We start from the raw sequence: 230686 nt of genomic DNA, 5'->3' as shown, positions 1-230686 counted from the left end.
TATCCGCTGCGGCCCGGGCAGGACTACGTGAACATTGGGTTCTGGGGAAGCGTGCCGATCGCCGGGGGTGCCGCCGACGGCGACATGAACCGGGTGATCGAACGCAGGGTGTCGGAGCTGGGCGGGCACAAGTCGCTCTACTCCGACGCGTACTACGACCGGGAGGTGTTTGACCGGCTTTACGGCGGCGACACCTGGCGGGCGGTCAAGGACCGCTACGACCCGGCCCACCGGCTAACCGGACTGTACGAGAAGGCGGTAGCACGAGCATGAGTCTGATTGATCGACAGCAGGAGTCGGCGGGCGTCTCCGCGGCCGCGCCGAAGACGGCCGGCATTCGGGGGCGAACCCTGGCCGACGTCATTCGAGCCCTGACCACCGAGCCCCTGCCAGTACGGATCACCGGGTACGACGGCAGTTCCGTCGGCCCGGCCGACGCCGGCATCACCCTCGCCATCCGTTCCCCGCGTGGCCTGTCCTACCTGTTGACCGCCCCGGGCGACCTGGGGATGGCGCGGGCGTACGTCAGCGGCGACCTCGGCCTGTCCGGGGTGCATCCGGGTGATCCGTACGAGGCGCTGCGGGTCCTCAAGGACGAGGTGCGGTTGCGGATCCCGCCGGTGCCCGAGGCCCTGGCCCTGGTCCGGGGCCTGGGCTGGGAGCGGCTGCTGCCGCCGCCACCGCCACCGCAGGAGGCGGTGCCCCGGTGGAAGCGGGTGTTGGGCGGGCTGCGCCACTCCCGGATCCGGGACAGCAGCGCCATCTCACACCACTACGACGTGTCGAACGCCTTCTACGAGAAGGTGCTCGGGGAGTCGATGACGTACACCTGCGCGTTGTTCCGCTCGCCGCAGGACTCGTTGGAGACAGCGCAGGCGGCCAAGTACGACCTGGTGGCGCAGAAGCTCGCGGTCAAATCCGGGATGCGGCTGCTGGATGTGGGCTGCGGGTGGGGCGGCATGGTCCGGCACGTGGCCCGCGAGTACGGCGTCCAGGCGCTCGGGGTGACCCTCTCCAGCGCGCAGGCCGAGTGGGCGCAGGCCGCGATCGAGCGGGAGGGGCTGACCGGGCTGGCCGAGGTGCGGTACCTCGACTACCGGGACACGCCACCGGAGCAGTTCGACGTGGTCTCCTCGATCGGATTGACCGAACATATCGGGGTACGCAACTATCCGGAATACTTCGGCTCGCTCCGGGACCGGCTGCGGCCCGACGGCCGGCTGCTCAACCACTGCATCACCCGCGCCGACAACCGTGCGCCGCACCGCTCCGGCGCGTTCATCGACCGGTACGTCTTTCCGGACGGCGAGTTGGCCGGGCCGGGCCGGGTGCTCTCCGAGATCCACGATGTGGGCTTGGAGGTGCAGCACGAGGAGAACCTGCGCCGCCACTACGCGCTGACGCTCGCGGCCTGGTGCCGCAACCTCGTGGCAAACTGGGACTTCTGCGTCGGCGAGGTGGGCACGGGAACTGCTCGGGTGTGGGGTCTGTACATGGCCGGATCCCGATTGTCGTTCGAGCGCAACGGCATCCAGCTCCACCAGGTGCTGGCGACGCGGACCAGCGCCGCGGGGGTGACGAGCTACCCGCTGCGGCCGGACTGGCTGCCCTGACTCCGGTGCTGCCGGCGGTCGCCGAAAGGTGACCGCCGGCAGCCTCCCCGTACCCGTCCGGCGCGCTACCGGGCCTGATGGCTGCCTGGACCGCGGCACTAGCCTGGAGCAGCTCGAACGGAACGGGGGAGTTGTGCAGAACCGACGCGTCGTGGTGCTGGTCGCCGTCCTGGTGTCAACCTTCGCGCTGCCGCTATCGCTGACCGGTGCCGCGGTGGCGCTGCCGGAGATCGGACGGGATCTCGACGCCGACCTGGCTGGGGTGCAGTGGGTGGTCAACGGCTACAACGCCACCTTCGCCAGCTTCATGCTCGCCACGGGGGCCCTGGCCGACCTGTTCGGTCGGCGGCGGGTCTTCACCATCGGGCTTGGGGTCTTCGCCGGGGCGGGGTTGCTGGCGAGCGTCGCCGGCGACGTCCTCCTCCTGAATGTGCTGCGCGGGCTCGCCGGTGTTGGTGCGGCTGCCGCCGCGACCAGCGCGGGGGCGTTGCTGGCCAACACCTTCGTGGGGCGGGCCCGAACGCGCGCGTTCAGCGTCTTCGGGATGGCCATCGGCGCTGGCCTCGCCTTCGGCCCGACGATCGCGGGACTGCTGATCGACTTTCTGGGGTGGCGGGCGGTGTTCGCCGTACCCGCGTTGGTGGCGGTGGCGGTGCTGCTGCTGGTTCCGTGGCTGCCGGAGTCGCGTCAACCGCACGCGGGCCGGCTCGACTGGGGCGGGACCATCTCCTTCACCGCCGCGCTGCTGCTGTTGATCTTTGGCTTCGTGCAGGGGCCGGCGTACGGCTGGGGAGACCCGCGGATCGTGGCCGCCTTCGCGGCGGCGGTGGCGCTGCTCGTGGTCTTCGTCCGGGTGGAGCGGTCCCACCCTGAGCCGATGTTCGACCTGACCCTCTTGGCCAGTCCGCGCTTCGTCGGCATCTGCCTGGCGGCGGCCACCGTCGTCGCGGTCCTGGTGCCGCTGCTGGTGTATCTGCCGTCGTACCTCACCACGGTGGTCGGGCTGACGCCCAGCTCCGCCGGCCTGACCCTGGTGCTGCTCACCGCGCCGACGGTGGTGTTGCCGCTGCTCGCCGGCGCGCTGACCCGCTGGGTGCCGGCGTCGGCGGTTATCGTCGCCGCTGTCCTGACGGTCGCGTCGGGGGCGGCGTGGGCGACGGTGATCACCCCGACCAGCGGCGCGGCCGACCTGGCCGGCCCACTGCTCGCTATCGGTACCGGCATCGGGTTGTCCGTCGGGCTGCTCGACGCGCTCGCCATCGGTAGCGTCCCGCCGCAACGGGCCGGCACCGGCGCCGGGATGATCAACACTGCTCGGCTGGCGAGCGAGACCGTTGCCATCGCGGTCGTCGGGGCGGTGCTGGCGACCACCACTGCGGGCCAACTCGCTGATCCCGGCTTCACCAGCGGGCTGCGGACCGTGCTCTGGGTGATGGCCGGGTTGGCGGCGCTTGCCGCGCTGACCGTCGCGGTGCTGGTCCGCCGCGACTCGCGTCAACGCGGTCAGCCGGGCTTGGGCGAGGAGGCGGGGCGCGGGCTCCGACAGTCGTAGGCTGGGCTGGTGGGATTCTCGCCAGCCCAGGACCGTCGAGGACCGGCGGGTGGGATCTCACCAGTGGATCACGAGTGCGGGAGGTCCGGCAGGTGCTCATCGTCGCCGGAAGCATGTACGTCGACCCGGAGGATCGAGAGAGCTACCTCGCCGGGTGCCTTGAGGTCGTGACGGCTGCCCGGGCGGCGTCCGGCTGTCTCGACTTCACGATCAGCGGGGACCTGGTCGAGCCCGGCCGGGTCAACGTCTACGAGCGTTGGGAGACCGAGGAGCAGCTGCTGACCTTTCGCGGTGCCGGCCCGACCGAGGAACAGCAGGTGGCGATTCGGGACGCGAAGGTCTTCCGATACGAGATCTCTGGCGTCGAGACGCCCTGACGTGGCAGGTCCGCCTATCGTCTGAATCACTCCGTCGATCGGACATATTGCTCGCCGTAAGCCGTCCCCCACTGGGTTACCCCAGAGTTGTGCCGGGTGACACCCCCGATTGGTGGCCTACGCGGCGGAGGGGTCGGCGTGGCGATGACTGGCTCGACGGGTTCGACGTGGCGGTACCGGTGGGCGTACCGGCAGAACGAACGGCGACAGCGGGTGTTCCGCGAGGCCGACGGGGCGTGGCGGCGGCGGGACGAGGAGCTGCGGCGCCTGCGGACCCTCGCCGAGGAGTTCGGTGGCTCGGCCGAAGCGGGTTCCGGTCTTCCGATCGAGCTCGACCCGGGAGAGACGGTCTGCTGGGTGCTGCCGGCCGCCCAGTTGGTCGAGGTCCGGCGGGCAGCGGTGCTCCCCGCGCCCGAGCTCACGGTTGCCCTGCGACCCCGTCCGCTACGCCGGCGGCGTCCGGATGGCATCCGGATCACCGACACCGGCATCGCCGTGATCACCAACCGTCGACTGGTCCTGCTCGGTGGACGCGGCCGGCGCGACTGGGCCTACGGCAAGATGATCGGTCTGGCCCACGACCTCCGCGCGCCGGTGACGCTGATCCAGGTACTTGATCGGCGGCGCGCCTCCGGCCTGCTACTGCCGGCGGAGGCGGTCGCCGACTTCCGGTTCAAGCTGAGCGTGGCCTTCGCGGACGCGATCGAGCAGCGGGAGGCGGTGCTCGCCCAACTCGATGAGGCCCTCGCCGAGCACGCCCGGCGCAAGCCGCTTCGCCCCGCCGTCCGCACGCCCGCGCAGGCGCGGCTCACCGGGTTCGTCCGCGGTGGTGCGCGGGCGGTGGCGGTCGCCGCCGGGATCACCCTGCTGGTCCCGGCGGCGTTGATCCTCGCTGCCCCGTCTGCCCCGCCCGATTCGATTCGGACGGAGGTGGCGGCGGCCACCGCGGCCACCTCCGCGACCTCTGCCGCGGCCACCAGGGCGGCGGCCGCCATGGCGGGGTCGCCAGCACCGACGCCGATCGCGGCACCGAGCCTGTGCGGCGCCCCGACCAACCCGCTGGGGTACGGCTTCTGCGCTGGGGACCCGGTCCGGCAGCCAGCCGCCGAGGTGTGTGACTGGTTCGACTGCGTGCCCGGATTCTGGGCCGGCAGCGGGTATCTGGTGCAGTGTGGGAACAGCTCCGTCAGTCTCGCTGGCGGCAGCCCGCGCGCCTGTGGCCAGCACGGCGGAGTCCAGCGCGCCTTCCGTGCACCGGGCCCGCAGCCAGGGTGAGCGCGCTTTGAGGCCTGATCGGTTACCTGCCGAGGTGGTCTTGCCGTCCAGTAGGGAAGGCCGTATCCAACCAGGATGTGAAACGTTGTTCTGTGCGTGACGGCGACCTCAACCCGCCACGTGCGTGGGCCCCGACCGTCCTGGCGTTCCCGCTGGGCCGACCAGGAGAACGACCGCCGACGGCGTTTTCACGCTACCGAGGCTGATGCCTGGCGTCGCCGCGCCGACGAGCTGAGCCGGCTGCGGGTCGAGGTCGGCCTGCTTGGATCGGGCCCGCCGAGGGAGGCGCCGATGCAACTGGTTCCCGGTGAGGTGGTCCACCGCGTGTTCCCGGTCGTGGAGCTGGTCGAGGCCGTTACCGGGAACGTCGGCCGACTACCCGTGCCCGGGCTGGCGATGGAGCTGGCCGGCACCGACGAGCTACCGCGTCCGCTGCCGCCGGGGATCCGGGCGGTGGAGGTTGGCACCGGCGTGGTGACCGACCGGCGGGTGGTCTTCCTCGGCCGGCACCGACAACGGGACTGGTGGTTTGCGGAGCTGGTCGCGCCGGCCCACCATCGCCGGTCGCCGCTGACCCTGCTGCCCACCGTCAACGGGTCCTCGGTGGCCGGACTGCTGGTGTCGCGTCCGGTGACCCTGACCTTCCGGTTTTACCTCACCCTCGCCTTCGCCGACGGCCTCGGCAACCGGGACGCGGTCGCTGCCTGCCTGGATGAGCTGGTCGCCAGGCACCAGCGCGCCCGGCCAACGGCGCCCCCGGTCGCCCGGCCGGAGCAGGCCCCGGTGCGGGCCCGGCTGAATAATCGTCAGTGCGTCGGCGCCGTTGCGGCGGTCGCCGCCTCGGTGGTGGCTGCTATCGTCGTCACCGCTGGCGTGACGTTGCCGCCGGCCGCGCCGACGGCGGGGCTTGACCGGTCCCATCCCAGCGACGCGTCCGGCCCAACCAGCCCCGCACCGAGCAGCCGCCCGGTGCCCCCCGCGTCGCCGCAGCCCGATCCACCCACTGTGGTGCCGCCGCCCGCGGGGGTGGTCCCGACCGCCGTCGAGGCGTTGTCCGCGCCGAACTCCGTTGATCCACCGGCCCCGGCACCGGACCGCTCCGCGCCGCAGCACCGCGCTGAGCGGCAGCACCGCTCCGAGCCGCAGCACCGCGCTGAGCGGCCGCACCGCGCTGGGGACGGGCGGGACGCCAGCTGCGGGTGGCACTGCGGCCCGAAACGCTCGCACGGCCGGTCTTCGTCGGCCGGTCCGGACGGTCGTTCCAGCCGGTGGGAGCCCGGTCGCACCGGGTGGAACGCGACGGGAGACCGGGGCGACGGACGCCCGGACCGGGCGAAGAATCTGTCGTAGCCCGCTGGCAGGGTCCGAGCATGCTGTTGACTTCGCTGGCCGAAACTGATCGGGCTTCCCTGGCCGAATCCGACCGCCCCACACTGGCCGAGTTCGACCCGGCGTTGCTGACTGACATCGACCGGGCGTTCCGGGCCTCCTGGTCGGCCGAGACCTGCGACCCGGTTGATCTGCCCTGGGCGGCGACGAACCCGGCCCGTGGGCAGTGCGGCGTGACGGCGCTCGTGCTGCATGAGCTGATCGGCGGCGAGTTGCTGTGCGCGGTGGTGCTGCGGCGGGATGGGTCCCAGCAGGGCATGCACCTGTGGAATCGTCTCCCCGGCGGGGTGGAGGTCGACCTGACCCGGGAGCAGTTCACGGTGGACGAGATCGTGCAGGAGCCGGCCGTGCTGCCGCTGGGGCCACTACGCCGCTGCGTCCAGCAGTACGCGCTACTCCGGCACCGGGTGCGCGGCATGCTCGGCCTACCAACCGACGGGGTGGGTTACCCCTGACCCGGCGGTTGGTAGGTGACCGGCGTCTGCGCCGCTTCGTCGATCTCCTCTGGCGTGATCATCGGGATGACCTCGGCTCGCACTCCCCCCGTCGCCTGGGCGGCGATGCCGAGCGCGGCGGTGGTCATGTTGTCCGGCACCTCGCAGGAGACGAAGAGGTCGTGTTTGCCGATCGCGAAGTACAACGCCTCCACCCGTCCGCCAGCGTTCTCGATCAGCGCCCGGACCACCTCTGCCCGCGCCGTTCCACCCTGCTCACGTAGCCCCGCCATTCCCTGGGCGGTATAGGTCGCCTGGAAGAGATATTTCGCCACGCCCGTACCACCTTCCCGGGCACCCGTGGCCCGGGAAGGTGGTACCCGCTCGCCACCCGGATACGCCTCGGCCAGCTGGCTGTTCGCGGACCGGGTGGCGGAGGGCCGCGGAACTCACGGCCGGGTCCGCGGTCCCGGGCAACCATGGGTGCGAGTCGTCGTACGCCGGGTGGGTCACCGCTGTGCGGATGGCTGCTGTACGCCGTATCGGAGTAGGACGGTGTCGAAGTTGTCGAAGGTGCGTACGCCGAGGCGTCGGAGCGAGACCGGGTGTTCGAACAGCGGGGTGCCGCCGGCGAGGGCGGCTGGGCCGAGGAGTACGTGGACTTCGTCGATCAGGCCGTGCTGTAGGAGTCCGTTCCAGGTGGTCCGGCTGCCCCAGGTGACGATCTCCCTGCCGTCCTGTTCCTTGAGCTTGGCGATCTCGGTGGGGGCGTCGGCGCGGCTGATGATGCGGGTGTTGTCGGCCCAGGGGTGGTCGGCCGGCGGCGGGGAGGCGTGGTCGGAGACGACCACCTTGTCGACCACGTTGTAGATCTTGGAGAATTCGCGGTCGGCCTCGAAGGCGGAGTTGTCGTCGGCAACACCGGGCCAGTAGCTGGAGAAAATCGTGTAGGAGTTCGCACCGAGCAGTACGGTGTCGGCCGCCTGGAGCCGTTCGAGGTTGTAGGTGCCGAAACAGTTCTCCATCGGCACTGTCACGCCGTTTCCGGGGCCGTCGTAGAAGCCGTCCATCGACGCGGCACTGACCACGATGAGTTTTCGCATTCCGTTTCCTCTCGGTGCTCGTTCTGCGGTGGCCGGGAGGGAGGAGCGCAGCTGGGCCCTCACCCTCCGCTCGGTCGTCCTGGTTTCGTGGGTGGGACGGAGCGGGGGCGGCGATTTCGACATCGCCACCCGGGGCGGCCACGCCGTGACGAGGAACACCTTCCGGCGGGCTTCGGGGAGCGTCAAATTCGACGGCGGGCTGTCGGTGGGGAGGTCTAGTCTTCCTGCGGTTCCGTTCCTTCCTGCGGTTCCGCTTTTTCCTGGCCACCCGCTGCCGATGGCGGGCGCCGTGGCGTGCCTGCACCGCCTTCCTTCGGTCAATCCGACATTAGGAGAATTCGTGACACAACAATCGGTCGCGTCCCCTCAGCCGGGCGCGACATCGGACAAGCTTGACGCCGCGGTGCTCAAGGTGGCGGGCGTGGTCGTGCTCGGCGCGATCATGGCGATCCTCGACGTGACGGTGGTCAGCGTCGCGCTACCGACCTTCCAGAGTGAGTTTGACGCGTCCTACGCCCGGGTCGCGTGGACGATGACCGGCTATACCCTCGCCCTGGCCACGGTGATTCCGCTGAGCGGGTGGGCGGCCAACCGGTTCGGCACCAAACGCCTCTACATGATCGCCCTGGCCCTGTTCACCATCGGATCCGGTCTCTGCGCCACCGCCGACACGATCAGCGAGCTGATCGCGTACCGGGTGCTGCAGGGCCTCGGCGGCGGCATGCTGATGCCGATCGGCATGACGATCATGACCCGGGCGGCGGGACCGCACCGAATCGGCCGGTTGATGGCCGTCCTGGGTATCCCGATGCTGCTCGGTCCGATCGGTGGGCCGATCCTCGGCGGTTGGCTGATCGACGTGGCCAGCTGGCACTGGATCTTCCTGATCAACCTGCCGATCGGGCTACTCGCCCTGGTCTACGCGCAGCTGGCCCTGCCGAAGGACGCTCCGGAGCCGTCCGAGTCGTTCGACTTCCTCGGCATGCTGATGCTCTCCCCGGGGCTGGCGCTCTTCCTCTATGGCGTCTCCACGCTGCCCGAGGTGGGCACCTTCGCCGACTCCGAGGTGTGGGTGCCGATGTTGATCGGCGCCGCGTTGGTGGTCTCCTTCGTCTGCTACTCGTTCAAGCCCCGGCACCCGCTCCTCGACCTGCGGCTGTTCCGGAACCGTCGGCTGGCTGTGGCGTCGGTGACGATGTTCGTGTTCATTGTCGCGTTCATGGGCGCCGGTCTGCTCTTCCCGAGCTACTTCCTGCAGGTTCGCGGGGAGTCGACCCTGCACGCTGGCCTCCTCATCGCGCCGCAGGGCATCGGTGCGATGGTGACGATGCCGATCGCCGGGACGCTCGCCGACCGTGTGCCGGTGGGGCGAACGGTGCCGTTCGCGCTGGTGCTGATCGCCGCCGGGTTCTTCACCTTCACGCAGGTTGGCCCAGAGACCTCGTACCTGTTGATCTGTGGCTCGTTGTTCGTCATGGGCCTGGGCATGGGCGGCACGATGATGCCGATCATGACCTCCGCGCTGCGGACGCTGACCGGGCCGGAGGTAGCCCGCGGCTCCACCCTGTTGAACATCATCCAGCAGATCGGTGGTTCGGTCGGCGCGGCGGTGATGTCGGTGATCCTCACCAACGAGCTGAACGGATCCCGGCCGATCCCCGGTCTGGCCGGTCCGAACGGTGAGCCGGTCACCGAGGCGGGCCTGGCGATCGCCGCCCAGCGGCAGCCGGAACTGGCCCAGCAGGTCCCCGACCCGACGCTCATCGAGCGTGGCCTCGCCTTCGCCGCCGACTCCTTCGCCACCACGTTCTGGGTGGCCTTCGTGCTGGTGCTGCTCACCTTCGTCCCGGCCGCGTTCCTGCCTCGGAGGCGGGAACGGTCGCGGTCCCACGACGACCAGCCGGGCAGCCAGTCGGGCGAGCCGAGCACGCCGGTGGTTGTCCACTGAACTCCGGTGTCGGGGTCGCCGCGGCGACCCCGACACCAGGGCATCGCCCGGGTCCACCCGGCGCCTGGGGCCCGGGACCGCCCGCGAGAGCCACGGCCCCGCGCGCCACACCAGGCGGTGCTAACCGGCCCACCCGCCGGCCAGCCGGTAACGTCGGCGCCGCCGACGAGGGAGGTGCCAGGTGGCGCGCGGTGGCGTCTTCTGTGTCGAGGGCCAGTGGCACCGTGACCTCAACGAGCGCGGTTCCGTCCTACCCACCCTGGAACTGCTGGAGCGACTGAGTCGGATCCGGTTCATCCACAAGGACGCGGCGACCCGGGATGAACTGTTCTACTTCGTCGACCGGTGGCTGCTCAAGCAGTACGCCGACTACCGGGTCGGCTTCTTCGCCACCCATGGCGAGCCCAGCCGGCTGCGCCTGACCGACTGGGAGTCGGTGGCCCTCGCCGACGTGGCCGAGCTGATGGCTGGTCGCTGCGAGGGGCGGCGCCTCTACTTCGGCAGCTGCTCGGTGCTGCGCGCCAACGACGCGGTGCTGCGAGCCTTCCTGGAGTCCACCGGTGCGGCCCTGATCTGCGGCTTCACCCGGGAGGTCGACTGGGTGGAGTCCGCCGCCTTCGAGACCGTCCTGCTCGACGTGCTCGCCAACGGGCAGCGGCACAACGCGGCCGAGCTGCGGATGGGCTCGGCGCACTGGGCGCCGCTCGCCTCGTACCTCGGCTTCCGGGTGATCTACGCCAACGGCCGTGCCTGGCGCCCGCCGGTCCGCCCCCGGGTGCCCGTTCAACCCGCCCGGCCGCCGCACCCCCCGAACACCAGGCCGGCGGTACCGGGTCAGTAGGCGGCGGTGAAGCGGGTGTTCTCGTGCCGTGGGTTCTCGATCTCGTCAACGATCGCGACGGCCATGTCCTGGTAGCTGAGGACCGACCGGCCCTCGTGATCGGTAACCGGGTGGTCTCCGCCGGTGCGGTAGTGCCCGGTCCGGGCGCCGGGGTGGAACTCCAGCGGCGGAGGCGACACGTACGTCCAGCGCACCCCGTCGGCGGCGGAGCGGTAGTACGCCAGGGCGTCGGCCTGGCCCAGCGCCGCGTCCCGGTACTCCTGGGGAAAGTCGGGCTGGTCCAGGAACCGGTCGCCTCGTGGGGTGCAGAGCGTGGCGCCGCCACCCAGGTGGATGATCCGGGGCGGGTTCGGTGTCTCGCGCAGTGCGGTGACCAGCGTCCGCGCCGCGTCGAGCCAGAGGCCGCGTTCCCCGCCGCCGATCGCCACCACCAGCGCGTCGGCCTCCGGGGCCAACTCCCGTACGCTCCGCTCGCTGGTCGCGTCCCCGGTCACCACCTGCACCCCTGCCGGTAGGGACGAGGCGGTGGCCTCGGGCCGGCGTACCGCAGCGGTGACCCGGTGCCCGCGGTGGAACGCCTCCTGGGCGATCTGGGAGCCCGCGGTTCCGCCGGCCCCGAAGATGACGATGTTGCCCACGGACTCAGGCTAGGGATGCCGGCCGGCCCGCCGCCGGGAAATGCCTATCCCGGCCCGGCCGCCGCACCGACGCCAAGCGTTGCCGGCGCCGCCTCCTCGTTCGCTGTTGTCGCCGTCGCCGTCGCCGTCGCCGTCGCCGTCGCCGTCGTCGCTGTGCCGGTTCGGTTGGCGTTGTTGTCGGTGCCGGTCAGTAGCCTGGCGCGATGCCGGATCAGCACGATGGGCTAACCCTCCGCGACGAGGACTGGTATGGCGAGGAGATCGCCGACCGGCACTACATCGGCTGCCACTTCGAGCGGGTCGATCTGACTGAGGCGAACATCCAGGGAACGCTCTTCACCGGGTGCACGTTCGGCAACGTCAGCTTCAACGCCTCCCGACACGTGAACACCGCCTTCACGCGCTGCGTCTTTCGCCGCTGCAACTTCTTCGCCGCCGAGTTCACCGGCTGCAAGCTGGTCGGTAGCACCTTCGACCAGTGTGACCTGCGACCGTTGACGATCGTCGGCGGCGACTGGTCATTCGTCGCGCTCCCGGGTGCGGATCTGCGTGGTGCGCGCATCGTTGACGTCCGGATGCGCGAGGCCGACCTGATCCGAGCGGATCTGCGCGGTGCGACGGTCACCGGAGTCGACCTGTCCGGGGCGCAGCTGCGGCAGGCGAAGTTGTCCCGTGCCGACCTGCGCGGCAGCGACCTCACCGACCTTGATCCGATCGAGGTCGAGCGGGCCGGGGCGATCGTCAGCGCTGAGCAGGCGGTGGTGCTGGCCCAGGCGCTCGGCTTTCAGATCGGCTGACCCGGTCCTCCCGGCACCGCACCGCGCCGCCGCGACCGGAGCCGCCCGGGTGGTCGTGCGGTGCCGACCGGAGCTTGCTGGCTGCCGCTGCGTGGAGCGGGCGAACCGGTCGGGTGGCCGTGGGACGAGATAGCGTGATAGCGATAGATCGATCACAGAGGATGGGAGTCGCTGATGGCCGAGCAGGTGCAGGACAGTTCCACGGATTGGGTGGCCGACCACATCGCTCGGTACGAACGCACCGACGGCGCGGACGGGCACGAATTTCGGCCCGGCGTGTTCACGTTGCTGCTGACCACCCGGGGGCGACGGAGCGGTTCGCTGCGGCGTACCGCGCTGATCTACGGCCGCGACGGCGAGGGGTACCTGCTGGTCGCCTCTCAGGGGGGCGCGCCGAAGCATCCTGCCTGGTACCTCAATCTGCGCGACGATCCGCAGGTCCAGGTGCAGGTCGGTGCGGAGCGGTTCACCGCCCGGGCGCGGGTTGCGAGCCCGGCGGAGAAGCCGCGACTGTGGGCCACGATGGCGGGGATCTGGCCGGATTACGACGCGTACCAGGCCCGGACCGACCGGGAGATCCCGGTGGTGGTCCTCGAGCGGAGCTGACCGGCAGCTTGCCGCCGACCCCGGAGCGCGGGGCATCGTCGGGCCCGAGTAGCCCGGCGTCCGCCCCGCGTTAGCACGGTGGGTGGGGCCAGCGGGCCGGAGCACTGGTTTTCACCCGATCAGGTACGGGCTGGCGGCCCGGGATGACGCCGGCCTCGCCAGGGGGCACCGTTGGCGTGCGGGACCCGTCGCGGTCCCGCGCCACGGCGGTGATCGCCGCCGTTCCCCGGCCCCATCTGCGGCCGGTGGCGAATCCCAGGACCACGAGGAGCTCCGCCATGCTGACCATGACCGACAACGCCGTGTTGGTGATCCGTGACCTCGCCAATCAGCAGGACGTCGCGAATGACGGCGGGGTCCGGATCGCCGCCGATCCGGAGGAGGGCTCGCTCACGGTGCAACTGGTCGAGGGCCCCCTCGCCGGTGACCAGGTGGTGGACAACCAGGGCGCCCGGATCTTCCTCGACTCGGACGCGGCCGAGTTGCTCGGGGACGCCGCCGTGGACGTGACCGTTGACGAGGAGGGCATTGTGCAGTTCGGCTTCACCGAGCAGCCGTGACCCGAGCTCTCCTCGGTGCGCGCCCGTCCGGGCTGGCGCAGCTGGCAGCCGGTCTCCCACCCGAGCGCCCCACCGCTGCGCAGGCGGCGGTGGGGCAACGAGCGCACGGCGCCGTCCGACCCTGATCGGTACGTTGCCGCGCTTGGCCGTCTCCCACCAGCGCAGCCGTACGGCGGTACACCAGCGGGGACTTGGCGAGACCGGATCGATGCGGCCGGGCTGGAAGGCCGAAGGGCCGGTCGGCAGACTCTTCCCGCCCAGCCTGGGAGCAAACGGCGGGACAGCGGCGAATCGCCGGGCAGCTTCGAGCCGGTCTGACCGGGCGGGTTCGGGGTATCCGCGGTGGGTGGACCAGCCGGCGATCTCCGACTACGGGTTTCTGTCCGACTGTCGCTCCGGCGCGCTGGTCGGCCGGAACGGCTCCATCGACTGGTGGTGCCCGGACCGGTTCGACTCGCCCGCGGTCTTCGGACGGCTCCTCGATCCCGCGGCGGGCCACTGGCAGCTGGCTCCGGTCGGGGCGGACGCTCCGGGGTGTCGCGTGGAACGCGTGTACCGGCCGGAGACCCTGGTGCTGCGTACCGTCCACCACACGCCGCAGGGCAGCGTCGCGGTCACCGACGCGCTCGCCGCCGAACGTGGGGCGCGGGGGCACCAGCTTGGCCTGAACTCGCCCGCGGTGTTGCTGCGGTGCGTCGAAGGGCTCTCCGGGCGGGTACGGCTGGCGTCGGACTTCGTGCCCCGTCCGGACCACGGACTGCTCACCCCGTACCTGCACGACCAACCAGGCGGGACGGTGCTGGCCGTGGCCGGAGCGACGGTGGTGGAGCTCTGCTCGGACTCGCTGACGCTGTGCGCCGGTACGGACCGGGTGCACAGCGAGTTCGAGGTCGCCGCCGGCGAGACGGTCAGCTTCGCGGCTGGCTACCGGGCGGCGTACGGTGCGCCGTCGGTGCGGCTGGACCCGTCGGCCATGCTGGCCGAGACGGTGCAGGCGTGGGAGGCCTTCCGGGAGACCCACCGGTACCAGGGCTGTTACCCGGAGCTGGTCCGGCACAGCGCGGTCGTGCTCACCGGGCTCACCTATGCCCGCAGTGGGGCGGTCGCCGCGGCGCTCACCAGCTCCCTGCCGGAGCAGCTCGGCGGAGACCGCAACTACGACTACCGGTACGCCTGGCTGCGTGACTTCTCGATGACGCTCCGCGCCCTCTGGGTGGCGGCCTGCCCGGCGGAGGCGTCCCGGCTGTTCACCTGGGCGGCGCATTCGATCGGCCAGGTCGGTGCCGAGCCGGTGCCGGTGCTGTTTGGGCTGGCGGGGGAGCGGGACATCTCCGAGCGCGTCGCGGAGCACCTGCGCGGGTACGCGGAGAGCCGCCCGGTGCGGTTCGGCAACGACGCCTGGCGGCAGCGGCAGCTCGACGTACCTGGTGAGGTGGTGGCGGCGGTGTGGCGCCTGCAGCACCTGCTCGGCGACCCGCTCGACCACGAGGTGCGCGAGATGGTGTGCGGGCTGACCGAGCAGGTCGCCGAGACCTGGCGGTTGCCGGACCGGGGCATGTGGGAGACCCGGGACGTCGATCGGCACTACCTGTCGTCGAAGGTGCTCTGCTGGGTGGCGTTGGACCGGGCGGTGGCGTTGGCGCCCCGGCTCGGCGAGCGCGCGGACCCCCGTCGTTGGGCGACGATCCGGGACGAGATCCGGGGCACCGTGCTGCGGTCGGGGTGGAGTGCGCGGGCCGGCGCGTACACCGGGGCGTTCGGCTCCGACGAGCTGGACGCCTCCGTGTTGTTCCTGCCGGTGGTGGGTTTCCTTCCGGCCACCGATCCGCGGATGCGGGCCACGATCGACGCGGTGGAGCGGGTCCTGGGCGCCGGGGGTGGGCTGATCCGGCGGTGGGAGACCGACCCGGCCGGTTTCCTGCTCTGCAGCTTCCTCCTGGTCGAGTGTCTGGTGCTGGCCGGGGAGCGGGAGCGGGCTGCGGCGCTGTTCGAGCGGGTGGCCGGGTACGCCAACGATGTCGGGCTGCTCAGTGAGCAGATCGACCCGGATACCGGCGCGCAGCTCGGCAACACCCCGCAGGCCCTGTCCCACATCGGTTTGATCAATGCCGCCTGGCGGCTGACCGACCCGACCACTGACTAGGGCGGGCCCGGCGAGTTGCCGGGGTTCCACCGCGTGCCCGGCGGCGACAGCCGAACTCTGGTGCGGGTCGATCGCCCCAAGTAATGTCTTGCCTCCAACGCGTGCCCCCCGACCCCTCCCGGAGGCGTACACCATCATGGGTGGCTTCCCCCTGCGCATTCTCGTCGTCGGTGCGGGTCTCGCCGGTCTTGCGGTGGCCCGGGCGCTGCGGATGGCGGGCTTTCGACCGGATCTGATCGACAAGCTCACCCCCAACGACCTGGTGGACAGCGGCCTGTTCCTGCCGGGCAACGCGGATCGGGCGCTGCGCCAGCTTGACCTGGACGGCCCGCTCCGCCCGCTTGGCCAGGTGATCCACCGGCAGTACTACCGCGACGCCACCAACGCGCCGCTCTGCGAGGTCGACCTCGACGCGCTCTGGTCCGGAGTCGGCCCGTGCCGGGCGTTGCTCCGCAGCGAACTGCATCGCGTCCTGCTCAGCGCCGCCGGCGGAGCCGTGCGGTACGGAGTTGGGCTCGACGCCGTTGACCTCTTTCCGACGACGGTCGGCATCACCTTTGCCGACGGTGTCATCGCCGAGTACGACCTGGTGGTCGGCGCCGACGGTCCGCGGTCCGAGGTCCGGGCCCTCGCCGCGCTGGGCGGCCCGCCCCGCCCCACCGGTCAGGTGGTCTACCGGGCCGTGGTGCGCGACGGACCACCGGTGGCGGAGTGGACCGCGTTGCTCGGCCATCGAGCCGGCTTCCTGCTCGTTCCGGTCGGCCCCGGTCGGCTGTACTGCTACGCCGACGAGACCGGCGCCGTCACGCCGGCTGACCCGGTGGCCCGGCTCGATGAGTTGTTCTGCGACTACGGTGGACCGATTCCCGAGGTGCTGGACTGTCTGGACCAGGTGCACGTCACCGTGACCGAGGAGGTCGAGCTGGGCCGTTGGCACCGGGGCCGGGTGCTGCTGGTCGGGGACGCCGCGCATGCCACCGCGCCGACCCTGTCGCAGGGCGCCGCGATGGCGCTCGAGGACGCCGTCGTGCTCGCCGAGTCGCTGCAGAAGTCGACCGGTGACATCGACGCGGCCCTGACGGCGTACGAGAGCCGTCGCCGCCCGCGGACCCGTTGGGTGCGGGACCGGACCCGGGACCGCAACCGGACCCGGGACGTCGCACCGGCGTTGCGGGACCCGCTGTTGCGTGGGCGGGGTGGGCGTATCTTCGGCGAGCACTACCGACTGCTCCTGGGACCACTGTGAGTCCATTCGGGGTGCCCTCCCCGAGGCGGAGAGCGGACATGCGACCCGGGTCCGGGCAGAGTACCCGGCCACCCCACGCAGCCGGGCCACCTGTCGGGGACTATCCTCCTTGCGGATGACGGCCGCTTACCGCACAGCGCGCCGAGCGGGACAACCGAGAACCGGAGGCCACTCGTGACCACCGTCGCACCCAAGCCGGTCGAGACCCGGCCCTGGCCGGTCCGAGAGCCGGTTCAGGGGTCGGCCCTCGCGCGGCTGCTGCGCACCACGGACGCGAAGCAGATCGGGATCATGTATATGGTCACCGCGTTCGCGTTCTTCATGATCGGCGGGCTGATGGCCCTGATCATGCGGGCCGAGCTGGCGCGGCCGGGGCTGCAGTTCCTGTCGCCCGAGCAGTTCAACCAGCTGTTCACGATGCATGGCACGATCATGCTGTTGTTCTTCGCGACGCCGATCGTCTTCGCCTTCGGCAACTACCTGGTGCCGATCCAGATCGGCGCCCCGGATGTCTCCTTTCCGCGGCTGAACAGCTTCGCCTACTGGCTCTTCCTCTTTGGCGGCACCCTGACCACCGCTGGCTTCATCACGCCGGGTGGCGCCGCTGACTTCGGCTGGTTCGCCTACACCCCGCTGAGTAGCGTGGAGCACTCGCCGGGCGTGGGCGCCAACATGTGGGTCGTCGGTCTGGCGATCTCCGGTCTGGGCACGATTCTCGGCTCGGTCAACATGATCACCACGATCCTGACCCTTCGCGCGCCCGGCATGACCATGTTCCGGATGCCGATCTTCACCTGGAACATGCTGGTCACCAGCCTGCTGGCGCTGCTGATCTTCCCGCTGCTGGCCGCCGCGCTCTTCGCGCTCGCCGCCGACCGCATCCTCGGTGCCCACGTGTACGACCCGGCGACCGGCGGGCCGCTGCTGTGGCAGCACCTCTTCTGGTTCTTCGGGCACCCCGAGGTGTACATCATCGCGCTGCCGTTCTTCGGCATCGTCTCCGAGATCATTCCGGTCTTCTCCCGCAAGCCGATCTTCGGCTACAAGGGCCTGGTCGCCGCGACCGTCGCCATCGCCGCCCTGTCGATGAGCGTCTGGGCGCACCACATGTTCGCCACCGGCCAGGTGCTGCTGCCCTTCTTCAGCTTCCTGAGCTTCCTCATCGCCGTCCCCACCGGCATGAAGTTCTTCAACTGGATCGGCACCATGTGGCGGGGGCAGATCAGCTTCGAGTCACCGATGCTCTTCTCGGTCGGCTTCCTGGTCACCTTCCTCTTCGGTGGGCTCACCGGGGTGCTGCTGGCCAGCCCGCCGCTGGACTTCCACGTCTCCGACTCGTACTTCGTGGTGGCCCACTTCCACTACGTGCTCTTCGGCACGATCGTCTTCGCCGTCTTCGCCGGCATCTACTTCTGGTTCCCGAAGATGTTCGGCCGGATGCTCGACGAGCGGCTGGCCCGGGTGCACTTCTGGCTGACCATGGTTGGCTTCCACACCACCTTCCTGGTGCAGCACTGGCTCGGTAACGAGGGTTTCCCCCGGCGGTACGCCGACTACCAGGCCATCGACGGCTTCACGACGCTGAACATGATCTCCACGATCGGCGCGTTCATCACCGGCATCTCGACGTTGCCGTTCATCTACAACTGCTGGAAGTCGTACAAGTCCGGTCCGGTGGTCGAGGTCGAGGACCCGTGGGGGCACGGTAACTCGTTGGAGTGGGCGACCAGCTCGCCGCCGCCGTTGCGGAACTTCGACCGGATGCCGCGAATCCGCTCCGAGCGGCCCGCGTTCGACCACAAGTTCCCCGAGCTGGCCACCGGGCAGACCCTGACGGCCGGCCCGGCGGAGGGCGGGGTCAAGCTACTGACCAGGGAAGCCGACGGTGGCGCCAGCTACCAGGAGGACGTGGCGAGCGACCAGGACCGCCGCTGACGCCTCGCCGTACGCACCGACGACGGGCGCCGCTCCGGGGAACACCCGGGCCGGCGCCCGTCGTCGGTCTTGGACCGGGCGGCAGGCCCGGTAGAACCACACCCCCGGTAGAACCACACCCCCCCAGCGCCGGGACCACCCGCCACCAATCGGTGGCTGCCAGGTCGTCACCAGCGGGTGCCGGGGTTACCGCAGCGGTGGAGTTCCGTCCCGGTGACCGCTGCCGAGCCGCCCCCGGTAGCCCCACCGGTGCGGCAACAGCTCACGCAGCGTGGGTCAGCTCGGGCGTGGGAACGGGGGCCGGTGCCTCGGCTTCCCGGCGGCGGCGCAGCTGCACCGGGAGCACCGCCAGCGCGACCAGCGCACCAACCGCGCCGGTCACGGCGAAGCCCCAGGCCGGCGCGGACGCGTCGATGACGGCTCCGGCCAGCGGGGCGCCGACCGCGACACCGACGGTGATGGCGGAGCCGTGTAGCCCCATCGCCTCACCGCGGGCGTCCGCGGGCGCCAGCCGACTGGCCGCGTCCGAGGTGGCGGCGATGGTGGGGGCGCAGAGCAGGCCGGCGGGGATCAGCACCAGGCTGAGCAGCCACCAGTTCGCTCCGGCCAGCCCGACCGGGATCGTGGCGACGCCCAGCGCCGCCAGCAACACCAGCGGCGACGGGGACCGGGTGATCGCCCCGTACGCGAAGCCGCCGATCAGCGAGGCGAGCGCCCAGATGCCCAGTACGACGCCGGTGAAGCCCACATCGCCGTTGTCGCGCAGGACCGCGATCACGGCCACGTCCGTGCCGCCCAGCACCACGGTGGCGGCGGCGCTGACCGCCAGCACGGCGACCATCCGGGCGGTGAGCCACTCCCGCCGCGGCACCCTACGGCGCGGGCCGGCCGCCTCGCTGGCGCCCCGGACTGGCGGGTTGAGCAGGAAGAGCCCAATGCCGGCGGTGACGATGGCGGCGCCCACCAGATACAGCGTGGTCCGGGCGGAGATGGTGGTGACCGCCAGGGTGGCCAGGGCCGGCCCGATCATGAAGGCCAACTCCACCGAGACCGAGTCCAGCGCGTACGCGGGCCGGCGCTCCTCCGCCGGCACGATGGCCGCGATGGACTGGCGCACCACCGCGAAGATCGGCAGCGCCAGCGAACCGGCGAGGAAGGCAGCGGGCAGCAGCAGCGCGTACGGCAGCAGCGGCGCGGTGGACCAGAACACCGCCTCGGCGACGGCGGTCAACACCAGGACCGGCCGCAGGCCGCGCCGGTCGATCAGGCGACCCAGCAGTGGGCCGCCGAGGGCTGCGCCGACGGTGATCGCGGCGCCGGCCAGCCCGGCGGCGGCGTACCCCCGGTCGAGGTCTTGGACGACGTAGAACGTCAGGGTCAGACCGATCGTGGTGAGCGGGATCCGGGCGAGCACCGCCACGATCAGTAGGGCCCGGAGACCGGGCAGGGCGAGTGCCGCCCGGTAAGGCTTCAGGTTCACGTCGGTCCGTACCTCCGGGGACATCCTTGCCCGTGGGTCCGGCGGTCACCAACGTGTTATTGGCTCATGCGGCCCTGATCACAGGCGTTCCCTCGGTGTTGATCCCGGCGTCGGCGAAGGCCCGTAGTGCCGCGTCGGCCGTTTCGGGCCCGATGGCGGCTGTCAGGTCCAGTTGGACGGTGGTCCGGAACCCCTCGGCGGCCGCGTCCAGGGCGGTGGCCCGGACACAGAAGTCGGTGGCGAGCCCGACGATCTCCACCTGGTCGACCCCGTGCCGCCGGAGCCAGTCGGCCAGGCACTCGCCCTGGTCGGTGTGCCCCTCGAAACCGGAGTACGCCGCGGCGTGCTCGCCCTTGTGGAAGATCACCTCGATGCGGTCGGTGACCAGGTCGGGGTGGAATTCCGAGCCGGGCGTGCCCACCACGCAGTGCGGGGGCCACGAGTCGACGAAGTCCGGCGGATCGCCGAAGTGCGCCCCGGGATCGATGTGGTAGTCCTTCGTCGCCACCACGTGGTCCCAACGGTCCGGCGCGGTGGCGAGGAGCCGGCTGACCCCGGCCGCGACGCTGGCGCCGCCGCCGACCGCGAGCGAGCCGCCCTCGCAGAAGTCGTTCTGCACATCCACGATGATCAGTGCGTTGCCCATGTGCTGCTCCTTCAGTCGGCCGGTAGGACCGTGACCGGAATGGCCGGATCACCGGCGGAGAGTTTCAACCCTTCCCAGGGGATCGAGATCAGGCACTGCCGCAGGTGCTCCCGCGACTCGTCCAGCGTCGGCTGCGTGGCCACCGCACCCCCCGCCAGGTAGGTGCGTTGCAGCAGCCGGTCGTTGGGCTGCCGCTCCGGTACGCCCTGCGGCACGATCACCTCCTCGGTGGCGGTGCCGGTCGGCTTGTGCCGGCGGACCGCCACCTTGCGGCCGCCGATGGTGGCCTTCCGCTCGGAGCGCTTGACCACCGGGCGCCCCTCGACCTCGACGAGCTTGTACACCAGGCTGGCGGTCGGTGCGCCGGAGCCGGTGACGACGGCGGTACCCGCGCCGTACATGTCCACTGGTTCGGCGGCCAGCGCGGCGATGGCGTACTCGTCGAGATCGCCGGAGACGATGATCTTCGTTTCGGTGGCGCCGAGCGAGTCGAGCAGGTCCCGGGACTGCTGCGCCATGACCGCCAGGTCGCCGGAGTCGATCCGGATCGCCCGCAGGTCCGGCCCGGCCACCGCGATGGCGTTGCGGATGCCCTGGCTGATGTCGTACGTGTCGACCAGCAGGGTGGTGTCCTTGCCCAGCGTTGCCACCTGAGAGGCGAACGCCGTCCGCTCATCCTCGTGTAGCAGGGTGAACGCGTGCGCGGCGGTGCCGGCGGTGGGGATGCCGTAGCGCTCGCCGGCGGCCAGGTTGGAGGTGAACCGGAAGCCGGCCAGGTAGGCCGCGCGGGCCGTCGCTACCGCCGCCTCCTCGTGGGTGCGTCGGGAGCCCATCTCGATCAGGGTGCGTCCGCGGGCGGCGGTGACCATCCGGGTGGCTGCGGCCGCGGTGGCGCAGTCGTGGTTGAGCACCGACAACACCAGTGTCTCCAGCACGACGCATTCGGCGAACGTGCCCGAGACGGTGAGGATCGGCGATCCGGGGAAGAAGAGCTCCCCCTCGGCGTAACCGTCGATGTCGCCGGTGAAACGGTAGGCGGTGAGCCACTGCGCGGTGGCGTCGTCGACCACCCCGGTGCGCCGGAGGAAGTCCACCTCGTCCGCGTCGAAGCGGAAATTTCGGATCAGCTCCACCAGTCGGCCGGTACCCGCCACCACACCGTAGCGGCGACCGGTCGGTAGCCGTCGGCTGAACACCTCGAACACGCAGCGGCGGTCGGCGGTGCCGTCCCGCAGCGCGGCGCGGACCATGGTCAGCTCGTAGTGGTCGGTCAGCAGCGCAGGACCCAGGGTGCTCACCCGGCTCAGCCTAGAGTTCCCGCGCGGTCCACGCCGTCCTGGTCCAGGAACATTGGCAGTGCCGGCCGTCACCCTCTCACGGGCCGGGGCGCCCGCGGTGGCGTCGCCCGGTGACCGGTCAGGGTTCCGGTTCCTCGATTCGGCGGATCCGGTGGCACGATGGGGGCATGGCGGCTCCACAGGTTGCACCACTCGAGACGCCGGACACCGACCAGGTGCCGGCGCCCGACCGACCGTGGGTGACGATCGTTTGGGATGACCCGGTCAACCTGATGGCGTACGTGACCTGGGTCTTTCAGAAGTTGTTCGGCTACAGCCGAGGGCGGGCCGAGCAGCTCATGCTGGACGTTCACCACAAGGGCAAGGCGGTCGTCTCCAGCGGCACCCGGGAACGGATGGAGCACGACGCGTCGCAGCTGCACGCGTACGGGCTGTGGGCGACGGTGGATCGGGCGTGAGTATGTTCCAGCGCTGCAGTGGTCACTACGTGGCCACCTTCGCGGTAGACGAGGTCCGGGTTCTGCGCAAGGTCGCCACCGAGGTGGTCGGCCTGCTCACCGACGCGTTCGACCACGCCGACCCGGTGGTCGTGCGGCTCTTCCCAGAGGTCTACCCGGACGACGCGGCGGACGCCGCCGAGTTTCGCCAGTACACCGAGGGCGACCTGAAGACGGCAAAGATCGACCAGGCTGGCGCGATCCTCGCGGCGCTCCCCGACGACGCCGGTGGCGAGGTCCGGCTCGACAGCGAGGCGGCCGAGGCGTGGCTGCGGGCGCTCAACGACGCCCGGCTGGCGATGGGTGTCCGGCTGGAGATTCGGGACAGCACCGATCTCGGCGCGGAGCTCGATGACGCGGTCGCCATGGACCCGGGGTCCAGCCGGATGTTCCAACTGTCGGTATACGCGTACCTGGGCTATTTGCAGGAGTCCCTGCTGAGCGCATTGATCGACTGATCCGTGACCGCCGCCACCTCGCCGGCCAGCACCGGCAGACGCTACGCTGGTTGGCGTGCTGAGCATTGACCGGGCGATCGTGGACGCGATCGTCGCCCATGCCCGCCGGGACCACCCGGACGAGGCGTGTGGCGTGGTCGCCGGTCCCGCCGGTAGCAACCTTGCCACTCGGCACATCCCGATGGAGAACGCCGCCCGTTCCATGACGTTCTACGAGTTCGACTCGATGGAGCAGCTGCGGGTGTGGCGGGAGATGGACGACCGGGACGAGGCGCCCGTCGTCATCTACCACTCGCACACCGCGACCGAGGCGTACCCATCGCGCACCGACGTCTCCTTCGCCGGTGAGCCCGACGCGCACTACCTCCTCGTCTCCACCCGTGAGCCCGACTCTGAGGAGATTCGTTCCTTCCGGATCGTGGCTGGCGTGGTGACTGAGGAGAAGGTCCGCATCCTGGACGCCGGGGTGGACCCGCACGCCGTGCAGTCCTACATGTTCGGGCAGAGCCCGGCGACGGTCGACTACGAGTGTTCCGGCCGCTGATCCCAGCGCGGTAACACCCACCCCATCACGTCCCGTCACCATTTCGGCATTTCCCGACTGAGGAGCACTGCATCATGGCCATCGAAGTTCGTATCCCCACCATCCTGCGCAGCCACACCAGCGGTGCGAAGATCGTCGAGGGGGCCGGCGACACGCTGGGCGACCTCTTCGCCGACCTGGACAGCCGGCACGACGGGCTGAAGGGCCGCCTGATCACCGACACCGGCGGGCTGCACCGGTTCGTGAACGTCTACATCAACGACGAGGATGTCCGCTTCCTGGGCGCGCTGGAGGCCAAACTCAGCGACGGCGACAGCGTGACCATCCTGCCGGCCGTCGCGGGTGGGGCCCTCGGCTTCGCCGCGGTGGCCGTTCCCCGCGGCCTGCGCGTCGGGTCGCCAGCCGCCCGCTGAGGGCGCGGCCCCGTGGCGCGCTACGACAGTCTGCTGGACGCCGGTGGCGGAACGCCCCTGGTCGGGCTGCCCCGGCTCGCGCCGGCGGTGCCGGCGGGGGCGCCGCCGGTGCGGCTCTGGGCGAAGCTGGAGGACCGCAACCCGACCGGCAGCGTGAAGGACCGGGCCGCGCTGTTCATGGTCCGCGCGGCCGAGGAGGCGGGCCGGCTCCGGCCGGGTGCCACGATCTTCGAGCCCACCAGTGGGAACACCGGTATCGCACTGGCCATGGTGGCGAAGCTGCGCGGGTACCGGCTGGTGTGTGTACTGCCGGAGAACGTCTCCACCGAACGGGTGCAGCTGCTGCGCATGTACGGGGCGGAAATCATCTTTTCGCCCGCGGCGGGTGGCTCGAACCAGGCCGTCGCCACCGCCAAGCAGATCGCTGCCGAGCACCCCGACTGGGTCCTGCTGTACCAGTACGGAAACGAGGCCAACGCGAAGGCCCACTACCTGACCACCGGTCCGGAACTGCTTCAGGACCTACCCACGATCACCCACTTCGTGGCTGGGCTCGGCACCACGGGCACGCTGATGGGCACCGGCCGCTACCTGCGCGAAAAGGTGGCGGGGGTCCAGGTGGTGGCCGCCGAGCCGCGCTACGGCGAGCTGGTGTACGGGTTGCGCAATATCGACGAGGGGTACGTGCCGGAGCTGTACGACGCCTCGGTGCTCACCCGGCGCTTCTCGGTCGGTACCCGGGACGCCGTGCTGCGGACCCGACAGCTGGTCGAGGTGGAGGGGCTCTTCGCCGGGCTCTCCACCGGTGCGATCCTGCACGCGGCGCTGGCGGTGGCGCACGAGGCGGTTCGGGAGGGGCGCCGCGCCGACGTGGCCTTCGTGGTCGCCGACGCCGGCTGGAAGTACCTCTCGACCGGAGCCTACGACGGCACTCTGGCCGAGGCTGAGAAGGCGCTGGAGGGGCAGCTCTGGGCCTGACCCACCATCTGGGACGGTGTCACGTTCGTGACACCTTTCCGGGGATGATTCATGCGTTCGGGTGGCCGAGCGTAGGCTGCGCAGCGTGGCGTACACGGCGGTTGGGAGAATGCTCCGCGGAGAGGCAACCGGCCCGGACACTGCAGAATGTGACAGTGAGACGACTCAATGCGACTGACAGTGTTGGGTTGCGCCGGGACCTTCCCCGGCCCGGACTCCCCCTGCTCGGCCTACCTGGTCGAGGCCGCGGGCTTCCGGCTCCTGGTCGACTTCGGTTCCGGGTCGCTGTCGACCCTCCAGCGTTACGTGGGGCTCCACGCTCCCGACGCCGTCCTCCTCACCCACCTGCACGGTGACCACTTCCTCGACGCCGCGCTCTACGTGGTGGTTCGCCGGTACGCCCCGGACGGCCCCTATCCGCCGCTGCCGGTCTACGGCCCGGCGGGCACACCGGAGCGGCTCGCCGCCCTCAGCGGAGTGCAGGACAGCACCGTCGAGGATGTGTACCAGTTCGCCGCCCTGACCCCGGGGACGTTCCCGATCGGCCCGCTGACCGTCACCGTCGACCGGGTCAACCATCCGATCGAGACGTACGGGGTCCGGCTGGAACACAACGGTCGGGTGCTCTGCTACTCCTCCGACACCGCCCCCTGCGAGGCGCTGCTGCAGCTGGCCCAGGGAGCCGACGTGTTCCTCTGCGAGGCGAGCTACCTCGACGGGGTGGATAACCCGCCGGATCTGCACCTGACCGGCGGGGAGGCCGGCGAGGTCGCCACCAAGGCCGGCGTCGGGCGGCTGCTGCTGACCCACCTCGTGGCGGCTTGGGGCAGCGAGGCGCAGACCGTCACGTCCGCCGCCACCGCCTACGCCGGCCCGCTCGAGGTGGTTCGACCGGGCGCGCGTTACGAGGTCTGACCGGCGCGGACCGGCCCGGACCTCGGCGGGTCGAGCCGACCGGGGGCACCCCGGGGCGGGCCGCCCTCGCCACCACATAGGGTGCAGACATGGCGCGACCTGACGGGCGGCTGCCCGACCACCTCCGACCGGTGACCCTGACCCGCGGCTGGAGCACCCATCCCGAGGGCTCGGTGCTGGTCGAGTTCGGCGCCACCCGGGTGCTCTGCACCGCCAGCGTCACTGAGGGGGTGCCCCGCTGGCGCAAGGGCTCCGGGCTCGGCTGGGTCACCGCCGAGTACGCCATGCTGCCCCGCGCCACCAACACCCGCTCCGACCGGGAAAGTATCAAGGGGCGGGTCGGTGGGCGTACCCACGAGATCTCCCGGTTGATCGGCCGTAGCCTGCGCGCGTCGATCGACCTGAAGGCGCTGGGCGAGAACTCCATCGTGCTCGACTGCGACGTGCTCCAGGCCGACGGCGGCACCCGTACCGCCGCGATCACCGGCGGGTACGTGGCGCTGCACGACGCGGTGACCTGGCTCGCCACCCGCCGTTCCCTCGTCGGTCGGCCGGAGACGGTGATGCATCGCTCGGTGGCGGCGGTCAGCGTCGGCGTCATCGCCGGTGAGCCGCGGTTGGACCTCGACTACGCCGAGGACGCAACCGCCGAGGTCGACCTGAACGTGGTCTGCACCGGCGCCGGTGACTTCGTTGAGGTGCAGGGCACCGGTGAGGCGGGCGTCTTCAGCCGTGGACAGCTCGACGCCCTGCTCGACCTGGCCGTCGCCGGCTGTGTGGAGTTGGCCGAAGCCCAGCGGAAGGCGCTCTCGTGAGGATGGCTCCGCTGCTGGCTTCCGTGGTCGTGAACGAAGGTGACTCAGCATGAACAAGGTCCTGCTCGCCACCCGGAACCGGAAGAAGCTCATCGAGCTGCAACGCATCCTCGATGGGGCCCTGGGCGCGCACCGGATCGCCCTGATCGGCCTCGACGACGTCGAGGCCTACCCGGAGCTGCCGGAGACCGGCCTCACGTTCGGTGAGAACGCGCTGATCAAGGCCCGGGAGGGGTGTCGGCGCACCGGGTTGCCCACCATCGCCGACGACTCCGGCCTGGCGGTGGAGGCGCTCAACGGCATGCCCGGTGTCTTCAGTGCCCGCTGGGCCGGCCAGCACGGTGATGACCACGCCAACCTTCAGCTGGTGCTGAACCAGATCGCCGACGTGCCGGACGAGCATCGGGGCGCGTCCTTCGTCTGCACGGTGGCCCTGGCGCTGCCCGGCGGCAAGGAGCACCTGGTGGACGGCCGGCAGGCCGGTCGCCTGCTGCGGGAGCCGCACGGCGACGGTGGCTTCGGCTACGACCCGATCTTTCGCGGCGACGGGCAGGACCGGACGAACGCCGAGCTGACGCCGGCGGAGAAGGACGCGATCAGCCACCGCGGCAAGGCGCTGCGCGAACTGGCGAAGCTGGTCGCCAGGGTGTTGCCGCCGGCCTGACCTGCCGTACTCGGGCAGCGGCCACCGACTCGGCAGCCGCTGCCCGGGCACGCCGAGCAGGAGGGTCAGGCCAGCGTCCCGACCTCACGTTCGATCGCCGCCCGAAGCTCCGGGCCGGCAATCACCGTACGGGCGGTTTCCAGCACCGGCGCGAGGAAGATGTCCGGGCCGGGCTCACCGGCGGCCCCGGCCAACGCGGCGATGGCGGCCCGTCCGGCCGGTGACGGTTGTAGCGGCGCCCGGAGCTGGAGCCCGCGGACCGCGGCGAGAAGCTCGACCGCGAGCAGACTGGTCAGGTTGTCCAGGACGGTCCGCAGCTTCTTGGTCGCCGCCCAGCCCATCGACACGTGGTCTTCCTGCATCCCGCTGGTGGGCAGGGAGTCCACCGAGGCGGGGGCGGCGAGTCGGCGGTTCTCCGCGACGATGCCGGCCGCCGTGTACTGGGCGATCATCAGCCCGGAGTTGACCCCGGCGTCGGGGGAGAGGAACGCCGGCAGGTCCCGGGAGCGGGTCACGTCGAGCAGCCGGTCCACCCGTCGCTCGGCGATCGCGCCGACCTCGGCGGCGGCGACGGCGAGGAAGTCCGCGGCGAAACCGAGCGGCGCGCCGTGGAAGTTCCCGGTGGACTCGACCCGGCCGTCCGGCAGGACCACCGGGTTGTCCACCACCGAGACGAGTTCCCGGCCCGCCACCTGTCGGGCGAAGTCCAGGGTGTCCCGGGCCGCGCCGGCGACCTGCGGCGCGCACCGCATCGAGTACGCGTCCTGCACCGCGTGCACCACGTCGTCGCGGTGTGACGCCATCACCGCCGAGTCCTGGAGCAGGCGGTGGATGTTCGCCGCCGAGGTGGCCTGACCGGGGTGCGGCCGGATGGCGTGTAGCTCGGGCTGGAACGGTCGGTCCGTGCCGAGCATCGCCTCGATGGCCAGGGCGGCCGTCACGTCGGCCAGGGTGAACAGGTGCGCGGCGTCGTGGTTGGCCATCAGCAGCATGCCGAGCATGCCGTCGGTGCCGTTGATCAGTGCCAGCCCCTCCTTGGCGGCCAGCTCGATCGGCGTGATACCGACCCGGCGCAGCGCCTCGCCGGCCGGGATCCGGTCACCGGCCGCGCCCAGCACCCAGCCCTCGCCGAGTAGCGCCAGCGCGCAGTGCGCCAGCGGCGCCAGATCCCCGGAGGCCCCCAGTGACCCGTGCTCGGGCACCCACGGGGTGACATCGTGGTTGAGTAGGTCCACCAGCGCGGTGGCGACCAGCGGCCGGACCCCGGAGCGGCCGAACGCGAGGGAACGGACGCGCAGCAGCATCATCGCCCGCACCACCTCGCGGGGCATGGCGGTCCCGACCCCGGCGGCGTGTGAACGGATCAGCGCGTGCTGTAGCTCGGCCCGCCGCTGTGGGGCGACGAAGGTGTTGGCGAGCGCCCCGAAGCCGGTGCTCACGCCATACACCGGCTGGCCGGCGGCCTCGATCCCGTCCACGACGGACCGGCTGTTGGCCATCGCGTCGATCGCCGTCGGGTCGAGGACGACCTTGGCGTTGCCGCGGGCGACGGCGAGCACGTCGGCGGGGGTGATCCCGGTTGGCTGGATGACTACGGTCGACATTGCGGTTCTCCGTTGTGCAGGACCTGGCGGATCAGTGGCACCCCCGGCCGGTAGGCCAGGTGCAGGTGGGACGGGGCGTCGAGGATCATCAGGTCGGCCCGGGCGCCGGGCGCCAGCCGACCCACATCGGTACGGCGCAGCGCCGCGGCGCCGCCGGCGGTCGCCGCCCAGACCGCCTCGGAGGGGCTCATCCGCATCTCCCGGACGGCCAGCGCGATGCAGAACGGCACCGACGAGGTGTACGACGACCCGGGGTTGCAGTCGGTGGCCAGCGCCACGGTCACGCCCGCGTCGAGCAGCCGCCGGGCGTCCGGGTAGGGCGAGCGGGTCGAGAACTCCGCCCCCGGCAACAGGGTGGCCACGGTCGTTCCGTCGGCCCCGACGAGCGCGTCGACGTCGGCATCGGTGAGGTGGGTGCAGTGGTCGACGCTGGCCACCCCCAGCTCCACCCCGAGCTGGACCCCCGGGCCCGGACCAAGCTGGTTGGCGTGCAGCCGGGTGTCCAGCCCGGCGGCCTGCCCACGGGTCAGGATCGCGCGGGTGTGGTCGGCGTCGAAGGCGCCCCGCTCACAGAAGACATCCACCCAGCGGGCGTACGGCGCGGCGGCGGCGAGCATCGGGCCGCAGACCAGGTCGACGTAGTCATCCGGCCGGTCGGCGTACTCGGCGGGGACAAGGTGCGCCCCGAGGAAGGTGGTCTCCGAGCTCACCTCGGCGGCGATCCGCAGCGAGCGGGCCTCGTCGGCGACGGTGAGGCCGTACCCGCTCTTGATCTCGATGGTGGTGGTGCCCTGCCGCAGCGCCTCCGCGTGTAGCCGGCGGGCCGTGGCGCGTAGCTCGTCGTCGGTGGCGGCCCGGGTCGCGCCGACCGTGGTGCGGATGCCGCCGCCGGTGTACGGCTCGCCGGCCATCCGGGCGGCGAACTCGACCGCCCGATCCCCGGCGAAGACCAGGTGGGCGTGGCTGTCCACGAAGCCGGGCAGCACGGCCCCCGACTCGGCGTCGAGGCGTTGATCGGCGGCGGGTGCGTCCCCGCTCGGCCCGACCCAGGCCACCACGCCGTCCTCGACGAGCACGGCGGCGTCGCGGCGGATGCCCAGCGGCCCCTCCCCGGCGGCTGTGTTGGTGACCAGCTCTCCGATGTTGTCCAGCAGCAGGCTACTCATGCGCTCCGGTCACCTCCCCGATCGACGTGGCCAGCTCGGTGGGGACGTCAACGGTGCGGTGCCGTCCGTCCCGCACCACCACCTGGCCATCCACCACCACCTGGTGAACATCCCCCGCGGTGGCGGCGAAGAAGGCGCCGGCCGCCGGTACCCCCGCGGTCCGCGGGCTGTCCAGCCGGAGGGTGACCAGGTCGGCCCGGTCGCCCACGGCGAGCCGGCCGGCGTCGCCCCAGCCGAGGGCGGCGTGCCCGGCGGAGGTGGCCGCGGTGACCAGCTCGCCGACGGTGAAGTGGCCGCGCCGTCGGGTACGCAGGCGCTCGTCCAGTTCCACCGCGCGCGCCTCCTCGAAGAGGTCCACCACCGCGTGGCTGTCGCTGCCGAGACTCAACGGGCTGCCGGCGTTGGCCAGCCGGCGGGCCGGTCCCATCCCGTCGGCGAGGTCCCGCTCGGTGGTCGGGCAGAGGCAGACCCCGGTGCGGCTCTCCCCGAGCAGGGCCACGTCCGAGCTGGTGGGGTGGGTGGCGTGCACGGCGGTGGTGTGCTGGTCGAGGACTCCCCGGTCGGCCAGCAACCGGGTGGGGGTGCAGCCGTGCGCGGCCCGGCAGGCATCGTTCTCGGCCGGCTGCTCGGAGAGGTGCAGGTGCAGCGGGATGCCCCGCTCCCGTGCCGCGCCGGCCACCGTCGCCAGTTGGTCGGCGGGCACGGCCCGCACCGAGTGGATCGCCGCGCCCGCCCGGACGTGCGCGTCGGTGGGGGTGAACGCCGCTGCCCGCTCCGCCCAGCGCACCGCGTCCCCGTCGCCGAAGCGTCGCTGCGGCCCGGCCAGTGGCTCACCCGCCACGCCGGCGGTCAGGTAGCAGGCATCCAGCAGGGTCAGCCGGATCCCGGCGTGCGCCGCCGCCTCGACCAGGGCGGCCCCCATCGCGTTCGGGTCCGCGTACGGGGTGCCGTCCGGGCCGTGGTGCAGGTAGTGGAACTCGCCGACGCAGGTGATTCCGGCCAGCGCCATCTCCGCGTAGCCGGCGCGGGCGAGTGCGAGGTAGTTCTCCGGGTCCAGCCGGGCGGCCACCTCGTACATCCGGTCCCGCCAGGTCCAGAAGTCGCCGCGACCGCCGTGGGTGCGGCCGCGCAGCGCGCGGTGGAAGGCGTGCGAGTGGGCGTTGGCCAGCCCCGGCAGGGTCAGCCCAGGCAGGCGGACCGCGTCGGCGAGGACCTCGACCCCGGTGGTCGGCCGGCCCTCGGTGCTCAGCGGGGTGACCGCGGTGATCCGGCCGGCAGCGGACTCGATCAGCACGTCCGGGGTCGGCTCGGGCTGCTCGGGTAGCCACGCGTACTCGGCCAGCCAGCGGGTCATGTCAGCTCCTCCAGCGCGGCGGTGAGGGCTTGTACCCCGGCCGCGCAGTCGTCGTCGTTCGCCGACTCCGCGGGGGAGTGCGACACCCCGGTGGGGTTGCGGACGAAGAGCATCGCGGTGGGCAGGTGTCCGGCCAGCACGCCGGCGTCGTGCCCGGCCCCGGTCGGCAGCACCGGCGCGTCGAGCAGTCGGGCGAGCCGGTCGGCCAACCCACCGTCGAAGGCGACGAGGGGCGTGGCCGACTCCTCGGTCAGCCGCAACCCGGTGCCGTCGCGTCGGGCCCGCTCGGCGGCCCGGTCGTGGACCGCCTCGACCAGCCCGGCGAGGGTCTCCGGCTCGGCCGCGCGGGCGTCCAGCCAGCCGGTCACCGCAGCCGGGATGGCGTTGGTGGCGTTCGGCTCCACCCGTACCCGGCCGACCGTGGCGTGGGCACCGAGCCGCCGGGCCTCCTTGTTGGCGGCGAGCACCGTGAACGCGTACGTGAGCATCGGGTCGCGGCGATCCATCATCCGGGTCGTACCCGCGTGGTTTCCCTCACCGGTGAAGTCGAAACGCCACCGGCCGTGCGGCCAGATCGCGCTGGCGACGGCGACCGGAGCGGCCTGCTCGACCAGGGCCCGGCCCTGCTCGACGTGGAGCTCGACGAAGGCGGCGAAGCGGCCGAGCAGCTCCGGCCGGGCGCCGGCCGGCGGGCCGCCCAGCGCCTCGGCGAAGCTCACCCCGGCCGGGTCGCGCAGCTCGGCCGCCTGCTCGACCGGCAGCGCCCCGGTGAGCAGCCGAGACCCCAGACACGGTACGCCGAACCGGGCGCCCTCCTCCTCCACGAAGGCGGCGACCGCGATCGGCCGGGTGGGGGTGGTGCCGGCGGCGCGTAGCTCGTCCACGGCGAGGAAGGCGCTGACGATGCCGAGCGGCCCGTCGTACGCCCCGCCGTGCGGTACCGAGTCGAAGTGGCTGCCGGTGAGCACCGCGTTCCCCGCCTCCGGGGCGCCCCACCAGGCGAAGAGGTTCCCGTTGCCGTCCTCGGTCACCGGCATGTCACGCTGGTCGGCCTGGGCCCGGAACCACTCCCGCAGCCGCAGCTCCGGGTCGGTCAGCGCGTACCGCAGGTACCCGCCGCTACGGTCATCCCGGCCGATCGGCGCGATCTCGTCCCAGAGCCGCCGGAACCTGCGCGGAAGGGAGCCCTCCACCACCGGATGCGTCAACACGGAGCTCTCCTTACGCCGTCGCCATCGGGATCTGCAGGCCGGTCCGCTCGGCGACCTGCCGGGCGTCGTCGTAGCCGGCGTCAACATGCCGTACGACGCCCATCGCCGGGTCGTTGGTGAGGACTCGTTCGATCTTCTGCCCGGCGAGGGCGCTGCCGTCGGCGACGCAGACCTGGCCGGCGTGGATGGAGCGGCCGATCCCGACCCCGCCACCGTGGTGGAGGGAGACCCAGGAGGCCCCGCTGGCGGTGTTTACCAGGGCGTTGAGCAGTGGCCAGTCAGCGATCGCGTCGGAGCCGTCGGCCATCGCCTCGGTCTCCCGGTACGGGCTGGCGACGCTACCGCAGTCGAGGTGGTCCCGGCCGATGACCACCGGCGCGGAGAGCTCTCCGGCGGCGACCATGTCGTTGAACCGTACCCCGGCCCGGTCCCGTTCGCCGTAGCCGAGCCAGCAGATCCGGGCCGGCAGCCCCTGGAACGCCACCCGGTCGCCGGCCATCCGGATCCAGCGGGCCAGCTGCTCGTTCTCTGGGAAGAGTTCGAGGATGGCCCGGTCGGTGGCGGCGATGTCGGCCGGGTCGCCGGAGAGCGCCGCCCACCGGAACGGGCCCTTGCCCGCACAGAACAGCGGCCGGATGTAGGCGGGCACGAAACCCGGGAAGTCGAAGGCGCGGGGGTAGCCACCGAGCTGCGCCTCGCCGCGGATCGAGTTGCCGTAGTCGAAGACCTCGGCACCCGCGTCGAGGAAGCCCACCATCGCCTCGACGTGTCGGGCCATCGACGCGCGGGCGCGGTCGGTGAACTCGGCCGGATTGGCCGCCGCGTAGTCGCGGGCGTCGGCCAGCTCAACCCCCTCCGGCAGGTACGACAGCGGGTCGTGCGCGCTGGTCTGGTCGGTGACCACGTCCACCGGGACGCCGCGGCGCAGCAGCTCGGGGAAGACGGTGGCCGCGTTGCCGACCACGCCGATGCTGCGCGCCCGCCGGTCGTTGCGGGCGGCGGTCGCCCGCTGCACCGCGTCGTCGAGCGAGTCGGCGACCTCGTCCAGGTAACGCTCGCGTACCCGGCGTTCGAGGCGGGAGCGGTCGACGTCGACGATCAGACAGGCACCGTCGTTCATGGTCACGGCGAGCGGTTGGGCCCCACCCATCCCACCGCAGCCGGCGGTCAGCGTCAGCGTGCCGGCCAGCGACCCGCTGAACCGCTTCGCGGCGACGGCCGCGAACGTCTCGTAGGTGCCCTGGAGGATGCCCTGGGTGCCGATGTAGATCCACGATCCGGCGGTCATCTGCCCGTACATGGTCAGGCCGAGCTGCTCCAGCCGGCGGAACTCCGGCCAGGTGGCCCAGTCGCCGACCAGGTTGGAGTTGGCCAGCAGCACCCGCGGTGCCCACTCGTGGGTCCGCATCACCGCGACCGGCCGGCCGGACTGCACCAGCATCGTCTCGTCGTCGCGCAGGTCGGTGAGGGTGTCCAACAGTGCGCGGTACGACGGCCAGTCCCGCGCGGCCTTCCCGGTCCCGCCGTATACGACCAGGTCTTCGGGGCGTTCGGCCACCTCCGGGTCGAGGTTGTTCATCAGCATCCGCCGTGCGGCTTCCTGGGGCCAGCCCCGGGCGGTGCGGGTGGCGCCGCGCGCGGCGCGGATCGGCTGGGTCATGAGGAACCTCCTAACCGAGGAACAACTGACGACGGGCGGCGGAGGCTTCGAACGCCTCCAACCGCCGTTGGGTTTGTACGGGTGCGGCGTCGCAGATCGCCTGGAGCAGCACCATGGCCAGGGTCATCGGTGCGGTGTGTAGGTCGAACACGAGCTGTGCGCCGACGGCGGCGGGAAGCACCACGTCGGCGTGCTCGCGGGCCGGGCTGACCGGTGAGTCGGTGATGGCGACGACGGTCAGGCCCGCCGTCCGGGCCTCCCGTAGGGCGTCGAGGGCCTCTCGGGGGTAGCGGGGCAACACGAGGGCGAGCAGGGCGGTCGCACCGGCCTCGGTGGCCTGTTCGATCCGGTCGGTGAGCAGGCTGCCGCCGTCGTCGAGGACCCGTACGTCCGGGAGCACCTTGGCGGCGAAGTAGGCGAAGTAGGCGGCCAGTGGCGCGGCGGCGCGGAGGCCGAGCACCGGCAGCGGGTGGCTGGCGGCGAGGAGCCGGCCGGCGGCGGCGACGCGGTCCCGGTCGGCGAACTGGTCGGCGAGCCGGTCCAGGTTCTCGATCTCGGAACGCACCGCCTGCTGGAGTTCGTTGTCCGTGTTCGGTCGTTCGCCGCGGGGTGTCGTGGTCAGCTCCCGGAGGTGGCGGCGCAGGGCGGGGTAGCCGTCGTGGCCGAGGGCCATCGCGAAGCGGGTGACCGAGGGTTGACTCACCCCGGCCAACTCGGCGACCTCCGCCGCCGACAGGTACGCCACCGCCGGGCCCTGCTGGATGAGGCAGTGCGCGATCCGTCGCTGGGTCGGGGTGAGCCGAACTCCGCGGAACAGGTCCAGCACCCGGTCACCCGGGGGGACGACGGATCCCTCATTCATGTTTTGACCATATGCATAGAAACTTTCATAGGCAACCGGGCCGCTGCGGCCGGTGCGAGGCGGGGTGCGGGTGGCAAGGTGAGCCGATGTGGCTGAGCGCTGTGCACACCTACCCCGTCAAAGGGGGCCGGCGGCGGGACCACGATGCCGCCCCGGTGCTGCCCTGGGGCCTGGCCGGCGACCGGCGCTGGATGCTCGTGGACGCGGCGGGCATCGGCATCACCCAACGCGAGGTCAGCAGCCTCGTCGCGCTGCACGCGGTGACCCGGGTCGGCGGCCTCACCCTGCGCGCCGCCGGCCACCCCGACCTCGATGTCGCGGAACCGGTGGACGGTGCCCCGATCGCCGTGCGCACCTTCCGCAGCCGCAAGCTGGACGTGTGGGCGCACGCCGCCGGTCCGGCCGCCGAAACCTGGGTCAGTCGATTCCTCGGCCGCCCGGCCCGCCTGGTGTGGCTGGCCCGGCCGGCCCGCCACATCCCCGCCGCCGACCGTGAGCATGACCCAGGTGACCAGGTCACCTTCGCCGACGAGGCCCCGATCCTGCTGGCCAGCACCGCCTCGCTCGCCGCGCTCAACGGGTGGCTGGCCGAGGCCGGCGAGCCACCGGTGCCGATGACCCGTTTCCGCCCGAACCTCGTGGTCACCGGAGCGCCGGCCTGGGCGGAGGACGACTGGGCCGGCCGCCCGGTACGCATCGGTGGTGTCACCTTCCGCGCCGCCGGCCCGGCTGGTCGCTGCGTGGTCACCACCACCGACCAGGAGACCGGGATCCGGGGGAAGGAGCCGCTGGTCACCCTCGGCCGCTACCGCAACGTGCGGCAGAAACTCCGCTTCGGGCTGCACCTGGTGCCCGTGGGGACCGGCTGGGTCGCCGTCGACGACGAGGTCGTGCCCGCCGCCTGACCGCAGGCGGGTTCGGCCGGGTCACCGCTCACCCCGGGCGCCGTTGACCATCCGAGCCGCAGCTCACCCCCGGGGCCTTCGCTCATCCCCCGGGCCGGTCGGCGCTCAGGTCGAGCCACATGAGGAACTCGTCCCGATCATCTCCCGCCGCCACTCGCAGCGCCCCCGGCAACCGCCCCACCTCGCGGTAGCCGAGATGCCGGTAGAAGCGGTCCAGCCCCAACCCGTCCCGGGCGGTGACCTGGAGCGCGGCGAGTCCCCACCGGCGGCCGATCCGCTCCGCCGCGCGCATCAGCTCCAGGCCGTGGCCCTCGCCCTGACAGCCTGGGTGGACCATGACCCGGGTCAGGACCCGATAGTGGGTCTTCAGGTGAAACCGGTTGTCGGTGAAGATCGCCATCGCGGCGAGCCGGTCGCCGGCGTAGCCGAGGAGCAGCCGGTCCGGGCCGTCGGCGATCGCCGCGAGGGTCGGGTCGGCGATGGTCCGCACCTCGGCGGCGGTGACCGGCGCGACGAAGCCCACCGCGCCACCGGCGTTGGTGACATCAACCCAGAGCGCGACGATCTCCGCGCGGAGCGCGGGCGTCAGGTCGGGGTCGAGCACGAACCGGAGGGCCATGCCGCTCATCCTGACCGCTCGGGTAGGGCCATCGCCCGAGAAAGTGAGGAGCCTTACACGTCGCGCCTCGGTAGGGTCCCCGCATGATCGCAGACCTGCCACCGTTCGAGTTCGCCTTCCCCGGTCCGTTGCGGGACCAGCTGGTCGCCCTGGTGCTCGCGGGGACCAAGACCACCACGACCGGCCTGCGCCAGGACTACGAGATCGAGGGGGAAGAGCTACCGGTCGTGGGTGCCCGGGCGGCGGTGATCGACTCTGCTGGTCGCCGGGTGGCCGTGATCGAGCTGACCGAGGTGCGGGTCACCCGGCTCGGCGACGTGGACCTGGACCACGTCCGGGACGAGGGCGAGGGGGACGACTCGGTCGCCGCCTGGCGAGCTGGCCACGAGAGGTACTGGCACGGGGCCGACTACCGAGGGTGGATCGGCGATCCGGACTTCACCGTGGACGACGACACGCTGGCCGTGCTGGAGCGGTTTCGACTGGTGGAGACCCGCTGAGTGGTGCGGGAGGGGGGACTCGAACCCCCACGTCCTCTCGGACACAGGCTCCTAAGACCTGCGCGGCTGCCAATTACGCCACTCCCGCTTGCGGGAAGAGTCTAGAGCCTCCGGTGGCGGGCCCGCGCCCCGCCCGGTGGTCAGCTCGGCGCGCCGGCGGATCACCCGCCGGGGCGTGGGGGCGCGGCCCGGCGGGTGTCGTCAGTCCAGGCCGAGATCGCGACGGAGCTTGGCGACGTGGCCGGTCGCCCGGACGTTGTAGAACGCCCGCTCGATGCGTCCGTCGGCGTCGATGACGAACGTCGAGCGGATGACCCCGGTGACCGTCCTACCGTACGACTGCTTCTCGCCGTACGCCCCGTACGCGGCGAGCACCGCCCGGTCGGTGTCGGAGACGAGCGGGAACGTGATGGCGTCCCGCTCGCGGAATTTGGCGAGCTTCTCCGGCTTGTCCGGGGAGATGCCGACGACCTCGTAGCCGGCGGCCTGGAGCCCGGCGAGGGAGTCGCGGAAGTCGCAGGCCTGCTTGGTGCAGCCGGGGGTCATCGCGGCCGGGTAGGCGTAGAGCAGCACCTTGCGACCGCGGAGGTCGGCCAGCGCGAGCTGGTCGCCGCTGTCGGTGGGGAGGGTGAAGTCGGGGGCGGTGTCGCCGGGGGAGAGGCGGGCAGGCGCGGTCATGGCTGCGACCCTACCGCCGTGCCAGCTCCCGGTCCGCTTCGGTGGCGTGGCGTTCGGTGAGGGTGGCGTTCGGTGGCGTGGCGCTCGGTCGGCGCACCTCGGTTGCCCACGCCGCGCGACCACGTGACCGATGTCATCTGTTGTTGCCAAGGATTGGCAACAGCGCAGTTCTCCTAATAGCCTGTTGCGGTGGCGTGGACAGACCCGCCGGACACGTGGGGAGGTCGCGTGGAGCACCTGGCGATGCATATCTCCAACGGGATCATCAATGGTCCCGTCGCCGCGATCTTCGCGGTGATCGCACTGGCGGCGATGGCGCTCTGCGTCCAGCGCGGCCGGCAACACCTGGACGATCGGCTGGCGCCGATGGCCGGCCTGGTCGCCGCCTTCATCTTCGCCGTGCAGATGATCAACTTTCCGATCTTCACCGCCGGGGTCAGCGGCCACCTGCTCGGTGGTGCGCTCGCCGCGCTGCTGGTGGGGCCGTGGGTCGGCGCGCTCTGCGTGGCCGTCGTGCTGACCGTGCAGGCGCTGGTCTTCGGCGACGGCGGCGTGGCGATGCTCGGTCTCAACATCACCAACCTGGCGATCATCGGCACCGCCGCCGCGTACCTGCTGATCGTCGCGCTGCTGCGGGTGCTGCCGCGTACGCCGGCCGGGCTCGCCGTGACGGCGTTCGTCTCGGCGCTGGTCAGCGTCGTGGTGGCGGCGCTGGGCTTCGTTGTGCAGTACAAGCTCGGTGGCGCCGTCGATCTCGGCGACAACATCGCCGGCCTGGCCGGCACGATCGCCGGCACGCACCTGCTGATCGGCGTCGGCGAGGGCCTGATCACCGCGATGACGGTGCTGACCGTCGCGAAGACCCGACCCGATCTCGTGTACGCGCTGCGCGCCCGCGGGCCGATCGCGTCGTCCCCCGTCCCGGCTGTTGGAGGTGCCCGGTGAGGAAACGGACCTGGGGCTTCATCGCCAGCGGGCTGCTGGTCTCCCTGCTGCTGGCCGGGGTGGTGAGCAGCTTCGCGTCGGCGGACCCGGACGGGCTGGAGTCCGCGCTGCGGGAGGGCTGCACCGTTGACGCGGAGGGCACTGTTACCGGCGGTGACTGTCCCGCGCAGCGGGAAGAGGAGCACGAGATCGGCGGTCCGCTGGCCGACTACGGCGTCACCGGCATCACCGACGACGCCCTCGCCACCGGGCTCTCCGGCGTCGTCGGCGTACTGCTGACCTTCGCCCTGGCCGGAGGCGGGTTCTGGCTGGTCCGGCGCCGGACCGGGCAGCAACCCACCGGGGATGGGGACGCGGCGCAGCCGACCTCCACCGCCGGAGTGGGCTGAGGAGCGGGCCGTGGGCGCCGGGCACAGCCAGCTGCTCTACCACTGCTCCGACTCGCCGGTGCACCGGCTGCCCCCCGAGGTGAAGATCGCGGCGATGGTGGCCTTCACCCTCGCCGTGGTCGCCACCCCCCGGGAGGCGCTCTGGGCCTTCGGCGGCTACGCCGTGCTGGTGGTGGCGGTCGCGGCGGTGGCCCGGGTCCGGCCCGGCTGGCTGCTGCGCCGGTCACTGATCGAGCTGCCGTTCGTGCTGTTCGCGTTCGCCCTGCCGTTCCTCGGCGTGGGCGAGCGGACCGAACTCCTCGGCCTGTCGGTCTCCGTGGACGGGCTGTACGGGGCGTGGAACATCCTCGCCAAGGGCACCCTGGGCGTCCTGGCGTCACTGCTGCTGGCCGCGACCACCACCACCCGGGACCTGATCATCGGCCTGGACCGGCTGCGCTGCCCCCAGCTGCTCATCCAGATCGCCACCTTCATGCTGCGCTACCTGGAAGTGCTGGTCGGCGAGGCCCGGCGAATGCGGGTGGCCCGGCTGTCCCGGGGAGACGATCCCCGCTTCGGGTGGCAGCTGCGGGGCTTCGCGACCGGGGTCGGGGCGCTGTTCCTGCGCGCCTACGAGCGGGGGGAGCGGGTGTACCTGGCGATGCTGTCCCGCGGCTACACCGGGCGGATGCCCCAGGTGTGGCAGGGCGCGGAGGCGGCGACCCCCGGGCAGTGGCTGGTCGCCTCGACCGTCCCCGCCGTGGCGGCCGGCGTCGCCGCCACCGCCCTGGTCCTGACATGATCGGAGCGTGCAGCCGATGACGCCCCCTAGCCTCGACGTGCGCGACGTGCGCTACGCCTACCCGGACGGGCACGAGGCGTTGCGCGGCGTGGAGTTGACCGTGCCCCGGGGCGACCGGGTGGCGCTGCTCGGGCCGAACGGCGCCGGGAAGACCACCCTGGTGCTGCACCTCAACGGCATCCTCACCCCCACCGCGGGGAGTGTGACCGTCGGTGGGCTCACCGTCCGCCCGGACCGGTCGACCCTGGCCGAGATACGCCGGCGGGTGGGCATCGTCTTTCAGGACCCGGACGACCAGCTCTTCCTGCCCACCGTCGCCGAGGATGTGGCGTTCGGCCCGGCCAACCTGGGGCTGCGCGGCGCCGAGCTGACGACCCGGGTGGACGAGGCGCTCGCCGCGGTCGGGATGAGCGAGCACCGGGACCGGGCCCCGCACCACCTGTCGTTCGGGCAGCGTCGCCGGGTCGCGGTGGCGACGGTGCTCGCCATGCACCCGGAGATCCTGGTGCTGGACGAGCCGTCGTCCAACCTCGACCCGGCCGCCCGGCGCGAACTGGCCGAGATCCTGCGGGCCCTGCCGGTGACCCTGCTGATGGTCACCCACGACCTGCCGTACGCGTTGGAGCTCTGCGAACGCTCGGTCATCCTGGACGCCGGCCGGCTCGTCGCCGACGGCCCCACCGGGGAGATCCTGGCAGACGAGGCGCTGCTCGCCCGGCACCGCCTCGAACTGCCCTACGGATTCACGCCCCGTCCGACGCCCCGCTGATCCCGGTGGATCAGCTGGCGGCCTCCACCGCGGCCCGGATGTTCTCCGGCGACGTCCAGTCGGCGACCGGCTCCCCGTTGACCAGGACCGTCGGCGTGCCGGAGACGTTCGCCCGGCTGGACTCCTCGGTCACGTGCTTGGTCCAGGACAGATAGGTGCCGTCCTTGACGCAGGAGCCGAAGCTGTCCCGGTCCAGCCCGACGCCGACTCCGATGTCGATCAGCTCGTCGTTGTTGAACTGGGCGCCGTCCTCGCCCGGCTGCTGGACGAAGAGCGCCTCGCTGAACTCGCGGAACTTCCCGCCGGCCGAGGCGCAGCCCGCGGCGGCGGAGGAGCGGGTCGAGTACTGGGTGGTGGAGCGATTGTCCAGGATCGCCACCGGGTGGAAGACCACCTGCGCCTTACCCTCGTCCGCGAGCTGGTCCACGGTCTCGCCGCTGACCTCCTGGAACTGCTTGCAGGCCGGGCAGAGGTAGTCCTCGTACAGGTCGATGGTGACCGGCCCGGAGCCGTACACGATGCCGGTGCCGGCCTCGTTGGCGCCCGGCGGCGGGGTGAACTCGCCGGCGCGCTGCTCGGAGTAGACGGCCCAGCCGACGAAGCCGGCGATCACCAGCACGAAGACGGCGGTCACCGACACCCACAGCGTCCGCTTGCGCCGCCGCTCCTGGGCCAGCTGCTCCCGGACCACCCGGGCGGCCTCCTTGCGGCCCTTCCGACTACTCATCCTTGTCCTCCACTGCGCGGTCGCCCAGCAACCAGCCGTCCACCGAGAACGGGGTGCGGGGCCAGATCAACAGGAACCCGGCCAACGCCAGGAATCCCAGGTCCCGGAGGATCTCCGGGAGGTAGCTCGGGGCCTGCCCCGGGGCCAGCTCGCCGCCGACGCCGAAACAGCCGCAGTCGATGTTCAACCCGCGGGTCCAGGCCGAGACGATGCCGGCGATGAAGACCAGCAGCAGCGCCACGGAGACCCCGGCGGTCAGCCGGGTCGCCAACCCGAGCAGGACGAGTACGCCGAGGGCCAGCTCGAGGAAGGGCAGCGCGGCGCCGATCACGGCCGCCAGGTCGTACGGGAAGATCTGGTACGCGTTCACCGCTCGGCCGGAGGCGGCGAGGTCCCCGACCTTGGCGGCGCCGGCCAGGAGCCAGACCGCGGCCAGGCCGAGCCGGGCGGCGAGGCCGATCCAGGGGCGGAGGGTCGGCCAGCGGGCGACAGGGCTGCTCGATGTGGTCACGTTCATGTGGTCGCTCCTCGCCGCCGGCAAGTTCCCGCCCTCAGCCGATCCACGTCAGACCGACAGCGGATGCGGTGTCGCGCGGGGCCGGGATCATGACAATCCAGGCTACGCGGCGCTAGATGTGGCGGTAGGGACCTTTGCCCCTAGATGGGCTCCGCCACGTCGGGAACTTTTCGCCGGCGAGATCCGACCACCCATTCACGGGCTGGGGAGGCGCGGCCCGGTCCTGGGGCCCCGCCGGCCCGGGTCCGGTTGGGCATCAGGGAGCGTTCTGGGTGAGCATGACCGGCATGACTGTCGTCCTCCGCCGCTGGAGCGCCCGGCTCACCGCCGCTGGTGGCCTCCTGATCACCCTCGTCGCCCTGCTGCTCGCCCCGGCCGGCCCGGTCAGCGCCCACGCGGTGTTGGTGAGTAGCAGCCCGGCCTCGTCGGCGGTGGTGCCGGACGCACCCACCGAGGTGGTCCTCACCTTCAGCGAGTCGGTCCGTAAGGTGCCCGGCAAAACCCGGGTGATCGCCCCGGACGGGTCGCGGGCTGATCGGGGCGAGCCCAACTTCGACGGCGCGGTCGTCGTGATCCCGGTCGACCCGAACTCCGGTCGCGGCACCTACCTGGTCAGCTTTCGGGTGATCTCGGCCGACAGCCACCCGGTCTCCGGTGCGTTCACCTACTCCGTCGGTGCCCCGTCGACACCCCCGGTCGACACCGGCAGTGACAGCCGTGCCGACCCGGTGGTGAGCGCGGGCATCAAGGTCGGCAAGTATCTCGGCTATGTCGGCCTGCTGCTCCTGGTCGGCCCGGTGCTGGTCCTCGCCCTGCTCTGGCCCCGCCGGCTGCCCCGTCGCGGCCCGGCCCGGCTGGCGTGGACCGGCCTGGGCCTGCTGGCGTTCGCCACCCTGGCGACCGGCTGGCTCCAGATCCCCTACACCAACGGCGGCGGCGTCTTCGACGTCACCGGTGCGGGCCTGAGCACGGTGCTGGGTAGCGCCTTCGGCGCGGCGCATCTGGTCCGGCTGGGCCTGCTCGCGGCGGCGGCGTTCGTGCTCCGGCCGGTGCTGGCCGCCCCGGTCGGCCGGACCGATCTGGTGATCCTGGGTGTCCTCGGCGGTGCGGCCCTGCTGACCTGGCCCCTGTCCGGTCATCCGGCGGTCTCTCCGGCCCCGGTGGTCTCGGTCGTGCTCGACGCGGTGCACCTGGGCGGGATGGCGGTCTGGCTCGGCGGGCTGGTGATGCTTGTCGGCTTCCTGCTGCGCCGGGCCGACGCGGGGGAGTTGGCCGCGATCCTGCCGATCTGGTCCCGCTGGGCGGCGCTCTCCGTCTCCGCGCTGCTCGTCGCCGGGGTCGTACAGGCGCTGATCGAGGTCGCCTCCTTCGCGGCTCTCGTCGACACCCCGTACGGTCGGCTGCTGCTTGGCAAGATCGGGCTCTTCGCTCTGGTGGTCGCGGTGGCCGCGTACTCCCGGACCCTGGTGCGTCGGCGCGCGGCGGCGGCGCGGCCCGCGCCGGTGCGGCGGGCGATAACGGTCGAGCTGGCGATCACCGCCGTGCTACTCGGCCTGGCGGCGGCGCTGGTCCAGACCACCCCGGCGCGGACCGCGGTCGCGGACACCGCCCAGTCCAACAGCGGCTACTTCTCGACGACCCTGACCAGTTCGTTGTACTCATTACAGGTCGAGGTGGACCCGGCCCGGCGCGGCAACAACTCGGTCCACTTCTACGCCTATACCCCGGACAACCGACCCCAGCCGGTGGCGGAGTGGCGGGCCACCGTCGCGTTGCCGGCGGCGGGAATCGAACCGATCGAGGTGCCGTTGCTGCCACTGACCGACAACCACGCGACCGGTGAGATCAACCTGCCGGCGTCCGGGGATTGGCAGCTGCGGGTGACCGTCCGCACGTCTGAGATCGACCAGGCCACGGTGGCGACCACCGTGGCCGTCAAATAGGAAAGGGTTCCACTTCATGATCCGTCTCCGGCGCACCTCAGCCACCGCCCTGCTCGCGCTCGGCGCGGTCATCGCTGCCGTTTTCGGCTCCGCCGGGGCGGCCTCGGCACACATCACGGTCGACCCGAAGGAGGCGGCCCAGGGCGGGTACGGCCGGTTCGCCTTCCGGGTGCCGAACGAGAGCGACACCGAGTCCACCACCAAGGTGGAGATCTTCCTGCCGGAGAATGCCCCGCTCGGGTCGGTCTCGACGATGCTGGTCCCGGGCTGGACGGCGGAGGTGGAGAAGCGCACGCTCGACCAGCCGGTGGAGGTACACGGCAGCCAGCTCACCGAGGCGGTAGCGAAGATCACCTGGACGGCGCAGCCCGAGGCCGGGATCGGGCCGGGCACGTTCCAGGAGTTCCCGGTCTCGGTGGGGCCGCTGCCCACGGTTGACACGATGGTTTTCAAGGCGCTGCAGACGTACTCGGATGGTGCGGTCGTGCGGTGGATCGACGAGCCGACCGCCGACGGCGTGGAGCCGGAGGCGCCGGCGCCGGTGCTGGCGCTGGCGCCCGCCGAGGACGCCGATGCGGCGGCCGCCCAGGACGGGACGCCGCCCGCGGCGGATGACACGGCGGCGGGGGACGCGGCGGCGGGGGACGGGCTGGCCGTCGGTCTCGGCGTCGCCGGCCTGGTCGCCGGCTTGGGCGGTCTGGTGCTGGGTGGGTTGGCCTTCACCCGGTCCCGGCGCGAGCCGGCGCCGAAGGCCTGACCCGCAGCGTCTTTCCGCGCCGAGGGCTGTGGATATCCCCTGATCCGTCGCTTGGGATCGGTAAGGTCAGCCGGGTGTTCGGCTACGGAGAGGGGTTGGGTCGGTGCGTTTCGTGCGGGTGATCACCGGGGTGTTGTTGTTGGTCACCGGGATCCCGGTGCTGCTCGGTGGGGCCGCACTCGGCGCTGATCTGACCCTGGACCTCCGTGCTGAGCTGCGGGAGAGCTGGGTCGCGCCGGTGACCGCCGGTCTTCTGGCTGGTGGGATGCTGCTGGTGTCGGGGGCCCTGGCGCTGCTGCTGCGACCGGTTCGCCCCCGGGAGGTGGTCTTCGTGGTCGAGCCGGACCAGGTGCCGCTGCTGGCCGGCCAGCTGGGGGTGACCTCGCTCAGCGGGCTCGGTGCACCCGCTGCCCGAGCGGGAGATCACCCCGTCGTCGCGCGAGCCGGAAGCCAGCTCGTCCGGCCGGCCCGGCAACTCGTGTCGGTCGGCGCCGCCGGTGAGCGAACCCACTCGATGCCCCGCCCGTCCGGGGAGCGCACCATCGGCCCGGTGGGGCATCGGCGAGCCGCGGAGGCCGGCCCGGCCTGGCGGCTCAACGAGCCGACGGAGGCCGACGTGCCGGCTGATTCCGTGCGGCGGCTGCGGCCGTCCGCTCCGTTCGACTCGCCGCGGTAGCGATTCGAGGGTCCCGAACCGAGTCCAACCTCCCTTGGCGCGATGCCGATCAGACCGGGCGGGGTGTCGGTAGCGGAGGCACACGAGGACGGCCCTCCGTGCTGCCGACACGGAGGGCCGTCCCGCACCGGGGGATCGGTGCTACTGAAACGTCACTTACTTTCCCTGAAGTCAGGTTAGCGCCCTGTGGGCATCTCGTGAAGAGTGTCCGGTTGAATCGCTTTGCTACGGATCGGTAGGGCCGCCAGCAGCGCCAGCCCCAGCAGCACGTAGACGTTGCGTTCCACGAAATCCGCGACCGTGTCGGTGGGCACCGGGGCGGTGCCCCAATCCTGAAACGTCACCACGCCGTACACGGTGATGACGGCGACGCCGGCGGCGAGCAGCCACAGCCAGCAGCGCCGGCCGCCCGTCCTCGCGGCGAGTGCCGCGTCCACCAGCACCACGGCGGCCGGCACGAACCAGTAGATGTGATGGGGCCAGGTGATCGGGCTGATCAGCGCACCAACCAGGCCGGTGAGGGTGAGGCCGGCCAACGCGTCGCCGGCCCGGGCCGCCCGGGCCGCCCGCCACAGCCCGTACCCGGCGACCACCGCGACCAGGGCGAGCCACAGAAGCTGGTCGGGTTCCTGCGGCACCGTGAGGCGATGGATCAGACCGAGCAGTGACTGGTTGCCGGTGTAGTCGGTGCGGCCGACCCGGTCGGTCGCCCACAGCTCGTGTGTCCAGTAGCGCCACGATTCGAGCGGCAGGAGCGCCCCGGCGAGCAGCGTTGCGCCCGCCGCCGTCGCGCTCGCCACCGCCGCCGCCCGCCACTGCCGGCCGGCCAGCAGATAGACGATGAAGATGCCCGGGTACAACTTGAGCGCCGTCGCCAGCCCCACCCCCACGCCGGCCCAGCGCCGGTCCTGCGGTACGGCGAACAGCAGATCCGCCAGAATCAGCACCACCAGCAGCATGTTGATCTGCCCGAAGGAGATGGTCTCGCGGGTGCTCTCCATGGCGAGTACGAGCAGCGCCGCCACGGTGAGGGTGAAGATCCGGGGCAGGTGGTGTCGGGCGATCACCGGGTCAACCAGCCACCGGGTGGTCACCACCACCGCCAGCACGGTCAACACCGTGAAGATCATCGCAGTGACGCCCAGTTGGAGCAGCGCGAACGGCGACAGCAGCAGCGCGCCGAACGGGGGGTAGGTGAAGCGCAGCTCGCCCTGCAACTGGTCCGGCTGGGCATAGTCGTAGAGTGGATTGCCCGTGACCCACCAGTCCATCGTCGCCATGTAGATCTTCAGGTCGAAGAAGTCGTGCCATCCCTTCTGGTAGAGCGCGGGCAGCACAGCGGCGATGGCCAACACCGCGACGATCCGACGCGCCGTCCGCCCGCTGGTGTCGTCTTGAACCACGACGGGAGGGGAGACGGGTTCGGCTGGCACGAGAGAACCCTAACCGTCGCAGCACCGACAGACGCGCGGCGCGCGGGCCGCTGGGCTGCGCGTAGGCTGGGCCGGTGGCAGATCTACTCGTCTGGATCGACTGTGAAATGACCGGCCTGGACCTCGGCGGCGACAAGCTGATCGAAGTCGCCGCGCTCGTCACCGACCCAGATCTCAACGTGCTCGGTGAGGGCGTCGACGTGGTGATCCACACCGACGAGGCGGCGCTGGACAAAATGCCCGAGATCGTGGCGACCATGCACGCCAAGTCCGGGCTCACCGAGGAGGTCCGCCGCTCCACGATCGGGCTCGCCGAGGCGGAGGACCTGGTCCTCGACTACATCACCAGTCACGTGAAGGACCCGCGTAGCGCCCCGCTCTGTGGCAACTCGATCGCCACCGACCGGGGTTTCATCGCCCGGGACATGCCCCGGCTGGACAACCACCTGCACTACCGGATGATCGACGTCTCCTCGATCAAGGAGCTCTGCCGACGCTGGTATCCCCGGGTGTACTTCAGCCAGCCGAAGAAGGGCCTGGCGCACCGGGCACTGGCCGATGTGCGCGAGAGCATCCGGGAGCTCGAGTACTACCGACGGACGCTCTTCGTGCCGCTGCCGGGGCCGGACGTGGAGAGCGCCAAGGCGATCGCCGCGAAGCTGTAGCCCGTAGGGCCGAACCCACTGGACGCGGCGGTGCCGGTTGCGGCTATCATTGGTCGCGCCGCCAGGGCGTTCCCTGGTGCGGCGGATGGTGGCTGTAGCTCAGTTGGCAGAGCACCGGGTTGTGGTCCCGGTTGTCGTGGGTTCAATTCCCATCAGTCACCCCAGAGGTGGATCTACTCCACCGCAGCTCAGGCCCCCTCCGCGGAGGGGGCCTGAGTCGTTGTGGGGGCGGCGTCGGGCCCTAGGACGGGTCCGTTGGTGCCGGCGGCGTCGTCGGGGGTCGCGGCGGTGCGCCAGCTATCCGCAGCACCAGCACGTCCATGTTTGGGACCGATCTGGGTCTGATCTGCCCGTACTGTCGCCAGCCCATCCGTTCGTACAGCCGGCGTGCCGGCACGAGCAGCTTCTCCGCCGCCCGCAGGAGCGCGGGTGGCTCGTCCGCGTTCGGCTCGATCCAATCGCCGCCGGGCATGGTGTAGCCGTAGCTAACGCCTAGCAGCCAGCCACCGTCGGTAGCGTAGGCGAAGGCAAAGCCAGGTCGCCGGAGGTGATCCGACCACCAGCGGCGGAACTGCCGCACATGCACCGGCCCCTCGTGGTAGGGGGGCCTCGGCATAGACGGCGGCGTACAGGTTCCGCACGTCCTCGGTGAGCTGGCGGGCGGCAGCCGAGTCGGTGATCGTGTACGTCAACCCGTCCACGTGCGACAGCCTAGCCCGATGGCAGCTCGCCGAGCCGTAGCGCGCTGGCAGGTGACGGTGTGGCCGGTGGGCTGGGCGTATCGTCGATATCGGCGGCTCGCCGGGTAACGGCCGGGCGGCCCGCCGCCCAGTCCGCTACCTGGGAAGGCAGCGCTGGCGGAGTCTTCAACGCGGGCCAGATGGTAGCGCGGCGCACGAAGATCACCGACAACCACGCTCTGCTGGGTGGCGGGATCTTCAATACCGGCATCGGCACGCTCGCTCTCGACGCGACCAAGGTCGTCAAGAACATCGCCGTCACCGACGGCGGGGGCATCTTCAACGACGGTACGGTCGAGTGGAACACCGCCACCGGCACCATCGTGGTCAAGAACCGACCCAACAACTGCGTCAACGTTCCCGGCTGCTCGGGCTGACTCCGGCTGACCGGTTCAGCTGTCAGCGGAGGGAGATGTCTCCGAACCCGCCGGCAGCGCGCTGCCCTTGACGTACTCCTCCCAGCTCAGGTTCCAATCGGTCCAGCCGTTGCCGTTCTGCAGCTTTCGTTCGGTGCCCTTGACCTGGACCGGGTCCCCGATCCGGGTGTTCTCGAAGAGCCAGGCACCATCAGCCATCGACACGTTGACGCAGCCGTGGGAGACATTCACCGAGCCCTGCTGCCCCTCCGACCAGGGCGCGGCGTGGATGAACTCCCCGCCCCAGGTGAGCCGCTGCGCGTACTCGATGTCCGTCCGGTAGCCCTCGTCCGGCCCAAGCTCATCGTAGGTGTCGAAAACCGTCTCGCGGAGCTTCTCGATCACCACCATGGTGCCGCTCGAAGAGGGCGTGGACTTCTTGCCGAGGCTCACCGGGATGGTGCGCACCTCCTCGCCGTCCTTCGTGACCACCATCTGCTTCGTCTCGTTCTCCACCGTCATGATCAGCGCTGCGCCGATCTTGACATCGACGGTGAGATCGGCCCGGCCGTACCAGCCGTCGCCGAGCGGCAGGCCACCAGCCTGCACCCGGTACGAGACGGTGCTGTCCGCCTGCCAGAACTCGCGTGGGCGGTACCGCACCTCGGTCGGGCTGACCCAGTGCCACACCCCCTCCTGCGCGGGAGTCGCCGTCACCGTCATCCGCCGCTGCACGTCGTCCCGGTACTCCTCCGGGATGTCCCGTCCGAACTTCACGATGAGCGGCATCCCGACCCCGACCACCTGCCCATCACCGAGGAAGCTGCTGATCCGAACCTGCTGATCCGGCGTGGCCATCGTGGTGAAGGTGCTGGTCGCGGTTACCGGAAGGTCATCGTCTCCGGTGGCGGTGACAGTCGCCGTGTACGTCTCGCCGTACTCAAGCGCACCGGTGGGCAGCCAACTCGTGCCGTCGGCGGTCAGCCCGCCCTCGACCGCCCCGCCGGTCGAATCCACCAGCGCGACGGTGGTCTCCCGGGACTCCTCCGCCGTGAAGGTGATGCTCGTTGACGCGGGTACATCCTGGGCCTCCGCGGCCGGCTCGACGATCACGACGGAGGCCAGCGGGGTCGGTGTCGGGTCGTCGGTGCCCTCGGCCGCTTGGTCCCCGGAGGCGCAGGCGGCGGTGAGCGTCAGGACACCGGTGAGTAGCCCGGCCACGAATGCGGGCCGACGCAGACCGGGACGGCGCCTCTCGTGCCGGAGCGGCGGGTGCGGAACGGCTCGCATGTGCTCTTCCTTACTTCTGGTCGTCGAAGTGGTTGACCGGGGTGTCAACGCCGGCGCAATCGGTCCGGCGGAGCCGATACGGGGCCGGTCGTCGACCGTCTGCGGAACTGTCTCCCACGCCTTCGGCGCGCAACGGGCACACATCGTGCCGCAACCACGCCCCTTCGCACCCACCCGCCCAAGGCCGCCCTGGTGGTTTTGGTGCTATCTGTCCTGAAAACTCGACCGAAAGAGGGGAGCGGGGATCGGATTAGAAGCCGGCTGAACTGGCGTGCTAGGGTTCTCCCCGTTGCCAACGAGCGCCGCTAGCTCAACTGGCAGAGCAGCGGACTCTTAATCCGCGGGTTCGGGGTTCGAGTCCCTGGCGGCGCACCACCGAGCAAGGCCCTGACCTGGTACTTCTGTGCCGGTCGGGGCCTTTCGTGTACGCCGGTGCTGGGTGGTCGCTCGGTGGGTGCTCGGGAGCGGTTGGACGCGGTCGGCGTCGCCTCGGACGCGGGGCGGTCGTCGTGGACGCCTGGGTCAGGTCCCCGGCCGAGTTCCGTCGGATGCGGTCGATGAATCGGTCGGCGTGGCGTCGGCTGGTGAGCGTGATCAGCCGGACGTGTGGCCCGTGATCGTGGAGCAGGCTGTGTACCCGGGGTCGCATCGTGCGTCGGTAGCCGAGGATGTAGCGGATGAAGTTCCAAGGTGATCCGGTCGTAGACGCCGTCGGCCTGGTGCTGGCCGCCGTGGTAGCGCCAGCGACGTCGGGCGATGCCCCATAGGCAGGTGGCGGCGGGTAGGTCGAGGAAGATCACGGTGTCGGCGGCGGCGAGTCGGATGGGCAGGGTACCGGCGTAGTTGCCTTCGATGATCCACCGATCGCCGGCGACGAGTTTCTCCTGCTGAGCGGCGAACTCGGCCTTGGGGAGTGGCGTCCAGAACTCGTCGTAATAGAGCGCGTCGAGGTGGGCGAGCGGCGCGTCGAGGGTCTGGGCGAGCTGCCGGGCGATGGTGGATCTGCCGCTGCAGCCGATGATGGCGATCCGATCCACGCCTTCCACGGTAGGGCGGAACGGATGTAATCCCGGCGAAAGGAAGTCCGTGGCGCTCGTATGTGTGGCGGATCGTGTTCGGGCGGCAGACGCGGAAGCGCGATCCCCGATGAGTAGCGATGGAGACCGCCCTGCGGAGGCCGACGCGCCCGTGCCTTCAAAACATCTGCCGTTGCAGCCGCTGGCTCTGCCGGGACGGTCGGTGGTGGCCCGTGACGAGCCGTCCCTACCGCACTTGCCGATGCGGCCGCTGTGGTTGTGCCGCCGGTGCGGCCAGCCGTGGCTGGCCCTGCTGCGCGGCGCCGCTGCGAGGTGGACGCCGAGGGTCAGCACCGCACGGCACTACTCTAGATGCCGTCCACGTGGGAGGGACACGACTGATCCTGCCGTCCTCGCGCGCCGCGCACCTGGCCGGCGTTGGTGTCACTCGACGACGGCTCAACCTGTCGAGGGCCTCATCTCCCCACGGCCGAAAGCTCGCCAACGGCGGAGGACTCCCGCGCGGCGGAGGGTTCCCGACCGGCGCCCCGCCGGACGAGGATGCGGGTTGTGGCGGCGATGGTGAGACCCGCGAGCACGCCGGGGAGCATGGCGAGCAACGGCCGGTCGTGGAACGCGGTGCCCCCGAGATAGCCCAGTCCCACGATGTAGAAGGCCCAGCCCACCGACCCGACCGCACTACCGATCGCGAACCGGCGCCGCGAGAACCCGGCCGACCCCGCGGCGAGCGCGGTCGCGGTGCGTCCGCCGGGTAGGAAGCGGCCCAGCACCACGGCCACGTCGCCGTAGCGGCGCAGCGCCGAGACGGCGGCGTACAGCCGTCCGCCACGCTTTGCCACGACGGAGGTGGCGCGCAGGCCGAGGCGGTAGGCGAGCTGGTCGCCCGCGAACGAGCCTACGGCCGCCGCGGCAATGAGCGCAGCGACCGCGGGCCGGCCGTGCGCGGCGAGCGCACCCAGGGCGATGACCAGAGTCTCCGCGGGGAGCACCGGGACGACGCCGTCCACGGCGACGGTCGCGGCGACCAGCGCGAAGATCCACGGTGAGCTGATGAGGGGCAGGACGTGGTCGAGCACGGCGCCTCCTGAGAGAAGCTCGTTTTGCACATGCTATAAAAAGTTTGCATGTACTTAGATCAGGGAAGACCCTGATTGACGTCCAACCGGGGATAGCTCACGTATAGGCGAAATATTGCGGCTGCGGCGACGGTGATCCCGGACGAAGGGGGAGCCGTGCACAGCGGAGTCGTCAAGGGAATTCTCGGCGCTATCGGGGACACACCACTGGTGCAGCTCGAGCGGCTGCTGCCGGGGCCCGGGCCGGGGATCTACGCCAAGATGGAGAGCTTCAACCCCGGCGGCAGCATCAAGGACCGGTCGGCCGCTGGCATGCTGCTGGACCGAATCCGCTCGGGCGAGCTAGGCCCGCGTTCGGTCGTCGTCGAGTCCAGCTCCGGCAACCTCGCGATCGGGCTCGCGCAGATCTGCCGCTACTACGGGCTGCGTTTCATCTGCGTGGTCGACGCGCGTACCACTCAGCGCAACCGATCCATCCTGCGGGCGCTCGGCGCCGAGGTCGAGATCGTCGAGCAGCCCGACCCGCACACCGGCGAGCTGCTGCCGGTGCGCCTGGCCCGGGTCCGCGAACTCGCGGCCAGCATCCCGTACGCCTACTGGCCCAATCAGTACGCCAACCCGCTCAATTCCCGCGTCCACGAGCACACGATGCGGGAGATCGTCGAGGCCCTCGACGGCCGCGTCGACTACCTGTTCGCGGCCGTGAGCTCGTGCGGGACACTGCGCGGCTGCTCCGACTACATCCGCCGCAGTGGACTGAACACCCGGATCGTGGCCGTCGACGCGGTCGGCAGCGCCATCTTCGGTAACCCGGTCATGCCCCGGCTGATCCCCGGCCACGGTGCCGCGGTGCGTCCGGAACTGGCCACCGCCACGATGGCCGACGAGGTCGTACACATCTCCGACCTGGAGTGCGTGGTCTCGTGCCGGCGGCTCATCCAGCGCGAGTCGGTGCTGGCCGGCGGCTCGTCCGGCGCGGTCGTGGCCGCCCTGGAGCAGTACGCGCCGCGCATCCCCGCGGACGCGAACGTGGCGTTGATCTTCCCGGACAGCGGCACCGGATACCTCGACACCATCTACTCCGACGAGTGGGTGACCAGCCACTTCGGCGAGATCTCCCACCTGTGGAACAGCAAGGAACCCATCACCTTCCCGGCCTATCAGGAGGCGTTGTGACCCAGGAACAGACCGACGAGCGCACCTACCGCGTGGTCGTCAACGACGAGGAGCAGTACTCCATCTGGCCGGCCGACAAGCAGCTGCCCGCCGGCTGGACCGCCAAGGACGTTGAGGGGCCGCGCGAGACGTGTCTGGCCCACATCGGCGAGGTGTGGACCGACATGCGGCCGCTCAGCCTGCGCCAGCGCATGGAGCGGACCGCCGCCACTGACTGACCCGACAACCCCTGTTTGCCCGCCGGACAACCCGAGACGAGGAGTGCGCGTGGCCGCTTCGCCGCAAACCCTGGACAGTGTCGTTCCCACCCACCTCCGCGTCGCCCGGCAGGCAGTGCTGACCCCAAACGCCGTTGCCCTGGTTGAGGGCGACCGGGTTACCACGTACGCGGAGCTCGACGAACGCGCCAACCGCCTGGCACACTGGCTCATCGGCCATGGCGTGCGGCCCGACCAGCCCGTCGGCGTCGCGCTGCGCCGTGGCCCCGGCCTCGTGGTCGCGCTCCTGGCCGTGTGGAAGGCCGGCGCCGCGTACGTGCCCATCGACCCGGACCATCCCGTCCGGCGTCTCGTGTGGATCATCGGCGCCACCGGGCTGCGGCTCATGCTCACCGAGAGCGAGCTGGCGCAGGCAGTGCTCCAGGCGGACGTACGGCCGGTCACGCTCGACGCCGTCGCGGCCGAGCTGGCGGCGCAGCCCGCCTCCAGCCCCGGCCTGCCGGTCGACCCTGCGCAGGCCGCCTACATCATCCACACCTCCGGCTCTACCGGGCGCCCCAAGGGCGTGGTGATTCCGCATGCCGGCCTGGCGAACCGGATCGCGTGGGCCGTCGAGCGGCACCACCTCGGCCGTGGCGACCGGGTGCTACAGAAGACGACGGTGACGTTCGACGCCGCCGGCTGGGAGCTGTTCGCCCCGCTGGTCAGCGGGGGCACTGCGGTGCTCGCACCGGCCGGGGCCGAGCGGGACGCCGCCGCCCTGCTCGCCGCCACCGCGCGGCACGACGTCACGGTGCTGCAGGTCGTGCCGTCGGTGCTGCGCCTGCTGGTGGAGGAGCCGGGCTGGGTGGACTGCCGGTCGTTGCGGCTGGTCTTCGTCGCGGGTGAGCCATTGCACGCCGAGCTGGTGCAGCGGTTGCTGGCGCGCGTGTCGGTCGAGGTGTGGAACACGTACGGGCCCACCGAGTGCTCGATCGACGTGACGGCGTACCGCGTGGACTCGGCGCAGCGGACCGGGCCCGTGCCCATCGGCGAGGCTCTGCCCGGCATGCATGTGCTGGTGGCCGACGCCGCCGGCGACCCGGTGCCCACCGGCACCGTGGGCGAACTGTACGCCGGAGGCGTCGGCGTGGGCCGGGGCTACCTCAACGATCCCGGGCTGACCGCCGAGCGGTTCGTGCCCGATCCCGCGGGCGGTGGCAGCAGGCTGTACCGCACCGGCGACCTCGTGCGCGAGCGGGCGGACGGCGTGTTGGAGTTCGTCGGCCGTACGGACGAGCAGGTCAAGATTAACGGGGTTCGGGTCGAGCCCGGCGAGATCGAGGCGGTCCTCGACGAGCACTCCGCTCTGCGCCGGGCCGTCGTGGTCGCCCGCCGCGATCCCGCCCAGGGCCTGCGCCTGATCGCCTACGTCCAGCTTCGGCACCACGGGAGCCTGGACGCCCTGCGTGCGTACCTGCTCAGCCGGCTGCCCCCCAGCTACGTCCCGGCCGACTTCGTGGCGGTCGACGACTTCCCGCTGACCACCAGCGGCAAGGTCGACCGCAACGCGCTGCCGGACCCCGTCGCCGCCGCACCCACCGGGACACCCAGCTCCACGGCGGAGCTGCTGGTGGCCAAGGTCTGGCGCGACCTGCTGGGTGTCGAGCAGGTGGGCGTCGACGACGACTTCTTCCGCCTCGGCGGCACCTCGTTGCAGCTCACCCGGCTCGCCAACCGGCTGCGGGCCGCCTCCGGCAAGAAGGTCGAGCTGCGCGGCCTGCTCAACGCCACGACGCTGAGCGCGCAGGCCCGGCTGCTCGACACCGACACCTTCACCGGGCGCGCGGTGCGGCCCGTGCCGCGCGGGGGGACGCTGCCCATGTCGTACGGGCAGCAGCGGCTCTGGTTCCTCGACCGGATGTCACCCGGCAGCCCCGAGTGGATCTCCGCGCTGGTCGTCGACGTGCCCGCGGGGGTGGACCCGGACGTCGTGCGCTGGGCGATGGAATCCCTGGCCGCCCGGCACGAGTCGCTGCGTACCCGCTTCGCCGCCGACGAGCACGGAGACCCCGTGCAGCTCATCGACCCGCCCGGGACCGTCGAGCTGCGCGTGGTCCGGGCCTGTCGGCAAGAGCTGCGTGCCCTGCTGAAGGAGGAGGCCGGTCACGGCTTCGACCTGTCCGCCGGCACGGTCTGGCGCGGCCTGCTCGCCCTGCTGGACGACGGCCGTCAGGTGCTCGTGCTCGCCCTGCACCACATCGTGGTCGACGGCTGGTCGTCGGCCGTGCTGACCCGCGAGCTTAATGAGCTGTTCGACGCCCGGATGCAGCGCCGCGCACCCTCACTGGCCCCGCTGCCCGTGCAGTACGCCGACTACGCCGTCTGGCAGCGCGACGGCGCGGACGCCCAGCAGGAGGCAGCCGAGCTCGACTACTGGCGCACCGCGCTGGCCGGGCTGCCACGGGTGTCGCTGCCCACCGACCACCCGCGCCCGGCCGTGCGGGACGTCGCCGGGGCGATCAGCGTCTTCTCCGTCCCGCCGCCGCTCACCGCCGCGATCGAGGACCTGGCCAAGCGCCACGGCGTCACCCCGTTCGTCACGCTGATGACCGCCTTCGCCACGCTCCTCGCCCGCTACACCGGGGAGTGGGACATCCCGGTCGGCACGCCGCTCGCCGGACGCGACCGCCCCGAGCTGGAGAACGTCGTCGGCTTCTTCCTCAACACGCTGGTCGTCCGGTGCTCGCTGGACGGTGCACTCACGTTCGCCGAGGCGTTGCGGGAGGTCCAGACGGTCTTCGCCGGCGGCCAGGCCCACCAGCACCTGCCGTTCGAGCGGCTGGTCGCCGAGCTGGAGCCCGAGCGTGACCTGTCCCGTACCCCGCTCTACCAGATCGCGTTCGACCTGCACGACGAGAAGCTGGCCGGCGCGGTCGCCGGGCTCGACGACCTGGAGACCCTGCGCGACGCCTGGAGCATCGCCAAGACCGACCTGAGCCTGTTCATGCGCCGGCTCGGCGACGGCAGCATGTACGCCGCCCTGGAGTACGCGACCGCCCTCTACGACGGCGACACAATCGACCGTCTCGGCGCGCACCTCCTGCGGCTGCTGCACGTGGTCACCGGCGACCCGGACACCCGCCTGGACGCCGCCGACCTGACCACGCCCGGCGAGGCCGAGACCGTCGAGCGGGCCGCGTACGGCGAGGTCGTCCCGGTCCTCGGTGGGGTCGCCGAGAGCATCGCGCGGTGGGTCACCGGCACTCCGGAGGTGGCCGCGATCGTCACCGACGGAGCCACGATCAGCTACGCCGAGCTGGACGTGCGTTCCGACCGGCTGGCGAGCCATCTGCGGGCCCTGGGCGTGGGCGAGGAGTCCGTCGTCGCCGTCCTGCTGGAGCGCGGCATCGACCTGGTCGTCGCGTTCCTCGCGGTCTGGAAGGCCGGCGGCGCCTACGTCCCGCTGGACCCGGCACACCCGGCCGACCGGCTTACGGCGGTGGTGCGGCAGTCCGGCAGCAAGCTCGTCGTGACCACGGTGGCGCAGCGGCAGAAGCTCGGCGGCAACCACCGCTACGTGCTCACCGACGCCGACGCGGACGCCATCGCGGCAGCCCACACACCGGTGCCGAACGCCGGATACGACCCGGACCGGCTGGCGTACGTCATTTTCACCTCCGGCTCGACCGGCGTCCCGAAGGGCGTGCAGATCACCCACGGCGGGCTCGCGAACCACCTGCGGTGGGCAGCCGACGAACTCGCGGGCGCCGGCACCGGTGGCGCGCCGCTGTTCTCGTCCGTGGCGTTCGACCTGGTGGTGCCGAACATCTGGGCGCCGCTGATGACCGGGCAGCGGCTGGTGATCCTGCCCGCGGACCGGGAGCTGAGCCGGCTGGGTGAGCGGCTGCTGGCGTACGCCCCCTTCAGTTTCGTCAAGGCCACCCCCGCCCACCTGGAGCTCTTCTGCGATCAGATCCCGCCGGAGTGCCGGGCCGGGCTCGCCGGGGTGTTCGTGGTGGCCGGCGAGACGCTGACCACCCGGCTGGCCCGGCGCTGGCAGGGCCCGCTGGTCAACGAGTACGGGCCCACCGAGACCTCGGTCGGCGCCTGCACCCAGCCCGTCGCTGGGGCCACCGGCCGCGAGACCGTGCCGATCGGCCGCCCGCTGCCCAACGTGACCATGCACGTGCTCGACCCGAACCTGCGCCGCACGCCGGTGGGAGTCCTCGGCGAGCTGTACGTCGGCGGCGCCGGGGTCGGCCGGGGCTACGCCGGGGACCCCGCCGCGACCGCCGCCGCGTTCGTGCCCGACCCGTTCGGGCCGCCCGGGTCCCGGCTCTACCGCACCGGCGACCTGGTCCGGCTGCTGCCTGACGGCGTGGTGCTGTTCGCCGGCCGCGCGGACCACCAGGTGAAGATCCGCGGCTTCCGCATCGAGCCCGGTGAGGTGGACGCCGTGCTGCGGCGCCACGAGCACGTCCGGGACGCGCTGACGATCGCGGTCCCGGCCCCGCGCGGTGACCTCATGCTGGTCACCTACTACGTACCGGAAGGCGCGGAGGCCGACCTCGCCGCGTACTGCGCGGCATCGCTGCCGGACTACCTGGTTCCGGCGCGGATCGTCGCCGTCGAGGCGTTTCCGCTGACCCTCAACGGCAAGGTCGACCGCCGGGCGCTGGCCGCGATCCCGGCCCCGGCCGTCGCGGAGCCCGAGCAGCTGATGAGCCCGCTCGAGGAGCGCATCGCCGCCGTGGTGGGCGACCTGCTCGGCATCGCCGCCGGACGCGGCACCCATTTCTTCCGCTCCGGCGGCAACTCCATCCTCGCCATCCGGCTCATCGCCGCGCTCCAGCAGGAGTTCGGCGTGGTCCTGCCGGTCCGCGCGGTCTTCGAGGGTCCCACCGTGGCCGAGCTGGCCATGGCGGTCGAGGACCTGGTGCGCGCGGAGATCGCGAGCCTGACCGAGGACGAACTGCTGGCGCAGTCGGCGTCGCTGAAGGAGCAGAACCGATGACCACCGCCGAGACCAACGCAAGCGTCACCGACCTGCGCGCCGAGCTGCTGCGCCGGCGGCTGGGCGCGGCCGGCGCCGCCCGTCCGGCCATTCCTCTGGTGCCCCGGGACCGTCCGCTGCCGCTGTCACACGGTCAGCAGCAGCTCTGGTTCCTCAACCGGCTCGCGCCGGACAGCACCGAGTACCTCGTCCCGCTGGCGTTCCGCATCGAGGGCGAGCTGGACGTGGCCGCGCTCGGCCGCGCCTGGTCGGCCCTTGTCGCGCGGCACGAGATCCTGCGTACCCGCTATGTGCTCGCCGGCGCCGAGCCCACCCAGGTCATCGACCCGCCGGCGGCCGTGAAGGTGCCGGTGGAGGTCGTCGCCGGGGTGCTCGATGACGCGGTCGAGGCCGCCACCACCGCGCCCTTCGACCTCGAGCTGGACTGGCCGGCGCGGATTCGGCTGTTCCGCCTCGCCGCCGGCGAGGCGGAGCCGCCGCAGCATCTGCTGGTGGTTACGTTCCACCACATCGCCTGCGACGCGTGGTCCACCCAGCTGTGCGGCCGCGAGCTGTTCGCCCTCTACGAGTCCTTCGCCGCCAACCGCCCCGCGTCGCTGCCCGAGCTGACCATGCAGTACGCCGACTACGCCGCCTGGCAGCGCGAGCAGGTCAGCGGGGCCGCCCTTGACCAGCAGCTCGGCTTTTGGAAGCGCACTCTGGCCGGGCTGACCCCGACCGAGCTGCCCGCCGACCGGCCCCGTCCGGCCGTCCGCGACCACCGCGGCGCGGCCGAGACCGTCGTGCTGGCCGAGGGCACGGGGGAGCGGATCGCGGCGCTGGCCACGAGCCTGTCCACCACGCCGTTCGTGGTGCTGCTGACGGCGTACCAGCTGCTGGTCGCCCGACACACGGGTGTGCGGGACGTCCCGGTCGGCACGGTGGTGTCCATGCGCGGGCGCCCAGAGCTACAGCAGATGTTCGGCTACGCCATCAACAACCTGGTGCTGCGTACGGTGTGGGCCGACGACCCCACGTTCGCCGAGCTGACCGGGCGGACGCGTGCCGGGCTGCTGGACGCGTACGACCACCAGAGCGTCCCGTTCGCCCGGCTCGTCGACGAGCTACAGCCCGAGCGTGACCTGTCCCGGACGCCGCTCTACCAGGTCGCCTTCACCATGCATGAGCAGCCGCCCGCCGCCGCCGAGGTGGCCGGGCTGTGCGTCGAGCCGTACGGCGACGCGGGCACGGTGGCCAAGGTGGACCTGGAGTTGCAGGTCGTGGCGGGCCGCGACGGCAGCCTCACCGCCCAGTTCCAGTACGCCACCGCCCTGTTCGACCGCGCGACCGTACGCCGCTTCGCCGCCCGCTTCGCCACCCTGCTCGACGACGCCCTGGCCCGTCCAGACACTCGCGTGTCGGCGCTGCACGTCATGACCGGCGCCGAGTGGGACGCGGTGACGGGCGGCCCCGCGCCCACCGGCGCCGTCGCCGCCGCCCTGCCCACCCTCTTCGCGCAGCGGGCCGCCGAGACGCCCGGCGCCGTGGCGGTGGTGTCCGGCACCGAGGCGCTGACCTACGCCGAGGTGGACGTCCGGGCCAACCGCGTGGCCGCCCGGCTGCACGCGCTCGGCGTGGGCCCGGAGTCCCTGGTCGGCGTGCACCTGCGCCGGGGCCCTGACCTGATCCCGGTGCTGCTCGGCGTGCTCAGGGCAGGCGCGGGTTACGTACCGCTGGACCCGGTCAACCCCGACGAGCGCCTCGCCTTCGTCGTCGCCGACGCCGGGGTGTCGGTGATCGTGGCCGACCGGGAGCCCGCCTTCTTCAGCGGCCCGGTCGTGGACGCCTCCGTCACCACCGACGCAACCGTCGTGCCGATCGCCCTGCCCGCGCCGGACCCGGAGACCTGCGCGTACGTCATCTACACCTCCGGCTCGACCGGCCGGCCCAAGGGCGTCGTCGTCACGCACGCCAACGTGGTCCGGCTGATCGGCACCGCGCACCAGCACTACACCTTCGCCGCCACGGACGTGTGGTCGTTGTTCCACTCGTACGCGTTTGACGTGTCGGTCTTCGAGATGTGGGGAGCGCTGCTGCACGGCGGGCGGCTGGTGGTCGTACCCGGCGAAGTGACCCGCAGCCCCGATGACTTCCTCGACCTGCTGGTCCGCGAGCGCGTCACGATGCTCAGCCAGACCCCCACCGCGTTCGGCTCGCTGGTCGCCGCGGCCGGGGCCGGCGACCCGCGCATCGACGCGCTGTCGGTGCGGGCGGTCGTCTTCGCCGGCGAGCGCCTGGAACCGGCCCGGCTGACCCCCTGGACGGACCGCGTCGGCCTCGACCGGGTCGCCCTGGTCAACATGTACGGCATCACCGAGACCACGGTCCACTCCACCTACCACCGCCTGATGCCCGCCGACCTCACCGGTCCCGGCAACCCGATCGGCGATCCGCTGTCCGACACCCGTATCCGGCTGCTCGACGACCTCGGCCGCGCGGTGCCGTTCGGTGTGGTGGGGGAGATCTACGTTGCTGGACCCGGGGTCACCCGTGCCTACCTGGGCCGCCCGGAGCTGACCGCCGAGCGGTTCGTCCCCGACCCGTACGGCGTCCCCGGCTCCCGCCTCTACCGCAGCGGCGACCTGGCCCGCCGCCGCCCGGACGGCAGCCTGGACTTCGTCGGCCGCATCGATTACCAAGTGAAGATCCGCGGCTACCGTGTCGAGCTGGGCGAGATCCAGGCCGTGCTCGCGGCGCACCCCGCCGTGCGCGAGGCCGTCGTCGTGGTGCGCGAGGACACTCCGGGTGACCGGCAGTTCGTCGCCTACCTCGTGCCGGCCGGGGACGGGCTGCCACCTGCGGGCGAGCTGCACGAACTGGCCGGCAGCAGCCTGCCCGGGTACATGGTGCCGGCGGCATTCGTGGAGCTGGCGGCCGTACCGCTGACCGCCAACGGCAAGCTGGACCAGCGCGCGCTGCCCGCGCCCGGCGGCGACGCCTTCACCCGGGGCGAGTACGCCGCACCCGAGGGCGACGCCGAGGAGCGGATCGCCCGCGCCTGGGTCGAGGTGCTGGGCGTGGAGCGTATCGGCCGCCACGACGGATTCTTCGAACTCGGCGGCGACTCCATCCGGGCCGTCACGCTCGTGGGCGCGCTGCGCGCCGAGGGCTTCGACGTGGCGGTGCGCGACGTGTTCGAGGCCCGGACCGTCGCCACGCTGGCCGGCGTCGCCGCGACCCGCCCCCCGCTCGGCGAGGCCGCGCACCGGCTCGTGGAGCCGTTCGAGTTGATCGCCCCGGCAGACCGGGAGCTGCTCGGCGCGGGCGTCGTGGACGCGTACCCGCTCTCGCAGATCCAGATCGGCATGGTCGTCGAGATGGTCGCCGACGAGGAGCGCAACCACTACCACAACGTCAGCTCGTTCCGGATCCGCGACGAGCAGCCGTTCGCCGCCGCCGCCTTCCACACCATGACCACCCTGCTCGTCGAGCGGCACGAGGTACTGCGGACCTCAGTGCACCTGACCGGCTTCTCGGTGCCGCTTCAACTGGTTCACGCCACCGCCGCGCTGCCGGTGACGATCGCCGACCTGACCGGGCTCGACGAGGCCGCCGCCGTGGGCGCGGTGCAGGAGTACGTGGCCGCCGAGCGCGCCAACCCCTTCGACCTCGAGCGCCCGTCGCTGATGCGGTTCGCGGTGCACGCCGGGGGCGCGGGCGGCTGGTGGCTGTCGGTCACCGAGTGCCACCCGATCCTGGAGGGCTGGAGCCACCACTCGCTGCTGATGGAGCTGCTCGACGGCTACCGGCGGCTGCGCGACGGGTACGAGCCCGAGCCGCACCACCCGCCGGCCGTGCGCTTCGCCGACGCCATCGCCGCCGAGGTGGACGCGCTGGCCTCCATTGAAGACCGCGAGCACTGGCGCGACGTGGTCGCCGGCCACGCCGTGTTCACCCTGCCCGGGCACTGGGGCGACCCGGAGCCAGCCCCGCACACCAAACACCAGGCCACCGCCTCCTGGGCCGACCTCGAGGAGCAGCTACGCGCGTTCGCCGTGACGGCCGGGGTGTCGTTCAAGAGCGTGATGGTCACTGCCTACGCCAAGGTGCTGAGCCTGCTCACCGACGCGCCCTCCTTCCACGCGGGCCTGGTCTACGACACCCGCCCGGAGATCCTCGGCGCGGACCGGGTCAGCGGCATGTACCTCAACACGTTGCCGTTCCCCGTCACCCGGCCCACCGGCACGTGGCGCGAGCTGGTCCGGCGCACGTTCGAGACCGAGGTCCGCTCGTGGCCGCACCGCCGCTTCCCCATGCCGACGGTGCAGCGCGAGCTCGGCGCGGGTCGGCGCCTGATCGAGGTGTTCTTCAACTACCAGGACTTCCACCAGGTGGACCTCTCGCTGGTGGACAATCGCGTCGGCATCGACGACAGCCCGACCGAGTTCCCGCTGACCATCAGCTCCCGCAACCAGCACATCATCCTGACCGCCGACTCGCGGCACCTCAGCCGCGAGCACGCCGAGCGGATCGCGCAGCTGTTCCGGCAGGTGCTGGCGGCCATGGCCGCCGACCCGGACGGCGACGCGCGGGTGGCGTTCCTTCCCGACGGCGAGCGCGAGCAGCTGCTCGGCTGGGCCACCACCGCCGGGCCCGAGGTCACCCGGTGCCCCTACGCGGAGATCGAGGAGCAGGCCCGGCGTACGCCTCAGGCCACCGCGGTCGTCGCCGGCGACACCACCCTCACCTTCGCCGAGCTCGACGAGCGGGCCAACCGGCTCGCGCGCCACCTGCGCGCCGCCGGCGTCGGCCCGGAGGCCACCGTCGGGGTGCTGCTCGACCGTGGCGCGAACCTCATGGTCGCCCTGCTCGCGGTCTGGAAGGCCGGTGGCGCCTACGTGCCATTGGACCCGTCGTACCCGGCGGACCGCGTCGCGTACATGCTCGCCGACGCCGGCGCCGGCACGGTCGTCAGCCACACCGCCCATCTCGAACTGGTCGGCGGCGGCGGCCGGCACCTCGTCCTGCTCGACCGCGACAGCGACGCGGTCGCTGCGCACCCGGCCACCGCGCCCGGCGTCGCGCCCGACCTGGACCGGCTGGCGTACGTCATCTACACCTCCGGCTCGACCGGGCGGCCCAAGGGCGTCCAGGTGCCGCACCGCGGCCTCGCCAACCACCTCGCGTGGGCGGCCACCGAGCTCGCCGGGCGCGGCACCGGCGGCGCGCCGGTCTTCTCGTCTGTCGCGTTCGACCTGGTCGTGCCGAACCTCTGGGCGGCGCTCATGGTCGGCCGCCCGGTGCACCTCATGCCGCAGGACGCCGACCTCGCCCACCTCGGTCGCTGGCTGGCCGACTCCGGGCCGTTCGGGTTCATCAAGCTGACCCCGTCGCACCTGGAGATCCTCAACCAGCAGCTCAGCGCCGTGCAGGCGAGCACCCTGACCGGCGTGCTGGTCGTCGCCGGTGAGCCGTTCACCGACCGCACGCTGCGGGCATGGCAGGAACTCGCTCCCGCCACCCCGGTCATCAACGAGTACGGCCCCACCGAGGCCTCGGTCGGCACCTGCGTCTTCCCCGTCACCACGGCGTTGACCCAGGAGGTCGCCCCGATCGGTCGGCCGCTGCCCGGCATGGCGATGTACGTGCTCGACGAGGACCTGCGCCTCGTCCCGGCCGGCGTGCCCGGCGAGCTCTACGTCGGCGGCGCCGGCGTGGCCCGTGGGTACGCCCGGCAGCCCCGCATGACCGCCGAGCACTTCGTGCCCGATCCCTTCGGCGCGCCCGGCGCCCGGCTCTACCGCACCGGCGACATCGTGCTCGTGCTGCCCGGCGGCGACATCTCGTTCGTGGGCCGCCGCGACGGCCAGGTCAAGATCCGGGGCCACCGCGTCGAGCTGGGCGAGATCGAGGCCGTGCTCGCCGCCCACGACGCCGTCGCCGACGTGCGGGTGGTGCTGCACGGCGCGTCCGAGACCAACCGGATCCTCGTCGCGTACGTGGTGCCCGCCCACGGCGACGTCAACCCGCAGGCACTGCGCGCCGCACTGGGCCGGGACCTGCCCGACTACATGGCCCCGTCCGCGTTCGTGGCGGTCGAGCGCATCCCGCTTAACGCCAACGGCAAGCTCGACCGCCGCGCCCTGCCCGACCCCGGCGACGACGCGTTCGCCCGTGGCGTCTTCGTGGCCGCCCGCACCCCGCGCGAGCGGGCCATGGCCGACGTCTGGGCGCGGGTGCTCGGTGCCGCGCGGGTGAGCGTGTTCGACGACTTCTTCGAGCTGGGCGGCGACTCCATCCGCGCGGTCACCCTGGTCGGCGCGCTGCGCCGCGAGGGCTTCGACCTCGGCGTCCGCGACGTCTTCGAGGCCCGTACGGTCGCTGCGCTCACCCAGCTCACCGCCGCCCGTGGCACCACGGCCGGGCCGGCCGTCGAGCTCGTACGCCCGTACGCGCTCATCGGTGCCGACGACCGCGCCCTGCTGCCGGCCGGGGTCACCGACGCGTACCCGTTGTCGCAGAACCAGACCGGCATGCTCGTCGAGACGCTGGCTGACCCCGAGCGGGGCAACTACCACAACGTCAACGTCTACCGCGTCGCCGACGACCGCCCGTTCGTGGCCACGGCGTTCCACGAGGCCGTGCGGGTGGTCACCGCGCGCCACGAGATCCTGCGCACGTCGTTGCATCTGAGCGGCTTCTCCGTACCCATGCAGCTCGTGCACGAGCACGTGGACCTGCCCGTCGGCGTGCACGACGTCAGCGGGCTCGACCCGGAGGCGCAGCCCGCCGCCCTCACCGCGTTCGTGGCCCAACAGCGCCGTGAGCGCTTCGACCTGGCCGCCGCTCGGCCGCCGCTGCGTGTCGACGCTCACCTGCACGCGGAGAACGAGTGGTTCCTCGTGCTCACCCAGAGCCACGCGCTTCTGGAGGGCTGGAGCAACCAGCTGCTGTCCATGGAGCTCGTCCGCGTCTACCGGCGCCTGCGCGACGGGCTCGCCCCGGAGCGCTGGGAGGCGCCGGGCTCGCGTTTCGCCGACTTCGTGGCCGCGGAGCTGCGCGCCTTGAACTCGGCCCCGGACCGCGAGTACTGGCGGTCGTTGGTCACGGCCCGGCCCGGCTTCACCCTGCCCGAGGGCTGGGGCGATCCCGATGCCCCGGAGAGCACCGTCTACGCCGGCTGCCGCTTCGACGACCTGGAGCCGGCGCTGCGCGAGGCCGCCGCGACCGCGGGCGCGTCGCTCAAGAGCGTGCTGCTGGCGGCGCACGTCAAGGTGCTCAGCCAGCTCACCGTCGAGGAGCACTTCCACACCGGCCTGGTGACGCACGCCCGCCCGGAGCTGCCCGGCGCCGAGCGCGTCTACGGCACCCACCTCAACTCGGTGCCGCTGGCCGTGGACCGGCCGCTCGGCTCGTGGCGCGCGCTGATCCGGCAGGTCTTCGACCGGGAACTGGCCACCTGGCCGCACCGGCACTTCCCGCTGCCGGAGATCCACCGCCTGTGTCCCGACGGCGGCCGGCTGATCGACGTGCTCTTTGTCCACCTCGACTTCCACGAGCTGGACAAGCGGGTCGTGACCGACGGCGCCGGCTTCAGCGAGAGCCCCACCGAGTTCGGCCTCGGCGTCACCACCCTCGACGGGCTCGTCACCTTCCGCAGCAGCTCCGCCGTGCTCGCCCAGCCCGGTGTCGACCGCATCGCCGCGATGTACCGCGCGGCGCTGGAGGCCATCGCGGCCGACGTGGACGCCTCGGCGCTGCCGGTCCTGCTGCCGGTGGGCGAGCGTGAGCTGGTCGAGCCGGCCGCGCACCCGGTGCCGGAGGTCTCGGCGACGCTGCACGGCCTCGTCGAACAGCAGGCCCGCCGCACGCCGGACGCGGTGGCGGTGGTCAGCGGGGACAGCTCGCTCACCTATGCCGAGCTCGACGCGCGGGCGAACCGGGTGGCGGCACGGCTGCGCACCCTCGGTGTCGGCCCGGAGACCCTGGTCGGCGTGCACCTGCAACGCGGTCCGTACGTCATCCCGGTCCTGCTCGGGGTGCTCAAGGCCGGTGGCGGCTACGTGCCGTTGGACCCGGTCAACCCGGCCGGGCGGCTCGCCTTCGTGGCCGGCGACGCCGCCGTGTCCGTGATCGTCTCCGACGGCGACGCGTCGTTCTACGACGCTCCCGTGCTCGACGCCACTACGGTGGTCGACGGCGCCGGCCCGGCCGCTCCGGTGGAGTCCACCGCCGCGGTGGAGCCCACCGCGGGACCGGGCAACTGCGCGTACGTCATCTACACGTCCGGCTCCACCGGCCGGCCCAAGGGCGTCGAGGTGACCCACGCCAACCTCGTCCGGCTCTTCACCGGCGAGCGGCCGTTCCCGATCGCCGCCACCGACGTCGTGTTTAGCTCCTTCTCGTACGCCTTCGACGCCTCCGTGCTGGAGATCTTTGGCACGCTGCTCAACGGCGCCCGCCTGGTCGTGGTGCCGCAGCACGTCGCCCGTTCGCCGCACGACCTGCTCGACCTGCTGGTCCGCGAGCGAGTCACGATCATGTACCAGAGCCCGTCGGCGTTCCGCGGCCTGGTTGCCTTGGCCGCCACGGGCGACCGGCGCTTCGACCAGCTCGCGCTGCGGACGGTGGGCTTCGGCGGCGAGAAGCTGGAGGCGGCCGACCTGCGGAACTGGACCGCGCGGGTGGGCCTCGACCGGGTCGCGTTGGTCAACGAGTACGGCATCACCGAGACCACCATCGCGAGCACTTTCCACCCCGTACGCGAGCCCGACCTGGCCGGCGGGACGGTCCCGATCGGCAGGCCCGTCGGCGGACAGCGGGTGCTCCTGCGGGACGACGCGGGCGAGCCCGTGCCGCTCGGCGTGGTCGGCGAGATCTGCATCGCCGGCGGCACTGTCGCCCGGCACTACATCGGGCGGCCCGCGCTCACCGCGGAGAGGTTCGTGCCCGACCCGGACGGCCCGCCCGGCGCCCGGCTCTACCGCAGCGGTGATCTCGGCCGGCGGCGCCCGGACGGCGAGCTGGAGATCATCGGCCGCATCGACGACCAGGTCAAGCTGCGCGGGTACCGCATCGAGTTCGGCGAGATCGAGGCCGCGATCGGCGCGCACCCCGGGGTCGCCTCGGCCGTGGCGGTGGTCCGCGAGGACACGCCCGGCGACCGGATTATCGTGGCCTACCTCGTCGCGGCGCCCGGTGTGGCACCCCGCCCGGACGAGCTGCGCGAGTTGCTGGGCCGCGAGCTGCCCGGCTACATGGTCCCGTCCGCGTTCGTCACCCTGCCAGAGCTGCCGCTGACCCCCAACGGCAAGCTTGACCGCCGGGCCCTGCCCGCGCCAGACGCCGGCGCGTTCAGCCGTACCGTGTACGTCGCCCCGGCCACTCCGGTCGAGGCGGTCGTCGCCGGCGTCTGGGCCGAAGTGCTCGGCCTCGCGCGGGTGGGCCGGGACGAGGGCTTCTTCGAGCTGGGCGGCGACTCCATCCGGGCCGTCACCCTCATCGGCGCGCTGCGCGCGGAGGGCTACGACCTGTCCGTGCAGGACGTGTTCGAGGTCCGCACGGTCGCCGGGCTCGCCGCGCTCGTGGCCGAGCGGAACCACCTCGACGGGTCCGCCCATCCGCAGGTCCGGCCGTTCGAGCTGATCGGCGCGGCCGACCGGGCGCTGCTGCCGGCCGGGGTCGTGGACGCGTACCCGCTGTCGCAGGTGCAGATCGGCATGGCCGTGGAGCTGCTCGCCGACACCACGCATAACCGCTACCACGGCGTCGTCTCCTTCCTGGTCCGCGACGAGGAGGAGTTCTCCGCCGAGGCGCTGACCGCCGCCGTCGCCGAGGTCGTCGCGGCCCAGGACGTACTGCGCACCAGCTTCCACCTCGACACGTACTCCGTACCGCTGCAACTGGTGCACGAGACCGCCGCGGTCCCGATCGAGGTGCACGACCTGCGCGGCCTGACCGAGGCGGAGCACCACCAGCGTCTGCGCGAGTTCCTCGGCGCGGAGCGTGCCCGCCCGCTCGACCTGGCTCACGCGCCGCTGCTGCGCATCACCGTGCACCTGACGGACGACGGCTGGCGGCTCAGCATCACCCAGTTCCACGGCGTCACCGAGGGCTGGAGCCAGAGCACCCTGATGATGGACGTCGTCGCCGCCTACCGGCGGCACCGGCGGAGCGAGATCCCTCGGCCGGCCGAGGCGCCGCCCGTCCGCTTCGCCGACTTCGTGGCCGTCGAGCTGCGGTCCCTGGAGTCGGCGGCGGACCGCGACTACTGGCAGCGCGTCGTGACGGAGCACGCCCCGGTCGAGCTGCCCGAGGGCTGGGGCGAGGAGAGCGACGGGCCGGACCTCACCGTCCACGTTGACCTGCGCGACCTGGAGTCCGGGTTGCGCTCGGCCGCCCGTACGGCGGGTGCCTCGCTCAAGAGCGTGCTTCTCGCCGCGCATGTCAAAGTGCTCAGCCAGCTCACCGGCGACCGGCGCTTCCACACCGGCCTGGTGTGCGACGTACGGCCGGAGGTACTCGGCGCCGAGCGCGTCTACGGCATGTACGTCAACACCCTGCCCTTCCCAGCCGAACGGCCCGCCGGGTCGTGGCGCGAGCTGATCGGACAGGTGTTCGCGCGCGAGGCCGAGACCTGGGCGCACCGGCGGTACCCGCTGCCGGCCGTGCGGCGCCTGGCCGGCGGCACCGGCCGGCTCGTCGGCGTGGTCTTCACCTACCAGGACTTCCACGTGATCGACGACCAGGTCGTGGACACCGGCGCCGGCTTCGGCGAGGGCGCCACGGAGTTCCCGCTCGCGGTGACCGCCACCGCCGGCCGGCTCACCCTCAAGGCCCACCGGACGGTGCTCGGGCAGACCCACGCCCACCGGCTGGCGGAGATGTACCGGGCGGTGCTCGAAGCGATCCTCGCGGACCTCGACTCGTCGGCCCGGCCAGTGCTGCTTCCGGCCGCCGAGCGGGAGCTCATCAGCGATAGCGGCGTACCGGCGGCCACCTCGGTGGTGACGGAGACCGTGCACGGCCTGTTCGAGCGGCGCGCGGCGGAGACGCCGGACGCGGTGGCCGTGGTGTACGGCACAGAGTCGCTGACCTACGCCGAGGTGGACGCGCGGGCGGACCGCGTGGCCGGCCGGCTGCGCGCGCTCTGCGTCGGCCCGGAGTCGCTGGTCGGCGTGCACCTGACCCGTGGCCCGAACCTGATTCCGGTGCTGCTGGGTGTGCTCAAGGCCGGGGCCGGCTACGTGCCGCTGGACCCGGTCAACCCGGCCGAGCGGCTCGCCTACGTGGCGGCCGACGCGCAGGTGTCCGCCGTGGTCACCGACGGGACCGCGGACTTCTTCGCCGGGCCCGTGCTCGACGCGGCCACCGCCGTCACCGGACCGGCCGGGCGGGTCGAGTCCGGCGCGGGACCGGACGGCCGCGTCTACGTCATCTACACCTCCGGCTCCACCGGCCGGCCCAAGGGCGTGGTCCTCACCCACGCCAACGTCGTGCGGCTCATGACCAGCGCGCAGCCGCTCTTCCACGCCGGCCCCGGTGACGTCTGGTCGGGCTTCTTCTCGTACGCGTTCGACTTCTCCGTGTGGGAGATCTTCGGCGCGCTGCTGCACGGCGGCCGGGTCGTTCTCGTGCCGCAGGACGTCGCCCGCTCCCCGGAGGACTTCCTGGACCTGCTGGTCCGCGAGCGCGTCACCATGCTCAGCCAGACCCCGTCGGCGTTCCGCGCCCTGGCCGTCGCGGCTGCCGCCGGTGATCCGCGCATCGACCGGCTCGCGCTGCGCATGGTCGTCTTCGGCGGCGAGAAGCTCGAGATGGCCGACGTGCGGCCTTGGACCGCCCGCGTGGGCACCGACCGGGTCGCGCTGGTCAACATGTACGGCATCACCGAAACCACCGTCCACACCACCTGGCACCGCCTGGACGCCGGGGACGTCGCCGGTACCGCGAGCCCGATCGGCCACCCGCTGCCCGACCTGAGCACCGTGCTGCTCGACTCGGACGGCGAGCCCGTGCCGGTCGGCGTCACCGGTGAGGTGTACGTCGGCGGCTCCGGCGTGGCGAGGGGCTACCTCGGGCGGCCGGAGCTGACGGCACAGCGGTTCGTACCCGACCCGGACGGCCCGCCCGGGTCCCGCCGGTACCGCAGTGGAGACCTGGCCCGCCTCCGCCCCGACGGCAGCCTGGAGTTCACCGGCCGGGCCGACGACCAGGTGAAGATCCGCGGCTACCGGGTGGAGCTGGGTGAGATCCAGGCCGCGCTGGCCGCGCACCCGGCGGTGCTCGACGGCGTCATCCTGGTCCGCGAGGACGTGCCTGGCGAGCCGGTGCTGGTCGCCTACGTCGTCGCGGCGCCCGGCGCCACGCCACGCCCCGACGAGCTGCGCGACGCGCTGGCCGGCGACCTGCCCGACTACATGGTCCCGGCGGCGTACGTGGCCCTGGATGCCCTGCCGCTGACCGTCAACGGCAAGCTCAACCGGGCGGCCCTGCCCGCGCTGACCGAGGGCTCGTTCGCCCGTGGCCGGTACGTGCCGCCGCGTACCCCGACCGAGACCGCCCTGGTGGCCGTGTGGTCGCGGGTGCTGGGCGTGGATCGGGTGGGCGCGCTGGACGGGTTCTTCGACCTCGGCGGCGACTCGATCCGAGCCGTCACACTGGTGGCCGCCCTGCGCGCCGAGGGCTTCGACGCGTCGGTGCGCGACGTCTTCCAAGCGGGCACGATTGCCGGGCTGGCCGAGCTGCTGGCCCTGCGCGGTGCCGCCGACCCGGACCCGGCCCGCCGGGTGGCGCCGTTTGAGCTCATCGACCCGGCCGACCGGGCGTTGCTGGGCGCGGACGTCGTCGACGCGTACCCGCTGTCGCAGAACCAGACCGGCATGCTGGTCGAGACGCTCGCCGACGAGGCCCGCGCCAACTACCACAACGTGCTGTCGTTCCTGGTCAGCGACGACCGGCCGTTCTCCCGCACGGCGTTCCGGGCCGCGGTGGACACGGTGGTCGAGCGGCACGAGGTGCTGCGGACGTCGGTGCACCTGAGCGGCTTCTCCGTACCCATGCAGGTCGTGCACGCCAGGGCCGAGATCCCCTGCGGGTACGCCGACCTGAGCGGTCTCGACGAGAACGCCCAGCGGGATGCCCTGCTGGCCTTCGTCGCCGCCGAGCGCCGGACCCCGTTCGACCTGACCCGCGCCGAGCCGCCGTTCCGGGTCCACGCCCACGTCCAGGGGCCGGGCGCCTGGTTCTGCACGTTCACCCAGAGCCACGCGATCCTGGAGGGCTGGAGCTACCACCTGCTGCTCGGCGAGCTGGTCGCCTGCTACCGCCGGATCCGGGACGGCCAGACGCCCGAGCCGGTGGAGGAGCCGACGGCCCGGTTCGCCGACTTCGTCGCCGCCGAGCTACGGTCGCTGGCCTCGCCCGAGGACCGCGCCTACTGGCGGTCGGTGGTGGACGGGTACGCCCGCTTCCGGGTGCCGACGGCGCTGACCGATCCGAGGGCCGCGGACCAGGAGTCGTACGGGGTGCCCATCCCCGTCGCCGACCTGGCCGAGCCGCTGCGGGCGGTGGCCGGCGAGCTCGGCGTCCCGGTCAAGAGCGTGCTGCTGGCCGCGCACGTCAAGGTGCTCAGCCAGTTCACCGCCGAGGACCGGTTCCACACCGGCCTGGTGACCCACGCGCGCCCCGAGCTGCCGGGCGCCGAGCGGGTGTACGGCACCCACCTCAACACCGTGCCGCTGGCCGTCCAGCGCCCGGCGGGCACGTGGCGCACGCTGATCCGCCAGGTCTTCGACAGCGAGCTGGCGGTCTGGGCCCACCGGCACTTCCCTCTGCCGGAGATTCAGCGCCTCAGCCCGGACGGCGGCCGGCTGCTCGACGTCATGTTCAACTACGTCGACTTCAGCGGCGTCGACACCGAGGACATTCGGATCGCGGTCAGCAACGCGCCGACCGAGTTCGGGGTGGCGGTGCACGCCCACGGCACGGATTCGTTCGTGCTGCGCGCCCGGCCCGCCGCCCTGGGCCGCGCCGACGCCGAGCGAATGGCCGGGATGTACCGGGCGGTGCTCGAAGCGATCGCCGCCGGCGTCGACGGCCTCGCCCGCCCGGCGTTCCTGCCGGCCGAGGAGCGCGCGGTGCTCGCGGGCGCCGCGGCCCCGGTTTCGCCGGTCACCGCCACCCTGCACGGGCTGTTCGAGCAGCAGGCCCGGCGCGCACCCGACTCGGTCGCGGTGGTCTGCGGCCCGGTCTCGCTGACCTACGCCCAGGTCGACGACCGGGCGAACCGGGTCGCCGGCCGGCTGCGCGCGCTCTGCGTCGGCCCGGAGTCGCTGGTCGGCGTGCACCTGACCCGTGGCCCGAACCTGATTCCGGTGCTGCTGGGTGTGCTCAAGGCCGGGGCCGGCTACGTGCCGCTGGACCCGGTCAACCCGGCCGAGCGGCTCGCGTTCGCGGTCGCCGACGCGGGTGCCACGGTGGTGATCAGCGACAGCGTGGTGTCGTTCTTCGACGGCCCGGTGCTCGACGCAGCCACCGCCCTGACCGCCCCGGCGGCCTCCGCCGACGTCGCGGTGGACCCCCGGAGCGTCGCCTACGTCATCTACACCTCCGGCTCGACCGGGCGGCCCAAGGGCGTCGTGGTCAGCCACGCCAACGTGGTCCGGCTGATCGGCACCGCACAGGAGCACTACGCGTTCGACGACTCCGACACGTGGTCGATGTTCCACTCGTACGCCTTCGACGTGTCGGTGTTTGAGATGTGGGGCGCGCTGCTGCACGGCGGCCGGCTCGTCGTGGTGCCGCAGGACGTGACCCGCTCGCCCGACGAGTTCCTGGACCTGCTGGTCGACGACGAGGTCACCGTGCTGAGCCAAACCCCGACGGCGTTCGGGGCCCTGGTGGCCTCGGCCGAGAACGGCGACCCGCGCATCGACGAGCTTTCCGTACGGGTCGTGATCTTCGCCGGGGAGCGGCTCGACGCCACCGCGCTGCGGCCGTGGGTCCGGCGCCGCCGGCTCGGGACGACCGTGCTGGTCAACATGTACGGCATCACCGAGACCACGGTGCACTCCACCTATCACCGGCTCACCAGGCGCGACCTCGAACCGGGCGCGCCCAACCGGATCGGCCGCCCGCTCAGCGACACGCAGATCCACCTGCTGGACAGCACGGGGGACCTGGTCCCGGTCGGCGTCACCGGGGAGATCCACGTCGGCGGGCCCGGCGTGGCCCGCGCCTACCTGGGCCGCTCGGAGCTGACCGCCGAGCGGTTCGTCCCCGACCCGTACGGCGTCCCCGGCTCCCGCCTCTACCGCAGCGGCGACCTGGCCCAGCGCCGCCCGGACGGCAGCCTCGAGTTCGTCGGCCGCATCGACCATCAGGTGAAGATCCGCGGCTACCGCGTCGAGCTGGGCGAGATCCAGGCCGCGCTCACCGCCCATCCCGGGATCGCCGAGGCCGCCGTGCTGCTGCGCGAGGACGTTTCCGGCTCGCCGGAGCTGGTCGGCTATCTGGTGGCCGCAGGCGACGTGGTGCCCGACGCGGGGGAACTGCGGGCGCTGCTCGCGTTGACGCTGCCGCCGTACATGGTCCCGGCGGCGTACGTGACGCTCGACGCCCTGCCGCTGACCGTCAACGGCAAGCTCGACCGCCGGGCACTGCCGGTGGCGGGAGAGACCGCAGCCCGGCTGCGCCGCGAGTACCGCGCCCCGACCGGGCCGGTGCAGGAGCGGCTGGCCGCCGTGCTCGCCGCCGCCCTGGGGCTTGACCGCGTCGGCGCCGACGAGGACTTCTTCGAGATCGGCGGCGACTCGATTCGGGCGGTCAACGTGATCGGCGTGTTGCGCTCCGCGGGGTACGACCTGACCGTGCGCGATCTGTTCGACCGGCGCACGATCGAGGGCCTCGCCGCCGTGGCGTCCAGCCGCAGCACGCTCGACGCGGAGGAGCGGCGCCCGGTGGAGCCGTTCGAGCTGCTCGCGCCGGAGGACCGCGCCGCGCTGCCGGCCGGGCTCGCCGACGCGTACCCGCTGACGCAGAACCAGACCGGCATGCTCGTCGAGATGATGGGGGGCAGCGGGCCGCGCCGCTACCACCTGGTCAACTCGATGCGCCTGCACGACGGCCACCCGTTCGCGCCGGACGCCTTCCAGGAGGCCGTGAACCTCCTGGTGGCCCACCACGAGGTGCTGCGGACCTCGGTACGCCTCGAGGGCTTCACCGTCCCGATGCAGCTCGTGCACGAGACGGCGCCGCTGCCGGTGCGCGTGCTCGACGTGGACGCCACCGACGAGGCCGCCCAGGAACGGCTGCTCGCCGAGCACCTCGCCGTGGAGAGCGAGACGGTCCTCGACCACGAGGCCGCGCCGCTGGCCCGGATCACGGTGCACCGGTTCCCCGACGGGAGCTGGCAGCTGACGATGACGTACTCGCACGTCATCCTCGAGGGCTGGAGCGTGCACCTGCTCGTCGCCGAGTTGACCGCCGCGTACGAGGCCCTGCGCGACGGCCGTTCCCCGCAGCCGCCACCCACGGCCGGGATCCGGTTCGCCGACGCCGTCGCCGCCGAGCTGCGGTCCCTGGCGTCGGGCGAGGACCGCGAGTTCTGGCGCGCCCAGCTGGCCGGCCGGGAGAAGCTCGCCCTGCCGGCCGGGTGGGGTGACCCCGGGGAACGGCCGGAGGGGTCGTACAGCCTGCGGGTGTCGTTCGTGGACCTCGACGGGCCGCTGCGCGAGCTCGCCGCCGCGTCCGCCACGCCGCTCAAGAGCGTGCTGCTCGCCGCCCACCTCAAGGTGCTCAGCACGCTGACCCGTGAGCAGCGCTTCCACACCGGGCTGACGTTCCACACCCGCCCGGCGGCGGCTGGCGCGGACCGCGTCTACGGCATGCACCTCAACACGCTGCCGTTCCCGGCCGACCGCACCGCGCCGACCTGGCGGGCACTGGTCCGCCAGGTGTTCGACCAGGAGGCGGCGATCTGGCCGCACCGGCACCTGCCGATGCCGACCATCCAGCGGGAGTTGGCCGACGGCAACCGGCTGATCGACGTCTACTTCAGCTACCAGGACTTCGACCGCCCGGCCGTGGCCGAGCAGGCCGTGCGTGAGAGCCGCGGCTTCAGCGTCAACGAGTTCGGCTTCTCCGTGGCCACCGCCCCGGGCGAGCTCGTCCTGCGCGCCAACGGCCGGTCCGTGAGCCGGGTCAACGCCGACCGGCTCGCCGGGATGTACCGGGCCGTGCTGGAGACGATGGCCGCGGACGCCGACGGCGACGCGACCCGCACCTTCCTGCCAGCCGGCGAGCGCGAGCGGATCCTCGGGGAGTTCGCGGTGCACCCCTCGGCGGCGGTGGACCGCAGCGTCCTGGCCGAGTTCGAGGCCCGGGCCGACGAGGATCCGGCGGCTGTCGCGGTCGTCGCGGGCGGCGAGCGCTACAGCTACGCCGAGGTCGACCGGCGGGCCAACCGGCTCGCCCACCACCTGCGGGACCTCGGCGTGGGCCCGGAGTCGCTCGTCGGTGTCCTGCTCGACCGGGGCGTCGACCTGATGACCACGCTGCTGGGCGTCTGGAAGGCGGGCGGCGCCTACGTGTCGCTCGACCCGGCGTACCCCGCCGACCGGATGGCGGCGATGCTCGCCGACGCGGGTGCCGGGCTGGTCGTGACGCGGGCCGAATACGCCGACCGGTTCGCCACGGTCGTGGTGACCGTGGACGGTGCCGACGCCACCACAATCGCCGCCCGCCCGGCCCAGCGCCCCGGGGTGCCCATCGACCTGGCCACCACGGCGTACGTCATCTTCACCTCCGGCTCGACCGGCCGGCCCAAGGGCGTCCAGATCACCCACCATGGCCTGGCCAACCACGTGCACTGGGCGGTACGGGAACTGGCCGCCCGTGGCTCCGGCGGCGCCCCGGTCTTCTCGTCGGTGGCGTTCGACCTGGTGGTGCCGAACCTGTGGGCGCCATTGGCCGCCGGTCAGGCCGTGCACCTGATGGGTCCCGAGGGTGACCTGTCGCGGCTTGGCGAGTGGTTGGTGCGGGGCGCGCCGTACAGCTTCATCAAGCTGACCCCGGCGCATCTGGAGCTGATCGCCACGCAGGTACCCCCGGACGAGGCCCGGAGCCTGGCCAGCGTGGTGGTGGTCGCCGGGGAGGTGTTCACCGCCGGGGTGCTGGACAAGTGGCGCGCGCTCTCCCCGTCGACGCTGCTGATCAACGAGTACGGGCCGACCGAGACCACCGTGGGCGCCTGCACGTACGAGGTCACGGCGGCCGAAGACGCGCCGGTGGTTCCCATCGGCCGGCCGCTGCCCGGCGTCAGCATCTACGTGCTCGACGGCCTGCTCCAGCCGGTGCCCGTGGGGGTCCCGGGTGAGCTGTACGTCGGCGGAACCGGCGTCGGGCGGGGCTACGTCGGGCGGCCCGAGCTGACCGCGGACAGGTTCGTGCCGGACCCGTACGGCCCTCCCGGCGCCCGGCTCTACCGCACCGGCGACGTGGTGCGGCTGATGCCCGACGGCGACGCCGACTTCCTCGGCCGCAGCGACCACCAGGTCAAGATCCGTGGCTACCGGGTCGAGCCCGGGGAGATCGAGACCGTGCTGCGGGGCCACGAGCGGGTGCGCGACGCCGTCGTCACCGTCGACGAGCCGGCACCCGGCAACCCACGGCTGGTCGCCTACGTCGCGGGCGACGACCTGCCCGGCGAGCGGGAACTGGCCGGGTACTGTGCGCGGCAGCTGCCGGAGTTCATGGTCCCGGCCGTGCTCTGCGGGCTGGCCGCCCTCCCGCTCAACGCCAACGGCAAGATCGACCGAGCGGCGCTACCCGCCCCGGACGAGTCGCGGGCGCCGCGCGAGCACACGCCGCCCGCGACGGCCACCGAGCGGGTGCTGGCCGAGCTCTGGACGAGCCTGCTGGAGCTGCCCGAGGTGAGCCGCGACGACTCGTTCTTCGAGCTGGGCGGCCACTCGATCCTGGTGATCCGGCTCGTCGCGGAGGCCCGCAAGGCCGGGCTGGCGCTGAGCCTCGCGATGCTCTACCAGCATGCCGTCCTGCGCGACGTGGCCGCGGCGATCGATGAGCAGACGCCCCCGGCACCGCCCGTCGTCACCCCGGAGCCCGCAGTCGCCGCGCCGCCGTCGGTGCTCGGCAGTGCCCTGGCGCGGGTCCCGGTCCCCGGGGCGAGCGTGGCGTGGCTCTCCGGCGGCGACCTGGTGGAGATCGAGACCGCCGGGACGCTCGGGGGAGCGGACGCGCCGCCGGTCACCGCCGCGACGCGGTTCCGGGCCGGCTCGATGAGCAAGCTGGTCACGGCGGTCGGCGTGCTGCGCCTGGCCGACGCCGCCCGGATCGGTCTGGACGACGACGTCGAGCGCCATCTCGACGGCTGGCGGCTGCCCGCCGGCCCGCCGGTCACCGTGCGACAGTTGCTCAGCCACTTCTCCGGACTGACGCAGACCCACCGCAAGGGCTTCCGTGGCGCGCTGGTGCCGAGCGTGCTCGACCTGCTGCGCGGTAGGAACCCGGCCGACGGCGAGCCGGTACGCCGGCAGTCCCCGCCCGGTACGGCCTTCCACAAGGCCAATGTCAACTACTCGATCCTGCAGCTAGCTCTGGAGAACGTACTCGGCAACTCGTTCCCGCAGATCGTGCGCGAGCTGGTGCTCGACCCGCTGGGCCTGGCGGGTACCACCTTCGAGCAGGACCCGGACCCGGCGGACGGGCCGCTGGCCCGTGGCCACGATCGGGACGGGACCCCGATCGCGGGCGGCCACCTGATCCGGCCCGACACGGCGGCGGCCGGTCTGTGGACCACCGCCGGCGACATAGCGACACTGCTGCTGGAGCTGCGCCGCTCGTACCTGGGCCGCCCGCGGGCCCTGCTGCGGCAGGCGACCGCTGAGGCGATGCTGACCCCGCATTCGGACAGCGCATACGGCCTCGGCGCGGTCGTCGACGCGAGCATCGCCGGCCCGGCCGGCGGTGACCGGCAGTTCGGCCACGCCGGGCAGGCCCCCGGCTACCACGCCCTCGCCCTGTGCACCCTGCGGGAGGGCAACGGATTCGTGTTCCTGGCCAACGGCGATAGCGGTGACGACGTCGCCCGGGCGCTGCTGGCCTCTGCCCGAAGGAAGTGACGACGTGACCGCTCGCAGCCTCATCTCCACCGACGACCTCACCGACGACGACCTGTGGACGGTGGTGGACCGCGCCGTGCGGTTCTCCACCGGAGACCTGGCGGCTGAGCGGCCGCTGGCCGGGCAGGTGATCGGCGTCTACTTCCGCAAGACGTCCACCCGGACGCGGACCGCCTTCTCGTCCGGGGCCCTGCGACTGGGCGCGCACATCATCGCGTACGGGCCGGACGACCTACAGACGGCGACGGGAGAGTCCACCGAGGACACCGGGCGGATCTTCGCCCGCATGCTCGACGGGCTCGTGGCCCGGACTGCGGCGCCCACCGCCGAGATGCGCGGCTGGGCGGCGCAGGACCGGATGTCGGTGGTCAACGCGATGAGCGCGGAGGAGCACCCGACCCAGGCCCTGGCCGACCTCGCCACTCTGCGCAGCCGGTTCGGCCGCGTCAACGGCCTGCGGATCCTGTACGTGGGGGAGGGCAACAACACCGCAGCCGCGCTCGCCCTGGCCTGTCCCGGTTTCCCGGCGCCGAGCTCGTCCTGCGCACCCCGCCCGGCTACAGCCTCGCCGCCGACGTCCTGGCCCGGGCACAGGCCCATGCCGCCCGGACCGGGGCACGGATCGACGAGCGTCACGACATGACCGGCCTGCCTGGCGGGCTGGACGTCGTCTACACCACTCGCTGGCAGACCACCGGCACCGCCAAGCCCGACCCGGACTGGCGCACCACCTTCGCACCGTTCCAGGTGACCGGGCGGCTGTGGGAGACCAGCCCGAAGGCGCTGTTCATGCACGACCTCCCCGCCCACCGTGGCGAGGAGGTAACCGCTGACGTGCTCGACGGCCCGGCGAGCATTGCGTTCATTCAGGCCGAGTTCAAGCTGCACAGTGCGATGGCGGCGCTGGAGTGGTGCCGCGCCACCGGAAGTGGGGCGTGACCGCCCTCGTCCCGGACCGGAAGCCCCAGGGGGCGTTGCGGGGCAACCGTGACTTCCGGCTGCTGTGGGTGGGGGCCGGGGTGTCCACGCTCGGCATGCGGATGGGCACGGCAGCGTACCCGCTGCTGATGGTCTGGCACGACGGCTCGGCGCTCGCCGCCGGTCTCGTCGGCTTCGCCGGCCTGCTGCCCATGCTGCTGGTGCAGTTGCCCGCCGGTGCGCTGGTGGACCGCCACGACCGCCGCAAGGTGATGATCCTCAGCGACCTGGTCGGGGCGGTGGCGGTCGGCAGCCTCGCCGTAAGTCTGCTGTTCGGCAGCCTGCGGCTGGCGCACGTCATGGCGGTCGCGTTCGTCGGCGGGTGCGCCGCCATCTTCTACCGGATCGCCGAGCGGGCGGCCGTGCGGCACGTCGTCGAGACCGGCCAGCTCGGGGCCGCGCTCGGCCGGTACGAGGCCCGCACCCGGGCCGCGGGCCTGCTGGGCCAGCCCGCTGGCAGCGCCCTGTTCGCGGCCCTGCGCTGGGCACCCTTCGCGGCGAACCTCGTGGCCCACCTCGTCGCGCTCACCACCCTGCTGCTGATCCGCCGGCCACTGGGCACCGCCCGGTCGGCGCCCACCCGCAAGCTGGGGGCGGAGATCGGCGAAGGGCTGCGCTGGCTGTGGCGGCAACGGCTCCTGCGCTTCGCGATCGGGCTGGTGGCCGGCAGCAACGCGGTGTTCCAGGTGATCAACCTGGGCCTGGTGCTGGTCGTCCGTGACGGCGGCGGCTCCCCGGCCGAGCTGGGCCTGATCGGCCTGCTCTCCGGCGCGGGCGGGGTCGTTGGCGCGCTTGTGGCCATACGCACGGGGGTCAGCCGGCTCAGCCCGGGCGGCGTGCTCATGACGACGTTCGTGGTGTGGGCACTGGCGACGGCTTCGATGGCGCTGACGACCCACGTGGCACTGCTCGGCGTGCTGCTGGCCGTCACCAGCTGTGCGGGGGCGGTGCTCAACGTGGCCGCCGGCATCTACCAGGTCGAGATCACGCCGGACCACCTGCAGGGCCGGGTCAGCAGTGCGGCCGCCCTGCTCTCCTCTGGGGCCAACTCGCTGGGCGCGGTGCTCGCCGGTGTCCTGCTGACCGCGCTGGGCGCCGGAACGACGTTCTGGTATGCCGCCGGGGCGATGGCGCTCATGGCCGTCGCAGCCCTGCTCACACCGGCCGTGCGGCGGGCCGGGAGCAAGCGGGGCCGCCGATAGGCCAGATACCGAAGGAATATAGATGCCCTTTCCAGACTGGACCGGGTTCCGACGGAGGGTGAACACCATTATGGACGCACAGGACTGGCGGCCGCGTCAGATCAGCCCGCACGGGGGCTTCGAGGCGAGCGCGGCCGGACTGCTCAAGTACCTCGGCCAGGCCGATGTCACCGCCGAGCTGACCACCGCCAAGGCGCTGGTGTTCCGGGGCTTCGGCGTCACCCCGGACGAGCTCGGCGACGTGATGGACGTGTTGCTGCCCAACCGGCTGGCGTACGTGCACGGCAACTCGCCGCGCACCAGGGTCGGGCAGAACGTCTACACCTCGACCGAGTACCCAGCGGAGTTCACCATCTCCATGCACAACGAGATGTCTTACGCCAGTCAGTGGCCGTCGCGCCTGCTGTTCTACTGCCAGGTCGCCCCGGAGACCGGCGGCGCGACCCCGATCGTCGACGGCACCCGCTGGCTCGGCTCGCTGCGGCCGGAGATCCGCGAGCGGTTCGCCGGCGGCGTGCGCTACACCCAGAACCTGCACGACGGCCTGGGGCTGGGCCGCAGCTGGCAGCAGACGTTCGAGACCGAGGACCGCGCGGTCGTCGAGGAATTCCTGGCCGGCTCCGGGGCCGAGTGGGAGTGGAGGCCCGACGGCGGCCTGCGGGTGATCCAGCTGCGCCGCGCGACGCTGCGGCACCCGGTCACCGGCACGGAGGTGTGGTTCAACCAGGCCGACCAGTGGCACGCCGCGGGCCTCGGCGACGACACCGCCGCCGCGCTCTACCAAATCCTGCCCGAGGAGGAGCTGCCGCAGAATGTCACGTTCGCCGACGGCACCCCCATTCCGGCCGACTACATCACCGAGATCCGCGACAACGGCCTGGCCGAGGCGGTCGACGTCGACTGGCACCAGGGCGACCTCATGGTGATCGACAACGTGGCGGTCGGGCACGGCCGGCGCCCCTTCACCGGCCCGCGACGCATCCTCGTCGCCATGTCCGACTGACCCGAATCCTCCCGAGAGCGAAGGTGCACCGATGGACACCGTCTCTGTGCCGCGTACCCTGCCGACCGTCGTCGAGGGCGACCCAGGCGGGCCCGACCTGGCGAGCGCCGTGACCGCCGACCGCCCCCGGATCCGCCGGCTGCTGGCCGAGAACGGCGCGGTGCTGCTGCGCGGCTTCCCGGCCGGCGGCGTGGACGGCTTCGGGCAGGCAGTCCGCGCGTTCTCCGGCGACCCGCTCACCTATGCTGAGCGGTCGTCGCCGCGCAGCGAGATCGAGTCGAACATCTACACCTCCACGGACTATCCGCCGGACGAGGAGATCTTCCTGCACAACGAGAACTCGTACCAGGCGTCCTGGCCGCGCCTGCTCTTCTTCTACTGCGACATCGCGCCGCTGACCCAGGGCGCCACCCCGCTGGCCGACATCCGTCAGGTGTACGAGTCGATCGACCCGTCGGTGCGCGAGGAGTTCAAACGCCGCAAGTGGATGGTGGTCCGCAACTTCCACGAGGAGTTCGGCTCGTCCTGGCGCTACATCTTCAACACCGAGGACCGGGCGGCCGTGGAGGCGTACTGCCGCGGCAAGGATCTCACCTTCGAGTGGATCGGCGGCGACGGGCTGCGGACGCGTACCGTGCGCGACGCCGTCCACCGGCACCCGGACACCGGATTGCCCGTGTGGTTCAACCACATCACGTTCTTCCACCACACCACGCTGCCGGCCGAGGTGCGTGAGGGCCTGCTCGAGCTGTTCGGCGGCGAGGACCGGCTGCCGAGCAACACCTACTACGGCGACGGTGGCCGCATCCCCGACGATGTGGTGGGCCACCTGCGTGACCGCTACCGGGCCGCCTCGGTGCGCTTCGACTGGCGAGAGGGCGACATGCTGGTCGTCGACAACATGGCCGCCGCCCACGGGCGCGAGCCGTTCACCGGCAGGCGGCGCATCGCGGTGGCGATGGCGGAGGCATACACGCCGCCCACGGAACAGCGGGCGGTGTGACGTGGCATCGTCCTTCAGCTGGCTCCGGCCCCTGCCCGCCCGGCGCGGCGCGGCCCGCCGCCGGCTGATCTGCTTCCCGCACGCCGGCGGCGCGGCCAACTCGTACCGGGGGTGGGCCGAGCTGATGCCCGCCTCGGTCGAGGTCGTGGCCGTGCAGTACCCGGGCCGGCAGGACCGCTGCGGCGAGCCGTTCGTCGCGTCGATCGCCGAGCTGGCCGACCGGATCGCCGCGCTGGTCCAGGACGAGCTGGACCGCCCGACCGCGTTCTTCGGCCACAGCATGGGCGCGATCGTGGCCTACGAGACCGCGCGCCGGCTGACCCCGCGCTTCCCGACGCCGCTGACAGCGCTGATCGTGTCCGCGCGCAAAGCGCCCGGCACGCCGCCGGCCGGGCTGCCGGCCACCGACGCCCAACTGCGCGACTACGTGCGGCGGCTTGGCGGGGCCGGGGCGGGGATCGTGCACGACGACGCGGTCTGGGAGCTGATCGCCCCGCCGCTACGCCACGACCTGAACCTGGTGCGCGCCTACACGTACGTCCCCGGCGCGCCGCTGACCTGCCCGATCGTCTCGATCGTCGGCGAGCAGGACAGCACGGTGTCGGCCGCCGACGCCGCCCGCTGGGCCCCGCACACGATGGGCGCCTACACCGCGTACAGCGTTCCCGGCGGTCACTTCTATCTCGACAGCGACCCCGCCCGGCTGGCCCGGCTGCTGACGGGCGTCCTCGATCCCTCCGCCGCTCCGGTCGCGGAAGGAGCCGACGTTGCCTGACCACCGGCTGCTCCCCCTCTCGCCCGCGCAGGCTGTGGTGTGGCACGCGTATCTCGGCGACCCGGGCGCCCGCCACTTCGTCATGGCCGGCTACCTCGACATCGACGGCGGCCTCGACCCGGACGCGTTCCGGGCGGCGTGGCGCCGGCTGCGCGCCGAGGCCGAGGTCATGCGCGTGACCACGGTGGAGGAGCACGACGACCGGCTCTGGCAGGTCGTGGCCGAGGACCCCGGCGTGGACCTCCCGCTGCTGGACCTCACCGGCGGGCCGGACCCGGACGCCGCGGCCCGCGCCTGGATGGCCGCCGACGCCGCCGAGCCCACGACCGTCGAGGGCACGGTGCTCGCCGCGTGGGCCCTGATCCGCACCGGCGAGGACCGCTACCTCTACTACCAGCGGTTCCACCACGTCCTGCTGGACGGGTTCGGCATCGCGCAGCTCACCCGGCGGCTCAGCGCGCTGTACGCGGCGGAGTCGGCGGGCGCGCCCGCCGGCCCGGCCCGCTTCGGCTGCCTGGCCGACGTGCTCGCCGAGGACACCGCCTACCGGGAGTCGGCGGGCTTCGCGGCCGACCGGGCGTACTGGCAGGAGCGCTTCGCCGACCGGCCCGCGCCCACCCGGCTGGCCCCGCCGCCCGCCCCGGGCCACCGCGGCACCGGCCGGGTGCGGGTCACCGGCACGGTCCCGGCTGCCGAGGTCGCTCGGCTCGACGCCGCCGCGGCGGCCGCCGGCGCGGACAGCGTGGCCGTCGTGATCACGGCGGCCGTCGCCTACCTGCACCGCGCGACCGGCGACACCGACGTGATCGTGGCGCTGCCCCTGATCGCGCGCACGACGGCCGCCGCCCGGCGCACGCCCTGCATGGTCGCCAACACCCTGCCGCTGCGCCTGCGGGTGCGCCCGGGCGACAGCCTGCTCAGCCTCGCCCCGCAGGTCTCCCGGCGGCTGCGCGAGATGGTGCGCCACCAGCACTACCGGCACGAGGACCTGCACCGCGACCTGGGTCTGGACGCCCGCCGCGGCGGCCTGCTCGGCGCGATGGTCAACGTCATGTCGTTCGAGGAGCGCGTCGAGCTCGGCGGGCGCGACGTGCCCGTGCACACCGTGGCCAGCCCGTCGGCGCTGGACGTTTCGATCGAGGTACGGCGCGGGGCGCCCGGCGGCGGGACCGCGATCCTGCTGGACGCCAACCCGCACGCGTACGACCTGTCGACGCTGCGGGACCACCTCGACCGGTTCCTGCGCCTGCTGAGCGCACTCGCCGCCGCCCCGGACGCCGCGCTGAGCTCGTTCGACCTGCTCTCCGGGGCCGAGCGCCGGATCCTTCTGGCCGAGGAGAACGCCACGGCCGCGCCGCTGCCCCGGCCGGCGACCGTGCCGCGGTTGTTCGAGGCCCGCGCGGCGGCCACCCCGGACGCCCCGGCCGTGACGGGCGACGACGGTACCCTGACCTACGCCGAGCTCAACGCCCGTGCGAACCGGCTGGCGCGTCATCTGCTCAGCCTCGGGGTGGGACCGGAGTCGTTCGTCGCGCTCGGGCTGCCGCAGGGCACCGGGTACCTGGTGGCGATGCTCGCGGTGCTGAAGGCCGGGGCCGCGTACCTGCCGGTGGACCTGGCGTACCCGGCGCGGCGGCTGGCGTACATCCTTGGCGACGCCGCCCCGCAGTGTGCCCTGACCGACTCGGCGACCGCGTTGCGGCTGCCGGGCGGCGGGCGGACGGTGGTTCTGGACGAGCCCGTCGTGGCGGCGGCGATCGCGCGCCAGCACCCGACCGACGTGACCGACGCCGAGCGGACCGTGCCGATCGACCCGGCCCACTGTGCGTACACGATCTACACCTCGGGCTCGACGGGTCTGCCCAAGGGAGCGTTGCTGACCCACGCCGGGCTGGTCAACGTGGCGCTCGACCACGTCGACCGGATGGCGATCGGGCCGGGCGACCGGTTCCTACAATTCGTGTCGCCCAGCTTCGACGTCGCCGCCCTCGACATCTGGTGCACGCTGCTCTCCGGCGCCTGCCTGGTGCTGATGCCCGCCGAGCGGCTGGCCGTCGGCGAGGACCTCGTCGCGTACGCCCGCCGCCACCGCATCACCCACAGCGTCTGGCCCGCCGTAGTCGCGACCGCCCTCGGCCGCGCCGACCTGCCCACCCTGCGCACCCTGGTGACCGGCGGCGACCCGGTCGACGCGCCCACCGTCGCCTGGTGGTCGGCCGACCGCCGGATGATCCACGGGTACGGCGTCACCGAGGCGTCCATCGTCTCCACCGCGACCGACCCGATCCGTGCGGCGGTGTCCCCGCCGATCGGCCGGCCCATACGCAACACCCAGGTGTACGTCCTCGATGACAGCCTGCAACCGGTGCCCCCGGGAACCGTGGGCGAGCTCTACCTCGCAGGTGTCGGACTGGCCCGTGGCTACCGGGGCCTGGCCGGGCTGACCGCCGAGCGGTTCCTGCCCTGCCCCTTCGGGACGCCGGGGCAGCGCATGTACCGCAGCGGCGATCTCGTGCGCCGCCTCGCCGACGGCAACCTGGAGTTCCTCGGCCGCGCCGACCAGCAGGCCAAGATCCGGGGCGTACGCATGGAGCTCGGCGAAATCCAGCAGGTGCTGGCCCGGGACCGGAGCGTCGGGACGGTCGTGGCGGTGGTGCGTGAGGACGAGCCGGGGGAGAAGCGGCTGGTCGCGTACGTCGTCCCCGCGCCTGGTGCCGACGTCGACCCGCTCGCCCTGCGCCGCGCGGCCGGGGACTGGCTGCCGCCCGCGATGGTGCCGTCCGCCGTGGTGGTGCTGCCCGAGCTGCCGCTGGGTGTGCACGGCAAGCTCGACCGGGCCGCGCTGCCAGCCCCCGACCTCGCCGCCACGGCCGGGGACCGGGCGGCGGCGTCCGCGGCCGAGCGCACGCTCTGCCAGGTGTACGCCGAGGTGCTCGGCCTGCCCCGGGTGGGCGCCGACGACCGCTTCTTCGACCTGGGTGGCAACAGCATCATGGTGACCCGGCTCGTGACTCGGGCCCGCGAGGCCGGCCTCGAGATCAGCGCCCACGACGTCTTCACCGAGCTGAGCCCGGCGGGCCTGGCCGCCGTCGCGAGCCCGGTCTCCGCCGTGGCGCTGCCCGAGGTCACCGCGGATGTGAACGTACCGGCGGAGATCCTCGCCGACCTGCGCCGACGCTATCCCGGGCTGGAACGCGTGCTGCCGGTGTCGCCGCTGCAGACCGGGTTCCTGCTGCACTCGGTGCTCGCCGGCGACGCCGACATCTACCACGCCCAGCTGGTTCTCGACCTGGAGGGCCCGCTCGACACCGCGCGGCTGGGCCGGGCCCTGACCACGGTGCTAGAGCGGCACGCCGCGCTGCGGACCGGCTTCCTGCTCGACGAGCTGGCCGAGCCGGTGCAGGTCGTGGTGCGTACGCCCGAGGTCGCACCCCTGGACACCGGCGCCGAGGGCGACGTCAGGCGCGGGTTCGACCTCGCGCAGCCGCCCCTGTTGCGGATGTCGGTGCTGCCGCTCGGCGCCGGCGCGCACCGCGTCGTGCTGACCGGTCATCACATCGTGGTCGACGCGTGGTCAACGGCGATCGTGGTGGGCGAGCTGTTCGACGCGTACGACGGCACCGCGCTCGCCCCCGCCCCGGACTACGGCGGCTACCTCGCGTGGCTCGGCGCACAGGACCGGGACCGCGCCGGCAAGGCGTGGCACCAGGCGCTCGACGGGCTCACCGGCCCGACGCTGGCCGCACCCTGGGTCGCCGTGGAGGCGACCGCCCCGCAGCGCCGCGTCGTCCGCAAGCTCACGACCGCCGAGACCGGGCGGGTCACCGCCGCGCTGCGCCGGCACGGCCTCACCCTGCACACCGTGGTGGAGGGGCTGTGGGCCCGGACATTGGCCGAGCTGACCGGCTCCTGGGACGTGGTGTTCGGGACGTCGGTGTCGGGGCGCGACCCCCGGGTGCCGGGCGTGGAGACGATGGTCGGGCTGCTGACCAACACCGTGCCCGTACGCGTCAACCTGCGTTCGGGCGAGCCGGTCCTCGACCTGCTGCGCCGGATCCAGCGGGAACAGGCCGAGCTGCTGCCCTACCAGTACCTCGGGCTCGCCGACATCCAGCGCGCCTGCGGGCTGCGGGACCTGTTCGACACCACCACGCTCACGCTCGACCACGACGTGACGGCGGCCGACGTTGACGCCCGGGTGCGCGACCTGACCGTCCGGGCCGTCACCGCCGACGAGGGCACGCAGTATCCGCTGCGCTTCGCGGCGGTGCCCGGGAAGGAGCTGCGGCTGATGCTCAACTACCGGACCGACGCGTTCACCGAGGCCGAGGCGACCCGGCTGCTGGAGACCGCGCACACCCGGCTGCGGGAGCTGGCGGACGATGCCGCAATGGCCGCGGCGGCCACCGGGCGGCAGGGGAACCCCGCATGACCGCGCGGGCCGGGTCCGCCGCCGAGGACATCATTCAGCTCGCCGACCGGATGGGGCGCGAGGACCCGTACCCGGTGCTGCACCGGATGCGGCAGGCCTCCCCCTACGTCGCACTGCCCGGCCTGGTCGTGGCGGGCACGCACGCCACGTGCTCGGCCGTGCTGCGCGACCCCGGCATGAGCAGCGAGCGGCAGCGGGCCACGCTGGCACCGGCCGCGCGCGGGCCGCGTACCCGTAACTTCCTGCACCTGGACCCGCCCGACCACACCCGGCTGCGGCGGCTGGTCAGCAAGGTGTTCACCCCCCGCGTCGTGGCCACGATGGAGCCGCACATCCGCCGGACGACCGACGACCTGCTGACGGCGGCCGCGGCCCGGGGCTCGATGGAGGTGGTGGCCGACCTGGCGTACCCCCTGCCGCTGCGCATCATCTGCGAGGTGCTCGGAGTGCCGGCGGAGGACCACCACCTCGTGCAGCACTGGTCGGCCCGGCTGTCCGAGGCCCTGGAACCGCCGATCCCCGGGTTGGTGAGCACCACGACCTCCACCGAGGCGGCGCGGGCGCGGGCGGGCTTCATCGCGTACTTCCAGGCCCTGATCGCCGACCGCCGCCGCTCGCCGCGCGCGGACCTGGTGTCGCAGTTGGTCGCCGTCGAGGACGCCAGCGAGCGGCTCGACAGCAGCGACATCCTCGCGACGTGCATCCTGCTGATCAACGCGGGCCATGAGACGACCGTCAATCTCATCGCCAACGGGGTGCTTGCCCTGCTGCGCCACCCGGAGCAGCTCGCGGACCTGCGGGCCGAGCCCGGGCTGGCTGCCGCGACGGTCGATGAGGTGCTGCGCTACGACGCGCCGGTGCAGATCACCAGCCGGGTCGCCAAGCACGACACCCGGCTCGGCGCCGCCGACGTGCGGGCCGGCGACATGGTCGTGCTGCTGCTCGGCGCCGCGAACCGGGACCCTGCGGTATACCCGGATCCCGACCGGTTCGACATTCGGCGCCGCAGCCCGGTGCCGCACCTGGCCTTCTCGGCCGGGGCGCACTTCTGCCTGGGCGCGGGGCTGGCCCGACTGGAGGCGCAGATCGCCCTTAGCGCGGTGGCCGCCCGGCTGCGGGAGCCACGGCTGCGCGCGGGCGGAGTCTCGTACAAGCCGAACCTGAGCCTACGCGGACCGGACGTGCTGACGGTGGACTTCGACGACGTTCTCGCGCCGGGGCGCCGGGACGGACAGGAGGCGAACGGATGAGTGACCTGACGACAGCGCCCGACCTGGTGAGCCTGTTCCGCGAACGTGCCGGCGCGACGCCCGACGGCCAGGCCGTCGTGCACGTGATCGACGTGGACACCGCGGACGGGTTCCGGTCGTGGACCTACGGGCAGCTGGACCGGGAAGCGCGGCGGGTGGCCGTCCACATCCGGCAGCTCGCGCCGGAGGGTAGCCGGATCCTGCTGCTCTATCCGGTGGGACTGCCGTTTGTGGCCGCGTTCCTGGGCTGCCTGTACGCCGGAGTGATTGCCGTCCCGGCGCCGCTGCCCGGCCGGTTCCAGCACCAGCGCCGCCGGCTCCGGGCCATCGCGACCGACGCGCTGGTGGCGGCCGTGTTCACCGACGAGGCGAACTTCGCGGAGGCGACCGGCTGGGCGGCCGGCGAGGACGGGGTGGACGCCCCGGTGGTGGCGACCGATGTCGCCGTCGCCGCAGATCCGGACACCTGGGCCGCCCCGGCGCTCGGGCGCGAGACCGTCGCCCTGCTGCAGTACACCTCCGGGTCCACCGGCGACTCCAAGGGCGTCATCCTCACCCACGGCAACCTGCTGGCCAACATGGCCGGCTACGTGGCCGCGGTGGGTCTCACGCCGGAGTTGCGCTCCGGCGGCTGGCTCCCGCTCTACCACGACATGGGGCTCAGCGCGCAACTCCTGCCACCGCTGATGGTGGGCGGCAACTCGGTCCTGCTCGACCCGATGTCGTTCCTGCGCCGCCCGGTGTCGTGGCTGCGGCTGATCGACCGTTTCGGTCTTGGCATCTCGTTCGGTCCGAACTTCGGCTACGACCTGTGCGCCCGCAAGGTGACCGACGAGCAACTCGAGGACCTGGACCTGTCGCGGTGGCGCTACGCGATCAACGGCTCCGAGCCGATTCAGCCGTCGGTGATGGCGGCCTTCGCCAAGCGCTTCGCCGGTACGGGCTTCCGGGAGACGGCGTTCAGCCCGTCGTACGGCCTGGCCGAGGCGGTCGTCTACGTGTCCACGCGGGGCGACCGGCCGCCGCTGATCCGGGCCGTCGACGCCGAGCGGCTGGAGCGCGGCGAGTTCGCCGACGCCCGCGAGGGGCGCCCCATCCGCAACGTTGTCAGCTGTGGCCGGCCCGGCGGGTACGACCTGCGCCTCGTCGACCCGGACACGGGTGCGTCCGTGGCGCCGGGCCGGGTCGGCGAGCTCTGGCTGCGTGGGCCCAGCCAGTCGCCCGGGTACTGGGGGCGCGAGGAGGCCACCCTGCGGACCTTCCAGGCGGTCACCGCCGAGGGCGAGCACGGTTTTCTGCGTACGGGTGACCTGTGCGCGATCGAGGACGATGAGCTGTACGTCGTCGGGCGGCTCAAGGAGATGTTGATTGTCAACGGCCGTAACCTGTACCCGCACGACATCGAGCACGAGCTACGCGCCCACCACCCGGAACTCGCCGGGGGAGTGGGTGCCGTGTTCAGTGCCCCGAGCCTCGACGACGCGCACGAGCAGGTCGAGGAGGTGGTGCTGACCCACGAGGTCCGTGGCGTCCGTGGTGAGGCCCTGGCCGTGCTGGCCGCGGCGATGCGGCACACCGTCAGCCGCGAGTTCGGCGTCCGGGCTGGAGCGGTCGTCCTGCTCCGGACCGGCACCACGCGGCGGACCACCAGCGGCAAGATTCAGCGCGCCGAGATGCGGCAGCTGTACCTGGCCGGCGAGCTCGTTTCCCTCTACTCCGACCGACTGTGACGGGAGAAACTGCTGTGTCTGACGCGATTGATGCTGCGCGGGACGAGTTGTGCGCCTGGGTGCGCCGGTGCGCTGCCTCCTTCGTACAACGGGAGCCGGCGGACATCGATCCGGGCGCGCCGCTGTCGTCGTACGGGCTGGACTCGGTGACCGCGGTGTCCATGATGGTCGAGCTGGAGAACCACGTGGGCTTCGAGCTCGACCCGAACCTCATGTGGGACCACCCGACCGTGGATGCCCTGACCGAGGAGTTGCTGCGGGAGTCCGCCGCCCGGGCCTGAGGACCGCCACGCGAGAAGGGAACGTCGCCGCGGCGACGCCCCCTTCGTCGTACCCGGATCAGTTCGCCGCCTCGCCGATCATCACGCAGGAGATGGTCAGCTGCTCGTCGCGGGCCCGCTGCTCGCTGTGCCCGGTCATCGGGAAAGTGTAGGTGCTCAGCGGCCGCACCCCGCACCCGCGGACGAAGGCGAAGAACTCCTCCGGGGTGCGCCACAGATAGATGTGGTCGGGGGAGGGGCTGTTGATGGGCACGTTGAGGAAGATGCGGCCCCCCTCGCCCATCAGCCCCAGCAGCGACGTCAGCACGCCCGCCGGGTCCTCCACGTGCTCGAGCACTTCGCTGGCCACCACGAGGTCGAAGGTGCCGTCGAGCGGTCCCCTGCGGATGTCGTGGCACACCAGTGACGCGTCGTGCACACCCAGGGCCTCCAGGTTGTGTCGGGTGTGCCGCAGCGCGGATTCGCTGATGTCCCAGCCTGCCACCTCGCCGCGCACGTGCTCGGCGGCCAGCGACAGCAGCAGGCCGTGGCCCGGGCCCACCTCCAGCAGCCGGTCCCGGTCCCCGCGACGCCCCAGGAACTCGCTCTGGTAGACCTCGCCGACCCGGGCGTGGTTGGTCCACAGAATGTGCGACAACAGCAATCCGTGCTGGTAATAGGTCATGTACGGGTCGTCCAGGATCCCCGATTCGCGGACCTGGTCCACCGTGGTGAAGCGATAGCGGCCGTGGCGGCGGAAGAACAATTGCTCGCCGGTCAGCCGGCGGCACGCCCAGCGGTATCCCGCGATTACCTCATCGAGGCGCCCGGCAGCCAGTACGGCGATCCGGCGAGCCACCGCCTCGGCTGCATCGAGCTGCTCGTGGGACTCCCCGGCGAAGCGTTGTTCCAGGAAGACGGCGTGTTCGGGCCAGATCTCGGCGACCCGGGCGGCGATGTCGGCCAGGGCGCTGCCGGTCGGCAGGGCGGTGCTGCTGTGGACGGACATGGCTTCATCCTGTCGCTGCTGGTCGATGAGGTCGGCAGACGCTAACACCGGCGCGGGCGGCCCGGCCGTGCCCGAAATTCGATTTGCCCGTGCCCGAATAAATAGGCCACATATAGGTCGCTCATCGCCCTGACCGCTAGAACCGAACCGTTGGTTCTTTTTCCGGAGAGAGCCTTCTGTGACGACATTGCCCGCCCCCCGCCTCCGCTCCCGCCCCCGCCGGTGCCGCGGCCTTGACCCGGCTCCCCGCGAGGCCGGCGATCGAGGGAGTCGGGGGTATCGCAGCCAAGGCTGGCATGTGCAATAATTCCTTGGCATGAGCCCAAGGAAGTCTGCATGGACACGGAGGCAGTGACCGGCGACGGCCTGCTCCGGGCCTTGACGGCCCTGGGTAATCCGCATCGCCTGCGCGTCATCGCCGCCCTGGTCAAACGCACCACGTACGTCAGCGAGCTCGCCCGCGAGCTCGAGATCAGCCGTCCGCTCCTGCAGGTGCACCTGCGCAAGCTGGAGAGCGCTGGCCTGGTCACCTCGACGCTCAAGTTGTCCGACGAGGGCAAGGCGATGAAGTTCTACGAAGTCACCGACTTCTCTTTGCACCTGACCCCGGCCATGATCGCCGAAGCAGCAAAGACAATCAGTGGCCTGACCGAGGAGCCCGGACAGGCGGAGAAGGGAAACGGGTAATGGAGTACCAGCCCACAGCGGACGACTACACCTGGCCGGCCGTCGCGGCCATCATCGGACTGTTCATCCTGGTCACCGCCGTGGTGACCGTGCTCATCTGGCACCGCTCCGCCACCACCCGGGCCAAGGCTCAGCTCGTGCGCGAGCGCGAGTACCGCGAACTCGCCGAGGGCGCGGTCGCCGCCCAGGACCGGAACGACCATACCCTGTCCGAGATCAACTCTCAGCTGCAGGAGATGCGCGGGAGGCTCGACTCCTTCGAGCGGATCCTCAAGGACGTCGAGTAGGGAGGCGCCGAGGGCCGGCGTATCACCGATCGCCGGCCCTCGGTCTCCCGAGTCACTGACCACGTCACCGTCCACAACGGCCTCTCACTCTTCGGGACCTGGCCGTCGATGCCCCCTGCCCGGATTTGTCCGGCGCTGCCCGCCCTCCCCCGTCCTCGAGGAAGGTTGCCTGCATGACCAGCTCGAACGACCCCGTCAGCACGCCACGGTCCCGGCGCTCACCGCTCGTGGAGCGGATAGTGGTCTGGTCCGTGCACCACCGCGCCCTGGCCATCGGCGGCTGGTTCGCCGTCGTGCTCATCGGCCTGCTGGCCGGCGTGCTCGTGACCGGCGACGAGGCCCGCACCACCGACCCGGGCGAGGCCGGCCGCGCCCAGCAGGTCATCCGGGCCGAGCGGGCCGACGAGGTGGTCCGCGAGAACGTCCTCATCCAGGGCAAGAACGGCCAGCCCTTCACCGACCCGGCGGTCCGGGCGGCAGCCGAGGACGTCGTCACCACCCTGCGTGGGCTCACCGGGCAGGTCACCGACATCCGCTCCCCGCTCGACGCCGGCGCCACCCAGCTGGTCTCCGCGGACGGGCGGTCGGGCCTGGTCTCCTTCCAGATCGCCACGCCAGTGGAGGATATCCCCAAGAACTTCGACCAGTCCGCCGCCGCGATCGAGCAGGTCGGGGAGCGCCACTCGGACGTCCGGGTACTGCAGGCCGGTGACATGAGCATCACGGCCGCGGCCAACGGTGCCTACGACGACGACTTCCGGCGCGCGGAGATCATCACGCTGCCGGTCACGATCGTGATCCTGTTGATTGTCTTCGGTGCGCTCGTCGCCGCCGGGATTCCGCTGCTGCTCTCGCTCACCGCGGTGCTCGCGACCCTCGGCCTGTTGCAGGCGATCGGCCACTGGATGCCGATCAACAGCACGGTCGCGTCCATGGTGCTGCTGATCGGCATGGCCGTCGGGATCGACTACTCGCTGTTCTACCTGCGGCGCGAGCGCGAGGAACGGCACGCGGGCAAGAGCGTGCAGGAGGCCCTGCGCGTCACGGCCCGTACCTCCGGGCACGCCGTGGTCGTCTCCGGCTTCACCGTGATGTTCTGCCTCGCCGGTCTCTTCCTGTCCGGCCTGGACGTGTTCAACGGCGTCGCGGTCGGCACCATCCTGGTCGTCGGACTCGCCGTGCTCGGCTCGGTGACGGTGCTGCCGGCGCTGCTCGCGCTGCTCGGTCACCGGGTGGACAGGGGACGGCTGCCCTGGCTCGGCCGCCGGCGCACCGATGCCGGGGACTCCAAGGTGTGGTCGCGGGTCTCCGGTGCCGCCATCAGGCAGCCGCTGCTGTGGGGCGCCCTGGCCACGCTGCTGCTGTTCTGCCTGGCGGCTCCGGCGGCGCACCTCAAGCTGCGGGATCCGTCCCTGACCGACAGCCTGCCGCGCAGCCTGCCCGCCGTTGACGCGGTGGCCCGCATCGAGGAGGCGTTCCCCGGCGGCCCGAGCCCGGCACAGGTCGTCATCTGGGGCGAGCAGGTCGACAGCCCGGCCGTCGAGGCCGCGGTGCGGCGCCTCGGCTCGGAAGTGGTCGCGCGCCCAGACGAGTTCGGCACCACGCTCTCCACCGCCAAGGTCGGCGACGCGCTCATCGTCAAGGTCCCGCTGGCCGGCACCGGCACCGACGAGGTCTCGAACCGCTCCCTGGCCGCGCTGCGCGAGGACCTGCTGCCGCAGACCGTCGGCGCGGTCGACGGCGTCGAGGTGGCCGTGGCTGGTGACACCGCTGTGGCGCACGACTTCGCCGAGACGCTGAGCGCTCGCACGCCGTGGATCTTCGGCCTGGTGCTCGTGCTCGCCTTCCTGCTGCTGACCGTCACGTTCCGCTCGCTGACGATCCCCGTGGTATCGATCCTGTTAAACCTTATGTCCATAGGGGCCGCGTACGGCGTCATCGTCTGGGGCTTCCAGGACGGGCACCTGGCGTCGTTGCTCGGTTTCACCAGCTACGACGGCGTGGTCAGCTGGCTACCGCTGTTCATGTTCGTCATCCTCTTCGGATTGAGCATGGACTACCACATCTTCATCCTCAGCCGGATCCGCGAGCGGTGGCTGGCCGGAGCGGACCCGAAGACAGCCATCACCCGCGGCATCTCCAGCAGTGCCGGCGTGGTCACCAGCGCTGCGGTGATCATGGTCGCGGTGTTCAGTATCTTCGTGACGCTCACCGCCATCGAGTACAAGATGCTCGGCGTCGGCATGGCCGTGGCCGTGCTGATCGACGTGACCGTGGTCCGTGGCGTGCTGCTGCCGGCGGTGCTCTCGCTGCTGGGCCGCAGCGCCTGGGCCTTCCCGGGCCGCGGGGGTGACCGGCGGCCGCAACCGGCGCCGGAAGGCCGGGTCCCGGTTGCGGACGCGACCGGGTCCGTCGCCGCTGTGAACGCCTCGGCGGGGCAGCAGTGATGACCCAGCCGCCGAGCTTCGCCGTCGTGTCCGGGGTACAGGTCCGTGGCGTCCTGCAGGGCCGCGAGGACATCGTCACCCACATCGTCGAGTCCGCGTACCGGCTGCACGGCGAGCGACAGACGATCAACCCGGACTCGTACTTCCTGAAGTTCCCGCAGCGCCCGGCCGACCGCATCATTGCCCTGCCGGCCTCGGTCAGCGGTCACGTGAACGTGCATGGCATCAAGTGGATTTCGAGCTTCCCCGGAAACATCGAGCACGGGATCCCGCGCGCCTCGGCAATCACCGTTCTCAACGATCCGGAGACCGGTTTCCCGTTCGCGTGCATCGAGGGATCGATTATCAGCGCGGCGCGGACGGCGGCCTCCGCGGCGCTGGCCGCGCTCAAGCTGAGCGCCCGCCGCGGGATGCGCCCGCGGCGGGCCGGGTTCGTGGGCACCGGGCTCATCGCCCGGTACATCCACACCTACCTGACCCGCAACGGCTTCATGTTCGACGAGGTGGGCATCTTCGACACCGCGCGGGACAACGCCGAGCGGTTCTGCGGCTACCTCGAGCGGTCCCGCTCGGGTCCGGCCCGATTCCACGACGACGCCGATTCGCTGATCCGCGAAAGCGACCTCGTGGTATTCGCGACCGTGGCCGGCAGTCCGCACGTCACCGACCCCGGGCTTCTCGCCCACAACCCGCTGGTGCTGCACGTCTCGCTGCGGGACCTGGCGCCGGAGATCATCCTGTCCGCGTTCAACGTGGTGGACGACGTCGACCACTGCCTGAAGGCGGCCACCTCCCCGCACCTCGCCGAGCAGTTGGCGGGCAACCGGGACTTCATCGCCGGAACCCTCTACGACGTGATGACGGACGAGGTCGAGGTGCCCGCGGACCGGCCGGTGATCTTCTCACCGTTCGGGCTGGGCATCCTCGACCTCGCCCTGGCCCGCTTCGTCTACGACGAGCTGGCGGGCCAGGGGGTGTTGCACGAGATCGTCGACTTCTTCGACGAGCTCAAGCGGTACGGCTGACCAGGCGGGCCGGTGCCGCCTCGGGCACCGGCCCGCCGGTCGCCTCCGCTTTCTGCTGCCGTGTACGCTCCCGAGTTGCTTTGGGCGATCCGGGGGCGCGGCACCAGGGCGGCGAGGGCGGGCTGGGAGGACGTCGCGTTCTGCAGGCGCTCGAAGGCCAACAGCCCGACGAGCGGGTGCACCTGGTAGGCGAACACGCCGGTGTCGTCGAGGTCGGCCAGCTCCAGCATCCGCTGATCCACCAGGGCCTCGGCGATTTGCTCGGCCTCCGGCTCGTCGCACCCGAGCAGCGTGGCCACAGCGGCGGCCGGGAACGACTCCATGCCGGCCGTGGCCAGCCGCAGCAGGGCGAGGCGGTGGATGGCGTTCAGGCGCTGGAAGCTGCGGTCGAGACTGGCGCGCAGGTCGAGGTCACCGGCCCGGAACTCGGCCAGCCCTCCGGCGCCGCCGGCCAGGCGCTCCGCCAGTTGGGCCACGGACCAGTGCGGCCGGCTGGCCAGTCTGATACCCGCTATCCGTACGGCGAGAGCGAGCGACCCGCACGCCTGCACGATGCGCCGCGCGGCCTCGGGCTCGGTGTCGATTCGTTCGGCCCCGGCGATCCGGCCCAGCAGGTCGAGCGCCTGCGCCGGGGTGAACGGCTTGAGCGAGACCATGTGCTGCCCGGCCGCCGTGCTGAGGAAGAGTCGCGACGTCACGATCGTCCGGCACATGGGACCGCCGGGCAGCAACGGGCGGATCTGGTCCGCCCCGGCGGCGTCGTCGAGCACCACGAGCACCCGCCGGCTGGCGAGCAGGCTGCGGTACAGATGCATGCGTTCCTCCATGGACCGGGGGAGCGGCTCGGCGGCACCGAGCGCGCGCAGCAGGACACTGAGCGCGTCCTCCGGTCGAACCGGCAGATGACTGCTCCCCTGTAGATCCAGGAAGAGCTGGCCGTCCGGGAAGTCGGCGGCGCACATGTGGGCGGCGTGTACGGCGAGGGTGGTCTTGCCAACGCCACCCATGCCGGTCACCGCGAGCGTCGAGTGCTGCGGCTGGTCACCCGAGTGGCGGCGCAGCAGGCGAGCCGCCGCTCGCAGCGCGTCGGGGTAGCCCACGAAGTCGTACGTGTCGGCCGGGAGCATGGCCGGGACCGGCGGGGCGGCCTCGATGCGCTCGGGCTGCGGGGCGGCGGGCACATCCGCGGTGGCCTCCTCGCCGACGCGGAGCAGGAGTTCGTACGCGGAGCGCAGGGTCGGGCTCGGATCGACGCCCAACTCCTCCAGGAGCAACCGGGACCCCTGGTAGTACAGATCGAATGCCTCGGCCTGCCGGTCCGAGCGGTGCAGGCCGGTCATGAGCTGGGCTCGGAAGCGCTCTCTCAGCGGGTGCGCGCCGACCAGGCTGATCAGCTCCGGGACGATCTCCCGGTGCCGGCCGAGCGCGAGATCGGCGTCGATGCGGGCCGCGAGCGCCTCCATGCGGACCTCATCGAGGCCCGGTCGCTCGCGCTCGGTCAGCGGGGCCGACACGTCGGCGAGCGCGGGACCGCGCCACAGGTCGAGCGCGGCGCGCAGCAGATCGGCGGAGCGCTCGAATTGCCCGCTCTGCAACGCTGCCCGGCCCGCCCTGTACTGTCGTTGAAACTCTCGGTAATCGAACCAGGCGGAGCCAATCGTGAGGAAGTAGCCGGCGCCCTGCCGGGCGATGTGGACGGCCTGGCCGAGCTGCCGGCGCAGCTGGGAGGCGTACGTGTAGATCTGGGCCTGATAGGTCGCGGGCGGCCGGCTGCCCCAGAGCATCTCGCCGAGGGTGCTGTCGGGCAGAACCCGTTCACCGGCGAGGAGCAGGGCGGCCAGGAACGTCCGCTGTTTGGAGCCTTTGAGGCTGATGTCGGTGGTGCCGGAGCAGACCCTGACGGGTCCGAGAATGCGAATCTCCATGAGGGCGCCTCCCTGGCCGGTACGACAACCCGGAGGGCGGCGCGTGGGCGCGGCCGGACCGGGCGGCTGGGCGATTTCGGCTTGGTCGAGCGATGCGGCTGGTGCCGCAGCCTCATCCGGTGTACCGCCGCCCGAGGCCGTCAACGCCATTACCGACATGCGCCTCTAATGGGAGCGACTCGGCCTCGTGAATACGCAGATCACTCACAGATTTCCAATCCCCGTTGGTTTGATGTAGCGCAGAAGGCGCGGCCAGTATACGTATCACGCAGCGGCGACGCTACCCTGTGCTCATCCAGACGAGCCGCATGAATCGGGCATTTGACCAGGTGTCTCCCGGGTGCCCGTTCTGTCGCGCTTGGCGGGCGTTCGATCTTGATGCTTCTGTCTGCCGAAGCGGTGGCACGCGTGTCAGGAATAGGTGGTCGTCGCGGTCGACTCCGGTACGTGATCCGCATTTCCGCAGGTCAGAAGTGCGCTGGGCGCCCGAAGTCGCGCGTTGGGCAGGGGATTCGGCTCCGAGCTGAGAATAAGTGCGACATTCATGTATGAGACAGAAATTCTTGTGCAAGCGTAACCGGGCTCGGGCGGTCGATCGGCTGTCGCGAATTAGATATGTCCTAAAGGCGGTGGGCGGGTGGAACTGATCAAGCGGCAACTACTGCGACTTCCTCACCCACATGCACAAGGCCTGGCACTAACTGTTGCATGCTGAGTTCCACCAGGCAAAGATCGACTATCACCACAAGGGCGCCCAGACCGGCGGGTACAAGTTGATCGACGGCGAGCCGAAGGCGTGGGACCTTGAATTCTGCTTGAAGCGGCGCTATCCCAACAGCAGCGACCCGGTCAGGCTGAACGCAGAGCTATTCGTAGCGCTGCGTAATAAGGTAGGGCATCGATACGAGCACAACGCGAAGGTCGCGACAGGCGGCAAGGCGCAGGCGCTTTTCATGAACTACGAGCATGAGATGGTTAGCCACTTCGGAGGCGCCTTCAGCCTCGCTTGCTCCTGGGTGAGCCCGTTAAGGTCGATGAACTCGTCGATGTCGTCTGCCCTTCCCCTCGTAGCGTGGAGGCCAGAGCTTGAGGGATAGAGGTTCATGGCTGAGACGAGACGCCAGTTCGATCCGGAGTTCCGCGCGGGCGCGGTGCGCATCGTGCGGGAGACGGGTAAGTCGATCGCACAGGTCGCCCGTGACCTGGGGATTAACAGCGGGACCCTGGCCAACTGGGTGAAGAGGGACCGCGAGACGCGCGGTGAGGCCGCTGCCGGGCAGCTCACTGAGGACGAGCGGGCGGAGTTGGCCCGGTTGCGGCGGGAGAACGCCGAGCTGGCGATGGAGCGTGATGTTCTCAAGCGATCCGTGGTCCTGTGGGTTAAAGAGGCGACGGGCCGGTGAGCGTGGCCGCCTTCATCGCTTCCCAGAGGACCGAGCATTCCGTGCCGCACGTGATCGCCTGCCGAGCGTTGGGGGTGTCCGAGTCATGGTTCTACAAGTGGCGTGACCGGCCGCCAACGCGCCGCGATGACCGGCGTGCTCGGTTGTCGGCTGCGGTCAGGAAGGTGTTCGACGACTCATGCGGCACCTACGGCAGCCCTCGCGTCGGGAACGAGTTGCGCGAGCAGGGCTGGCAGGTGTCGGACAACACGATCGCGCAGCTTATGGCCGCCTCCGGCCTGACCGCCCGGGTCAGACGCCGCCGGCGGAACCTGACCCGCCAGGGCAAAGGTCCAGCCGCCCCAGACCTGGTAAAGCGGGCGTTCAGCGCGCCGGCACCAGATGTCGCCTGGTGCGGCGACATGACCGAGATCCGCACCGACGAGGGCAAGCTCTACCTGGCCACCGTCATCGACCTCTACTCCCGTCGCATCCTCGGCTACGCCATGGGCGCCCACCACGACGCCGGGCTGGTCGTCGCAGCGCTGAACATGGCCGCCGTCACCCGCGGCGGCGGCGTCGAAGGGGTGATCTTTCACAGCGACAGGGGCAGCGAGTACACCTCGGCCGACTTCGCCCGAGCCTGCAACCGGTGGAAGGTACGCCAGTCGATGGGCCGGGTCGGGTCGTGCTTCGACAACGCCGTCGCCGAGGCCACCTTCTCCACCATCAAGGTCGAGTACGTGCACCGCCGTCACTTCCGCACCCGTACCGAGGCCCGCCTGAAGATCGCCACCTGGATCACCGACTTCTACAACCGGCGCCGCCGGCACTCCGTCTGCGACTGGCGATCCCCCATCGACTACGAACGATCAGAGACCCGCGCCCTGAAGGCCCAGGCCGCATAACGGAGCCCCTCCACGATTCCAGGGGATTGACACGTCAGCTTATCACCGCAAAGGCGGCGAACATGCTGCGCCACTACGTCGAAGTGGTGCTGCCGAACGGCTTTAAGGCTCAGGTGGTGGCCACCAGCCGACTCGCCACCGTCCGCTACCGGACCGCGTTCCTGGCTGCACGAGATGCCCTGATCGCTGAGCTGGATGCACTCGATCCGGCGTGGAAGACCCCAGATGCTCTGGAGCGGGCCGATCGGCTGACCGCCAAGCGTGCCTTACCGGTGCATCGGGACGTCGTCGCGCAGCTCGACTTCGTACCGGTGATCTCCGGCGCCCAGAACGACAAGGCTCCCATCGTGGAGTGGACCAGCGGGTACGGGCAGGTAGTCGACGACTTCAAGAAGAAGAAGCTGCCCATGCCGGGCGTGCCCGCCGACCAGATCAGCCCGGTGGCGATGTCGTCCTGCCGTCGGATAAGGCCCTGCCCTATGTGGCCAACGCGAAGGCGTTCGGCACGATCGCGCTGCTGGCCCAGCGCCGCTACCGCGACCACACGCTGTTCGACGTTCGGGTCTACGGCGAGAAGGTCCGAGCGCTGATTGACGCACGTCCAGTCCCTGGGCATTACCCAGAAGGTCCCACCGATCTCCATCACCTCGGCCGACTACGCGGAGAAGGTCAGCGGGCTGACCAGCCCTCGCGCCAAGGCATCGGAGATGGAGCATGCCATCCGGCACCACATCGGTGAGCGCATGGACAGCGACCCGGCCCACTACCAGCGGCTGTCCGAGCACTTGGAGCAGATCATCAGCCAGCTGCGGGACCAGTGGGAGCAGCTCGCGCTCGCGCTGGCCGACTTCCTGTTTCCACGGGCCGAGTGCGGTCTGCGTCCGGAATCTCCGACACGGCACATGCGAGCCGGAGATCAACCGCATCTCGCCTCAATCGGATTTCTTCCACGCTGGCCTGATTGTTCCGTTTATGAAACAGTGCCTCACCATCCATTATGGTGAGGCACTGTCCGCTACGGATAAGCCACACAGTGATTGATCAAAATAACGAGTGGATCACGGGGTGGCCCGGGGTGGCACCGCAGGCTAACGTGCCTGCCTGTAGTTACCTTTGTCGAGGGAGAAACCCTTCATGAAGTCACACAACCGGCAGCTCGCCCGACTGGGTGCTGGCGCCGTCGGTCTTCTCGTTGCGGGCTCGTTCGCCTCGCCCGCTTACGCGGTTGATGGCACGGACCTCTCCGTCGAGATATCGGGCACGACTATCGCTGCCGGCTCGACCGAAAAGGTCGTCGAAATCGACCTGGAGAACGTCGGAAAGACCACACCGGAGTCGGTCGACATTATCTTCACCGTCGGCGATCTCGTCGGTGCGTTCCAGTTCGCTGACATCTGTGACGATGATCCCGCAGATGGCACCGTCTATTGCGCGGTCGATAAGACCTCCATTCCGGAACCGGGCGGCACAACCGATTTGTCCTACCTGGTGACCCGGGCCGACGACTCAGCCGACGCCTCGGGCGAGCTGACTGTGACGGTCCTGGTCGACGGCGACGACAACACCGCCAACAACACTGACACCGCCGAGGTGGTGATTGGGGAGCACGGTGTCGACCTGGGTGTCGTAGCCGAGGACGTGCGCGCGCCCATCGACGCCGACGCGAGCCTCGAGTCCGGCGCACCTGTCTACATCGATGGGTCGATCGCCCCGGGCGGTTCGACCGCCGTCGTGGCGACCGTGTTCAATCAGGGCGATATGACGGCGGACGGGGTCAGGATCTCCGTCACTCTGCCGGAGCAGGCCACCTTCACCGAACCTGAGCAGGGTTGCGAGTACAGTGCCGACAACCGCACGGTCACCTGTGACTACTCCGAGATTACGCTGATCCCGGCCGACCATGACACACAGGACGGCGACGCAACCTCCGGCGGTACCTTCTGGTTCCCCGCCAAGATCGATGCTGGCGTTGCGAAGAGCGGTGCCCTGACCGGCGGTAGCGTCACGGTCGCCGCCCTCGCCGCAGTTCCCTACGGCCCCAAGCAGAACGTCGCCGCACCTACCGCACTGCCGGAGAACGTGGAACTGCTCGACGCCGCGGATGTCGACAAGGTTGTTGATGTTGACGAGTCCGACAACACCGACACGTACTCGATCTTCGTGTCGGTCAACGGCGGTTCCGGCGGTGGATCCACCGGCGGTGACGGCAGCTCACTTCCGGTGACTGGCGCGCAGGCGGGCCTGTTCGGCGGCCTCGGCGCCTTCGTGATCGTCCTCGGCGCCGCGCTCTTCCTGATCGCTCGCCGTCGCCGCGTCGTTCTGATGACTCCGGGTGACGAAAGGCCGAACGCGTAAGAAGCCACACGCGATACACCTCCCCACCGGAGGTGACGCCTTCGCGCGGCGGGGTGGGACGGGCTACCGTCCCACCCCGCTGTCCCGACAGATGTGCCGATGGTGATGTAGGCGGCATGAGGCAACAGCAACTGGACGGTGTCGCGCTCGTTGGCATCGCTGGAGCACGCGCCGGTCGCGAGGTCGAGAGTCACTGCGGCTTAGCGATCACAGGTCGGACCAGGTAGCCGAACGGCGCGTTGAGGCCATCCGCGATGGTGCACTGACTCGTCAACGACGAACACGCAGCGCCAGGGGCTCGCGCAGACGGCAGCGGGCTCGGCGGCGGCTGCGCGTTCGGTGTGGACCCACTGCTTGCCGAGGAGGAAGCGTGACCGCGATCGCTGACGCGGCGATTCCCTACCGCGCTTCTGGTCTCGCTCTCACCCTTGGGCTTATAGTCACAGTCGCGTCGTGGTTCGTCGCTCTCGCATCGTGGTTCAACTGGAAGGACTACATCGCGGGTGGACACGAGGATAGAAGCGTGGCTGCGATTGCCTTAGCGATTACCTTTGGCACGGCATTCATGGGGACGACTTGGATCGAGCCCACCGCCAGCCTGTCGACGACTCTGATCGACGCTGTCCAGAAAGTACTCGTAGCCCTCACGCTGCTGTCGGCAGTATTGGTCGCCACGATATATTGGTTCAATCGGCCCCAATTGCTGGTCCCTGCCCGCTACCGCAACGACCGTGGCCGGTGGGCGGAACGTGCACGGCATGGACGCTAGTGTGCTGCGCCATATGTTCGCCTACCAAACTGGGTGAGTGATTCGAGGATCTCGTCGGGGGTCTGTCACGGTAACGGCGCTGTCCAACATTCGGTGGTGACGGAGGGCGCTGCTATCCGAGGGGGATGCGGTGGCGGAGCAGGGTGAAGCCTGCTCGTCCGTGCATCTGGCGGGCGATTCGTTTGGTCTCGGTGTTGACGCCTTCGGTGGGGCCGTCGCTGTAGAGAGCGTGAGCGCGGCGTTCACGGCGTCGCGATCCCGTTCCAGACCTCGGGTGAAGGCGTGCAGCTGAGGCACCTCGTCGCGCGGCCCACCCAACCCGGACCGTCAAGAGCCAGATTGGCCTGGACCCGCGGCAGGTCCGCCGCTGGGACTCCTGGCACCGTTCACCACCCTCGCCCTGGCCGCACTCCCGTCCCAGTCGACGGACCCTCAGCCTGAGACTCGGCTACTCTGCGGTAGCCTGCCCCAGCGACGATGTCAACCCGCCGTCGACAGCCGTGACAACGTTGTCCACGTTCGCTCCCCGCGCACCACCCCGACGCGGTACGGCAGATGTTGTTCCATCCGTGCCGCTGGTCATCGTTGACCCGTGGCATCGCCAGCAGGCGCTCGCACCCTCGACCCCGCGGCGACGCCAGCAAACCCACACCCTGCTTGCCTGGTCGGTCAGCCGACAGCTCTGAACCAAAGGAACACCCATGCGCAGAATATTGATTGTCGGTGCCGGGCAATCCGGCCTGCAACTCGCCCACGGGCTACTCGCCGAGGGCTACGAGGTGACGATCATGTCGGCTCACACCCCGGATGAGATCCGTAACGGCGGGCCAACCTCCACCCAGGCCATGTTCGCTCCCGCGCTGGACGCCGAACGCCGCTACGAGCTAAATCTGTGGGACGACCAGGCGCCCCAGATCGCGGGCCTGCGTGTCAACCTGTCCGCACCGCCGGGTACCCGCGCGCTGGACGTCATCGCCGAGTTGGAGCGACCGGCCCAGTCCACCGACCAACGGCTGAAGATGGCCGCCTGGCTCGAACTCGCCGAACACCGCGGCGCCACCGTCGTCCACAACACGGCCTCCGCCGCCGACCTGGACACCCTCACCTCGGATGGCCACCACGACCTGACCATCGTCGCGGCCGGCAGAAGTGATCTCGCCGCCGCGTTCGACCGGGACCCAGTCCGCTCACCCCACACAACCCCACAACGCGGCCTGGCCATCGCCTACGTCCACGGCCTCGCTCCCGACCCGGACTGGCCCGCCCCGCACGTCGGATTCCACGCCGTGCCCGGCCTCGGCGAACTGTTCGTGATTCCTGCCCTCACGCAAGCCGGCGCCTGCGACATCCTCTTCTGGGAGGCTGTCCCAGGTCAGGACCTAGACCGCTGGCCCACCAATGGCAGCCGTGTGCCACCCACCGAACACCTCCAGACCACCCTCGACCTCGCCAAGCAGTACGTGCCCTGGGTGTATGAGCGATGCCGAAACGTCGAACTGACCGACGCCAAGGCCACCCTGCATGGTCGGTTCACCCCCACCGTACGTAAACCGGTCGCCCACCTACCCAGCGGCGGCGTCGCACTGGGCATGGCCGACGTCGTCATCACCAATGACCCCATCACCGGCCAGGGCTCCAACACCGCCGCCAGATGCGCTGACCACTATCTACGCGCCATCCTCGCCCACGGCGACCGGCCCTTCGACACCACCTGGATGCGCGATACCTTCGAATCGTTCTGGGCCACCACCGCTCACGCTGTCACTGCCTGGACCAACGCTATGCTGCAACCCCTACCAGAGCATGTGCAGCAAATCCTCGCCACCGCCGCCACCAACTCAGAAGTCGCCCGACGATTTGCTGCCGGATTCGCGGACCCGACCACTCTCACCGACTGGTTCATGACCCCCACTGGCGCAGCCGACTACCTCGCCTCCACCCGTGCCTGAGATGCCGGCATCGCGGTAGCCAACTTCACCCTGTTTGAGATCACGTCAATAGATGCCTGCATTGGGAGCTGGAGGGTTTCCCGCCTCCCGACCACTCGGCCGGCATTGTGGCTAGCGTCGGGTCGCTTTGCTGATCTTGTTGTGGAGGGCGCGCCGGGCGATCGGGCCGAGGTCATCGACGATCTCGATGAGCACGGCGAGTTGGTCCAGCGCCTCGATGCCGCGCTCGGCTGAGGGCCGGTCGACGCCGTCGTACAGCTCCAGGCCGATGAAGGCCGCCGACACCGCGCGGGCGAGCCCGGGAACGTCGGCGATTTCGGCGAACGGTGATCCGGCCAGCAGCCGGCGCAGGACCAGCTCGATCTCGTCCACCCACAGCTGCAGGGACTCGGCGGTGGGGGCGGCGAGGCGCTCGTCGGCCTGTGCGCCGGCGAGCATCTGGGCCAGCACGGACACGTTGCCCAGCTCGCGTTCCTCCTCGTGCAGGACGCGCCCGACGGCGAGCAGTTCGCGCAGCGACCCAACCTGGCGCAGCCGGGCCGACCAGTGGGCGACCCGCTCGGCTGTGCCGGTCCGGCATGCGGCTGCCAGCAGCTCGTCGAGCGTCCCGAAGTGGTAGAAGACCAGCGCCTGGTTCACTCCGGCGGCGGCGGCGATGGTGCGGGCCGAGACGCCGGCGATGCCGTGCTGGCGGATCGCGGCGAGGGTGCCGTCGAGCAGGCGTCGCTTGGTGTCCGACATCGCTCTCCTCCCGCCGGGTGTGGCGGTGCGATCATCGCATCCGCCACCAGTTGCGCCAGCCAGGTGATGCCGGGCAGCCGCAGGGTCCAGCCCACCCAGGCCCAGCCGAGGTTGAGGTGCTCGAGAGCGCGGGCGACGGCGGCCACCCCCCGTTCCGCGTGGCCGTCGCCGCCCGTGTACCCGGCCCGCAGCTGCCCCTCCTTGGCCGGGGCGAGCCTCAGGTTCACCGGGTTTCGCCGCGCGAGGAACCGCCAGACCGCCACGCATGGCCCGCACCCGGCGTCGAGCCGCAACACCGCGGGCGCGCCCGAGGCGTACGGCCGCCAGCGCGGACACCAGTCGCGTACCGCCCGTCGCCAGTCCCGCCAGGCGTCCCCGTGCCGGCGGGCCAGGTCGTGCTCCTCATGCGACCGGGCCACGGCCGCACTGAAGGCCACGGCGAGGACGGTCGCGGCCAGCAGCGCCATGCTGCGGGTGACCGCCGCGGTCAGCAGGAGCAGGGCAGCCGCGCCGACCTGCATCGGGTTCGCCAGGTACGCGTAGGGCCCGGTGCTGACGAGCCGGGCCGGCGGATCCCACGGGTACGGGGTGCCGCCGCCCCGTCCGGCGAACTCGCGTACCGCGATGAGCGCCGGGGTGGCCACCAGCAGCGCGACCTGGGCCAGGAGCAGGAGGGCGGCCCGGGGCAGCCCGGTCAGCGGGGACCACGAGCCGCCACCCAGTTCGAAGGCGACACCGGGCACGAACCACAGCAGCAGCGTGGCGAAGACGACGACCTGGAGCAGCACCCGGGCCCGTAGGTGCCGGCCGTCGGCGCCCCACCGGCCGAGCAGCTGCGCGGGGAGGGCCACGGCGAGCAGCCCCACCACCTCGCCCACCAGCCAGTGCGGCCCGAGCAGGACGAGCGGGTGCAGCGCCGGCATCGCCACCACGTCGAGCCAGAGCAGCAGGCCCAGCGCGAGGGGCAGGGGCAGGAACCGGCGTAGCAGCACCGGCAGCGCGCCCCAGAGCGCCGCCCACCCCAGCCACAGGTCGACTGGTATTCCCCGGTAGGCCCCGTGCACCGGCGCGAACGCGTACCAGCCAGTCCGGCGGGCCGACTCGTTCAGCGCGGCGACGCCCAGGGCGGCGGTCACGGCGGCGAGCAGGGCGGCGGCCCGCGCCCGCCGGTCGCGCTCCAGCCGGGCCGCGGCCAGCACCGCCAGCAGGGGCGCCCCCAGGGCGAGCCAGCGGGCGGCGGTCACGGCAGGACGAGCATGTCGAGCAGGTGCCCCACGCCCTCGTGGAGCAGGCCGTCCTGGAGCGGCCCGAAGTACCAGGAGGGGTCGAGACCACGCTCGTACGCCACCCGGATGCGCACCTCGGTACGTTCTCGGCCCACCGCCTGCCAGGTCACCTCCGCATGTCGGAAGGTGACCCACCGACCGGTGATGGCGGTGTCCTCGACGAACTCGAAGTCGACCCGGCCCGGCTCGGTGGCGGTGACCTCGGTGAGCAGATGTCCGCCGGGCCCGTGCGAGCTGCCGTGGTAGGCGAACATCCAACGGTCCCCGGTGGCGAGGCCGTCGCCGGTGACGCGGGTCGGCACGGGTACGCCGAGCAGGCGCAGCGGCACCGACCGGACCGGTACCGGGCGGGGGCCGGTCGCCAGCCGCTCGCCGACCGCGTGGGCCGGGAGGGTGACCACCCGGACCACCTCGACCGACTGCTCCGGGGTGATCCGTGGGGCGAGCCCGGTGCCCTCGAGCCCGGGTACGAGCAGCAGGGGCACGGCGACTAGCGAGTACGCCCGGGTGGTGGCGCGGCGGGCCAGCCTGATCAGGGCGGTGGTGCCGTGGGTCATGGCGTACACCAGCGGCGCGGACAGGATGACGCAGATGGCGCCTTCGTGCAGCGCCACCGAGGCCAGCAGCAGCGCGATCGTGGTGGCGGCGAAGATCCGGCCGTGGGTGGTACGGCCCGGGGCCAGGGCGAGGGCAACGGCCAGCAGTACCGGCAGTCCGACGAAGAGCAGGCCGCTGTCGGCGCGCCCCTGGGCCACGGTGACGGCGTAGACGACGATCCCGAAGGCCGCGATGAGGCTGGCGAGCGTCCAGTTGGCCCAGGTGCGCCTCGGCTCCGGCTCCGGCTGACTGGTCATACTTCCTCCCAGGTTTGAGCGATCGCTCAAACCTGGAGCGTAGGCGGATTTGAGCAGCTGCTCAAGAGGTGGCCCGGTCGAACCCTGGCAGTGCGGACCGGCTCGCCCGCCCGCACTGCCAGCCGGGCCGTGCTGCCGGGTGGTCAGCGTCTCAGGTTGAGGGTGAATCCACTGGCAGCGAGTTCGGTGAGAAAGGCTCTCGGCTCCACGAGGTGCTCGATGTGTCGTACTCCCGAGGGCATGGCGGGCAGGTCTCGGATGAGTAGCGCCGCAGCGAGACCGGTGGCGCGACTCTGCTGGCGACCGCTGAAGCTTGCCTGACTGGCGCCGGAGTCGACGGTGACGGCAAATCCGTCACCGCCAAACTTGATCCTGGCCAGCGCGTCCAGCATGGTGCGGCGGATCCAGGGGCGACGTAATAGCCGGGCGATGCCGGGTCGCCCGGCGGCTGCCAGCAGCGCGGTGGTCAGCCGGGAGTCCAGGCACAGGCCGGTACTCGCTGCGACACCCAACGTGGTGGACAGCGTGTACTGGTCTGAGAACGGGAACCGATACACGGTTCGCTCGCCGTGCGGAGCCGGAAATCGCATTGCCCACGAGCCGTGTAGGCGGCCCAGCCCATCGAGAGTCCAGGCGAGTGCCGCTGGCCCGTGCCGTTCCCCGGAACCGAGCAGCACGCCGATTTGTACCTGCCGCGTTGTTGACTGTTCGACGCAGTGTCGGGCAAGCAGGTTGCTGACCCCGGGGACCAGTCCGACGCTGAGGACCGCTGTGGCCTGCCGCTGGGAGGCGAGCTCGTCCAGTTGTTCGATCTCGACGTGCAGCCGGTGGGAAGCCGAGACGTCCACGTAGTGGATCCCCCGCTCCAGGCAGGCGCGGGCGATCCGCGCGTTGTCGAGTTCGGCGCACATGAGCACGGCGTCAACGCCGTTGAGCGCGGTGGCCAGGTCGCCGGGATCGGCGGCGTCCAAGCGAACCACGGTGGACCCCGGCACGCGCGGCGCACGGTGTGGGTTACGGCCGGCCACCACCACGTCCGTCGTGCGTAGGTGACTGACCAGTGCGGTCACGGCGTGTACGCCGACGGCGCCGTATCCGCCGAGGACGAGGATCCGCTTCATCGGGCGATCGCCTCCTGCTGTGGTGTGTCGCCGCTCGCCGGCTTCTTTGGTTCTCGGGTGCCCATGGACAGGGCGCAGAGGATGCCCAGGACGGCGAGACCGGCCGCGCCGGCAAACCCGATGCGCAGACCATCGGCGAGCGCGCTGGCCCCGTCCCCGCTGCCGCGGTTGGTGGTCCATGCTGTCGAGGCCATCAGCAAGGCGGTGAGGCCGAGGGCGGCGCCGAGGCGTTGGGCGGTGTTGACCAGGCCAGCGGCGACTCCTTGCTGACTTTCTGGTGCGCTGCGGACGGCGGGGGCGGTGGAACCGACGAACACAGCAGGCAGGCCGACTGCGAAGATCAGGCTGGCCGGCAACACGGCGGTCAGGTAGCCGGCGCCGGGGTGCAGCAGGATCGCATATCCGGCCAGGCCGAGCGCGAGCAGGAACATCCCGGCCGCGAGAACCACGCGTGACCCGAAGCGGCCCATCGCCCAGGGCAGCGCGGTACGCGCGGTGACCATGTTGACCGCGGCGATGGGCAGTACGGCGAATCCGGCGGCGAGGGCGGAGTATCCCATCGCCTGCTGGAGCATGAGTGACAGCAGCACGAACGCCGGCACGTGGGAGGCGCCCACGAGAGCGTTGGCCGCGACGCCGGTCCGTACCTGGCGGATCCGCAGCAGTTGCGGCGGCAGGATCGGGGCCGGGTGGCGCCGCTGGTTGACCGCGAACACCGTACCGAGCCCGAGGGCGGCGACGGCTGCCGTGTAGGTGAGCGGTGTCCACCCGGCGGTGGGCAGCTCGGTGGCGAGCAGGACCACGGCGAGCAGGCAACCGGTGGCGGTGAGTCCACCTACCAGGTCCAGCCGTGTCCGAGCGTCGCTGGCGCGCCCGACCCAGGGCGGGTCGGCGGGCAGCAGGCGCGGGCTCAGGACAAGGGCGACCACACCGATCGGGACGTTGATCAGAAAGATCCAGGGCCAACCAAGTGTCTGGGTCAGGACACCGCCCAACGCCACGCCCGAGCCCGCGCCGGCGGCGGCCATGGCGCTCCATACCGCGAACGCCCGACGGTAGGCAGCGGGTTCGGTGAAGATCGCGGCGATCAATGCGAGCTCGGCGGGGACCAGGATCGCTGCACCGACGCCCTGTACCGCTCGACCCAGCAGCAGCGTTCCGGCGTCCGGCGCGAGGCCGGCCAGTAGCGACGCGCCGGTGAACAGTGCGATTCCGGCCTGGAACATGCGACGTCGGCCGACCACGTCCGCGGCCCTACCGGCGACCAGTTGCAAGCCGCCGAAGGTGAGTTGGTAGGCGTTGACCACCCAGGTCAGCCCGGATTCGGTCAATGTCAGCGCTGCACCCATCGCGGGCAGTGCGACGTTGACGATCGACACCTCAAGAAACACCACGAGTTCCACGGAGGTGAGCAGCAGCAGCGCGGCGAGCCCACCCCGTCCCCAAGTTTTTGTAGTCACGCTACAAGCATGTTTTTGTAGTCGAGCTATAGTCAATGATGTGAGCGAAACACCACACCGCAACCGCCAGCAACCAACCGTGAAGACACCACACGAGGACGGCAGGACCGCGCGATCCCGGTCCACCCGGACGCGCATCACCACGGCGGCCACCGAGTTGTTCACCAGTGCCGGCTACAGCAGCACCAGCATCGCGGCCATCGCCGCCAGGGCCGGCGTGAGCGAGCAGAGCGTCTACTACAGCTTCGGCACCAAGCGGGCTGTCCTCACCGCGGCCCTCGACCTGGCCATCGCCGGTGACGACGAACCTGTACCCACACTTGAGCGGCCCTGGGTGCGTGCGGCACTCGCCGATCCGGACCCACACGGGCAGATCCACCGACAGGTCGCCGGTGCCGCAGACGTCTTACGGCGCGCCGCGCCACTGTTGGACGTCGTGCGCAGCGCTGCCACCATCGACGCCGAACTGGCCGAAGTATGGGAGACCAATCTTCAGCAGCGGCTCACCGTGCAACGCGTCTTCGCCGAAGCGTTGGCCCGCAAGACGCCGCTGCCCGCCAACATGGCCGTCGACGCGGCCGCCGACACCGCCCTGGCCATCCTCAGCCCCGAGACATACCACCTGCTCGTGCACCACCAAGGCTGGGCACACACGCGATGGCGTGACTGGGCCACGAACGCTCTGCGCCGCCTACTCACGACGTTGCCGTAGCACAGCGGCGACCCGGCTGGATCACGCCGGGCACCCGCCCGTGGAGCCCAGTGGCTACCGTCGGCCCTGCGCTGAGGAGCCGGGTGTACCTCGACGTCGGCCCGATCGCTGCGGTGGGTGCGCTCGTCCTCGGCGAGTGCCACTCGCTGTGGTCAACGCAGCCCAGGACGGCGGCGAGTTTGCAATCGTGGCACTTGACGTGGCTCACACCGGTCCAGGGTCTGCTCGGGTACGGCGGTGGTGGTTGGTCGGGAGCCGTTGGACCGGGGTTGGACGTCACGATCGCCCTGGCCGTCGCCGACCTCCTGGTCTTGAGGTGGCGGGCGGCGTGGTGCTGAAGCGGAGGGTGCTGATCATGTCGCGGCCCTACCAGCACCGTCGGGCTTATGCGACGTGCCGGCTGGTGTGGCCGGAGGTCGAGGTGGTGTGCGCGTCGAACCCACTCGAACTGGACGACTACGTGCGCAGTATCGGCGACGCGCGGCAGGTGGTGGACATGCTGGTCGGCGACACACAGCGGATCGAGGTGTACGCGCAGCGCGGGTTCGCGATCCGGCAGGAGATGCCGGCCGAGGTACGGGCGGCGTTCGAGCGCCTGGTGGCGGCCGGCTACACGAGCCGGCTGGTCTGAGCCGGGCTACCAGCGCGGCCCTCCCGGCCGGACGCCCATCCGGTCGCTGAGTTCGACGGCGAGTCGAGGTGGCCGGGGACGGGTGGGGATGGCCCCGGACCAGGTCGCGGGAGAGCCGGTGGCATCGGCCTCGGCGATGTGGGTGTCGGCCGAGGCGCGGTCGTTGTCTCGGGCGGCGGCCAGTGCGCAGACGAGGGGCAGGCTCCCGTGGACCGTCAGGAGCTGCGGAGTCGGCGTGCCGAGCTGTGGTTCCAGGAACTGCGCCGCCGCCGCGGCGGCGAGGCCGCCGGCTGGGGCGTACTCACCGATGGGCGGTCCACGCGAGGCGATGTGAACGGTTACGGCAGCACCGCGCCTCGGTAGATGCGGTCGAAGAGGTTGAACAGAGGCTGGTCATAGGCCTGCAACTTCGTCCGCGTATTGATGTCGTTGTGCACACCGTCGCCGCCGGGCGGTCCGGGGAAGTTCACTCCGAAGTAGCTCTGGATGCCCTCGGCGAAGTACTCCTTGATATCCGTTCCCGCGTACGTGTTCGTCCACAGACCGTTGGCGCGGGCGTTGCTCCAGGCACTGGACAACTCGGTGGACATCGCGGGGTCGATGTTCTGCAGGGCCATCAGATGCAGGGTGTGTCCGAACTCGTGCACGAACAGGTTCGCCCGCCCCTGGTTGTCCAGCACGTTGCTCTCGGTGCAGGTCGACAGCGGGAAGGAGGGGGTGGCGCCGAATCCGGCCCAGTATCGGTCGTCCAGGCTCGTGCCGAACTGCTGGTACACGTCGGGGATCGCGCTCATGCGCTCACCTCGGGCGACGACCACGAGGCGGACGTTCTGCCGGTTCAACTCGTGCACGGGCCAGTACGGGTAGGTCCACAGCAAGGTCCCGAGCTGATTCCGCATCCGCACCAGGGTCTCGTCCTGCAGGTGGTGCGGACCGAAGAGCGGCAGCCCCCACGCGTCGACGTACTTGCCGTACCAACGGGTGTCCAGACCGTACTTGGTCACCAGGGACGGTGGGATCGGTTCGACCGGTCCGGCCAGCGCCGGCGACGCCCCGGCGATCGTGGACAGTACTCCTATCGCGCCGGCGGACAGCAGGGACCGGCGTGTGATGGCACCCAAAATATCGACTCCTCTCATGCGGCATGCCATCTTCACGCCATATCGGACAGTGTGTCAATCCCCCCGGAAACGTGGAGGGATCCGGTTCCGGCCTGAGCCTCCAGAGCTCGTGCCGTTGATCGTGTGTAGTCGACTGGTGGGCGGCCGCCGCGGCCCGACTATGTCCGAGACGAACCGCATCGTCTCCTGCAGGGTAGCGGTTGCGCCGCCGCGCCGAGCGCGGTGCGGTCCGGGGCGTCCGCGTTGTTGCTGGTGTGCGAAGCGCCGTACGGGTTGCCGGCGACGAACTGGCTCGGGTCGGTGTAACCGGGGGTGACCACGCTCCCGCCCCAGTGGTTAAAGAAGGTGCCGGCCGCTAATGTCCCATGCTGAGGCCACCATCGACCGGAATGATCGCGCCGGAGACGTAGCTGGCGGTGTCGCCAGCCAGCCAGGTGATCACGCCGGCGACATCATCCGGCTGGGCGAATCGGCCAGCGGGGATCGCTCGGTGGAACTCGGCTCGCCGCTCGTCGGGTACGGCGGCGAACTGCTCGGTCTCGACCGGTCCCGGCGCCACCACGTTCGCGGTGATGTTGCGACTGGCGAGTTCGCGGGTGAGCGAGCGGGCCACGCCGACCAGTCCGGCCTTGCTGGCGGCGTAGTTGACCTGGCTGTGGCTGCCGGTGAGGCCAACCACGGAGGACAGGAAGATCAGCCGACCCCACCCTCCCCGCAGCATGCTGTGCGACGCGCGGCTGGCACAACGAAAGGCACCGCTGAGGTTGGTGTCCAGCACCCGACCGAACTGCGCCTCGGTCAGCTGCGGAAACGGCCCGTCGTCAATGATGCCGGCGTTCGCCACCAACACCTCGACCGGTCCCAACTCGGCTTCGACCTCGTCGAAGGCGGCATCGACGCTGCCCGCGTCCCGGATATCACAATAGACCCCGAACATCCCGTCTGGGAAATCCCGGCCACGGTGTGCCACCGCCACCCGGTCGCCCTGTTTGGTGAATGCCTGCGCGGTGGCCAGGCCGATTCCCCGGTTGCCGCCAGTCACCACCACAGTTCGGGCCATGGAAGCCTCCTTCCAGCCGACCTGGGTTACCCGGCCGGTCTCGGTTGACGCGTGGAAGCCGGCGGGGTTCGGCCCCAGCCCCTTCACGGCCTTCGTCCCGCTGCACCACCGACCGCACCTGTCCCAGCACGGCACGGCTACCTCTGTGCTCCCGAAGGCGCGGGTACAACGCTGGGGGCGGTCCCTGCCCAGCGGCGGTCATCTTCGCGGCCGGTGGCGTGGTGTCCGACACGCAGGAGTTGCCGGTCGCTACGTCGGTCTCCGGACGCCGGTTCTGCCCTTCAGGAGGCGTCCGGGCGAGGATGTGTCGGAAGCAACCGGCAGGATAGACCAGGCACGCGAGCTCGAACGCGAGATCACTAATCTGGGGAAGAGCCTCCGGTGCGAGCCGTAGTTCAACCGCAGGGGCGAGTTGCGGCGGCTGCCTCGCGACCGAGCCGCAGCGCTCGCGGCGCCGACCGACCCTGCAACACCGACGACCGAGGAAGCCCCGTGGACGAGCTGAGGATGCATTCGCCGGACCTGACCAGCCGGAACATCGACAAGATCGCCGAGCTGTTCCCAGCGGTCGTCACCGAGGGGCCCGATGGCGCACGAGTGATCGATTTTGACCTGCTCCGTCAGGAGCTGTCGGGCCACGCGGTCGAGGGTCCGCAGGAGCGCTACCAGCTCAACTGGCCGGGTAAGCGTGAGGCGCTCTTCGCCGCGAACGCGCCGGTCGCCAAGACGTTGCGTCCGGTCCGGGGCGAGTCGGCCGATTTTGACACCACGCGGAACATCTTCATCGAGGGCGACAACCTCGACGCGCTCAAGCTGCTCCAGGAGTCGTACCTCGACAAGATCAAGATTATCTACATCGACCCGCCGTACAACACGGGAAACGACTTCATCTACGACGACGACTTTGCGGAGAACTCCACGGAGTACCTCGCGAAATCCGGGCAGGTCGATGCCGCCGGGAACCGCCTGGTCGCGAACACCGAGGCGAACGGGCGGTTCCACTCCGACTGGCTCAGCATGATGTACCCGCGTCTCAAGCTCGCGCGAAACCTGCTGACCGACGATGGCGTGATCTTCATCTCGATCGACGACAATGAGGTCGACAACCTCAAAAAGATCGGCTCGGAGATCTTCGGGCAGCAGAACTTCGTCGCACAGATCATCTGGCAGAAGGTGTACGCGCCGAAGAACTCGGCGCGATGGTTCTCCGAGGACCACGACTACATCGTCGTATTCGCCCGTAACAAGGAACGCTGGCAGCCGCAGCGGCTTGCGCGCACCGAGGATATGGAGGCGCGCTACAAGAACCCCGACAGCGATCCAAGGGGTCCGTGGAAGGCCGAGAACATGTCGGCGCGGAACAGGTATGACGCAGGCGTCTACCCAATCACGGCACCATCGGGACGCCTTGTCGAAGGTCCGCCGCGGGGCAGCTACTGGCGAATATCTGAGCAAAAATTCGCCGAGCTCGACGCGGACAACCGAATCTGGTGGGGTGCGGACGGGAACAACACCCCGGCGGTGAAGCGGTTCCTGTCCGAGGTCTCGGCCGGCCGGACCCCCCAGACGCTGTGGTCCTATGCGGAGGTTGGGCACACCCAGGACGCCAAGAAGGCGCTCCTGAGGTACGTTCCGTTCGAGAACACGGCGAATGTGCTCAATTCTGTCAAGCCGGTCGAGCTGATCCAGCGGATCCTGCAGCTCGCGGGCAGGCCGAGTGACGGCGATATCGTCCTCGACTTCTTTGGCGGAAGCGCGACCACCGCTCATGCCGTCCTCCAGCAGAACCTGGCCGACGGTGGCAACCGACGCTTCATCAGCGTCCAGATCCACGAGCCGCTGCCGGTCCCGGAGCCCGCCTTCAGGTCGATCTTCGAGATGGGTCTCACCCGGGTAAGGAACCTCGCGGCGGAGATCGGGAGCCTGGACAACGCCCCACGCAACCTCGACCTGGGCTTCCGTGTCCTCAAGGTTGACTCGACGAACCTCTCCGACCTGCTGCGCACCCCGGACGAGCTTGGCCAGGGCGAACTCGACCTCTTCGTGGACAGCGTGAAGCCCAACCGGACCGGCGAAGATCTTGTCTTTCAGGTGCTCCTCGACTGGGGTCTGGAGCTGACGATGCCCATCGTCCCGGAGCCGATCGATGATCACGAGGTGTTCGTGGTCGAGGACGGCGTCCTGATCGCCTGCTTCGAGGCAAAGGTGAGTCCCGCCGTGGTGCGCGAGATGGCGCGCCAACAGCCGCTGCGTGCCGTATTCCGGGACTCCGGCTTCGCCACGGACGCCGATCGGATCAACGCCGAGCAGGTGTTCGCCGAGGTTTCGCCCGCGACCGAGGTGCGGGCGATCTGACCGATGAAGCTTCAATTCAAGGTCCAGCAGTACCAGACCGATGCGGTGGATGCGGTGGTGGACTGCTTCGCCGGGCAGCCTCGTGGCGAAGGTGTGTCGTATCGAGTCGACCCGGGGCATCCCGCCAATTTCGCTCAACCAGCGCTGGAGCTTTCGGACTCCGGGCTGCGGAACTCGGAGATCCTGCTGAGTCCGGCACGGCTGCTGCAGAATGTCCAGGCAGTGCAGCGCAGCCGGAACCTGCCGCTATCGGCGTCGCTCGTGCAGAGCAGGGCGGCCTCGGCACCGAACACGCCGAACCTCGATGTCGAAATGGAAACGGGAACCGGCAAGACCTACGTCTACATAAAGACGATCATGGAGCTGAACAAGCGCTACGGCTGGTCGAAGTTTATCGTCGTGGTGCCGAGTGTTGCGATCCGCGAAGGCGTGCAGAAAACGTTCGACATCACCGCCGAGCACTTCCAGCAGACGTACGGGACGAAGCCGCGCTCCTTCGTCTACAACTCGTCCCAACTGCACGAGCTGGAGCGTTTCAGCTCGGACGTGGGCATCCAGGTAATGATCATCAACATCCAGTCGTTCAACGCCACGGGTAAGGATAACCGGCGCATCTACGACGAACTCGACGGCTTCCTGTCCCGCCGCCCGATCGACGTGATCAGCGCAAACCGACCCATCGTCATCATCGACGAGCCGCAGAAGCTCGGCGCGGCCAAATCTCTGGAGGCACTGAGCCGGTTCAACGCGTTGATGGTGCTGCGGTACTCCGCGACCCACAAGGTGGAGCACAACAAGATCCACCGGCTCGACGCCCTTGACGCGTACAACCAGAAGCTCGTGAAGCGGATCGCCGTGCGCGGCATCACCGTCAAGGGGTTGGCCGGGAGCACGGCGTACCTGTATCTGGCCGGGATCGAGATCACCAAGGGCGCCAAGCCACGCGCCCGGCTCGAGTTGGAGATCCAGACCAAGAGCGGCATCAAGCGTGCGGTCAGACGGCTCGACCAGGGAGCGAATCTGCACAACGCCGCAAAGGGTATCGAGGCATACCGGGGCCTGTTCATCACCGACATCGACGCGAACCGCGACGTGATCGAGCTGAGCAACGGCGATACCTTGTTCGCGGGGCAGGTCACGGGGGACGTGAGCGACGAGGCGAAGCGGCGTATCCAGATCCGCGAGGTGATCAGCGCCCACCTGGACAAGGAGCGCGAGCTGTTCGCGCAGGGCATCAAGGTGCTCTCGCTCCTCTTCGTCGACGACGTGGCCAAGTACCGCGACTACGACCGCGAAGACACTCTCGGCGACTACGCGCGTTTCTTCGTCGAGGAGTATCAGGCGCTCGTGGCCGAGGAGCTGAGCCAGTTGTCGCTTGACGAGGGCGCCGAGGCGTACCGCCGCCACCTCCAGGCGATTGCCGCCGAGGACACCCACCAAGGGTATTTCTCGATTGACAGGAGGACCAAGCGTCTCCTTGATCCGAAGGTGTCAAAGCGCGGGGAAGAGGTAGGCCAGGCGACAGATGTCGATGCCTATGATTTGATCCTGCGTAACAAGGAGCGGCTGCTGTCGTTCGCCGAACCCGTCCGGTTCATCTTCTCCCACTCCGCACTGCGCGAAGGCTGGGACAACCCCAACGTGTTCGTCATGGGCATGCTCAAGAAGAGCGACAACACGGTCTCGCGCCGACAGGAGATCGGGCGTGGCCTGCGGCTCGCCGTTGACCAGCACGGTGAGCGGATGGACAACCCCGTCACCGTGCACGACATCAACGAGCTCACCGTCGTCACCGACGAGTCCTACACCGACTTCGTGGCGGGCTTGCAGAAGGAGATCAGCGACTCCCTCGCAGCCCGGCCCCGCCGGGCCAGCGTCAAGTACTTCATCGGCAAGACCTTCACCACGGAGTCCGGCGAGAGCGTCGTCGCGGAGGCACTCGCGAACGCCCTGTACAAGTACCTCGTCCGGAACGACTACCTCAACGACGACGACACCATCTCGGATGCCTACAAGACCGCGCGCGACACGGGCACCCGCGCCGAGCCGACCTCGAATCTACTCAAGCCCGTCGTGGACGGTATTTGGCCGCTGGTCGATGCTCTCTACCAGGACATTGTGCCCATCCCCGACGGGCGCCGGCCCAAGCGCATTCCGTTGAATGAGGAAAACTTCGCCAAGGAGGAGTTCAGAGAACTCTGGAATCGCATCAACCGTAAGGTCGTCTACCAGGTGGAGTTTGACTCCGTCGAACTGGTCGACAAGTGCGTCGCCGCGCTCGACGCCCAGCTCAACGTCGCGGCCATGGAATACGTCGTGCGGTCCGGCCAGCAGCGTGCGGCCCTCGACACCGACGAACTGGCCAGTGGTGCTGGCTTCACGGTCAACTCGACGAGCACTCACACGGACACGGTCTCGGCGTCGTCGCAGGTGCCGTATGACCTGCTCGGCGAGATCACGGAGAAGACCCAGCTGACCCGCCGAACAGCCGCCGCGATCCTAGGTCGCACCGAGCCGACGACCTTCGCGAAGTATCGGCAGAACCCCGAGCAGTTCATCACCGAGTGCGTCCGGCTGATCAACGAGCAGAAGGCCACGGTGGTTGTCGAGCACCTCAGCTATCACGCTCTCGCCGAGCGGCACGACCTCGCCATCTTCACCGAGAACCAGACGAAACAGGACTTCGCCAGAACCGGGCAGCGGCTCAAGCGTCACATCTACGACTACGTGGTCACCGACTCCAAGGTCGAGCGCGACTTTGTCGCTGAACTGGATTCCAGCGAGGAGGTTGTCGTCTACGCCAAGCTGCCGCCGGGATTCTTCATCCCGACCCCGGTCGGCAACTACAACCCCGACTGGGCCATCGCGTTCCAGGGGGGCGCGGGCAAGCACGTTTACGTCGTTGCCGAGACCAAGGGTTCGCTCTCGTCGATGCAACTCAGAGGTGTCGAAAGAGCCAAGATCGAATGTGCCCGCAAGCTTTTCGCCCAGCTGAACCACGAGCGGAAGGAACCGGTGAGATACGACGTTGTCACCGGCTTCGGTGAGCTCATGCAACTCGTCGCAGCCGGGTCGTAACCGGCGCCTGGAACCGTCCGGCCAGGCTGTCGGGCAGCACCAAGGAGCCTGGGGCTCGAAGGGCTGAGCCGACCGAACCGGCGAACGCTGGCAGCCCCAACACGTCGACCGAGGCGTCGAATTCGGTCACCTCCCGGCCGTGCGGCGCGCCGAGGGCCGGTACCCGACTGTTTTCGGTCGACATCAGTCTCCATCGTCCCGGACCAGGTGGCCGACACCTTGCCCGCCACGGGGCGCGGGCCGTTGTATTGATGTGAGCGGCGTTCCGATCAAAGGAATGGCGCCCACGTTCCGGCACGGAGGTGCAGGTGCGCAGCAGGGACTTCCGTCGTCTCGGCGCTGTCAGCGCGCTCACCCTCGAAGGTGGCGGGATCGGTGGCGTCTGGGGCCACCGACCACGCTGAGGCAGGACGGTGCCGGAGAGGTGATCCGCGGGCCTCCACGCGACCCTGAAGCGTCTCGGCCGCGAGCAACTGGATCTTCCTGCTCCACTCCCAACTGCACCGCGGGGCTGGACCGGTCCCACTCCCCGGACGCGATGCACCAGCACCCGCGGCCGGATGCGGTCCAGGCGGTGGTGGACACCCTTGACCTGGGTGGCGACATGGCGAGCCCGTGTTGGACAGGTGCCCGCCGGGGTAGGGGGTGGATCAGGATGCTCGACCGCGTCCGTGGCGGCGGCTGCCGAGGATCTCGACCAGGCTGGTGAGCAGGGCGGCGGCGACGATGCCGATCGCCACGGCGAGCGCGTACCGAAGCGCGGTTGACCAGCGTCCGTCGTTGGCCCCGAACGCCGCGAACAGGGTCGCGGTGATGATCGCCAGCCCCATCGCGGATCCGACCTGCCGCATGGTGCGGTACATGCCAGCGGCGCTGCCGACATCAGCCCGGGACACCTCCTGGAGAGTCAGCGCGTTGTTTGGTGTGAGCACGAGGCCGCCGCCGACCCCGGCGAGTAGTAGCGTAGCGCCGGTGACGACCGAGAAGGTCGTCCCGGTTAGGCCGGCGAAGGCTGTCGCCAAGACGAGACTCGCCACGACGACGATCAGTCCAATGGCCAGCAGCGGACGACCGTAACGGTTGACCTTGAATCCACCGAGCACGGCCCCGAGGACCGAACCTAACGCGAATGGTGCGATCGTGAGACCGGTGATCAGTGGACTGCGGTCAAGACCGTACTGCAGGTAAAAGCTGAAGATTGCCGGCAGTGGGGCAAACCCGGCGCCGAAGAGGAATCCGACCAGTAGCCCTCGGCGGTACGTCCGATGGGTGAGGAGACGGAAGTCGAAGACCGGCGGGTGGTGTCGTGCCGTGGCGGTTTCCCAGGATCGGAAAACGACGAGGACACTGATTCCGACCGGCACCAACAGCCACGGCAGCAACCCCTTCCACTGTCCCTGTTGCAGTGCGGGCAGGATCACCAACGTGGTCCCGACGGCCAGTAGCAGCGTACCGATCAGGTCGTGTTGGTGATTGGTCTGGTGACGTGTCGATCTGCTCGGGAAGTACCGCCAGATGAGCACTGCCGCCGCGATCCCGATCGCGGCGTTGACGAGAAAGACAAGCCGCCAGCCGTCGTCCGCCCCGCCCGCAGCGATGACTATGCCGCCGATCAGTGGGCCAAGGGCGGCGCCCGCGTGGGAGGTGGCGCCGACTGCTCCGAAGGGGCGGCCCCGTTCCCCGGGGCGGAACAGTTCCTCCACCAAGGCGTTGATCTGGGGGGTGAGGATACCGGCGGCTGCGCCCTGCAGGAGCCGGGCGACCACCAGGATGATGCCGGAGTTGGCCAGTCCAGCCATCATGTTGGCTGCGACGAACAAGGCGAGACCGAGGAACAGGGTAAACCGTCGTCCTTTGGCGTCCCCGAGCCGCCCGGCGGGGATGAGGACGAGTGCGAACATCAGCGAGTAGCCGGAGAAGACCCATTGGAGAATGTTGTTGTCGGTGCCCAGCGTGCGGTCGATCGAGGGCAGCATCACGGTGATGGCACCGAGGTCGATCCAGCTGAGGAACGAGACGATCAGCGCAATGTTGAGGAACCGCCACGGCCGAGCGTACGCGGCCGCTGCCGGGACGTTCGACCGCGACATCCTCACCGCCTGATCCTGAGACAGCACCACCTACGAGACACGGTTGGGGCTGTCTGCCTGGCCCGCGACCCGTCGCCGTGGGCCGTGGCCTGAACCTGCCGCCCCTCCGGCTGTCCGTGGGCTCATCGCGTCACAGAGCGCGCACCCCTCGGCCCCTGCCCGCTTCGGGTGCAGTGAGCGCAGCAGGAGAGGTGGCCGGAGGCCATTGTGATGTTAGGGCAATTATCAACCATTGGCGGCGGGCCGGCGACCGAATCGGCGATCGAGTCGATCTGGGGCCCAGGAACTGAGCCGTCCGGGCTGCAGGCCCAGTGATCTGCCCGCGCTCGGCACACCTGAGCCCAACGAGGCGGTGTTCGGTGTGCTCCGGCCAGCGTTGCGACAGCTCGACAACCTGCCGGCGTTGCGGTAGCTCGACATTGGCCGGCGCTGCCGCCGATACTCGCGGCAACCGGACAGGTCAGCGCCGCCGGCAGGCCGACGATCCGGCCGATGTTCCTCACCTGATCGGGCGCCGCCGATACAGAGAAGCCGACCTCAGGGGCGAAACATCGAGGTTAGGGTGAGGCTGTTCCACCGCACGTATCCGAAGAATGCTTCCATTGGAGGAATGGTGGGGGGAAGTGGGGGGTCGGTAACGGTCGGCGACCTGTTGCTTGGTCGCCTCCATGACCTGGGTGTGCGGCATGTGTTCGGAGTGCCTGGTGAATTTACAATGGGATTCACCGGGCAGGTTCTGGCCTTCGACGGTATCGACTGGGTCGGTAGTTCCAGCGAGCTGAACGCCTGCTTTAGCGCTGACGGCTATGCGCGGGTTGCTGGCCTGGGAGTGATTGTTTCACAGTTTGGTGCGGGTGAACTATCGAGCATGAATGCAATGGCTACCGCAATTGTTGAGTCGGTGCCGATCGTGTCGATCGTGATTGCCCCCTCGACGGAGGTTTTGCGGGAGCATGCCCAGATCCGTCATTCACTTGTGGATAGCTTTCCGGACCATTGGGTTCAGGTAGCCCGACAGGTGACCGTTGCCCAAACCTCGTTGACCCCGGAGTGTGCGCTGAGGGAGATCGACCGAGTTCTGGCCGAGTGCTGGTCACAGCAACGTCCCGTGTACATTCGGATTCCTGCGGATGTAGCTCGAACGTCCGTCCCGCAGCCGTCGCGACGTCTCACCCGCCCGGAACCGATCTCGAACTCCGCGCAACTGGACGCGTTTGCCGTCGCTGCGCAACGGCGACTCACAGACGCGGAACGGCCAGCGCTACTGGTGGGGAATATTCCGATCCGCCTGGGCCTCGGGCCAGCTGTCGCCGCGTTTGCGGCCGAGCATAATTGGCCCGTCGCCACGCAGGCGCCCGGTCGAGGGCTGTTTGATGAGTCTGACTCTCGTTTCGTCGGGGTTTATAGTGGCAGTGGGAGTCGTGATTCAATCCGGGAGGTGGTTGAAGGCGCCGACGTCCTGGTCTGCATGGGTGTCACCTTCTTTGCATGGAATGGTCTTTTCGCCGTAGACCGTGATCCTGATCGAATCATAAACTTGGAGCGGGATTCCGCAGAGGTCGCCGGCACCCGGTTCGGCCCGATCTCCATGGTTGCGGCGCTCGGTCAACTGCACGAGATAGCCCCCCGCCGTGCGAGTGGTTGGCCGAGTGGCGAGGCTCCGCTGATTAAGCCATCCGACCTGGCGCGGGCGGGCTCCAGGCCAATCAGTCATGAACGGCTGTGGCCGGCCCTCCAAGGTGTGCTCCGTCCGGGGGATATCTTGGCCGGAGAGGTTGGGACATCATTCTTTGGTTTGGCAACGATGCGGTTGCCAGCCGGGGTTACCGTCTTGATGGCGCCGACCTGGGGGGCGGTCGGCTATGTTATTCCCGCGTCTTTTGGTGCCGGAGTTGCGATGTCTGAACGGCGAGTGGTGTCGATCAGCGGCGATGGGGGCCTGCAGATGTCCTCGCAGGAAATTAGCCGGATGCTTACCTTTGGTCAACATCCGATCATTTTCGTGATCAATAACCGTGGCTACGCCTCCGAGCGAGCGATAGGAAAAGAGGTTGGGAGAGGATACGGGGAGGAGATACCTGATTGGCGATATGGTGATCTACCAGCGGTCTTTGCTGCGGAGGGAACCTTCGCGGTGCATGCCGCCCGCACCGAGGCCGAGCTGGCCGATATCTTGGCTGGTATCGAAGAGCGCCCGAACCGGTTGACCCTCGTCGAGGTCATGGTCGATCCAACGGATCTGCCTGAAGGAATGCCGCAGTGGAGTCGGAAGGCCGCCGCCCCGCAAACCTAGCGGAGGGAGCGTGTCGATTCCGGCGCTAGCTTCGCCGGTCGTTCGCTTCGGTTTCGGGCTCGCCAGGGCAGTGCGGGCGGTGCGCGTGGTGGTGGCCATTCCGCCGCACGCCGCACGCCGCACGCCGCCGTCTCGGCTCACGCCAACCTGCCTGAGCCAACGTTCCGGGACGGCGAACCGAGCTTGGAGAAAGCGTCGACTGCGGAACCCTTCGCTCTACCAGCGGACGTACTCGTGGCTGGCGGGGTCGAGGGCTGGGGTCAAGCTGGCTGGCCGGCCACCTGCACCTCACCCGACCGGGTGGGTCCGGTGCGCAGCTCCGGCTCTGCTGAGCGCAGCAGACAGGTACCGCTCGATGCGGTTCGGCTCCGGCGGGCCGGCGTAGCCGATGTGCCGGTCTGGCCGGATCACGAAGGCCGCGGCACCGGCGTCGTACAGCTTCTGGGCGCTACGGCCCCGGTCGAGGAGGACTGGAACCGGGGCACGCACAGTCTGGGTCAGCTGCCAGGCGGGGGTCAGTAGCCGCAGCTCCACTGCGCCGGGCCAGCGGCGGGCGAGCGTGTCGACCAGCCTGTTGATCTGTGTGGTCAGGGCCGGGTCGGGCTTCGGCGCGGCCAGCAGGAGGGTGTGGCGGTCGGTGGCGAGTTGGTCGTGCAGGCGCTGTGGCTGGTGGGTGATCCCGTCGAACAGCGTCGGGTCGGGCAGGCGGTCCCCACCGTGCAGGCCGCCCCTGCGGCCGGTCACCCCGGCGGTGCCGCGGTAGCTGTGTGCGAGTTGGGACAGTCGGTGGGCGAGTAGTTGGCGGGCCGGCATGCTGGCCTGTAGCCCGGACAGCACCAGGTCGCGTAGGTGCCGGCGCGGGTCGCCCCGCAACAGCATCGCCGCCGCGCCGAGGTGGGTGAAGCGGACGACCTGTCGTCCGATCCGATGCCGCTCGGCCTGGTAGCTGTCGAGTAGGGCGGTCGGGGCCCAGCCGGCGATCACCGCGGCGAGTTTCCAGCCCAGGTTGATCGCATCGGCGACGCCGAGGTTGAGCCCTTGGCCGCCGAACGGGGTGTGGACATGCGCTGCGTCGCCGGCCAGGAAGACGCGACCCGCGCGGTAGCTGGCCGCCTGCTTGCGGGCCAGGTTGAAGGTCCAGAACTGGTCGGTGGATTCGATGGTGGCGGGGATCCCGGTCCGGGACAGGGCCGCCTGCGCGTCGCTGTGGGTGGGGGGTACCAGCCGGCCGGTGGCGTCGCTGGTTTGGGTGTACGCCAGCCGGAACCGCCGTCGCCCGGGCAGGGGGAAGACGCCGTAGGTCCCGCTGCCGTCACTGGAGAAGGTCATCTCGTTGCGCGGCAACGGCCAGTCGACCACCGCGTCGCAGAGCACCCACGGGTCGCTGTACGTGGTGCCATCGAAGTCGACCCCGAGCAGGTCCCGCACCGTGCTGTGCGCGCCGTCGCAGCCGACGACCCACTGCGGGGTGACGGTTTCGGTGCCGCCGTCGGGCGTGGTGAGGGTGGCGGTGACCTCAGTATCGGTCGAGGTGAGGCCGACCAGGGTGGTGCTGCGGTGCAGTGGGACGCCGTGCCGGGTCAGATGGTCGATGAGGATCTGCTCGGTGCGGTACTGCGGAATGTCGACCAGGTGCGGGTACGCGGTGTCGTCGAGCACGCGGAAGTCGACGCTGAGTCGGTCGCGGTGGCTGGTTCGCAGGGTGAGCACATCGACCCGCTGCCCTTCGGCGAGGATCCGGTCGGCCACGCCGAGATCACGGAGATGTTCCAGCGTACGGGCGTGCAGCGCGGCCGATTTGGTCAGCTCCAGCGGGGCGGCGTGCTTGTCGATGACCCGGGTGTCAACACCGAGTCGGGTCAGTTGGGCGGCGAGGGCCAGGCCGGTGGGGCCGGCCCCGACGATCAGCACCTGCGGGTGTGGCATGTCGTGCACCTCTCTACTGATGGCCGATGGCTAATAAAAGTGAGCGCTCGCTCTCTTTAGCGTGCGCCCGCCCGCTGGGCGCCGTCAAGAGCGAGTGCTCGCTTTACGATGAGGGGATGCCGAGAGTCTCCGAAGACCACCGTGCTGCCCGACGCCGGCAGATCCTGTCGGCTGCCGCCACCCGCTTCGCCCGCGACGGCTTCCACCGCACCTCCATGCAGGACGTGGTGGATGAGTCCGGCCTGTCGTTCGGTGCCGTCTACCGCTACTTCCGCACCAAGAACGACATCGTCATGGCGATCTCCCTGGAGGCGATCAGCGTGATCGAGACGGTGGTCCGCGACGGTGTCCAGGACGGCCGTCCCGTCGCCGACCTGCTGGCTACGCTGCCAGGCGCGCTGCTCGACCTCGAACAGATCGACGAGCGGATGCGGCTGGCGGTGCAGGCGTGGGGGGAGGCGCTCCGAGATCCAGCCCTCGCCCAGCGGATGCAGGAGGGGCTACGGCGGGCGCGCGCCGCGCTTCGGGAGAGCATCGAGGTCAACTGCGCCGACAGTGGCGTCCATATCGACGCGGACGCCGCGGCGCAGGTCCTGATCTCAATCATCCAGGGCTTTATCCTGCAACGGTCCTGGGATCCCCGCCTCGACGCCGACTCGTACGGCCAGGCGGCCAAAGCGCTGATCAGCGGCAGGCTCGGCGGCGCTACGACGGGGTAGTGTTGATGTTGAGCGATCGTCGGCCTGGCGTCGTGTCGCCAGAGAACCTCTCATCGCGAGATGTGTGCCAACCTTGCCCAAGCCACTGAGGAGCATCTGCGGTACAGCCTTGACTGATTGCCGCACCTCAGCAAAGGGTCGTTAAAGGACGTCCGACTCGCTCTTCGCTGAATCCGTTCCTCCTGCTGGCGGCCGTGGCCGTCTGGGAGCGACTTAGCTACGGCCGGCACGCCACCTCGCTCCCGCCATACCATGCTCCGGGCTTTCTGGATGGGCGCGACAAGTAGGTGAGAGGTAGGAACAGGAGGCTGTCGGGCGGAGGCGAAACCTCAACTGGCCGCGCACGGCCAAGGGCTTGCAGATTGGTGAGTCTGGAATCTGCCCTAATGGCGTTGGGGGCGCAGGAGAGCCGTCGCAGGTCCCGGTGATCGGTCCGCCGTTGGACGCCCTGCTCAAGAACGCCGGGCAATGCGCAGCGGGCCGCCGCGCGCTTCCTGGCAGCTGTGGGTCCGCACCGGATACACCGGCGCCGCTCCGTAGGGTTGGGTCGCGTTCCTTGTCGGTTGTCGGGCCGACGGGGAACGGGCTGCTTCGGGCGTCGGAGTGGATCCGGAGGTCGCCGTCATCGGCCGAAGGCGCGGAACGGGCACGCCCGAGGGGTCGCAGCCATCATCGTGCAGCTCATCGACTGCTCGCTGGCTGCCGTCGCCAGCGAGCAGGGCTGTGGTGGTAATGACCTGCGGCTGCCGGGCGGCCGCACCGAATGGGCCGGCCGAAGGTGACCTGCCGGTGTGTGGACTGGCCTGGTGGACGGAGAGTGGCACCGAACAGACCTTCCCGTTAGCCGAGAATTCGGTTAACGTGAATGCGCGGCTGGTGGGGCGCAGCAGATCGTTCCCGCCGGCTTGTTTGTGGTCTTCCCAGTAAGCCGGGCTGTCTGCGTTGAGTCCGGTGACGCGCCACTGTCGGAGCTCTGAAATCTCTTAACAGGCTGGGCGGCCGGTTCCCCCGATAGCAGCAGCAGCATCGACCGCCGCCACTGAATATTGGAGGATCGGGTGCGGGAGTCGACATCGCCGCCGCTATACGTGGTGCCGGAGGAAGGCGGGCTCGCTGATCTCGTCGCGGGCAACGCCGCCGAGGAGCCGGATGCACCGGTGTTCCACCGCAAGGTCGGGGACCGTTGGGAGCCGGTCAGCGCCGCGACATTCTTCACCGAGGTCACCGATCTGTCCCGTGGGCTGATCGCCAAGGGGGTCGAGCACGGGGACCGCGTCGGCCTGCTCTCCAGTAATCGGTACGAGTGGTCACTCATGGACTTCGCCCTCTGGATGATCGGTGCGTCGCCCGTCCCGATCTATCTGACCTCCTCACCCGAGCAGATCGAATGGATTCTCGGCGACTCGGGTTCGGTGGCGGTCGTGGTGGAGAACGCGACGCACGAGGAGGTGGTTCAGGGATTGCGGGGGAAGCTCCCCGCCCTGCAGCATGTCTGGCAGCTCGACGCCGGGGCGGTGGAGGAACTCCGGGGCGCGGGTGCCGCGGTCGAGCCAGCTGTGGTGGAGGAGCGTCGGAAGGCGGTACAACCGGGGGACATTGCCACGATCATCTACACCTCGGGCACCACCGGGATGCCCAAGGGCTGCACCCTCAGCCACGCCAATCTGCTCGCCGGCTCCGGCAATTCGGTCGCCCTACTCCGCACCATGTTCGGGCCGGTGGGCGACCTTCCCGCCTCAACCCTGCTCTTTCTGCCCCTTGCCCACGTCTTCGGCCGGATGGTGCAGGTCGGTGCCACGGTGGCGCGGACGCCCCTGGCGCACTGCTCCGATGTGAAGCAGGTTCCGGCGGAACTGGCCAGTTACCAGCCGACCTTCCTGCTCTCGGTTCCGTACGTGTTGGAAAAGGCGTACAACAGCGCCCGACGCAAGGCGTACGAGGGTGGCAAGGGCAAGATCTTCGACCGTGCGGCAGCGACGGCGATCGCCTACTCGGAAGCGCAGCAGCCCGGTCTGGGCCTGCGCCTCCGCCATGCTCTCTTCGATCGGCTGGTCTACAGCAAGTTCCGTGCCGCGCTGGGTGGGAACCTGCGCTACGTCATCTCCGGGGGCGCGGCGTTGGGGGAGCGCCTGACGCACTTCTACCGGGGCTGCGGCATCACGGTGTTCGAGGGTTACGGACTCACCGAAACCAGTGCGGCGGTCACGGTCAACTCGCTGGAGTCCTTCCGGCCGGGGACGGTGGGCCGGGTCGTGCCGAGCGTGCAGATGCGCATCGGCGACGACGGTGAGGTGCAGTGCACCGGAGGCCCGGTGTTCGCGGGCTACTGGAACAACGAGACGGCCAATGCCGAGGCCTTCACCGAGGACGGCTGGTTCCGCACCGGCGACATCGGAGAGTTCGACGACCACGGTCACCTGCGGATCACGGGCCGGAAGAAGGAGATCCTGGTGACCAGCGGGGGCAAGAACGTCTCCCCCACCCTGATCGAGGATCGCATCGCCTCCTCCCCCCTGGTCGCCCAGGCACTCGTGGTGGGGGATGGGCAGAAGTACATCGCCGCGCTCATCACCATCGACTCGGAGTACCTGGAGCACTGGAAGACCAGCGCGGGAAAGCCGGCCGAGGCCACCCCCGCGGAGCTGGCCAATGACCCCGACCTCCTGCAGGAGTTGCAGCGCGCCGTGGACGCGGGCAACGCGGCGGTGTCCACGGCCGAGGCGGTACGACGCTTCCGCGTACTCCCCAGCGAGTTCACCGTGGAGTCCGGCCATCTGACGCCGTCGCTGAAGATGCGTCGCAAGGTGATCATGACGGACTTCGCCGACGAGGTGGCCGAGCTGTACGACTGATCCACCCCTCGCCGTACCGGAAGGCCCTGCGCGTGCCCTGGCACGTGTCAGGGCCTTCCGGTGTTCGTGCTCCCGGTAGCGGGTCTCGGGGGTGCGGTCACGATCCGCCTCGTCACTGGTAGCGAGCGGCTACACCAGCCCCCCAGCCTGCTTCCGATCGGCAGGAGCCACGCGCGGCCGATTAGCGAGCGCGGTACGACCCGGCGGGGCGGCGGGTAGCGAGGCAGCGTCGGCAAGATGGATGGTGTGATGGCTTCGCGACCGCCGGCCCGGTACGGCTACCGCAGCCTCGGGGCCGAGCCCGGCTTCGGGGTCCGGTTGGCGGGCGCCGCCGCGAGCAAGCTGCAAGCCGGCATGTTCTCCTTCGCGCTGCTCTACGCGGTCTCCGCCGGTCGCTCCTATGGCGTCGCCGCGCTGGTCGTCGCGGTCGCCGCGCTCGGCGGTATCGCGGCGCCCCTCCGTGGGCGGCTGCTCGACCGGTTCGGCGACAGGCGGGTCCTGTGGCCCATCCTGGCCGTGCATGTGGTCTCCGTGGCGGCACTGTCGGTCAACGAAGGGCTGCACGGGCCGGTGCTGGCCACCTTTGGGCCGGCGCTGGTGGCGAACGTGTCGATGCCTCCGGTCGGGGTGCTGTCGCGGGTCATGTGGCGCAGAATGTCGCAGCCGGAGAATCTGCGGAGCGCGTTGGCGCTCGACGCGGTGCTCACGGATCTCGCCTTCGTCCTCGGACCTGCCCTGGTCGGTCTGCTGACCGAAGCCGTGTCGCCGATGGCCGGGTTGGCGGTTTCCAGCGGGTCGAGCGCGCTGGCGGCGGTCCTACTCCTGCGGGCGCAGGCCGGTCGGGAACCAGCCCGGAGAGTCAGCCGGGATCCGGTCGGGGGCTCCCGCCGGGAGCCGTTGGGGGGCGCCCGCCGGGAGTCGGTCGCGGGCACCCTTCGGGAGCCGGCTGCGGGGGATGCCGGCCAGGAGTCGGAACGGGGCACCGGCGGCGCGCGGCACTGGTTCGGGCCGCTTGTGTTGGCGCCCCTACGCTGGCTGCTGCTCGTCGCCTGTCTCTTCGCCGCAGCGTTGCACGCCGTGCAGATCGCACTCCCCGCGGTGGCTGGTCGGTCGGCTGGCGCGGCTCTGGTCAGCCTCCTGTCGGTGGGCAGCATCGTTGGTGGCCTGGCCGTTGGGGCGCTGCGTGGGCGGTGGGTACCGCGCCTGCCCGCCCTGCTCCTGGGGCTTGCCCTCGCGTGTGTGGCCCTGGCGGTGGTCGGTCGACTGCCGCTGGGGCTGTTGGTGGCCGGATGCCTCCTGGTCGGTCTCTTCATCGGGCCCACCTTCGTTTCCCTGTACAGCAGTGCGGGTGACCTGGCGCCGTCGGGTACCGAGGTGGAGACGCAGTCCTGGACCGGGGCTGCCATTCAGCTCGGCGCCGCCGTGGGCGCTGCGGCCGGTGCCGCCGCTATCGAGGGCTGGGCGCCGCTGGCCGCGGTCGGGGTGGCCGCCGTGCTGGCGTTGTCCGGGGTTGGGGCAGGCGTTCGGGTGGCGCGCTCGCCGCGGCACCGCAGCCGACCGGACGGCCCCAGCCGGAGTGCGCCTACCGCGGAGTCGGCTGAGGCCGGTCGTCCTTCCTCGGCCGAGGCCGGCGACCTTCCCCCGGCTGAGGCCGGCCGTCTTTCCACGGCGACCAACAACCTCGACGTACCACCGGGCGTTGATCCCGACGGTAGAGGTGTTTCTGCCCGCATTGAGGGATAGGTGACCAGTAGTAATAGCTGCCCTTCTTGCGGTACTTCACTGCGCGGAGGCGTACGCGATGCAGGGGTTCTGTCAGCGGCTGGGTCGGGGTGCCGGAGGGCGCCAGGCGGGACGCGCTGTCGTCGGATGGTTCGCCCTCGCGCTGGCGGTGACGGTAACGCAGGCGATCGGGGTATCACCCGTGCTGGCGCAGCACCAGCCCGGATCGATGGCCGCGTCGCAATTCCTCCTCGCCTGGGGAAACAACAACGATGGGCAGCTTGGCAACGGGACTACTACCGGAAGCAACGAGCCGATCGCGGTGAGCCTGCCGCTGGGCGTCACGGTCACCGCTGTCGCCGCCGGTCGGCATCACAGCCTGGCGTTGACCTCGACCGGCACCGTCCTCGCCTGGGGTGCCAACCACTTTGGTCAGCTCGGGGACGGAACCCTGATCGACCGTAGCGCGCCCGTCGAGGTGAGCCTGCCGGCAGGCGCCACGGTTACCGCTGTCGCCGCCGGCAGCATCCACAGCCTGGCGTTGACCTCGACCGGCACCGTCCTCGCCTGGGGCGGCAACGGCTTCGGTCAGCTCGGGGACGGGAGCACGACCAGGCGTACCACGCCCGTCGAGGCGACCATGCCGTCCGGTGTCACGGTCACCGCTGTCGCCGCCGCGGACAGCCACAGCCTGGCGGTGACCTCCGCGGGCGCCGCGTTCGGTTGGGGGCTGAACGACCTTGGTCAGCTGGGCGACGGGAGCACCGACGATCGGAGCGCGCCGGCCAGTGTCGCCCTGCCCCCCGGCGCCGAGGTCACCGCGATCGCTGCCGGCCGCCGCCACAGCCTGGCGGTCACCTCCACCGGCGCCGTCCTCGCCTGGGGGAACAACAGTTCCGGTCAGCTCGGGGACGGGACCACCACCAGCCGGAGTACGCCGGTTGGCGTCGCCCTGCCCCTCGGCGCCGAGGCCACCGCCGTCGTGGCGGGTCGTGTCCACAGTGCAGCGATGACCTCGGCCAGCGTCTTCGCCTGGGGGGACAATAATCTCGGGCAACTCGGAAACGGGAGTAACAGCAGCAGCAGCGAACCCATCGATGTCAGCCTGCCGACGGGCACCACGTTCACCACCATCGCCTCCCGCGACAGCGACCACACCCTGGTGATAGCCACCGACGGCACCGCCCTCGCCTGGGGGAGCAATGTCTTCGGCCAGCTCGGTGACGGAACCGGCAACGACTCCAACACGCCGGTGGCCGTCACCCTGCCCTCCGGTATCACCCTGACCGCCACCGCCGTCGGCGACAACCACAGCCTGGCCCTGCCGGCTCAGCAGGTGGGCTCCGCCACGACCCTGCAGGTCTCGCCGCCGGACCCGACCGCGGATCAGGACGTCACGCTCACCGCCACCGTCACCTGCGACCTCGCAGACCCGACCGGCAGCGTCACCTTCCGCAACAACAACACCGAGCTCGCCACCGTGCCGCTGGACACCACCAACACCGCCACCCACACCACCCGGCTCCCCACCGGCGCCAATACCCTCACCGCCGACTACACCAGCACCACCACCGTCTGCCCGAGCAGTCAGTCCGAGTCCACCACCATCACCGTCGCCGACCCGACCGACCCCACCGACCCTGATCTGCCCATCACCGGGGCCAGTCTGCCCAGCCTGCTCGGCGCCGCCACCCTGCTTCTCCTCGCCGGCGTCAGCTTCATCTACCTCACCCGCCGACACCGGTCGGCCCACCACTGAGGTGATCAGGTAGCGGTATCGGGCTACATTGCGGCCCATGGACCTTCTCGTGGTGGGCGGTAGCGGGCTGCTGGGCCGGGAGATCGTTCGCCAGGCGCTGCGGATCGGCCGTCAGGTGGCGGCGACCTTCCACCGGCAGGTGGCGCCGGTGGCGGGGGTGACCTGGCGCGAGCTCGACATCCGACGCCGCGACGAGGTCGCCACCCTGGTGCGCCAGCTCCGACCCGGTGCGATCATCAATGCGGCGTACCAGCAGGACGACTGGGTCACCACCGCCGACGGCGGCATGTACGTGGCTGCCGCAGCCGCCGCCAACGGGGCCCGTCTGGTGCAGGTCTCCAGTGATGCCGTCTTCTCCGGCACGGCGGAACGTTACGACGAGACGGATAGCCCCGACCCGATCAGCCCGTACGGTGCGGCCAAGGCCGCGGTCGAGACGGCGACCAGGGGCCTGGATCCGAGTGCCGTCATCGCTCGTACCTCGTTGATTGTTGGAGCCGGTGGTAGCTCTCGCCAGGAGCGGCTGGTGCACAACCTGGCCGCCGATCCCACCCGTGGTGTCCTCTTCACCGACGACCTGCGCTGCCCGATCGACGTCACGGACCTGGCCGCGGCACTGCTGGAGTTGGCCAATTCCGATCACGCCGGAATCCATCACGTCGCTGGCGCCGATGCCCTCAGCCGCTACGAACTCGGCCTGCTCATCGCCCGCCGCGACGGTCTCGACGACACGGTCCTGCCCGCCGGCCGCCGGGCCGACACCACCGTTCCTGGTCCGGTCCGGGTCCGCCTCGACTGCACCGAGACCCAGTCGAAGCTGACCACCCAGCTCCGGGGCGCCCGGACGTTCCTTGCCCCCACCGTCGCCTAATCGGCGGCGGTGGCGGCGAAGAACAGCCGGTCGCGCCACTGGCCGCGGAAGTAGCGGTGTCGGCGTCCGGCCGGCCGCATCCCGATTTTCGTCAGGACGCGCGCGGAGGCGCTATTGGCCGGGTCGCATGTCGCGTTCACGGTGCGTAAGCCGAGGTGGTCGAATCCGAACCTCATCAGGGCTTTGCTGGCCTCGGTGGCATACCCGTGCCCCCACCAGGGGCGGGCCAACACGTAGCCGATCTCGGCCTGCCGGGGAGCGGTTTCGGAGTTGGCGAGTTGGATGGAGCCGATCAGGGTGCCGACCGCCGGGGTGACTATGGCGAGGGCGAATGTCGAACGTGGGGTGCGCGTGGCGTACTCGGCTACCTCACGGAGGAATGCCGCGGTGTCCTGCGGATCGTTGGGTCCCCAGTCGGTGTAGCGAACAACCTCGGGATCGCTCGCGAACTCGTGCACGGCGGCATGGTCAGTGCCGTGAAACTCACGCAGCAGTAGGCGCGGCGTAGCCAGTTCCACAGCGGCACATGCTTTCACCTTTGTTCGGGGTGGGCGAGATGGTTTCCCGGACCAGGGTGCTGGGCGTTTCTACCCAATAATCCGACAATCCTCCGCTAATAATGACTTCTATCCTATTAGCGGAGGATTAACCGCTCGGAGGTGGGTGCGATGCAGGGATCCAGCCAGCGGCGTGGCCGGGGCGGCGGAGGGCAGCCGGTGCGACGTGCTGTCGCCGGTTGGTGCTCCCTCGCGCTGGCAATGGCGCTCGCACCGGTGATCGGTGGATCGGCCGCGTCGGCGCACCACCAGCCCGCATCGAATGCTGTCGCGTCAGCTGCGGTCTTTGCCTGGGGTGGGAACGCCGGGGGGCAGCTGGGCGACGGAACCACGACCAACAGCAGCGAGCCGCTGGCGGTGCGCCTGCCCGCGAACACCACGGTCGCCGCCGTCGCTGCGGGTGAGCGCCACAGTCTCGCCCTGACCTCCGCTGGCAACATCCTCGCCTGGGGCGGCAACGACGACGGCCAACTCGGTAACGGGACCACCGTCAGCAGCCGCGAGCCCGTCCCGGTGCGCCTGCCCGCGGGTGTCCGGGCCGTCGCCGTCGCCGTCGGTGCCAACCACAGTGTGGCGTTGACCTCCACCGGCTCGCTGCTCGCCTGGGGTGCCAACAACTCCGGCCAGCTCGGCAACGGCACGGTCACCAGCAGCAGTATGCCCCTCGCGGTGCGCCTGCCGACGGGTACCGCGGCCGCCGCGGTCGCCGCGGGCCGCGACCACAATCTGGTCCTGACCTCGACCGGGCCGGCGGCCCTGCTCGCCTGGGGGGCGAACAGCGAAGGTCAGCTTGGCGACGGAACCAGGTTCGGACGCAGCGTCCCGGTCCCCGTCGCGCTGCCGGCCGGCCCCACGGTCACCGCCATCGCCGGTGGAGGTGATCACAGCCTGGCGTTGGCCGCCGACGGCGCCGCCCTGGCCTGGGGAAGTAATTCTCGCGGTCAACTCGGCGACGGCACCACCACGGACAGTCTCGTACCCGTCCCCGTCGCCCTGTCCGTCGGCACCGAGGCCACCGCGATCGCCGCCGGCCGTACGCACAGTGCGGTGTTGACCTCCGAGGGAACCGCCCTCGCCTGGGGTGGAAACCAGCTGGGGCAGTTGGGGAACGGCACCACCTCCGACAGCAGCGAACCGGTCTCGGTCAATCTTCCGATCGGCATGCGGCTCACCACTGTCGCCAGTGGCGACAGCGACCACAACGTGGCGATAGCCGATGACGGCACCGCCCTGGCCTGGGGCGTCAACTCGCAGGGGCACCTGGGGGACGGGACCACCACCGACAGCGCCACCCCGGTGCCGGTCAGCCTGCCCACCGGCACCACGCTGGACATGATCGCCGTCGGCAACGACCACAACCTGGCCCTGCCCACGCTCCAGGCGGCCTCGGCCACGGTCCTGCAGGTCTCGCCGCCGGACCCGACCGCGGATCAGGACGTCACGCTCACCGCCACGGTCACCTGCAACGCCGGAGACCCGACCGGCAGCGTCACCTTCCGCAACAACAACACCGAGCTCGCCACCGTGCCGCTGGACAGCAGCAACACCGCCACCCACACCACCCGGCTCCCGGTCGGCGCCAATACCCTCACCGCCGACTACACCAGCACCAACAGCGTCTGCCCCGACAGCCCGTCCGAGGCCACCACCATCACCATCGACCAACCCCCCGAACTGCCCACCACCGGAGCCAACCTGCCCACCCTGCTCGGCGCGGCAGCCCTGCTCATCCTCGGTGGCGCCGCCCTCATCCACCTCACCCGTCAGCGCCGGCCAGGTCACCCGTACTGACGCCCCGGCCCTTCGGGTGTGGCGCGGTCCCGGGCGGTCGGCCGGGGCGGCGCGGACAACGTCGGGGAGGGGGTTTACCGGCGTCCTTGTCCGGGTACCCCCGGCCCGAGAATGCCTCAAGTCGGCAAGAATCGGGCGTAGTCGGATAAAATTGGCGGTGAGCGTGGTGAGGGGAGCAGGGAAGCGGCGGGCCCAACGGCGGCGGGAGCGGCGGCCGTGAGTGAGGTCCTGCTGCCCCAACCGGTCGTGCGCGCACCCGGGCCGGCGTTGGAGGTCGACCTGGCCGCACTCGTCGCCGACCTTCGGGCGGAGGTGGACGGCGAGGTCCGGTTCGATGCCGGTTCCCGGGCCGCCTACTCCACCGACTCCTCCAACTACCGGCAGGTGCCGCTCGGGGTGGTGCTGCCCCGGACGATCGAGGCGGGGGTGGCGGCGGTCGCGGTGTGCCGTCGGCACCGGGCACCGCTGGTCTCCCGAGGCGGTGGCACCAGCCTGGCCGGACAGTGCACCAACACCGCCGTCGTACTGGACTGGTCGAAGTACTGCAACCTCCTGCTGGAGGTAGATCCGCAGGCGCGGACCTGCCTGGTGGAGCCCGGCATCGTCCTGGACTCACTCAACGCCCAACTCGAGCCGACCGGGCTGGAGTACGGCCCCCGCCCGTCCACCCACAGCCGCTGCACCCTGGGCGGCATGCTCGGCAACAACTCCTGCGGCGCCACCGCCCAGCGGACCGGCAAGGTGGTCGACAACATCGTCGAGTTGGAGGTTCTGCTCTACGACGGGACCCGGATCTGGGTCGGGGAGACCAGCGACGAGCAGTACGCCGAGATCCAGCTCCGTGGCGGTCGACCAGCCGAGATCTACCGGCAGCTGCGGGCGCTGCGCGAGGAGTACCTCGCCGACATCCGTACCCGCTACCCACACATTCCGCGCCGGGTCTCCGGGTACAACCTCGACAGCCTCCTGCCGGAGAAGGGCTTTCACCTCGCGCAGACCCTGGTCGGCTCCGAGGGCACGCTGGTCACCATTCTCCGGGCGCGGTTGCGGCTGGTGCCCGTGGTGAAGGCGTCCGCTCTCGTCTTTGTCAACTATCCGGACATCGCCGCGGCGGGTGACGATGTCATGCGGGTGCTGGCGCACAAACCGGTCACCCTGGAGGGGATCGACCATCGACTGGTCGCGGACGAGCGGCGCAAACGCGAGCGGCCCGCGGGGCTCCGGGAGATCCCCGAGGGCGGCGCCTGGTTGATGATCCAGATGGGCGGGGACACGCCGGGACAGGCTCGTGCCGCCGCCAGCCGGTTGATCGCCGCGGTCCGTGCGGGCGGTGCGGGCACCGTGCACGAATTCAACGACCCGGCCCACGAGCGGCAGATGTGGCAGGTCCGGGAGTCGTCCCTGGGAGCGACCGCACAGGTACGTGGCTCCGAGCGCACCTGGCCGGGCTGGGAGGATTCGGCGGTCGCCCCGGAACAGCTCGGCGACTACCTGCGGGACCTGCGACAGCTTCTTGAGGAGTACGGCCTGGACCAGGCGTCGCTGTACGGCCACTTCGGGCAGGGGTGCGTGCACACGCGCATTCCGTTCGAGCTGAACACCCCCGACGGGGTGGGGCGGTTCCGATCGTTCCTGGAACGGGCGGCCGACCTGGTCACCTCCTACGGTGGATCCTGCTCCGGTGAGCACGGGGACGGTCAGGCCCGGGGCGAGCTGCTGCCGAGGATGTACGGTGGCCGGCTGATGCGGGCGTTCGGCCAACTCAAGGCGATCTTCGACCCGGACGACCGGATGAATCCGGGCAAGACCGTGTCGCCCTACCCGCTCGACAGCCATTTGCGGTTGGGCGTCGACTATGACCACGGCCCGGTGCGAACCACCTTCGCCTACCCCAACGACGAGGGTAGTTTCGCCAACGCCGTGCTTCGCTGCGTCGGGGTGGGCCAGTGCCGCCGGCACGACGGTGCGGTGATGTGCCCCTCCTACATGGTCACGCGGGAGGAGGAGCACTCCACGCGGGGTCGCTCCCGGATGCTCTTCGAGATGCTCGACGGCGGCGCCCGGGGCGGCAGCATCGACGACGGGTGGCGCTCCACCGCCGTCCGCGACGCCCTCGATCTCTGCCTGGCCTGCAAGGGCTGCAAATCGGACTGTCCGGTCAACGTGGACATGGCGACCTACAAGGCGGAGTTCCTGTCACACCACTACGCCGGGCGCCTCCGTCCCCGTGCGCACTATTCGATGGGATGGCTGCCGGTGCTGGCGGCGGTGGCCGGAACCGTGCCGGGGGTGGTGAACGCCCTCACCCACGCGCCCGGTCTGGGCCGGCTGGCGAAGGCGGTGGGCGGCATCGACCAGCGGCGCGACATCCCGACCTTCGCCGCGGAGAGCTTCCAGCGGTGGTTCGCGCACCGGACCCCGACTGGGGACGGCCACCGCGGCGAGGTGCTGCTCTGGCCGGACACCTTCACCAACCGGCTCCATCCCGGGGTGGCCCAGGCCGCGGTGGAGGTGCTGGAGTCCGCCGGATGGCGGGTCCGGGTACCGGAGGGGCCGGTGTGCTGCGGCCTGACCTGGCTCTCCACCGGTCAACTCGGTGTCGCCAAGCGGGTGCTACGGGGTACGGTCGCCGCTCTTCGGCCCCACCTGCGGGCGGGTACCCGGGTGGTTGGTCTGGAACCCAGCTGTACGGCCGTCTTCCGTAGCGACGCCTACGAGCTCTTCCCGGACGACGAGGATGTCATCCGTCTCCGCCAGCAGACGGTCACCCTGGCCGAGCTCCTTCACGAGCACAGCCCCGGCTGGCAGCCGCCGCGGCTGCCGGCGCACGCGCTGATCCAGACCCACTGCCACCAGCACGCCGTCCTGGGTACCGCCGCCGACCAGGCGGTACTCACCGACGCTGGGGTGCGAGCCGACTTTCTCGATTCGGGCTGCTGCGGCCTCGCTGGCAACTTCGGCTTCGAGCAGGGGCACTACGAGGTCTCCGAGGCCTGCGCCGAACGGGTGCTCCTACCGGCCGTTCGGGACGCCAACGACACCGACGTGATCCTCGCCGACGGGTTCAGCTGCCGCACCCAGGTCGAACAGAGCGCCTCCGGCGGCCGCACGGCGATTCACCTGGCCGAGTTACTGCGTGCCGGGTTGCACGGTGAGTCGGTGGTGTCCCGGCCGGAACGGCGCTGGGGACGCCGGCCGCAGTCGCCGTCCCGGCGGGCGCGGCTGGCCGCGGTCGGGCTGGTCGGCCTGGCCGTACTCGCGCCGGTGGTCGCCCTGGTCGGGTCGAAGGTGCGGTGGTGGGGGAGGTCAAGGCCACGACGGCTCTGGTGAGGCGGGTTCGGCATCGGATGGAGGGCGGCAACGATGGTGGCGAAACAGGCGCCAGCCCGGATCACGGGGCGGGGGGAGCTGACCCCGACCGCGGCGGTGGGGGAGCTGACCCGGTTGGTCTGGGGCGGGCTGCTCCTGGCCGCACCCGACCGGGTGCTGCGGGTGATGGGCGGCGATCCGGGTTCGACCCCGTCGGCGATCCTGCGGGTGCTCGGAATCCGGCACCTGGTGCAGGCCGCGGTGCTGCTCCGGTGGCCGACGCCGGAGGCGTTCCGGCTCGGTGCGGTCGCCGACGGGCTGCACGCGCTGACCGCGGTGGCGCTCATCGCTGATCGTCGACGGCGTCGGGTCGCGTTGACTGACGTCGCCATTACCACCGGGTGGACCATCCACGACGGTGTCGCCGCGAGTCGGGCGGATGCCCGCGGCCGACGGTGACGCGGACGGGGTCACGCGGTTTCCGCCCGCGACGATCGGGGCCGGGTCTGGGTCACCGTGCGGCTGGACAACTGAGCTCGTCCAGCGGCGTACCCCCGGGTGAACTCCGTGCGGCGCACCGCGAATGTTGGTGGTCACCGCATCACGAATGTTGGTGGTCACCGCATCAGTCGGCGCAGGGAGCGGCGTGGCCGAGGCGTACGGCGGTTTCGAGCATCAGCGCGTGCACGAAGGCCTGCGGTAGGTTGCCCCGTAGCTGCCGCTGCGCCACGTCCAACTCCTCGGTGAAGAGTCCCGGTGGGCCGCACCCCGCCCGGTTGCGTTCGAACCACCGGTTCGCGGCGACGGCGTCGCCGGCCTGCCACTCGGCGAGCGCCGCGGCGAAACCGCAGAGCAGGAAGGCCCCCTCGGCGTCCCCCAGCGGACGGCGGTCGGGTCGAAACCGGTACAGGTAGCCGTCCTGCTGGAGTTCGCTCAGCACGGCCCGCCGGGTCGCCTCGGTCCGGGGGTCACCTTCGGGGAGCGCGCCGCGGATTCCCGGCAGCAGCAACGCCGAGTCGACGCGGGGGTCGTCGTAGGCGCGCTGCCAGCGCCCGGAGGGGTGGAGAGCGTGCGCCGTGGTGTCGGCGAGAATCGTGTCGGCGAGGGAGGCCCACCGGCTGGCCAGCCCGCCCGGCGCGATCCGGGCCGCCGCGCGCAGCCCGGCCACACATGTCAGCTTCGAGTGGGTCCACTGCCGGGCCGGGAGCTCCCAGATGCCCGAGTCGGGCGACCGCCAGCACTTCTCGACGGCCTGGGCGGCGACGGTCAGCGCCTGCCAGGAGGTGGCCTCCAGCCGTCCCCGCTCGGCGGCGGCCGCCAGGACCAGCAGCACGTCACCGTAGGCGTCCAGTTGGAACTGCCCGCCAACCCAGTTGCCGGTCCGGGCCCTGGCCCCCGGATAGCCGGGCAGGAAGGTCAGCTCCTCTTCCGACGGTACGGGACCACCATCGATGGTGTAGGCGGGAGCGAGCCGATCGCCGTCGGCGAGGACCCGGTCGGTGAGGAACCGCACCGCGTCGTCGAGGAGCTCGTGCCGACCGATCAGGGCGGCGGCCTGTCCGGCGAACGACTGGTCGCGGATCCAGGCGTACCGGTAGTCGTAGTTGCGTCCGGCGAGCGCTCGCTCCGGCAGCCCCGTGGTCACCGCGGCGACCATCCCGCCGCCGGGCTGGGTCAGCCCGCGCAGCACCGTGTAGGCGAAGATCGCATCTCGTCCCGCGGTGCCGCGGGACAGCGGGCGCAGCACGTCCTGCCAGGACTTCTCGGTGATCCGCCACAGCTCCGAGGCATCTGGTGGCTTCCCATCCAGGGGCTGGGTGGCGATCTCCAGCACCAGGTCGACCTGCCCACCGGCGGGCACCCGCAGCTCGCCTTCGAGCGGCCCCTCGGCGCTGGGTTCGAGCGGGTGGCCGCAGCTGTGGCGGAGGTGCAGGCCACCGGAGCGGGCGTGCCACAGCCCCCCGTCCTGCCGTACCTGGCGGAGCGGCTCTCGACCGAAGTTCGCCCGGGGGGCGAGCCGTACCCGGACCTTCGCGTCCTGGTCCACCGCGCGCACCTGGCGTAGCAGGACCACCCGGTGGGCGTCACCAGGGAAGGCCAGGGCTTCCCGGGTTTCGATGATTCCGTCGGTGGTCACCCATCTGTTGATCCAGATCAGCGAGTCGGGCTCGTACTGGCCGCCCCAGACGAAGCGCCGGTCCGTCGGGGTCACCAGGTAGCTGCCCCGGCCCCCGAGCAGGCTGCTGAACAGCGGCGGGTCGGCCCACCGGGGGGCGCAGAGCCAGACGATGTTCCCGTCCGGGCCGACCAACGCCGCCCGCTGCCCGTCGGCGAGTAGCGCGTACTCCCGGAGCACGTTCGGTGAGTCCAGGTGGGGCGCTTCGGAGCTGTTCGTCCGTTTGTTGCGGGCCACGGCAGCACCTCCCCGCCCCCCGTTACCCGATCGGCGGTCCCCGACACCCGTGGCAGCCGGCTGGCCGGCTCCCACCCGCGGCGGCCGGCCAGCCGCTCGACTAACTCGTAACGCCCCGGGTAGACAGCGTGCTGACGCGAGTAGAACCGGAGCAGGTCAACCCGTTACGGGAGGTGGCGCGGATGGGGCACGGGCTACGGGAGATTCAGGTGGCGGTGGTCACGGGTGCCAGCGGCGGGGTCGGGCGGGCCACCGTACGGCAGCTGGCGCGGCCGGGGGTCACGATCGCCCTGTTGGCCCGCGGTCGTGCCGGTCTCGACGCCGCGGCCGACGATGTCCGCGCCGCCGGCGGTCACGCCGTGCCGATCGAGGTCGACATGGCCGACTACCACCAGGTCGCCGCCGCCGGCCAGCGGATCGAGGACGAACTGGGGCCGATCGACGTGTGGATCAACGTGGCGTTCAGCTCGGTCTTCGCGCCCTTCCAGCAGATTCGGCCCGAGGAGTTCCGCCGGACCACCGAGGTCGCCTACCTCGGCTACGTCTACGGCACTCGGGTGGCCCTGGACCACATGATCCCGCGGGACCGGGGCGCCATCGTGCAGGTCGGATCGGCGCTGGCGTACCGGGGAATCCCGCTGCAGGCCGCCTACTGTGGGGCCAAGCACGCCATCGTCGGGTTCACCGAGTCGCTCCGTTGTGAGTTGCTGCACGACAAGAGCAACGTCAAGGTCACCATGGTGCACCTACCGGCGATGAACACCCCACAGTTCTCGTGGCTGCTGTCCCGGCTGCCGCGGCACGCCCAGCCGGTGCCGCCGATCTACGAGCCGGAGGTCGCCGCCCGCACCATCGTCGCCGCTGCCGCCCGGCCGGGGCGGCGGGCGTACTGGGTGGGTACGCCCACCGTCCTGACCATCCTGGGTAACCGGCTGGTGCCGGGGCTGCTGGATCGCTACCTGGGCCGGACGGGCTACGACTCGCAGCAGACCGACCAGCCCGTCGGGCCGGACCAGCCGGTGAACCTGTGGCAGCCGGCCGATGGATCGGGCGGCCACGACTTCGGTGCGCACGGCGCGTTCACCGACCGGTCACTGCGGCACAGTCCACAGGCGTGGCTGTCCCGGCACCGGATGGTGTCGGTGGCGGGGGCGGCGGGGTTGCTCTTCGGCCTGCTCGCCTGGCGTCGTACCTGAGCGGCCGCGGCCGGGTCAACGCCGGCGGCCGCAGCCGCCCCGGCGCTGACCCGACCCGAAACGGTCGGTCGGGTTAGCGGACCGGGCCGAGGCCGCGGGCGGCGAGGTAGCCCTCGTCGGTCGCCCGGTCCGGGGTCACGATCGCGGTGGGTTCGAGTTGCCGGGCCTTCACCCAGTCCTGGTGGAACGTGCTTCCGGGCGCGACCTCCGCCCGCCGTGCGGGTTCCTGGAGCGGGTTGATCGGCGCCACCAGCGCCGGTCGAGCCAGGGCTGCCGCGTGGGCCGCGGTGTCCTGGGCGAACTCGGCCAGGGCGCGCGCGGCCGGCTTCGGCCGGTGGTCCACGGTGAACAGGCCCAGATCGTATTCCCGGTCCGGGAAGTCGGTGAGGCGACGGTCGATGTCGTGCGAGGACCACCAGGTGACGCCCCACAGCGCCGGGTTACCGGCCACCGTCGCCAGGGTGCGCGCGACGAATTCGCCGGCCTGCTCCGCTGGAACGTCCGGCCGGGGCACCCCGAGCTCCTGCAGCCACACCGGGCGGGTGGGGTCCGGCGCGCTGGAGGCGGCGAGCTCCAGCAGGTAGTCGGCGTGTGATGTGGTGGCCGGCCCGAGCGGTCCATCGATGCGCGAGGTGCCGTTGAACACCCAGGAGTGCACTGTGGTCAGGTCGCCCAGCTCGACCGCCTCGGCGGGGTGGAAGGGGTGATCGGGGGCGTACCACGCGTCGTCGAAGACGGAGTGCAGGCGGAGCACGTCGGGCGCCGCGGTGCGGACCACCTCCAGTAGCTCCGCCGCCCACCGGTGGGAGGCGTCCGGGGTGGTGGGGTTGGCCGGCCAGAGGTTGTTGACCTCGTTGCCGAGGGTGATGGCGAAGACGTTGGGGCGCGTCGCGACCTCGGTGCTGAGCCGTCGGACGTACTCGCTGATGCCGTCGCGTGCCGCCCGGTCGGTGAAGATGCTGCTCTGGTGCCAGGTGAGCACCCAGGAGGGTAGGAAGTCGAAGCTGGACAGATGCCCCTGGAGCAGGTCGACCGAGACCCCGAGGTCGAACTCCGCCGCCACGTCGATCAGCGAGAGCAGGTCGTCGATCGGCTGTTGACGGAGGAGTGCGCGGTTGGGTTGGATCCACGGCCAGATCGGGAAGACGCGTACGTGGTCCAGGCCGATGCTCGCCAGGTCTTCGAGGTCGCGGCGGGCCGCGTCAGCCGAGAAGTCGAGCCAGCTGTAGAACCAGCCGTCGGACGGTACGTAGTTGGCGCCGAGGCGGAACCTTCGGGTGCTCTGCGTACGGGCATTGGTGATCAAAAGGTCCTCCACATGGCTAGCCAGGCACAGATAGGGTGCTAAACCGATTTATTACACACCACGAGCATCGCTCGACACGCATCGACCCGGGAGTGCTAGTTGTGGGTCGGCGAGGTGCTCTCCCGCGCGATCAGCCGGGGCGTCTCGGTCTTGTGGTTCTTCGTCTTCGTGGGGTTGGCCAGGACCGCCATCATGGCCTGGGCCGCCTGCACGCCGAAGCGGTAGGTGTCGCGGGACAGCGCGGTGAGGGAGGGGTGGGTGAGCTGGGCCAACACCGAGTCGTCGAAGGAGATGATCGATAGCTCGTGTGGGACGGGAACCCCCATCTCCAGTGCGACGCCCAGCCCGGCGACCGCCATCAGGTCACTGTCGTAGATGATCGCCGTTGGGCGGCCGGCCCCGGCGAGCAGCTTGCGCGTGGCCGCCGCGCCCTGGGCGTCGCTGAAGTCGGTGTGCAGTGACCGGGCGCGGGGGAGTGCCAGCCGGGTGGCGGCGTCCCGCAGTGCTCGGGAACGGCGCTGGGTGTGTTGAAACTCGGGTAGCCCCGACACGTGGGCGATCCGGGTGTGGCCGAGCACGGCGAGGTACTCCACCGCCGAGAGCATCGCCGCTCGGTCGTCGGCCCAGACCGAGGAGACGCTCCCGTGTCGGCCCGGCCCGCCGACCACGACGGCCGGGATCTTGAGCTGCTCCACCACGGCGATGCGTGGGTCACGAACCTTCAGGTCGATCAGCACCAGGCCGTCCACCCGGCGTTCGGAGACCCAGCTCCGGTAGATCTCGATCTCTGCTTGGGTGTCCTCGACGATCATCAGGTGCAGCGCGATCGACTGACTGGAGAACTCCGCCTGCAGGCCGGAGAGGAGGCGGGCGAAGAAGGGCTCCACGCCGAGGGTGCGCGCGGGGCGCGCGATCACCAGCCCGACGGCGTTGGCTCGGGCTCCGCCGAGGGCCCGCGCCGCACTGTGCGGACGCCAGTTGATCTCCTCTGCCACGCGGAGGATGCGCGCCCGGGTGGCCTCGCTGACGCCGGGCCGGCCGTTGAGCGCGAACGAGACGGCGCCCTTGGAGACCCCGGCCCGCCGGGCGATATCGGCGATTGTCGGTCGCTGCATCTGGCGACGCTCTCCCTCCACGCGGCTACCGGGAAGCGACGGTCGGTAGCCGCTCTTGACACGCGATTCTAACCGGGGGGATAGTCCCTCCACTAGACCGGTTTATCATTGCCATCGGATCGCCTGTGAGCACCGGACACGCCCGATCCGACGGGGGTAGCCGGCTGATAAAGAGTTAGGGGCGGAGAGAGAGATGCGAACACGCTTGGCCGGGCTTGCCCTGTCGTCGGCCGTGCTAACGGCGCTCGCGGGATGCGGGCTGTCCGGCACGGACTCCAGTGACGACCAGGTCGATGTCACCGGCGAGATCAAAGGCACTGTGACCCTGCAGACCTGGGCCCTGAAGCCCAAGTTCACCGACTACGTGCAGGGTGTTATCGACGGGTTCGAGGAGAAGTACCCGGGAACGACCGTCAAGTGGCTGGACCAGCCCGGTGACGGTTACTCGGAGAAGGTGCTCAGCCAGGCGGCCAGCGATGAGCTGCCCGACGTGACGAACCTTCCGCCGGAATTCGCCCTGCCGCTCGCCGAGCAGGGGCTGCTGGTCGACGTCGACCAGGCCGACGACAAGCTCCGCGAGGAGTACGTCGCGGGCGGCATCGCCTCCTACGAGTACGCCGGTCTTACCGGGGTCTACGGCTACCCGTGGTACCTCAACACCGACGTGAACTACTGGAACACGGAGCTGCTGTCCCAGTACGGGTTGGACGAGACCAAGCTCCCGACCACGATCGAGGAACTGGTCGCCCAGGCCCGGATCGTCAAGGAGGAGTCCGACGGCAAGGTCCACCTGCTGAGCCGGATGCCCAGCGTCGAGGACCTGACCAAGGCCGGCGTCGACATCGTCTCCTCGGACGGCAAGGAGTTCGTCTTCAACACCCCCGAGGCCGTGGCGGTCCTCGACACCTACCGGGACGCGTTCGCCGAAGGGCTCCTGCCCCGCAACGTGCTGACCGACGCCTACCTCGGCAACATGGAGCTGTTCAAGAAGCAGCAGGTCGCCTGGACCACCGGTGGCGGTAACTCGATCAACACCATCAAGGTCGACAACCCGTCGCTGGCCGAGAAGATCGTCGCGTCACCGGCGATCGGCACCCCGCCGCTGTACACCCAGGGGCTGTCGGTGGCCAAGGGCAGCGACAACCTGCCCGCGGCCGTCGCCCTCGCCCGTTGGGTGACCAACGCGGAGAACCAGGCGGCCTTCGCTGAGGTCGTGCCCGGCATCTTCCCGAGTACAGTTGCCTCCGCTGAGGATCCGCAGTTCAGCGAGAGCGACGGCACCAACGCCGGGGACGCGAAGAAGATCGCCTTCACCTCGCTGGCCGAGGCGGAGCTGTTGAAGCCAGTCATCGTCGACCAGGCGATGACCGACTTCATCAATCAGCAGTTCTCCCTCGCGATCAGCGGAGAGATCACCTCCCAGGAGGCGCTGGACAAGGCAGTCGAGAAGTGCAACGAACTGCTCAACAACTGATCGGCCGAGCCGGGCCGGTCCCACGTTGACCAGCGGTGCTCGGCCGGACCGGAACCCCGGCCGGCCGAGCACCGGCGCCGCCCGCGCCACCACTGCCATCACCTGTCGTTGCGCGACTCACCGCATCGCCACGCCACCCCACCGGAAAAGCAGAGCGGGACGTAATGAAAACTCAGCGTTGGTTCACCCCCTGGCTGTTGCTCGGGCCTGCCCTCGTCTGGCTGCTGGTGTTCAACCTCTGGCCAGCGATCAACACCGTGGTCCTCGCGTTCACCAACGCCAAGCCACTCGGCGGTGGAAGCTTCACTGGAGTGGCCAACTTCGAGCGCATGCTCAATGATGATCAACTCATCTATGCGCTGGTGAACAGCATCGTCTACATGCTGGTCTGCCTACCCCTGTTGCTCTTCCTGCCGCTGCTGCTCGCGGTGCTGTTGGAGAAGAAGCTGCCGGGCATCACGTTCTTTCGCACCGCCTTCTACACCCCGGTGATCGCCTCCGCGGTGGTCGTGGCGCTGATCTGGACCTGGTTGCTGGAGGACCGCGGCCTGGTCAACGGGCTGGCCCAACAGCTCGGCTTCCTCACCGAACCGCTGCCCTTCCTCAGCGGGCGCTGGCTGCTGCTGTTCAGCGCGATCAGCCTCACCGTGTGGAAGGGGCTGGGTTACTACATGATCATCTACTTGTCGGCGTTGGGGAACGTTTCGCGCCAACTGCACGAGGCGGCCGCGGTTGACGGCGCCGGTCCGATCCGCCGGTTCTGGTCGGTCACCGTGCCCGGGGTGCGCACCACGATGTTGCTGGTCAGCGTCCTGGTCACCGTCTCCGCGCTGCGGGTCTTCACCGAGTTGTTCGTCCTCACCAACGGCACCGGCGGGCCCGGCGGCCGGACCATGTCCCTGGTCATGCTCATCCAGATGTACAGCCGGGGCTTCACCGGACACCTCGGCTACGCCTCGGCGCTCAGCCTGTTGCTGTTCGTGATCACTGTCGGCCCCATGCTTCTCCTCCTGCGCCTGAACCGGAAGGCGGCCTAGCCATGACGCAGCTCACCACCCCTCCCGCCGGCGCTCCGGCGAAGACGCCGGCCTCCGCGCCGAAGCGACGGCGTCGGGGCTCGGGCTTCGGCACCATGCGGCGGCGCGAGAAGCTGCTCCGGTACGCGCTGCTGCTGCTGGCGCTGGTGGTGACCGTCGGGCCGTTCGTGTGGCAGCTGTCCACCTCCCTGAAGGGTGCCGGCGAGAGCATCTACACCTCGACGCCGCAGTTCATTCCCTCCGATCCGACGTTCGACAACTACCTGCGGGTGGCCGAGACGATCCCCGTCCTGTCGTACGCGAAGAACTCGCTGATCGTGGCGGCGATAGCGGTCATCGGTAACGCCGTGGGCGCCACCCTGGCCGGGTTCGCCCTCGCCAAGCTGCGCTTCCGAGGCCGGACGCTGTTCCTCGCACTGGTGCTCGGCACCCTGGTGCTGCCCGGCGAGGTGACGATCATTTCGCAGTACGTGACGGTTCGCAGCCTCGGTCTGGCCGACACGTTGGTCGGTGTGGCGCTGCCCACCACCGTCGCCATGTTGAACGTGCTGTTGATGCGCGCGGCGTTCATGGCGATCCCCGACGAGATGGACGAGGCGGCGGTGATCGACGGCGCGTCGGCCTGGCAACGGCTGATCCATGTCGGACTCCCCAACGTGCGGGGCATGCTCAGCGTCATCACGATCTTCGCGTTCATCGGCGCCTGGGACGACTTCCTGTGGCCGCTGATCGTGTTGACCGACCCGCAGAACTACACCCTCACCGTCGGCCTGCAGTACCTCAGCGGTGCCTTCACCTCGAACCCCCGGGTCATCGCGGCCGGCACGATGATCGCGTTCATTCCGATCGTCATTGTCTTCGCGACGCTGCAACGGTTCTTCTTCCGCGGCGTCGAGGAGGGGGCGATCAAGGGGTAACCCTCGCCCCAACCCCCCCACCCCCCCCACCCCCAATGGAGGTGATCCTGGATGCGACGCCTGCTTCTGTCCCTGCTGGTTGGTGCCACAGTCGTGGCTGGCAGCACCCTCAACGCGGCCCCCACCGCGGCAGCCAACACCAACCCGCAGGACGGCAGTCAGCCGTACGCCTCGTACTGGTTCCCGAACGAGATCCTCGACTGGGACCCGGACACCGACCCCGACGCCCGCTTCAATCGATCCACGGTTCCGCTCCAGCAGCGGGCCTCCGACCCGACGCTGAAGGCCAACGCGAACGCGCGGGCCGGCGAGGGCAAGGTGGCGTCGCTGGTGTCGTTCGCCCCGACGTCGGACAACCCGTCCCAGGGCTCGCTCGAAGAGGACTACTACGCGTTCGGTCACTGGCAGTACATCGACACCCTGGTCTTCTGGGGCGGATCGGCCGTCGAGGGCCTGATCCTGGCGCCGAACCCCACGGTGATCGACGCCGCGCACCGCAACGGCGTCAAGGTGTACGGCACCGTCTTCTTCCCGCCGGTCGCCTACGGCGGCAAGCTCGAATGGGTGCACGACTTCGTGCGTAAGTCGGGCTCGACCTATCCGGTCGCCGACAAGCTCGCGGAGGTCGCCGAGTACTACGGCTTCGAGGGCTGGTTCATCAACCAGGAGACGACCGGCGGCGACGCCGCCCTCGCCACCGAACTTCGCAACCTGATGACCTACGGCCGGAACAAGGGCGTGGAGTTCATGTGGTACGACGCGATGACCGAATCCGGCGCCATCTCCTGGCAGAACGCGCTCACCACCGCCAACGACTCGTTCCTCGGCGGCCCGACGCCGGTGTCGGACTCGATGTTCCTCAACTTCTGGTGGTCCACCGGCGGCCTGGCCTCGTCCCGGGACCGCGCCGAGTCACTCGGGCGGAGCGGGTACGACCTGTACACCGGCATCGACACCGAAGCCAACGGCTACCAGACCAACGTCAACTGGAACGCCCTGTTCCCCGCCGGTGAGTCGCACGTCACCTCCCTGGGCATCTACCGCCCGGAGTGGACGTGGACGTCGTCGAGTGGACCGGCCGACTTCCGGGCGCGCGACTCCCGCTACTGGGTCGGCGCGAACGGCGACCCGTCGAACACCACAACCTCCTCGCCCTGGAAGGGGCTCGCCAACTACGTCGCCGAGTCCACGCCGGTGACCCAGAAGCCTTTTGTGACCAGCTTCAACGCCGGGCAGGGTTCGACATACCACGTCGCCGGGAAGCAGGTGCGTACCGGAGGCTGGAACAACCTGTCGATGCAGGACGTGCCGCCGACCTACCAGTGGCTGGTCTCCTCGACCGGCACGAAGCTGACGCCGTCGCTCGACTTCACCGATGCCTACGAGGGCGGCTCGACGCTGCGGCTCGACGGCAGGCTGGACGCGACGAACACCGTGCGTCTCTACCAGACCGACCTGCCGGTCGACGCGGACACCAAGCTGTCGACGGTCGTCAAGACCCCGGCCGCCGGAGCGACCCACCTGAGCGTGGCGGTGGCCTTCACCGACGCCCCGAACACCTTCACCACTCTCGACCTCGGGTCGACCGCCGGTACCGACTGGGAGCGTCGCGTTCTCGACCTGTCCGCGTACGCCGGTAAGACCATCGCCCAGATCGGGCTGCGGGCGTCGGCGCCGGCCGTTGTCCCGTCCTACGACATCAAGGTCGGCCAGCTCGCCGTGTACGACGGGGCCGTGGACACCGCCGCCGCGCCGACCGAGCTGACCGTGCTGGGCAGCACCGACGTCTCGGCGACCCGCAAGACGTTGCGGCTGGGCTGGACCCCGTCGGACAGCGGGTCGGTGCATCACTACGACGTGTTCCGCCGCAACCCGGACGGCAGCCGTACCCACCTGGGCGCGACGCCGAACGACGCGTACTTCGTGCCGCGGCTCGACCGGGTTGGCGCCGAGACCAGTGCGGTCATCGAGGTCGAGGCGGTGTCGACCGAGTACGGCCGCTCCACCGCGGCGACCACGACCGTCACCTGGTCCGGTACGGGGCCGATCACGACGAACCTGGCTCTCGACCGGCCGGCGACGGCGTCCGGGCAGTGCACCGCTGCCGAAGGACCCACCAAAGCCGTCAACGGCAGTGTCTCCGGCGGGAACAGCGACAAGTGGTGCACGACGACCGCCGACCAGTGGCTCGAAGTTGACCTGGGCTCGGTACGTTCCCTCGACCGGTTCGTCGTCGCACACGCTGCCGCGGGCGGTGAGTCGGCCTCGTGGAACACCCGCGACTTCACCATCGAGGTACGGTCCACGGCCTCGGACCCGTGGACCACGGCCGTCACCGTCACCGACAACACCGCCGAGCTGACGACACATCCGGTGAGCGTCAGCGCCCGGTACGTGCGGTTGGTGGTCAACACCCCGACCCAGGGCGGCGACCCCGCCACCCGCATCTACGAGTTCGAGGCCTGGGGAGAGTAGCCTTCCCCACCTGCCCCCAACGTGAGCCTGTTTGCGCTGGTGGGCGTACCAACAAGAAAGGATGACCCCGTGTCGGTCATGATTACCGCCGTCGAGTCCACCGACCTGTTCGTCGGTACCGAGGACAACCCGCGTCAGGTGCTCCGCGTGACACTTGACGGCCCGCCCGGTCCGGTCACCGTTACCGGGCCCGGTGTCTCCGGTAACGCGACCGGCACGGGTGTCGTCGAGGTCCCCCTGGACATCGACGACCGAGTCCCCGGCAGGCAGCTGCCGGTAACCGTCACGGCCGGCGACGCGACCGCGGAAGCAACGGTCGTCGTCGCCGAGCCGGGCTGGACGATGTTCCTCGTCTCACACTTCCACTACGACCCGGTGTGGTGGAACACCCAGGCCGCGTACACCTCGCCGTGGGAGCTGCTCTCCGGTGACGCCACCACCCGGCCGCTCTGGGAGCGCAACGGCTTCGCGCTGGTGGACGCGCACATGGACCTCGCCCTGCGCGACCCGGTGTACACCTTCGTCCTCGCCGAGATCGACTACCTGAAGCCGTACTTCGATCTGCATCCCGAGCGTCGGGCGGACCTGCGCCTGCTGATCGAGCGCGGCCAGGTGGAGCTGATCGGCGGCACCTACAACGAGCCCAACACCAACCTCACCGGCGCCGAGACCACCATCCGGAACATCATCTACGGTGTCGGCTACCAGCGGGACATCCTCGGCGGGGACCCGCAGACGGCCTGGCAGCTGGACGTGTTCGGGCACGACCCGCAGTTCCCGGGTTATCTCGCCGACGCCGGGCTGACCGGTTCGGCCTGGGCCCGCGGCCCGTTCCACCAGTGGGGGCCGATCCAGAAGAACTTCCGCGAGGCCAAGAACGACGCGACGGTCATGCAGTTCCCGAGCGAGTTCGAGTGGATCTCGCCGTCGGGGCTCGGTGTCCTCACCCACTTCATGCCGCACCACTACTCGGCCGGCTGGTGGATGGACTCCTCGCCGGACCTGGCGAGCGCCGAGAAGGCCGTCTACGAGCTGTACCAGCGCCTCAAGCCGGTCGGCGCGACGAAGAACCTGCTGCTGCCGGTGGGCACCGACTACACCCCGCCGAACAAGTGGGTCACCGAGATCCACCGCTCGTGGGCCGAGAAGTACGTCTGGCCCCGTTTCGTCTGCGGTAACCCCCGGGACTTCCTCGCCGCCGTCCGCGCGGAGCTGGCCGAAGCCGGACGCCGCCCCAGCCCACAGACGCGGGACATGAACCCGGTCTACACGGGCAAGGACGTCTCCTACATCGACACCAAGCAGGCGCAGCGGGCCGGCGAGGTCGCCGCCGTGGACGCGGAGAAGCTGGCGACGCTGGCCGCGCTGGAGGGGCTCGGTCGGTACCCCGACGCCGCGCTCGACAAGGTCTGGCGGCAGCTCGCCTACGGCGCCCACCACGACGCCATCACCGGATCGGAGTCCGACCAGGTCTACATCGACCTGCTCTCCGGCTGGCGGGAGGCGTACGACCTGGCGGCCACCGTCCGGGACCGGTCGTTGGAGGCGCTCGTCGGGACGGTCGACACCACCGGTGCCGGAACCCCGATCGTCGTCACGAACACCCTCTCCTTCGTCCGCTCCGACCTGGTGTCGGTCCGGCTTCCCGAGGGCCACGACGGTGGCCGGGTGATCGACGACTCCGGCGCCGAGGTGCCGGCCGTGGTGGACCGGGGCACGCTGCGCTTCCACGCCGCCGACGTCCCCGCCCTGGGCTGGCGGACCTGGCGGCTGCTGCCGGGCGTCTCCAGCGCCGAGCCGGCCTGGACGCCCGCCGACGGTGCCGCGATCGAGAACGCCTACTACCGGGTCACCGCCGACGCCGAGCGCGGTGGCGGGCTCGACAGCATCTACGACAAGATCGCGGACCGCGAACTGATCCGCGCCGACCACCTCGGCAACGAGCTGCGGATCTATGAGGAGTACCCGACCCACCCCGACTTCGGCGAGGGCCCGTGGCACCTGCTCCCGAAGGGCCCGGTCGTGGGTAGCGCGGCGGCGGGGGCGACGGTCCGCGTCGAGACCAGCCCGATCGGCACCCGCCTGGTGGTCTCCGGCGTCGTGGAGGAGATCGGCTACGAGCAGACGATCACGCTCTGGCACGGGGTGCGCCGGGTGGACTGCCGTACCCGCATCGTCGACTTCGCCGGCGCCGACCGGCTGGTCCGGGTGCGGTTCCCGGTCGACCTGCCCGGTGCCCTGCCGGTCTCCGAGGTCGCTGCCGCGGTGGTCGGCCGGGGGTTCGCGCTACCGGACGTGGACGCCGCAACCGCGCCCTGGACGCTGGACAACCCGGCCAACACCTGGTTCGGGCTCGGCTCCACCGCGCGGGTCTCGCTCGCCGACGCCGCCGGTGCCCCGCTGGGGGACCGCGCCCTCGGCGTCGCCGAGGTGGTCACGCCCACGCTCGACGAGGCGGCCGACGCCCGCGACCTGGTCGTCGCGCTGGCCGCGGTCGGTGTCACGGTGACGACCGCCAGCGCTGACTGGGCGCGGTACGGCTGGCTCGACGTCGACTCGAACCTGCCGGACTTCCGCATTCTCATCGGTGGGGCGCAGGACAACGACGCCACCCGGGAGCTGTTGGAGCGGGCGGGCCCGGAGTACGTCGAGGCGCTGGAGCAGCACGGCCGGGTCTGGATTCCCGCGGAGAAGCCGCTGCACGAGGTGTGGCAGCCCAACGCCGACCTGCGGGACCTGCGGGCGCTGCCGGCGCTCGTGGTCACCGACGTCGCCGCGCTCACCGAGGATGTCGCGGACGCCCAGATCCAGGCGCCCTGCCCGGGTTCGGTGCCGGCCTCGGAGCTGCTGGTCAACCACACCGTCGCGATGCTCACCTACGGGCTGCCCGGCTTCGCCGTCGACCCGACCGGAGCGCTGCACCTGTCGCTGATGCGTTCCTGCACCGGCTGGCCGTCCGGAGTCTGGATCGACCCGCCGAAGCGGACCCTGCCCGACGGCGCTTCGTTCCAGCTGCAGCACTGGACCCACGAGTTCAACTACGCGGTGACCAGTGGCGACGGCGACTGGCGGGCGCTCACGCTGCCCGCACAGGGCCAGGAGTTCAACCACCCGCTGTACGGCCGGGTGGTGGAGAACCACCCGGGAACGAAGCCGGCCACGCACTCGTACCTGGGGGTGGAGCCGGCCCGGGAGGTGCTGATCGGCACGCTCAAGCCCACCGGTAACCCGATCGCGCACGGCGCCGCCGCGTCCTCGGACCCGGCGGACGCGGTCAGCCTGCGGCTGCTGGAGTCGACCGGGCTCGGCCGCTCCGCGACCCTGACCGGTGCGCTGGCCCTGTCCGACAAGCACCAGGCCGACCTGCTGGAACGTCGTGGTGCGCCGCTCGCGGACTCGATTGAGTTGGCGGGTTCGCAGGTCACCACGGTCGTCGGTGTGCCGGCCGCGGCCCCGCGCAGCGAGGAGCCGCTCGGCCCCGAGGTCGAGATCGCCCAGCCGGTGCACTCCCGGTACTGGTTGCACAACCGGGGTCCGGCGCCGATGGGCTACCTGCCGGTCTCCGTGGGTGTCTCACCGGGGCTGCTGCGGACCGTCAGCGAGCCGGTCGAGGTCTCCGTGGTGCTCGCCTCGCACCTGCGGGACGCGGCCGTCGAGGGGACCGTCAATGTCCTCGTACCGCAGGGGTGGACGGCCTCGCTGGGCAGCCGCCCGTACCGGCTCGACCCCGATGGTCAGCTCCGCTTCGACGTCACGGTGACGCCCCCGGCCGGGGTGGAGTCCGGGCTGTACTTCATCACCGCGCGGACCGAGCACCTCGGACAGACGATCGAGGATGTCGCCACGGTCGCGGTCGGCGAGCTGCCCGCGCTGCTGCCGGTGCCCGGAGACATTCCGGAGGACGCGGACGCGATGCAGGGCACGACGGCCGAGACGGGACGCGACACCGGGCTCACGGTGGACGTCACCACCACCTCGGTCACCGTCGCTCCCGGCGGGCGGGCGACCGTCGGAGTGTCGCTGCACAACCGCACCCGGGGGGAGATCCGGGCTGAGCTCCAGCTCGTCTCGCCCTGGGGCACCTGGGACGCCATCGCCGAGCCGATCCGCGGTGTCGCGTTGGCCGCCGGCGAGTCCGACACGATCACCTTCGACGTCGTTCCCCCGCGGGACGCCGACCCGGGCCGCTTCTGGGCGCTGGTGAAGGTGATGTGGTTCGGCCGTTGCCAGTACGCCCCGACGGTTGAACTGGTGCTGGAGCCATGACCACCGCGCAGCTCGACGAGTCGGTGCTGGGCTGGCTCGACGGACGGCCACTGGACCGTACGGAGCTCGACCGCCGGCTCGCCGCCCTGCGCGGCGGGCTGCGGTCCTCCGCACTGCCGGTGCCCGGGAGCGCGGAGGACCGGCAGCTGACCCGCTGGGTCGCGCAGGTGATCCTGACCGAACAGCTCTGCGTCGCGGAGGCCGAGGCGCGTGGTCTCGACGTGACGGATGCGCCGCTGGTTCGGTTGGATCAGCTGGCCGCCGTCGAGTTCGGATCCATCACCGCGGCGGCGTTCGAGGGCTGTGCCGCGGTCCGGGCTCTGTATGCGGAGCTGACCGCGGAGGTCACCGCGCCAGCGGAGCAGGTCGCTGCCTATCGTGCGGCGACCGCTACGCGGTCGGCCGGGGTCGTGTGGCAGTTGTCCTCCGCCGATGGCGACTTCGAAGCGTCCCCGGACTCGTTGCCGGCGGCGTTGGCGGAGGCGCTGCGTTCGGCCGTGCCGGGGGAGACGGTCACCGTCGACTCGTGGACGGTGGTGCTTCGGGGGCGCCGGGAGTTGGTCGATCCGGCTCCTGATCCGACTGATCGGATCAACGACTCCGCGCGCCGGGTCGCCTTTGTCCGGTGGCTCGACCACGCTCGCGCGCACCGGCTTCGGCTGGTGTCGGGGCTGGAGCACCCGGGCGACCCGAACCAGCCCGACAACTACCACCGGCACTGACGCTCCGGCCGGGGTTGCTCGTCGCCATCGGCGACGAGCAACCCCGGCCGGGCTTTGCGCTACTCGCTACTTCTGGTGCTGGCTGGACTGGCGCCGGCGGGTGAGGTAGATGAAGCTGGCGCCGACGAGGAGGAGCAGGGTGGCGGTGCCGAGCAGGCTGGGCAGGCTGGCCCCGGTGATGGGTAGGTCGGGATCGGTCGGATCGGTCGGATCGGTGGGATCAGTCGGGTCCGTGGGGTCCGTGGGGTCCGTGGGGTCCGTGGGGTCAGTCGGGTCGGTGATGATGACGATGACGGCCTCGGACTGACTGTTGGGGCACAGGACCGTGTCGCTGGTGTAGTCGGCGGTGATGGTGTGGGTGCCGGCGGGGAGCCGGAGGGTGTGGGTGGCGGTGTTGTTGGTGTCCAGGGGCACGGTGGCGAGGTCGGTGTTGTTGTTGCGGAAGGTGATGCTGCCGGTCGCGGGTCCGGGGTCGCAGGTGACGGTGGCGGTGAGGGTGACGTCCTGATCCGTGGTCGGGTCCGGTGGCGAGACCTGCAGGTCCGTGGTGGAGGTCGCCTGAAGCGTGGGCAGGGCCAGGCTGTGGTTGTTGCCGACGGCGGTGGTGGTCAGGGTGGTGCCGGTGGGCAGGACGACCGCAACGGGGGTGTTGCTGCTGCTGGCGATGCCGACCCCGCCGCTGGTGGTGAGATTGGCACCGAGTTGACCGAAGGAGTTGTCGCCCCAGGCGAGGGCGGTTTCGGTGTTGGTCAGCGCCACGGTGTGGTTGCTGTTGCTGGCGGCGATGGCGGTGAGCGTGGTGTCGGCGGGCAGGATGACCTCGACCGGGGTGCCGCTGCTGAGGTTGTTCCCGTTGCCCAGCTGGCCCGAGGAGTTGTTACCCCAGGTGGCGGCGGTGCCGTTGCCGAGCAACGCCACACTGTGGCGTGCGCCGGCGGCGACGGCGGTGACCTCGGTGCCCGGTGCCAGGGCGACGTTGACCGGCGCGAGGGCGTCGTCGTTGGTCCCGTCACCGAGTTGCCCCTGGGAGTTGTCCCCCCAGGCGAGGGCGACGTTGCCGGAGGTTACCGCGAGGCTGTGGGCCGGGCCGCCGGCGATCGCGGTGAGCGTGGTGCCCGGCACCAGCGCGACACTGCGCGGCTCGCTGGCGTTGTTGGTGCTTTCGTCGCCCAGTTGGCCTTGGTCGTTCGCCCCCCAGGCGAAGGCACTGCCAGTGGAGGTCAGCGACAGGCTGTGGACGGCACCGGCGGAGATGGCGGTCGCCGTGGTGTTCGTGGGCAGGTTGACGGTGACGGGTGTGCTGGTGTTGTCGGTGCTCCCGTCGCCGAGCTGACCGTGGGAGTTGCTGCCCCAGGCGAAGACGGCGCCACTGGAGGTCAACGCCAGGCTGTGGGCGTTGCCGGCGGCGATGGCGGTAACCTCGGTTCCGGTGGGTAGGGCTACCGTGACGGGCGTGTTGCTGCTGGTCGTGGTGCCGTCGCCGAGTTGACCGGAGGTGTTGTCGCCCCAGGCGAGCAGGGTGCCGGTGTTGGTCAACGCCAGGCTGTGGGAGCTGCCACCGGCGATGTCGGTGACCAGGGCGCCGGCGGGGAGGCTGACCTCGACCGGTACGTTGCTGTTGTCGTTGGTCCCGTCACCCAGCTGTCCCTGGTTGTTCTCACCCCAGGACAGGGCGGTGTCGGTCACGGCGGCGGCCGTCGGTGGCTTGTGCTGCGCGAACGCGGGCGACGCGACGAGCGCCTGCGTGACCGTCACGGCTAGCGCGAGGGAGAGCCAGCCGGTGGCGGTGCGTCCCGTCTGTTGCCCTTCAACGCCTCGGCCGAGCCGTTGACCGATTCCTTGCATCGTGCATACCTCCGAGCCGACAAATGACCGCTAATAGGGCAGCAGCCACCTTTAGCCACCTATCACCCTGTGCGGGTAGAAATATCTCTACCGTCAGGATCAACGCGTACCGGGCGTTAAGGATGTCGGTCTGGGCAAAAGGGCGATTGACTTGGCCTCCGCGACGTGAGTCGACGCCGACGACGGTGGCCGGGGCGGCGGCGCCCAGGAGGGGCCGCGGGTGGCGGCGACGGCGCTCAGAAGAGCGTCAGCGGCTGCACCGGAGCCGGTCGGGGCAGCGGCTCGAGCGCGGGGACGCGGGCGCGTACCTCGTCGTGGAAGCGGCGGGCGAGCACCGGGGCGTCGGCGTTGTCTGGAGTGTGGACGAAGAAGGTGGGCGAGCGGCCCTCGTGGAGCCAGCCGGCGACGGTGTCGACCCAGCGCCGCCAGCCCGCGCTGGTCTGGTCGGGATCGTCCCGGCCGAGGTAACGGACGACCGGCCGGTCGGTCAGCGCCTCCGAGCGGAGTGGCATCCGAGGCTTCTTCGTCCAGGCATCCCGCTCCGCGTCACTGGTCGGGGGCCGGGCGAAGAACGCGGTGGTGTCGAAGGGAATCCACTCGGTGCCGGTGGCGGCCAGCGTCTCGACCAACAACTGGGCGGCGCCGGGGTCGACGAAGAACGCGGGGTGGCGCACCTCGACCGCGTACCGGTAGGTCGGGGGGAGGCGCCGCAGGAAGCGGGCCAGGGTGGCCACATCGTCCGGAGCGAAGGAACCCGGCAGCTGGATCCAGAGAGCCTGTGCCCGGGGCCCCAGGGGCTCGATCGCGTCGAGGAAGGCACGCAGCGGTTCGTCCACTGCACCGAGGCGACGCTCGTGCGTGACAACCCGGGGCAGCTTGAGCACGAACCCGAAACTCGGGTCGGTCTGCTGCGCCCAGGAGGACACGGTCTCCCGGGAGGGGGTCGCGTAGAAGGTGGTGTTCCCCTCCACCGCCGTGCACCACCCGGCGTAGTGCCGCAGGCGTTCGGGCGCTGGTAGCGGGTGGGCCACCAGGCGACCCTGCCACGCCTTGTGCGTCCACATCGCGCATCCCACCTGGAGCCGCACGCGAGCTGGTCAGTCCGGAGTGGGGAAGCCGTACCGGGCGGCGTGCTCCGGATCGGCCGGGTCGATCTGGCGTACGCCGGAGTCGGCGAGGCGCTTGTTGACCTCGTCCAGCCGCTCCCGCACCAGCCGGGCCTCCTCCTCGGTGACCCGACCCCGGTGCGGCCGGCCCGCGTGCTCGATGGTGCCGTAGTCGACCTTCTCGGCGGCGCGGCGGCTCTTCGGCGGGCGGACCCGCTCGGCGGTCCGCAGCAACTGTGCCATCGGCGTGTCGGTGGCCATCGAATCGAACTCGCTGGCGGTCAGTACGACCCGGCGCGGCTCGCCCTCACCGTGGCTGTCGTGGATCTCCACGATCGCGACGTCCAGGGCCGCGTCGTCGATGTTCTCCACCTCGGCCGGGGTGGCGTCCAACTGTACGGGCCCGGCAACCAGGTCCGGGTGCTCCAGGACGACCACCCGGGTGGCCTCGTCGTCGGGCTGGAGCACCCGGCCGCTGAAGTCGGAGACGCGGATCGTCTTCTTGCCCATGCGCGGAACTTCTCCTGTCGTAGCCCGGTCGCGGACCAGCAGACGTTACCCGACAGGTGTGCGAACGCCGGCGTCGGCTCGCCGGGCGGTGCGGTGGCGGGGGTGAGCCCCGGGCGCCGCCCCGGGGCCCGACGGAGGGTCAGTGGGTGTTGGGGTGGCGGGTGGGCCGGCGGTTCAGCTCAACCCAGGTGAGTAGCGGCGAGGCGCGGATGCCGCGGTGCGGTGGCTGGGCCGGGAAGCGTTCCGCGGCAATCCAGGCGGTTGGCCAGAGTGGGCTGGAGTCATGGCAGCGGCGGTGCTGCGGCGGGTTCGGCATGACCCCACCATTCCAGACAATGTTGTACGTCTATTGAAGATAACGGTAACAGTCGATTTGCTAGGCGGTTCCCGGCAGGGGCAGCCGGACCTCGAACCGACACCCACCGGTGGTGTTGCGGACCTGCACCCGGCCGCCGTGCGCCTCGACCAACCCTCGTACGATCGCCAGCCCCAGTCCTCCGGAGCTGGCCAACTCCCCGGTGCTGGGGCGGCAGGGGGTGCGGGCTCGCTCGCCGCGGAAGGCGACCTCAAAGACGCGGGGTAGATCCGCCTCGGGGATGCCGCCGCAGGTGTCCGCGACCGCCAACCAGGCGCAGTTGGCCTCCGTCCCGGCCTCGACCCGGACGGTCCCCTCCGAGGGGGTGTAGCGGACGGCGTTGAGGAGGAGGTTCCCCACTACCCGGGCCAGCTCGGGCTCACTGGCCAGTACGGTCGGCCAGCCCGAGTCGGGTGCCAGCAGCCGGATTCGGCAGGCGGCTGCCAGCGGTGCGGTGCTGGCGACGGCGTCCGACACGACATCGCCCAGGGGCACCGCCGACAGGGTCAGGCGCAGGGCGCCGGCGTTGATCCGGGAGAGCTCGAAGAGGTCGTCGACCAGCCGGGTCATCCGATCGGTCTCCACCCGGATCCGGCGGTGGTACTCGCTCACCGTCGCGGGATCGTCGACCACCCGGTCCTCCAGCGCCTCAGCCATCGCGCGCAACCCGGCCAGTGGGGTTCGCAGGTCGTGCGACACCCAGGCGACGAGGTCCCGCCGACCCTGTTCGATCTGGCGTTCCCGCTGCCGGGCCTGGTCCGCCCAGACCGCGGCGGCGGCCAGGCGGCGCCCGAAGAGCCAGCCGACCGTGAGAACCACCAGGGCCGCCGCCGCCACCGTGATCAGCACCACGTTCCGGTCGTGCGGGGAGAGGAACATCTGGTCGGCGACCATGGCCACCGCGGCCACCATCGCGGTCACCGCTATGACCAGCAGGGTGACGATGTGTACCGTCACCGAGCGTCCGCGCAGCAGGCGCAGGGCGAGTGCGCCGAACGCGCCGACACCAAGCGCCGGACCGAGCGCGAACGCGAAGATCAGCGCCAGTTCACCCATCGGTCGGCTCGTATCGGTAGCCGATGCCCCAGACCGTCACGATCCGCCGGGGGTTCGCGGGATCGGCCTCCACCTTCTCCCGTAGCCGGCGAACATGCACGGTCACCGTTGACTGGTCACCGAAGTTCCAGCCCCACACCCGCTCCAGCAACTCCGCCCGGCCCACCGCCCGGGCGGGGTGTCGCATCAGGTAGGCCAGCAGGTCGAACTCGCGCACGGTGAGGGTCAGTTCGTGGCCGTGCAGCCGGGCCACCCGGGGGCCGGTCTCGACCACGAGCGCGTCGTCGCGGAGCACGGTGGCTGGTGCCGTCCGAGGCTCACCGCTGCGCCGCAGCACCGACCCGACCCGCAGGACCAACTCCCGGGGCGAGAACGGCTTGCCGAGGTAGTCATCCGCCCCAAGCTGGAGGCCGAGGACGCGGTCCGCCTCGTCGCCGCGCGCGGTGAGCATGATGATGGGCACCCCGTCCGGCTTGGCGCGCAACCGCCGGCATACCTCCAGGCCGTCGAGCCCGGGCAGCATCAGATCCAGCACGACCAGGTCCGGCGGTTCGGCGGCGACCGCGGCGAGCGCCGAATCGCCGTCGCCGACATGCCGCACCTGGTAGCCGGCGTGTACCAGGTAGCGACAGACCACGTCACTGACTGTTCGGTCGTCGTCAACGACCAGTACCCGTTGCGTCACCGGGCCTCCCTCGTCGTTGCCCAGCCTAGCCGCGATGATCAGCTTAAGATCTTGCGAGGCGGTTACGGCCGTCGTCGGCGGCGGTGGCCCGCGACCCGTGGGTCCGCCCCCTGGGCGGGGTGTACGACGTCGCGACGAGCGGACCTCGGAGGAGGGCGATGGACAGCCGGCGGCTTCACCTGCACCTGACCACCTGGCTGGGGCAGTGGCCGGCTGGCCCGGGTCGGCATGTGGTCGCCGCTCGGCGTCGGGCCGAACCCGCCTGGGACGGGCGGCTCCGGCCGGCGATCGCCGTCTCCGCCGGGGAGCACCAGGTGCTCTCCGTGGCGCCGGCACGGGTCGCAGCCGTCCGGGAGCTGGCCCGGGGCTCGTCCCGGCGGCTCCTCGCTGGCCTGCCGGCGGCTGTCGGGCACCCCGACTGGGTGGTGCACGACGACGTGTTTCGGTGGACCGAGGACCCCGCACCGCTGCCGGAGGTCGGTGAGTGGATCCCGCCGACCTCGCCCGGCCTGCCGTCCTGGCTCCGACTGTTCGACCGGCCGGTGCTGGTGGTGCGCGACGACCGCGGCGAGTACCAGGCCGGGGTCGGCGTCAAGTGGCATGACGCGTACGGCCGGGAGTTGGCGGTGGGCACCGTCCCGGCAGCCCGGGGGCGGGGGCTGGCCCGTCGGCTGGTCGCCCAGGCGGCGCGCCGGGTCCTTGCCGAGGGGGCGGTGCCGACGTACCTGCACAGTCGGCAGAACACGGCGTCGGCCCGGGTGGCCGAGGCGGCCGGCTTCCCCGACCGGGGCTGGCTGTCGTTCGGGGTCTACCCGGGCTGAATTCGAGCGCGACCCGCACCAGGGCAGAGGTGAGGTGGCGGCCGGCGCGTGCCGCCGGGAGTGGGTAGGGCGCGGACCGGAGCTCCCGGGCCGGAGCCCCGGTCCGCGTCCTTCCCCCCAGGCCCCGCTGGCCGCCCGGGGCGGATCGCCGGATGCAGTTGTGACGCTACGTATTTAGCGGCGGGTAGGCAAGGGGTGATAGGAGGTGTCGGTGTGTCGAAAACTGGACTCTGACCTGCGCTAAGAGGCTGTGTGGCCGGCTGACGTCGCCGGTAACGGAGCGTACTAGGTATGTCCGGTGGTCAGCCCGAGGCGTTCGGCGGCGGCGCGGCCGTTGGCGTGGCTGGCGCCGTACGTGGTGACGAAGGCGTCGACTCCGGGCGGCCGCCACAACCCGGGCCAGCCCATCTCGACCACCACCACCGGGTGCTGGGCGGCGAGCGCCGCCACCAGGTCGGCGGCGCCGGGGAGCAGGTGTAGCCGCCGGCCGACCAGGACGATCGTCCGCTCGCCGGCGATCCGGCGCAGGGTCGCCGGGTCCGTGCCGGTGGCGACCACCCGCAGCTGCTCGACGCCGCTGAGGTGTGGGCCGAGTCCCCACGGCACCCGTGCCTCGGCGACTGTCCGGCTGGCCTGCAGCTGCACCACCAGGGGACGGCCGAGCCCGGTCAACGTGCCCTCCACCCGGACGGCCCGGCGGGCGGCGGCGTACCCGAGCTGGGCGGGCAGGGGGCTGGCGGCGCCGGTGGTCCGGGTCCGGGCGGCGAGTTCGGCGGTACGGCCGGCCGCCTCCTCGACCCGCGCCCGCTCCAGCCGGCCGTCGGTGAGCGCCGTCCCGATCTCGCCGGCGACCTGCTCGACCAGGCCAGCATCGACCCGCGCGCCGAGGCAGAGCAGGTCCGCCCCGGCGGCAAGCGCCGCGACCGCGGCCGGGCCGACCCCGCCGGTGGCCAACATGGCGCCCCTCATCTCGAGGGCGTCGGTGACGACCGCCCCGGTGAAGCCGTACTCGTGGCGTAGTAGCCCAACCAGGGCTGCCCGGCTGAAGGTGGCCGGGCCAGCCCCGGTCAGGGCCGGGATCCGGATGTGCGCCGTCATCACCGCCCGGGTGCCGGCGTCGACCACCGCCGCGAACGGCGGTAGGTCCCGCTGGCGGAGGAGCGCCAGGGGGACGTCGACCGTGGGCAGTTCGTGGTGGGAGTCGGCGACTGTGGCGCCGTGGCCGGGGAAGTGTTTGGCGCAGGCGGCGACGCCGGCGTGTTGCAGGCCGGCCACCGCGGCGGCGGCGTGCGCGGCCACCTGATCCGGGTCGCGACCGAAGGAGCGGGTGCCGATCACCGGGTTCTCGTCGGCGCTGTTGACATCAACGGCCGGGGCCAGGTTGACGGTGATGCCGAGGGCGGCCAACTCCGCCCCGATGGCCTCGTGGACACGTCGGGTCAGCGCCACGTCGCCGATCGCGCCGAGCGCGGCGTTGCCGGGGTACGGGCTTCCGGTCGCGTGCGCGAGGCGAGTGATGTCTCCGCCCTCCTCGTCGATCGCGATCAGAACGTCGGACCGGGCGGTGCGGAGCGCGGCGGTGCTGGCCGCCACCTGTTCGGGGTTGGGTACGTTGGTGCCGAAGAGCGTGTGTCCGGCGAGGCCGTCGCCGACCAGATCAATGGCCCACTGTGGTGGTACCGGGCCCGGGTACGCGGCGAGCAGCGTGCCCAGCGCGAGGCGGCGAATTCCTGGATCCATCTACTCCCCTATCTCGCTGTCGGTACGACCAGTTACCCGCTCGCTCAGTGGTCGTTACGCTACGGTTACCTCTTTCGTCGTTGCGTGTGGCTGGTTTTATGAATCCTCGAGGACTGGCATGACTATGACCCGGCTCCCCGGCACTCCTCGCCTGTTGCGGGCGCTCAACGACCGCGCGGCGCTGGAGCTGCTACTGGAGCAGGGCCCGCTGACCCGGGCGCGGCTGGGCGAGCTGACCGGTCTGTCCAAGGTCACCGCCTCCCAGCTGGTCGAGCGCCTGGAGGAACGAGGGCTGGTCACCCGGGTTGGTGAGCAGGTGGGCGGGCGGGGTCCGAACGCCCAGCTCTATGCCGTCCGCCCGGGAAGCGCCCACGTGGTCGGGGTCGATTTCGGCGCCGAACAGGTGGTCGCCGCCTGCGCGGACATCACCGGGACGGTGGTCGGCCGCTCCGAGCAGGCAACTGGCGACATTGAGGACCCGGCCAGCCTGGTGCACAGCGCCGTCGTCGAAGCCGCGAGCAGCGCCGGGGCGCCCCTGGCGACCGTACGCCGGGTCGTCCTGGGCGCCCCTGGTCTGGTGGATCCGGCCAGTGGTGACATCACCTTCGCGTTCAACCTGCCGCGGTGGCACGCCGGCCTGCTCGGTGAGCTCCGGGAGGACCTGGGCATCCCCCTGGTCTTCGAGAACGACGTCAACCTGGCGGCGATGGCGGAGGCGCGGTCGGGAGCGGCGCAGGGCGTAGCCGACTTCGTCCTGGCCTGGGTGGACGCCGGTATCGGCCTGGCGATCATGATCGGCGGGCGGCTGCACCACGGCAGCACCGGCGCTGCCGGAGAGATCGGCTGGCTGCCGGTGCCCGGGGTGCCGATCCCGCGTGCCGCTGCCCTTCGGACGAAGCCCGCTTTCCAGCAGCTCGTCGGCGCGGAGGCGGTTCGCGCGCTCGCCCGGGAGCACGGGTACCCCGACGCCACCGCGGCCGGCGGGGTCGCTGCGGCGGCCGCCGACGGCGCGGCGGGTGCTCCGATGCTGGACGAGCTGGCCCGTCGGCTCGCGCTCGGCGTGACGAGCACCTGTGTGGTGTTGGATCCGCCGCTGGTGGTCCTGGCTGGTGCGGTCGGCGGGGCCGGCGGGGCGGCGTTGGCCGAACGAGTGCAGCGAGAGGTGGCGGCGATCGCGCTGGTTCGGCCGCGGGTGGTGCCGACCGGGCTGACCGAGGAGCCGATTCTGCGCGGCGCGCTGCACACCGCCCTGGCGGCGGTCCGGGACGAGGTGTTCGGCTCCACGACGAGCTGACCGGCGGGGACGGTGTGATGGTGCGTCGCCGCTCCGCCGGGCGACCGCGCCTCGCTCCGGTGGCTCTTCGGGGGCTCGGGTGTGGCTGACCGGTGCGTGGTTGGATGGAGTCGTGACTGGTGCCCTGATCCCCGGCCCCGCCGGTGCCGCCCCCGCCCCCGCCGCCGTGGACGCGGATCTGGTGGTCAGCCTGGACGGCGTGACCGTGCGTCGCGCTGGTGCGGCCCTGCTGCACGACATGGACTGGCAGGTCGAGTTGGACGAGCGCTGGGTTGTGCTCGGTCCCAACGGTGCCGGCAAGACCACGCTGCTCAACCTGGCCGGTGGTCGACTGCACCCGACCGCCGGGCTTGCCCACGTGTTGGGCGAGCAGCTTGGCCGGACCGACCTGACCGAGCTGCGGACGCGGATCGGGCTCTCCACCGCGGCCCTCGCCGAGCGGATCCCCACCGAGGAGCGGGTCGTGGACGTGGTGGTGACCGCGTCCTGGTCCGTGGTGGGCCGCTGGCGGGAGGAGTACGACCGCGGCGACGAGATCCGGGCCCGAGCCCTGCTCGGCCAGCTTGGCGTCGGAGATCTCGCCGACCGCCGGTACGGCACCCTCTCCGAGGGGGAACGGAAGCGGGTACAGATCGCCCGGGCCCTGATGACCGATCCGGAGCTGTTGCTGCTCGACGAGCCCGCCGCCGGGCTTGACCTGGGGGGCCGCGAAGAGCTGGTGGCCCGGCTCGCGGAGCTGGCGGCGGACCCGGATGCCCCGGCGTTGGTGCTGGTCACCCACCATGTGGAGGAGATCCCGCCCGGCTTCACCCACGCGCTGCTGCTGCGCGACGGGAACGTGATGGCGCAGGGCCTGCTGACCGATGTCCTCACCGGGGACAATCTCAGCAAGACGTTCGGGCTGTCCCTGGTGGTGGAGCGGCACGGCGACCGCTACACCGCCCGTGCCGGTTGAGGCACGGCCCGGCCCACGTCGGGCCCTGACCGGGAAGGGATTCCGTAGCCCCCAATCCGCACAACCGGAGGTGCGCGATGCCACAGACCCGGGTGGTCGTACTGGGCAGCGCCAACATGGACCTCGTGGCGACCGCTGCGACGCTGCCTCGACCGGGGGAGACGCTACTCGGCGCGGACTTCGTCATGGTGCCGGGCGGCAAGGGCGCCAACCAGGCCATCGCGGCCGCCCGGGCTGGCGCGGCCTGTACGTTCCTCGGTGCCATCGGCTCCGACGCCTTCGGCGTCACCCTGCGCGCCCGCATCACCGCGGCCGGAGTGGACACCAGCCAGCTGCGGGTCGCGTACGGAGCCTCCGGGGTCGCCCTGGTGATGGTGAACGCCGAGGGGGAGAACGCCATTGTGGTCAGTCCCGGCGCCAACGCCACGATGACCGGGTTGACCGATCCGGAGCTGACCGCCATCCGCCAGGCGGATGTGCTGGTCGCCCAGTTGGAGATCCCGGTGGAGACCGTCACCGAGGCGGCGGTGGCGGCGCGTGCCGCCGGTACCCGCGTGGTGCTCAACGCCGCGCCGGCCCGGACCGTACCGCCGGAGCTCTTCGCCGCCACCGACGTCCTGGTGGTCAACGAGAGCGAGGCGCAGACGTTCACCGGTCACGGTCGGGACAAGCCGGCGGCCCTACTGGAGTTGACCCCTCGGGCGGTGCTCACCCTCGGTGTCTCCGGCGCCTGGTACGGCGACCGGGAGGGCGGCCGGGCGTGCGTCCCGGCGGTGCCGGTCGAGACTGTTGACTCGACGGCGGCCGGCGACGCGTTCTCGGCCGCGCTCGCGGTCGGCTGGGGGGAGGGGCGCGACCTGGTGGACGCGGTGCGGTGGGCGGCGGGCGCCGGCGCGGCGTGTGTTCGGCGGCTCGGCGCTTCGGTGGCGTTGCCCCGCCGGGACGAGATCGACGAGCTGTACCGGCTGAGCTGACTCTCCCGCACCGCACGCGCGGGCGGGTGGTGGCCGTGACGGCGGGATGTTCTGGCCGGCCGAGTCACCGGTCGTAGGTCTGCTGTTCGACGGCGCGCTGCACGGCGCGGTAGATCTGGCCGAACCGGAGCGCGTCCGGCGTGCGCAGGAGCAGTAGCTCGCGGCCCTGTGCCTGCACCCACAGTTCGTGCACCCGGTTTCCCCGCTCGTAGGAGCGGTCCAGCCAGCTGAGCGGGAGCTCCAGGAAGGGTGCCACGGCCAACGCGAGCAGCAGGCACCCGGCGAGAGTGAGCAGCACCGGCAGCCACCCTCGCTCCGGCGCCGACCAGACCAGCGAGAGTGCACAGAGCACCGCCGCCAGCGGCGGCAGCGACAACAGCAGAACCAGGACACCGCGGCTGAGCAGCCGCCCGCGGACGGCGAGGGTGGTTCGCCCCTTCGCGTGCCAGACGTACCTGATCTCGGCTATCGGTACCCGGAGCCCACCCGACCGGATCGCCTCGGAGGTCACCTGCACCGCGTCGTCCCGGTAATAGAGGGTCATCATTAACCCTAACCGGGGTTGGTCGGTGTGGGTCGGCCCGCTCGGGCCGGTGCCGGCCCCTACTTCGGCACCGGGCCGCTCCGGCTGCTGGCGCGGGAGTGGGCCGGTCTCGCCGCCGGGTGCGCTGGTTGGGGAGCCGGCTGGCTGGCTTCGATGGCGCGCTGCAGGGCTCGGTAGATCTGCCCGAACCGCACCGCGTCCGCGGTCGCCAACAGCAGCATTGGCCGGCCCTGCCAACGGATCCAGATCTCCAGCCGGCGGCTGCCCCGGGCGTATGAGCGATCCAGATGTTCGAAGAGGAAGTCGGCGACCGGCCCGACCGCGAGCCCGACCAGCACCGAGGTGCCGATGATGGCGATGGTGACGGTGGGGGAGTGGCTGAGCCAGAGCGCGAGCGCGATGCCCGCCACCGCGGCGACCAGCGGACCGGCCAGGGCGGCGCCGATCGCGCCGCGGCCGACCAGCACGCGCCAGGAGCGGCTGCCGCGGTGGTGCCACACGGCGCTGATCTCGGCCAGCGGGAAGGTCTGGTCCAGCACCTGGACAGCCCTGGATGTTACTTGTATCGATTTATCGTGGTAGTGCGTGACCATTTCCGAACTCCCGGCTACGGGGCTGGCGCCAGACTACGGCCCCGGCGGCCGGGCCGTAAGGTTGGCACGCTACTTCGACGAGGAAGTGAGGGACGGCGTGGGCGAGTTCGTGCGGCTGGAGATCAAGGACGGCATCGGCACCATCCGATTGGAGCGGCCGCCGATGAATGCGCTGAACACCCAGGTGCAGGAGGAGCTGCGCGCCGCGGCGACCGAGGCGGGTGGCGACCCGGCCGTCCGCGCGGTCATCGTGTACGGCGGGGACCGGGTCTTCGCCGCCGGGGCGGACATCAAGGAGATGGCCGAGATGTCCTACGTGGACATGTCCGAGCGGGCGGTCGCGCTCTCCGGTGCGCTGGGGGCGATCGCCCAGATTCCCAAGCCGGTGGTCGCCGCGATCACCGGGTACGCCCTCGGCGGGGGCTGCGAGCTGGCCCTCGCCTGCGACTGGCGGGTGGTCGCCGAGGACGCCAAGCTCGGCCAGCCAGAGATCAAACTCGGCGTCATTCCCGGCGCCGGCGGCACCCAGCGGCTGGCCCGCCTGGTCGGCCCGGCCCGCGCCAAGGATCTGATCATGTCGGGCCGGATGGTGGACGCGCCGGAGGCGCACCGGATCGGGCTGGCCGACCGGGTGGTCCCCGCCGCCGAGGTCTACCCCGCCGCGGTGGCCCTGGTGCAGCCGTACCTGACCGGGCCGGTGCAGGCCCTCCGCGCGGCGAAGCTGGCGGTCGACGGCGGTCTGGAGATGGATCTGACCTCCGGCCTGGCCTGGGAGAGCCAGCTCTTCGCGGCGCTGTTCGCCACCGACGACCGGCGGGAGGGCATGGCGGCCTTCGTGGAGAAGCGCAAGCCGGACTTCACCGGACGCTGATCCGGGGCGTTCCCTTTCTGGCTACCGCTGGGTAGCGTATGCCCGGATCTTCCGTGGTCAGGGGAGCTGGTCATGTCGGAGCGGATCGAGGGGCACGGCGGGGCGCTCGCGCTGGCGGCGCTGCGGGCACACGGGGTGCGGGAGATGTTCACCCTCTCCGGAGGGCACGTCTTCCCGCTCTACGACGCCGCGCACCAGCTCGGGTTTCCGATCTATGACGTCCGGCACGAGCAGTCGGCGGTCTTCGCGGCCGAGGCGGTCGCAAAGCTGCAGCGCCGCCCCGGCCTCGCCGTACTGACCGCCGGACCGGGCGTCACCAACGGCATCTCCGGGTTGACCAGCTCCTTCTTCAATGCGTCACCGATCCTGGTGCTCGGTGGGCGAGCACCACAGTTTCGGTGGGGCGCGGGCAGTCTCCAGGAGCTGGATCACCTGCCGTTGGTTGCCCCGGTGACCAAGCACGCCGAGACGGTGTTGCGCCCCGAGGACATCCCCCGCGCGGTGGGTGCCGCGTTGACCACGGCGCTCACCCCGCATCGCGGCCCGGTCTTTGTGGACCTCCCCCTGGAGGTGGCCTTCTCGGTGGCCGATGCCGACCTGCCGGCCGTCGCTCCGATCGCCCCGATCGAGGCGGACCCGGCGGAGGTGGCGAAGGCCGCCGACCTGATCGCCCGGGGTCAGCGACCCGTGCTCATCGCCGGCTCCGACGTCTACGCCGGCGATGCCGTTGCCGCGCTGCGCGCGGCGGCCGAGGCCCTCACGGTGCCGGTCTTCACCAACGGCATGGGCCGGGGCGCGCTGCCGCCGGAGCACCCGCTCGCCTTCGCCAAGTCCCGCCGGGTGGCGTTGCAGCAGGCCGACGTGGTGGTGGTCGTCGGCACGCCGCTGGACTTCCGGCTCAACTTCGGCGACTTCGGCGCCGCGGCGGTGGTGCATGTCGTGGACGCGCCGGGTCAGCGTGCCGGGCACCGCCAGCCGGCGGCCGCACCCGCCGGCGACCTGCGACTGATCCTGTCCGCCTTCGCCGACCACCCCGGCGCCCGCAGCGACCACACGGAGTGGGTCGCCGAGTTGCGGGCCGCCGAGGACGCCGCCCGCACCCGCGACGCCGCGGAGATGGCCGCGGAGACCGACCCGATCCGGCCCGCCCGGGTCTACGGCGAACTGCGCCGCGTGCTGGCCCGAGACGCGATCACCATTGGCGACGGCGGCGACTTCGTCTCGTACGCGGGGCGGTACCTGGAGCCCGCCCAGCCCGGCACCTGGCTCGACCCCGGTCCGTACGGCTGCCTCGGCACCGGGATGGGCTACGCCATGGGCGCGCGGGTCACCCATCCGGACCGGCAGATCTGCGTACTGATGGGGGACGGCGCGGCCGGCTTCTCCCTGCTGGATGTGGAGTCGTTGGTTCGGCAGCGGTTGCCGGTGGTGATCGTCGTCGGCAACAACGGCATCTGGGGGCTGGAGAAGCATCCGATGCGGGCGCTGTACGGCTACGACGTGGCCGCCGACCTCCAGCCGGAGCTCCGTTACGACCAGGTGGTCCAGGCGTTGGGCGGTGCGGGCGAGACCGTGACGAGCGCCACCGACCTGGGGGCTGCGCTGCGGCGGGCCTTCGCGGCCGGCGTGCCGTATCTGGTCAACGTGGTTACCGACCCGGCTGACGCGTACCCCCGGTCGTCGAATCTCGCCTGAGACGGGTCAGGCGTCGGGTCGCTTCTGCTCACCGTCCCGGCGGCGCAGATCGTCCTCCCGGCGGCGCAGGTCCTCCTCCCAGCGGCGGAAGAGCTCCCGGTCGGCCTGGCTCTGGGTGCGTTCCTCAACCGAACGGAGAAACTCAGGGTCGTCGTCCGGGGCGACCGGGCGGCGCCGGCGCCCGGTGAGAGCGTTGCCGGCCGGCCGGCCGGCTCCGGGCTGACCGACTCTGGTCTCCCGGCCGGCGACGAACCAGGCGATCGAGCCGACCAGCGGGAAGAAGAGGATGACCAGCACCCAGGCGATCCGGGGCAAGGCGCGGATGTCGCCCTCCTCGGCCGAGAGACAGCTGATCAACGCGACGACGGCGAGGACGACCTGCGCGAGGAAGAGGAGAACGTACAGCCGAGCCATGACACCATCATGACGTACCCGTGGTTGTTGCCGCACCCCGCGGCGGGCGCGACATTTACACTCCGTGATCATGGAGCAGCGGTTGACGGCCGAGGAGCGGCTGACCCTCAAGACGGGCGCCTTCGGCGCGGTCGTCCTCGTGTCAAATGTGGAGCCCGGTGTGCTGGCGCTGGTTCGGGAGAGCTTCGCCGCCTCCGCCGCGCTGGCTGACTCCAGTGGGATGGTCAAGGCGGTGCTGACCAGTGGTCCCCTGCCTCGACTGCCGCGCGATTCGGAGCTCGAGATCGAGTCTGTGGTGCTGCCGGCGCTGACCCGGGCGGTGGCGATCCTGCGGGAGAAGTCGCCGCAGGACGTGCGGACCTACCAGGAGGTGGTGTTGGCCGCCGCCGACCAGGCGGCCGGGGCCCACCGGGGGGTCACCCCGCGGGAGACAGCGATGATCGAGCGCATTCGGGGTGCGCTGGTGGAGCCGGCCTGAGTCGCCCCGGTGAGCTGTGTCACCATACGGGCCCCGGAGGCGGAAGCTACTTGTGGGTAACATGGCGTCGTGGGCAACCGCACAGCGTCCGCGGTTGACCGCACGTTGAGTTACGCGGGAGGCTGCGCCCCATACCGGGCGAGCGAATCGCATCAACCACAGGAGGGTCGTCGAAGCGCGATGAATATCGTCGTACTCGTCAAGCAGGTGCCCGATTCGGGCGCGGACCGCAACCTGCGTACTGACGACAACACCGTCGACCGCGGTTCGGCGAACAACGTCATCAACGAGATGGACGAGTACGCCATCGAGGAGGCGTTGAAGATCAAGGAGGCGCACGGCGGCGAGGTCACCCTCCTGACCATGGGGCCCGACCAGGCGACCGAGTCGATCCGCAAGGCGCTCTCCATGGGGCCGGACAAGGCCGTACACGTCCTGGACGACGCCCTGGCCGGGTCCTGCGCGGTGACCACCGCCAAGGTGCTCAGCGCCGCGCTCGGGCAGCTGAACGCCGATCTGGTGCTCTGTGGTGCCGAGTCCACCGACGGCCGGGTCCAGGTCCTACCGCACATGATCGCCGAGCGGCTCGGCGTCGCCGCGCTGACCGGCGCCCGGAAGCTCACCGTCGACGGCGGCACGCTCACCATCGAGCGGCAGACCGAGGAGGGCTACGAGGTGATCACCGCCGAGACGCCCGCCGTGGTCTCCGTCTGGGACACCATCAACGAGCCGCGCTACCCCTCTTTCAAGGGCATCATGGCTGCCAAGAAGAAGCCGGTGCAGACCCTGCCCCTGGCCGACCTCGGTGTCGCCCCGGCCGAGGTGGGCCACGCCGGCGCGACCAGCGTCGTGCTGGAGCACAGCAAGCGCCCGCCGCGCTCCAGCGGCACGAAGGTCACCGACGAGGGCGCCGGCGGCACGCAGCTGGTCGAGTTCCTCGCCACCGAGAAGTTCGTGTGAGAGCAGGTCTGGACATGTCTGAGGTTCTCGTCGTCGTCGAAGCCACCCAGGAGTTCGGCGTCAAGAAGGTCACCCTGGAGATGCTCACCCTCGCCCGTGGCCTGGGTACGCCGAGCGCGGTCGTGCTCGGCGGCCCCGGCGCAGCCGAGGCGCTGAGCGCGAAGCTGGGTGAGTACGGGGCAGCGAAGATCTACGCCGCCGAGAGCGCGGAGATCGACGGCTACCTGGTCGCGCCCAAGGCCACCGTCCTGGCCGAGTTGGTTACGCGGGTGCAGCCCGCCGCCGTGCTGCTCGCCTCCGCCCAGGAGGGCAAGGAGATCGCCGCTCGGCTCGCGGTGAAGCTCGACAACGGCATCCTGACCGACGTGGTCGGGCTGGACGCCGACGGCACCGCGACGCAGGTCGTCTTCGCCGGCTCCACCATCGTGAAGTCCAAGGTCACCCGTGGCCTGCCGCTGGTCACCGTTCGGCCGAACTCGGTCACCCCGGAACCGGCCGCGGCCACCCCGGCCGTCGAGCAGCTCACCGTCTCGGTCCCGGCCGCCGACAAGCTCGCCCGGGTCGTCAACCGGGTCGCCGAGCAGAAGGGCAGCCGTCCGGAGCTGACCGAGGCGTCGGTCGTCGTCTCCGGCGGCCGTGGGGTCGGCACCGCCGACAACTTCAAGCTCGTCGAGGAGTTGGCGGACCTGCTCGGTGGCGCCGTCGGCGCATCCCGCGCCGCCGTCGACTCGGGCTACTACCCGCACCAGTTCCAGGTGGGTCAGACCGGCAAGACGGTCTCCCCGCAGCTCTACATCGCGCTCGGTATCTCCGGCGCGATCCAGCACCGGGCCGGCATGCAGACCTCAAAGACGATCATCGCGGTCAACAAGGACGGTGAGGCGCCGATCTTCGAACTCGCCGACTTCGGCGTGGTGGGCGACCTGTTCAAGGTCGTACCGCAGACCGCCGAGGAGATCCGCAAGCGCCGGTGAGCTGACTCGTCGTCCACGACCAGCGCCGGGAGCCCCACGGGGTTCCCGGCGCTGGTCGTATCGGCGTCCACGCACCGCCGCCCCGTCAACCTGCGAGGATGGCCTGCGTGCCCGTACGCACCCCGGCCGAGGCAGGGAACGAGGAGCGCGGATGCCGAGGACGCCCGACCGGGGTCACCACGCGTTGGCCCTGCCCGAGGTCGTGCTGCTGCTTGAGACCGACACCGAGCGCGGCCTGAGTGACGCGGCGGCGGCCGACCGCCGGGAGCGCTTCGGGGCCAACGTCCTGCCGGCCGCCCGTCGCGGCGGCCTGCTCCGCCGGCTGCTCCGCCAGTTCCAGAACCCCCTCGTGTACGTGTTGGTGGGTGCCGGCCTGGTCACGCTGCTGCTCGCCGAGTACGTCGACTCGGTCGTGATCTTCGGTGTGGTCCTGGTCAACGCCCTGGTCGGGTTCCTGCAGGAGTCCAGGGCGGAGGCCGCGCTGGACGCGTTGCGGTCGATGGTGCGGACCGAGACCCGGGTGGTCCGGGATGGCCAACCGCGGCGGGTGCCGTCGGCGGAGGTCGTCCCCGGGGACCTGGTGCTGGTCGAGGCGGGGGAGAAGGTCCCCGCTGACCTGCGCCTGGCCCGGGCCGACGAGGTCAGGGTCGATGAGTCGGCCCTGACCGGTGAGTCACAGCCCGTCCGCAAGGACGAGGTCGTCGTCCCGGACGGGACGCCGGTGGCCGATCGTCGGAACCTGCTCTACTCCGGAACGCTTGTCACCGGCGGCTCGGCGGCCGGTCTGGTCACGGCCACCGGTGCCGAGACGGAGCTGGGTCGGATTCATCGCCTGATCGGCAGCGCCCAGGTGCTGGACACCCCGCTCACGACCAAGCTGGCCCGATTCAGCCGGCTGCTCACCGTCGTGATCCTGGTGCTCGCCGGGGTGGCCTTCGGAGTCGGCATCCTCCGGGGGGAGAGCGGCAGTGAGATGTTCACCGCCGCCGTGGCGTTGGCGGTGGGGGCCATTCCCGAAGGGCTGCCGGCGGCGGTGACGATCACGCTGGCGATCGGGGTGGGGCGGATGGCCCGCCGGCGAGCGGTGATCCGGCGACTGCCGGCGGTGGAGACGCTGGGCAGCACGACGGTGATCTGTACGGACAAGACCGGCACCCTGACCGAAAACCAGATGACGGTACGGGCGCTCTGGACAGTCGCCGGCCGGTATGAGGTCACCGGCAGCGGATACCGGCCAGCCGGTGAGCTCCGGGGGCCCGACGGCGAGGCCGCCCGGATCTCTGATGCCGGGGCGCTGCGCTGGTCGCTGCTCGCCGGGGTGGCCTGCAACGACGCTCGGCTGGTCGAGCGGGACGAGGAGTACGTGGTGCTCGGCGACCCGACCGAGGGCGCGATGCTGGTGGTGGCGGCCAAGGGTGGCCTGTGGGCCGCGGCGGTGGCCGAGGAGTTGCCCCGGGTCGCGTCGATCCCGTTCACCTCGGAGCGGCGGTTCATGGCGACCCTGCACGAGGTTCGGGACGGCGGACGGGTGGTGCTGGTCAAGGGCGCGGTCGAGCGGCTGGTGGAGTGGAGCGTCGGGGCGCTGGACGAGCAGGGGCAACCGGTGCCACTGGACCGGGAGGAGGTGCTGGCCGCCGCCGGAGCGCTCGCCGGCGAGGGGCTGCGGGTGCTGGCCACGGCGCAGGTGCGGCTGGACGGCGCGGCCGAGTTGGCGGAGCAGGAGTTACCCGGCAGCCTGGTCTTCACCGGTCTGCACGCCATGCTTGATCCGCCCCGGGCCGCGGTCGCCGATGCGATCGCGGCCAGCCAGCGAGCCGGAATCTCGGTAAAGATGATCACCGGCGACCACCAGAGCACCGCGCGCGCCATCGCCGGTCGCCTCGGACTGCTGGCCGCGGAGCCGGGGCCCGGCGCGGTGCTCTCCGGCACCGACCTGGCGCGGCTCTCGCCCGCCGACAGCCCGGCGGCGGTGGACCGGGCGGCGGTCTTCGCCCGGGTGTCGCCGGAGCAGAAGCTGCGGCTGGTGGAGGCGTTGCAGGCCGATGGGCAGGTGGTGGCCATGACGGGGGACGGCGTGAACGACGCGCCGGCCCTGCGGCAGGCCGACATCGGGGTGGCGATGGGACGCAGCGGCACCGAGGTGGCGAAGGAGGCGTCGGACATCATCCTCACCGATGACGACTTCACCACGATCGAGGCGGCCGTCGAGGAGGGGCGGGGCGTCTTCGCCAACCTCACCAAGTTCATCACCTGGACCCTGCCCACCAACGCGGCCGAGGGCATGCTGGTCCTCGTCGCCATCGTGCTCGGCACCGCGTTGCCCATCCTGCCCAGCCAGATCCTCTGGATCAACATGACCTCGGCGGTGCTGCTCGGGCTGACGCTCGCGTTCGAGCCGAAGGAGGGCGGGACCATGTCCCGGCCGCCCCGGAATCCGGCCCAGCCGCTGCTGACCGGCGCTCTGGTGGTGCGGATTCTGCTCGTCTCCGCACTGGTCGTGGCCGGTGCCTGGTGGGTGTTCGAGTGGGAGCGCAGCGGCGGCGCGGAACTGGCGCAGGCTCGTACCGCGGCGGTGAACCTCGTCGTCGCGGTGCAGGTCTTCTATCTGTTCAGCTGCCGGTCGTTGCGCCACTCGGCGTGGCGGCTGGGGCTGTTCAGCAATCGCTGGCTGATCGGCGGGGTGCTGCTACAGGCCCTCGGCCAGGTGGCGCTCACCTACCTGCCGGTGTTGAACACGTTGTTCCGGACGGCGCCCATCGGTCCCGGAACGTGGCTGCGGATCCTGGGCGTCGCCCTCGTGGCCGGTGCCGTCGTGGCACTCGACAAGCGGTTCGGCTGGTTCGGCCGCCGGCTCGGCTGAGCCGAGCTGGCGTGCCCACGCGGTGCGACTCTTCCCTCGGGAAGCCCGCCGGCTTCCGGCTGACGCCGATTCGGTCGTTAGGCTGGCCCTGATGGCTTATCTGGATCATGCGGCGACCACTCCGATGCTCGACGTGGCGTTGGAGGCGTACGTCGCCACCGCTCGCGAGGTCGGCAACGCCTCCGCCCTGCACGGGGCGGGCCGCCAGGCCCGCCGCCGTGTGGAGGAGTCGCGCGAGCGGGTGGCCGCCGCGTTGGGTGCCCGCCCCGCCGAGGTGATCTTCACCGGTGGTGGCACCGAGAGTGACAACCTCGCGGTCAAGGGCATTTTTTGGGCCCGCCGATCCGCCGATCCCCGGCGGACCCGGGTGGTGTCCAGCGCGGTGGAGCACCACGCGGTGCTCGACGCCGTCGACTGGCTAGCCGCGCAGGAGGGCGCCGAGGCGAGCTGGCTCCCGGTCGATGCCCTCGGCCGGGTCACCCCGCAGCGGCTGCGCGCCGAGTTGGCCACCGCCGCCGACCAGGTGGCGGTGATCACGACGATGTGGGCCAGTAACGAGGTGGGTACGGTCCAGCCGGTCGCCGAGTTGGCCGCGGTGGCCGCCGAGCACGGGGTGCCGCTGCACACCGACGCGGTCCAGGCGGTCGGTCAGGTGGCGGTGGACTTCGCCGCCAGTGGCGTCTCGGCGTTGACCGTGACCGGGCACAAGCTCGGCGGGCCGGCTGGGGTTGGTGCCCTGGTGCTCGCCCGGGACGTCGCGGTGACCCCGCTGCTGCACGGGGGTGGCCAGGAGCGGGATGTCCGCTCGGGGACCTTGGACACGGCCGGAATCGTCGCTTTCGCGGTCGCCCTGGAGACGGCGGTTCGACACCAGCAGCAGTACGCGGCCCGGGTCGCCGCGCTCCGGGACGACCTCGTGACGCGGGTGCGGCAGGCGGTGCCGGAGGCGGTGCTCAACGGGGACCCGAACGATCGCCTGCCCGGCAACGCGCACTTCTCCTTTCCCGGCTGTGCCGGCGATGCGCTGCTGCTCCTGCTCGACGCGCAGGGCATCGCCTGCTCCACCGGCTCGGCCTGCTCGGCGGGGGTCGCCCAGCCCAGTCATGTGCTGCTCGCGATGGGTGCCGACAGCGCTCGTGCCGGCTCCTCGCTGCGCTTCACGCTCGGTCACACCAGTACATCGGCGGAGGTTGACGCGCTGATCGCGGCCCTGCCGGAGGCGGTCGACCGGGCCCGGCGGGCCGGTGGCCTCCGCGCTTCGCGCTGACCCGTCGACGCCCGGCGGCAGTTAGCCGCTTCGCCGGCACCGTCGGCGGAGAGCGGGGCGCTGGGTTTGGGGGCGGCGGCCAGGGTGGTTACGCTCGTCCGGGCGCCACCGTGGTGCCGGACGGTGTGGGGAAGGTGGTCGGGGTGCGGGTGCTGGCGGCGATGTCGGGCGGCGTGGACTCCGCGGTCGCGGCGGCGCGGGCTGCCGAGGCGGGGCATGACGTGACCGGGGTGCACCTGGCGCTGGCCCGCAACCCGCAGACCTATCGCACCGGCGCCCGGGGCTGCTGCACGCTGGAGGATTCCCGGGACGCCCGGCGGGCCGCCGACGTGCTCGGCATCCCGTTCTATGTGTGGGACATGGCTGAGCGGTTCCAGGCCGACGTGGTGGACGACTTCGTCGCCGAGTACGCGGCCGGCCGTACCCCGAATCCCTGTCTTCGCTGCAACGAGAAGATCAAGTTTGCCGCGGTGCTGGACCGGGCCGTGGCCCTGGGCTTCGACGCCGTCGTCACCGGCCACCACGCGCGGCTCGGCGCCGACGGGTTGCTGCGCCGTAGCGTCGATCTCGCCAAGGACCAGTCCTACGTGCTCGGCGTGCTCACCCGCGAGCAGCTGAGCCGGTCGATGTTCCCGCTGGGGGATTCGACGAAGACGCAGGTCCGAGCGGAGGCGACCCGGCGCGGCCTGGCGGTGGCCGACAAGCCGGACTCGCACGACATCTGCTTCGTCGCCGACGGGGACACCCGTGGTTTCCTCGCCCAGCGACTCGGCACGACGCCCGGTGATGTCGTTGACGATGCCACCGGCGAGGTGGTGGGCCGGCACGCCGGGGCGTACGCCTACACGGTCGGGCAGCGGCGCGGGCTGCACCTGGACCGCCCGGCCCCGGACGGTCGCCCCCGCTACGTCCTGTCGATCACCCCGAAGACCAACACGGTGACGGTGGGCCCGGCCGAGGCGTTGGCGGTGTCCCAGGTGCAGGGGCGGCGTCCGGTGTGGATCGGCGGGCCCCGGCCGGCCGATCCGGTCGAGTGTGAGGTGCAGTTGCGTGCGCACGGCAACGTGGTGTCGGCGACCGTGGCGGTGACCGGCGACGGGCTCCGGGCCGAGCTGCATCAGCCGGTCCGCGGGGTGGCGGCCGGCCAGGCGATCGTGGCTTACCGCCCGGACCCGGCGGGTGACATCGTGCTCGGCTCCGCCACCATCGCGGCCTGACCCGCCCGGGTGGCCCGGCGGCGGTCGTCCGCGAATCGGATAGTCTTCGACCGTGAGTGATCAGCCGTGGCCGTGGCCCGCGGGTGCGGCGACCGGTGTCGGGTCGCTGCCCGGCACCGACATCGCGGAGGCCCAGCGGATCGTCCTCGGTGAGCTGCCCCTCCTTCCCCACCTGCCCGAGTTGCCCGCCCGTGGCCCGGGCGCGGAGCTGATCGGCCGGACCGCCGGGTTGCTGGTGGAGCTGCCGGTCGAGCTCTACGCTGCCCGGTGGCGCGTCGCCTCCCGCCCGGGCCGGGACCGGCGCCGGGCCCGGGACCTGATGGAGCGGGATCTGGACCAACTCGCCGCGCAGGCCGAGGCGTACGCCGGGCCGGTCAAGGTCCAGGTCGCCGGTCCGCTGACCCTGGCCGCGGCGGTGGAGCTGCCGGTGGGCGGCCGGTTGGTACGCGATCCCGGCGCGGTGCGGGACCTGGTCGGCTCCCTGGCCGAGGGGGTACGGGAACACGTCGCGGCCGTCACGCGTCGGCTACCGCGGGCCTCGGTGCTGCTGCAGCTGGACGAGCCGTCGTTGCCGGCGGTGCTCGCCGGTCGGGTGCCGACTGAGAGCGGGTTCGGGACGTATCAGCCGGTGGAGCCGGGCCGGGCCCGCAGCCTGCTGCGCGAGGTCGTCGTCGCCGCCGACGTACCGGTCGTGGTGCACTGCTGCGCCCCGGACGTGCCGCTGGAGTTGATTCGGGAGGTCGGCGCGGTTGGTGCGGCCCTCGATCTCGACCTGATCACCGACCTGGATCCGCTGGGTGAGGCGATCGACGCGGGGCTGGGCCTCCTGGCCGGTGCCGTGCCCACGCGACCGGCATCGGCCGGCGACGCACCGACGTCGGCGCAGGTCGCCGAGCGGGTCCGCCGGCTCTGGGACCGCCTCGGGTTCCCCCGTCGGCAGCTCGCCGAGCAGGTTGTCGTCACGCCGGCCTGTGGGTTGGCGAACGCCACCGGAGGACACACTCGAGCGGTCCTCGCCGCCTGCCGGGACGCGGGACGGCGGTTGAGCGAGCAGGGGTGAGCGGCGCGGGCTGAGTGTTGCCTGACTCGGGCAACCGCTCCCGCCGGTGACTCGCGCAACCGCTCCCGCCGGTGGCCGGGCGGCCGTCCGGGCCGGGGCTGGCGGCCGGTATCGCCTCGCCGTCGCGGACGCGGGCGGGCGACCGGCGCAATGTCTCACCGCCCCGATACGGTTCCCGGGGTAGGGAAGAATGGGAGGTCAGGGCGATGTCCGAGGATGCCATCGGCCAGCAGGTCCCTGCGGGGCAGGAGGCGGCGGCCGGCGCGGAGCCGACCCCGGCGGCGCGCGAGCGGCATGCGACGCTCAGCCGGGAGCTGACCGAGCACCAATACCGCTACTACGTGCTCGACGCGCCGACCGTCTCCGACGCGGCCTTCGATGAGCAGCTGCGGGAGTTGGCGGCGCTGGAGGCGGAGTTCCCGGCCCTGCGCACGCCGGACTCGCCGACGCAGCGGGTGGGGGGCGCCTTCTCCACCGACTTCACCCCGGTGGCGCACGCCGAGCGGATGATGTCGCTCGACAACGCCTTCTCCGACGAGGAGCTGGCGGCCTGGGCCGAGCGGGTCGAGCGGGATGCCGGTGGCCCGGTTCCCTACCTCTGCGAGCTGAAGGTGGACGGCCTCGCGATCAATCTGAGCTACGAGCAGGGGCGTCTGGTCCGGGCGGCCACCCGCGGGGACGGCCGCACCGGCGAGGATGTGACGGCGAACGTCCGCAGCATTCGGGACGTGCCGGGGGAGCTGACGCCGTCGGCCGAGTTTCCGGAGATTCCCACTTTCCTCGAGGTCCGCGGTGAGATCTACTTCCCGGTCGCCGGCTTCGCGGATCTGAACGCCGGGCTGGTCGAGCAGGGGCGGGCCCCCTTCGCCAACCCGCGCAACGCGGCCGCCGGCAGCCTGCGGCAGAAGGATCCACGGGTCACCGCGTCCCGGCCGCTGCGGCTGGTCGTGCATGGCTTCGGGGCCCGCCGGGGCTGGGCGCCGAGCACCCAGTCCGAGTCGTACGCGGCGTTGCGGGCCTGGGGGCTGCCGACCAGCGATCGGTGGCGGGTGGTGCCGGGGCTGACCGGTGTGGCGGAGTACATCGCGCACTACGCCGCGCACCGGCACGACGTCGAGCACGAGATTGATGGCGTGGTGGTGAAGGTCGACCCGGTGGCGATTCAGGGCCGACTGGGTTCGACCAGCCGGGCACCGCGTTGGGCGATCGCGTTCAAGTACCCGCCGGAGGAGGTCAACACCCGGCTGCTCGACATCGACGTGAACGTCGGGCGCACCGGCCGGGTCACTCCCTTCGCGGTCCTGGAGCCGGTCCGGGTGGCCGGGTCGACGGTGGCGCTGGCCACCCTGCACAACGCCCGCGAGGTGGAGCGCAAGGGGGTGTTGATTGGCGACACGGTGGTGATCCGGAAGGCCGGTGACGTCATTCCCGAGGTGCTCGGCCCGGTGGTCGAGCTGCGCCCACCGGAGGCTCGGCCGTTCGTGATGCCGAGCCGGTGCCCGTGCTGCGACACCCCGCTGGCGCCGGCGAAGGAGGGCGACATCGACATCCGTTGCCCCAACGCGCGTAGCTGCCCGGCCCAGCTCCGGGAGCGGGTCTTCCACCTCGCCGGGCGGGGGGCCTTCGACATCGAGGTCCTGGGCTACAAGGGGGCCGCCGCGTTGCTCGACGCCCAGATCATCACCGATGAGGGCGACCTGTTCACTCTCGACACCGCGCAGTTGGCGCGGTCCCCGTTCTTCGTCAACAAGGACGGCAGCCTCGGCAGCAATGCGGTCAAGTTGCTGGAGAACCTGGCCGTGGCCAAGGAGCGCGAGCTCTGGCGGGTGCTGGTGGCGCTCTCCATCCGGCACGTCGGCCCGACCGCGGCGCAGGCCCTGGCCCGGCACTTCCGGTCGGTCGAGGCGATTGACCAGGCCGGGGAGGAGGAGCTGTCGGCTGTTGACGGAGTCGGGCCGACCATCGCGGCGAGCGTGCGGGAGTGGTTCGCCGTGGGTTGGCACCGCGAGGTGGTGCGGAAGTGGGCCGAGGCCGGGGTGCGGATGGCGGAGAAGGCCGTCGAGCAGGGGCCGCGCCCGCTGGAGGGGGTGACCGTGGTGGTGACCGGGACACTCGCCGGCTTCTCCCGGGACCAGGCGGCCGAGGCGATCAAGTCGCGCGGCGGCAAGGTCACCGGCTCGGTCTCGAAGAAGACCGCCTTTGTGGTGGTCGGTGACAACCCTGGGACGAAGGCGGAGAAGGCGGCGAGCCTGAAGGTGCCGGTGCTGGACGAAGAGGGTTTCGCGGTGCTGCTCGACGCGGGCTCCGAGGCTGCTCAGGCGGTGGCCCGGGTCGAGGACTGACCGGCGGCCGTGGGCGCGTATACCAACTTAATTACGACTACGACCGATTCGTGGCTGTCGTACGGGGAATTGTGGCTCCTGGGGCGTTACATGGGGGACACGGCGTACACCTGGGTGCGCCGACCCTGACCCGCGGGAGGTGTGATGGCGACGGCCGACCCGCGCAACTTCGTCCCACCAGGACGGAGCGCGCCGTTCTTCGCCTTCGTGGCGGTGGTCCTCGCCGTGGCCGCGCTGACGTCGGCGGCTCCGTTGCTGGCCCTCCCGGACCAGGTGTTCCGGCTGCCCGCCGCGTTCTGGACCATGGCGGTGCTGGCGGTCGCCGGAGACGCTTGGCCGTTCGTCCCAGCGGGGCGGCGGCGGTCGTCGGTCATGTTTCCGTCAATCTGCTTCACCTTCGCCATCCTGCTCGGCTGGGGGCTGGGCCCGGCGGTCGCCGTGCAGGCGGTGGCGGTCGTGGTGTCCGGAGTCCGAATGGGGCACGCCAGTTGGCGAATCGCCTTCAACGCCGGTCAGTACGCCTGTGCCCTCGCCGCCGCCCATGTTCTGATCGGCCTCGGCCCGGGCGACCTGGTCGGTGGCGGGCAGCTCAGTGGGACCGACGTGGTGGCGGTCAGTGGCGCGATGCTCGCCTGGTTCACCGTCAACTACGGGCTGGTCAGCACGGCGGTGTGGCTGCGGTTCGGGGCACGTTGGCGGCCGGGGATGGGTTTCGAGCTGCTCTCCACCGGTTCGCTGCTGCTGCTCGCGCCGGTGCTGATCACCGCGGCCCAGGCGAGCGCGGCGCTGGTCCCGCTGGTGCTGGCGCCGCTGTTCGCGGTCTACCAGATGGCCCGGCTCAGCGCCGAGCAGCAGCAGCTCGCCTCTCTCGATCCCCTCACCGGCCTGCCCAACCGGAACGCACTGGTCGCCGAGGTCGGCGCGCGGCTGCACCGGCACGCGGAGCGGGCCGCGGATGGCTCGGCGCCGGCCCGCATGGCGCTGCTGCTGCTCGATCTGGACCGGTTCAAGCACGTCAACGACGCGCTCGGGCACGCCGTCGGCGATCGGCTGCTGGTCGAGGTGGGCGCCCGGCTGACCGAGGTCGCCGATGGGGACCTGGTGGCCCGGCTCGGCGGGGACGAGTTCGCCATCGTGCTGACCGGGCTGACCGACGTCGCCGAGGCACGCGACCGGGCGGGCCAGGTGGTGGCCGCGTTGGCCGAGCCGGTCACGCTGGACGGGCTGCCGCTGGATGTCGGCGGGTCGATCGGGGTCGCGCTCTTCCCCGACCACGGTGAGGACTTCACCACCCTGATGCGCCACGCCGATGTGGCGATGTACGACGCGAAGCAGCGCAACGACACGGTCGCCGTCTACGTGGCCGAGTCCGACCACAACTCGGCCGAGCGGCTGGGTCTCCTGGCCGACCTGCGTCGGGTCCTCGCCTCCGGGTTACGCCCCGACGCGGACGGCGGCGGGGCGGACCCGGGGCGCAACGGTTCGGCGCGTCCGGTGCTCGGCGGCGCCGACGCGGTGCTGCCCGGCACGAGCGGGTCGAGCCCGGGCCGGTGGTCGCGGTGGGGCCGGCGGCAGCGCGTGCACCTGGTCCACTCCGACGAGCTGATCCAGCGGATCGTCACCGCCGCCGACCCGATTCGCCGCCGCGCCATCGTCGGCCCGGCCGGCCTGCCGGCCTCCGGCGAGACCGTTGAACCGCTCGCCGCCGCCACCGACGGAGCCGGGGGGCCGGAGCTCACCGCGGCGGTGGGGTGCGCCGGTGGCCTGGCTGACCCGGCCGGCGCGGGTGAGATAACCATGTACTACCAGCCGCAGGTCGCCATCGCGACCGGGGAGGTGGTCGGGGTCGAGGCGCTGCTGCGCTGGCGCCACCCCCGGCGCGGGATGGTCGACCCGGAGGAGCTGATCCGGGTGGCCGAGCAGAGCGCGGTGATGCGCCTGCTCACCTTGCGGGTCATCGACGACGTGGTGGCGCAGCTGGGACGGTGGCAGGCAGCGGGTGTGGTCCTCCGGGCCGCCCTGAACGTCAGCGTCCGGGACCTGCACACCGGGGAGATCGCCGATCGGATCGCGGAGCGACTCGCCCAGCACGACGTACCGCCGCAGCGCCTCCAGCTGGAGATCACCGAGGGGGCGTTGATGGCCGACCCGCGGCGGGTGCTCGCCACCATCACCCGGCTGCACCGGCTCGGCGTGGGAATCGCCCTGGACGACTTCGGCACCGGCTTCTCCTCCCTGCAACACCTGCGGCGGCTACCGCTCACCGAGGTCAAGGTGGACCGCTCCTTCGTGCTCGGGATGACCGAGGACGCCGACGACGCGGCGATCGTCACCTCGGTGGTCGAGCTGGCCCGGGCGCTCGGGCTACGGGCGGTGGCCGAAGGGGTGGAGGACGAGCGAACCTGGCGGATGCTGCACGCGATTGGCTGCGACGCCGCGCAGGGCTGGTTCTATGCCCGGCCGATGCCGGCCGAGGAGCTTGTCGCCTGGCTGGCCCGGCATCGCCCGGTCCGCCCGACGCCGGGCCCGGAGGCCGCCGTCGGGCCGCACCCCGCCCGTTGACCGGCAACCCCGCCGTCGCTCCGCTGAGGGGGAGTCGGGGCAGCGGCGTCGGGCGGGAGCAATAGACTCGCTGCGGTCACCGCGGGTAGCGCAGCACCGCCCGCGGTCGGCGCGGACAGATCAGCAAAACAGCCACGAAGGGGGCACCGATGGCCGCCATCTCCCGCGAGGAGGTCGCGCACCTGGCGCGACTGTCGCGGCTCGCCGTGACCGAGGAGGAGCTGGCTACCCTCGCCGGCCAACTCGACGTGATCCTCCAGGCAGTCGCCCAGGTCGGCGAGGTCACCGCGGCGGACATCCCGCCGACGTCGCACTCCGTGCCGCTGACCAACGTGCTGCGCGACGACGTGGTGGCGTCGTGCCTGACACCCCAGGAGGCGCTGTCGGGCGCGCCCGACGCCGCCGAGCAGCGGTTCCGCGTACCGCGGATTCTGGACGAGGATGTGGCCTCATGACCGACCTGACCAGCTTCTCCGCCGCCGAACTCGCCGGCCTGGTGGCGCGCGGCGAGTCCTCGGCGGTCGAGGTCACCCAGGCGCACCTGGACCGGATCTCGGCCGTTGACGACCGGGTGCACGCCTTCCTGCACGTCGACACGGAGGGTGCCCTCGCCGCCGCCCGCGACGTGGATTCGCGTCGCGCCGCGGGTGAGCCGCTCGGCCCGCTGGCCGGGGTGCCGGTGGCGGTCAAGGATGTGCTCACCACGAAGGGCGTACCGACCACCGCCGGGTCGAAGATCCTGGCCGACTGGCGCCCGCCCTACGACTCCACGATCGTGCGGCGGCTGCGGGCGGCCGACACGGTGATGTTGGGCAAGACCAACATGGACGAGTTCGCGATGGGCTCGTCCACCGAGTACTCGGCCTTCGGGCCGACCCACAACCCGTGGGACCTCAGCCGGATCCCGGGCGGCTCCGGCGGCGGCAGCTCGGCCGCCCTGGCCGCGTACGAGACGCCCCTGTCGATCGGTTCGGACACCGGCGGCTCGATCCGACAGCCCGGGGCCGTCACCGGCACCGTCGGCGTCAAGCCCACCTACGGGGGGACCTCCCGGTACGGCCTGATCGCCTTCTCGTCCTCGCTGGACACCCCCGGCCCCTGCGCCCGTACGGTGCTGGACGCCGCGCTGCTGCACGAGGCGATCGGTGGCCACGACCCGCTCGACTCGACCTCGATTCCGGCACCGGTGCCGGACGTGGTGGCCGCTGCCCGGCTCGGTGCCAGCGGCGACCTGACCGGGGTTCGGCTGGGCGTGGTCCGGGAGTTCGCCGGGGAGGGCGCCGAGCCGGGCGTGCTGGCGGCCTTCCGGGCGGCGGTGGAGACGCTCACCAAGTTGGGCGCCGAGGTCGTCGAGGTCTCCTGCCCGCACTTCCGGTACGCGCTGCCGGCGTACTACCTGATCGCCCCGAGCGAGTGCTCGTCGAACCTGGCCCGCTTCGACGGGGTCCGGTTCGGCCTGCGGGTCGGTGACGACGGAGTCCGGTCGCTGGAGGAGGTCATGTCGGCGACCCGGGAGGCCGGTTTCGGCCCGGAGGTCAAGCGGCGGGTCATGCTCGGCACGTACGCCCTCTCGTCGGGCTACTACGACGCGTACTACGGTCAGGCGCAGAAGGTGCGCACCCTGATCAGCCGGGATTTCGCCACCGCCTTCGACCAGGTCGACGCCCTGATCTCGCCGACGACGCCGTTCGTCGCGTTCCCGGTCGGGGCGCGCACCGCCGACCCGTACCAGATGTACCTGGCCGACCTGTTCACCATTCCGAGCAACCTGTACGGCGGGCCGGGCATCTCGGTGCCCTGTGGTCTCGCCGACGGGCTCCCGGTTGGCCTGCAGGTCATGGCACCGACGATGGCCGACGACCGGATGTACCGGGTCGCGGCCGCGCTGGAGAGCGCTGTCGGCCCGTTCACCCCACCGGCACTGTGAGGCAGGAGCACCGATGACGACGACACTGCCCGCGTACGACGAGGTCGTCGCGCGCTACGAACCGGTGATCGGCCTGGAGACCCACGTCGAGTTGGGCACGAACACCAAGATGTTCTGTGGCTGCCCGACCGACTTCGGCGGGGCGCCGAACACCCGGGTCTGCCCGGTTTGCCTGGGGCTGCCGGGCTCGCTTCCGGTGGCCAACCGGGCGGCCGTGGAGGCGACCATCCGGATCGGGCTCGCGCTGAACTGTTCGATCGCGCAGTGGTGCCGGTTTGCCCGGAAGAACTACTACTACCCGGACATGCCGAAGAACTACCAGATCAGCCAGTACGACGAGCCGCTCTGCGTGGACGGCTACCTGGACGTCGAGGTGAACGGCGAACCGGTGCGGATCAGCATCGAACGGGTGCACATGGAGGAGGACACCGGCAAGACCCTGCACGTGGGCGGGGCCACCGGCCGCATCCACGGCGCGACCGAATCGCTGGTCGACTACAACCGGGCCGGTATCCCGCTGGTCGAGATCGTCACCAAGCCGATCCCCGGCGCCGGTGCGATGGCGCCGGAGGTGGCCCGGGCGTACGTCACCGAGCTGCGCGACGTGCTCCGCTCGCTCGGCGTCTCCGACGTCCGGATGGAGGAAGGGTCGCTGCGCTGCGACGTCAACACCTCCCTCAACCTCCCGGGTGAGCAGTGGGGCACCCGTACCGAGACGAAGAACGTCAACTCGCTGCGATCGGTGGAGCGCGCGGTGCGCTCCGAGATCATCCGGCAGGCGTCGGTGCTCGGGGCGGGTGGCCGAATCATCCAGGAGACCCGGCACTTCCACGAGGACACCGGGGACACCACTTCCGGCCGGTCCAAGGAGACCGCGACCGACTACCGGTACTTCCCGGAGCCGGACCTGGTGCCGGTCGCGCCGGACCCGACCTGGGTGGCCGAGTTGAAGGCCGCGCTGCCGGAGCTGCCGCGGCTGCACCGGCGCCGCCTGCAGCAGGAGTGGGGCCTGTCCGACCTGGACATGCAGTCGATCCTGAACGCGGGCGCGGTCGAGCTGATCGAGGCGACCATCGCGGCGGGCACCACCCCGACCGCCGCCCGCAAGTGGTGGCTGGGGGAGCTGTCCCGCCGGGCCAACGAGACCGGGGCGGAGCTGGCTGACATCGGCGCCACCCCGAAGCAGGTCGCCGAGTTGCAGGGCCTGGTCGACGCCGGCAAACTCACCGACAAGCTGGCCCGTACGGTGCTGGAGCACGTGGTCGCGGGAGAGGGTTCGCCGGCCAAGATCATGGTTGACCGCAAGCTGGAGGTGGTTTCCGACACCGGCGCGCTGACCGCGGCGGTGGACGAGGCGATCGCCGCCAACCCCGCCATCGCCGACAAGGTCCGCGGCGGCAAGGTGGCCGCGGCCGGTGCCCTGGTCGGTGCGGTTATGAAGACGACCCGTGGCCAGGCTGACGCCAAGACCGTGCGTGAGTTGATCCTGGAACGCCTCGGCGTCCAGGGCTGACGTGCGCCGAAGGGCCCGCCGGCTGGTTGCCGGCGGGCCCTTCCCGCCCACCCCTCGGAGGGCGCCAACGGCGGCGCCCGGATGGAGTCCCCCCGTGAACCAGCACGACCTTGCTGTCCTCGACGAGATCCAACGCCGGGTGCTGTGGCTCGCCACCCGCATCGTGGACGCGGCCAACCACGACCGGGACACCGGCGACGGCGTCAAGGTCGGCGGGCACCAGGCGTCCAGCGCGTCGCTGGTCACCGCGATGACGGCGCTGTGGTTCGCGCACCTCGACGCCGAGGACCGGGTCGCGGTGAAGCCGCACGCCTCCCCGGTGTTCCACGCCATCCAGTACCTGCTCGGCAACCTGGACCGGTCGTACCTGACCCGGCTGCGCGCCCGCGGTGGCCTCCAGTCGTACCCGTCCCGGACGAAGGACCCGGACGAGGTCGACTTCTCCACCGGCTCGGTGGGCCTGGGCGCGGCGGCGCCGCTCTTCGCGGCGGTCACCCGCCGCTACGTGGACGCGCACTTCGGTGCCCGTCCCCGGTCCCGGTTCGTCGCCCTCATCGGCGACGCCGAGCTGGACGAGGGCAACATCTGGGAGGCGGTCGCCGACCCGGCCACCGCCGGGCTGGGCACCGTGATGTGGCTGGTCGACTTCAACCGTCAGTCGCTGGATCGGGTCGTGCCGGGCATTCGGATCGACCAGTGGCGGGGCCAGTTCGAGGCCGCGGGCTGGCACGTCGTGGAGGTCAAGTACGGCCGCCGGCTCGCTGCCGCGTACGCCCGTCCGGGTGGGGCGGCGCTGCGGGACTGGATCGACCGGATGCCGAACGAGCAGTACCAGTCGCTCTTCGGCCTGGCCGGGCCGCTGCTGCGCAAGCAGTTCCTCGACGGCGCGCCGGCGGGAGTCGCGGAGTTCATCGCCGACATCCCCGACGACGAACTGGGCCCGCTCGTCACCGACCTCGGCGGGCACGACCTGGCGGCGATGCTAGACGCCTACGCCCAGTGCGACGCGGTCACCGACCGGCCCAGCGTGGTCTTCGCGTACACGGTGAAGGGCTGGGGGCTGCCGATCGCCGGCAACCCCCGGAACCACTCGGCGCTGCTCACCACGGCGCAGGTGGACGAGTTGCGGGCCGCGCACGGCCACACCCGGGACACCGAGTGGGACCGGCTCGACCCGGCGTCGGCGGCCGGTGTCCGGGCCGGGGAACGCCGGGAGGCGCTGTCCCGGGCACCACGCACGCGGGCACTGGGCGTCAGCGTCCCGGAGACGACCCGGGTACGCGCGAACAAGCCGGTCTCCACCCAGGAGGTCTTCGGCCGGGTCCTGGTCGACCTGTCCCGTGACCCGCAGGTCGGGCGCTACCTCGTGACCACCGCCCCGGACGTGGCCACCTCGACGAACCTGGCCGGGTTCATCAACCGGTCCGGGGTGTTCGCGCCCACCTCGCAGCGCGCGTGGTCCGAGGACCGGATGCTGCGGTGGACGGAGAGCCCGGCCGGCCAGCACATCGAGCTGGGTATCTCGGAGATGAACCTGTTCCTGCTGCTCGGCCAGCTCGGCCTGGCCTGGGACCACTCCGGGCAGCCGCTGCTGCCGGTCGGCACCGTCTACGACCCGTTCGTGCTGCGGGGCCTGGACGCCTTCCTCCACGGCACCTACTCCGGCGCCCGGTTCGTGGTCGCGGGCACCCCCTCGGGAGTCACCCTCGCGCCGGAGGGGGGTGCACACCAGTCGACGCTCACCGCCAGCGTCGGCGTGGAGCTGCCCGGGGTCACCTTCGTCGAGCCCGCCTACGCCACCACCCTGGACTGGCTGCTCTGTGACGCGTTGGGGCAGATCGCCGGCGGTACGGCGCCGGCTGCGACCGCCGCGCCGGGGGAGGACGGCGGATACTACTTCCGACTCAGTACCCGCCCGGTTGACCAGGCTCCGTTCGCGGCGGCCCGGAGCCGGCTCGGCGACGCGGTGCTGCGCCGGCAGGTGCTCGCCGGCGCCTACCGGCTGGTCGACGCCCATCAGGCGTACCCGCAGCTCGCCGACGCCCCGGTCGTGCAGCTCGCCGCCTCCGGTGCGGTCCTGCCCGAGGTGCTCGCCGCGGCGGCCGAGCTGGCCGAGGAGGGGATCGCCGCGCACGTCGTGGACGTCACCAGCCTGGACCGCCTCTACCGGGCCTGGCAGCGCACCCTGCGCCAGGGGGTCCGCACCGCGACCGTGCCGAGCGTTCCGGGCGCGCTGCGGTCGGCCTTCGTCGACCGGGTGCCGGTGGTCACCGTGCACGACGCCGCGTCGCACGCGATGGCGTGGCTCGGCTCGGCGGTCGGCGCTCCGGCGGTGCCCCTCGGCGTGGACGAGTTCGGTCAGTCCGGCAGCGTCGCCGAGCTGTATGAGCTCCACGACCTGCTGCCGGGCAGCATCGTGAACGCCGCCCTCGCCGCCCTCTCCCTGCGCTGACCGGTAGCTGACCGTTGGCTGGTCCGGCGGTCAGCGGGTCGGGGTGGGGGTGACCGGAGCGGGGGCCCCGGCCTTCGGGTCCTCCACGATGTGCCGTTCGAGGTTCACCTGGGCCTGGCCGGTGCCGCCGACGGTGATGTCGTCATACGCCTGGAGCAGCTTCTCCTCGTCGAAGTAGAGGACGGTCATCGACAGCGGGGTGGGCTCCTCGCCCTCCAACCCGCGCAGGCCGGCGCCACCGGTCGAACCCTGCACCATCAGCAGGGTGGGGGTCTGGTCCGGCTGCTGGGGCAGCCGGTACACCTCGCGGTTGTGGGTGTGTCCGGCGAGTACCAGCGGGGTGGCGCCGGAGAGGGGCCCCGCCGAGGCGGGGTCGTGCACCAGCGCCAGGTCCACCGGTCGGGGTGAGCTACGGGCGGTGGCCGCCAACTGTTCACCGACGCCGATGAGCTGGTCGGCTGTCTCCCCGGTCAGACCGCTGGCCGCCGGTGAGGTGCTCTTGTCCGGCGTGAAGCGCGGGTCCCCGATGCCGGCGAAGGTCAGCCCGGCGACGACGGCGGTCGTGTTGTCCAACACGATGGCGTTGCGCTGCTGGGCCACGGCCGCGGTCGTACCCCCCGAGTCGTGGTTGCCGCGGATGTAGACGTAGGGCGTGCGGAGGAGCCCGATCGAGTCGACGTAGTTCGCCTCCGGCTCGCTGCCCCAGTCGGTGATGTCGCCGGTGTCGGCCACGACGTCGATCCCGAACTGCTCCACCACCGTCTGGATGACCTGCCAGGCGGCTGGGTTCAGGTGCAGGTCGGAGATGTGCAGCACCCGGGTGGTGCCGGGCTGCGGCTCGAAGACCGGCAGCTCCGAGACGGTGGAGTAGAGCTGGCTGACGTTGCCGACCAGCCGCTGGAGTTGCTCGGCGTAGCGGGTGTAGTCGTTGGCGATCCGCTGGACGTCGCCGACGAGCGCCGGCGCGTTGACCAGCAGCCCCTCGTAGCGGGGCTCTTCGATCGCCTGCGGTCGTAGGGTGGCCGCCGCGGTGCCCAGGCTGCCCGCGGTGATCACGAGAGCGAGCACCCCCGCCCAGGCCGTACGGCGGGTGTCGCGGAACACCAGCAGGGCCAGCAGCAGAGTGACCAGCACCGTGGCGGCGACCGTACGGACACCGAGGCGCAGGATGCCTTCGCGGATGTCGTCGACGGCGGTCTGGCTCGCCCGGTCGAGGCTCTCCGGGTCGTGCAGCAACGCCTCGGTGCGGTCCTGATCGAGGGCGCCGACCTGCACGGTCAACTCGGTCGGCCCGTCGTGGCTGTCGAGCAGCAGGGCGCCGAGCGGCGGGATGTCGATGGTGGTGCCGCCGTGCAGCGCCGGGGTCACCGTCAGGTTCGCCTGGAACGGCCCAACCTCGGTGCTGACCCGGCCGCCGGCCAGCGTGCCGATCAACACCCCGGCCAGGGTTATGGCGAGTACGGCCAGGGTCATCCCGACGGCGCGTAGCGTCCGCCAGCGGGTCGAACGGCCGCCGGCTCGCCGGGGCCGTCGCCGGAGCCGCCGGCTCCAGCCCGTCTCCGGCGGCTGGCCGCCTCGGCTGTCCTGCTGCTCGTTCTCCTGACCGTCCATGCTGAAATTCTGACTCGCCCAGTCGATAGGCTCGGGAAAATCTGGGCCGGGTGTCGCCCATTGTCGAATTTATCCGGTTTTGCTGCCGGTCTTTCTGGCCTCGCCGTCGACACCAACCGGCTTCGCGGCTGGGTTTGCCCGGTCTCGCGGCTGGGGTTTGCCCGGTCTCGCGGTTGGTTCTGCCTGGTCTCGCGGTTGGTCCTGCCCGGTCTCGCGGTCAGCTTCGTCCGGCTTCGCCGTCCGCGAACACCAGGCGCAGTAGCCGGTCGTCCTCCGCCACCGGAGCCCCGCGCCCGTCGTGGTTCGAGGTGCTCACCCAGAGCGAGCCGTCCGGTGCCGCGGCGACTGCCCGCAACCGGCCGTACTGGTTGGTGAGCAGGTCGCGCGGTTGGCCGAGCGTTCCGGTGTCGGTCAACTCGACCAGCCAGAGCCGCTGTCCGCGCAGGCAGGCCGTAGCGAGGAGCTGCTCGGTCCGGGCGAGTCCGGAGCAGGAGGCGTCCGCCGGCGGCCACCAGACGATCGGGTTGACGTACCGACTGTCGTCGGAGCGGCCTTCGACCTCCGGCCATCCGTAGTTGCCGCCCGGCTCGATCTCGTTGATCTCGTCCCAGGTGTTCTGGCCGAACTCGACGGCGTACATCCGACCGTCGGCGGCCCAGGTGAAGCCCTGCACGTTCCGGTGCCCCAGGGACCAGACGGGCGAGTCGGGGAAGGGGTTGTCCGGTGCCGGCTCGCCGGCGGTGGTGATTCGCAAGATCTTTCCGCCGAGCCGGTCGCCGTCCTGCGCCTGTTCCCGATCGCCGGCGTCGCCGGTGCTGACGTAGAGCTGCCCGTCCGGGCCGAAGGCGAGGCCACCGCCGTTGTGGGTGCGCGCCTTCGGGATACCGGTCAGGATCGGGCGCGGCGGCTCGCCGAGGGTGAGCCGGGCGACGCGGTTGTCCCGTTCGGCGGTGTAGTACACGAAGACCGTCTGGTCCCGCTGATAGTCCGGGGAGACGGCGATCCCCATCAGCCCGCCCTCGCCACCCGCCGTCACCTCGGTGAGGGTCTGGACCACGGTCACCCGCAGCCCGTCGGGGTCGGACTCCGGCCCGACCTGGAGAATCCGGCCGGAGTCCCGCTCGGTCACCAGCGCGCCCCCGTCCGGGAGGAACGCGATACCCCACGGGACCCGTAGGCCCTTCGCCAGCACGGTGGCCACCACCTCCGGCCCAGTGCTGCCCGGGTCGGAGGTGGTCGGGGTGGGGAAGGTGGGGGGTTCGCCGGCCGGGTCGGGCCCGGGCTCGCCGAAGCTGCAACCGGCGACGATCAGCAGCGTCGCGCACGACGCCGCGAGGGTAGCCCGAAAGCGGTGGATGCGCGGGTGCGCGGGACGGGCGCTCACCGGGACCAGGGTAGCGGCCGGTGGGCCGGTGTGGGCCCCGGAAAAGGGCGGGCCGGTTCGAGGCTCTATCGTCGGCGGGTGTGAAGGTGTGGATCCCCCATGAGCACGGCATGTCCCTCCTCGGCGACCTGCCGGCGGGTGTCACGGTGGAGGTGGCGGAGCCGGACCGGCTCCCGTCCCCGGTGACCGACGTCCGGTTCTGGGTCCCGCCGTTCCTGGCCGAGGCGGAGACCACCGACCTGTTGCGGGAGCTGCCGGATCTGGAAGTGGTGCAGCTGTTGACCGCCGGTGCGGACGCGTGGGTCGGCCGGATGCCGGCGGGTGTGACGCTCTGTGATGCCCGGGGAGTGCACGACCAGGCCACCTCGGAGTGGGTCGTCGCCGCGATCCTGGCGCACCTCCGCTCCATTCCCACGCTGGTCCGGGCACAGGACCGTCGGGAGTGGGCATACCGCGAGGTGGCGCCCACCGACGAACTGGCCGGCAAGCGGGTGTTGATCGTCGGCGCCGGCTCGATCGGCACGGCGCTCGGGGCACGCCTCGCCCCGTTCGAGGTGCGCCTCACCCGGGTGGCCCGGACGGCGCGGCCCGGCGTCCACGCCGTCGCGGAACTGCCCCGGCTGTTGCCGGAGGCGGATGTGGTGGTGCTGCTGGTGCCGTTGACCGAGCAGACCCGCGGGCTGGTTGACGAGGCCTTCCTCGCGGCGATGCGCGATGGCGCCCTGCTGGTCAATGCGGCGCGGGGGCCGGTGGCGCGGACCGAGGCGCTCGTCGCCGAGCTGGGCACCGGCCGGATCTCGGCCGTACTGGATGTCACCGACCCCGAGCCGCTGCCCGCCGACAACCCGTTGTGGGAGATGCCGAACGTGCTACTCACCCCGCATGTCGCGGGCTCGGTACAGGGCCTGCTCCCGCGGGCGTACCAGCTGGTGGGCGATCAGATTCGCCGCTGCGCCGCGGGCGAGCAGCCGACCAACGTGGTGGTGGCGGGCTACTGAATCGACTGGTCGGCCGGGCCGGGTGCGGGCCGCTCGGTGACCGCGACGAGCCGGGGTAGGTCGTCCCGGCGGACGGCGGGCAGCGTGACCGTCTGACCGTCGGTGAGCCGAGCGACCGCCCGGCCAGCTGGATCCGCGCCCAACTCGACGATCTGCTCCCAGCGGACTCGGCGCTGGCCGGCGAGAGCCCGCAGGCACAGCCCCTGTGCGGTGACGTCGGTGCCGGCCCGCCAGGCCCACCCGCCGAGGAGGAGCGGTACGAGGAGCACCGGCAACAGGTACCACCGGGCGGCGGCCAGGGGCAGGGCGCCGAAGAAGGCGACCACCGCGGCTACCAGCAGGGCCTGGTTGTGCCGGAATCGGAGGGTGTCGGAGCTGCTCACCCTGTGATGATCCCACCTGTCCCCAGCGGTGTCGGGACGGGGCGGTCCCCCGCGCCGCGGGTGGCGGCACAGTCGATCATCGCCAGGAGTGCGGGGCTCCGACCCGCCGCCTCTGCGGCGGGTCGGAGCCCCGCGTGGGTGCCGGTTCAGGCTGGGCAGTCGGGAACGTCGCCGACGCAGTTGTTGGGCCGGTTCTTGATAACGATGGTGCCGGTGGCGGTGTTCAGGTCAACCGTCCCACCGTTGTTGACGATGCCGCCGCCGTCGACCGTGGCGATGTTCTTCACCACCTGCGTGTTGAACAGCGTCACCGTGCCCCCGGAGTTGTAGATGCCGCCGCCCTCCTCGGCCTGGTTGCCGATGACCTTCGTGTTACGCATCACCAGCACGCTGAAGTTGTACACGCCGCCGCCGAGGCTCGAGAGGGAGGTGTTGCCCTGGATGAGGCCATCCTCGACCACAGCGGTGGAGTCGGGGCCGACGAACAGGCCGCCGGCAAACCCGGAGGAGGCGGTGTTGTTGGTGATCTTCACCCGCTTCAGGGTGAGCTGTCCGTCGACCTGGATCCCAGCGAAATTACTCGAGCGGTTGCCGGTGATCGTGCTGTCGACGACGGTGCCGATACCGTCGTTGAGGATCAGTAGGCCGCCGGCTCCCCCGGAGTTGTTGTCGGCGATCAGGCTGTGCCGGATCGTCACGACGGCGGAGGAGCCGATGCTGACCACACCGCCCACGGCGCCTGCGGTGTTCGCCTTGACCACTGCTTTCTCCAGAGTCAACCGTCCCCCGGAGTTGAGGAATCCGCCGCCGGTGGCGACGGCGGTATTGCGACTCACGGTGGTGTGTCGCACGGTGGTGACGCCGGCGCTGTAAATGCCCCCGCCGCTTCCGTTGGCGATGTTGCGGGTGATGGTGCTGTGGTTGGTGGTGAGTGCGCCGCCGGTGTTGACGAGGATGCCGCCGCCGTCGCTGTCGGTTTGTCCGCCGGTGATGGTGAGGTGGTTGAGGGTGAGGTCGCCGCCGGTGCCGACGGTGAGGATTCTGAATTGTTCGACGGCGGCGGCGCGTTCGATGACGGTGTGTTTGCCGCCGTTGAGGGTGATGGGGGTGGTGATGTCGGGGAGGCCGGCGTCGTCGATGGTGGCGGTGAGTAGGTAGGTGCACTTGCTGGCGAGGTTGAGGGTGGCGCCGCCGCGGGCGTTGGCGAGGGTGATCGCGGCGATCAGCTTGTCCGCGTCACAGGGGACCGGGATGCCCTTCGTGTCCTTACCCCTGCCGTCGTGGGCGCTCCCGCCCCCCTTGGCTCGCTCGTCGTGGTGGTCGCCTCCGGCGGAGGGGGCGCCACGGTGTTTCCCGGGCCGGTCGTCGCTACTGCTGATGGCGCGTCCGACCGCATCCCCGATCGGGGTGACGGTGATGCCGGCGGCGGTGAGGGCCAGGCCGGTCACCCCGGCCAGCCCGGCGGCCCACCAGCGCCGCCGTGACCTCGCCCGGTGCCCGCCGGGGCGGTCCGGTTCGGGTGTCTGGATGTGTTCCTGCTGGTTCATCGCGGTGTCGGTGTCCTTCCCCCGTGAACGACGAGGAGCCGTCCGCCCGGTGGTGCCTGACCGGGTGGTTCCTCGGCTACCGAGCGGGCGGTAGCGGCCAACCCGGACGCTAAACCGACAAACAGATCAAATGAACATGAACCCGAAAAACATGCCCAAAACAGACAAAGCTCTGCTGTGGTCGCCCGCTCCGGTTGATCCTGCTCGCTCGTCCCGGGGTGGTCGACGCGGCGCACGCCCGGCGTCGGCCGCAAGGGGGCTCAGGGGAGTTGACGTCGAACAGGGGTGCCGGCGGGTGACGCTGGGTTCGCGGCTGCGTGCGGCGCGAAGCTATTCCAGAAAGGCGGTACCGAACGGCATCACATAAAGTGTTCGGGTAACTGCTAAGTGCTGGAATTTAAGACTTATTAAGGTATTCCTGGGACGGGTCTATGGCTAGATCTATGTGAATGTCGGAGATTGGTCGGTAGAGTCAACCATCGGTGCGGCGGAGGTGGATTCCGGTTTCTCCGCCGCGGTATTGCCGACCGGCAGACGAGGAGGACGACGTGACGATTCAGAAGGTCGTGAGACTGGTCGCTGTTGTTGTAATCGCCGTGACGGGGCTCACGAATCCAACCGATCCGGGGACTGAGCAGCAAGAAAAGAAACCCGCCGCCACCGGTGAATCGCGGATCTCGCTCGCCGAATCGTGTCCATGTCCGATGTGAGTTGTGTCCGCGCCGACAACCAGCCCGGCCCGGTCCGCTCGGTAGGCGGAGGGCCGGCTGGCGTTCCCGGGTCTTCTCGGGGCGGCGGTCCCCGAGGTCGCGCCCCGAAATCCGGCTACTCGGGGACGCGGCGGTAGGCGCCGTCGCTGGCGGAGGTCGCCATGGCGGCGTACGCGCGCAGCGCCGCCGAGACGGGGCGCTGCCGCTCCGCCGGCGTGTACGGCCGGTCTCGCTTCTCCTGCGCGACCCGGCGGGCATCCAACACCTCGGCCGGTACGGCCAACTCGATGGCCCGGTTCGGAATGTCGATGACGATCTCGTCGCCCGATTCGACCAGGGCGATCAGCCCGCCGGCGGCGGCCTCCGGGGAGACGTGCCCGACCGACAACCCGGAGGTCCCGCCGGAGAACCGGCCGTCGGTGAGCAGCGCGCAGGCCCGCCCCAACCCCCGGCCCTTGAGGAACGAGGTGGGGTAGAGCATCTCCTGCATTCCGGGCCCACCCCGGGGGCCCTCGTAGCGGATCACCACCACGTCCCCCGCGGTGACCTCCTTGGCCAGAATGGCGGTGACCGCGTCGTCCTGGGACTCGTAGACCCGGGCCGGGCCGCGGAAGGTCAGGCACTCCTCGGGCACGCCGGCGGTCTTCACCACGCAGCCCTCCGGTGCCAGGTTGCCGTGCAGGATGGCCAGCCCCCCGTCCGCGGTGTACGCGTGCGCCCGGTCCCGGACGCACCCGCCGGCCGCGTCGGTGTCCAACGTGGACCAGCGGTTGGTGGTGGAGAACGGCTCGGTGGTGCGTACCCCGCCCGGCGCGGCGTGGAACAGCTCGATCGCCTTCGGTGTCGCGGTGCCGCCGCGAATGTCCCAGTCGGCGAGCCAGCGCTCCAGCGAAGAGGAGTGCACCGCGTGGACCTCCCGGTTGAGCAGGCCGGCCCGGTCCAGCTCACCGAGGATGGCCGGGATTCCGCCCGCCCGGTGGACGTCCTCCATGTGGTAATTGGGGGAGTTCGGTGCGACCTTGGCCAGGCAGGGCACCCGCCGGGAGATGGCGTCGATGTCCATCACCCCGAAGTCCAGCTCGGCCTCGCGGGCGGCGGCGAGTAGGTGCAGGATGGTGTTCGTCGAGCCACCCATCGCGACGTCGAGGGCGACCGCGTTGTCGAAGGCGGCGCGGCTGGCGACCGCGCGGGGCAGCACCGTGGCGTCGTCCCCGTCGTACCAGCGCTTGGCGATCTCGACGACGGTGCGGCCGGCCTCGACGAAGAGCGACCGGCGGGCGGCGTGGGTCGCCAGGGTCGACCCGTTGCCGGGCAGGGCCAGGCCGATCGCCTCGGTGAGGCAGTTCATCGAGTTGGCGGTGAACATGCCGGAGCACGAGCCGCAGGTGGGGCAGGCCGAGCGTTCGATCTGGTCGAGTTGGTCGTCGGTGACCGCCTCGTTGGAGGCGGCGATCATCGCGTCAATCAGGTCGATCTTGGAGTGCACGACTCCCTCGATCGCGACGGTCTTCCCGGCCTCCATCGGACCGCCGGAGACGAAGACGGTCGGGATGTTCAGCCGCAGTGCGGCCAGCAGCATCCCAGGGGTGATCTTGTCGCAGTTGGAGATGCAGACCAGAGCGTCGGCGCAGTGCGCGTTGACCATGTACTCCACCGCGTCGGCGATCAGTTCCCGGCTGGGCAGCGAGTAGAGCATGCCGCCGTGGCCCATCGCGATGCCGTCGTCCACGGCGATGGTGTTGAACTCCCGGCCCACCCCGCCGGACTCGGCTACCGCCTCGGCCACCAAGCCGCCGAGTTCCTTGAGGTGGACATGCCCCGGAACGAACTGGGTGAAACTGTTGGCGATGGCGACGATCGGCTTGCCGAAGTCGTCGTCGGTCATCCCGGTGGCCCGCCACAGGGCTCGGGCGCCGGCCATCGTCCGACCGTGGGTGGAGGTCCTCGACCGCAGCTCAGGCATGCGTACCAGTCTGGCACCGCCGCGGGGGTGACCGGAGCCCGAGCCGGACGTGTCCCAACAGATGCGCATCCCGGCCCCCCATACCCCGCGTTCATCCGGCAGAGTTGGGCTGTGTTGCTACCCACGAGTCGGCTTCGCGGCGCGGTGCGGAGCGGGCTCACCCGCAAGCCGGCTGCCATCCCGGCGGCGGGCGGCGCCCGCCGGTTGTCGGCGCGCCGCCCCGCAGCGTTTCTCCTCCTCGCCGTGGCCGCGGTCATCGGCCTGGTCGCGGTCGTGGCCGGCGTGGCGGTACTGCTGGCCGCTGCCGGGCAGCCCAAGTCGGTCCCCTCGGTCGGCTGGGCCGAGGTGGTCGCCCTGGCCACCGCGACCAGCGGGCTGCTCTTCGGAGCCGGGCTGCTCCGCCTCCCCGGCATGGCCCCCACCATCGGGGTGGCCACCCGGCTGTTGCTGGACGGGATGATCATCTCGACCGCGCTCTGGTTCGTGGGTTGGGTGCTCCTCGCCGAGCCGACCCGTCTGCTCGGATCCGCTCCGGCGGTCGGTGCGCCGATCCTCCTCGCCACCGCCAGCGCGGCGCTGATCGTGGGCCTCGCCACCGTCGTGGTGTTTCGGGTCTCGTCGCCGCGGCGCCGGCTCGCCGCGCTCGGCGCCGGTTCCGCCGCGACGACCGTCGGTGGGCTCGGCGTCGCCACCGGGCTGCTGATGGCTGAGGCGGGGTTGGCGTTCGGTGGCGCGACGGTGGCCGTCGCCGGCCTGCTGACCGTGGCGCTGGTGCTCCATGGGTTCGATCGTCCCTGCCAGTCGGACATCGATCCGACGCGGCGCGAGGGTGAGCACGCCGTCCTGCCGATCCTGGTGATGGCGGGCGCGGCGGCGTACCACCTGCTCCAGGATGGCCGCTTCGAACCGTGCGGCATGGCCGCTGCCAGCGTCGAGGTCTTCGCCCTGGTCGCCCGGCAGTACCTGACCCTGCACGACGTCCGCCGGTACGCGCGCCGGCTGGTCGAGGGGGAGGCGCACTTCCGGGAGTTGGCACACACCGACGCCCTGACCGGCCTGGCGAACCGGCGGGGACTGCTGCGGGCCCTGCACCGCTGCGCCGAGCAGGGCACCCCGTGCGTCCTGCTCCTGCTCGACCTGGACGGCTTCAAGAACGTCAATGATGTGCGTGGTCACGACGCCGGCGACGCCGTCCTGGCCGAGGTGGGCCGGCGGCTACGCGCCCCCCTGGGCTTCGGCGAGCTGGCGGCCCGGCTCGGCGGGGACGAGTTCGCCGTCCTGCTGCCCGGCTCGCCGGCCACCATCGACCAGATGGGGGAGCGACTCCTCGGGGCGCTGGCGGCCGCGTACGAACTGCCCGAGGGGCCCGTCTTCCTCTCGGCGAGCATCGGCATCGCCGGTTGGGCCCGGCAACCCGATGTCGACCTGCTGCTGCGCCACGCCGACCTGGCCCTGCGCTACGCCAAGCAGCGCGGCAAGAACCGGATCGAGCGGTACGACGTCGCCTACGACCAGCTGTTGAGCCGGCGGGCCACGCTTGAGCACGAGCTGCGGGGGGCGATCGAGCGCGACGAGCTGCGGCTGGTGTTCCAACCGGTGGCGTCGCTGCCGTCGGTGCGCCCGGTCGGTGCCGAGGCGCTGCTCCGGTGGCGCCATCCGGAGCTGGGTGCGGTCCGCCCGGATGAGTTCATCCCGCTCGCCGAGGAGTGCGGCATGATCGCCAAGCTGGGGGCGTGGGTGTTGGACCAGGCCTGCCAGCAGCTCGCCCGTTGGCTCGCCGACGGGCATGACGTGTGGGTGTCGGTCAACGTCTCGCCGCGAGAGCTGCACGCCCCGGCCTACGTCGGTCAGGTCGCTGACGCGCTGCGGGCACATCGGGTTCCGCCGCAGCGCCTGGTGCTGGAGGTCACCGAGCACGCCGTCGCCACCGACCTGGACGAGCTGATCCGGCGGTTGACCGCGCTGCGCCGGACCGGGGTTCGGATCGCGTTGGACGACTTCGGCGCCGGCTACTCCTCCCTCGGCCAGCTTCGGCGGCTTCCGCTCGACATCCTCAAGATCGATCACAGTCTCGTCGCCGGGCATGAGCCGGTTCGTCCGGTGGACGCCGACGGCCCGGCATTCGCCCCGATGGTCGATATTGTCATGCGCCTGGGGCATCAGTTGGGTCTCGGGGTTATCGCCGAGGGGGTTACGACTCCGACCGCCCTGGCCGAAGTGGTCGCCGCGGGCTGCCACTTCGGCCAGGGCGCCCTCCTCGGCTGGGGGGTGCCGGCCGAGCACCTGGAGGCGATGTTGGTGGCGGCCACCTCGTCGCACGCCCCGCCGGTCGCCATGTCGATGCCGCCCGTGCTGGCCTCCGGCCCGCCGCTGCCCCGCCGGCCGCCGTCTCGGCCGGGGCCCGGGCAGCCGGTGCCGGAGTAGCCCGGTCGGGTAGCTGGTGCCGGCCGGAGCAGCCCGGGTCGAAACTGGCCGGGTCAGCCCCGGGATCGGTCGGTGGTGCCAACTGTCCCGGGGCGGAAGTTTGCGATCGATCCGTTAACCAATATGTGGGATAGGTTGACTCATTGCTTGAGATCCGTCATGCTGTTCCCATGTCGTCGTACCGGTCGCTGCGAGTACTTACCTGAGCGCGCTCTCCCACTGAGAGTGCGCTGGCCCCGTGCATCCCGCACGCGGGCTTTTTTGTTGCCGTCAGATCCGCCGGGCGTTCCGCCGGCGTTCCACCGCAGAACCCACCGCACCCTCCAGCCGAAGGCTTGAACCGCCATGACGAGACCCACACCCGAGACCCTCGCCAACTCCGCCCGGCGGGCCCGTGCGGCCGTCGAGCAGCCGCGCGACGCCGACCGGCCCCGCGCGGCAGCCACCCCGACCGTTCCGGCGGTACGCACCCCCGTTCCCGCCCCCACCCAGGTCTCCGGTGCCGGCTCCCTCGTGCGCTCCCTCGAAGCGCTCGGCGTCGAGGTCATCTTCGGCATTCCCGGCGGGTCGATCCTGCCGGCGTACGACCCGTTGTACGACTCCACGGTCCGGCACATCCTGGTCCGGCACGAGCAGGGCGCCGGACACGCGGCCACCGGGTACGCGCAGGCGACCGGGCGGGTCGGCGTCTGCGTCGCCACCTCCGGGCCCGGTGCGACCAACCTGGTGACGCCGATCGCCGACGCGTACATGGACTCGGTGCCGCTGGTGGCGATCACCGGCCAGGTCGCCCGGCCGTCGATCGGGACGGACGCCTTCCAGGAGGCGGACATCCAGGGCATCACGCTGCCGATCACCAAGCACAACTTCCTGGTCCAGAGCGCCGAGGAACTGCCCCGGGTGCTCGCCGAGGCGTTCCACCTCGCCGCAACCGGCCGGCCCGGCCCGGTGCTGGTGGACATCCCCAAGGACGTCCTCCAGGCGTCAACCGTCTTCGCCTGGCCGCCGACGCTCGACCTACCCGGCTACCGGCCGACGCTGCACCCGCACGGAAAGCAGATCCGGGAGGCGGCCCGGTTGATGGCCATCGCCCGCCGGCCGGTGCTCTATGTCGGTGGCGGGGTGCTCAAGGCCGGCGCGACCGACGGGCTGCGTCAGCTCGCCGAGCTGACCGGGATTCCGGTGGTCACCACCCTGATGGCGCTCGGGGCGTTCCCCGACTCACACCCGCAGCACCTGGGCATGCCCGGCATGCATGGGACGGTCGCGGCGGTCTACGGCCTGCAGAAGGCAGATCTGATCGTCGCGCTGGGGGCGAGGTTCGACGACCGGGTGACCGGCCAGCTGGGCTCGTTCGCTCCCGACGCGGCCGTGGTGCACGCCGACATCGACCCGGCCGAGATCGGTAAGAACCGGCACGCGGACGTGCCGATTGTGGGAGATGCCCGGCACGTCATCGACGAACTGGTCGACGCGGTCGCCGTCGAGCAGTCGGCCGGTCACCGGTCCGACCTCGACGACTGGTGGGCCCAGCTGCGGGACCTGCGCAGGCGTTACCCGCTGGGGTACGAGGAGCCGGCCGACGGCACACTCTCCCCGCAGTACGTGCTTCGCCGGCTCGGCGAGATCGTCGGCCCGGAGGCGGTGTACGTGGCGGGCGTGGGCCAGCACCAGATGTGGGCTTCCCAGTTCATCTCGTACGAGAAGCCCCGCACCTGGTTGAACTCCGGCGGCCTCGGCACCATGGGGTACGCGGTGCCGGCGGCGATGGGCGCCAAGGTCGGTCGGCCGGAGACGGTCGTCTGGGGGATCGACGGCGACGGCTGCTTCCAGATGACCAGCCAGGAGCTGGCGACCTGTGCGCTGGAGGGCATCCCGGTCAAGATCGCTTTGATCAACAACGGCAATCTCGGCATGGTGCGGCAGTGGCAGGCCCTCTTCTACGGGGAGCGCTACTCCAACACCGAACTCGGTACCCACAAGCATCGCATTCCGGACTTCGTCAAGCTCGCCGAGGCGCTCGGCTGCGTCGGGCTGCGCTGTGAGACGGCGGAGGACGTCGACCAGACGATCGAGGCCGCGATGTCCATCAACGACGTCCCGGTGGTCATCGACTTCGTGGTCGGCAAGGACGCGATGGTGTGGCCGATGGTCGCCGCCGGCACCAGCAACGACGAGATCATGTTCGCCCGCGGGGTTCGGCCGGTCTTCGACGAGGACGAGGTGTAGACATGGCCCACCACACCGGGCGCCGCAGGGGTCGGGAGAACCAGACGAGGAAGGCACCACTGTGACCATGCATACGCTCTCCGTGCTCGTGGAGAACAAGCCCGGGGTCCTGGCCCGGGTGTCCGGGCTCTTCTCCCGGCGCGGTTTCAACATTGGCAGTCTCGCCGTGGGGGAGACCGAGAACCCGGATGTCTCCCGGATCACCATCGTGGTCAACGCCGACTCCTCTCCGCTGGAGCAGGTCACCAAGCAGCTCAACAAGTTGGTGAACATAATCAAGATCGTTGAGCTGGACCCCCAGGTGTCGGTGGCCCGGGAGCTGCTGCTGGTGAAGGTCCGCGCGGACCGCAGCGCCCGCGGTCAGGTACTGGAGACGGTGAACCTGTTCCGCGCCCGGGTCGTCGACGTCGCCCCGGAAACGCTGACCATCGAGGCGACCGGCACCCCGGACAAGCTGGTCGCCCTGCTCCGGGACCTTGAGGCCTTCGGGATCAAGGAGATGGTGCAGTCCGGCACGGTCGCCATCGGCCGTGGTTCCCGCTCCATCACCGCCGGCCCGGCTCTCCGGGTCGCCTGATCCGTACCCCACCAGATCTCCGATCGGCCGCCGTGCGCGCGGCCGTACGAAAGGGAAGTTCCATGAGCGTTGAGGTGTTCTACGACGACGACGCCGACCTGGGCCTGATTCAGGACCGCACGGTCGCCGTGATCGGGTACGGCAGTCAGGGCCATGCCCACGCGCTGTCGCTGCGCGACTCCGGTGTTGCGGTGGTGATCGGTCTGCCCACCGGGTCGAAGAGCCGGCCGAAGGCGGAGGAGCAGGGGCTACGGGTGCAGACCCCGGCCGAGGCGGCGGCCGAGGCCGACATCATCATGATCCTCGCGCCGGACACGGCCCAGCGCACCCTCTACACCGAGTCGATCGCGCCGCACCTCACCGCGGGTAAGGCGCTCCTGTTCGGGCACGGATTCAACATCCGGTACGGGTTGATCAAGCCGCCGGCCGAGGTGGACGTGGCGATGATCGCCCCGAAGGGTCCTGGCCACCTGGTGCGTCGGCAGTACGTCGACGGCAAGGGCGTGCCCTGCCTGGTCGCCGTCGAGCAGGACGCCAGCGGTAGCGCGTTCGGCCTGGCCCTGGCGTACGCCAAGGCCATCGGCGGCACCCGGGCCGGCGCCATCAAGACCACCTTCACCGAGGAGACCGAGACCGATCTCTTCGGCGAGCAGGCGGTGCTCTGCGGCGGCGCGGCGGCGCTGGTGCAGACCGGCTTCGAGGTGCTCACCGAGGCCGGCTACGCCCCCGAGGTGGCCTACTTCGAGTGCCTGCACGAGCTGAAGCTCATCGTGGACCTCATGTACGAGGGCGGCATCGCTCGGATGCGGTACAGCATCTCGGACACGGCCGAGTACGGCGACCTCTCCCGTGGTCCCCGCGTCATCGACTCCCGGGTCAAGGAGCGGATGCGGACGATCCTGGGCGAGATTCAGTCTGGTGAGTTCGCCCGGGAGTGGGTTGCCGAGGACGAGGCCGGCCGGCCCAACTTCGCCAAGTGGCGGGCGGAGGGCGCGGCGCATCCGATCGAGGAGACCGGTGGCAAGCTGCGGGCCATGATGAGCTGGGTCGACCGGCCCATCACCGAGACCGCCTGATCCAGGAAGTTCCCGGGCGCCCTGGTGCGAGGGTCTTCCGGGAACCGCGGACGCCCGTGACCTGACGCTCTCCCTCCCCGGCGTTGGGTCCCGGGCGTCCGACGGTTGCGCTGCCCAGGAGCTGCGGACACACGGGGTGGACGCCCCCCGGCGCCGATGGCGGGTGCGCACCCCGGCCGGGCCGGGTGGTCGCTGTGAGGGCACTCACCCTGGTCGCCGGAGCGCCGATTGGCCCCCTACGATCCCTGTTGGGTGCGTAGCCGCACCTGACGGCCATGGCCGGATTGCCGGCGGGGCGCAGTGCTGCCCCCGCCGCCCGGCCGACCGCTATAGACGACATTTAGAGGACCAATGAATCCCGTCGTACTGATCGCCGAAGAACTCGCTCCCGCCGCCATCGAGGTGCTCGCCCACGACTTCGACGTCCGACATGTGGATGGCACCGACCGCCCGGCCCTGCTCTCGGCGCTCTCCGAGGCCGACGCGGTCATCGTCCGCAGTGCGACCCGAATCGACGCCGAAGCGATCGCCGCGGCACCACGACTCAAGGTGGTCGCCCGGGCGGGGGTCGGCCTGGACAACGTCGAGGTGCCGGCGGCCACCACCCGCGGCGTCATGGTCGTCAACGCCCCCACCTCCAACATCGTCTCCGCGGCAGAGCAGGCGGTCGCCCTCCTGCTGGCGGTCGCGCGGAACACCGCCAGCGCCAGCGCGGCGCTGAAGATGGGGGAGTGGAAGCGGTCGAAGTACACCGGGGTGGAGGTGCAGGGCAAGACCGTCGGGGTGGTCGGCCTCGGGCGCATCGGTGTCCTCTTCGCACAACGCATCGCCGCGTTCGGTACTCGGCTGATCGCCTACGACCCCTACATCCAGCCGGCGCGGGCGGCGCAGCTCGGCGTTCGCCTCGTCGGCCTGGATGAGCTGCTGCGCCAGAGCGACTTCATCTCCATCCACCTGCCGAAGACGTCGGAGACGGTGGGTCTGATCGGGGAGAAGGAGCTGGCGATCGTCAAGCCCGGGGTGCGGATCGTCAACGCCGCCCGGGGTGGCCTCGTGGACGAGCAGGCCCTCGCAGACGCCATCGCCGAGGGGCGGGTCGGCGGGGCCGGCGTTGACGTGTACGCCAAGGAGCCCTGCACCTCATCACCCCTGTTCGCCTTCGACAACGTGGTGGCGACCCCACACCTGGGCGCCTCCACGCACGAGGCGCAGGACAAGGCGGGCCTCGCCGTGGCCCGCAGCGTGAAGCTGGCGTTGCAGGGTGAGTTCGTTCCGGACGCGGTGAACGTACAGACCGGTGGCGTCGTCGCCGAGGACGTCCGGCCGCTGCTGCCGCTGGCCGAGAAGCTCGGCCGGGCCTTCACCGCGGTGGCCGGCGGGATCGCCGCGAGCGTGACCGTGGACGTGCGGGGCGAGGTGGTCAGCAACGACGTCTCGGTGCTCAAACTCGCGGCGACCAAGGGGCTGTTCAGCTCGGTGGTGGAGGAGCAGGTCACCTACGTCAACGCGCCGCACCTGGCGGCCGAGCGTGGGGTCGAGGTGTCGCTGGTCACCAGACCCGAGACGGCCGAGGAGGCGCTGCTGGTCACCATCCGTGGCGCCCTGCCGGACGGCCGGACGGTGAGCGTCTCCGGCACCAGCGTCACCGGTGCCCGGGACGTCAACAAGCTGACCGAGGTGGACGGCTTCGACGTGGAGATCGGGGCGGAGGGCATCCTGGTCTTTCTCCGTTACGCCGATCGGCCCGGTGTGGTCGGCGCGGTCGGCACCCTGCTCGGCGAGGCCGGCGTCAATATCGCCGCGATGCAGGTGGCCCGCCGGGAGGCCGGTGGGGAGACGCTGATGACCCTCACCGTTGACCAGGCGCTCGGCGCCGATCTGCTCACCTCGGTCGCCGATTCGGTCGGTGCGACCTCGGCCAGCGCCGCCGACCTGCGGGAGGAGTGATCGCGGGCCACGGAGGGCTCGGCCTGCCCGGCGGGCCCTCCGTGGCCCGGGGGTGCTCCCGGGGCACGGGCCGCGTGCCGGTCTGGTCCCCGGGATCGTCAGCCGTCGTTGCGCTGGGGCGGTGGATAGACCGAGCCGTCCTGGACGTCGAAGAGCATCAGTCGGTGTTCGCCGGCCAGTCGCTCGATGTCCAGCAGCACCTGGTCCGCGCAGGTCGGATGCAGGTTCAGTTCGATGTGATCGCTGGCGGTGTGTGGTGGTGCCGAGGCCCAGGGGGTGTCCGCCAGGTCCGGTCGCTCTGGGTACGCGGCGGTGATCGCCCGATAGAATCCGACCACCCGGGGGTCAGGTCGGCGATCGGTGTGCTGGCCTGCCCGGCACCGCCGTACGGCTGTTCGTACGTCCTCGGGCGTCGCCCCGGGTGCCAGGGCCCACACGCTTAGATCGAAACTCACGGCGGACAGCGTGCCAGTTGTCGGTTGCCATGTCGAAGTCGCCCTTCCCCGAACAGTCCATACTCCTGTCAGGAGAGTCGGTAGTGGATCCTCTTGCGTGGAGTTGTGTCAATTCGCTAGCGTACCGATGCGGTTACTGGCTGAGTCCGTGATGTCGGCCCGTCTTCGGGTGACGAGGTTGACGTCCGGCCCTGTTGGTCCGCACCCCTCGGATGCGCGAGCCACGCGCAATCGTCGCTGACCGGCCCTCACGGTGGTTGCCGAGACCGTGGGGGCCGATCGTGACCCTCGCTCCGGTCGGAGCCCGGAGGTCGCCCCCCCGGAGCGTCGATCAGTGGCGGTGAGCGTGCAGGACGCGGTAGTCCGTCCCACTGTGGAACCAGGCTAGACCGGCCGGGCCGGCGGCGTAGAGCGCGGTGGCGTAGGCGTCGGCGACGGCGAGGTCCGGCCCGACGACGGTGGCGGCGATGAACTGGTCGGCGGGTTCCCCGGTGTGCGGATCCACCACGTGCCCCCGTCGTCCGGTCACCCCGGAGGTGCCGATCGCGCCGGCGGTCATCTCCAACACCAGCGGTTCCTGGCGCCGGTTAGTGGGGTGGTGTACGGCGACCCGCCACGGTCCCCCGTGCGCGGCGTGCCCACGTACGACGAGGTCGGCGCCGGTGAGCACGGCGTAGTCGTGGACGCCCCCGGCCCGCAACCGGGCCGCGGCCTGCTCTACTGCCCACCCACCGAGGAGTCCTCCCGGATCGAAGCCGCCGGGCACTGCCCAGGCGTCGAACCAGCCGTCGGTCGCGGCCCGCATCGCGGTGCAGCGGTCTACCAGGTCGGTCAGCGGCGGGTACGACTCGGGGCTGACCTCCCCCCGCCGTAACCGGGAGACCAGGCTCTCCGGCCGGTTCGGTCCGTAGGCCAGGTCGATCGCGCGTAGCTCCGCGACGGCGTCTCGAAGCACCGTGCTGGCGCCCCGGCGGCCAAGCCAGTCCGGTGCATTGAACAGCAATGTGTATTCGGCGATGGTGGTGCGGACGGTGTGCGCGACGGCGATCCGTTCCCCGGTTGCCGGACCCGCTCCGCCGACCCGCCGCTGGTTGCCACCGAGGCGAAGGTCCGGGCGCGGCTGCGGGCGGAGTAGCGACGAGCCGCCCCAGTGGCTGCGTTGCTGTTCGTCGATCCTCATGCTCATCCCGCCTCCTGGCCGACGGCCCCGTTGCGTCGCGGTGTTGGTGTGGGCCCTGGTATATGGCCCGTAGCCCCCGCTGCTGATCAGGATAGGCAACGGAGATCACCGCTGAATGAATGTCAGCTGGAAGCCTCCTGTACATCTGTTTTCTCGAATAATGGAAGAGTCGTACCGATTTTCGGGACCAGGGCGTACGGTCGGAGCCGAGCGAGCGAGGCAGAGGAGCTGACGTGGCACGGATCGCGGTGGTCGCTGGGGACGGAATCGGCCCCGAGGTGGTCGCGCAGGCCCGCAAGGTCATCGATGCGGTGCTCCCGAAGGTGCAGGCCACCGAGTACGACCTGGGCGCCGCGCGGTACCACCGCACCGGCGAGGTGCTGCCCGACTCGGTCCTCGCGGAACTGGCCGGGCATGACGCCATTCTGCTGGGTGCTGTCGGTGACCCGAGCGTCCCGCCCGGCGTGCTGGAGCGGGGCCTGCTGCTGCGGCTGCGGTTCGCCTTCGACCAGTACGTCAACCTGCGCCCCGCCCGGCTCTGGGCCGGCACGAGCAGTCCTCTCGGTGGCGTCAAGGCCGGCGAGGTCGACCTGGTGGTGGTCCGCGAAGGCACCGAAGGGCTGTACGCCGGCGCGGGCGGCGCACTGCACCGCGGTACCGCGGCCGAGATCGCCACCGAGGAGAGCCTGAACACCCGGCACGGCGTCGAGCGGGTGATCCGAGACGCGTTCCACCGGGCGGAACGGCGGGAACAGCGCAAGGTCACCCTCGTGCACAAGACCAACGTGCTCACCCACGCCGGTTCGCTCTGGGCCCGTGCCTTCGCGGACGTCGCCGCCGAGCACCCGGACGTGACCACCGAATACCAGCATGTTGACGCCGCCGCGATGTTCCTGGTGACCCAGCCCCAGCGGTACGACGTGCTGGTCACCGACAACCTCTTCGGTGACATCCTCACCGACATCGCCGCCGCCGTCACCGGCGGAATCGGACTCGCGGCGAGCGGCAGTATCAATCCGGAGCGCGCGTACCCGTCGATGTTCGAGCCGGTGCACGGCTCCGCGCCGGACATCGCCGGTCGCGGTCTGGCCGACCCGGTGGCAGCGGTACTCTCCGCCGCGCTCCTGCTCGACCAGCTCGGTCACACCGAGCCGGCGGCCCGGATCAACGCCGCTGTGGCGGCAGAGCTGGCCGGGCGGGTGCCGGGTGCGCCGATCCGCACCGCGGAGGTCGGCGATCGACTGGCAGGTTACGCAGCCGGCTGAATTGTGAGCCGCCTCCGCGGCTCGGGCCGTGAGCCGCCTCCGCAGCCCGTGTTCAGTCACGGTGGGTAGGCGGTCGGCGACCCGGCCCTCGCCCCGGTGGGCAGCCGGGACGAGCCACCCGTGGGGCGGTCCCACGGCCGGTGTGCCAGCCGGCGTGGGCCTGCCCGGAGGCCGCTACCCGCTGAACGACCGTTCGGGGTAGGTTTGCTCGCACCAGCTCGGCACGCGGGGTCGCATGCCGTCATCATCCATTCCAGGGAGGTCAGCGCGATGAGCGGTGGTGACAAGCTCGAGTTCGAGATCCGTCCGAATTCCGCGCCGGTATCCGAAGCGGACCGGGGCGCGCTGCTGGCCAACCCCGGCTTCGGGCAGGTCTTCACCGACCACATGGTTACTATCCGCTACGCCGCCGGCAAGGGCTGGTACGACGCCCGGGTCGAGGCGCGGGCGCCGATCCCGATGGACCCGGCCGCCGCGGTCCTGCACTACGCCCAGGAAATCTTCGAGGGCATGAAGGCGTACCGCACCGTCAGCGGTGGCGTGACGATGTTCCGGCCGTACGCCAACGCCGCCCGGTTCGCCGCGTCCGCCCGGCGGATGGCGATGCCCCCCCTCCCCGAGCAGGCCTTCGTCGACTCGCTGCACCGCCTGATCGAGGTGGACCGAAACTGGATTCCCGAGGGGGAGGATGGCAGCCTCTATCTGCGGCCGTTCATGTTCGCCAGCGAGGTCTTCCTCGGTGTGCGGCCCGCCAACGAATACCTCTACGCGGTGATCGCGTCCCCGGTCGGTGCGTACTTCTCCGGTGGGGTGAAGCCGGTGACCGTCTGGGCCTCGCCGGACTACACCCGGGCCGCGCCCGGGGGCACCGGCGCGGCCAAGTGCGGCGGCAACTACGCCAGCTCGCTGGTGGCCCAGGCAGAGGCGATCGAGCACGGCTGCGACCAGGTCGTCTTCCTGGACGCGGTGGAGCGCCGCTTCGTCGAGGAGCTGGGCGGGATGAACCTCTTCTTCGTCTACGACGACGGCACCCTGGTCACCCCGCCGCTGACCGGGACCATCCTGCCCGGCATCACCCGGGAGTCGGTGCTCACGCTCGCCGCCGCCGCCGGCCACCGGGTGGCGGAGCAGCCGATCGCCTTCGCCGACTGGCAGGCCGACGCGGCGAGCGGTCGACTGCGCGAGGTCTTCGCCTGCGGCACGGCCGCGGTGATTAATCCGGTCGGCGCTGTTCGCTCTCCCGACGGCGAGTTCCGCATCGGTGGCGGTGCAACCGGCCCGGTCACCATGGCTCTGCGCCAGCAACTCGTCGACATCCAGCGGGGCGCGGCCGCGGATCCGCAGAACTGGGTCCACCACGTGCTCTGAGGTCTGCGGCTACTCCAGCAGGTGGTCGCGGAGCGCGGCCACCTGGGCGTCGGTGACGCCCGCGTGGCGCAGGTAGCCCTCGACCGTGCCGTGGCGGTCGCGCAGTTCGGCGAGGAACAGCAGCATCGCCTCCTCGGGGCAACCCAGCGGCGGCAGCGCCGGGTGCAACGTCTCGCCCGTGGTGGCGAACCAGGCCCGGAAGCGCTCGCCGGCTGCGGTGCTCAACGCGTAGTCGGTGGCGATGTCAGCGTCGGAGACGCCCAGCACAGCCAGGGTGAGACCGCAGACAATGCCGGTTCGATCCTTGCCGGCGACGCAGTGCACCAGGAGCGGGGCGTTGGTCTCGTCCGCGATCAGCCCGATCGCGGCGGCCAGTCCGGTGGTGCCGGTCGAGGCCAGGTCGGCGTACCGGTCGGCGAGGTAGCGGGCGAGGTTGGCACCGGGTAGGTACGGGGTGTTGGCCCATTCGGCGTGCTCCGGGTGGATGTGCCGCCAGGTCAGCCCCGCGAAGTCCGGGATCCGGCCATCTCGGTCCACTTCGTGGGGCCGGCGTAGGTCGAGCACGGTGCGGACGCCGAACGAGGCGAACGCCGTCCGGTCGGCGCCGACCAGCCGGTGCGGGGTGTCCGAGCGGAAGAGCCGACCACTTCGGACGACGCGTCCGTCGTGCCCGGCGGGCCCGCCGACGTCGCGGAAGTTGAACAGACTGTCGAATTGAGTTAGTTCAATCGGGTCCACCCTGACACGGTAGCGGTAGACCCGGCGCCGGTGGTCCCACCGATCATCGTTCTCGCGCGGTGCCCGGTGGGATGGCTGAGTACGTGTCGCCGTAATAGCCACCGAGCCGGTCCCGGTACGCCGGGTCGGTGTCCGCGGTCTCGTCGTACTCCGGCGCGGCCCTGATCTGGTCCTTGCTCCGGTCAACGTGGACCTTTCGTTTGTTGTGGTCAACGTGGTTGACGGTGCCGGCCGGGAGCATGACCCGGCGACCGAAGAACCATGGGCCGGTGTCCACCACGAGGTAGCTGGAGTTGACCGCGTGGCTGGCCTGGTCCACCTTCCCGATTCCACCGTCACTCGCCTCGACCTGGTAGCCCGCCAGGTCGATGTCGGTGACGGTGGAGTCGGCGCGATAGCGCCACGGGTCGAAGCCACTGCCCGGCGGGCCATCGGGGGCGCTGCTCGGACCGCTGGTGCCGAGTGGGCTCGGCGTGGGACGGGACGGCTGTGGGTCGCGCCGTGCCATGGCGTCTCCTTCCACCCCTGGGGACAGGCGTCAGGCCCCGTGGGATGGGTACCCGGTGTCGAACCGGGTACACCATCGCGGCCGGGGGCGTCGACGCCGACGACCTCCGAAAGTCGTCCCGGAATGCGGATTCGGCTGCCCAACGGGGCCCGTGGCTGGCACAGTGAGCTCTGTGCACCACACGGTCCTGATTATTCGCCGTTAGCGCGCCGGCCTCCGTCCGCCGAGCGCGCAGACCTCCCACGTTCGTGGGGGGTCTTTTTGTTGCCGCAGAGAGGATCCTGATGACCTTCCAGGTCTACGACACGACCTTGCGTGACGGCGCCCAGCGCGAGGGGCTCAGCTACACGGTGGCCGACAAACTCGCGGTGGCCCGGCTCCTCGACGAGTTCGGGGTGGGCTTCATCGAGGGAGGGTGGCCGGGCGCGGTACCGAAGGACACCGAGTTCTTCCGCCGGGCCCGTACCGAACTCGACCTGCGCCACGCGGTGCTGGTGGCCTTCGGCGCCACCCGGCGCGCCGGCCGGCAGGCCGACGACGACCCGCAGGTGCGCAGCCTGCTCGCCGCTGAGACCCCCGCCGTCACGCTGGTCGCCAAGGCCGACCTGCGGCACGTGCAGCGGGCGCTCCGTACCTCTGCCGACGAGAACCTGGCGATGGTCCACGACACCGTGACGTACCTGGTGGCGCAGGGGCGGCGGGTCTTCGTCGACGGGGAGCACTTCTTCGACGGCTACCGCGACGACCCCGGGTTCTCCTCGTCGGTGGTCGAGACCGCACTCGCCGCCGGCGCCGAGCGATTCGTGCTCTGTGACACCAACGGTGGCATGCTCCCCTCCCAGGTCACCGCCGTGATCGCCGACCTCACCGCCCGGCTTGAGGTGGCGCCCGAGCGACTCGGCATCCACACCCAGGACGACACCGCGTGCGCGGTCGCCAACACCATCGCCGCGGTGGAGGCGGGCGTGCGGCACGTGCAGGGCACCGCCAACGGGTACGGCGAGCGACCCGGTAACGCCGACCTCTTCGCCGTGGTGGCGAACCTGCAACTCAAGCTCGGGCTGCCAGTCCTACCCGAGGGCTGTCTGCAGCAGATGGTCCGGGTATCCCGCGGCATCGCCGAACTCGCCACCATCGTCCCCGACGACCACCAGGCGTACGTCGGGTCCGCGGCCTTCGCCCACAAGGCGGGGTTGCACGCGAGTGCGATCAAGGTGGATCCGTTGTTCTACAACCACATCGACCCGCAGCTGGTGGGGAACGGGATGCGCATCCTCGTCACCGAGATGGCCGGCCGGGCCAGCGTCGAACTCAAGAGCCGGGAGCTGGGCCTCGACCTGGCCGAGCACCCGGAGACGCTGAACCGGGTCGCCAAGCGGGTCAAGGAGCTGGAGGCCGAGGGCTGGTCGTTCGAGGCCGCCGACGCCTCGTTCGAACTGCTGGTCCGCTCCGAGCTGCCGGACGCGGCGCCGCCCCGACCATTCACGCTGGAGTCCTACCGGACCCTGGTCGAGCACCGTGAGGACGGCGCGGTGGTCTCCGAGGCGACCGTCAAGATCCGGGTACGCGGCGAGCGGGTGATCGCCACCGCGGAGGGAAACGGCCCGGTCAACGCGCTCGACGAGGCGCTGCGCGCCGGTCTGGTCACGCACTACCCCGAGCTGCGCGACTTCGAGTTGGCCGACTACAAGGTGGGGATTCTGGCGGGCAGCCACGGTACCGGGGCGGTGACTCGGGTGCTGGTGCAGACGTCAGACCATGCCGGTCGGGACTGGACCACGGTGGGGGTGCACCCCAACGTGGTGGAGGCGAGTTGGGACGCGCTGGTCGACGCCCTGACCTACGGGCTGGACCGGGTTCGCGGCGGACAGTCCTGACTCAACCAGCCGGCGGGAGGCGGAGGTCGGTGAAGACCGCGCGGTGGTCGCTGCCCGGGATCGCGTACACCGTGGTGGACCGGACCGCGATCCGCCGGTCCACCAGCACGTGGTCGATGGTGACCGGCGGAATCAGGTCACCGTCGTACGGCCCCCAGGTGCCGGTGAGCCCGGTCCCGGCAGCGTCCGCCGCGTCCACGTACCCGGTGTCCAGCAGGGCGCGCAGCGGGGCGTGGTCGAGGGTGGCGTTGAAGTCCCCGGCGAGGATGCGCAGCTGCCCGTCCGGGGTGGCGGGGGGTTGGGCGGCGAGGTCCCGGCGCCAGTTCCCGACCTGGTCGAGCGCGTACGGGGCGGCGGGGTGCACCGACTCGACCTGGACCGGCGGCGCCGCCGGAACGAGGACGGTTCCGTAGGCCTGGAGGAAGCCCCAGGCGTTGCTGTTGTGCCGGACGCCGCCCGCGCTGATCGGGTGGCGCGCGTACAGCCCGGAGCCGGGCGTCCCCTCGACGGGGTGTAGTTCCCGGTACGGCAGGAGCTCGTCGAGCCCGAGGCGGTCCAACTCGGCCGCGATCGCCGGGGTGAACTCCTGCACGGCCAACACCTCCACCGAGTGCCGGCGGACGAGGTCAACCAGCGCCTCGGCGTCGGCGGAGCCGGCCAGCAGGTTGGCCGTCAGCAGCCGTACCGGCGGGCCGGTGACGGCCGGCGGGGTGGACGCGAACGTCCGCGGTGCCACCAGGGCGACCAGGGCCACCGCCGTCACCGCCGCCACCATCGCCGGCCGCCAGCGTCGCAACGCGAGGAGCAGGATCAGGGGTAGCAGGCTGGCCGCGGCGGCGTACGGGGTGAAGGCCAGCAGCTGGACGAGGGGTCCGTGGTCGAGGCCGAGCAGGCGTACCGCGGCCCAGGCGGCACCCGGTGTCACGGCCAGCCAACCGGCCACGGTGAGAGCTGTCGGCCGCCGAAGGGGGGTACCTGTTTCCGCCACGACCGCAGCCTAGGGCACGCCGGTCAGCCCGGCCCGGCGCCGAAGCTGTCGGAGGTATTCGGCATTCAATAGGTTCTTTGTCCAGTCACGAGGAGAATCATCGGTAGTGGGCTTTCCAGTGCAGTAAGTCCGACGTTTGCCGGCGTTCGGCGCGGGAAGCAAGCACCGTGACGGACATCTCGGACACCCTGGCCCCCGAGCCCAGCTCGGTCGATCCCGACGCAGCTGGCACCGAGCTACGACAGACCCTCGCCGAGGTCCAACGCGTGATCGTTGGGCAGGACCGGCTCGTGGAACGCCTACTCACCGCGCTTATCGCCGACGGACACTGCCTCCTGGAAGGGGTACCCGGCGTCGCGAAGACACTCGCCGCGCAGACCCTGGCGACCGTCGTCGGCGGCAGCTTCTCCCGCATCCAGTTCACTCCCGACCTGGTTCCCTCCGACATTGTCGGCACCCGCGTCTATCGGGCATCCCGGGAGACGTTCGATGTCGAGCTGGGTCCGGTCATGGCCAACCTGGTCCTCGCCGACGAGATCAATCGCGCTCCGGCGAAGGTGCAGTCCGCGCTGCTGGAGGCGATGGCCGAACGCCAGGTCTCGATCGGCGGGCGGAGTTGGGAGGTCCCGGCGCCGTTCCTGGTGCTGGCCACCCAGAACCCGATCGAGTCCGAGGGGGTGTACCAACTGCCGGAGGCGCAGCGAGACCGGTTCCTGATGAAGGTGACGGTGGACTACCCGAGCGACGCCGACGAACTCGCCATCCTCTACCGGATGAGCAGCGACCGGCCGACGCCCCAGCCGGTGCTCGACCCGCAACGGCTGCTCGACCTCCAGGCCCGGGCGAGTCGGGTCTTCGTGCACCACGCGCTCGCCGAGTACGTGGTTCGGCTGATCCTGGCCACCCGGGACCCGGTCCGGTTCGGCCTGCCCGACGTCGCCCCGCTGCTCGCCTACGGGGCGAGCCCCCGCGCCACCCTCGGTCTGGTCGCCGCCGCCCGAGCCCAGGCCCTGCTGCGCGGCCGGGAGTACGTGCTGCCCGAGGATGTCCGCGAGTTGGCGGCCGATGTGCTCGCCCACCGGCTGGTCCTCTCCTTCGACGCGGTCGCCGACGGAGTGTCGGCCGAGTCGGTCATCCGGCGGCTGGTCAACGCGGTACCGCCGCCCCGGGTCGCCGGGGTGACCGAAGCCGCGCCCACCCTGGCGGCGGCGTGAGGTGGCGCGGTCGGCCCGCTGGCCCGGTGTCGCCGGACCCCGGCCTGGCCGACCTGGCCGGGGACCGGCGGCTCCGCCGGCTTGAGCTGGCCGTGACCCGGCGGCTCGACGGCCTGCTGCACGGCCGATACCAAGGGCTGCTCCCCGGGCCGGGCAGCGAACCGGCCGGCAGTCGGGAGTACCGGCCCGGTGAGGACGAGGTCCGCCGGATGGACTGGGCGGTGACCGCGCGGACCACCGTGCCGCACGTGCGTCAGCTCGACGCCGACCGGGAACTCACCACCTGGCTCCTGGTAGACGCCAGCGTCAGCATGGAGTACGGCACGGCTGAGCTGGACAAGCGGGAACTCGCGGTCGCCGCCGTCGCGGCGGTGGGCTTCCTCACCGCCGGAGTGGGTAACCGGCTCGGCGCGTCGGTGCTCACCCCGACCGGGCTCCGCCGCCACGCCCCCGGCAGCGGCCGTACCCATCTCTTCGGGTTGCTTCGAATGCTGTTGGCCGCTCCCCGGCACGGCGGGTACGACCGGGACACCGCACCGCTCGCGCCCCCCGACCTGGCCACCGCGCTGGACGGTGTCCGCCGGGTGGCGACCCGCCGCGGGCTCGTGGTGGTGATCTCGGACTTCCTGGATGGCCTGCCTGAATCGCCCGGGCGGCCCGCCCCCTGGGAACAGCTCCTGCGGCGGCTCGCCGTTCGGCACCAGGTGCTCGCCGTGGAGGTAACCGACCCGCGGGAGTGGGAGCTGCCCGACGTTGGCCTGGTCACCCTGGTGGACCCGGAGAGCGGCCGGCGGCGGGAGGTCTGGACCGGCGACCCCCGGCTGCGCCAGCGGTACGCCGCGGCGGCTGCCGCCCAGCGGGACCAGGTACGCCAGGCGCTACGTCGTGGCGGTGCGGCGCACCTGCCGCTGCGGACCGACCGGGACTGGGTCGCCGACATCGTGCGGCACGTGCACCAACAACGCCGGCTGGCGACCGTCCCGGTCCCCGCCGGGAGGGGAGGTGGCGGGTGATCTGGCTCTCGCCGACCCGGCTGTGGCTGCTGCTCGCCGTGCTCGGACTGGCCGCCGGCTATGTCCTGCTACAGCGCCGCCGGAGCGGGTACGCGGTGCGGTTCACGAACCTGCGGCTGCTGGACCGGGTGGCACCACAGCGACCGGCCTGGCGCCGGCACGTGCCGGCCGGGCTCTTCCTGGCGATGCTGGCGTTGCTGGTGGTCGGCTTTGCTCGACCCACCGCCGAGGTGCGGGTTCCCCGGGAACGGGCGACCGTGATGGTGGCGGTAGATGTCTCCACCTCGATGCTCGCCGGGGACGTGGAGCCGGACCGGCTCACCGCCGCCAAGGAGTCGGCCCGGCGCTTCGTGGGCGGTCTTCCCGACGAGTTCAACGTGGGCCTGGTCGCCTTCGCCGGCAGCGCCGCTGTCCTGGTGCCGCCGGATACCGACCGGGAGGCGCTGGACGAGGGGATCGATCGGCTGCTTGAGGGGGCGACGGGAGTGCAGGGCACCGCGATCGGAGAAGCGATCAACACCTCGCTCGGAGCGGTGAAGGCGCTGGACGGGGAGGCGGCGACGGACCCGCCGCCGGCCCGGATCGTGCTGCTCTCCGACGGGGCCAACACCTCCGGCATGGATCCGATGGAGGCGGCGGCCGACGCGGTGGAGATGGAGGTCCCCGTACACACCATCGCTTTCGGCACCGCCTCCGGCTATGTGGACCGGGGCGGCCGGCCGATTCAGGTTCCGGTGGACGGGCAGACCCTCGACGCGGTCGCCCGGGAGACCGGCGGACAGTTCCACGAGGCGGTCAGCGTCGAGGAGCTGCGCGCGGTATACGACGACATCGGCAGCTCGGTGGGGTACCGCACCAAGCGACAGGACGTTTCAGCCCGGTTCATCGGCCTCAGCCTGGTCTTCGCGCTGGGAGCGGCGGCCGGCTCAATGCGTTGGTTCTCCCGCCTGCCCTGAGCCCGCCGGGTGGCTGGGGTGCAGGTGGCCGATCGACACGAGGAGCGTGGGTATGGCAGTGCAGAGCGGGCTGGGCGAACCGCGTGGCCCCTGGTTCATCTCGCCCGAGCTGGGCCCGGAAGGGCGGCCCTGGCCAGACGATTCCGGCTCGGCCCGGGCGGGCGGGGCGCGCCGCTGGCAGCACCGGCTGTTGCTCGGGTTGGCGCTGGTGGCCATCTCCAGTGTCTCCGGGGCCGCGGCCGGTGGCCTGGTGGCGAGCCAGGACGGGCCGCCCGGGGCGGCTTCCGCCTCGGCCGCGCCGGTCCCGGCGGAGCTGGTGACCGCCGCCGAGCAGACCGTCCCGGGGGTGGTCTCGGTGCTGGCCGCTGGCGCCGACGGCGCCTCCGCGACCGGCTCCGGCTTCGCCGTCGACGACGAGCAGCACATCATCACCAATGACCACATCCTGGCGAAGGGGGGAACTGGTTCGGTGATGGTGGAGTTGCCGGACGGGCGACGGTTCGCCGCCGAGGTGGCGGGCCGGGAGCCCGGCAGTGACCTCGCGGTGTTGCGGATACCGTCGTCCGCGGGTCTGACGGCGTTGCCGCTGGCCAAGCCGGGGACGACCCGGGTCGGTGAGCCGGTGCTGGCGGTGGGCTCGCCCCTGGGCCTCGCCGGCACAGTGACCGCCGGCATCGTGAGCGCCGTGGACCGGCAGGTGCGCCTCGGTGACAACCGGCACACAGCGGTGCAGACCGACGCCTCGATCAACCCGGGGAACTCCGGCGGGCCGCTGGTGAACGCGCGCGGTGAGGTGGTCGGGGTGAACACGGCGATCGCCACGATCGACGGCAACGGCTCGATCGGGATCGGGTTCGCCATCCCGATCGACCAGGTTCAGCAGACCGCCGACACGATCATCGGTAAGGGGGGCTGAGGTCTGCGGAGCCAGACCCGGAACGACTCCGCCTGCCCGGCCTACCCGCCTGCCCGGTGCACCCCGGGGCCCAGGCGCTAGCCTCGGAAGCGTGGACAGTGGGCTGCGGGTGCACGATCGGTGGGTGGTGCCCGAGGCCGAGCTGCGGGAACGCTTCTCCCGGTCGTCCGGGCCCGGCGGCCAGGGGGTCAACACGACCGACTCCCGAGTGGAGTTGAGCTTCGATCTGGCCGCCTCACCGGGGCTCCCGGAGCCGCTGCGCGCCCGGGCCCTCGACCGCCTCGCCGGGCGACTCGTCAACGGCGTCCTCACCGTGACCGCCAGCGAGCACCGCGCCCAACTCGCCAACCGGGAGGCCGCCCGGGAACGGATGGCCGCGCTGCTCCGCGCGGCGATCGCACCGCCGCCGAAGCGTCGTCGCCCGACCCGGCCCTCCCGCGCCGCCAAGGAGCGTCGACTGGCCGAGAAGAAGCGGCGGTCCCAGCGCAAGCGGGACCGCCGCGTAGACGGCGACTGATCGGATCAGCCGGGTCGGCCAGTGGGCGGTGGCGCTTCGCCGACGCCGGTCACCGGCGTCGTCAGGTGCCGGGTGAAGAACCGGACCGCGCTGTCCAACTCGTGTTCGGGGAGCCGGTCGCCGTGCCGGCCCGGGTTGGCGTGCAGGGTCTTGTCGGCAGAGCCGAACGCGTCGAAGAGGGCGACACTCTGCTCGCATGGCACCCGCTCGTCGGCCCACTGGACCAGAAATTCGATCGGTACGGTGATCTGTGCGGCGGCTTCCCGGAGCGCCGGGGCCGCGGCGCCACCCAGGCCGAGGACCGCCGCGCGGACCCGGGGCTCGGCGGCGACGAACGGCACGCCGAGCCCGCAGCCCAGCGAGATGCCCCAGTAGCCGACGGGTCCGCATTCGAGGTGGTCCAGCACGGCCTGCCACTCCCCGACGGTCTGTTTGGCGACTCGGGCATGGAAGGCGGTGAGCAGTGGGGCCAGCTCTGCCCCGGACTCGGCGCGGGTCCGGATCTCGGTGGCCATGCGCTGGTAGTGGTCGTCGGTCGGGCGGTCGCCGTGGTTCGGCACATCAACCGAGGCGACCGCGAAGCCGCTGCGCGCGAAGTGGTGGGCACGGTGGAGGACGGCGGGGTGGGTTTTGTGGTGACCACCGCCGTGGCCAATGAGGATCAGGGGGCGACCGGCGGTGGTGGGGTCAGTCTCCGCGGTCCACCGGACCGCGGGAACGCCGTTGACGGAGAAGAATTCCTCGCGAATGGACATGCCGATTGGGGCCTTTCACGGGTGCCTTGTGCGGGCGCTCCCTAGGCCATGCGGGGGAGGGAGTCCCGACCTGTTCCAGCGTTGATCGGACTCACCTCCTCCGGCAGTGGTCAGGCACGGCGGCGGTTAAGTTAGCACAGCTGTCACTACGTGTCGCACCGGTCAATCGCGTCGAGTAGCCGGGTGCGCAGCCGGGCGGCCCGTTCGGCGAAACCGCGCTGGGCGGCCGCGTACTCCACCCGTCCCGGTGGGGTCTCGACCGCAACCGGGGGGTAGCCCAGGGCAGCCAGGTCGTACGGCGAGGCGCGCATGTCGAGGGTGCGGATCTGCCCCGCCAACTCGAAGCACTCCGCCACCAGCTCGGACGGAACCAGCGGCGAGAGTTTGTACGCCCACTTGTAGAGATCCATGTTGGCGTGCAGGCATCCGGGCTGCTCCAGGTCGTGCTGGCTGTCCCGGGTCGGCTGGAGGAGGTTCAGCGGTCGGGCCGGCGCGGTGAAGAAGCGGTACGCGTCGAAGTGGCTGCACCGCACTCCCCGCTCCTCGACGACTGTGGCGACCTGCGCCGGGCTCATCCGCAGCGGCCAGGCGTTGTGCCGGACCTCGTCCTGGGTCTGCCGGTAGACCATCGCCCACTCGTGCATGCCGAAGCAGCCGAACTGTGCCGGTCGGCTGGCCGTAGCCGCCAACAGGGTCCGGATCCAGGTGATCGATTCGGCCCGTCGGGCGCGTACCGCCGGGGTGTCGAGGGTGGCGCCGGCGGCGCTGGCGCGGTAGTCCGGCCCGAAGTCGGCCGGGTCCGCGTCGCGCAGCACCACCCCCGCGCCGGGATGCCAGCGGCGGAGTCGGGCCGGCCGGTACGAGTAGTAGGTGAAGAGGAAGTCCTGCACCGGATGCTTCTCGCCCCGCCGGCGGCGGGCCAGGTGTGGGGCCAGCCATGCATCGATCCGCTCTTGGTGTGCCTGGCGTCGGGCCTGCCAGGTCGCCGATTCGAGCACGGTGCCGAGTGCGGGGAGGGCGGCTGTCACCTGCCCAGGGTACGGCCGCTCCCGCTGTGGGGTCCGGGTGTGTCTACCCGTGGTGCGGCCCCGCCGCCCGCTGCCGCTACCGGGCCAGGCTGCGCTACGAAGCCGGTTGCTGGGGCGGCGAGGGTTGCTGCCCCAGCGCGCCACGGATAGTATTTGGTCAAACGTCCAAGGCGATCGCCCAAGGAGGTCATCGTGGGTGAGACCAGCATCGAACGGGGTCGGAGCGCCCGAGCGCGCCTGTTGGCGGCCGCCCGGGAGCTGATCGGCGAGCTCGGTTGGAACGCCGTCAGTACCCGGACGCTCGCTGAGCGGGCCGGCGTCCGTTCCGGGCTGGTGCACTACCACTTCGACTCGTTGCAGGCGCTGCTGCGCCATGCCGCCCTGGCTGAGGTCCAACGGATGCTCGACGGCACCAGCGCGCTCCTTGCCGAAGCCACGAGCCCGAGCGACGGCGTCGAGCGGATGTTGTTCGACCTCGACCAGTACAACGGTGCCGACCCGGCGTCACTGCTCTTCGTCGAGACCTACCTCGCCGCCACCCGTGACCACGAACTGCGCCGGGGGATGAGCGCACTGGTCGCCGACTTTCGGTGCTCGTTGACCGAAGCGCTCACCCGCTCCGGACACCCCAGACCGCAAGCCGCCGCGAGCATGGTGATGGCACTTTTCGACGGCTTCGTCCTGCACAAGGGCCTCGACCAGGGTCTGTCCGCGGAGCACATCGCCCCGTTACTGCGCCGCATCACCGACACCGAAGAGGTTCGAAACACCAACACCGAAGAGGATGGAGAACAGCGATGAAAGCCTTCATCTGCGGCGCCGGCATCGCCGGGCTGGCCCTCGCCCACCGCCTGCACCACCACGGTTGGGAGGTGCAGATCGTCGACCACGCTCCCGGGCCCCGCGAACAGGGGTACATGATTGACTTCTTCGGTCCGGGATACGAGGCGCTGACGGCGATGGGACTGCGGCCGAACCTGCGGAGGTTCGCCAGTTCGGTCGATTCCTTCCGCTACATCGACTCCCGGGGCCGGACGACTGTCCGCGTCGACTACACGTTCTTGGCCCGGGCGCTCGACGGCGAAGTCGCCAGCATAATGCGGCCTGCCCTCGAACGCATGCTCCGCGAGTCGCTCAACGACCAGGTTGAGATTCGCTATGGCGTCACGATCGACCGGATCCGCGGTGACCGGGCAGAGCTCTCCGACGGCACTACAGTCGAGGCGGACGTGATCGTGGGGGCAGACGGTATTCACTCCCACGTCCGCTCGCTCGTCTTCGGGCCCGAGCGCAACTACCTCCGTTACCTCGGCATGCATACCGCGGCGTACGTCTTCGAGGACCCCGTGGTGTTCGAGCGGGTTCGGGGTCAGTTCGTGCTCACCGAAACCCTCAACCGTCAACTGGGTCTCTACGGGCTCGCCGGTGGGCGGGTCGCGGTGTTCGCCCTGCATCGAAGGGATGACGCCGGCCTACCCGAGGACCCACGCGAGGTGCTGTGTCGTACCTACACCGGCATGGGTGACCTGGTGGAGCGAGCCGTGGCCAACTGCCCCCCGCCGGAGGCGGTCTACTACGACCAGGTCGCCCAGGTCGACGCCGCGCGCTGGACCGATGGGCGGGTCGCGTTGGTCGGTGACGCCGCGTACGCGGTGTCCCTGATCGCCGGGCAGGGCGCCTCACTGGGGATCGCCGGCGCCTACCTGCTGGCCGAACGGCTGCAAGCCGCCGGGTCGGTCCCGGAGGGACTGGCCGATTACGAGCGTCGCTGGAGGCCAGTCATCCGCGCCACGCAGCAGGCAGCCCGAGATCGGGTCACCGAGTGGTTCCTGCCGACGTCGTCAGTCAAGCTTCTGGCACGGCGCTGGGGATTCCGGGCGATGCGCGTGCCGGGCCTCGATCGGCTTTTGGTCGGCACCCTGTTCCCGAAGAACCACCGGAACATTGCCGAACTCGCGAGGTAGGAACTGCGGGTTCGGCGAAGTGCGGCGGTCATCGGTCCGGCGGGTGTCAACCTTCTATGCTCGGTCGGTGGTGCGGAACGAGGGGGGCGATGCGAAATGGTAGCGCCAGCGGACTACGTGGAGATAGTTCGGCAACGACTGGTGGCCGACGGGTGTGCGGTGACCGATGAGCGCCTCGGTGCTGACTCCGTGGTGGTCGGTTACCGGGCTCAGTTTCGGGCGTTGACCAGGATTCACTTCTTCACGGTCGTCACGAGTACGAATCGGGTTGTCGAGGAAGATCTACGGTCCTTTGTCAGCAACGTGGTAGGGCTGGGACTGGAACGAAAGGGCCGATGGCTCGGCGTGCAGTCGGGCATCATTGTGCTGCCGGTGCTCGTGACCGAGGCGGCGGATCCCGCCGCGACGGCGCTGACCCAGAAGGCGTACCGGCTGAAACGGGCCGGCTTTGCGGTCCTGACCCAGCCCGCCATCGTGGACGTCAGGGCGGGCAGGGTCTGGACCTTCCGCGGTACCCGGGTCTGGGGGTTGGTCTACAACTCGTTGATCAAAAAGAAGTACGAGGCGTACCTGCCGGAGCCGTCGGCGGCGGCCGACTGACCGAATGTCCTCCTCGACCCCGTGCGTGCGCGGCGTGCCCGCCACGAGGCGGACCGGGGCCGAGTCGACGAACTGATCATGGCAGGCACGGAACGCGCCCGGCGGGTGGTGCAGCCGAACGGTCCCGTGAACCCACGGCCACTGTCGGGTAGCGGGTCAGGGCACGTCCACCCGGACGCCGGCGGAGAACACCCCACTGCGTAGCTCGAGCCGGGTCGGTGGCTGCTGGCCGGGCACGCGGAAGACCAACGGGAGGACCATTCGGCTGCCGCCGGCCAGTGGCTTGGCGAACACGTCCCGGCCCTGGTTCACCCGGCGGGTCGCCGGCTCGTCGGTGTTGACGAAGTTACCATCGGCGAGGTATGCCCGCTGGAGCTGACCGTGCCAGCTCTGCTGTTCCGGGGTGCGGTTGTGGACCCCGACGGTCGCGGCGCAGGTATGTGCCGCCGAGGCCCGCTGGCAGCTGATCCGGTAGACAGTGAACTCGAACGCCGTCTCGCGGAGCGGCTCTCCGATCGCCCCTGCGGCTGCGGTGCCGATCCAGGCGCCGCTGCTGGGATCGGAGTCGGTGTCGACGGCAGCGGCCTTCCGGGTGGCCGTCCAGGCCGCTGCGCCCCCGGTGCCGGCCAGTACCACCGCGGCGACCGGGATGAGCAGCCAGGTCGAGGGCCGGCGGCGGCGGGTCAGAGCGGTCGGTGCCGCCGGTCGCGGATAGACACTTCCGCGACCTTCCGGGTGCGGTGGCGGGACCTGCGTTGGGCGCCGCCGTCGCTGCCAGGTCCACCAGCCGCCGACGGCGAGCGCGGCGAGCCCACCGAGGCCGGTGAGCAGTGCAGCTGGCCGCTGCCACACCGGTGGTTCCGGCTCGGCCGCCGCGGGTGTTGACGGGGACTGCCAGGTCGCGGTCGCGCAGTCGTACGGGCGTTCGCCGCCGGCGGCGAAGGCGCAGGCGGGCGCGGTCAGGGGCGCACCCGGTGGCGCGGAGAGCTCGGTACGGAGCGTGGTGGTACTTCGGGCTGGCAGCCGCAGCTCCCAGGTGACCTCTGTTCCGGCCGAACCGCCGTGGTGACTGGGTCGGCCGCCGTCGGTGATCGAGGTCGCCGAGGTGCCCGGTGGGAGCTCCTGCCGGACGGTGGTGGAGATCGGGCGGTTCCCGTCGTTGCGGACCTGGATCCGGTACCTCGGCGCGGCGGTGCTCTCCGGCGCGACCTGTACGGTGACCGGCGGCTTCGGTGGTGGGATCGCCGCCCGGGTTGGGCTCGGCAGCGCGGGCGGCGCGGATGGCCGGCCCGGCCCCGCGGAGGGCTCGGATGGCTGGCCGGCCGGCGCCGTGGCTGCCGCGTGAGGGGCCGGCGGTCGGGCGGCCGGTGGCTGTGCGGCGGCCGGGCCGGGTAGCGCCGGCACGGCGGCGAGGATGCCGAGGCAGTAGACGAACACTGCGAGGGCCCTGTGGTGTCGTGTCGATGCAGGCATACGAACGAACCTCCGGAGCCGACGTTAGGGCCGTGTCACGCCGGGCGGTAGGAAGTGGCGAAGCCGGCCCCCGGCGGGTGGTGATGGCGTAGGCTGCGCGGCGTGCCACGCGGCATCCGACCTGCGGCTGTGCCCGTGCACCAGGCCGGGGATAGATTGTCCCGGTGCGTATCGCTCGTTTCGCTCATACCAAGGGAATGTCGTTCGGAGTCGTCGAGGGGGAGCCGGAGGCGGGTCCGCAGGGGCTGACCGTCGCTGAGGTCGAGGGGCATCCGTTCGGACGGATCGCCTTCTCCGGCGCCCGGTGGGCCCTCTCCGACGTCCGGTTGCTCTCGCCGATCCTGCCGAGCAAAGTTGTCTGCGTCGGCCGTAACTACGCCGAGCACGCGGCGGAGCACGGTGCCGAGGTGCCCCAGGAGCCGCTGCTCTTTCTCAAGCCGTCCACCTCGGTGATTGGGCCGCGGGACGCGATCCGGCTGCCGGCGCTGTCGAAGCAGGTCGAGCATGAGGCCGAGTTGGCCGTGGTGATCGGGGCTCCCGGTGCCCGGCGGGCCGATCGGGCCGCCGCTGCCCGCGCGGTCTTCGGCTACACCTGCGCCAACGATGTCACCGCGCGGGACCTGCAACGGGCGGACGGGCAGTGGACCCGGGCCAAGGGCTTCGACTCGTTCTGCCCGATCGGTCCTTGGATCACCACCGGCCTTGATGTCGCCGATCTGGAGATCCGGTGTGAGGTGGGTCGCGATCCGGAGGAGATGGAGGTTCGCCAGCTGGGCCGGACCCGGGACATGGTCTTCGACGTGCCGGCCCTGGTGTCGTACGTCTCACATGTGATGACGCTGCTTCCCGGTGATGTGATCCTGACCGGCACGCCGGCCGGGGTTAGTCCGCTGGTGGACGGGGATACGGTCACCGTGCGGATCGAAGGGGTCGGTGAGCTGACGAACCCGGTGCTGCCGGCCAGCTGATCCGTGCGAGGTTTCTGCAGCTCAAGGACGTTCTGTCGGGGGCGATTTGGCCCTGCGGCGGGAGGAGGGTAATGTTTGTGCCCGGCGCTGCGAGGCGCCGATGGGGTATGGGGTAATTGGCAGCCCGACTGATTCTGGTTCAGTTAGTCTAGGTTCGAGTCCTGGTACCCCAGCGCTGTCTCGACTCGGTTGAGTCGGGATCGCTGGTTCCAGCGGAGGTTTCGCCTCTGGTGGATTGCTTCCCACCCGCTGGGTGGGAAGCTTAGGTTCTGGCCCCGTCGTCTAGCGGCCCAGGACGCCGCCCTCTCAAGGCGGTAGCGCCGGTTCGAATCCGGTCGGGGCTACAGAGGTGGTGTGAGCCCGTCCCGTTGTCGGGGCGGGCTCTCCCTTTTCCCAGACCGGGTTAACCGATCGCCCTCGGACCGGGTTCGCCCCTGCACCCGGGCCGGTTCGCTCCCGGTGTCCCGGACGGGTTCGTCCCGCACCGGCGGTGTTGCCCGACGTGGGTGAGCACCGTCCCGCCCGGGACGGCTGCCCCGGGCGCGGGTGGTCCTGCCCCCGGCGGTGGGGCGTCCGGCCGGTGCCGGTAGACTATCCTCGTGCCGCTCAGCCGGGCGGTCATTCGGGAAATTTCCTGGCCCCGTCGTCTAGCGGCCCAGGACGCCGCCCTCTCAAGGCGGTAGCGCCGGTTCGAATCCGGTCGGGGCTACTCATTGCCACCAGGCCCGTCTCGCATCGCGAGACGGGCCTGGTGGCTTCGGTCACCGGGTCGGCGGGCTACAGGCCGGAGAGTCGCTGGCCGGCTCGGACGACCGCCATCGCGTGGCGTTCACCGGGCCGGCGGCCGAGCCGTTCGATGGGGCCGCTGACGCTGACCGCGGCGATGACTCGTCCGGTGCGATCCCGGATCGGCGCGGAGACGCTCGCCACTCCCGCTTCCCGTTCCGCCACGCTCTGCGCCCAACCGCGGCGCCGAACCTCGGCGAGCGCTCGACCGGTGAACTTCGAGCGGGGCAGGAGCGGCATGACCGCCTCCGGTGGCTCCCAGGCCAGCAGGATCTGCGCCGCGGAGCCGGCGGTCATGGGTAGCACCGAGCCGATCGGCACGGTGTCTCGCAGGCCGCTGGCCCGCTCGGCGGCGGCTACGCAGACCCGCTCGTCGGCCCGGCGTAGGTAGAGCTGCGCGCTCTCCCCGGTGGCGTCCCGGAGCGCGCTGAGCAGGGGCTCGGCCGCGGTCAGCAGCACGTCGGGTGCGGCGTTGGCCAGTTCACCCAGGCGGGGACCGGGGCGCCACCGTCCCTGGGTGTCGCGTACCAACATTCGGTGGATCTCCAATGCCTGCGCCAACCGGTGTGCGGTTGCCCGGGGCAGCTTCGTGCGTTCAACGAGTTCGGCCAGGCTGGCGCCGTCCACGCAGGCAGCCAGGATGACCACCGCCTTGTCGAGAACGCCGACACCGCTCATACTGTGTCCCACAAGCCGAAACATACCTCCCAGAATTTAGGATGTCCAGATGGTGGGAGTCACTCCAGAGCCGAGGACCCTGGCCGAGAAGGTCTGGGCCTCGCACGTCGTCCGATCCGCCGAGGGCGAGCCCGACCTGCTCTTTATCGACCTGCACCTGCTCCACGAGGTGACCAGCCCACAAGCCTTCGACGGGCTGCGCCTCGCCGGTCGCCGGGTCCGCCGTCCCGACCTGACGATCGCGACCGAGGATCACAACACCCCCACCGGGTACGCCGACCCGTCGTACCAACTCCGCCGCGGCGACCTGTTGACAATCACCGATCCCACCTCTCGGACGCAGATCGAGACGCTGCGTCGCAACTGCGCCGAGTTCGGGGTGCGGCTGCATCCGTTGGGCGATCGGAACCAGGGAATCGTCCACGTCATCGGCCCGCAGTTGGGCCTGACCCAACCCGGGATGACGATCGTCTGCGGTGACTCGCACACCGCCACCCACGGGGCCTTCGGTGCGCTGGCCTTCGGAATCGGCACCAGTGAGGTCGAGCACGTGCTCGCCACCCAGACGCTGCCGCAGGCC

175 protein-coding genes, 6 tRNA genes and 6 pseudogenes (2 of these 187 cut by a window edge) are annotated in these 230686 nt (G+C 71.0%); 124 read left to right on the top strand and 63 right to left on the bottom strand.

The genetic code is table 11. The annotated features are described in order from the left end of the window. The 7 genes from SALPAC3_RS0109180 to SALPAC3_RS0109150 form a co-directional block, all read left to right on the top strand. Window positions 1-273: the end of an FAD-binding oxidoreductase gene (locus SALPAC3_RS0109180; protein WP_026185380.1), read on the top strand. The gene continues 1110 nt to the left of window position 1, outside the view; only the last 273 of its 1383 coding nucleotides appear in the window; the start codon falls outside the window, past its left edge; the stop codon is at window positions 271-273. Beyond that, the gene (locus SALPAC3_RS0109175; RefSeq protein ID WP_018220942.1) at window positions 270-1613 is read left to right on the top strand and encodes a class I SAM-dependent methyltransferase; all 1344 of its coding nucleotides are present in this window, start codon (window positions 270-272) and stop codon (window positions 1611-1613) included. The genes SALPAC3_RS0109180 and SALPAC3_RS0109175 overlap by 4 nt, the downstream gene beginning before the upstream one ends. Before the next feature lie 133 nt (window positions 1614-1746). Beyond that, window positions 1747-3165: an MFS transporter gene (locus SALPAC3_RS0109170; protein ID WP_018220941.1), complete on the top strand. Its 1419-nt coding sequence runs from the start codon at window positions 1747-1749 to the stop codon at window positions 3163-3165. A 74-nt stretch (window positions 3166-3239) separates the two neighbouring features. Next, the gene (locus SALPAC3_RS0109165) at window positions 3240-3542 is read left to right on the top strand and encodes a putative quinol monooxygenase (RefSeq protein ID WP_018220940.1); all 303 of its coding nucleotides are present in this window, start codon (window positions 3240-3242) and stop codon (window positions 3540-3542) included. Between the two features lie 144 nt (window positions 3543-3686). Then, complete coding sequence (locus SALPAC3_RS0109160) at window positions 3687-4817, top strand: hypothetical protein (RefSeq protein WP_033774835.1); 1131 nt, start codon at window positions 3687-3689, stop codon at window positions 4815-4817. A 96-nt stretch (window positions 4818-4913) separates the two neighbouring features. Beyond that, window positions 4914-6167, top strand: coding sequence for a hypothetical protein (locus SALPAC3_RS0109155; protein ID WP_232430482.1), 1254 nt, complete (start codon window positions 4914-4916; stop codon window positions 6165-6167). 20 nt (window positions 6168-6187) lie between these two features. Beyond that, window positions 6188-6661 carry a YunG family protein gene (locus SALPAC3_RS0109150; RefSeq protein ID WP_018220937.1) on the top strand — a complete coding sequence of 158 codons (474 nt, stop codon included), beginning with the start codon at window positions 6188-6190 and terminating at the stop codon, window positions 6659-6661. On the opposite strand, the gene SALPAC3_RS0109145 is transcribed toward SALPAC3_RS0109150, so the two are convergent. Both SALPAC3_RS0109145 and SALPAC3_RS0109140 read right to left on the bottom strand, forming a co-directional pair. After that, window positions 6652-6975, bottom strand: a complete 324-nt coding sequence (locus SALPAC3_RS0109145) for a GYD domain-containing protein (RefSeq protein ID WP_018220936.1) — start codon at window positions 6973-6975, stop codon at window positions 6652-6654. The two genes, SALPAC3_RS0109150 and SALPAC3_RS0109145, sit on opposite strands and share 10 nt — an antisense overlap. Window positions 6976-7149: 174 nt before the next feature. Further along, complete coding sequence (locus tag SALPAC3_RS0109140; RefSeq protein ID WP_018220935.1) at window positions 7150-7743, bottom strand: dihydrofolate reductase family protein; 594 nt, start codon at window positions 7741-7743, stop codon at window positions 7150-7152. A 340-nt stretch (window positions 7744-8083) separates the two neighbouring features. Between SALPAC3_RS0109140 and SALPAC3_RS0109135 the strand changes: the two genes are divergently transcribed. Together SALPAC3_RS0109135 and SALPAC3_RS0109130 are read left to right on the top strand one after the other, a co-directional pair. Continuing rightward, window positions 8084-9691: a DHA2 family efflux MFS transporter permease subunit gene (locus SALPAC3_RS0109135; protein WP_026185379.1), complete on the top strand. Its 1608-nt coding sequence runs from the start codon at window positions 8084-8086 to the stop codon at window positions 9689-9691. 181 nt (window positions 9692-9872) lie between these two features. Next, complete coding sequence (locus SALPAC3_RS0109130; RefSeq protein WP_018220933.1) at window positions 9873-10532, top strand: DUF6642 family protein; 660 nt, start codon at window positions 9873-9875, stop codon at window positions 10530-10532. Here SALPAC3_RS0109130 and SALPAC3_RS0109125 read toward each other — a convergent pair. Beyond that, on the bottom strand, window positions 10526-11170 hold the full coding sequence (locus SALPAC3_RS0109125) for an NAD(P)-dependent oxidoreductase (RefSeq protein ID WP_018220932.1): 645 nt from the start codon (window positions 11168-11170) through the stop codon (window positions 10526-10528). The genes SALPAC3_RS0109130 and SALPAC3_RS0109125 overlap by 7 nt on opposite strands. Window positions 11171-11185: 15 nt before the next feature. On the opposite strand from SALPAC3_RS0109125, the gene SALPAC3_RS28300 reads away from it, so the two are divergent. The 7 genes from SALPAC3_RS28300 (at window position 11186) to ctaD (ending at window position 18457) form a co-directional block, all read left to right on the top strand. Then, a complete protein-coding gene (locus tag SALPAC3_RS28300; RefSeq protein WP_018220931.1) occupies window positions 11186-11398 on the top strand; it encodes a hypothetical protein in 213 nt (70 codons plus the stop codon). Further along, window positions 11374-11967 (top strand): pentapeptide repeat-containing protein, encoded by a 594-nt coding sequence (locus tag SALPAC3_RS0109115; RefSeq protein WP_018220930.1) that lies wholly within the window; start codon window positions 11374-11376, stop codon window positions 11965-11967. The genes SALPAC3_RS28300 and SALPAC3_RS0109115 overlap by 25 nt, the downstream gene beginning before the upstream one ends. Window positions 11968-12141: 174 nt before the next feature. Continuing rightward, window positions 12142-12573: a nitroreductase family deazaflavin-dependent oxidoreductase gene (locus SALPAC3_RS0109110; protein ID WP_018220929.1), complete on the top strand. Its 432-nt coding sequence runs from the start codon at window positions 12142-12144 to the stop codon at window positions 12571-12573. A 278-nt stretch (window positions 12574-12851) separates the two neighbouring features. Further along, window positions 12852-13133, top strand: a complete 282-nt coding sequence (locus SALPAC3_RS0109105; protein ID WP_018220928.1) for an adhesin — start codon at window positions 12852-12854, stop codon at window positions 13131-13133. A 346-nt stretch (window positions 13134-13479) separates the two neighbouring features. Continuing rightward, window positions 13480-15276 (top strand): glycoside hydrolase family 15 protein, encoded by a 1797-nt coding sequence (locus tag SALPAC3_RS0109100; RefSeq protein WP_018220927.1) that lies wholly within the window; start codon window positions 13480-13482, stop codon window positions 15274-15276. 136 nt (window positions 15277-15412) lie between these two features. After that, entirely contained in the window at window positions 15413-16522 is a 1110-nt protein-coding gene (locus SALPAC3_RS0109095; protein ID WP_018220926.1) for an FAD-dependent monooxygenase, read from the top strand. A 174-nt stretch (window positions 16523-16696) separates the two neighbouring features. Next, window positions 16697-18457 carry an aa3-type cytochrome oxidase subunit I gene (ctaD, locus tag SALPAC3_RS0109090; RefSeq protein WP_018220925.1) on the top strand — a complete coding sequence of 587 codons (1761 nt, stop codon included), beginning with the start codon at window positions 16697-16699 and terminating at the stop codon, window positions 18455-18457. Between the two features lie 262 nt (window positions 18458-18719). On the opposite strand, the gene SALPAC3_RS0109085 is transcribed toward ctaD, so the two are convergent. Genes SALPAC3_RS0109085 through SALPAC3_RS0109075 form a run of 3 tightly spaced genes read right to left on the bottom strand, consistent with a single transcriptional unit; the run spans window position 18720 to window position 21881 of the window. Beyond that, a complete protein-coding gene (locus SALPAC3_RS0109085; protein ID WP_018220924.1) occupies window positions 18720-19961 on the bottom strand; it encodes an MFS transporter in 1242 nt (413 codons plus the stop codon). A gap of 40 nt (window positions 19962-20001) precedes the next feature. Continuing rightward, the gene (locus tag SALPAC3_RS0109080; RefSeq protein ID WP_018220923.1) at window positions 20002-20583 is read right to left on the bottom strand and encodes a nicotinamidase; all 582 of its coding nucleotides are present in this window, start codon (window positions 20581-20583) and stop codon (window positions 20002-20004) included. Between the two features lie 11 nt (window positions 20584-20594). Continuing rightward, complete coding sequence (locus tag SALPAC3_RS0109075) at window positions 20595-21881, bottom strand: nicotinate phosphoribosyltransferase (protein WP_018220922.1); 1287 nt, start codon at window positions 21879-21881, stop codon at window positions 20595-20597. A gap of 167 nt (window positions 21882-22048) precedes the next feature. On the opposite strand from SALPAC3_RS0109075, the gene clpS reads away from it, so the two are divergent. From clpS to rdgB, 8 genes are all read left to right on the top strand, one after another. Beyond that, a complete protein-coding gene (gene clpS, locus SALPAC3_RS0109070; RefSeq protein ID WP_018218759.1) occupies window positions 22049-22339 on the top strand; it encodes an ATP-dependent Clp protease adapter ClpS in 291 nt (96 codons plus the stop codon). Between the two features lie 2 nt (window positions 22340-22341). Next, entirely contained in the window at window positions 22342-22836 is a 495-nt protein-coding gene (locus SALPAC3_RS0109065) for a DUF2017 domain-containing protein (protein WP_198290365.1), read from the top strand. Window positions 22837-22891: 55 nt separating this feature from the next. After that, the gene (locus SALPAC3_RS0109060) at window positions 22892-23380 is read left to right on the top strand and encodes a M67 family metallopeptidase (RefSeq protein ID WP_018220919.1); all 489 of its coding nucleotides are present in this window, start codon (window positions 22892-22894) and stop codon (window positions 23378-23380) included. Window positions 23381-23454: 74 nt separating this feature from the next. Continuing rightward, the gene (locus SALPAC3_RS0109055; RefSeq protein ID WP_018220918.1) at window positions 23455-23793 is read left to right on the top strand and encodes a MoaD/ThiS family protein; all 339 of its coding nucleotides are present in this window, start codon (window positions 23455-23457) and stop codon (window positions 23791-23793) included. A gap of 12 nt (window positions 23794-23805) precedes the next feature. Next, window positions 23806-24771 (top strand): PLP-dependent cysteine synthase family protein, encoded by a 966-nt coding sequence (locus SALPAC3_RS0109050; RefSeq protein WP_018220917.1) that lies wholly within the window; start codon window positions 23806-23808, stop codon window positions 24769-24771. A 168-nt stretch (window positions 24772-24939) separates the two neighbouring features. Beyond that, window positions 24940-25686 (top strand): MBL fold metallo-hydrolase, encoded by a 747-nt coding sequence (locus SALPAC3_RS0109045; RefSeq protein ID WP_018220916.1) that lies wholly within the window; start codon window positions 24940-24942, stop codon window positions 25684-25686. Between the two features lie 89 nt (window positions 25687-25775). Further along, window positions 25776-26501, top strand: coding sequence for a ribonuclease PH (gene rph / locus SALPAC3_RS0109040; RefSeq protein WP_018220915.1), 726 nt, complete (start codon window positions 25776-25778; stop codon window positions 26499-26501). 49 nt (window positions 26502-26550) lie between these two features. Then, window positions 26551-27165 carry an RdgB/HAM1 family non-canonical purine NTP pyrophosphatase gene (gene rdgB / locus SALPAC3_RS0109035; RefSeq protein WP_018220914.1) on the top strand — a complete coding sequence of 205 codons (615 nt, stop codon included), beginning with the start codon at window positions 26551-26553 and terminating at the stop codon, window positions 27163-27165. Between the two features lie 65 nt (window positions 27166-27230). Here rdgB and hutH read toward each other — a convergent pair whose 3' ends face one another. From hutH to SALPAC3_RS0109005, 6 genes are read right to left on the bottom strand one after another with little or no spacing between them, the layout of a single operon-like run. Continuing rightward, window positions 27231-28769 (bottom strand): histidine ammonia-lyase, encoded by a 1539-nt coding sequence (gene hutH / locus SALPAC3_RS0109030; protein WP_018220913.1) that lies wholly within the window; start codon window positions 28767-28769, stop codon window positions 27231-27233. Next, complete coding sequence (hutI, locus tag SALPAC3_RS0109025) at window positions 28757-29935, bottom strand: imidazolonepropionase (RefSeq protein ID WP_018220912.1); 1179 nt, start codon at window positions 29933-29935, stop codon at window positions 28757-28759. The genes hutH and hutI overlap by 13 nt, the downstream gene beginning before the upstream one ends. Beyond that, window positions 29928-31289, bottom strand: coding sequence for a formimidoylglutamate deiminase (locus SALPAC3_RS0109020; RefSeq protein WP_018220911.1), 1362 nt, complete (start codon window positions 31287-31289; stop codon window positions 29928-29930). The genes hutI and SALPAC3_RS0109020 overlap by 8 nt, the downstream gene beginning before the upstream one ends. Next, complete coding sequence (locus SALPAC3_RS0109015) at window positions 31286-32500, bottom strand: allantoate amidohydrolase (protein WP_018220910.1); 1215 nt, start codon at window positions 32498-32500, stop codon at window positions 31286-31288. The genes SALPAC3_RS0109020 and SALPAC3_RS0109015 overlap by 4 nt, the downstream gene beginning before the upstream one ends. Before the next feature lie 10 nt (window positions 32501-32510). After that, a complete protein-coding gene (gene hutU / locus SALPAC3_RS0109010; RefSeq protein ID WP_018220909.1) occupies window positions 32511-34160 on the bottom strand; it encodes a urocanate hydratase in 1650 nt (549 codons plus the stop codon). A gap of 10 nt (window positions 34161-34170) precedes the next feature. Beyond that, entirely contained in the window at window positions 34171-35022 is an 852-nt protein-coding gene (locus SALPAC3_RS0109005; RefSeq protein ID WP_018220908.1) for a MurR/RpiR family transcriptional regulator, read from the bottom strand. 86 nt (window positions 35023-35108) lie between these two features. Here SALPAC3_RS0109005 and SALPAC3_RS0109000 point away from each other — a divergent pair, with 86 nt between their 5' ends. Further along, window positions 35109-35927: an MOSC domain-containing protein gene (locus SALPAC3_RS0109000; protein ID WP_018220907.1), complete on the top strand. Its 819-nt coding sequence runs from the start codon at window positions 35109-35111 to the stop codon at window positions 35925-35927. 82 nt (window positions 35928-36009) lie between these two features. Here the strand turns inward: SALPAC3_RS0109000 and SALPAC3_RS0108995 are convergent, their stop codons facing one another. After that, complete coding sequence (locus tag SALPAC3_RS0108995) at window positions 36010-36546, bottom strand: GNAT family N-acetyltransferase (protein WP_018220906.1); 537 nt, start codon at window positions 36544-36546, stop codon at window positions 36010-36012. Between the two features lie 83 nt (window positions 36547-36629). On the opposite strand from SALPAC3_RS0108995, the gene SALPAC3_RS0108990 reads away from it, so the two are divergent. Continuing rightward, window positions 36630-37046 (top strand): ASCH domain-containing protein, encoded by a 417-nt coding sequence (locus SALPAC3_RS0108990; RefSeq protein WP_018220905.1) that lies wholly within the window; start codon window positions 36630-36632, stop codon window positions 37044-37046. 1 nt (window position 37047) lies between these two features. On the opposite strand, the gene SALPAC3_RS0108985 is transcribed toward SALPAC3_RS0108990, so the two are convergent. Together SALPAC3_RS0108985 and bcp are read right to left on the bottom strand one after the other, a co-directional pair. Continuing rightward, window positions 37048-37134, bottom strand: a tRNA-Leu gene (locus tag SALPAC3_RS0108985). A 113-nt stretch (window positions 37135-37247) separates the two neighbouring features. Then, on the bottom strand, window positions 37248-37724 hold the full coding sequence (gene bcp / locus SALPAC3_RS0108980) for a thioredoxin-dependent thiol peroxidase (protein ID WP_018220904.1): 477 nt from the start codon (window positions 37722-37724) through the stop codon (window positions 37248-37250). Window positions 37725-37952: 228 nt separating this feature from the next. Here bcp and SALPAC3_RS0108970 point away from each other — a divergent pair, with 228 nt between their 5' ends. From SALPAC3_RS0108970 to SALPAC3_RS0108955, 4 genes are read left to right on the top strand one after another with little or no spacing between them, the layout of a single operon-like run. Next, a complete protein-coding gene (locus SALPAC3_RS0108970) occupies window positions 37953-38669 on the top strand; it encodes an energy-coupling factor ABC transporter permease (protein ID WP_018220903.1) in 717 nt (238 codons plus the stop codon). Then, window positions 38666-39058, top strand: coding sequence for a PDGLE domain-containing protein (locus SALPAC3_RS0108965; RefSeq protein WP_018220902.1), 393 nt, complete (start codon window positions 38666-38668; stop codon window positions 39056-39058). The genes SALPAC3_RS0108970 and SALPAC3_RS0108965 overlap by 4 nt, the downstream gene beginning before the upstream one ends. A 10-nt stretch (window positions 39059-39068) precedes the next feature. Next, complete coding sequence (gene cbiQ, locus SALPAC3_RS0108960) at window positions 39069-39839, top strand: cobalt ECF transporter T component CbiQ (protein WP_018220901.1); 771 nt, start codon at window positions 39069-39071, stop codon at window positions 39837-39839. A gap of 16 nt (window positions 39840-39855) precedes the next feature. Beyond that, entirely contained in the window at window positions 39856-40608 is a 753-nt protein-coding gene (locus SALPAC3_RS0108955) for an energy-coupling factor ABC transporter ATP-binding protein (RefSeq protein WP_026185378.1), read from the top strand. Window positions 40609-40618: 10 nt separating this feature from the next. Here the strand turns inward: SALPAC3_RS0108955 and SALPAC3_RS0108950 are convergent, their stop codons facing one another. After that, the gene (locus SALPAC3_RS0108950; RefSeq protein WP_018220899.1) at window positions 40619-41335 is read right to left on the bottom strand and encodes a DsbA family protein; all 717 of its coding nucleotides are present in this window, start codon (window positions 41333-41335) and stop codon (window positions 40619-40621) included. Further along, the gene (locus SALPAC3_RS0108945) at window positions 41328-41852 is read right to left on the bottom strand and encodes a MauE/DoxX family redox-associated membrane protein (RefSeq protein WP_018220898.1); all 525 of its coding nucleotides are present in this window, start codon (window positions 41850-41852) and stop codon (window positions 41328-41330) included. The genes SALPAC3_RS0108950 and SALPAC3_RS0108945 overlap by 8 nt, the downstream gene beginning before the upstream one ends. A gap of 278 nt (window positions 41853-42130) precedes the next feature. Between SALPAC3_RS0108945 and SALPAC3_RS0108940 the strand changes: the two genes are divergently transcribed. The 3 genes from SALPAC3_RS0108940 (at window position 42131) to SALPAC3_RS0108930 (ending at window position 45228) form a co-directional block, all read left to right on the top strand. Next, window positions 42131-43795, top strand: a complete 1665-nt coding sequence (locus tag SALPAC3_RS0108940; RefSeq protein WP_018220897.1) for a copper resistance CopC/CopD family protein — start codon at window positions 42131-42133, stop codon at window positions 43793-43795. A 16-nt stretch (window positions 43796-43811) separates the two neighbouring features. Then, window positions 43812-44552, top strand: a complete 741-nt coding sequence (locus SALPAC3_RS0108935; RefSeq protein ID WP_018220896.1) for a YcnI family copper-binding membrane protein — start codon at window positions 43812-43814, stop codon at window positions 44550-44552. A gap of 103 nt (window positions 44553-44655) precedes the next feature. After that, window positions 44656-45228 carry a hypothetical protein gene (locus SALPAC3_RS0108930; protein WP_018220895.1) on the top strand — a complete coding sequence of 191 codons (573 nt, stop codon included), beginning with the start codon at window positions 44656-44658 and terminating at the stop codon, window positions 45226-45228. 176 nt (window positions 45229-45404) lie between these two features. On the opposite strand, the gene SALPAC3_RS0108925 is transcribed toward SALPAC3_RS0108930, so the two are convergent. Beyond that, on the bottom strand, window positions 45405-46661 hold the full coding sequence (locus tag SALPAC3_RS0108925; RefSeq protein ID WP_026185377.1) for a glycosyltransferase 87 family protein: 1257 nt from the start codon (window positions 46659-46661) through the stop codon (window positions 45405-45407). A gap of 74 nt (window positions 46662-46735) precedes the next feature. Between SALPAC3_RS0108925 and orn the strand changes: the two genes are divergently transcribed. Both orn and SALPAC3_RS0108915 read left to right on the top strand, forming a co-directional pair. Next, window positions 46736-47326, top strand: a complete 591-nt coding sequence (orn, locus tag SALPAC3_RS0108920) for an oligoribonuclease (protein WP_026185376.1) — start codon at window positions 46736-46738, stop codon at window positions 47324-47326. 88 nt (window positions 47327-47414) lie between these two features. Further along, window positions 47415-47490 (top strand) — tRNA-His (locus tag SALPAC3_RS0108915). Window positions 47491-47567: 77 nt separating this feature from the next. Here SALPAC3_RS0108915 and SALPAC3_RS0108910 read toward each other — a convergent pair. Further along, a pseudogene (locus tag SALPAC3_RS0108910) lies at window positions 47568-48027 on the bottom strand (hypothetical protein). Between the two features lie 149 nt (window positions 48028-48176). Between SALPAC3_RS0108910 and SALPAC3_RS0108905 the strand changes: the two are divergent. Continuing rightward, a pseudogene (locus tag SALPAC3_RS0108905) lies at window positions 48177-48443 on the top strand (hypothetical protein); the annotation flags it as partial. Between the two features lie 15 nt (window positions 48444-48458). On the opposite strand, the gene SALPAC3_RS0108900 reads toward SALPAC3_RS0108905, so the two are convergent. Further along, the gene (locus tag SALPAC3_RS0108900) at window positions 48459-49643 is read right to left on the bottom strand and encodes a L,D-transpeptidase (protein ID WP_198290364.1); all 1185 of its coding nucleotides are present in this window, start codon (window positions 49641-49643) and stop codon (window positions 48459-48461) included. A 368-nt stretch (window positions 49644-50011) separates the two neighbouring features. Here SALPAC3_RS0108900 and SALPAC3_RS0108895 point away from each other — a divergent pair. Then, window positions 50012-50087, top strand: a tRNA-Lys gene (locus tag SALPAC3_RS0108895). A gap of 1117 nt (window positions 50088-51204) precedes the next feature. Here SALPAC3_RS0108895 and SALPAC3_RS25570 read toward each other — a convergent pair. Continuing rightward, complete coding sequence (locus SALPAC3_RS25570; RefSeq protein ID WP_018220889.1) at window positions 51205-51825, bottom strand: DedA family protein; 621 nt, start codon at window positions 51823-51825, stop codon at window positions 51205-51207. Between the two features lie 180 nt (window positions 51826-52005). Here SALPAC3_RS25570 and sbnA point away from each other — a divergent pair, with 180 nt between their 5' ends. The 13 genes and pseudogenes from sbnA to SALPAC3_RS25550 all read left to right on the top strand — a co-directional run bounded on the left by sbnA (window position 52006) and on the right by SALPAC3_RS25550 (window position 90989). Next, window positions 52006-53001 (top strand): 2,3-diaminopropionate biosynthesis protein SbnA, encoded by a 996-nt coding sequence (sbnA, locus tag SALPAC3_RS0108885; protein WP_198290363.1) that lies wholly within the window; start codon window positions 52006-52008, stop codon window positions 52999-53001. Continuing rightward, window positions 52998-53219: an MbtH family protein gene (locus SALPAC3_RS0108880; protein ID WP_018220887.1), complete on the top strand. Its 222-nt coding sequence runs from the start codon at window positions 52998-53000 to the stop codon at window positions 53217-53219. The genes sbnA and SALPAC3_RS0108880 overlap by 4 nt, the downstream gene beginning before the upstream one ends. 49 nt (window positions 53220-53268) lie before the next feature. After that, window positions 53269-58215 (top strand): non-ribosomal peptide synthetase, encoded by a 4947-nt coding sequence (locus tag SALPAC3_RS0108875; RefSeq protein WP_018220886.1) that lies wholly within the window; start codon window positions 53269-53271, stop codon window positions 58213-58215. Further along, window positions 58212-78335 (top strand): non-ribosomal peptide synthetase, encoded by a 20124-nt coding sequence (locus tag SALPAC3_RS0108870; protein WP_018220885.1) that lies wholly within the window; start codon window positions 58212-58214, stop codon window positions 78333-78335. The genes SALPAC3_RS0108875 and SALPAC3_RS0108870 overlap by 4 nt, the downstream gene beginning before the upstream one ends. Window positions 78336-78339: 4 nt before the next feature. Further along, window positions 78340-79274, top strand: a pseudogene (locus SALPAC3_RS25565) (ornithine carbamoyltransferase). Further along, entirely contained in the window at window positions 79271-80515 is a 1245-nt protein-coding gene (locus SALPAC3_RS0108860; protein ID WP_018220884.1) for an MFS transporter, read from the top strand. Before SALPAC3_RS25565 ends, SALPAC3_RS0108860 begins: the two are co-directional and overlap by 4 nt. Window positions 80516-80573: 58 nt before the next feature. Further along, window positions 80574-81518 (top strand): TauD/TfdA family dioxygenase, encoded by a 945-nt coding sequence (locus SALPAC3_RS0108855; RefSeq protein ID WP_232430481.1) that lies wholly within the window; start codon window positions 80574-80576, stop codon window positions 81516-81518. A gap of 31 nt (window positions 81519-81549) precedes the next feature. Further along, a complete protein-coding gene (locus tag SALPAC3_RS0108850) occupies window positions 81550-82521 on the top strand; it encodes a TauD/TfdA family dioxygenase (protein ID WP_018220882.1) in 972 nt (323 codons plus the stop codon). A gap of 1 nt (window position 82522) precedes the next feature. Next, on the top strand, window positions 82523-83296 hold the full coding sequence (locus SALPAC3_RS0108845; protein WP_018220881.1) for a thioesterase II family protein: 774 nt from the start codon (window positions 82523-82525) through the stop codon (window positions 83294-83296). Beyond that, the gene (locus tag SALPAC3_RS25560; RefSeq protein ID WP_018220880.1) at window positions 83289-87728 is read left to right on the top strand and encodes a non-ribosomal peptide synthetase; all 4440 of its coding nucleotides are present in this window, start codon (window positions 83289-83291) and stop codon (window positions 87726-87728) included. Before SALPAC3_RS0108845 ends, SALPAC3_RS25560 begins: the two co-directional genes overlap by 8 nt. Next, window positions 87725-88978 carry a cytochrome P450 gene (locus SALPAC3_RS0108835; RefSeq protein WP_018220879.1) on the top strand — a complete coding sequence of 418 codons (1254 nt, stop codon included), beginning with the start codon at window positions 87725-87727 and terminating at the stop codon, window positions 88976-88978. Before SALPAC3_RS25560 ends, SALPAC3_RS0108835 begins: the two co-directional genes overlap by 4 nt. Beyond that, on the top strand, window positions 88975-90708 hold the full coding sequence (locus SALPAC3_RS25555; protein ID WP_018220878.1) for a fatty acyl-AMP ligase: 1734 nt from the start codon (window positions 88975-88977) through the stop codon (window positions 90706-90708). The genes SALPAC3_RS0108835 and SALPAC3_RS25555 overlap by 4 nt, the downstream gene beginning before the upstream one ends. A gap of 14 nt (window positions 90709-90722) precedes the next feature. Then, entirely contained in the window at window positions 90723-90989 is a 267-nt protein-coding gene (locus SALPAC3_RS25550) for an acyl carrier protein (RefSeq protein WP_018220877.1), read from the top strand. 58 nt (window positions 90990-91047) lie between these two features. On the opposite strand, the gene SALPAC3_RS0108820 is transcribed toward SALPAC3_RS25550, so the two are convergent. Then, window positions 91048-91977: a class I SAM-dependent methyltransferase gene (locus SALPAC3_RS0108820; protein ID WP_018220876.1), complete on the bottom strand. Its 930-nt coding sequence runs from the start codon at window positions 91975-91977 to the stop codon at window positions 91048-91050. A gap of 336 nt (window positions 91978-92313) precedes the next feature. Here SALPAC3_RS0108820 and SALPAC3_RS0108815 point away from each other — a divergent pair, with 336 nt between their 5' ends. From SALPAC3_RS0108815 to sbnB, 4 genes are all read left to right on the top strand, one after another. Further along, on the top strand, window positions 92314-92664 hold the full coding sequence (locus tag SALPAC3_RS0108815; RefSeq protein WP_018220875.1) for an ArsR/SmtB family transcription factor: 351 nt from the start codon (window positions 92314-92316) through the stop codon (window positions 92662-92664). Beyond that, a complete protein-coding gene (locus SALPAC3_RS0108810) occupies window positions 92664-92951 on the top strand; it encodes a hypothetical protein (protein ID WP_018220874.1) in 288 nt (95 codons plus the stop codon). Before SALPAC3_RS0108815 ends, SALPAC3_RS0108810 begins: the two co-directional genes overlap by 1 nt. A gap of 173 nt (window positions 92952-93124) precedes the next feature. After that, on the top strand, window positions 93125-95398 hold the full coding sequence (locus tag SALPAC3_RS0108805) for an MMPL family transporter (protein WP_018220873.1): 2274 nt from the start codon (window positions 93125-93127) through the stop codon (window positions 95396-95398). Next, window positions 95398-96423 (top strand): 2,3-diaminopropionate biosynthesis protein SbnB, encoded by a 1026-nt coding sequence (sbnB, locus tag SALPAC3_RS0108800; protein ID WP_018220872.1) that lies wholly within the window; start codon window positions 95398-95400, stop codon window positions 96421-96423. Before SALPAC3_RS0108805 ends, sbnB begins: the two co-directional genes overlap by 1 nt. Here sbnB and SALPAC3_RS25545 read toward each other — a convergent pair. Continuing rightward, window positions 96348-98348 (bottom strand): AfsR/SARP family transcriptional regulator, encoded by a 2001-nt coding sequence (locus tag SALPAC3_RS25545; protein WP_018220871.1) that lies wholly within the window; start codon window positions 98346-98348, stop codon window positions 96348-96350. The two genes, sbnB and SALPAC3_RS25545, sit on opposite strands and share 76 nt — an antisense overlap. A gap of 704 nt (window positions 98349-99052) precedes the next feature. Here SALPAC3_RS25545 and SALPAC3_RS0108790 point away from each other — a divergent pair. The 7 genes from SALPAC3_RS0108790 (at window position 99053) to SALPAC3_RS27915 (ending at window position 103762) form a co-directional block, all read left to right on the top strand. Next, window positions 99053-99445, top strand: coding sequence for a DUF3644 domain-containing protein (locus tag SALPAC3_RS0108790; protein WP_018220870.1), 393 nt, complete (start codon window positions 99053-99055; stop codon window positions 99443-99445). A gap of 6 nt (window positions 99446-99451) precedes the next feature. Continuing rightward, window positions 99452-99751, top strand: a complete 300-nt coding sequence (locus tag SALPAC3_RS0108785; RefSeq protein ID WP_018215993.1) for a transposase — start codon at window positions 99452-99454, stop codon at window positions 99749-99751. Then, entirely contained in the window at window positions 99748-100638 is an 891-nt protein-coding gene (locus tag SALPAC3_RS0108780) for an IS3 family transposase (RefSeq protein ID WP_157632313.1), read from the top strand. Before SALPAC3_RS0108785 ends, SALPAC3_RS0108780 begins: the two co-directional genes overlap by 4 nt. A 26-nt stretch (window positions 100639-100664) precedes the next feature. Next, window positions 100665-101228 carry a hypothetical protein gene (locus tag SALPAC3_RS25540; RefSeq protein WP_232430480.1) on the top strand — a complete coding sequence of 188 codons (564 nt, stop codon included), beginning with the start codon at window positions 100665-100667 and terminating at the stop codon, window positions 101226-101228. Continuing rightward, window positions 101229-101642 (top strand): hypothetical protein, encoded by a 414-nt coding sequence (locus SALPAC3_RS0108770; RefSeq protein ID WP_026185370.1) that lies wholly within the window; start codon window positions 101229-101231, stop codon window positions 101640-101642. A 130-nt stretch (window positions 101643-101772) separates the two neighbouring features. Next, window positions 101773-102993, top strand: coding sequence for an LPXTG cell wall anchor domain-containing protein (locus tag SALPAC3_RS0108765; RefSeq protein ID WP_018220868.1), 1221 nt, complete (start codon window positions 101773-101775; stop codon window positions 102991-102993). 370 nt (window positions 102994-103363) lie between these two features. Further along, window positions 103364-103762: a hypothetical protein gene (locus SALPAC3_RS27915; RefSeq protein WP_018220867.1), complete on the top strand. Its 399-nt coding sequence runs from the start codon at window positions 103364-103366 to the stop codon at window positions 103760-103762. Between the two features lie 112 nt (window positions 103763-103874). On the opposite strand, the pseudogene SALPAC3_RS27910 reads toward SALPAC3_RS27915, so the two are convergent. Next, window positions 103875-104062, bottom strand: a pseudogene (locus tag SALPAC3_RS27910) (ISL3 family transposase); the annotation flags it as partial. A gap of 401 nt (window positions 104063-104463) precedes the next feature. On the opposite strand from SALPAC3_RS27910, the gene SALPAC3_RS0108760 reads away from it, so the two are divergent. Next, window positions 104464-105711: a styrene monooxygenase/indole monooxygenase family protein gene (locus SALPAC3_RS0108760; protein WP_026185369.1), complete on the top strand. Its 1248-nt coding sequence runs from the start codon at window positions 104464-104466 to the stop codon at window positions 105709-105711. Between the two features lie 111 nt (window positions 105712-105822). Here the strand turns inward: SALPAC3_RS0108760 and SALPAC3_RS0108755 are convergent, their stop codons facing one another. The 5 genes from SALPAC3_RS0108755 to SALPAC3_RS0108735 form a co-directional block, all read right to left on the bottom strand. Continuing rightward, window positions 105823-106452 carry a TetR/AcrR family transcriptional regulator gene (locus SALPAC3_RS0108755; protein WP_018220865.1) on the bottom strand — a complete coding sequence of 210 codons (630 nt, stop codon included), beginning with the start codon at window positions 106450-106452 and terminating at the stop codon, window positions 105823-105825. Beyond that, window positions 106347-107696 carry a methyltransferase gene (locus tag SALPAC3_RS25535; protein ID WP_018220864.1) on the bottom strand — a complete coding sequence of 450 codons (1350 nt, stop codon included), beginning with the start codon at window positions 107694-107696 and terminating at the stop codon, window positions 106347-106349. The genes SALPAC3_RS0108755 and SALPAC3_RS25535 overlap by 106 nt, the downstream gene beginning before the upstream one ends. Further along, the gene (locus SALPAC3_RS0108745; RefSeq protein ID WP_018220863.1) at window positions 107693-108592 is read right to left on the bottom strand and encodes a hypothetical protein; all 900 of its coding nucleotides are present in this window, start codon (window positions 108590-108592) and stop codon (window positions 107693-107695) included. The genes SALPAC3_RS25535 and SALPAC3_RS0108745 overlap by 4 nt, the downstream gene beginning before the upstream one ends. Before the next feature lie 143 nt (window positions 108593-108735). Continuing rightward, window positions 108736-109713, bottom strand: coding sequence for a saccharopine dehydrogenase family protein (locus tag SALPAC3_RS0108740; protein WP_018220862.1), 978 nt, complete (start codon window positions 109711-109713; stop codon window positions 108736-108738). Then, on the bottom strand, window positions 109710-111116 hold the full coding sequence (locus tag SALPAC3_RS0108735) for an MFS transporter (protein ID WP_026185368.1): 1407 nt from the start codon (window positions 111114-111116) through the stop codon (window positions 109710-109712). The genes SALPAC3_RS0108740 and SALPAC3_RS0108735 overlap by 4 nt, the downstream gene beginning before the upstream one ends. A 97-nt stretch (window positions 111117-111213) precedes the next feature. Between SALPAC3_RS0108735 and SALPAC3_RS0108730 the strand changes: the two genes are divergently transcribed. Both SALPAC3_RS0108730 and SALPAC3_RS0108720 read left to right on the top strand, forming a co-directional pair. Beyond that, the gene (locus tag SALPAC3_RS0108730) at window positions 111214-111885 is read left to right on the top strand and encodes a TetR/AcrR family transcriptional regulator (RefSeq protein WP_026185367.1); all 672 of its coding nucleotides are present in this window, start codon (window positions 111214-111216) and stop codon (window positions 111883-111885) included. A 346-nt stretch (window positions 111886-112231) separates the two neighbouring features. Continuing rightward, window positions 112232-112516, top strand: a pseudogene (locus SALPAC3_RS0108720) (hypothetical protein); the annotation flags it as partial. A gap of 338 nt (window positions 112517-112854) precedes the next feature. Here the strand turns inward: SALPAC3_RS0108720 and SALPAC3_RS0108710 are convergent. From SALPAC3_RS0108710 to fabG, 3 genes and pseudogenes are all read right to left on the bottom strand, one after another. Further along, window positions 112855-113637: a hypothetical protein gene (locus tag SALPAC3_RS0108710; protein ID WP_018220856.1), complete on the bottom strand. Its 783-nt coding sequence runs from the start codon at window positions 113635-113637 to the stop codon at window positions 112855-112857. A gap of 158 nt (window positions 113638-113795) precedes the next feature. Continuing rightward, window positions 113796-113978 (bottom strand): annotated as a pseudogene (locus tag SALPAC3_RS28670) (hypothetical protein); the annotation flags it as partial. Window positions 113979-113992: 14 nt separating this feature from the next. Further along, window positions 113993-114697, bottom strand: coding sequence for a 3-oxoacyl-ACP reductase FabG (fabG, locus tag SALPAC3_RS0108705; protein ID WP_026185366.1), 705 nt, complete (start codon window positions 114695-114697; stop codon window positions 113993-113995). A 492-nt stretch (window positions 114698-115189) separates the two neighbouring features. Between fabG and SALPAC3_RS0108700 the strand changes: the two genes are divergently transcribed. Beyond that, the gene (locus tag SALPAC3_RS0108700) at window positions 115190-117052 is read left to right on the top strand and encodes a site-specific DNA-methyltransferase (protein ID WP_018220854.1); all 1863 of its coding nucleotides are present in this window, start codon (window positions 115190-115192) and stop codon (window positions 117050-117052) included. Window positions 117053-117055: 3 nt separating this feature from the next. Further along, complete coding sequence (locus SALPAC3_RS0108695; RefSeq protein WP_018220853.1) at window positions 117056-120130, top strand: type III restriction-modification system endonuclease; 3075 nt, start codon at window positions 117056-117058, stop codon at window positions 120128-120130. Here the strand turns inward: SALPAC3_RS0108695 and SALPAC3_RS0108690 are convergent. Both SALPAC3_RS0108690 and SALPAC3_RS0108685 read right to left on the bottom strand, forming a co-directional pair. Beyond that, entirely contained in the window at window positions 120102-120314 is a 213-nt protein-coding gene (locus tag SALPAC3_RS0108690) for a hypothetical protein (protein ID WP_018220852.1), read from the bottom strand. The two genes, SALPAC3_RS0108695 and SALPAC3_RS0108690, sit on opposite strands and share 29 nt — an antisense overlap. A gap of 466 nt (window positions 120315-120780) precedes the next feature. Next, window positions 120781-122220 (bottom strand): MFS transporter, encoded by a 1440-nt coding sequence (locus SALPAC3_RS0108685; protein WP_018220851.1) that lies wholly within the window; start codon window positions 122218-122220, stop codon window positions 120781-120783. 610 nt (window positions 122221-122830) lie between these two features. Between SALPAC3_RS0108685 and SALPAC3_RS26410 the strand changes: the two genes are divergently transcribed. Next, window positions 122831-124513 carry an alpha-keto acid decarboxylase family protein gene (locus tag SALPAC3_RS26410; RefSeq protein WP_080635142.1) on the top strand — a complete coding sequence of 561 codons (1683 nt, stop codon included), beginning with the start codon at window positions 122831-122833 and terminating at the stop codon, window positions 124511-124513. A 288-nt stretch (window positions 124514-124801) separates the two neighbouring features. Here SALPAC3_RS26410 and SALPAC3_RS0108675 read toward each other — a convergent pair whose 3' ends face one another. Continuing rightward, window positions 124802-126439, bottom strand: coding sequence for an FAD-dependent monooxygenase (locus SALPAC3_RS0108675; RefSeq protein ID WP_018220849.1), 1638 nt, complete (start codon window positions 126437-126439; stop codon window positions 124802-124804). Between the two features lie 116 nt (window positions 126440-126555). Between SALPAC3_RS0108675 and SALPAC3_RS0108670 the strand changes: the two genes are divergently transcribed. The 5 genes from SALPAC3_RS0108670 (at window position 126556) to SALPAC3_RS0108650 (ending at window position 134362) form a co-directional block, all read left to right on the top strand. Beyond that, window positions 126556-127158: a TetR/AcrR family transcriptional regulator gene (locus tag SALPAC3_RS0108670; protein WP_018220848.1), complete on the top strand. Its 603-nt coding sequence runs from the start codon at window positions 126556-126558 to the stop codon at window positions 127156-127158. A 1058-nt stretch (window positions 127159-128216) separates the two neighbouring features. Beyond that, window positions 128217-130010: an AMP-dependent synthetase/ligase gene (locus tag SALPAC3_RS0108665; RefSeq protein WP_026185364.1), complete on the top strand. Its 1794-nt coding sequence runs from the start codon at window positions 128217-128219 to the stop codon at window positions 130008-130010. Between the two features lie 237 nt (window positions 130011-130247). Continuing rightward, entirely contained in the window at window positions 130248-131753 is a 1506-nt protein-coding gene (locus tag SALPAC3_RS0108660) for an MFS transporter (protein ID WP_033774834.1), read from the top strand. Window positions 131754-131811: 58 nt separating this feature from the next. After that, window positions 131812-133491 carry an RCC1 domain-containing protein gene (locus SALPAC3_RS0108655; protein WP_018220845.1) on the top strand — a complete coding sequence of 560 codons (1680 nt, stop codon included), beginning with the start codon at window positions 131812-131814 and terminating at the stop codon, window positions 133489-133491. Between the two features lie 37 nt (window positions 133492-133528). Continuing rightward, window positions 133529-134362 (top strand): SDR family oxidoreductase, encoded by an 834-nt coding sequence (locus SALPAC3_RS0108650; RefSeq protein ID WP_018220844.1) that lies wholly within the window; start codon window positions 133529-133531, stop codon window positions 134360-134362. Here the strand turns inward: SALPAC3_RS0108650 and SALPAC3_RS0108645 are convergent. After that, window positions 134359-134880 carry a GNAT family N-acetyltransferase gene (locus SALPAC3_RS0108645; protein WP_018220843.1) on the bottom strand — a complete coding sequence of 174 codons (522 nt, stop codon included), beginning with the start codon at window positions 134878-134880 and terminating at the stop codon, window positions 134359-134361. The two genes, SALPAC3_RS0108650 and SALPAC3_RS0108645, sit on opposite strands and share 4 nt — an antisense overlap. A 150-nt stretch (window positions 134881-135030) precedes the next feature. Here SALPAC3_RS0108645 and SALPAC3_RS0108640 point away from each other — a divergent pair, with 150 nt between their 5' ends. From SALPAC3_RS0108640 to SALPAC3_RS0108630, 3 genes are all read left to right on the top strand, one after another. Next, window positions 135031-136710, top strand: a complete 1680-nt coding sequence (locus SALPAC3_RS0108640; protein WP_026185363.1) for an RCC1 domain-containing protein — start codon at window positions 135031-135033, stop codon at window positions 136708-136710. Window positions 136711-136926: 216 nt separating this feature from the next. Beyond that, entirely contained in the window at window positions 136927-140040 is a 3114-nt protein-coding gene (locus SALPAC3_RS0108635) for an FAD-binding and (Fe-S)-binding domain-containing protein (RefSeq protein WP_018220841.1), read from the top strand. A gap of 33 nt (window positions 140041-140073) precedes the next feature. After that, window positions 140074-140478, top strand: coding sequence for a hypothetical protein (locus SALPAC3_RS0108630; RefSeq protein WP_018220840.1), 405 nt, complete (start codon window positions 140074-140076; stop codon window positions 140476-140478). Between the two features lie 166 nt (window positions 140479-140644). Here SALPAC3_RS0108630 and SALPAC3_RS0108625 read toward each other — a convergent pair whose 3' ends face one another. Then, window positions 140645-142432 carry a glycoside hydrolase family 15 protein gene (locus tag SALPAC3_RS0108625; RefSeq protein WP_018220839.1) on the bottom strand — a complete coding sequence of 596 codons (1788 nt, stop codon included), beginning with the start codon at window positions 142430-142432 and terminating at the stop codon, window positions 140645-140647. 182 nt (window positions 142433-142614) lie between these two features. Between SALPAC3_RS0108625 and SALPAC3_RS0108620 the strand changes: the two genes are divergently transcribed. After that, complete coding sequence (locus SALPAC3_RS0108620; protein WP_018220838.1) at window positions 142615-143628, top strand: SDR family oxidoreductase; 1014 nt, start codon at window positions 142615-142617, stop codon at window positions 143626-143628. A 73-nt stretch (window positions 143629-143701) separates the two neighbouring features. On the opposite strand, the gene SALPAC3_RS0108615 is transcribed toward SALPAC3_RS0108620, so the two are convergent. Next, window positions 143702-144934, bottom strand: coding sequence for a glycoside hydrolase 5 family protein (locus SALPAC3_RS0108615; protein ID WP_018220837.1), 1233 nt, complete (start codon window positions 144932-144934; stop codon window positions 143702-143704). Between the two features lie 95 nt (window positions 144935-145029). After that, on the bottom strand, window positions 145030-146049 hold the full coding sequence (locus SALPAC3_RS0108610; RefSeq protein ID WP_018220836.1) for a LacI family DNA-binding transcriptional regulator: 1020 nt from the start codon (window positions 146047-146049) through the stop codon (window positions 145030-145032). Between the two features lie 193 nt (window positions 146050-146242). Here SALPAC3_RS0108610 and SALPAC3_RS0108605 point away from each other — a divergent pair, with 193 nt between their 5' ends. The 6 genes from SALPAC3_RS0108605 to SALPAC3_RS0108580 all read left to right on the top strand — a co-directional run bounded on the left by SALPAC3_RS0108605 (window position 146243) and on the right by SALPAC3_RS0108580 (window position 156940). Then, complete coding sequence (locus SALPAC3_RS0108605; RefSeq protein WP_018220835.1) at window positions 146243-147523, top strand: ABC transporter substrate-binding protein; 1281 nt, start codon at window positions 146243-146245, stop codon at window positions 147521-147523. A gap of 164 nt (window positions 147524-147687) precedes the next feature. Beyond that, the gene (locus SALPAC3_RS0108600; protein WP_018220834.1) at window positions 147688-148560 is read left to right on the top strand and encodes a carbohydrate ABC transporter permease; all 873 of its coding nucleotides are present in this window, start codon (window positions 147688-147690) and stop codon (window positions 148558-148560) included. 2 nt (window positions 148561-148562) lie between these two features. Beyond that, complete coding sequence (locus tag SALPAC3_RS0108595) at window positions 148563-149477, top strand: carbohydrate ABC transporter permease (protein WP_018220833.1); 915 nt, start codon at window positions 148563-148565, stop codon at window positions 149475-149477. A gap of 51 nt (window positions 149478-149528) precedes the next feature. Beyond that, window positions 149529-151952, top strand: a complete 2424-nt coding sequence (locus SALPAC3_RS0108590) for an endo-beta-N-acetylglucosaminidase (RefSeq protein WP_018220832.1) — start codon at window positions 149529-149531, stop codon at window positions 151950-151952. Window positions 151953-152021: 69 nt separating this feature from the next. Continuing rightward, window positions 152022-156218, top strand: a complete 4197-nt coding sequence (locus SALPAC3_RS0108585; RefSeq protein WP_018220831.1) for a glycoside hydrolase family 38 N-terminal domain-containing protein — start codon at window positions 152022-152024, stop codon at window positions 156216-156218. Continuing rightward, the gene (locus SALPAC3_RS0108580; RefSeq protein ID WP_018220830.1) at window positions 156215-156940 is read left to right on the top strand and encodes a DUF7158 domain-containing protein; all 726 of its coding nucleotides are present in this window, start codon (window positions 156215-156217) and stop codon (window positions 156938-156940) included. Before SALPAC3_RS0108585 ends, SALPAC3_RS0108580 begins: the two co-directional genes overlap by 4 nt. 66 nt (window positions 156941-157006) lie before the next feature. Here SALPAC3_RS0108580 and SALPAC3_RS0108575 read toward each other — a convergent pair whose 3' ends face one another. The 6 genes from SALPAC3_RS0108575 to SALPAC3_RS0108550 all read right to left on the bottom strand — a co-directional run bounded on the left by SALPAC3_RS0108575 (window position 157007) and on the right by SALPAC3_RS0108550 (window position 162497). Next, a complete protein-coding gene (locus SALPAC3_RS0108575) occupies window positions 157007-158785 on the bottom strand; it encodes an RCC1 domain-containing protein (RefSeq protein ID WP_018220829.1) in 1779 nt (592 codons plus the stop codon). Between the two features lie 236 nt (window positions 158786-159021). Beyond that, on the bottom strand, window positions 159022-159849 hold the full coding sequence (locus SALPAC3_RS0108570; protein ID WP_018220828.1) for a DUF72 domain-containing protein: 828 nt from the start codon (window positions 159847-159849) through the stop codon (window positions 159022-159024). A gap of 33 nt (window positions 159850-159882) precedes the next feature. Then, window positions 159883-160401, bottom strand: a complete 519-nt coding sequence (locus SALPAC3_RS0108565) for a hypothetical protein (protein WP_018220827.1) — start codon at window positions 160399-160401, stop codon at window positions 159883-159885. A gap of 139 nt (window positions 160402-160540) precedes the next feature. Further along, a complete protein-coding gene (locus SALPAC3_RS28295; protein ID WP_018220826.1) occupies window positions 160541-160717 on the bottom strand; it encodes a hypothetical protein in 177 nt (58 codons plus the stop codon). A gap of 60 nt (window positions 160718-160777) precedes the next feature. Next, a complete protein-coding gene (locus tag SALPAC3_RS0108555) occupies window positions 160778-161812 on the bottom strand; it encodes a sensor histidine kinase (RefSeq protein WP_018220825.1) in 1035 nt (344 codons plus the stop codon). Next, window positions 161805-162497 carry a response regulator transcription factor gene (locus tag SALPAC3_RS0108550; protein ID WP_018220824.1) on the bottom strand — a complete coding sequence of 231 codons (693 nt, stop codon included), beginning with the start codon at window positions 162495-162497 and terminating at the stop codon, window positions 161805-161807. The genes SALPAC3_RS0108555 and SALPAC3_RS0108550 overlap by 8 nt, the downstream gene beginning before the upstream one ends. Window positions 162498-162655: 158 nt before the next feature. On the opposite strand from SALPAC3_RS0108550, the gene SALPAC3_RS0108545 reads away from it, so the two are divergent. After that, window positions 162656-163318, top strand: coding sequence for a GNAT family N-acetyltransferase (locus tag SALPAC3_RS0108545; protein WP_018220823.1), 663 nt, complete (start codon window positions 162656-162658; stop codon window positions 163316-163318). 285 nt (window positions 163319-163603) lie between these two features. Here SALPAC3_RS0108545 and SALPAC3_RS0108540 read toward each other — a convergent pair whose 3' ends face one another. Continuing rightward, window positions 163604-165058: a glycoside hydrolase family 3 N-terminal domain-containing protein gene (locus SALPAC3_RS0108540; RefSeq protein WP_018220822.1), complete on the bottom strand. Its 1455-nt coding sequence runs from the start codon at window positions 165056-165058 to the stop codon at window positions 163604-163606. A gap of 118 nt (window positions 165059-165176) precedes the next feature. Here SALPAC3_RS0108540 and SALPAC3_RS0108535 point away from each other — a divergent pair, with 118 nt between their 5' ends. The 3 genes from SALPAC3_RS0108535 (at window position 165177) to SALPAC3_RS0108525 (ending at window position 168281) form a co-directional block, all read left to right on the top strand. Next, window positions 165177-166352, top strand: coding sequence for an ROK family transcriptional regulator (locus SALPAC3_RS0108535; RefSeq protein WP_026185362.1), 1176 nt, complete (start codon window positions 165177-165179; stop codon window positions 166350-166352). 79 nt (window positions 166353-166431) lie between these two features. Beyond that, entirely contained in the window at window positions 166432-167307 is an 876-nt protein-coding gene (locus SALPAC3_RS0108530; RefSeq protein ID WP_018220820.1) for an ABC transporter ATP-binding protein, read from the top strand. Between the two features lie 77 nt (window positions 167308-167384). Next, on the top strand, window positions 167385-168281 hold the full coding sequence (locus tag SALPAC3_RS0108525; protein ID WP_018220819.1) for a ribokinase: 897 nt from the start codon (window positions 167385-167387) through the stop codon (window positions 168279-168281). Window positions 168282-168345: 64 nt separating this feature from the next. Here SALPAC3_RS0108525 and SALPAC3_RS0108520 read toward each other — a convergent pair whose 3' ends face one another. Together SALPAC3_RS0108520 and SALPAC3_RS0108515 are read right to left on the bottom strand one after the other, a co-directional pair. After that, the gene (locus SALPAC3_RS0108520) at window positions 168346-168825 is read right to left on the bottom strand and encodes a DUF6232 family protein (RefSeq protein ID WP_026185361.1); all 480 of its coding nucleotides are present in this window, start codon (window positions 168823-168825) and stop codon (window positions 168346-168348) included. A 59-nt stretch (window positions 168826-168884) separates the two neighbouring features. Then, window positions 168885-169418: a DUF6232 family protein gene (locus SALPAC3_RS0108515; RefSeq protein WP_026185360.1), complete on the bottom strand. Its 534-nt coding sequence runs from the start codon at window positions 169416-169418 to the stop codon at window positions 168885-168887. 97 nt (window positions 169419-169515) lie between these two features. On the opposite strand from SALPAC3_RS0108515, the gene SALPAC3_RS0108510 reads away from it, so the two are divergent. Together SALPAC3_RS0108510 and SALPAC3_RS0108505 are read left to right on the top strand one after the other, a co-directional pair. After that, window positions 169516-170289, top strand: coding sequence for an enoyl-CoA hydratase/isomerase family protein (locus SALPAC3_RS0108510; protein ID WP_018220816.1), 774 nt, complete (start codon window positions 169516-169518; stop codon window positions 170287-170289). A 72-nt stretch (window positions 170290-170361) separates the two neighbouring features. Beyond that, a complete protein-coding gene (locus SALPAC3_RS0108505) occupies window positions 170362-171984 on the top strand; it encodes an acetolactate synthase (RefSeq protein WP_018220815.1) in 1623 nt (540 codons plus the stop codon). A gap of 6 nt (window positions 171985-171990) precedes the next feature. Here SALPAC3_RS0108505 and SALPAC3_RS0108500 read toward each other — a convergent pair whose 3' ends face one another. Next, on the bottom strand, window positions 171991-172398 hold the full coding sequence (locus SALPAC3_RS0108500; protein WP_018220814.1) for a PLD nuclease N-terminal domain-containing protein: 408 nt from the start codon (window positions 172396-172398) through the stop codon (window positions 171991-171993). 64 nt (window positions 172399-172462) lie between these two features. Here SALPAC3_RS0108500 and SALPAC3_RS0108495 point away from each other — a divergent pair, with 64 nt between their 5' ends. From SALPAC3_RS0108495 to SALPAC3_RS0108435, 13 genes are all read left to right on the top strand, one after another. After that, on the top strand, window positions 172463-172876 hold the full coding sequence (locus SALPAC3_RS0108495) for a hypothetical protein (RefSeq protein ID WP_018220813.1): 414 nt from the start codon (window positions 172463-172465) through the stop codon (window positions 172874-172876). 180 nt (window positions 172877-173056) lie between these two features. After that, a complete protein-coding gene (locus SALPAC3_RS0108490) occupies window positions 173057-173836 on the top strand; it encodes an electron transfer flavoprotein subunit beta/FixA family protein (protein WP_018220812.1) in 780 nt (259 codons plus the stop codon). Between the two features lie 14 nt (window positions 173837-173850). Continuing rightward, on the top strand, window positions 173851-174810 hold the full coding sequence (locus tag SALPAC3_RS0108485) for an electron transfer flavoprotein subunit alpha/FixB family protein (RefSeq protein WP_018220811.1): 960 nt from the start codon (window positions 173851-173853) through the stop codon (window positions 174808-174810). A 151-nt stretch (window positions 174811-174961) separates the two neighbouring features. Beyond that, window positions 174962-177670 (top strand): HAD-IC family P-type ATPase, encoded by a 2709-nt coding sequence (locus SALPAC3_RS0108480; protein ID WP_018220810.1) that lies wholly within the window; start codon window positions 174962-174964, stop codon window positions 177668-177670. Window positions 177671-177761: 91 nt separating this feature from the next. Beyond that, complete coding sequence (locus SALPAC3_RS0108475; RefSeq protein WP_026185359.1) at window positions 177762-178937, top strand: cysteine desulfurase family protein; 1176 nt, start codon at window positions 177762-177764, stop codon at window positions 178935-178937. Between the two features lie 143 nt (window positions 178938-179080). After that, the gene (mnmA, locus tag SALPAC3_RS0108470; protein WP_196234329.1) at window positions 179081-180154 is read left to right on the top strand and encodes a tRNA 2-thiouridine(34) synthase MnmA; all 1074 of its coding nucleotides are present in this window, start codon (window positions 179081-179083) and stop codon (window positions 180152-180154) included. Between the two features lie 52 nt (window positions 180155-180206). After that, window positions 180207-181214, top strand: a complete 1008-nt coding sequence (locus SALPAC3_RS0108465; RefSeq protein ID WP_018220807.1) for a uroporphyrinogen decarboxylase/cobalamine-independent methonine synthase family protein — start codon at window positions 180207-180209, stop codon at window positions 181212-181214. Between the two features lie 206 nt (window positions 181215-181420). Continuing rightward, window positions 181421-183556: an NAD-dependent DNA ligase LigA gene (gene ligA, locus SALPAC3_RS0108460; protein ID WP_018220806.1), complete on the top strand. Its 2136-nt coding sequence runs from the start codon at window positions 181421-181423 to the stop codon at window positions 183554-183556. Window positions 183557-183700: 144 nt separating this feature from the next. Continuing rightward, window positions 183701-186118 (top strand): putative bifunctional diguanylate cyclase/phosphodiesterase, encoded by a 2418-nt coding sequence (locus SALPAC3_RS0108455; RefSeq protein ID WP_018220805.1) that lies wholly within the window; start codon window positions 183701-183703, stop codon window positions 186116-186118. A gap of 149 nt (window positions 186119-186267) precedes the next feature. After that, a complete protein-coding gene (gatC, locus tag SALPAC3_RS0108450; protein WP_018220804.1) occupies window positions 186268-186573 on the top strand; it encodes an Asp-tRNA(Asn)/Glu-tRNA(Gln) amidotransferase subunit GatC in 306 nt (101 codons plus the stop codon). After that, window positions 186570-188045 carry an Asp-tRNA(Asn)/Glu-tRNA(Gln) amidotransferase subunit GatA gene (gene gatA, locus SALPAC3_RS0108445; RefSeq protein WP_018220803.1) on the top strand — a complete coding sequence of 492 codons (1476 nt, stop codon included), beginning with the start codon at window positions 186570-186572 and terminating at the stop codon, window positions 188043-188045. Before gatC ends, gatA begins: the two co-directional genes overlap by 4 nt. 13 nt (window positions 188046-188058) lie before the next feature. Continuing rightward, window positions 188059-189558, top strand: coding sequence for an Asp-tRNA(Asn)/Glu-tRNA(Gln) amidotransferase subunit GatB (gene gatB / locus SALPAC3_RS0108440; RefSeq protein WP_018220802.1), 1500 nt, complete (start codon window positions 188059-188061; stop codon window positions 189556-189558). Window positions 189559-189652: 94 nt separating this feature from the next. Next, window positions 189653-192010, top strand: a complete 2358-nt coding sequence (locus tag SALPAC3_RS0108435; protein WP_018220801.1) for a transketolase-like TK C-terminal-containing protein — start codon at window positions 189653-189655, stop codon at window positions 192008-192010. Between the two features lie 30 nt (window positions 192011-192040). Here SALPAC3_RS0108435 and SALPAC3_RS0108430 read toward each other — a convergent pair whose 3' ends face one another. Further along, window positions 192041-193621, bottom strand: coding sequence for a metallophosphoesterase (locus SALPAC3_RS0108430; RefSeq protein ID WP_018220800.1), 1581 nt, complete (start codon window positions 193619-193621; stop codon window positions 192041-192043). A 217-nt stretch (window positions 193622-193838) separates the two neighbouring features. Next, window positions 193839-195005, bottom strand: coding sequence for a PQQ-dependent sugar dehydrogenase (locus SALPAC3_RS0108425; RefSeq protein ID WP_018220799.1), 1167 nt, complete (start codon window positions 195003-195005; stop codon window positions 193839-193841). 80 nt (window positions 195006-195085) lie between these two features. On the opposite strand from SALPAC3_RS0108425, the gene SALPAC3_RS0108420 reads away from it, so the two are divergent. Then, window positions 195086-196003 (top strand): 2-hydroxyacid dehydrogenase, encoded by a 918-nt coding sequence (locus SALPAC3_RS0108420; RefSeq protein ID WP_026185357.1) that lies wholly within the window; start codon window positions 195086-195088, stop codon window positions 196001-196003. Here the strand turns inward: SALPAC3_RS0108420 and SALPAC3_RS0108415 are convergent. Further along, window positions 195997-196386, bottom strand: a complete 390-nt coding sequence (locus tag SALPAC3_RS0108415) for a PH domain-containing protein (RefSeq protein WP_018220797.1) — start codon at window positions 196384-196386, stop codon at window positions 195997-195999. The two genes, SALPAC3_RS0108420 and SALPAC3_RS0108415, sit on opposite strands and share 7 nt — an antisense overlap. A 146-nt stretch (window positions 196387-196532) precedes the next feature. Next, the gene (locus tag SALPAC3_RS27905) at window positions 196533-197933 is read right to left on the bottom strand and encodes a right-handed parallel beta-helix repeat-containing protein (protein WP_018220796.1); all 1401 of its coding nucleotides are present in this window, start codon (window positions 197931-197933) and stop codon (window positions 196533-196535) included. 548 nt (window positions 197934-198481) lie between these two features. Between SALPAC3_RS27905 and SALPAC3_RS27900 the strand changes: the two genes are divergently transcribed. After that, the gene (locus SALPAC3_RS27900) at window positions 198482-198643 is read left to right on the top strand and encodes a hypothetical protein (RefSeq protein ID WP_155246492.1); all 162 of its coding nucleotides are present in this window, start codon (window positions 198482-198484) and stop codon (window positions 198641-198643) included. A gap of 115 nt (window positions 198644-198758) precedes the next feature. On the opposite strand, the gene ilvD is transcribed toward SALPAC3_RS27900, so the two are convergent. After that, a complete protein-coding gene (ilvD, locus tag SALPAC3_RS0108405) occupies window positions 198759-200606 on the bottom strand; it encodes a dihydroxy-acid dehydratase (protein ID WP_026185356.1) in 1848 nt (615 codons plus the stop codon). A gap of 111 nt (window positions 200607-200717) precedes the next feature. Between ilvD and SALPAC3_RS0108400 the strand changes: the two genes are divergently transcribed. From SALPAC3_RS0108400 to serA, 5 genes are all read left to right on the top strand, one after another. Next, window positions 200718-203030, top strand: a complete 2313-nt coding sequence (locus SALPAC3_RS0108400; RefSeq protein ID WP_026185355.1) for a putative bifunctional diguanylate cyclase/phosphodiesterase — start codon at window positions 200718-200720, stop codon at window positions 203028-203030. Window positions 203031-203375: 345 nt separating this feature from the next. After that, on the top strand, window positions 203376-205259 hold the full coding sequence (locus SALPAC3_RS0108395; protein WP_018220793.1) for an acetolactate synthase large subunit: 1884 nt from the start codon (window positions 203376-203378) through the stop codon (window positions 205257-205259). A gap of 61 nt (window positions 205260-205320) precedes the next feature. Beyond that, complete coding sequence (ilvN, locus tag SALPAC3_RS0108390; protein WP_018220792.1) at window positions 205321-205836, top strand: acetolactate synthase small subunit; 516 nt, start codon at window positions 205321-205323, stop codon at window positions 205834-205836. Window positions 205837-205898: 62 nt separating this feature from the next. Beyond that, window positions 205899-206912, top strand: a complete 1014-nt coding sequence (ilvC, locus tag SALPAC3_RS0108385) for a ketol-acid reductoisomerase (RefSeq protein ID WP_018220791.1) — start codon at window positions 205899-205901, stop codon at window positions 206910-206912. A gap of 351 nt (window positions 206913-207263) precedes the next feature. After that, entirely contained in the window at window positions 207264-208859 is a 1596-nt protein-coding gene (serA, locus tag SALPAC3_RS0108380; RefSeq protein ID WP_018220790.1) for a phosphoglycerate dehydrogenase, read from the top strand. A 98-nt stretch (window positions 208860-208957) separates the two neighbouring features. Here serA and SALPAC3_RS0108375 read toward each other — a convergent pair whose 3' ends face one another. Together SALPAC3_RS0108375 and SALPAC3_RS0108370 are read right to left on the bottom strand one after the other, a co-directional pair. Further along, on the bottom strand, window positions 208958-209314 hold the full coding sequence (locus SALPAC3_RS0108375) for a hypothetical protein (RefSeq protein WP_232430479.1): 357 nt from the start codon (window positions 209312-209314) through the stop codon (window positions 208958-208960). Window positions 209315-209645: 331 nt separating this feature from the next. After that, the gene (locus SALPAC3_RS0108370) at window positions 209646-210500 is read right to left on the bottom strand and encodes an FAD:protein FMN transferase (RefSeq protein WP_018220788.1); all 855 of its coding nucleotides are present in this window, start codon (window positions 210498-210500) and stop codon (window positions 209646-209648) included. 227 nt (window positions 210501-210727) lie between these two features. Here SALPAC3_RS0108370 and SALPAC3_RS0108365 point away from each other — a divergent pair, with 227 nt between their 5' ends. Together SALPAC3_RS0108365 and SALPAC3_RS0108360 are read left to right on the top strand one after the other, a co-directional pair. Beyond that, the gene (locus SALPAC3_RS0108365) at window positions 210728-211759 is read left to right on the top strand and encodes a 3-isopropylmalate dehydrogenase (protein WP_018220787.1); all 1032 of its coding nucleotides are present in this window, start codon (window positions 210728-210730) and stop codon (window positions 211757-211759) included. 270 nt (window positions 211760-212029) lie between these two features. Beyond that, a complete protein-coding gene (locus tag SALPAC3_RS0108360) occupies window positions 212030-213127 on the top strand; it encodes a branched-chain amino acid aminotransferase (protein ID WP_018220786.1) in 1098 nt (365 codons plus the stop codon). Between the two features lie 9 nt (window positions 213128-213136). On the opposite strand, the gene SALPAC3_RS0108355 is transcribed toward SALPAC3_RS0108360, so the two are convergent. Further along, window positions 213137-213865, bottom strand: coding sequence for a tyrosine-protein phosphatase (locus tag SALPAC3_RS0108355; protein ID WP_018220785.1), 729 nt, complete (start codon window positions 213863-213865; stop codon window positions 213137-213139). Between the two features lie 43 nt (window positions 213866-213908). Further along, window positions 213909-214373: a PRC-barrel domain-containing protein gene (locus tag SALPAC3_RS0108350; RefSeq protein ID WP_018220784.1), complete on the bottom strand. Its 465-nt coding sequence runs from the start codon at window positions 214371-214373 to the stop codon at window positions 213909-213911. Between the two features lie 284 nt (window positions 214374-214657). Here SALPAC3_RS0108350 and cimA point away from each other — a divergent pair, with 284 nt between their 5' ends. Further along, window positions 214658-216250: a citramalate synthase gene (cimA, locus tag SALPAC3_RS0108345; RefSeq protein ID WP_018220783.1), complete on the top strand. Its 1593-nt coding sequence runs from the start codon at window positions 214658-214660 to the stop codon at window positions 216248-216250. 1 nt (window position 216251) lies between these two features. On the opposite strand, the gene SALPAC3_RS0108340 is transcribed toward cimA, so the two are convergent. Further along, complete coding sequence (locus SALPAC3_RS0108340) at window positions 216252-217193, bottom strand: endonuclease/exonuclease/phosphatase family protein (RefSeq protein WP_018220782.1); 942 nt, start codon at window positions 217191-217193, stop codon at window positions 216252-216254. Window positions 217194-217405: 212 nt separating this feature from the next. Here SALPAC3_RS0108340 and SALPAC3_RS0108335 point away from each other — a divergent pair, with 212 nt between their 5' ends. The 5 genes from SALPAC3_RS0108335 to arfB all read left to right on the top strand — a co-directional run bounded on the left by SALPAC3_RS0108335 (window position 217406) and on the right by arfB (window position 221854). Beyond that, entirely contained in the window at window positions 217406-218452 is a 1047-nt protein-coding gene (locus tag SALPAC3_RS0108335; RefSeq protein WP_018220781.1) for an AAA family ATPase, read from the top strand. Window positions 218453-218478: 26 nt separating this feature from the next. Then, window positions 218479-219465, top strand: coding sequence for a DUF58 domain-containing protein (locus SALPAC3_RS0108330; RefSeq protein WP_018220780.1), 987 nt, complete (start codon window positions 218479-218481; stop codon window positions 219463-219465). After that, window positions 219462-220421: a VWA domain-containing protein gene (locus SALPAC3_RS0108325; protein ID WP_018220779.1), complete on the top strand. Its 960-nt coding sequence runs from the start codon at window positions 219462-219464 to the stop codon at window positions 220419-220421. Before SALPAC3_RS0108330 ends, SALPAC3_RS0108325 begins: the two co-directional genes overlap by 4 nt. Before the next feature lie 52 nt (window positions 220422-220473). Beyond that, window positions 220474-221337, top strand: coding sequence for a S1C family serine protease (locus tag SALPAC3_RS0108320; protein ID WP_018220778.1), 864 nt, complete (start codon window positions 220474-220476; stop codon window positions 221335-221337). A gap of 91 nt (window positions 221338-221428) precedes the next feature. Further along, complete coding sequence (gene arfB, locus SALPAC3_RS0108315) at window positions 221429-221854, top strand: alternative ribosome rescue aminoacyl-tRNA hydrolase ArfB (protein ID WP_018220777.1); 426 nt, start codon at window positions 221429-221431, stop codon at window positions 221852-221854. A 5-nt stretch (window positions 221855-221859) separates the two neighbouring features. On the opposite strand, the gene SALPAC3_RS0108310 is transcribed toward arfB, so the two are convergent. Together SALPAC3_RS0108310 and SALPAC3_RS0108305 are read right to left on the bottom strand one after the other, a co-directional pair. Next, a complete protein-coding gene (locus tag SALPAC3_RS0108310; protein ID WP_018220776.1) occupies window positions 221860-222609 on the bottom strand; it encodes an alpha/beta hydrolase in 750 nt (249 codons plus the stop codon). 146 nt (window positions 222610-222755) lie between these two features. Beyond that, window positions 222756-223637 carry a hypothetical protein gene (locus SALPAC3_RS0108305; RefSeq protein WP_018220775.1) on the bottom strand — a complete coding sequence of 294 codons (882 nt, stop codon included), beginning with the start codon at window positions 223635-223637 and terminating at the stop codon, window positions 222756-222758. A gap of 192 nt (window positions 223638-223829) precedes the next feature. Here SALPAC3_RS0108305 and SALPAC3_RS0108300 point away from each other — a divergent pair, with 192 nt between their 5' ends. From SALPAC3_RS0108300 to SALPAC3_RS0108290, 3 genes are all read left to right on the top strand, one after another. Continuing rightward, a complete protein-coding gene (locus tag SALPAC3_RS0108300) occupies window positions 223830-224438 on the top strand; it encodes a TetR/AcrR family transcriptional regulator (RefSeq protein ID WP_018220774.1) in 609 nt (202 codons plus the stop codon). Beyond that, window positions 224435-225601 carry an FAD-dependent monooxygenase gene (locus tag SALPAC3_RS0108295; RefSeq protein WP_018220773.1) on the top strand — a complete coding sequence of 389 codons (1167 nt, stop codon included), beginning with the start codon at window positions 224435-224437 and terminating at the stop codon, window positions 225599-225601. Before SALPAC3_RS0108300 ends, SALPAC3_RS0108295 begins: the two co-directional genes overlap by 4 nt. 96 nt (window positions 225602-225697) lie before the next feature. Beyond that, window positions 225698-226201, top strand: coding sequence for a hypothetical protein (locus SALPAC3_RS0108290; RefSeq protein WP_018220772.1), 504 nt, complete (start codon window positions 225698-225700; stop codon window positions 226199-226201). 156 nt (window positions 226202-226357) lie between these two features. Here the strand turns inward: SALPAC3_RS0108290 and SALPAC3_RS0108285 are convergent, their stop codons facing one another. Further along, window positions 226358-227674 carry a hypothetical protein gene (locus SALPAC3_RS0108285; RefSeq protein ID WP_026185351.1) on the bottom strand — a complete coding sequence of 439 codons (1317 nt, stop codon included), beginning with the start codon at window positions 227672-227674 and terminating at the stop codon, window positions 226358-226360. 164 nt (window positions 227675-227838) lie between these two features. On the opposite strand from SALPAC3_RS0108285, the gene SALPAC3_RS0108280 reads away from it, so the two are divergent. From SALPAC3_RS0108280 to SALPAC3_RS0108265, 4 genes are all read left to right on the top strand, one after another. Then, complete coding sequence (locus SALPAC3_RS0108280; protein ID WP_080635139.1) at window positions 227839-228642, top strand: fumarylacetoacetate hydrolase family protein; 804 nt, start codon at window positions 227839-227841, stop codon at window positions 228640-228642. Between the two features lie 101 nt (window positions 228643-228743). Beyond that, window positions 228744-228815 (top strand) — tRNA-Gln (locus tag SALPAC3_RS0108275). Window positions 228816-228913: 98 nt separating this feature from the next. After that, window positions 228914-228986, top strand: a tRNA-Glu gene (locus SALPAC3_RS0108270). A 292-nt stretch (window positions 228987-229278) separates the two neighbouring features. Next, a tRNA-Glu gene (locus tag SALPAC3_RS0108265) sits at window positions 229279-229351 on the top strand. A 68-nt stretch (window positions 229352-229419) separates the two neighbouring features. Here the strand turns inward: SALPAC3_RS0108265 and SALPAC3_RS0108260 are convergent. Beyond that, complete coding sequence (locus SALPAC3_RS0108260; protein WP_018220769.1) at window positions 229420-230106, bottom strand: IclR family transcriptional regulator; 687 nt, start codon at window positions 230104-230106, stop codon at window positions 229420-229422. A 49-nt stretch (window positions 230107-230155) separates the two neighbouring features. Between SALPAC3_RS0108260 and leuC the strand changes: the two genes are divergently transcribed. Further along, window positions 230156-230686, top strand: the 5' portion of a protein-coding gene (gene leuC, locus SALPAC3_RS0108255; RefSeq protein ID WP_018220768.1) for a 3-isopropylmalate dehydratase large subunit. The gene runs 915 nt beyond the window's last position; 531 of the gene's 1446 nt are visible here — the first part of the coding sequence; the start codon lies at window positions 230156-230158; its stop codon lies off the right edge, out of view.

Origin of the sequence: Salinispora pacifica DSM 45544 (assembly GCF_000378845.1) — a bacterium.
Lineage (GTDB): Bacteria > Actinomycetota > Actinomycetes > Mycobacteriales > Micromonosporaceae > Micromonospora > Micromonospora pacifica.
Note: the sequence above shows the minus strand (reverse complement) of the source record. Positions and strands in the feature narration are given on the sequence as shown.

What these genes read in the sequence shown, in the direction of transcription:
- SALPAC3_RS0108500 (WP_018220814.1), bottom strand. Translation starts at nt 172,398, where the DNA reads ATGGCTCGGCTGTACGTTCTCCTCTTCCTCGCGCAGGTCGTCCTCGCC.
- SALPAC3_RS0108525 (WP_018220819.1), top strand. Translation starts at nt 167,385, where the DNA reads ATGCCACAGACCCGGGTGGTCGTACTGGGCAGCGCCAACATGGACCTC.
- SALPAC3_RS0108670 (WP_018220848.1), top strand. Translation starts at nt 126,556, where the DNA reads ATGCCGAGAGTCTCCGAAGACCACCGTGCTGCCCGACGCCGGCAGATC.
- SALPAC3_RS0108370 (WP_018220788.1), bottom strand. Translation starts at nt 210,500, where the DNA reads ATGAGCATGAGGATCGACGAACAGCAACGCAGCCACTGGGGCGGCTCG.
- SALPAC3_RS0108950 (WP_018220899.1), bottom strand. Translation starts at nt 41,335, where the DNA reads ATGAGTAGTCGGAAGGGCCGCAAGGAGGCCGCCCGGGTGGTCCGGGAG.
- SALPAC3_RS0108535 (WP_026185362.1), top strand. Translation starts at nt 165,177, where the DNA reads ATGACTATGACCCGGCTCCCCGGCACTCCTCGCCTGTTGCGGGCGCTC.
- SALPAC3_RS0108805 (WP_018220873.1), top strand. Translation starts at nt 93,125, where the DNA reads ATGACCAGCTCGAACGACCCCGTCAGCACGCCACGGTCCCGGCGCTCA.
- gatB (WP_018220802.1), top strand. Translation starts at nt 188,059, where the DNA reads ATGACGACGACACTGCCCGCGTACGACGAGGTCGTCGCGCGCTACGAA.
- SALPAC3_RS0109140 (WP_018220935.1), bottom strand. Translation starts at nt 7,743, where the DNA reads ATGCGAAAACTCATCGTGGTCAGTGCCGCGTCGATGGACGGCTTCTAC.
- cimA (WP_018220783.1), top strand. Translation starts at nt 214,658, where the DNA reads ATGACCTTCCAGGTCTACGACACGACCTTGCGTGACGGCGCCCAGCGC.
- SALPAC3_RS0109020 (WP_018220911.1), bottom strand. Translation starts at nt 31,289, where the DNA reads ATGACCCGCTGGCTGGCCGAGTACGCGTGGCTACCCGAGCAGCCCGAG.
- serA (WP_018220790.1), top strand. Translation starts at nt 207,264, where the DNA reads ATGAATCCCGTCGTACTGATCGCCGAAGAACTCGCTCCCGCCGCCATC.
- SALPAC3_RS0108490 (WP_018220812.1), top strand. Translation starts at nt 173,057, where the DNA reads ATGAATATCGTCGTACTCGTCAAGCAGGTGCCCGATTCGGGCGCGGAC.
- SALPAC3_RS28295 (WP_018220826.1), bottom strand. Translation starts at nt 160,717, where the DNA reads ATGCCGAACCCGCCGCAGCACCGCCGCTGCCATGACTCCAGCCCACTC.
- SALPAC3_RS0109150 (WP_018220937.1), top strand. Translation starts at nt 6,188, where the DNA reads ATGCTGTTGACTTCGCTGGCCGAAACTGATCGGGCTTCCCTGGCCGAA.
- SALPAC3_RS0108620 (WP_018220838.1), top strand. Translation starts at nt 142,615, where the DNA reads ATGGGGCACGGGCTACGGGAGATTCAGGTGGCGGTGGTCACGGGTGCC.
- SALPAC3_RS0108695 (WP_018220853.1), top strand. Translation starts at nt 117,056, where the DNA reads ATGAAGCTTCAATTCAAGGTCCAGCAGTACCAGACCGATGCGGTGGAT.
- hutH (WP_018220913.1), bottom strand. Translation starts at nt 28,769, where the DNA reads ATGTCGACCGTAGTCATCCAGCCAACCGGGATCACCCCCGCCGACGTG.
- SALPAC3_RS0108360 (WP_018220786.1), top strand. Translation starts at nt 212,030, where the DNA reads ATGAGCGGTGGTGACAAGCTCGAGTTCGAGATCCGTCCGAATTCCGCG.
- SALPAC3_RS0109005 (WP_018220908.1), bottom strand. Translation starts at nt 35,022, where the DNA reads ATGAATGAGGGATCCGTCGTCCCCCCGGGTGACCGGGTGCTGGACCTG.
- SALPAC3_RS0108740 (WP_018220862.1), bottom strand. Translation starts at nt 109,713, where the DNA reads ATGAAGCGGATCCTCGTCCTCGGCGGATACGGCGCCGTCGGCGTACAC.
- SALPAC3_RS0108575 (WP_018220829.1), bottom strand. Translation starts at nt 158,785, where the DNA reads ATGCAAGGAATCGGTCAACGGCTCGGCCGAGGCGTTGAAGGGCAACAG.
- SALPAC3_RS0108650 (WP_018220844.1), top strand. Translation starts at nt 133,529, where the DNA reads ATGGACCTTCTCGTGGTGGGCGGTAGCGGGCTGCTGGGCCGGGAGATC.
- SALPAC3_RS0108395 (WP_018220793.1), top strand. Translation starts at nt 203,376, where the DNA reads ATGACGAGACCCACACCCGAGACCCTCGCCAACTCCGCCCGGCGGGCC.
- SALPAC3_RS0108455 (WP_018220805.1), top strand. Translation starts at nt 183,701, where the DNA reads ATGGCGACGGCCGACCCGCGCAACTTCGTCCCACCAGGACGGAGCGCG.
- SALPAC3_RS0109055 (WP_018220918.1), top strand. Translation starts at nt 23,455, where the DNA reads ATGGCCATCGAAGTTCGTATCCCCACCATCCTGCGCAGCCACACCAGC.
- SALPAC3_RS0108260 (WP_018220769.1), bottom strand. Translation starts at nt 230,106, where the DNA reads ATGAGCGGTGTCGGCGTTCTCGACAAGGCGGTGGTCATCCTGGCTGCC.
- SALPAC3_RS0108810 (WP_018220874.1), top strand. Translation starts at nt 92,664, where the DNA reads ATGGAGTACCAGCCCACAGCGGACGACTACACCTGGCCGGCCGTCGCG.
- SALPAC3_RS0109095 (WP_018220926.1), top strand. Translation starts at nt 15,413, where the DNA reads ATGGGTGGCTTCCCCCTGCGCATTCTCGTCGTCGGTGCGGGTCTCGCC.
- SALPAC3_RS0108605 (WP_018220835.1), top strand. Translation starts at nt 146,243, where the DNA reads ATGCGAACACGCTTGGCCGGGCTTGCCCTGTCGTCGGCCGTGCTAACG.
- SALPAC3_RS0109065 (WP_198290365.1), top strand. Translation starts at nt 22,342, where the DNA reads ATGTTCCAGCGCTGCAGTGGTCACTACGTGGCCACCTTCGCGGTAGAC.
- SALPAC3_RS0108590 (WP_018220832.1), top strand. Translation starts at nt 149,529, where the DNA reads ATGCGACGCCTGCTTCTGTCCCTGCTGGTTGGTGCCACAGTCGTGGCT.
- SALPAC3_RS0108760 (WP_026185369.1), top strand. Translation starts at nt 104,464, where the DNA reads ATGCGCAGAATATTGATTGTCGGTGCCGGGCAATCCGGCCTGCAACTC.
- SALPAC3_RS0108955 (WP_026185378.1), top strand. Translation starts at nt 39,856, where the DNA reads ATGACGCCCCCTAGCCTCGACGTGCGCGACGTGCGCTACGCCTACCCG.
- SALPAC3_RS0108990 (WP_018220905.1), top strand. Translation starts at nt 36,630, where the DNA reads ATGATCGCAGACCTGCCACCGTTCGAGTTCGCCTTCCCCGGTCCGTTG.
- SALPAC3_RS0108600 (WP_018220834.1), top strand. Translation starts at nt 147,688, where the DNA reads ATGAAAACTCAGCGTTGGTTCACCCCCTGGCTGTTGCTCGGGCCTGCC.
- SALPAC3_RS0108660 (WP_033774834.1), top strand. Translation starts at nt 130,248, where the DNA reads ATGGATGGTGTGATGGCTTCGCGACCGCCGGCCCGGTACGGCTACCGC.
- SALPAC3_RS0108570 (WP_018220828.1), bottom strand. Translation starts at nt 159,849, where the DNA reads ATGTGGACGCACAAGGCGTGGCAGGGTCGCCTGGTGGCCCACCCGCTA.
- SALPAC3_RS0108295 (WP_018220773.1), top strand. Translation starts at nt 224,435, where the DNA reads ATGAAAGCCTTCATCTGCGGCGCCGGCATCGCCGGGCTGGCCCTCGCC.
- SALPAC3_RS0108820 (WP_018220876.1), bottom strand. Translation starts at nt 91,977, where the DNA reads ATGTCCGTCCACAGCAGCACCGCCCTGCCGACCGGCAGCGCCCTGGCC.
- SALPAC3_RS0108765 (WP_018220868.1), top strand. Translation starts at nt 101,773, where the DNA reads ATGAAGTCACACAACCGGCAGCTCGCCCGACTGGGTGCTGGCGCCGTC.
- SALPAC3_RS0108520 (WP_026185361.1), bottom strand. Translation starts at nt 168,825, where the DNA reads ATGACCCTCTATTACCGGGACGACGCGGTGCAGGTGACCTCCGAGGCG.
- SALPAC3_RS0108515 (WP_026185360.1), bottom strand. Translation starts at nt 169,418, where the DNA reads ATGGTCACGCACTACCACGATAAATCGATACAAGTAACATCCAGGGCT.
- SALPAC3_RS0108940 (WP_018220897.1), top strand. Translation starts at nt 42,131, where the DNA reads ATGACCGGCATGACTGTCGTCCTCCGCCGCTGGAGCGCCCGGCTCACC.
- SALPAC3_RS0108310 (WP_018220776.1), bottom strand. Translation starts at nt 222,609, where the DNA reads ATGTCCATTCGCGAGGAATTCTTCTCCGTCAACGGCGTTCCCGCGGTC.
- clpS (WP_018218759.1), top strand. Translation starts at nt 22,049, where the DNA reads ATGGCGGCTCCACAGGTTGCACCACTCGAGACGCCGGACACCGACCAG.
- SALPAC3_RS0108545 (WP_018220823.1), top strand. Translation starts at nt 162,656, where the DNA reads ATGGACAGCCGGCGGCTTCACCTGCACCTGACCACCTGGCTGGGGCAG.
- SALPAC3_RS0108690 (WP_018220852.1), bottom strand. Translation starts at nt 120,314, where the DNA reads ATGTCGACCGAAAACAGTCGGGTACCGGCCCTCGGCGCGCCGCACGGC.
- SALPAC3_RS0109045 (WP_018220916.1), top strand. Translation starts at nt 24,940, where the DNA reads ATGCGACTGACAGTGTTGGGTTGCGCCGGGACCTTCCCCGGCCCGGAC.
- gatA (WP_018220803.1), top strand. Translation starts at nt 186,570, where the DNA reads ATGACCGACCTGACCAGCTTCTCCGCCGCCGAACTCGCCGGCCTGGTG.
- SALPAC3_RS0108480 (WP_018220810.1), top strand. Translation starts at nt 174,962, where the DNA reads ATGCCGAGGACGCCCGACCGGGGTCACCACGCGTTGGCCCTGCCCGAG.
- SALPAC3_RS0108745 (WP_018220863.1), bottom strand. Translation starts at nt 108,592, where the DNA reads ATGACCAGTCAGCCGGAGCCGGAGCCGAGGCGCACCTGGGCCAACTGG.
- SALPAC3_RS0109105 (WP_018220928.1), top strand. Translation starts at nt 12,852, where the DNA reads ATGCTGACCATGACCGACAACGCCGTGTTGGTGATCCGTGACCTCGCC.
- hutI (WP_018220912.1), bottom strand. Translation starts at nt 29,935, where the DNA reads ATGAGTAGCCTGCTGCTGGACAACATCGGAGAGCTGGTCACCAACACA.
- SALPAC3_RS27905 (WP_018220796.1), bottom strand. Translation starts at nt 197,933, where the DNA reads ATGAACCAGCAGGAACACATCCAGACACCCGAACCGGACCGCCCCGGC.
- SALPAC3_RS0109160 (WP_033774835.1), top strand. Translation starts at nt 3,687, where the DNA reads ATGACTGGCTCGACGGGTTCGACGTGGCGGTACCGGTGGGCGTACCGG.
- SALPAC3_RS0108595 (WP_018220833.1), top strand. Translation starts at nt 148,563, where the DNA reads ATGACGCAGCTCACCACCCCTCCCGCCGGCGCTCCGGCGAAGACGCCG.
- ilvD (WP_026185356.1), bottom strand. Translation starts at nt 200,606, where the DNA reads ATGCCTGAGCTGCGGTCGAGGACCTCCACCCACGGTCGGACGATGGCC.
- SALPAC3_RS0108430 (WP_018220800.1), bottom strand. Translation starts at nt 193,621, where the DNA reads ATGGACGGTCAGGAGAACGAGCAGCAGGACAGCCGAGGCGGCCAGCCG.
- SALPAC3_RS0108850 (WP_018220882.1), top strand. Translation starts at nt 81,550, where the DNA reads ATGGACACCGTCTCTGTGCCGCGTACCCTGCCGACCGTCGTCGAGGGC.
- ilvC (WP_018220791.1), top strand. Translation starts at nt 205,899, where the DNA reads ATGAGCGTTGAGGTGTTCTACGACGACGACGCCGACCTGGGCCTGATT.
- SALPAC3_RS25555 (WP_018220878.1), top strand. Translation starts at nt 88,975, where the DNA reads ATGAGTGACCTGACGACAGCGCCCGACCTGGTGAGCCTGTTCCGCGAA.
- sbnB (WP_018220872.1), top strand. Translation starts at nt 95,398, where the DNA reads ATGACCCAGCCGCCGAGCTTCGCCGTCGTGTCCGGGGTACAGGTCCGT.
- rph (WP_018220915.1), top strand. Translation starts at nt 25,776, where the DNA reads ATGGCGCGACCTGACGGGCGGCTGCCCGACCACCTCCGACCGGTGACC.
- SALPAC3_RS0108815 (WP_018220875.1), top strand. Translation starts at nt 92,314, where the DNA reads ATGGACACGGAGGCAGTGACCGGCGACGGCCTGCTCCGGGCCTTGACG.
- hutU (WP_018220909.1), bottom strand. Translation starts at nt 34,160, where the DNA reads ATGACCCAGCCGATCCGCGCCGCGCGCGGCGCCACCCGCACCGCCCGG.
- gatC (WP_018220804.1), top strand. Translation starts at nt 186,268, where the DNA reads ATGGCCGCCATCTCCCGCGAGGAGGTCGCGCACCTGGCGCGACTGTCG.
- SALPAC3_RS0108350 (WP_018220784.1), bottom strand. Translation starts at nt 214,373, where the DNA reads ATGGCACGGCGCGACCCACAGCCGTCCCGTCCCACGCCGAGCCCACTC.
- SALPAC3_RS25545 (WP_018220871.1), bottom strand. Translation starts at nt 98,348, where the DNA reads ATGGAGATTCGCATTCTCGGACCCGTCAGGGTCTGCTCCGGCACCACC.
- ligA (WP_018220806.1), top strand. Translation starts at nt 181,421, where the DNA reads ATGTCCGAGGATGCCATCGGCCAGCAGGTCCCTGCGGGGCAGGAGGCG.
- SALPAC3_RS0108995 (WP_018220906.1), bottom strand. Translation starts at nt 36,546, where the DNA reads ATGGCCCTCCGGTTCGTGCTCGACCCCGACCTGACGCCCGCGCTCCGC.
- SALPAC3_RS0109085 (WP_018220924.1), bottom strand. Translation starts at nt 19,961, where the DNA reads ATGTCCCCGGAGGTACGGACCGACGTGAACCTGAAGCCTTACCGGGCG.
- SALPAC3_RS0109115 (WP_018220930.1), top strand. Translation starts at nt 11,374, where the DNA reads ATGCCGGATCAGCACGATGGGCTAACCCTCCGCGACGAGGACTGGTAT.
- SALPAC3_RS0108755 (WP_018220865.1), bottom strand. Translation starts at nt 106,452, where the DNA reads ATGTCGGACACCAAGCGACGCCTGCTCGACGGCACCCTCGCCGCGATC.
- SALPAC3_RS0108285 (WP_026185351.1), bottom strand. Translation starts at nt 227,674, where the DNA reads ATGCCTGCATCGACACGACACCACAGGGCCCTCGCAGTGTTCGTCTAC.
- SALPAC3_RS0108505 (WP_018220815.1), top strand. Translation starts at nt 170,362, where the DNA reads ATGTCGGAGCGGATCGAGGGGCACGGCGGGGCGCTCGCGCTGGCGGCG.
- SALPAC3_RS0108640 (WP_026185363.1), top strand. Translation starts at nt 135,031, where the DNA reads ATGCAGGGATCCAGCCAGCGGCGTGGCCGGGGCGGCGGAGGGCAGCCG.
- SALPAC3_RS0108580 (WP_018220830.1), top strand. Translation starts at nt 156,215, where the DNA reads ATGACCACCGCGCAGCTCGACGAGTCGGTGCTGGGCTGGCTCGACGGA.
- SALPAC3_RS0109110 (WP_018220929.1), top strand. Translation starts at nt 12,142, where the DNA reads ATGGCCGAGCAGGTGCAGGACAGTTCCACGGATTGGGTGGCCGACCAC.
- fabG (WP_026185366.1), bottom strand. Translation starts at nt 114,697, where the DNA reads ATGGCCCGAACTGTGGTGGTGACTGGCGGCAACCGGGGAATCGGCCTG.
- SALPAC3_RS0108565 (WP_018220827.1), bottom strand. Translation starts at nt 160,401, where the DNA reads ATGGGCAAGAAGACGATCCGCGTCTCCGACTTCAGCGGCCGGGTGCTC.
- SALPAC3_RS0108540 (WP_018220822.1), bottom strand. Translation starts at nt 165,058, where the DNA reads ATGGATCCAGGAATTCGCCGCCTCGCGCTGGGCACGCTGCTCGCCGCG.
- SALPAC3_RS0108870 (WP_018220885.1), top strand. Translation starts at nt 58,212, where the DNA reads ATGACCACCGCCGAGACCAACGCAAGCGTCACCGACCTGCGCGCCGAG.
- SALPAC3_RS0109000 (WP_018220907.1), top strand. Translation starts at nt 35,109, where the DNA reads ATGTGGCTGAGCGCTGTGCACACCTACCCCGTCAAAGGGGGCCGGCGG.
- SALPAC3_RS0108675 (WP_018220849.1), bottom strand. Translation starts at nt 126,439, where the DNA reads ATGCCACACCCGCAGGTGCTGATCGTCGGGGCCGGCCCCACCGGCCTG.
- SALPAC3_RS0108935 (WP_018220896.1), top strand. Translation starts at nt 43,812, where the DNA reads ATGATCCGTCTCCGGCGCACCTCAGCCACCGCCCTGCTCGCGCTCGGC.
- SALPAC3_RS0108290 (WP_018220772.1), top strand. Translation starts at nt 225,698, where the DNA reads ATGGTAGCGCCAGCGGACTACGTGGAGATAGTTCGGCAACGACTGGTG.
- SALPAC3_RS0108485 (WP_018220811.1), top strand. Translation starts at nt 173,851, where the DNA reads ATGTCTGAGGTTCTCGTCGTCGTCGAAGCCACCCAGGAGTTCGGCGTC.
- SALPAC3_RS0109080 (WP_018220923.1), bottom strand. Translation starts at nt 20,583, where the DNA reads ATGGGCAACGCACTGATCATCGTGGATGTGCAGAACGACTTCTGCGAG.
- SALPAC3_RS0108320 (WP_018220778.1), top strand. Translation starts at nt 220,474, where the DNA reads ATGGCAGTGCAGAGCGGGCTGGGCGAACCGCGTGGCCCCTGGTTCATC.
- SALPAC3_RS0108630 (WP_018220840.1), top strand. Translation starts at nt 140,074, where the DNA reads ATGGTGGCGAAACAGGCGCCAGCCCGGATCACGGGGCGGGGGGAGCTG.
- SALPAC3_RS0108555 (WP_018220825.1), bottom strand. Translation starts at nt 161,812, where the DNA reads ATGGGTGAACTGGCGCTGATCTTCGCGTTCGCGCTCGGTCCGGCGCTT.
- SALPAC3_RS0109175 (WP_018220942.1), top strand. Translation starts at nt 270, where the DNA reads ATGAGTCTGATTGATCGACAGCAGGAGTCGGCGGGCGTCTCCGCGGCC.
- SALPAC3_RS0108835 (WP_018220879.1), top strand. Translation starts at nt 87,725, where the DNA reads ATGACCGCGCGGGCCGGGTCCGCCGCCGAGGACATCATTCAGCTCGCC.
- SALPAC3_RS28300 (WP_018220931.1), top strand. Translation starts at nt 11,186, where the DNA reads ATGCCGGCCGGCCCGCCGCCGGGAAATGCCTATCCCGGCCCGGCCGCC.
- rdgB (WP_018220914.1), top strand. Translation starts at nt 26,551, where the DNA reads ATGAACAAGGTCCTGCTCGCCACCCGGAACCGGAAGAAGCTCATCGAG.
- SALPAC3_RS0108945 (WP_018220898.1), bottom strand. Translation starts at nt 41,852, where the DNA reads ATGAACGTGACCACATCGAGCAGCCCTGTCGCCCGCTGGCCGACCCTC.
- SALPAC3_RS0108685 (WP_018220851.1), bottom strand. Translation starts at nt 122,220, where the DNA reads ATGTCGCGGTCGAACGTCCCGGCAGCGGCCGCGTACGCTCGGCCGTGG.
- SALPAC3_RS0108610 (WP_018220836.1), bottom strand. Translation starts at nt 146,049, where the DNA reads ATGCAGCGACCGACAATCGCCGATATCGCCCGGCGGGCCGGGGTCTCC.
- SALPAC3_RS0108475 (WP_026185359.1), top strand. Translation starts at nt 177,762, where the DNA reads ATGGCTTATCTGGATCATGCGGCGACCACTCCGATGCTCGACGTGGCG.
- bcp (WP_018220904.1), bottom strand. Translation starts at nt 37,724, where the DNA reads ATGACCGCGCCTGCCCGCCTCTCCCCCGGCGACACCGCCCCCGACTTC.
- SALPAC3_RS26410 (WP_080635142.1), top strand. Translation starts at nt 122,831, where the DNA reads ATGGTGGGGGGAAGTGGGGGGTCGGTAACGGTCGGCGACCTGTTGCTT.
- SALPAC3_RS0108655 (WP_018220845.1), top strand. Translation starts at nt 131,812, where the DNA reads ATGCAGGGGTTCTGTCAGCGGCTGGGTCGGGGTGCCGGAGGGCGCCAG.
- SALPAC3_RS0108785 (WP_018215993.1), top strand. Translation starts at nt 99,452, where the DNA reads ATGGCTGAGACGAGACGCCAGTTCGATCCGGAGTTCCGCGCGGGCGCG.